Origin of the sequence: Chryseobacterium vaccae (assembly GCF_009602705.1) — a bacterium.
Taxonomy (GTDB): domain Bacteria; phylum Bacteroidota; class Bacteroidia; order Flavobacteriales; family Weeksellaceae; genus Chryseobacterium; species Chryseobacterium vaccae.
The window spans coordinates 980,414-1,211,099 of sequence record NZ_VSWH01000001.1; the positions used below are offsets into that span (position 1 = coordinate 980,414).

The window sequence follows — 230,686 nt, forward strand, 5'->3', positions numbered from 1 at the left end:
CAAAATTGGAGTACGTATCCAGAACTGCGTGAGAAATATGAGCGGGAAAGAGCCATTCTTCCGGCATTTTGGGAAAGCGGTTAATTTCTCTTGAAGTGCAGAAAAAACACAATTCATGCTCAACAAGAAATTCAATATAATCATCCAGAACTTTTTGAGATTCCGGGTTTAATTTTTTCCTGATGCTATGGATGTTAAAACAGTCTTTTTTATTGAATAATTCAGCTAAAGACAGTGGAATCAGATGAATTTCACCCCTTTGAAGATCGCATATTGATGCTCTTGATGCTCCTTGTACCAACACACAATTGCTGTACAGTTTTAACCATTCAGATTCCATATCACCAGTTTTGAATAAGGTTTGTAAAAAGGGACACCTCTTTCCAGTCTGGCATCATACCTGCCTAATACTTCTAAGAAGCTATCCTGAACATCATCTGTCTGTTTTTTTCGCAATATCCAGACCTCCCAGAAAGCGGAATTCAATGGAAGATTATGCCTGTTTTCTTCGGCCCAGCTTATGAAATCTCTCCGGACCTGCTCTCTCTTTTCATTCATTGTTATTGGTTTAAAAATCGGGCAATGCTTCGTTCAATATCATAGTTGCAATTATCCGAAAGCCATTGGAACTGCCCTACAGGATTGGCTTCCAGAAAAACATATTCTTTTTTATCTGTATAAATCATATCTATGGAAGCACAGTTAATGTCCAGGCTTTTCATCAGTTTTTTTATTTTTTTGGTTTCTTTTCCCGGCAACAGATAAGGCACACAGCGGTTTGGCCGTTCTGTATCATAATTTCTGAAATCTACTTTGGTTCTTTCATTAGCCTGAGAAAAAATAGCCATAGAATACAGTTTGTCGTCCAGGTAAAAAATGCGCAGTTCATATTCTTTTTCAATATATTCCTGCAGAAAAATATACCCTTGTGATATATTACTTCTAATTTCCTTTAACTGCTGAATATGAGCATCTGTAACAATGGTGGGAGGAACTTTTACCAATATATCAAACTCTTCATCCCAATTAATCTTTATATCATCAAGCATGACATCTTTAACAATGATTTTCTCATGAGACCTGTAAAAATCTCCTATCACTGATATATTGGAAGATACCAGTGTTTCAGGAATCAGAAGCCCTGCTTCTTTTGCTTTCTGAAGGACTTTTAATTTATTGATATTATTATCGCTTCTTTTATTTAACCGCTGTTTGAACAGTTGGTCATACCAATCAATATACGCTTCATGAATGGCTTTTTCTTCAAAATTATATTGATCATAAACGTTTAAGAATATGTTTCTGACTGATTGATTATCATATTGATTCAATATAGATCCCGGATGATACCCATGATCTTTTAAGTACCCTCTCCTATACCAATATGAATTATCATTGATAGGATTTGTGTGATTGGAAATATGCATACTTTCCACTTCAAAATCCTCATTTCTATCACATACCGCAGATGGATATTCAAAATAGATCCAGTCCAGAACATCATTGGTGGAATAATCCTGCTGAATGGAGTTAATTTTTATGTTCATATTTCCCTGAATAAGCAGAAAATGTTCCGCCCTTTAAGACGGAACAATTCTTTATTAAAACCTTACAATATGCCATCTGCCGTCAATACAATATTCCCTGCGCATAAGAGTTCCTTCACTGTTAAATTCCTCACGGTCTTCTGAATAAGTATAGGTACCATCTTTAAGTCCGTCAATACCTTTAGCAATATAACTTCCTCCTCTGGTTGCACATCTTTCACCACCTTTAACTGTTCCGAGCTGTGGTCTTGTTAAGGTTTTGAATTTGTCTGAGTTTAAATTTTCAAGTTTCATGATTTCAATATTTTTAGTTAGTACATCCTGCTTTGTTACGTTGGGATGCTTTTTAAAAGTTTTTTCAGCCTGTTACTGAACATTTTGTCATCAGGCACGTATGGTATACCATCTGCCGTCAATACAGTACTCCATATGCATGGTTTGTCCTTCACTATTAAGTTCCTGACGGTCTTCAGAATAGGTATAAGTTCCATCTTTAAGGACATCAAGCCCCTTAGCCGTATAAGTTCCGCTTTTAGTGGCACGTCTGTCACCACCTTTCACGGTTCCCAACTGTGGTCTTGTCAGGGTTTTGAATTTGTCTGAGTTTAAATTTTCAAGTTGCATAATTTTGTCATTTTTAGTTCATACACTCCCTTCCGCCGGAGTGTTTCAGCGGTTTCTTCTCTTTTCTTAGGCCTTAGAAGAATAGGCCTCAATTCGTAGCTACTGAATATTTTTTAATTTTATCAATCCTGTTCATTCGCTGTTATACCCCGTTTCAGGCGGCTAAGCGAAGGATTTTCCATTCCCAGGAACGAAGCGATATAATACTGTGGAATATGGGACGGTAGATCCGGAAATTCTTTAAGAAACTGCATATACCGATCCCGGGCACATAAAAAAGAAATGGTTTCCATCCGGTGTAAAAGAGCAAAAAAAGATTCTTCGGCAATAATGCGCCCTGCCCTTTCCCATCCTTTGGAAATCTCATATAAATTTTCCAGATCATCTACATTAATCACCCAGATGGATGATTCTATAATCGCTTCAATATAATAGGTACACTGAATCTTTTTGGTCATACTCCTCAAAGCCGTAACCAATTCTCCTTTTCCACTCAGGAAAAGAATATGTTCTTTAGAATGATCATCAATAAAATAGGTTCTGAAAATCCCTTTTTCTATAAAACCCAACTGTAAGCAGATATCTCCACGCTGGTTAAAATAGGAGCCTTTCTCGTAGGTTACTTTTTTCCATAGGTATTTTGACATTTCAATTTCTTCTTCACTCAGCTTCAGGTTTTCTTTTAAAAATGAAAGTAATGCTTCAGAGTTCATAGGCGTATCCTGTTATCTTTTCAAAGTTGCTTTTCTCAAAAATATTTACATTTTTCATATGTTTCATTAACAAATGTTAACCGAATAAGAAAAAGTTCAATATTCTACAAATGAAAATACATTAAAATCAAATATTATTAACAACTCTAATAATCAATCATAAAAAAACATCTTTCAGTTGGTATTAATTTTTCTATTTTTGAAAGATTATTAATGCAATTCACTATGAAAAAGCTGACGTTCACTCTTCTCTTTATTTCAGGGTTTGCTTTCGGGCAGGTCTTTGAAAAAAACAGAGTTTTCACCAAACAGGACACTTTAAGGGGTTCTGACACCCAGTTCCGGAACTTTTGGGATGTAAAAAAATACGACCTTTCTGTAGAACCAGATTTTGAGCAGAAAAGTATTAAAGGTTACAATAAGATCAGCTTTGAAATCACCAAAGATGTTACAAATCCTGTTTTCCAGATCGATTTGCAGCAGCCTATGAAAGCAGATCAAGTGGAAGGCAGCTTTCCCATTACCGGTTATAAGCAGGATGGTGATTTTATTTTCGTAACATCTAAAAAGAAATTTAAAAAAGGTGAAAAATACACCATGAATGTCACGTACTCCGGAAACCCTGTGATTGCTAAAAAAGCACCCTGGGACGGAGGCTGGATCTTCACCAAGGATGAAAAAGGGAATCCCTGGATGAGTGTTGCTGATCAGGCAGAAGGCTCGTCACTCTGGCTGCCTACCAAAGATATCTGGAGCGATGAACCGGATAACGGTATTATTATGAAGATCATCACTCCCAATGAACTTGCAGGAGTAGGAAACGGAAGACTGATTGATAAAAAAACCGAGGGCAGTAAAACAATATATACATGGGAAGTGAAAAATCCGATCAATGACTATTCTATCATTCCGAATATCGGAAAGTATGTCAACTTTAAAGACACTTTTAACGGTGAAAAAGGAAAGCTCGATCTGGATTACTGGGTACTCGATTATAATCTTGAAAAAGCAAAAAAACAGTTCCAGCAGGTAAAGCCAATGCTCTCAGCGTTTGAATACTGGTTCGGACCTTATCCTTTTTATGAGGACTCCTACAAACTCGTAGACTCTCCGTATCTCGGCATGGAGCATCAGAGCAATGTGGCCTATGGAAACGGATATCAGAACGGATACCTCGGAAGAGATCTTTCGGGAACCGGAGTTGGCCTGAACTGGGATTATATCATCATCCACGAAAGCGGCCATGAATGGTTTGCCAACAATATTACAGCGAAAGATATGGCAGATATGTGGATTCATGAAAGCTTTACCATGTATTCCGAAGTTCTTTTCACTGAAAAATATATGGATAAAAAATCGGCAGATATTTATGCCCAGGGACTTCATAACACGATTATGAATGATATCCCGATCATTGGCCATTACGGAGTAAGAAGTGAAGGAAGCGGTGATATGTATCCTAAGGGAGCCAGTATGATCCACACGATAAGACAGGTCATCAATAACGATGAAAAGTTCAGACAGATCTTAAGAGGAATGAACAAGGATTTCTATCATAAAACTGTTACCACCAAACAGATTGAGGATTATATTTCAACCAAAGCAGGAATTGATCTTTCAAGTATTTTTGATCAGTATCTGAGAACGACCAAAATTCCGACCCTGGAATACTCACAGGATAACGAAACTTTAAAATTCCGCTATACCAATACGGTAAAAAATCTTAAGCTTCCGATAAGAATTGACGGGGAACAAACCATTAACCCGACAGAGCAATGGCAAACGGTAAAGTTAAAGAAAAATACCCCGGTTGAGTGGAATAAGAACTATTATGTATATTATATAAAAGCTCAGTAAATCATATAAAAGGCAGAATCGTTTCAGGCGAATTTGCCTTTTTGCTTTCTGGAGCTGTTCAATTTCTCCATCGGGAATTTCGATTTTCTGCCTCAAAAAATTTTAAGAAAAGTTTAAGACCTTACTTCGTAACAAAATGAGAAAAACAACAACTACTTAGTTATAAAAATTCAAACTTAATGAAAAAAACCACACTCACTCTCGGGCTTTTTGCCGCTTTAATGGCCAACGCCCAATCTATCAAAACAACAATTGATCTTGTTCATGTAAAAGATGACAAAGTAGCTGTTACCATGGAGTTTCCTAAAATGAAATCAGGAGACGTAAAATTCCATTTTCCTAAAACAGTTCCGGGTACTTATTCTGAAGATGATTACGGAAGATTTGTAGAAGGGATTAAATTCTATGACAACAAAGGCAAAGAACTTACTTATACTAAAGTAAATGACAATACATATTCACTTAAAAATGCCCAAAGCCTGACGAAAGTAACCTACCTGGTGAACGACAGTTTTGATGAAGAAATGGATGCTTCCAAACATAAAGCAGTATTTTCTCCATCAGGAACCAATATTGAGGAAGGAAAAGTATACCTGATCAATACCCACGGTTTTATCGGCTATATTGATAATATGCAGGATGTTCCTTATCAGCTGGTGGTTCAGAAGCCTGCAGATTTTTATGGAACGACCGCTCTTGTAGACCAGGATAAATCCGATTCTACAGATACTTACACATTAGCCAACTATGCAAAGGTTACAGATTCGCCGTTAATGTACACCAAGCCAGATTATGTTACTTTTAATGCCGGAGGAATGGATCTGGTATTAGGGGTTTATTCTGCAACAGGAAAATATAAAGCTGCCGATTTTAAAGATAATATAGAAAAAATGGTGGTTGCCCAAAAGAAATTCTTAGGCGACATGAATACCAATAAGAAATATGCGATCATGCTTTATCTTTCCGGAGGTAACGGACCAAATATCAAAGGTTTTGGAGCTTTGGAACATCATGAATCCACAAGTGTGGTTCTTCCGGAAGCCATGCCTAAAAACGCGATCGATAAAACCCTTACCGATGTGGTTTCCCATGAGTTTTTCCATACCGTAAATCCTCTGAAAACCCATTCTGAAGAGATTCATTATTTTGATTATTCAGACCCGAAAATGTCCCAGCATCTTTGGATGTATGAAGGCGGAACGGAATATTTCGCGAACCTGTTCCAGATTCAGGAAGGCCTGATTAATAAAGATGAGTTTCTTGAAAGAATCGGAGAGAAAATCACCAACTCCAAGAATTATGATGATACCATGCCATTCACGGTGATGAGTAAAAATGTTCTGAAGGAGCCTTATAAAGATCAATACAGAAACGTTTACGAAAAAGGAGCCCTGCTTGCCATGTGCCTGGATATTGAACTGAGAAAATTATCCAACGGAGAAATGGGCTATCGTGATATGATCAGAAAGTTATCTCAAAGATTCGGAGAAAATAAACCGTTCAAAGATGACAAGCTGATTGATGAACTGGTTGCAGTAACCGGATATCCGCAGGTAAAAGATTTCTACAATAAATATATTGCCGGAAACCAGCCAACCCCTTATGCAGAATACCTGAATATGGTAGGTGTAACGGTTAACAAGCAGGAAATCCCACCTATCTTCTGGTTTATTAAAGATCCGAATCTTACCGGCTATAACGAAAAAAATAAAACCCTTGTTTTTGAAGAAACCGCAGCGTTGTCTACCTTCTCAAAAAACATTGGTTTAAAAAGTACCGACGAAATTTTAGCATTGGACGGAAAATCCATTGATATTCAGAAGATGCAGGATTTTGTAGGTTATGCAAGATCAATCAAAGAAGGTCAGGAAGTTACTGTTACCATTCTTAGAAACAACGCAGGAAAAAGCGAGAAGATGACCCTTAAAGGAAAAGCCGTTCTGGATAAGATGAGTATAGAAACTCTTCAGTACAAAGCCAATCCTACACCTGCAGAGCAGAAACTGCAGAATCAGTGGCTGACAGGGAAGAAATAATAAATTTAGTATATAACAGTAAAGCGGAGTAATTCTCCGCTTTTTTATTGTTTTAGTTTAGATTTGAATGTAATTGGTTAAGCTTTTTTAATAGTAATTCTGAAAGTTGTTCCCTTACCTACTTCTGTCTGAGAAATTTTAATATCTCCGTTATGGTATTCATGAATCACTCTTCTGGCTAATGAAAGTCCCAGTCCCCAGCCTCTTTTTTTAGTTGAATATCCCGGTTTGAAAGCATTTCTTGCCTGCTGTTTGGTCATTCCGCTTCCGGTATCTTTTACTTCGACCAGAATATTTTTGTTTCTTTCAAAAACATACATATCGAGAATGCCTTCGCCTTTCATGGCATCTACTGCATTTTTCACCAGGTTTTCAATTACCCAGCTCATCAGGATCTTGTTGTGTGGCAACATAACAGTATAGACAGGAAGATGCAGGCTGAATTTTACTTTTTTCGAAATCCGTGTTTTCAGATAGTCATAATTTTCCAGAATCGTTTCATTGAAATTCATATCGTTCAGCTCAGGAACGGAACCGATCTTTGAAAAACGTTCGGAGATTGTCCTCAGTCTTTCAATGTCTTTTTCAATTTCATAAACTCCTTCAGAGTCCGGGGTTTCCAGCTTCATGATTTCCATCCAGCCAATCATTGAAGATAAAGGAGTTCCGATCTGGTGGGCTGTTTCTTTCGCCAAACCTGCCCAGAGATATCCCTCATCCGTCTTTTTAATAGTCCTGAAAAACCAGAATGAAAAACCAAAATACAACAGAATAAACAACCCCAGAATATAAGGTGAATATCGCAGATTATTAAGAACACGTGAATTATCATAATAAACAAACTGATTATTCTGATTAGAAAATTTCAGTTCAATAGGAGGATAATTTTTGCCCATTTTTTTGGCCAGCATGACAATCTCTTCAGAATCATTTTCAATTTCCTGGGGAATATTTTTATGTTCAACAGGGCGGTCATCCTTATCTAAAATAATAACAGGAATGGTTGTATTGGAACTATAGATCTGGAGAACCAGCTCCTGGACTTCTAAACTTGGAGTGGTTACTTCCTGCTGGAATTTCAGAGCACTTACTAGAATATCAACCCTTTTAATTTCTTCTTTACGCAAGAAATTGATTAATATGGTAGATGATACTACTATGGCAACCACCAAAGCAGTCATTACAACAAAAATAATCCAGTTATTCAATCTGGCAAATATGGATTTCCTCACGGTTTGTTTATTTTAAAACATTCAGAATTTTCTGCAGTTCTGCGCTTCCGCTTCCCTGATAATTATTAATAATGATTGAAAATACATATTTTTTGCCGTCTTTGGCCGTATGATAACCTGCAAAAGACTTGGTATCTCTCATGGTTCCGCTTTTCATTTTCATTCCGTTATCCTGTACCGGAAAGCCATCATAATAAGCGTCAAACCAGGATTGTTTCTTCGCGTATAAAAGAGCCTGTACTTCGGCTTTGGCAGCGACATAATTCTGAGGAGAAAGTCCGCTTCCATCCGCAAAATTAATCATATTCGGATTGATTCCTTTTGATTTCCAGAACTCCTTCAGATAAGCAACTCCGCTTTTAAAGCTTGAATTTCCTTTTTTCTCTTTCCCCAGAGTTTTAATGAGTGTTTCCCCATAAAGATTCACACTTTTTCGTAAAAACCAATAGACAATTTTATCCAAAGTCGGAGACTGGTAAGTAAGGATTGTCTTTTTAGAAGGCTCTATACTTTTTCCTTCCAGTTCAAGCTGTGAAGAGGTTATTACTTTTCCTGAAAGATCTATCCCTGCCTCCTTTAGCCATTGTCTGGCTTCTGCTCCCAGCTGTAAAGGCGGATTGGGCACAGAACCTGAAACCGTAACGGTTTTTCCAGCCGGCAAAGTTCCGTTTATTAATGCAACATCAGAATGTGGAGCGGTAAAGATGAGGCTTTGATCAGAGTTTCCTCCTGCTTTAAGGTCATTCAGCCACTTCACATTTTCCAAAGGATAGGAAAACCCTTTAAACTCTGTTCCGTTGATATTGATATCAAATTGGTTTTCACGCCAGTTAACTCCCCAAACTCCGGCTCCGTAATAATTCCCGAGGTCATCCCAGGGCCAGCCTCCCGGAATCGTCTGATGGTCAAAATAAGAATCATCAATCACCAGATCACCGGATATTTTTGTGATTCCGGAGCTTTTAACGGCTTCAATGAATTTCTTTTTAAATGCTTCAGGTTTATAGGCCTCATAACGCCAGCTGCCCAGCGTAGGATCTCCGTTTGAACTGATGAAAAGATTGCCGTTCAGTGTACCTCCCGACAAATTTCCGGAATACCCGGCTGTTGTTTTAAAGGTATAATCCCTGCCTAGTGTTTCAAGGGCTGCTCCCGCTGTAAATATTTTTTGTGTTGAAGCTGTAGAAAGTCCTTTATTTCCCTGGTATTCATAAATCAGGTTACCATTTTCATCGGAAACATACAATGACAGGCCAGATGAAACGGCACCTGAAGAATCCATAAGATCTTTAGTCGCTTTGTCCAGTTTCTGAGATATATTCTGGGCAAAGAACAGCTGTGTTGAAAGCGTAAAAGCCGCAATCGTTCTTTTCATTCTGTGGTTGTTTATTCAAATATAATTAAAAAAAATCCCTTTTTAAACCATGGAAATTCAACGAAGTATAGAGAATACTCTCCTTACACAGCACTTCCTGCTTCTATTTCGTAGGGTTCTTTGTCTTTTTCAAAAATTCTTGTCAGTTCACTTCCTTCCACAGTGATCCTCTCATTAATCTTTCTGATCCAGTTTCCTTCTCTTAGGCCTACGACTTTGATGTCATTCTGAGTCAGAAATTCTTTAATACGGGTTTCTCTGGTTTCTCCATTATGTTTAAGATCAGGATTCGGGTCAAGATAATGCGGATTGATATTGAAAGGAACCAGCCCCATACAGTCAAAACTTGGTGGATAAACAATCGGCATATCATTCGTGGTTTTCATATTCTGCCCTCCGATGTTGCTTCCCGCACTACAGCCTAAATACGCTTTCCCTTTTTCTACATTTTCCTTTAAAACGGACATCAATCCTTCTTCATGTAATGTTTTAACCAGCAAAAAAGTATTTCCTCCGCCTGTAAAATATCCTTGAGCATGATGTAAAGCTTCTGCCTTATCCTCAAATTCATGCAGTCCTCTCACCTTAATATGAATGGTTTCAAAAAAAGATTGTGCTTTTGCGGTATACTCATCATGAGAAATCCCACCGGGTCTTGCAAAAGGGACAAACACAATTTCGTCCACTCCTTTATATAACTGAATTAATTCTTCTCTTAAGTATTCCAGGTATTCTCCACCGAAAATGGTAGATGTTGAGGCTAATATGATGTTCATACAAGAAAATTATATTGATTAAAAAATAGTTGAATTACAAAGATAGACCCCAGACTTCAACGAATCAAAAATTAAATTAAAAAAAACAGCAATCCCGTTAATATTTTCTAAAAAAACTTAAAGCTTCTAAAATCTGAGTTTTTATGGAATTATTATTGAACTTCAACCTTTAGAATTTTTAAATATAAGATTATGAAAATGGTTAAAGTTAATATTAAAAATCTATTTTTAGGTTTGATACTTGCGGGAAGCGCAAGTCTTGTACATGCTCAAACTACGCAGGCGGATAAAACCAACACCCCCGCTGCAGCCACCACAGCTCAATCAAATAATCCTGTTATTGAAGGGCTTAAAAAGCAAGTTGAGGCCAATCCAAAAGATGCAGAAACACTGGCAAAACTGGCTAATGCTTACCAGGAAGCGTCCGACTGGACCAATGCTGTTGATACGTGGAAAAAAATATCCGCTTTATTACCGGATTGGGCTCCATCCTATTACAGTCAGGCCTATGCTTATCAATCTGCAAAAGATGATGTAAATGCAAAGCTGGCTTATGAAAAATATATTGCAACGGTAAAGCCTGAGGAAGTAGAGCAAAATAAAAAGAATCTGGCATATGCCTATTTCTATATTGCCTTTGCGGAACAGAAAAGTGATCCCAATAAAGCAAAAGAACATATTGCTAAATCCATACAATATGATCCTACAAACCAGGATGCTGTAAAGCTCAGCCAGGCTTTAAATTCATAAAAAAAATCCACAATATTAAAATGCCCTTAAAAGTCAGATACTTTTAGGGGTATTTTTTTGGATAGATAAAATTCAGTACTGCTTTTAATCCTTCCTTTCTTCAATCTTTTTTCCGAAAAAGTCTGTTTCGCCGTGTAAATGTCTGATAATTTTTTCAATATTCCGTTGAATGCTGGCTTCAGTTTTCAGATTATTGATATAGCGGATCAGCTCATGCCTTCTGGAAGGAATTAAATTTTCAAAATTTTTAACCGCAACAGAACTTGCCTGTATTGCTTCTTCTAATTGAGGATGAATGGAAATACTTCTGTTTCTATCATCATATTCTACCCAAACTTCAATAGTTTCTCCAATCCTTTTGGGAGAATTTTTCAACATGGTAAGGTTCACATACAGCCTCCATTCACCCAGGTATTTCATCAGATTCTGCTGAAATTCTATTCCATTTACCGTCCCTTTTACCGGAATAGGACTTTTATCCTTTCCGGAGGCTTCAAATATTTTATTTAAAACATCTTCAGGAAGGAAAACAAACGGATTGATCCCGATAATTTCCAGTTGGGTAGTAAAGCTGCTCTTTTTCATGATGAACAAATGTACAGTTAAATTTTATTTTAAAGGATGCAAGATACTTTAGTTATAGATATTGAAAGACATTGTAAATTAAATAAAAAAGATAAACACTTGTTATGGGTGCCCTTCATAACTTCCCTCTTCCAGCTCCCAGCTTCAAACCTCTATAATTCGAACTGAGGTTAATTCAAATAGTATGCTTATTACAATCAATCTCAATTAAAATTTTACACTCACAAAGGAATCCTTATCTTTGCAGCAAATAAATCGATCAAACAAAATGAAATTTTTTATTGACACAGCCAATTTAGAGCAGATCAAAGAAGCAAGAGACCTTGGAATTTTAGATGGTGTTACCACGAACCCTTCCCTAATGGCAAAAGAAGGAATCCAGGGATCTGAAGCGATCAAGAATCATTATAAAGCGATCTGCGAACTTGTAGACGGTGATATTTCTGCTGAAGTACTTTCTACTACTTACGAAGAAATGATCAAAGAAGGTGAGGAATTAGCGGCTATCCATGAAAATATCGTGGTAAAGATCCCGATGATCAAAGACGGTATTAAAGCATTGAAATATTTCTCTGATAAAGGGATCAAAACGAACTGTACGTTAATCTTCTCTGCGGGGCAGGCTCTTTTAGCGGCTAAAGCAGGGGCAACTTATGTTTCTCCTTTCCTTGGAAGATTAGATGATATTTCTACTGACGGTCTTAACCTTATTCAGGAAATCAGACTGATCTTTGATAACTATATGTATGAAACGGAGATCCTTGCGGCTTCTATCCGTCACTCTATGCACATCATAGACTGTGCTAAGATTGGTGCTGATGTAATCACCTCTCCGCTTCCTCCAATCTTGAGCTTATTGAAACACCCATTAACAGACAGCGGACTGGCTCAGTTCATTGCTGATTCTCAGAAATTAGCTTAATACTGAATGTTATTCAGATATAAAACTCCCGAAATCGTTGATTCCGGGAGTTTGTTTTTATTTCAACAGATCAATTTCGAGGATATTGTTCTGCCTTTTTAAATTATCTTTTATTCTTTTTTCCTGATCCCGTCTGACTTTTTCAGGATCTATAATTTTTCCTGTACTGTCTCTTACTTCCGTAATCACACCATCACCCATCATTTTTCTATGCCCTTTCATTGGATCATTCAGGAAATCTTTAAAAGCCTTTTTATATTTATTTTCATTTACTATAATCAAAGGATCATAACGTTCTTTGTCTTTGACACTTTGCCATTCATATCCTGCAGGAAGCTTTTTAGCCCCTTTTAGCTCAAATGAATGGGAATTTGAAGCATCTTCAAGCTTCACAATCAATCCGGGCAAACCATGAAATTTATACGGGCCGTCCTGAATGGGCAGGTCTGTTGTAAACCATGCCGTCCATTTTCTTCCGGCAAATTCACAGGTTGCTTTCTGTGTGGAAAATTCCCCTATTTTGGCTTTATTAGGAAGAATTTTCCAGTTCTGCGTTCTCCCGTCCTGAACCTGGTATTCATCAGTTGCTAAAATGGTGTAGTAGTTAACGGAATAATCGGGATATGATTTTTCAATACTGTATCTCACTTTTCCTTTGAATTTCATTCCTGTAAGCTGAAGATCTGTTGTTCCGCTTTTTATCTGCTTTTCAAAATTGGCATTCATAATGGAATCAGACTCAAAATAATCTTTGCTGTAAAATTTTGATCCTTTGGGAGAAATATCCAAAAACATCATTTCTGCCTCCTGCTTATCTTTAGCGGTAGAATCAATGATAAACTTATACTCATAGGTAAAACGCTGGCTCTGCCCGTAAAAGAATAGCCCTGATAAGAGACAGAACAAAAAAATACTCTTTTTCATATTTATGATTTTTTAAAATGTGTTGTTTTCTTCAATATTCTTTATAACCCTGCACGGATTTCCCACTGCTACAACATGGTGAGGAATATCTTTAGTTATTACACTTCCGGCTCCTATCACAGCATTATTTCCGATAGATACTCCCGGCAATACCACGACATTTCCACCCAGCCACACATTATTCCCTACAGTAATGGGATGGGCGTACTCCAGACCTTTATTTCTCTGTTCAGCATCTAACGGATGTCCCGCGGTATAAAAACTACAGTTTGGGCCTATGAAAACATTGTCACCGAAGGTTACTTTGGCACAATCCAGAATGGTAAGATTATGATTGGCATAAAAATTTTCTCCAACCTCGATATTATATCCGTAATCACACCAGAAAGACGGTTCTATACAAATGTTTACCCCCGTATCTTTAATGATTTTCCGAATCACTTCATTTCTTTTCTGAGTATCCGAATTTTTTAACTGATTATATTCCAGACACAGATCTTTACAGGCCATTCTTTCGCGGATCAGTTCTTTATCGTAATTAGCATCATAAAGCAATCCTACTGCACATTTTTCCTTCTCTGTCATAAAAAATTTATGGTTTTAATTTAATGCTAAAGTATGATAATAAAAAAGAAAACAGGATAGTTTATAATACCTATCCTGTTTTTTTAAGATTAAAAAATGAAATAACTTTAATTCACCAGATCCGGCTCGATCGGATTATTATTTTTCTTAAGGGTTTCCTTGGTTCTTTTTTCTATTTCCCTGAACACTTCGTTGGGATCAGACATTTCTTTTCCATCCGGTGTTTTTACTTTAAAAACCACTTTGGAATTATCACTTCCTCCCCTGTTCATCATTTCTCTCATATTTTTAGAGGGATCATTCACATAGGCTTTCCATGCTTTTTTATATTGCTCTTTTGATATTTCAAGCTCCTTGCCATCCATTCCCAATATCCTCACATTACCCGGAAGGGTCATTTCTTTTTCCTGTTCCGGAGTCTGTATAGCTTTGTTGCCCACAAGGGTCATCGTATGGGAACCTGTAGCATCTTCAATTTTGACGATCAGCCCCGGAAGGCCGTAAAACTTATATGGTCCATCCTGAAAAGGAATATCAGAGGTAAACCAAGCGGTCCATTCTCTGCCTCCGAAGCTTGTTGTTGCTTTTTGAGCATTGTATTCTCCGATCTTCTGCTTTTCAGACAGAATTTTCCAAACCGGTTTTTTATCTTCCAGTATTTTATATTTATCTGTAGAAACACTGGTAAAAAGATAGGTTTTAAACTCAGGATATTGTTTTGTTACTTTATAAGAAACCTGGCCCAGCTTTTCTCTTCTGTTGACACTAATGCTTCCTAACCCAGATTTCAGCTGCTTCTCCAGATCTGCTCTGGAAGTTGAATCTGCAACAAATTTATCATGGCTATAGTAGGTTGAGCCTTCTTTATTAATATCGAGCAGCATCATTTCTTTCTTCACGTCTTCTTTATTGTTGGAATCCGGGATGAATTTATACTCATAAAAGAATCTGTTGGTTTGTGCTCCGGTGAGAATACCTGCGAGCAGTAAAAGTAAAATCTGAATTTTCATAGTGTATCTTTAAATAAAAAGCTTTGTCATTCTTTGATTGACAAAGCTTAATGGAACTTTATTTCTTTGTCTGAATTCTTATTTCTCCGCGTCTGATGCTGGCTGAGTTGTGCTTATTAATGGTGATACTGGCGATTTTTTCAGGTTTCAGGGCTTCCATTTCTTCTCTGGAAACTTCTCTCCCATCTATGAATATCTTGGTGTTATTCCATTCATTCAGCTTGAACCTTTTTATTCCGTTCATCGTGATCTCTCCTTTAGGATCTTTTCGGATAAAATCAGCTTCCATTTCCATCATTTTTGGCATTTCACCCATCTTATCAGAATTGAAAGATTTAAAAACATACACATTTCTTTCATTTCCATCCAGAGCTCTTCGTTGTGCCTCCAGTTTGGCTCTTTCACCTTCCAGTTTCGCACTTTCTATATCAAGTTTCGCTTTCTTTCTTGCGATTTCAGCTTTTACCTTAGCCACTTTTGCTGCTTTTTTTGCATCTTCAGCAGAAGCTTCTGCTTTAGGGCTCCAGTTTTCGTATACATAATCGTTGGACTTGAAAAATCTCACTTTAGGCGCTTTGGGCGGCGAAGGAGGTGTTGCTGGAGCTCCCGGCGCTCTTGGTGGTGTAGGAGGAGTGTCGGGGAAGTCAATATTCAGATTAGACAGATCTGGTATTTCCACTCCAATATCTTCCAGCGCTTTCATTTTGTTTTTCCATTCACTGGATTTGAAATATTCATTCACTTTTTTAAATTCCGAAGCATCAAAAGCATAAACCATTTTAAAATCATCAGAACTTGTGATTCTTCCAATCTCTCCGGAAAGTTCACCAATCTCTTCAAGGTTTTTCTCAAATTCTTTACTGTCAGGCTTCAGAGTTTTCAGAGCCTTACTTTTCTCCTGTATTTTTTGTCCGAGAGCCGTAATTTTTTTCTGACTTTCAGGTTCTTTAAAAAATTGAGATTTTACTGCTTTTTCGGTTTTCTGAGGAGTAACGGTATCTTTTTTAATCTGAGAAACAGCTTTCTCAATTACTATATTGGTTTCTTGAATTTCTTTGTTCTTAGCATTTACCAGATAAGCAAAGGCTACTGAAAATAAAACCGGAAGGGCAAAAATTCTGCGCGCATATCCGAATTTGGTTTTTGGTTTTTGTAACATTTTGAGTCGTTTTTTTAGATTTGAACTTAGAAACGGACTTGTGGCAGGCAACTGGGTTCCGGAAAAGTGGCTTGCTAAAAGCATCTGCGCAAATGCTTTGGTGTCCGATTGCTTTACGGCTTTTTTATCAGCCAGGTATTCGTGTATTAAACTAATTTCTCTTTTGATGATATGAAAGAAAGGATTGAACCAGAAAACAGAGGTAATGATTTCGATAAAAATTTTATCAAATGAGTGTTTCTGTTCAATATGCACCATTTCGTGCTTTAAAATCTGTTTTCCAATGTCAGAATTCAGGGTAATTGTATTCTTCCAGAAAAGATTTTTAAAGTAAGAGAACGGAGCTTCGGTAAGGTCAGTACGATAGAAGTTAATTCCTTCAATATTTTCCTTTTGAAACTGACTTTTAAGCTGTTGGATCCTGATGACCCCATAGATCAGTTTCCCTAAAAAATAGAGAGTAACCAGTCCCAGAGCTGAAAAAATAATTCTAAAATAAGTGTGGTCATTGTTAATATTTTTTTCTGTGTTAAAATTTTGCAGCTTATCAAGAAGCATATAGACATCATTATTAACCTCTATGGTAAAATCTTCTATTTTAATCAGCGGGAGCAGCAATGATACAACCATGGCAGCCAACAGATAAAACCTGTTATAATGATGAAACGTCTTGTCTTTTAAAGACAACTGGTAGTACAAAAATGTTACACCGGAGCATAAAATTACTTTTCCAAAATATAGAAGTAATGTTTCCATAATCAGTTAGTCTTTGTTTTTAAGTTCGTTCAGTAACATTTCCAGATCTTCTACAGTCATTTCATTCTTTTCTACCAGGAAAGAAACGGCACTTTTGTAAGATCCTTTAAAATAGTTTTTCACAAGGCTTTTCATTGTTTTCCCTGAATACTGTTCTTTAGAAACCAATGGAAAATACTCATGCTGTCTTCCATGTACGTGATAATCTACGAATTCTTTATCTTTCAATACTTTTAAAATAGTAGAAACGGTGTTGGTGTGCGGTTTTGGTTCAGGAAAAAGATCGAGAACATCTTTTAAAAAGCCTTTTTCTATTTTCCATAGGTATTGCATTACCTGTTCCTCTGCTTTTGTTAAAGTCTGAATTTTCATATTCTTATCATTTAATCGTTCGTGTGATACCGTTTTATTACCCTTAAAATCTATATCACTAAGAAATTAGTTATACAAATGTAGAAATAAATATAATGCTCACAACTATTTTTCTAGTGATAAAAACAAAATTAATATAATTAACTGAAAATCAGTAAAATAAATTTTATTAAAATATGTTAAATTTTCAACATTCTGATTTTTGCACCTTATTAATCGGCAGAAAAACATGAAATTACACTGTAAATTCTTAAAACTTGTTAATTTTTATTAAATAAAATTAAAATGAATTTGTTTTAACCGGGAAATTATATTTATTTTAGTGCTTTAAAAATTTCTCATGAAAAGATATAATTTATTGATTGTACTATTACTGCTTATTTTTAACGTTACTACGGCTCAAAAGAAGAACTCTCCTGCTGCAGATCTCAGCATTCTGAAGGAAACTAAAACAAAGATTGAAAATACAGTTCCATTAGTTATTACCCACTTACAAACAATTGCGGACAAGGAAGGCGATGGTAATATTGTGACTAACGGAAAGACAACATTAAGTAAAGAATACGGCATTCTGGAATCTGAATGGTTCCTGTACAGAAATAATATGAAGAACTGCATCCTAAACAATTCTTCCAAAAAAGCTAAAAAATGTATGGAATACCACACGCTGTATCTGAGAAATACATTTACTAATTACAGCAATTATATCACCAATCTTACCAGAAAGAACGGATATCTTGGAGTAGAAGGCGATACAAAATTTGATTTTAAGCCAGCAGAAATTGCAACAAAATTAAGTGAAGCTTATTTCAATGCCAATGATGCTGCCGGAAGAATGAAAGGAGAGCAGAAAAAAGACTTCTTAGGACAAACAATGTCTGATGATAATAAGCTGACTCCTTTTGCTCAGTTAGCTCAATAATCGTTGTATAAAATAAACTGAATCCTGCTTAAGAAAGCAGGATTTTTTTATGACAAAAAAGCAGGTCCACAAATAAATGCGACCTGCTCTTAATTCGAAATTCATACAACCCATTTCTGATCTTATGATTTCGGTAAATTCTGTGATTGGTAGAGGGAACTAATTATGTTAAAAAAGGATCTCCGCCTGAAAGCAGTTATGGGTACTAATCATAAAAACATTCGGGAAAAAGTAGAAAATGATGGCGGAGACCATTAAACATAAATAAACTCTGTAAACCAGTCTTCCTCTGATTGACAAGAGCAGTACAAAAGTAGGATTCCGGGCTGTATTTATCCAAAAAAACCTGTAGAATTAAACAACACTTTCTGTAGAAGTAATTCTACCTTAGATTACGTAGAAATAACTAATGAAGGTATGTAAAATGCTTCCTATATGTACATTTATTACTTCTAACTTCTTACCCACCAGTGATAATAATTGTGTAGTCCGTCATATTCAAAACCACAGCGCGGATAAAGTGTATTTCCAATATCATTGGTTTTCTCTGTTTCAAGCATCAGTCCACAGGCTTCCGTTTCCTCGCACCATTGTTTACTTCTGTCTATAAGGCCAACTGAAATTCCTTTTCCTCTGTGATCTGGATGCACAAAAAGATCGCTTAAAAGCCATTGCTTCTGAAGTTTCGTGTAATGGAATAATTTGTAAAGCTGTACAAAACCAACGGCTTTTCCTTCTACAAAAGCAAGAAAAATATCCGATTCATTGTTCAGCAGTCTTTCTTTCAGGAAGGCTTTTCCTTTTTCCACATCAGATTCCTGACGATAAAAAATACGGTACAGATTAAAAAGTTCTGCAGCTTCATTCAGATCTTCAAGACCTGCTTTTTTAATGGTGTAATTCATTGTCGTAATTATTTTTAATTGACTGGAGCAAAAATATTTCTAAATAGGACTACATTTGTATTCCAGATTATAATTATCAAGTAGTCCAGTATGTTTCCATTTGAGCACCTTATTATTATTGATAAAGAAAGCAGTATGCCTATTTACAGGCAGATTGCAGTATCCCTCATTAATGCCGTCAGAAGCGGATCTTTAAAAGCAGGAACCCATCTTCCCGGAACCCGGGAGCTGGCCCGTACCCTGGGGCTACACCGTAAAACAGTTATTGCAGCCTACGAGGAACTTCATGCCCAGGACTGGATTACTATTGTTCCAAGAAAATATACTGCTGTGTCGAACCGGATCCCGGTATTCAAACCCAGGGAATGGTCTCACACGGGTTCTTTACCTGCTTATCAGAACAATTTTGATCTTCCGTTTAAAATGATTCGTGAAACCGAAATGACTGACGCCTGGAATACAGTTCCTGATATTATTATTGACGACGGGCATCCGGACATAAGGCTGTCTCCCATTGATGAGCTCCTGAAAACGTACCGCTCTTATACTTCAAAAAGACATACCATTAAAAATGCGGGTATCGGTACCGGACAAGGTACATTAAAACTCAGGGAAGAGCTTGCCCGTTATCTTTCTGAAACAAGAGGTCTCCATATTAATCCTGAGCATCTTCTGATTACTCATGGCGCCCAAATGAGTATTTATCTTTCAGCACAGCTTCTTTTAGGCCCAGAATCTGCTGTTGTCGTAGGAAAACCCAATTATCCTATAGCCAATGATGTATTTAAACAAACCGGTGCTTCTATTATTGAAATTCCCGTAGATGAGCACGGCATCAATACAGATCTTCTTGAAGACCTCTGTCAGAAGAGAAAGATCAGTGCTATATATGTTATTCCCCACCATCATTATCCAACTACCGTAACGCTCAGTGTAGACCGCAGAATGAAGCTGCTGGAACTCTCTATGCGGTTTTCATTCACCATTATAGAAGATGATTACGACTATGATTATCATTATACCTCTTCTCCATATCTTCCGCTGGCAAGTAGTAATCATAGCGGAAATATTATTTACATTGGTTCCTTTTCAAAAATTCTGGACCCGTCACTCCGTATAGGTTTTATGGTCGCGCCAAAAAATTTTATTGCCCAATGTATTGCATTAAGAAAACTCATTGATGTAGGCGGAGACGGCTATATGCAGAATGCCTTAGCCTCATTAATCAGACAGGGAGAGCTGAAACGGCATCTTAAAAAAGCAAAGAAAATCTATCATCAGCGCAGGAATTTTTTAGATATTGTATTAAAAGAAAAATTAGGGAATTCTGTTTCTTATCCCCTTCCTTCTGGCGGAATGGCCATTTGGATAAAGTTGAATTCCGAGTATTCAGTCCGAAAACTGGCACAAATTCCCGGCCTGGAAATTATCCGTACAGATGAAGAGCAGAATGCTTTCCGTTTTGGTTTTGCCTCAATGGATGAGAAAGAACTGGAGACTGCTGTGGATATTTTGAAAAAATACATTTTGAAGAAATAAAAAGTTGAAACGGGAGATTTTTTTATTAATCGCTAAGCTAAACAAGGAGAAATAATATCGGGCATTTTTTAAGATAAACAAGGCCGCTTCGCTTATATTTGAAATACAAGGTTATAAATAAAAAAGAGAAGCAGTATAGTACTGCTTCTCACTTTGTCTTAGTAGCGGGAACCGGACTCGAACCGATGACCTTCGGGTTATGAGCCCGACGAGCTACCTACTGCTCCATCCCGCGGTGTATTTTTAGAGTGTTTACCGAAAACACTGTCTTAGTAGCGGGAACCGGACTCGAACCGATGACCTTCGGGTTATGAGCCCGACGAGCTACCTACTGCTCCATCCCGCGGTGTATTTTTAGAGTGTTTACCGAAAACACTGTCTTAGTAGCGGGAACCGGACTCGAACCGATGACCTTCGGGTTATGAGCCCGACGAGCTACCTACTGCTCCATCCCGCGGTGTATTTTTAGAGTGCTTACCGAAAGCACTGTCTTAGTAGCGGGAACCGGACTCGAACCGATGACCTTCGGGTTATGAGCCCGACGAGCTACCTACTGCTCCATCCCGCGGTGTATTTTTAGAGTGCTTACCGAAAACACTGTCTTAGTAGCGGGAACCGGACTCGAACCGATGACCTTCGGGTTATGAGCCCGACGAGCTACCTACTGCTCCATCCCGCGATATTGGATTGCAAATGTACGACTTTTTCTTTAAAATCCTAATTTTTCTTTTAAATAAAGGACTTTTATAAAAACTATTTTATTATTTGTATCTTTGTTCTATGGCAAAAATATTGAAAATCTATCCAGACAATCCACAGGAAAATCTTGTGAATGAGGTTATTAAAACACTCAACAACGGCGGACTGATCATCTATCCTTCAGATACGGTGTATGCTTTGGGCTGTAATATTTTTGACATTAAAGCCATGGAAAAACTGGCCCAGATGAAAAAAATCAAACTGGATAAGGCTAAATTCTCTATTATCTGTAATGATCTCAGCCATCTTTCAGACTTTACAAGACCTGTAGAGACCTCCGTTTTCAGATTTCTGAAAAGTCATCTTCCCGGACCTTTTACTTTCATTCTTGAAGCCAATAAAAGTGTGCCGCTGGCTTATAAAAACCACAAAACAATAGGTATCCGTGTGCCGGACCACCCAATCCCACAGCTTATCGTGGAAAAACTGGGACATCCTATTGCTTCTACTTCCATCAAAGATGATGACGAAATCATTGAATACTCTACTGATCCTGAACTCATCGCGGAAAAATATGACCACCTTGTAGATATTGTTATTGATTCCGGGTATGGAGACAATGTGGCTTCTACAATTGTGGATCTTACTTCCGGAGAACCGGAGATTATCCGTCAGGGAAAGGGTATTGTTTAATTCAGGATTTAAATTCAAAGTTCGAGGTTGACAGCTATGGAGCTTAATGGAAAATATTCTGTAGGAATTCTGCTTACTTTTGTTCTTCTGGCTGCTGTGATGCTCTATATTTTTCCTGTCATCAGTATGATCACAGGCGCAAAAAGTGTTACAGCAAACATTTTTTTCATCAGTAGGATCGTCATATGGATCGTTTTAGGGATCATATTTCTTTATGGTATTTTTGTAGAGAAAGGTCCTTTTCTGCTTTGGAAAGAAAAAAAATATCCAGTCTCATTTTATGCAAAAGCCATTATCAGCTTATATTGTATCTGTGCTTTCGGTGGTGCTTTTCTGAATGCAATGGTCAGGTTTTTAATGAATGAGGAAATCAGCGGTAAACTTCTTCAGCTTTCTTTGGTTTTTAAAAACAATTATTTGTTAATCGTTTTTACGTGTTTTACAGCCGGAGCGGTTGAGGAATTTCTGATGCGAGGATATCTACAACCCAGAATTGAGAAAATATATAACAGTCCGGTTTCAGGAGTTATTGTTTCTTCTATTGTATTCGGAATTCTTCACAGCACTTACGGAACCATAAGTCAGGTTGTTGTTCCTTTCTTCATTGGAGCCGTTTTTGCTTTGTTTTATAAAAAATATTCAAATATTAAAATTCTGATCATCTGTCATTTTATGATTGATTTTATTTCTTTGATGATGATGAATTTTATTGATTTTAAACATTTATCTGTATTTTAACATTATGAAAATTATCACTTCGCCGGCGAAATTGATGAACGTTGAGAATTCAACAGATCTTTTGAGATCTACTACTCCGAAATTCATCGAAGATGCGGCATTTATACACTCTTATTTAAAAGAAAAATCACCGAAATACCTTTCCGAGCTGATGGAAATTTCGGCTAAACTGGCGGATGAAAACTGGGAAAGAAACCAAAAGTGGAAAGCAAAACCCACGGCTAAAGAATCCGCTCCGGCTATGTTCGCATTTACAGGAGAGGTGTACAGAGGGCTTGATGCCAAAACGCTGGATCAGAAAGCAGTGGACTATCTTCAGAAAAATTACAGAATGCTTTCAGGGCTGTATGGCCTGCTGAAGCCTTCGGACAAAGTAATGCTTTACAGGCTAGAAATGGGACGCCCTTTTCAATTCGATCAATATAAAAATCTTTATGAATTCTGGAGAGAAAAGATTACAGAACAGCTGAATTCGGAAATGAAAAAAGGAGAAATCCTCCTTCATCTGGCCAGCAATGAATATGGTAAAGTAATCGACAGAAAAAAATTAAACCATAGGGTCATTGATTTTGATTTTTATGAATTAAAAGAAGGAAAGCTGAAAACCATCGTTGTTTATACCAAGCACGCCAGAGGACTTGTGGTAAGATTCTGTGCAGAAACCAATGCACAGACCCTTGATGATGTGAAAGCATTCCATTATGAAGGCTACCTGATTGATGAAGAAAAGTCTACAGATACTAAACTGGTTTTCACAAGATAAATGACTATATCAGCATTCAAAAAATATTTCAGCACTGAGCTTTCTGAATGGTATACCGATTCGGAAAGTGCTTTTCTGACGACCCTATTTATTCAGAAAATTGTTGGATTTGATTCGTTTCATCAGCGAAGATTTTCAGATCAGGAGCTTCTTAAAGCTGATGAGGAACAGCTTATAAAAGTTATACATGAACTAAAAACCGGAAGACCCTATCAGCAGATTCTTGGCGAAACAGAGTTTTACGGAATGATTTTTTTTGTAGATGAAAATGTCCTGATCCCACGTCCTGAAACGGAAGAGCTTCTTGAAATAGCCATCCATAAAATCCGGCATTCAGGGCTTGAGAAGGCTAGAATTCTGGATATAGGAACCGGAAGTGGTGTTATTCCTCTGGTTTTAAAAAAACATTTTCCGTATGCTGAGATCTCTTCAGTTGATTTCTCAGGAAAAGCCCTGCAGACCGCCAGAAGAAACGCTGAACATCATCAGCTAGAAATTAATTTCATTCATGCTGATTATCTCAACTTAGAACTGGATGGTGATTATGACATTATTATTTCCAATCCTCCGTATATCGGAATTGAAGAAGAAACCGAGATTGCAGATTCCGTTAAGGAATTTGAACCCCAAATGGCACTCTTCTCCCCTGTTGCGGATGCTTTGATTTTTTACAGGAAAATTGCTGAAGATTCTAAAAAATTTTTAAAAGACCGCGGATTTCTATTTTTAGAAATTAATCAGAAACTAGGACCGGAAACCTTAGATCTGTATCAATATTTCTCTGAAGCTCAACTCATCAAAGACCTGTCAGACAATAATCGTTTTATTTTCGGAATAAAATAAAAACACTGCACCATGAAAATCATTGCCCATTCAATCCGTTCTGTAAAAATTGCAGAAATAATTGCAGATGAAATCCTTATCAGGTCGGCCGAAGATGGTCTGGATCTTCTCGGGGACATTTATTACCAGGGCTTTGACAAGGTTATTATCTATGAAAAGAATATCACGCCTGATTTTTTTGACCTTAAAACCAAAATTGCAGGCGAAATTCTTCAGAAGTTCTCCAATTACCGGATGGGACTTGCCATTGTAGGAGATTTCAGCCGATATGAAAGTAAAAGTATCAGGGATTTTATCTTTGAAAGCAACAAAACCAAGCATATCAACTTTGCAGAAACTATTGAGGATGCTCTTAAAAGACTATCTGAATAACAAAATTACAGGATCGGAAAATAATTTGTCCGAATCTCTCGTTATTGGGAAAACTAAACCATCTATAATGCTGAAAAAAATAAGTTTATTATCAGGAAGCCTTCTATGTTCTTTTTTCTCCGCACAGGAATTTACCCAATATAAAAATGGCCTGATCTACAGTGAAAACGCGATGAACAAGCTTGGGAAAGTTGTCGACTCGCTCAATTTAAAATATAAAACCTGCGATCTGACTAAAGTTTTTTATTCCCAGCTGCAGACTATCGGATATGCTGTAAAAATGGATACAGGAAATGTATCAGAGGCCAAAAAAGATATGGACCTGAATATTCCTATTGAGGATTTCATCAGAAAATATCCGGAAGCGGTCATTGAAAAAGACCTTTTAATCATAAAATCAAAAGAAAAAGATGATGAGCGGAATGATATTATTCGGATCAGGGAAATTCCTGTCAATGGTTATTATGCGACGAGTATAGGGTTCAATTATACAAAAGAGCTGTATAATGGACCCTCAAAAAATAAATGGGCTTATAATTATTGGGAAAAAAGCTCAAATTCTGATGAACAGATTTACGGTTTTTTCTTTCCCGAAAACTTTAAAAGTATTCCTCTGGCTCCTAAATATTCCCGGCAGATTATCTATTCTGAATGTTTAATTGACCCTTCTGTTTCCAAATTCAAAGAAGATGCAAAAAGTGAAAGATTTGGTGTATCTTTTCCTAAAGGAGACTTGAAAAAACTTTCAAAACAGGAAAAAGAAAAATTGCTGGACGAATTAAGGTCAATAGAATTAATTGGCAACTGCAGCCAGGATTCGGCACCGAGAATGCAGGGAGTATATATGGCCCTTTTATCCGCAGAAACAGCCAATTGGGAAGTGTTTCTCAAATCGCATCTTGATATTGTGAATGACCGTTTTGAAAGGGTCTCCGATTCCGGATACGCCAGAGAAAGAAGAGGAACTTATATAAAAGAACTGGAATCCCTTAATATCAACGTACCTGATCTTTTGTTTGGAATAACATTCAGAATAGAAAACCCTGTAAACAATCATTATTTTGGAGATGTTTCAAGATTAGGAAAAGCTGTTTCAGAATCAAAAGATGTGGAACTGTTTCTCTCACAGCTTTTGTCCATGATTAGCGATAAAAACCTCGATGACTATAATAGAATTGCTGCCTATTTTTTCTATTTAAACTGTAATTACTCCATCAAAAGTAAAAGAGAAAGAAAGATCAACTCGATGAAACTGATAGAAGCTATAAAAAGGCTTCCAAAATATTTAACGGATCAGATTAAAATTGAAAGTATTCAGGTTTAAAAGAAAAGGCAAAATAAGAGCCTGTATTAAAGTTTTATCAGAACAGCATATTAATACAATATAATTATCAGGTCGCTCCTACGGAGCTCACCTTAGATCATGTATAAATTCTATGAACAGAGTACTCCTAAGGAGCACTTAAAAAGTTCAAATAACATCATATTTTTTTACAGAAATTTATAAATTGATCATCAATTATAACACTTAATATAAGTCTGATTTTCTTATCCCGAATTGAGGCTGACTGAGATAAAAATTTGAATGTTATACAAAAAATCAAATTAGAAATTTTCACAGGCTCTAAATGATTTGATAATAAATTTCTATCTCATCACTTATTTTTCTTTTCAAAAAAACGTACCGCATCTTCCACAGCCTGATCTACAGTCTGATAATGAACTCCCAGTTCCTCAGCAGATTTTCTGTTGGAGTAGAAATTATTGATCCGCAATGCTTTCATATTGGGAGAGCTGAGGCTGGTTCTGATCTTCAGTTTTCGAAGGCCGTCTCCCAGATAACCAAGAAATGCAAGTCCCGAATCAGGGATAGGAATCATTACAGGATTCCGGTTGGTCACCTGGTTTACTTTTTTGAAAAAGTCTTTATAGCTCAGGTTTTCTCCGGCCAGTAAATACTTTTCCCCATTTCGTCCATTTTCAAAGGCTTTTATAACCCCGTTGGCGGCATCTTCTGCGTGTACAAAATTTTTGCCTCCTTTTGGATAGAAGACCATTTTTTTATTCAGAGCCCAGAAGATAATTTTTCCGGAACTGGGCTTGTGGTCATACGCTCCGATCATAAAAGTAGGATTCACAATGATAATCTTTGTCGTCCTGTTCTGCTGAAGAAGATAATTTTCGGTTTCCAGCTTACTTTTGGCGTAGAACGAACGGGTAAAAGGATAGCGTTGTGGTGCTTTTTCACTCCCCCACACTTCTGTGCTGCCATATCCTAAAGTATTGGCTGTACTCACAAACAAAAACGTCCCTACTCCGGCTGCATCCGCCTGTGAAAACAGATGAATCGTTACATCGTAATTTATTTTTCTGTATTCTTCATAATACAGCAGATCCTGAGCGGTTTCTGCGGCCATATGAATCATTGTATCTACTTCCTGCAGATGTCCTGAAATATCTGAAAACAAATCTCCTTCTACAAACCTGAGGTTTTCATTTTCTTCACCCAGCCAGCTGCTTTTCTTGCGCACCAGAGCAATAACAAAATAACCATATTCTAATAATTTTATAACGGTATTAGTTCCCAGAAGCCCTGTGGCTCCGGTTACAAAAACTTTTTTCATGCTTCGATTTCTTTTTTGATGGCACTGGTCATCAGGGGAAGCTTAATCCAGATCGGAAGGATTTTCATCATCAGCCAGCTAATTGGATTAACCATAATAACGGAATCTTTTTTAAAGAGCTGACGAATACAGTAAGCGGCCACTTTATCAGGATCCAGCAAAGTAAGCCTGCCTAAAAAACCTTGTTTTTCAATTCTCCGGCGCACATCAATATTGGTTTTCATGGCCCCGGGATTTACCACGCTTACACATACATTGGTATCTTTCAGTTCTTCGTGCAGTCCTCTGGAAAAAGAATGAATAAAGGTTTTTGAGGCCGGATATACAGTTTTAAAGCCAATCGGAGAGAACGCAGCCATACTGGATACGTTTAAAATATAGGCTTTGGGCTGTTTCAAGAGATTGGGAAGCAGCTGGTGTGTAATCAGGGAAGTTGCAGCAACGTTTACCTGAAGAATGGTATTGATATAATCCGGAGTGGCATCAATAAATTTTTTGGTCCCTCCCAGTCCTGCGTTATTGATCAGGATATGAATCTCGAAAGAAGTATTCAGCCAGTCTGTAAGCTTCATAACATTCTCGTTCACGGAGAGATCTACTTCATAATAATGAACCTTTATCCGGTAAACTTCTTCCAGCTCTTTGGAAAGTTCTTTTAAATGCTGCCCCGGCAGACTTACCAGAATAAGATTGATCTTATTTTTTGCCAGGTTTTCAGCAAACGATTTTCCAAGTCCCTGACTTGCTCCTGTAACCACCGCATATGATTCTTTGGTATCCATAACACAAAATTTATGGTACAAAGCTATTCCGGAATCTGTGCTGAAATGTTCAGGATTATCTGCGTGAACCTATTTTAAAGCACAAATAAACACAGATTCAAACAATTAAAAATCAACACATTAAACAAACAAGAACGTAAGACTTTATAAATCCGAACCATTTTTATATTCAGAAGGGGTCTGATTGGTCAGTTTTTTAAAGGTGGTATTAAAAGAAGTTTTGGAATTGAAGCCAGCTTCGTAAGCAATACCCAGAATCGATAATTTACTGTCTGCCTCTTTCAGAAGTTTTTTAGCATACTCAATACGGTATTCATTCACATACTGGAAAAAGTTTTTCCCAAATCCTGTATTGATCACATAAGAAAGCTGATGGGTGGATACTGAGAGAAGTTCAGAAAGTTTAATCAGGTTCAGTTCACTGTTGAGATAAGGTTTCTTTTTGTTCATAACCTCTTCAAGAAGCCCTTTGATCTTCAGCAGCTCTTCATCTGGAATCAGTTTTCGTTTGATTTCCTCTTCATCGGAATCATTGTTGATTGAGATCAGTTCTTCGCGCTGTTTTTCTTCTACAGGATAGATTTCCTTCTGCTTCAGGGAATAATAGCCTACAAAATAAATAACGAGCAGAAAGGCCCCGTTGATGAAGAAATTCAGGGAGACGGAATTATAAGACAGATTGTAAACTACATAAATAATGTTGATCACAAAAATGATCAGAATAATATATTCCAGCCAGTTCAGGTTGATTCCTTCTGTATTCGCAGAGAACTGCTGTATTCTTTTCTGGTGCTTTCTGATGGTAACATAAGACAGACCTGTATAAAATAACGCCTGAAAGAGAATCAGCCCAATAAAAACAAACTGAAAAAAAGAGCTGTTATCAACACCTAAGCGTGGCAGCAGAAGATTAATCAGAAAAATGACAGGAAGAATAGAATACTTAAGGTCTGTTACTTTAAATTTAAAAGAAGGATTGGTGAAGAACAAAACACTGAAGTAAAACATAATCGGGGTAAGAAACTGTACGACCTGAACAGAAAGGATGGAATGAATTTCCACCGGAACATCTTTCACCAGCGTTAACACCTCATCGAGCCAGAAACTCGACCACAAAAAGAGAAATATTCCGAACCAGAAATTGGCTTTCCGGTTTACTTTTAACGGATTGGACAGCTTCAGCAGAGACAACAAAACCAATGAGCCATAGATTAAGACAACGATGAAACGGTTTAATTCTGATGTGCTCATTGGTTTTGATATTTTAATCAAAGATAGCTTTTTATCTTATTTTTTTCCTTACAAAGATCTGGTAAGACAGATAAATCAATGGAAGCGACATGGCTCCCAGATAAAGCATATTTTCCACAGCCAGCTGCGGATGCACTGCCACGGCGTATACAAGTCCAAAAAATGCTCCTCCGAGGTGGGCGGCATGGCCCAGATTGTCCCATTGTTTAGGATTCAGCATCATGTAAACGGAGTATCCAAAATACAAAGTTCCGAATATCCAACCCGGAAGAAAGTTCACCTCAATAACGTTCGGGGCCATTGCTATAGCGGCAAAAATAATTCCGGAAACAGCTCCTGATGCTCCGATAGCGGAATACCACGGCTGATTTTTATAGATCAACAGGCTGAACAGGTTTCCAAGGATCATAGAACCGAAATAAATGATCAGAAAGCCTATATCTCCAAAAAAATGGGTTACGGCAGCCTGAAAGAAATACAGTGAAAGCATATTGAAGAACAGGTGCATAAAATCTGCATGCAGAAATGCTGAGCTGATCAATCTTATATATTCCTTACGGTTTTCAATGGCTGCCACATTGAATTTATATTTCTCAAATAAAGCAACATCATTGAAGCCTCTGTAGCTGAACAAACAGGTTGCGGCAATAATGACCAGAACTGGTATACTCATAATTTTTTAATTCTTAATTTTCAGATTCACCGTCCTGGAACAAATCTCCAATAACCCCTCCGTCTTCATCCACAATCCCGTCTCCGGTTTCAGGTTCTTCATACACTTCAGGTTCTTCTTCAGGAGGTTCAGGAATGGTAATATTAATGGCTTTTACTTTAAATTTTGTAAACTGGTTTCCGATGGCTTTTATTCCTTTTACAGCAATAAACTCATCGATATTAATCATTTCAGGATCTCGGTCTTTGCCTTTGTCTTTGGCAAAAATGATCTCAGCTGAAGCTCCATCCGCTACAATTACATTCTCGATAAAGGATTTGGAATGTTCAGACGGCATAAAGGTCTGTACATTCACTGTATTTTCCAGCAGGAATCTTTTGATGAAATAAATATCTTTTTCTCCATCATAATAGATGCAGGTTACCGGCTGCTGCGGCTTCCATTTTTCCAGAACCAGATATTCGTCATCAAAACGGTTACCAAGATCGAAAGAGACCAATTTTACTTCACCGTTGGTGTTAATTGTAAGAATTCGGTCATCACCTTTGAAGCTCCCCAGCAGGGTTCCTCTTCCATCGGCATTCAGTCTTCTCACTGTATCATCAAACCAGATTCGTCGTGGAGCCAGTGTAGAAACGCCTTCTTCTTTCATATCAACCTTCTTTACGGAGTATTTCGTCACCAGATTTCCTTTGGAATCTCTTCCTTTAATGGCAAGATCAGAGAAATCAATCTCCATTTTATTCTTTCTGATTCTTGGATTTGGTTTCAGCAATACAGTCACTGTTTCAGCTTCACCGTTAGGATTGGCTGAGAAATACAGGACTTCCGAACCTTTTTTATCAGAAGCCAGCGGATAATCCGTATTTCGTGTTACCGCAGTAACAAAGAAACGTTTCATATAATACGGTCCTTCTTTTCCTTCACGGTAAATCATGTTGTACACGGTACGCTTATCATTTTTCTTCCAGACTGCAACGTGCAGAATATCTTTTCCGATAAAGGTTTTGGCTTCCACTTTTACCACTTTCATGCTTCCGTCTTTCCTGAATGTAATGATATCATCAATATCTGAACAGTCGAACATGTATTGATCTTTTCGAAGGGATGTTCCGATAAAGCCTTCTTCAAAATTGGCATAGAATTTTTCATTGGCTACGGCTACTTTTGTTGCATCAATGGTATCGAAAATTCTAAGCTCTGTTTTTCTCTGCCTGTCTTTTCCGTATTTCTTCTGAATGTTCAGATAATAATCAATAGCATAAGCAATCAGGTTGCCAAGATTGAATTTAACCTGCTCTATTTTACCTTCAAGGGCGGCTATATTTTCTTTAAATTTATCTAAATCGAATCTTGAAATTCTCTTGATTCTGATCTCAGTAAGTTTTACAATATCTTCTTCTGTTACTGCTCTTAAAAGGTGCTTGGTATGAGGTTTCAATCCTTCATCAATGGTTTTCAGTACTTCATCCCAGCTTTTTACCTCTTCAATATCGTGGTAAATTCTGTTTTCGATGAAAATTCTTTCCAGAGAAGAGAAATGCCAGCTTTCCTGAAGCTCATGAAGTTCTATTTCAAGTTCTTTTTTAAGAAGCGAAACGGTGTGCTCCGTGTTCATTCTCAGGATCTCTGAAACATTCAGGAACATTGGTTTATCCCCAACAATCACGCAGGCGTTCGGAGAAATCGTTACCTGACAGTCTGTAAATGCATACAGGGCATCAATTGTTTTATCCGGTGAAACATCGTTATGAAGATGGATAAGAATCTCGACTGCATCTGAGGTGTTATCTTCAATCTTTTTGATTTTGATTTTCCCTTTTTCATTGGCTTTCAGGATAGAATCAATCAGGTCACTCGTCGTTTTGGAAAACGGCAGCTCGGAGATAACCAGAGTATGCTTATCCGTCTGGGTAATTCTGGCTCTGGCTCTTACTTTTCCGCCTCTGTGCCCGTCATTATACTCTGAAACATCCAGATAACCCGCCGTCAGAAAGTCAGGAAACAGTTCAAATTTCTTTCCTTTCAAGTGAGCTACAGATGCGGCAATCAGTTCATTGAAATTATGCGGAAGGATCTTTGTGGAAAGCCCTACTCCAATTCCTTCTACTCCCTGAGCCAGAAGTAACGGGAATTTTACGGGAAGGTCTATGGGTTCATTATTTCTCCCGTCATAAGACTTTGCCCATTCTGTTGTCTTAGGGTTGAAGACCACTTCCAGTGCAAAAGGGGTCAGCCTGGCTTCAATATACCTCGCTGCTGCCGCAGAATCTCCCGTATAGATATTTCCCCAGTTCCCCTGGGTATCGATCAGGAGTTCCTTCTGCCCGATCTGCACCATGGCATCGGTAATGGAGGCATCACCGTGAGGGTGATACTTCATGGTGTTTCCTACGATATTGGCCACTTTATTGTAGCGCCCGTCTTCCAGCTCCCTCATAGAGTGCATGATCCTTCTCTGTACCGGCTTCAGACCGTCAAATACTGAAGGGATGGCTCTATCAAGGATTACATAGGAAGCATAATCCAGAAACCAGTCTTTATAAAGTCCGGAGACTTTCTTTAAGCTCTCGCCCTCATGGGAGAATTCTTCTGTCGTCATCTGTTATTTTAATCGTTTTTCTCTTTATTGGTTTTTACTACTTTATTCAGAGAGAGTTTTAAATCGTTTACTTCTTTTCTGGTTAAATATGAGATATCATATTTAAGCATGGTAGAACCGTTATTCTTACTGGTAATCTTTACGTATAATCTTTTGAGGAAGAAAATACTCACGATCTCATATTCTATCAGTTTATATTTTGGAAATTCATCATGAAGAGGCTTATCCAAAAAAGGAATGATATTCCTGTTTTTAAAGTTCAGCGCTTCGCCGTCGCTGTCATATTCAAAAATCTGCCTTCCGTTCAGATAAAACACTCCCAGGATTAGAATGGGAACGATCAGCAATAGATAGCTTATCTTTCCTACAGCCTGAAATCTGTATTCATTTAATAAAAATGCAGTGATTCCAAATACGACCATCATCAGCAGCAATGTGTTTACAAAATTATAAACAGATGCTTTGTTGCGGTTGCTTAGTCTCATTTTGGTATTTTGGTGTTTGGTGTCTTTGGTTGTCAGCTTTTAGCTGGTTGCTGCTTCGTCTAAGATTTCTTTTTTATCAATATCAGTGTCTTCTACTACCAGATTTTCAAGGATGAATACCTGTCTGTCCGGAGTATTTTTTCCCATATAGAATTCCAGCAGCTGCTCTATGGTCTGGTCTTTACCTACGACTACAGGTTCCAGGCGGATATCTTTTCCGATGAAGTGCTTAAATTCATCAGGAGAGATTTCACCAAGTCCCTTGAATCGGGTAATTTCAGGATTTTTGCCTAATTCGTTCAGAGCTTTTATCCTTTCCGCTTCTGAGTAGCAGTATCTTGTTTCTTTTTTGTTTCTTACTCTGAAAAGTGGGGTTTGCAGAATGTAGAGGTGTCCGTTTTTGATTAGATCCGGGAAGAATTGCAGGAAGAATGTAATCATCAGCAGACGGATGTGCATTCCATCCACATCGGCATCGGTTGCAATAATTACCTGGTTGTATCTTAAGTCTTCCAGGCTTTCTTCAATATTTAGAGCCGCCTGAAGAAGATTGAACTCTTCATTTTCGTATACTACTTTTTTGGTCAGGCCATAGCAGTTCAATGGTTTTCCTTTAAGAGAAAATACCGCCTGGGTTTCTACATCTCTTGATTTTGTGATGGATCCGGATGCAGAGTCTCCCTCTGTAATAAATATCTGGGTATCTCCTTTTCTTTCAGCCTTCTGATCGTTATAATGCTGTCTGCAGTCTCTCAGTTTTTTGTTGTGTAAAGATACTTTTTTAGCTCTTTCTCTTGCTAGTTTCTGAATTCCGGAAAGTTCTTTTCTTTCTCTTTCGGAGATGAGGATCTTTCTTTGGATCGCTTCTGCAATCTCAGGGTTTTTATGAAGGAAATTATCAAGCTTGCTTTTCAGGAAATCAATGATAAAAGTTCTTACGGTTGGCCCGTTTGGTCCCATATCATTAGATCCTAGCTTTGTTTTGGTCTGTGATTCAAATACCGGTTCTTCTACATTGATGGAGATAGCCGCAATAATGGATTTTCTGATATCTGAAGCATCAAAACTTTTATTGAAGAACTCACGGATTGTTTTTACATAGGCTTCACGGAAGGCATTAAGATGCGTTCCCCCCTGTGTGGTATTCTGTCCGTTTACGAAAGAAAAATAGGTCTCTGTCTGGGATTTATCAGAATGGGTAATGGCCAGCTCTATATCATTGTCTTTCAAATGAACGATAGGATATAGAATTTCGCTTTCCAGTTCTTCTTCAAGTAAGTCTTTAAGTCCGTTTTCAGAATAATAGGTTTCTCCGTTGAAAAGAATTTTCAGTCCGGGATTCAGATACGCATAATTGCGCAGCATTCTCTCGATATATTCTTTTCTGTATTTGAAATGAAGGAAGATATCTCCATCAGGAATGAAGGAAATTTCGGTTCCGTTTCGGTCCGAAGTCTCTTTTTCATCATAGTTTTCTTTGATGAGACCTCTGGAAAATTCAGCCATCTTCATTTTTCCGTCACGGAAAGATCTTACCCGGAAGTAATCTGAAAGGGCATTAACGGCTTTAGTACCTACCCCGTTCAGACCTACAGATTTTTTGAAGGCTTTACTGTCGTACTTTCCTCCCGTATTCATTTTAGAAACGGCATCTACTACCTTTCCCAGGGGAATTCCACGGCCAAAGTCACGGATCGTAACTTTTCCGTCATCCAGTTTTATTTCAATTCTTTTCCCTGATTTCATTCTGAACTCATCAATAGAGTTGTCCAGAATTTCTTTTAGGAGGATATAAATACCGTCATCAGCGGAGGAACCGTCCCCCAGTTTCCCGATGTACATTCCGGGACGCAAACGGATGTGTTCCTGCCAATCGAGGGTTCTGATATTATCTTCTGAGTAGGTTGGATTTATTTCTTGTGACATATATGATTTCAGCAAACATACAAAAGTACGAAATTGTCTAAAATTATCCGAATTTTTTCAAGCTGATTTTTTGAATATTCAACCCTAAACCTTGTGTTTATTAACTTATCATATTATATATTTACATTATTATTCAACATCGCGTGATAAAAAGATTTATTTTTTGCTTTTATTTTATTTTTCCGGCGGTCCTGATTTTATTTTCAGCACAGATTCCCGGGATGGTAAACTATACTGAAGAAGATGGGTTAGAGAGCTCTTACACCTATCATCTAAGGCAGGATAAAAATGGTTTTATCTGGATTGGCAGTGATAACGGGTTGTTCAGATTTGACGGGAAAGAGTTCAAACAATACGGGAAAAAAGAGGGATTAAAAAACGTTGACATCATTTCCTGTGAACCTCTTCCCAATGGCGAGGTTTTCATCCTCCCCTTTCTGAATGACTTTGCTTATTTAAAAAATGGCAAGATGATCAATCTGAATATCAATGATTATATAAAAAATCAGTTTTCAGGTACTATCCCAAAAATCACCCGTGACGGAAACAGGCTTTATTTATATGGATATACTAATCCTCAGAATATTTTTATTTATGAAAATGGGAAAGTAAAAAGAATCCCCATTCCTTTGGACTATACACGAACATTTGGAACTGTAAAATTTGACTTTCAAACTCACAATCTCTATTTGCATGATGGCCTAAAAACTGAAATTCTGGTGTACAATATCGTCAGCGGAAAAAAAAGGACTATAAAAGCAGATAAGGCAGGTCTGATTTGTGAAAAAGATAATTTCCTGGTTTTTAATAACAAAGGAAAGATTGATATTTACCAGCAGTCCGATCCGTTTCATCTCAAGAAAATCCTGTCTTATGATACAAAAGAAAAAATATTCTATGGTGTTATTGATAAAAACAACAAGCTTTGGCTCAATCTTCAAAACGGCGGGGTTCTTTACTTCAACCAATCTTTACTTGACAATAAAAAAAATCTGCCACCACCTGTAAAAATATTAAACAATTATGTCATCAATAATGTCCTGGTAGATAAGGATGATAATGTATGGTTCAATTCCAGAAACAACGGTGTTTTTTTTATCACAAAATCTCTTTTTACCAACCATATCAATTTATTGGTAAAAAACAACTCCGAATATATTAAGGCTATCGCGAAAGATAATGATAGGATTATCTTGGGATACAACAGTTCTTACGGGGCCATTATTGATAAGAATGGCAAAATACAGGATATGACGCTGGATAAGGATAATAAGGATGAGAATAGATCAGTCTATATCAACCATAATACCGCTATTTTTGGACTTTCAATTAAAATTATCATTCATAATTTTTCTAAAAACACCAATAAACAGCTATTCTATAATATAAAAAATATTGTCCCCTATACGTCTGACTCTGTATTTTTCTGTACGGCTAATGATCTGATGGTGTATAATTTAAAAAATGAAAAATTAACTACCCTTTTCAGTGAACGTACCTATACGGTTCTGCCTTACGATAAAGATAATTTATTCGTCGGCAGTTTCAGCGATCTGTATAAATTCAATATCAAAACGAAAAAAAAGACCTCATTTTTAAAAGGGTATTATTTTTCAGATCTCAAAAAATTACGGGAAAACACTTATCTGGGCGCTACCAACCTCAACGGGATTATTATTTTCAATGATAAAGGGATTATAAGAAAGATTGAAAAAAGCAACGGGCTGATTAATGACCAGGTCAAGAAAATAGAAATAGAAAATGAAAATACATTCTGGGCAAGCACCAATTCCGGGATCTCCAGAATTGAATTAACAGAAAACAATCTCCGAATCAATAACTTTACCCAAACCGATGGTCTTCCGTCTAATGCGGTTGCCGGTTCTGTTATAAAAAATGATACCATTTTTATTGGCACCTCCAAAGGATTGGGAATATTCCCGATAAAAAAATTATTGGCTCAGGAGAAATCCATTCATAAAAAGGTCATTATCAATTCTGTAACCATTGAAGATAATGAATATCACAATCCAAAGGAAAACCTGACTGCCCATACCAATAATACGGTCATTTTCAACCTCAGTTTTCTTGATTATGCCTCCCAGGGAAAGATAAGCTATAAATATAAGATTGAAGGGCTTAATGACACCTGGCAAATAAGTAATTCCTCAAAACTCATATTCAGCTCTATACCTCCTGGAGATTATGTCCTGCGGGTTTACGGGTTAGGCTATAATGGAAAGCAGTCTTATGCTTCTACAGATTTTGCTTTTAAAATCAAACCCGAATTCTGGCAGACCTGGTGGTTTAAACTATTGCTGGCCGCCATCGTCACAATTATTCTATCTGCTCTGATTAATTCTTATCTGCAGAAAAAACGTAATAAAAAGCTGGAAAAATTCTATCATGAGAAGAAAATTGCACAACTTGAACTGCAGGCTATTAAAGCGCAGATCAACCCGCATTTTATTTATAACTGCCTGAATTCCATTAAGTATCTGCTGTTTAAAGAAGATTATGAGGAAACTGAAAATTATCTGGATATATTTTCCCAGCTGATCAGGAAAACACTTCATTATTCTGAAAAAACCTTCATGCCTATCCGCGAGGAAGTAGAATATCTCTCTCTATATATGGATATGGAGAAGCTTCGCCAAAACGAACTTTTCGATTATGAAATCCATCTGTCCGAAGGGGTAAACACAAACTGGGTGATTCCTTCACTGCTCATTCAGCCTTTTGTAGAAAATGCGATCAAGCATGGGATTTCCGGTTTAAGATCTGAAAAAGGTTTCATCAGGGTATCTTTTGATCATACGGATTCTACCCTCTGCATAACGATTGAAGATAATGGCCGGGGAATCCAGTCTAAAAACGAATCTTCCGCCGATGAAAATTCCTTTGGATTAAAATTATCAAAAAAAAGAATCCAGACTTTTAAACAGCTTTTTGAAACCAATATTATCCTGGAAGTCATTAATCTTTCTGAAAAATACGGAAAGCAGGGCACCCAGATAAAACTTTACATTACGCCTTATGAAAACACAAATTTGCATCATTGATGACGAAAAACACGGTAGAGATTATGTCTCCCTGTTATTAAAAAAAGAATTCCCGGAAATCCAGATCAGTTTTGAGGCCTCCAGTGTGGAAGAAGCTTACATTTATCTTACCAAAAATTCACCGGATATTTTATTTCTTGATATCCGGCTGAGTGACGGTACTGCTTTCGATCTGTTATCTAAATTTAAAGAAATTACCTCTCAGATTATTTTCATTACCGCTTTTGAAAATTTTGCCATTCAGGCCATTAAAAACGGAGCCACAGACTATCTTCTGAAACCTATTAAAAAAATTGATTTTATTATTGCGGTTAATAAAGCTCTTGACAATATAAAAAAAATGCAGCCTGCCCAAAATACAGTGCTTCAGGATCATAAAATCATCCTCTCTACTCTGCAGGGATTCAAAATAGTGGATATTTCCGATATCGTCCACTGTGAGGCCGATTCAAGCTATACAACCTTTCATCTCGCCAATAAAATTAAAATCATGGTATCTAAGACCCTGCATGAGTTTGAGGCGGTTCTTCTGGAGCATAATTTTTTCAGAATTCATCACAAGCATCTTATTAATATTGCCCATCTGCAGGAATACATTAAAGGCCGGGGCGGACAGGTGGTGATGAGCGACTGCTCCGTACTGGATGTCTCATACCGCAGAAAAAATGATTTCCTTTACAGAATAGGAAAAACGGACTAGTCTTATTTTACGACGCACTTACTTGCTCATCCGTCGCACTTATTAGTTATAAATACTTTTTCAACGGAGTCTTTTCTATTTTAGTCATACTAATCAATAAAAATATTATTATGAAAAAAATAACGGAAAAGGCTCTGAAAAAAAGTCTGATGAATTCCATTAAAGGCTGTAATGGCAGTATTACACCTGGTAATCCGGCCTATACTCCACCAGTTACTCCGATTGTAACACCCGCATATCCTATCAACAGTACGTATTATACACCACCTAATAATGGTCTTCCCAATAACGGCTGGGAGGTTCCGAAATAAAAAAGCAGATCTCGTTCCCCGGTTTGAGATCTGTTTTTTAGTAACATACCATATCAACCACTTAAAAATAAAAACATGAAAACAAAACTTATTCTTTTTAATAAGAGTATTGCCCTGATTCTATTCATATTTTGGGGTAATACTCTATCGGCTCAGGAAGCCCTGCTCAACCCTACAGCAACAGTTTATGATGGATTAAGTGATAATATAAGCACTTTTGAATGTCCTGCTTTCAGTATCGCGGAAACTTATGAGGAATATAATCAGCAGGAATCGGGAGCAGAACTTTTTGCCAAAAGATTTGATACTGATATCACAACATTGAATTCAGGGAAGTGGGAAAAACTAAATGACCTGCATGTATGGCGGTACAGAATCACCTCAAAAGATGCCTATTCTATGATGCTTATATTTAAAAATATGCGTCTTCCGGAGGAGAGCAGCCTTTTCCTTTATAATGAGGATATGAGCTATGTTGTAGGTCCAGTAACTCATACTTATAATACAGAAAGTGGTATATATCCTACTGAACTGATCCCAGGAAGCAGTATTATTGTAGAATTGGTTATTAAAGGAAGCAGCTATCAGGAAAACAATTCTTATTTTACCATTGGTAGTGTATCCCATGATTTCTTAGATGTATTTGAGCTGGCAAGCGGAACTGCAGCCCCTGGAAAAATTCTGAAATGCCATAATGATATTAACTGCAGCGCTGGCAATGAATGGCAAACGCATAAAAGAGCTGTTGCTCTGGTTACTATAGGAGGGCAAGGGCTTTGTTCAGGTTCCCTGATTAATAATACAGCCTTTAACGGACGATCTCTTTTCCTTTCCGCTACGCATTGCTACGGATTATTTAACAGCCCGGAGAATAGTGTTTTTTATTTCAATCATGAAAAAGAAGAATGTAATGGCAGTAACCGGGATTACAGAAAGAATGATGATGTCATCAAAATATCAGGAGCCAGTCTGATAAGCTCCAATAATTACGCCGATATGCTTCTTCTTCAACTAAACGACAGAATGCCCTCTTCTTACAGACCTTATTTCCCTGGATGGGACAGATCTGAAGATAATCCTAAAAAAGGTGCTGTTATTCATCATCCTAAGGGAAATCCTAAAAAAATAACGTTGGATAATGATATTATAGCACCTAATACTTCTCCCGTATTAGCCTGGTACGCTGGTACTATGTGGGAATCATGGCCTGATAGCGGTACCATAGAAGGAGGTTCATCAGGGTCTCCCTTGTTTAATCAGAATGGAAGGATCGTAGGCCACACAACAGCAACCAAAATTAACGGATATGACTATGGTTTTTTTGGTGAACGGAAACCTATATATGTATGTCCGCCTAATAATATTTCTCACTTCGGCCGTTTATCTGCATCCTGGAATTATGCAGGGGCATCCAACCAAAGCCTTAAAGATCATTTAGACCCCAATAATACCAATCAAATGTCTATACAAGGGCTTATTCCTGCCGGATGGAGACATCATAAATTTCCGACCAATCTAAATAGCAGAAAAATGCAAAGCGGTGACTACGATGGTGTACACGTAGGATTGGGCAACCAGATATTCTACAGAGCTCTTAGCGGTCAGGTTCAGATGTATTACTGGACTTCTAACGGCTGGCAGCACGCTACTATTCAGCCTAATAATTCATATTCAAATCTGGTTGGTGGTGATATTGCCGTAGGTTTAGGAAACCAGATCTTTTACCGCAGTATGAATGGTAATGTACAAACAATGTACTGGGCGAATAATTCCTGGCAGCATGGTGTTGTAGGAGGTGCTGTTCACTCTGCACCGCACAGTCTGGCACTGGGCGAAAACAATAGTGTCTATTATCGGGGAACGAACGATAAATTGTACATTTTATACTGGAGTAATAATGCATGGCATTCTGGTGACATTTCGGGATCTGTCAGCAACAACACTAAAATTGCAGGAGATGTGGTTGTGGGCAACGGTGCTCAGATATTTTACAGAGGCGGGGACGGAAAGCTGCAAATGTATTACTGGGGTAATAACGCATGGGTACATGCCTATGTAGACCCGGCCGGAAGCAATGCTTCTTCTTCTTATAACATACAAAATGCAGCAGGAGCAATAAGTATTGATAAAGACAATAATAATACGATTTATTACCGTGGAACCGATAACAATATGCACAGGTATTACTGGAACAATACATCTTGGCAGCATCAATGGTTAGGGGGCAACAATGATGCTAAAGTATATGGGGACATTACTGCCGGAGAAGGAAACCAGATTTTCTACCGTGGTATTGATGCAAAAATGCACCTGTATTATCTGGGCAGTAATAATACATGGGTACATGACTGGATTGAAACCAGCCTGCAAACTCCAAATGCCCATAATGTAGCAGGTTCAATAGGCAAAGGCCCCGGAAACGTCTTATTCTACAGAGGAAATAACGGATTTATGCAGCATTATTTCTGGAATGGTGCACAGATGTTGAAAAGCAGTAAAGAGAATGAATATTTCGGCATGGATAAAACCCCTCCAAGCCCTACCATACCTAAAGAAATTCCTGCCAGTATCTTTTCAACAATGACGCCTAATCCGGCAAAAGATCATATTATATTAACAACTGACTGTAAATCTCAAACTACGATTGCTATTACCATTACAGATATGCTTGGAAAAACAGCCATGAATTCTTCCCATAAAGCAGACTCTGGAAAAAACACCATTACTCTGGATATTAATAAACTGAATACAGGTGTTTATTTCGTGAAAGTACAAGACACTCAGGGAGCATCTGCTGTACACAAACTAATTAAAGAATAATGAATGAAATGTATCCCGAAATTTAAGTAAGTTTAATTCTTTCAAAATAGATAATACGGAACTTAAAACCTGTAAAAAAGCACAAGACATCATAAAGTTCCGATATAAAACAGTAGAGATCTTAGAATTTCTACTGTTTTTTTATTTAGCTCGACATAAAAATTCTGCAAATCCCGGAAACGTTCAATTTTTTCATGTTGTCAATCTAAATATTTCATTAAATTCGATTTCAATAAAAATCGTTTTATGATACAACTTCCTTTATCAAAGCTTTCCAATGTAGGAACTACTATTTTCAGCCAGATGACTCAATTGGCCAATGAAAATGAAGCCATTAATCTGTCTCAGGGATTTCCGGATTTTATGCCGGATTCTGAACTGCTGGATCATGTAGATTATTTTGTTAAAAAAGGCTTTAATCAATACGCCCCGTTGGGAGGAATGCCGGTATTGAAGGAAGAAATTGCCAGAAAAATAGAGAACAGCCATCGAGCCGTTTATCATCCGGATTCCGAAATAACCGTTACCGCAGGTGGTACGCAGGCTATTTTTACAGCCATTGCTGCTTTTGTGAAAAAAGATGATGAAGTGATCATTTTTGAACCGGCTTATGATTGTTATGAACCAACAGTAGAACTTTTTGGTGGCATTGTCAAACGTTTTGAAATGAAAGCTACGGATTATGAAATCGACTGGGCAGCTGTAAAAGGACTGGTAAGTGAAAAAACTAAAATGATTATTCTGAATAACCCGAATAATCCTTCAGGAAAGATTTTAAAGGAAAAAGATCTGCAGGAACTTATCCAACTCGTAAAAGGAACTTCCATTCTTATTTTGAGTGATGAAGTATATGAAAATATTGTTTTTGACGGGAAACAGCATTTAAGCATCTGCCAATATCCTGAACTTAAAGAAAGAAGCCTTTTGGTAGCTTCATTCGGAAAGCTTTTCCATGTTACAGGGTGGAAAACTGGTTATTGTGCCGCTCCCAAAAACCTGACTGATGAGTTCAGAAAAGTACACCAGTTCAATGTTTTCTGTGTAAATACTCCCATCCAGCTGGCATTGGCAGAATACATGAAAAATGATGAACATTATCTTCACCTGAACGCGTTTTTCCAGGAAAAAAGAGATTTTTTGCGAAAGGGACTGGCCGGAACTTCTTTTAAGCTTCTCGACTGTGAAGGCACTTATTTTCAGGCGGTAAAATACGATGCCATTTCAGATCAGAATGATTTTGATTTTGCCAGCGAGCTTACCATCCGTCATAAAGTAGCCAGTGTTCCTTTTTCATCGTTCTATCAGAATAAGAGAAATGACCACGTAATCCGACTGTGTTTTGCAAAAAAACAGGAAACCCTAGAAAAAGCGATTGAACACCTTTCAAAAGTAAAGCCTTTTATATAAGCGGAGAAAGCAGCCTTGCCAGATGTTCAAAGAAGACTTTATATTTAGGTCTTTTTCGCCATGTATCTAGAAAAATCTCTTCACAGTCATTCATATCTTCGAGAAAAATGCTGTGAAGTTTTTCGTTGATCTTGTAATCAAATACCAATGCATTGACTTCAAAATTCAGTTCCTGGCTTCTGACATCCATATTAGCTGTTCCAATGCTTGAAAAATTATCATCGATAAGCATGGTTTTGGCGTGAATAAACCCTTTTTTATAAAAGAAAACCCGGACATTATTCTCTAAAAGTTCCTCGTAATAGGAATAAGCCGCTGCATTCACAATGACGGAATCTCCTGACTTCGGAACCATCAGCCTTACATCCAGACCGGAAACAGCTGCCTGTTTAATGGCATCCAGCACTGTTTCTACCGGAATGAAATAAGGAGTAACCATATAGATTCTTTTTTTGGCCGCGAGAATGGCCGAATGGGTGCTCAGCATAATGGAAGGCTTAGTATCCGGCCCGCTGGCTGCTGTCTGTACCAATGAACTGCCTCCGCCAATGGTTTTATAATCAAAATAATCCTGTGAAATTTCCGGAAACTTTTCCGTGGCAAAAGTCCAGCTGCTTAAAAACAGAAACTGGAAGTAAAAAGCTGCTTCTCCTTTGATGTACAGATGTATATCCCGCCAATACTGTTTAGGATTGGGATTGATGTATTTATCTGACACGTTGATTCCCCCTGTAAAGACTTCAGATCCGTCCACAATAATGATTTTCCTATGGTCTCTGTAGTTCACCCTGTTGGCCAGAATTCTGAAGGTAATTTTATTTACCGGAGATACTTCCACACCACCTTCTTTAAGTCTTTTTAATAGTTTCTTCCCTATCTTTCCGCTTCCCATATCATCATAAAGAAAACGCACTTTTAAACCTTCTCCTGCTTTTTTTATCAGAAGATCAGCAAGCCTGTTCCCTACTTCATCGTTATCATAAATATAGTATTCAAGATGGATATGATGCCTGGCTCTTCCAAGCACCTCAAACACTTTGGCAAACTTTTCCTCTCCGTTTACCAGTACTTCGGTGTGATTTCCCTGCGATAACGGAGAACGGGCAGCGTGATACAGAAAGTTAACCGTTGTGATAAAGTTCCAGACTTCTTCTTTATGTTCTTCAAGTGTTTTGTCATGGGTCTTTTGAATATATCCGGCCACTGTACGGTATACCTGTTCATTCCGTTCTATTTTAAAGGTGTAAAATTTATTTTTCCTGTAATTGACTCCAAATACAAAGTAGATAATAATTCCTGCTACAGGCAGAAAGATGATGAGCATGAGATAAGCCAGCGTTTTGCTGGTCGTTCGTGTATCCATAATGATCTTACCGGCAAGAAAGACCGTTCCCAAAAGATATAAGACTTCAAGCCCAAGCAGGATATAGGGAAACTGATCAAAGAATTCTTTAAACATCTGAGTGCTGTTAAGATTATGATATTAAAGATAGGGAAAAAAGAAAAGGTAAATTAGCATATACTAAAGCTGTTTAAACTTTTTTATTAAACCACGGAGGTACAAAAGATTTATTTTAAATACTTTAGTGATTTTTTAAGTTTAAATACTTTGCGCATAAAAGTTCACATAAGCTCTTTAAAAATCTACGATTTTTATTCTTTTGAGAACCTTATCATATCTAATATCTATGCAAATAGCTTTTGTCTTTTGTGGTTAAGCTTCAAACGAGTTTGCTTATAAAAAAAGAACCAATTTCATTCAATTGGTTCTTTTTTTATTGTAATATCGTGTTCGGAAATAGTCTATAAAAACATTCCTCCTGAAGCTTCAATTCTTTGTCCGTTGATCCAGCCAGCGTCTTCTGTACACAGGAAGGCCACTATTCCACCGATATCATCCGGAAGACCAGCTCTGCCTAATGCTGTTATACTGGAGATCGTGGAATTGACTGCTTTATCATCTCTGGTTCTTCCACCGCCAAAATCGGTTTCTATAGCGCCTGGTGCAATAACGTTAGCCTTAATTCTTCTTGGTCCCAATTCTTTAGCCATATATTTCGTCAGCATTTCCACACCTGCTTTCATCGAGCCGTAAATGGATGATCCGGGTAGGGCAAATCTTGCCAGTCCTGAAGAAATATTGATAATTCCTCCACCGTCATTCATGAATGGAAGCATTTTCTGGGTCAGGAAAAAGACCCCTTTAAAATGGATATCAACCATATCATCCAGCTGCTCTTCGGCTACTTCCATAATCGGAGCATACAGAGCTGTTCCTGCATTGTTAACCAGAAAATCTATTTTCGGGCTTCCTGTTTCCTGTTCAAGATGTTCTGTTATCTGCTTTACAAAAGCTGCAAAACTTTTCACATCTCTGGTATCCAGTTGAAAAGCTATAGCGTTCTGTCCCAAGGCTTTTATTTCATTAACGACTGTTTCCGCTTCTTCTTTACTGTTTTTATAAGTAATGATCACATCAAGTCCTTTTTGGGCGATTTTAAGAGCTGCGTTTTTACCAAGTCCGCGGCTTCCTCCTGTTACTAAAGCTATTTTTGTTTTTGCTGTCATTTTGTTTGATTTTAATAATACAAAGTTGGATTATTTCCGGGCAGGAATGTTTGCCCGAATCAATCTGAAATTTGCAAAATTCAAATTATAAGCGAAACTGAAGCGGAGTAAAGGATGTTTTTCTTTTAAAAAAGTTTGAAAAGTGGGCAATTTCCTCAAAACCGAGCGCATAGGAAATTTCAGACACATTCCATTGGGTCTGCCGAAGCATGATCTTGGCCTCCTGAATAAGGCGGTCTGCAATAAATTCTGTGGTGGTTTTCCCTGTATTTTCTTTTAATTTCTTATTCAGATAGTTTACATGTATAGCCAATCTGTCGGCATAGTCTTTTGCTGTTTTCAGCTGTAGCCGCTGTTCTGAAGATTCAATCGGGAATTGTCTTTCCAGAAGTTCTATAAATAGAGAAACTATCCGTAATGAAGCATCATTAGCTGTTGAAAGCGTAGCTGCCGGCTGCAATTTCTGTCCGTAATGAATCAATTCAAGTACATAATTCCTGATGAGATCATACTTAAAGATGTACTCGGAATCTATTTCCTTTTTAATCTTTGTGAATAAAATTTCAATTTCATCTGCCAGCTCATCCTCTATTTCAAACAATGGTACGTTTCCGGGCTGGAATATCGGCAGGTCTTCCAAAGAAAACATGGATTGGGATTTAACAAAAAAATCTTCTGTAAATACACAAAAACTTCCGGATTGATCGGGATCCTGGGGAACCCAATGGTAAGGAACTTTAGGCGTAGCGAATAATAAGGCATTCTTTTCTATAGGAATGATCTTATCTGCATACTCGGCCCTGTTTTTACCTCTGATTAAACTAATTTTGTAATATTTCCGCCTGTTATAAGGCATTTCTGAGGTTGTTTTTGTCCTTTCTATGGTCTGCCGGATATCAAATACATTAAAATGTCCGATGTCTTTATGAAGGCCCTTCGGGAAAATACTTTCGAGATCTTTTCCTAGCTTGGCGGTCATCTCTTTATAGAAATCTTCAAGTGATGCGTGGGATATTTTTTCCATTTCAGACAATTTGTACAATTCAAATATACGAAACTGCTCAGAATGGAAATTCATAAAAAAAACATTTTTTTATCCACACAAAGTGATATATTTCATTTATTTTTTCTACATTCGTTATAACTAATACACTAAAAATCAAAACAATGAAAAAGCAAACCTTATCCAATGCAAAGAAGCTTAGCAAAAAGCAATTGAGAACTATCGCCGGAGGACTTCTTAACTGTATGGAACCGATATTGTGTACTAACCCACCGTGTGATCCGCCTTCTGACCCTAACGGATGTACCATGTATTCTCCTAAATGTGCACAAAGAGAGTGCAGAGTACCGATTGAGATCATTCCATAATTTTAATACAACGGGTTATGAAAGATTTCAAAAACGGCAGAAAACTAAATAAAAAAGAGCTAAGAACGGTTTCTGGCGGATTGATGAGGTGCCTTAATCTGGATACACGAAGATGTAGAACTACCGGAGTTACATGTGCAGAACCTGAATGCAGATATGTACCGGATCCGTTATATCCATAATATAATTTTAAATGATCACTTATAAAAAAACGTATCTGAATTTCCGGATACGTTTTTTTAAGTTACTTGAAATCAAATCATCTTAAAAAAGCTAAAAGCGACTTTTATGACTTTCCCTCTTCCAACTCCCAGCTTCAAGCTTGTATCAATCAGACCACTATACCTCCTACCCATTGTATTTCCCATTTTCCATTTTTGTATTCTGCCGAATAATCATTAGAAGAGCTGCTTCCGAATTCGTAAATATAGAATATGTCGGGATTTTTTGCATTCTTCTGTATTTTGGAAATGCCTCCGTCAGTGATATCCGTTATCCTTGTATAAGCAGTCTGCTTTCTTTTATCTTCTGAGATAAATAGTACCCTGAATCCCGGATTAACCTGATGAAAATAATCACAGCCACTTTCATATACCAGAAAAGAATAATTCCTTTTGTCCTGATTTTCTTCTCCATAACCATTATTTAGGAGCAGCAATTCATAAAGTTGGGTAAATTTATTTTTATCGGACTTATACATAGGATTCATATCTTCAAAATCATTAATGCCGTCTCCGTCTGTATCTTTATTATCCGAATTCAGACCTAAACTTTTCTCAAAAATATCGTTATAACCATCCTTATCTGTATCCTTCATTAAATCCTTCAGCTTTATTTTGAATAATTTCCCGTCTTCCTGCGCCGAATAATCATCATATCCCGGAAGTCCCGGCACTTTAATGATTTTCACCAGACTGCCTTCTATCTGAAGGTATTCTTCCTGAATAATAGGCTGTTCCTGAATTTTATTGAAATAGTAATGACTAAAACTAAGACCCAAAAAGTAAGCTGAAGGCTTATTATTTTCTATCTTTAATAACCAATACCCTAAATTATTTCTGGCCAGGGCATAAAGCACATTTCCTACCTTCTGTTGAGCAGTATACCAGAATTGTTTGGAAAACTTCTCATCAAACACTTTAAAATCAGTTTCTTTTCTTTTGAAGTTCTCTTCATATTCCTTATCGTAAGTATGGTCTGCTATGCTGTCTTTTTTAAAATCCCGGTATTTTGTCAGGTTTATAATTTCAAGGTAAGCGGGTTTTTCATTAAGGATCTGCTGTACTGTATAGGGTTTCTGCTCTTCGTATGGACCATAAAGCTCGTCTTTACTGGCAACAAAACAGTTCTCTTCAGCAGATTTTGAACACGAAAAAAGCAGGGCAAGGACTGCAAAATATAAAATTTTCATAGTTAAAGTTTGCTACATGAATGCAAAAAACGCTCCCAAATTCATGGAAACGTTTTTTAATTATAACGAACTTTAATATTTTCTTATACGTTGAATCTGAAATGCATAATATCACCGTCTTTTACGATATATTCTTTCCCTTCTACGGAAAGTTTTCCGGCTTCTTTTATCTTCACTTCTGAACCGTAAGTAACGTAATCTTCATATTTAATTACTTCTGCACGGATGAATCCTTTTTCGAAATCTGTGTGAATTACCCCTGCAGCCTGAGGAGCTGTCCATCCCTGTCCTATGGTCCAGGCTCTAACCTCTTTTACTCCGGCTGTGAAGTACGTCTGAAGTTTCAACAGGTCATATGCTTTTCGGATCAGACGGTTTACTCCCGGTTCCTGAAGGCCAAGTTCATCAAGGAAGATTTCTCTTTCTTCAAAAGTTTCCAATTCATTGATGTCTGCTTCAATCTGAGCAGCTAAAACTACTACTTCAGCCCCTTCATTTTTAGCCATTTCTTCGATTTTACCAATCCATTCGTTTCCGTTTTTGATTGAATTTTCGTCTACGTTACAAACATAAAGAACAGGCTTATTTGTCAAAAGCTGCACTTCACCGATAATTGATTTTGCAAAATCATCTACAGCAAATTCTCTTGCATTTTTTCCATCTTCCAGGAATTTCTGCAGATTCTGAAGGGTTTCATAGGTAAGAATATCTTCTTTTTTCCCTGACTTAATGAATTTTTTAGCTTTTTCAACAGCTTTACCTACCGTTTCAAGATCTTTCAATTGCAGCTCGATATCGATAATTTCTTTATCTCTTAACGGGTCTACAGATCCTTCAACGTGAACGATATTTCCGTTATCAAAGCATCTTAAAACGTGGATGATGGCTTCACACTCACGAATATTGGCAAGGAACTGATTTCCCAGTCCTTCTCCTTTGCTGGCTCCTTTTACGAGACCTGCAATATCAACAATTTCCACAACAGCCGGCAAAACTCTCTCTGGCTTCACTATTTTTTCCAGTTCAAACAATCTCTGGTCTGGTACAGATACCGTTCCTAAGTTCGGTTCTATGGTACAGAAAGGATAGTTTGCTGATTGAGCTTTTGCGTTGCTTAAACAGTTAAAAAGGGTTGATTTACCTACATTCGGAAGGCCTACGATTCCACATTTCATATTGTAAAATTCAAAGTTTTAAGGTTTAGGTTTAAAGTTCAGTACATTAGGTTTAAAGTTTTCTTAAGACTTTTTGCTGCATTAATGAACCTTGAACTTTAAGCGTGCAAAGATAGTGATTTTAGAATGAGTTTCATAATAAAAAAATCTGCCAAATTCTGACAGATTTAAGTAATGTTCATCGGGAATAAGAATTTCTGGTTTATAAAGATGTGAAGCTGGGGGCAGGAAGAGGGAAGCAATTGAGGTTATAAATCATAAGTTTTTATCCTTTTTAAGACAATTAAATTGTATATGATCATTAATAATTATAAACAAAATTAACTTCCTGTCTCCCTCTTCCTGCTCAAGCATCTTAACCTTAAGTCCAATCTGAAATCAGGTTAAATTTATTCAAAGGTTTTATGGATTATTCCCCGTGGCTTCCTGAGCCAGCGGCACGTCATTTGGTGCATCCTGCAGAACTCTGTCCAGTGTAAATAAGGACTCGTCTGTAGCACGGTCGCCACCTGCAATTTTTAATTTATCAATCAGATTTTGGGCCAATGTTTCCTCTTCAATCTGTTCCTGAACAAACCATTGCATAAAGTTCCATGTTGCCCAGTCTTTTTCTTCCAGTGCCAGATCTACAATTTTATAGATGGCCGTAGTGTTATCTACCTCATGTTTGAAAACACCGTCAAAGCAGGCTGATAGAGATTCAGGATCAGCTGGTGGTTCGGGAATAGCCTCTACTTTAGGTTTTCCGCCTCTGTTCAGAATGTATTCCATGAATTTAATAGAATGATTTCTTTCTTCCTGTGCATGCCTGTATAGAAAATTGGCAATTCCCTGATATCCTTTATCATCTGCCCAGATTCCGTAAGATAAAAAAACGTGTGATGCGTGAATTTCTTTGTTCATCTGAGCACTCAATGCTTTTTCCACATTGGTGGAAAGTCGGTTAGTATTCATAATGTTATATTTTGGTGATTATGGAATTTATCATGCAAAAATGGTTCCGATAAAGCATTTATGGTAAACAAAATTAAATCAACTACTATTATATCCTATTGAATTTCATCATTTTACAGTGATAATTTATAGTTATTCTAAAATAAATTGGCTGGTTCTCCCGTATTACCGTTTCAGTAAGCTGGCTGTTTTCAGATCTTCTCTCAGCTTTATAATGTAAATAAAACAATCAAATCAGAAAAAAGCGATGGCATCCCTACTTTTGAAGAGAAATTGAAAATTTCATCTAATGGGCTAAAATTGTGAATATTGGAAAACGCGGGGCGCAAAGCATTTTAAACTGTTATACGCATTTTAAGGCGCAAGAAAACCCAAGGTTTTCAGCCAGCTTTTATTCTCAATTAATCATTTAATTTATTGTGAGTGTATACATAAAAAATCTGCTTTATTTGCGGGAAAACTCTCACAGATAAAGCAGATTGAACGGATTTATCATGAAGCAAACAACTTTCTGAATTTTGAATTATTCAATAGTTTTGCTTTTTTTAAGCAGGTTTATTTCACTTTCCTTGCTGAATAATCACTTTCGTTTCCTAGCCTGTCTACTGCTTTTATGGCCACAGCATTCAGTTTTTGTCCGTTTTTATTCTTCGGAATATCTTTAGAAAGGGTGTCAAGTGTGAGAATTTCAGTTTCCCAAACACCATTGTATTGAGTGAAAAGAATCCATTGGAAGACATCTCCTATATTTTTCGTACTCCATCTGGCCTGAGCGGCATTTCCACCATCTGTAATAAATAGAGTGGGAATTTGTAACGGATCTGCTTTAATCCATGGAGATTTCGGAACCAGAGCTTTTTCTTTGTAAGGTCCATTTTTCAGAACAGGAAGCATATTGGGATTTTTGGTAAGCCCGGCAATACTCCAATGTATTTCTCCGGCATCATTCTTTAAGACCTGCCTGGAAATCTCGATCTGATTTTTAATTTCAGTGGGACGGTCTGCTACCTTTATTTCAACGGTATTTAATCCCGGCCATACGTGGCGGTTCATTACATTTTCTGACTTCCACCAGTTCAGCAAAGCTTCAAATCCCTGTCCTTTAGAATCAATCGGCCAATACAGCTGTGGTGAAAAATAATCTACCCAGCCTTTATTCAGCCATAATTTAGCATCTGCATACAGTTCGTCATATTGGGAAGATCCTACGATTCCGGCAGGATAGCCAGGCTTCCAGATTCCGAACGGGCTGATTCCGAATTTTACATAGTTTTTTTCGGCATGAACTTCTTTATAGATTCTTTCTACAAATTTATTGACATTATCTCTTCTCCAATCTGCTCTGGATAATGTTCCCCCGTTTCTCAGATATTCATTCCATGATGCATTATCAGGAAAGTCTGCTCCTCTGTTATAAACGGCATAAGGATAAAAATAATCATCAAAATGAACGGCATCAATATCATATCTTTTCACAATGTCTTTTACTACATTGGAAACATGTCCCTGAGTTCTTGGATTTGCCGGATCAAACCAATACATTCCGTTCTTCAGCTTCACTACAATATCAGAGAGTTTACTGGCCATTGAATGCCCATTCACACTTCCTCCGTTTGAGTGATGAGCACGATAAGGATTTAACCATACGTGAAGCTCTAATCCTCTTTTGTGAGATTCTTCAATCCAAAATTGCAGGGGGTCGTAATTTGGATACGGAGGTGTTCCGGTCTGCCCGGTCAGGAAATACGACCAAGGTTCAATACTGCTGGTGTATAAAGCATCTGCAGAGGGTCTTATCTGAAAGATGACAGCATTGAAGTTATTTTCCTGAAGCATATTCAACATACTGATTGCTTCAGCTTTTTGCTGCTCAACCGATAAATTATTTCTTGAAGGCCAATTAATGTTTGCCACACTCGCAATCCAAGCTCCACGAAATTCACGCTTGATTACTGGAAGATTCACTTTAAAATCTTCTTCACCTAATGCTGTCGCAATAGGCGGAACTTTTGCAGGATTCGGAGCTTTAACCGTGTTATTTGATGACTTTACTGTTTTTGTCGTTTTGGATTTAGGTCCGTTTTCCCTCACAGCACAAGAAATGCTGAAAGATGCAAAGAAACCTAATATGCAGACTAATTTTATTTTAGTGATTTTCATAAAATGATATCAAGAAAGAATTTCTGAGTTGTAAAAGACAAAACTAATGATATAAAGATAATTTCAAAAATCTTACACTGTAAAATTTAGTTAAAAAAAAGGTGCAGAAAATTTCTGCACCTTAATTAAATGTAAATGAATGGATAATTTAAACTTCTGAAAGACTTTGGTTTGCCTTAGCATTCACTGTATCTACATTTTCTTCTTCGGTAAGATCTGTTTTGTAGGTTTCAGGAACAAACAAAATATTGACAATAATTGCAATAACAACCAATAAAACCGGATAAGCCAACCCAATGAAAGGAGTCAAAGCAACGCTTACCACAAATGAAGTCTTAATAAATTCAGTTACAAAGGTTGTCGCCCCACCGATAAAGCCGTTCCCCATGTTTTGAGCAAATCCCATACTTGTATAACGGATTTTGGTTGGGAAAATCTCAAGCATAAATGCACCTAAAGGTCCATAGGTTGCTGCTCCGGCTACAGAAAGAAGGAAACTGATTCCCATAATCTTTAAAGTTGCGGCAGTGCTGATGGCATGAACTTCCGTTAAGCCATCCGGATTTCCGATTTTCATAAATAAATAGAATGAGGTTGGAATTAAGATTAAACTTGAAATTAAACCGCCAATCAGTACTTTTTTCCGTCCGATTTTATCACTTAAAGCTCCAAAATATTGGTAGAAATAAGCACTGAACAAAGTAACAACACCTGTAATCATTAAAACTGTAGTTTCTTCTAATTTCACAGCACGCTGCATGAAGAAAAGCGTGACGAAAAGGCTGGTCTGCATTACAGAACTTTGTGCTGCATTACCTCCGAAAATAGCTTTCAGCATCAATTTAATATTTCCTTTTGTGGTAAACGCTTCTTTTACTGGAGCTTTACTTGTTTTTCCTGCTTTTTTAAGCTCTTCAAAAACCGGACTTTCATGAAGTTTTTTTCTGGCGAAATAACTTAAAAGAACCAAAACTGAACTTAATAAAAATGGAATTCTCCATCCGAAGCTATTGAAATCTGTTTCAGACATCATTGTTCTTGTCACGAAGATTACACTTAAACAAACCAAAAGTCCGATAGGAACCGTTGCCTGAATAAAACCTGTGTAAAATCCTCTTTTATTTGCCGGTGCGTGTTCTGCAACGTAAATTACAGCACCTGCATATTCGCCACTGATAGCTAATCCCTGCATTAATCTGCAAACTAAAAGTAAAATTGGAGCAGCCCAGCCAATGCTTGAAAAATTGGGAATACACCCAATCAGGAAGGTTGAAGCTCCCATTAAGATTAATGAAAGAAGGAAAGAGTATTTTCGTCCAATTTTGTCACCAATATTTCCAAAAATAAGTGATCCAATTGGTCTGAACATGAATGATGAAGCGACTACGGCCAATGTTTCTAAGAAGTGGGATGACCCGTCAGCAGGGAAAAGGTTTACCGAAAGTGAACCTGCCAGAATAATTGCCAGAAACATATCGTACCATTCGATCAAGGTTCCTGCAGATGACGCAATAATAACAGTCAGAATGCTGTTTTTTTGCTTTGATTGTGTTGTAATATCCATTTTAATTTTTCGTTTTAATTTTTAGAAATCATTTTTAGAACATAAAGAAAGTCGCGACGTGGAAGCGGTTGTTTCGTGCATTGTATTCGTTTCCGATACCTCTTCCGTTGCTTTGAGCATTTCCCCAGGTGGCTACTGTATTCTCAACCTCAAATCTCAGACGAATTGCTTTGCTCAAAATCCAATCAACACGCGGAACCACTCTCCATAAATGATCAACACTTCGCCCTCCTGGAGTTGCAGAAATTGCGCCCCAAGAAGAAGTTACACCATAAGTTGTCGCTACTCTTCCTTCAACAGGATCATTAGCACCCATGTTTTTCACATAACCTGCGAAAAGTCCGAATGCCACTTTTTTAGCAGTTGTCTGTTGAAAATCAATCCAACCGCTTCTTGTATTCATTGTTCTGAAAATATCTGCCTGTCCCGGTGCTGCATAGCCTATGAAACCTCCCAGCATCACGAGTGATGCAGAGTTTTGCCCCATCATTGCAGATGCACTGATTGTCAAAGGTTTTGTGATTGCTTTTGCGTATGCCATTGCTGTAAAGCTTTTCACACGGTTATTGTTCACGATTGGCGGTGTTCCTGAAGACAGTTGTGGTCTTAACTCTTCGTATTGTGCGGCAATTCCAGCAACAAATTTTGAAGATTTATATTGAAACTGTAAATGAGTCGAAGGCATTCCGCTGTCTCGGTAAGGTGTGGTGTTTGGGGTAAAATCACGCTGCGAGTTGATAGCGGCAATTACTTTAAATTTATCTGAAAGTTTATGTGTCAATCTTACCTGAGGATTTCTGTTTAATGCAAAAATCGGAGAACCTGTACTGTAGTTAACCACATTCGGAAGACAGTCAAGAATTACCATTGGATGCCAGTACTGCCCTACTCCAAGCTGTGTTTTTTCCCAGTCTAAAGTAATGTATGCATGTCTTAAACGAAACTCGTTGATTCCGCCTTCTGTGGCACCAAAAAATTCACCTTCCAAAATACCTGCTGTTTTTGCTCCTAAAACATCCGGACCTTTTACATTGATACCCGCTCGTGAAACGACTGAAAGCATATGAAATTTTGGGGAATCGTTGATATCCTCACCATTCACATCCAGTGCACGATCTCTTGGATAAAGCGGAACGATGTTTTCTCCTGCACCAATGTTTTGTCTGGTATCGTAGAAAATATCATTTCGGATGAAACCATAAAAGTCAACTTTTACTTTTGCTTCTTGAGGTTGAGCCACAATAACTGGCTTTGCACTAACTAAAGAGTCATTAATTGTTTTGTCTGATGTATTTTGCTGTGCATTTCCCAATATTGAAACACTCAGCAAAGCACCAGCTAAAGTGCGTTGTAAGAATTTTCTTTTCATATCTAAGTTTTTTTCAGTGAAGCCCTTATTGCTTCATTTCCAAACATACAAATTTTATTAAAACTAACAAGTGTTAGTTAGTATAATTAATAAAATGTATTTATTAAAATCATATGTTAAATTGAATTAAAGCAATGAAATTCATAAAAATACAAATCAAAACATACTGAAAACTCACACTTTACAACAAATAACAATTAAATTCAAAATAAACGGATTAACTATATTAAGTTTGCAAAGTTTTTTAAAAACAGTAATAAAAATATTTGAAAACTGACAAAAATCATAAATATGAGCATAAAAAAAGCCCCGAAAAATCGAGGCTAAATTATAATTTAAGAATTTCAGATTAAGCTTTTGCTGATCTTTCTACTCTTTTTCTTTCTTCTTCAGAAAGAAGTTTTTTACGCATTCTGATGAAGTTTGGAGTTACCTCGATACATTCATCATGCTGAATATATTCCATACACTCTTCAAGAGAGAATAAGATTTTTGGAGCAACACCTGTATCTTTATCTTTTCCAGAAGCTCTCATGTTGTTCAACTGCTTCGCTTCTACGATGTTTACAACAAGGTCGCCTGGTTTATTTTGTTCACCGATGATCATCCCAGCATAGATTTCCTCACCTGGATCTACGAAGAATTTACCTCTGTCCTGTAATTTAGCAATAGAGTATTCTGTTGCCGGACCTTGAGTTTTGCTGATTAACACCCCGTTGTTTCTTCCAGGAATAGCTCCTTTGAAAGGCTTATATTCTGTGAAACGGTGTGCCATAATAGCTTCCCCCGCAGTAGCAGTCAACATCTGAGAACGTAATCCGATTAATCCTCTTGAAGGAATTTCGAATTCCATATGCTGCATTTCTCCTTTCGTTTCCATAATGTGAAGATCTCCTTTTCTCTGAGTAGCTAAATCGATTACTCTTGAAGCGAATTCTTCAGGAACATCCACTACCAAGGATTCATAAGGCTCACATTTTTCACCGTCAATTTCTCTCAGGATTACCTGCGGCTGTCCGATAGTCATTTCATACCCTTCTCTTCTCATTGTTTCAATTAAAACAGATAAGTGAAGAATACCTCTACCGAATACAAGGAACGTGTTTGCATCATCAGTCTGCTGAACTCTTAATGCTAAGTTTTTCTCTAATTCTTTTGTTAATCTTTCTTTCAGGTGATTAGACGTAACATATTTACCGTCTTTACCGAAGAAAGGTGAATTGTTGATAGAGAACGTCATGTTCAATGTAGGCTCATCAATTGCCGTTCTTTCCAATGGTTCAGGATTTTCAAGATCAACGAAAGAATCACCAATCTGGAAAGCATCAAAACCTACTACGGCACAGATATCACCTGCCTGTACTTCGGTTACTTTTTTCTTTCCTAATCCTTCGAAAACATAAAGTTCTTTTACTTTACCTTTCAACACTTTACCATCTGCCTGAGCAAGACCAATCCACTGAGATTCTTTGATCTCTCCTCTTGTTACTTTCCCGATGGCAATTCTTCCTAAGAAAGAAGAGAAATCTAAAGAAGTAATCTGCATCTGAAGGTTTCCTTCTTCTACTTTTGGAGCAGGAACGTATTGTAAAATCCCGTCTAATAGTGGTAAAATATCTTCGGTCTGCTCTAATGAAGTGTTGAACCAACCTTGTTTTGAAGATCCGTAGAATGTAGGGAAATCAAGCTGTTCTTCAGTAGCTTCAAGGTTGAAGAATAAATCAAATACCTGATCGTGAACTTCGTCCGGACGGCAGTTTGGCTTATCTACTTTATTGATTACCACTAATGGTCTCAATCCTAATTCCAGAGCTTTCTGAAGTACGAATCTTGTCTGTGGCATTGGTCCTTCGAACGCATCCACCAATAGAATAACTCCATCAGCCATTTTCAATACTCTTTCTACTTCTCCACCGAAATCGGCGTGACCAGGAGTATCAATTACGTTAATTTTTGTGTCTTTATAAGTAACAGAAATATTCTTGGATAAGATGGTGATCCCTCTTTCTCTTTCAAGATCATTGTTATCCATAATTAATTCCCCGCTTTCCTGATTTTCACGGAAAATGTTGGTAGCGTGAATGATTTTGTCAACCAGAGTCGTCTTCCCGTGGTCAACGTGTGCGATAATCGCAATATTTCTAATGTTTTGCATATAGGATTTTTACGGGTGCAAAAATAGTGATTTTAAATGAATTAATTAAAAAGTTTATGCAATATTTAACAATTTCATAATGAGAAAATTAGATAAAATCCTTTTAAAATCTCCGGAAAAGGGATGGGACATCAGGTTCTGTTATTTCTTTATTTTACCGTTTGTACCGATAATTTCATGCAACTATAGGATCAATCTACCCGGAAAATACTTTGAATATTTGTATTGGATGTTCATTTTTTTTATCTCTATAAATTTCAAATATTATTTTAAAAAATTCAATGATAATATAACACGTCAAGTTCTGTCGCTGTCTCCTATTACTTTTGTCTCAGAAGTTTTCCTGCAGGAAACGGAATAGTAATAACATCAAAAAAAACAAAAAATGGCAACAATTGAATTAAATGATCCCTTCACCGGAGAGTGGACTGTTTTTACGGAAGCAACCCATAAATATGACGGAACTCTTATTACAACAGGTAATACAGATGATATTATTTATAAAAATGTAAACAATGTATTTTACCGCAGAGTACTTCCCAATGACACTGTAAACGTAAGATGGTTTGGAGCTTCCGGAGATGGAAACACCAATGATACTCAGGCTGTACAGAATGCTTGCAATATCAGAAAAAACATCTATTTTCCCGAAGGTATTTACCTTGTAAATATTGAAGTAAAACACAAAGCCAAAATATTTGGAGCTAGCAGCAGCACTACCTTTATAAAACCTTATGATTATAATCAACCTGCTATGATTTTAAATGACCAAAAGGCTCCTTACTGGCAGTATGCAACAATTATTGAAGAATTAACTTTCGAAGGCGGAAATCAAACAGATTGGAAAGGCTATGGTATCAGTATGGCTAAAGCTCACGAATCAGAATACAGTTCTCAGGATGAATTCAATGGTAATATCACTTTCAGGAATGTAGATTTCAAATTTTTTAATAAGGGATTACAGGGGTTATTCGGAAACATTGGAATGGATTTTTATTCTGTGGGAATTCATCATAATAAATACGGGATGTATTTTCTTGATAATAAATTTGGAACCAATCTGGATATTATGCATGCTGGTAATAAGTATTTTTATAGCGGTGAAATATCCGGAAATGAAGTAGGTATATATATTCATAATGAAACGGAAGGGTTTGGAGGAGTAACTTTCAGTAATGTTATCTTTGAGCACAATGATATCAATACCTATATCAACGGTAACAATGCTATTACTCCAATTGTTATTGAATCGTGTTGGAATGAAGGATCCGGGACTGTCAAAAAGACTACTCCTATATCAATAGACACATGATCCGGCAACACAAAGGGGTAGAAAAACATTAATCCGCACACTCATATTTTTGAAGGAAAAAACTTAAACTGTAACGTAAATAATTCATTTGTATCTGATTATTATATCAATGGAGAGAACATCATTGTAAAAGCTACAAACTGTTATACAGAATCTAACATCGGAGTTAACGCTGCAGAGTCAAAGGTTGTAGGGTACAATAGTAATTTAATTTTATATCGACCTTCCACAATTTTCGGTCTTCCTAAAAATGACAATATTATCTTGGCAGATAGTCTTGATTACAGCCGGACAGTACACATCAATAATAACAGCAACAGTGCTGTTACGCGTCCAGCCATCAGCACGCCGAGATTTAACAAAGTTGGAAATATCAAAAATAAATTAAAATCTGTAACCCTGGAAACCTCCGAAATTCTTACAGGTAATCTGGCTCCGGTAACAGGAATGGTCGTAAATGATGGTGTTATTTTTGAAACATGTAATCAGTTCAACATTCCTTTTCCGACTTTGCCATCAGGCGGTGATCCTAACTATGTTACAAGCTATATGCGACTGGAAAACAGCCTGGTAAATACTCATCCAAACAAAGGAGGATATTATGTAATCACTTTTGACATGAAAGTTAATTCCGGTGATCCTACTTTTTTTGTGTGGAATGAAAATGAATATCAAGTCATGCAGTATACCCCAACAGTCAAAAATAAATGGCAGACCATCGTAGGTTATGCTTCAGCAGATCCTTTGGACACTCATCTTAGCTTTTTTCTGGATATATCAGCTCTGGCACCAGTAGACATCCACTTATCAGCCTATCAGGTTTTAAGATTTGACACTTCAATTGAAGCGAAATCGTTCCTGGAAAGTAAAGTATTTGCTTTGTAAATGATCATAAAAAGCTCCCCAAAAAAGGGAGTTTTGTCCTTTTTCAATGCCTCATCAACCTATACAGCAGCACCAAATCAATTAAAACCACCAGAAAAAACTTGACAAGAAATGATTTTTTTGAAGTTTTATGATTGAAAATGATCATTCCTGAAGCAGCTCCTATGATTCCTCCCAGAAGTGAAAGTCCTAAAAGGGCATTTTCAGAGATCCGTCTTTTATGGCTTTTAGAAAGATACTTATCATAACCGTAAACAATGAATACGATTATGTTTATAAGAAAGAGATACAATAACATTCCACAAAAATACTTGTTCTGGAAAAACAAATAATGTATTTTTAGTCATTATTAAAAAAAAAATTCAATCAGTAAATAAACAAGATGTCAAAAAAACTAATACTATTATTTACTTTAAATGTATTCATGGGCCTTTCAGCTCAGGATAAAGCAGAATTGGCCATCCAGACCCTTGAAGAAAAATATCCTCAGGAAAAAATACATTTATTGCTGAATAAAAGCAGCTATTTAGCAGGAGACCATATATGGTTCAAATCTTTTGTATTTGATGGATACACTCCTTCTGATATTTCGACCAATCTTTTCGTAGAATTATATGACAGGAATAAAGTACTCATTGATAAAAAACTAGTTCCTTTATTCGATGGTCAGGGCAACGGAAGCTTCACTCTTCCTGAATCTATGAAAGAAGACGTGTATTATATGAGAGCCTATACTACCTGGATGACTAACTTCAGTGAGGGCTTTCAACTGGTAAAAGAGATTCCTGTCTATAATCCGGCTTCTCCTGAAAAACTGGAGCTCAACATCAATTCTCCATGGACAGCTTCTGTTTACCCTGAAAGCGGTACATTTATCAACGGAATCAATACAAAGCTTGCTGTAAGAATACAATCTAAAGGGGCTATGCCTTCCAGTTGGAATGGTTATGTTGTTGATACGGCAAAACCCGATGAGAAGATTGCAAGTTTTAAAGGTTTTGATGAAAATGTAGGCTCATTCCGAATGACTCCCCAAAGCGGTAAAACATATAAACTCTTTGTAGAGGACGCAAAAGGAAACCAGCAAAGCATTAATCTTCCTGCTGTTTCATCTTCCGGAATTAATCTTCAGGTTGAAAGCAGGACAGATGGTATCAAATATTCATTAAAATCAAAAAACATAGCTAATCCCAGTACTTTTTACAAAGTTATAGGTACAATTAATAATCAGTTGGTTTTTAAGTCTGTCATCAATACATTATCTGACGAAAAAGTGTATACGATACCTGCCGGACAACTTGTTAACGGAATTCTCCAGATCATTGTTATTGATGACAAGGATGCTGTTATTACCCAGAGACTTTGCTTTGTAAAGCCTGACCAGCTAAAAGTGAAACAGCCTACCCTGTCTTCTTCATTAAATGAAGCCCCGCGTGCTTTAAATTCTTTCAAAATAAATACAGATAATAGTGTGTCTCATTATACTGTAGCTGTGGCGGATGGCCGTTTTCAAAGTACAGAAGACGACAACAGCCTTTTAAGCACATTATGGCTTACGGGAGATATAACTTCGAAACTGTCTTCTCCTTATCAGTATTTTACAAAAGGGCATAATTCCGATGCACTGGATGCTGTTCTAATTTCTGAAAAATGGAAAAGATTTGACTGGAAATCTGTTATGGCAGGAGATTTCCCGATCATCAGAAATAATCCGGAACAATATATTTCTTACAAGGGAAAGGTATCTGTATTAGGAAAGCCGGCCCCTAATGCCACTTTAAACTTAATATTTAACACAGAAAAGCAAAGCATGGGCCTTTATCCTGTGAAAACAGATGCGAATGGATTCTTCACATTGGGCGGACTGATTTTTCACGATCTGTTTAAATTTCATTATCAGTTAAATGGAGAGAATAAAGAAACCAAAGTTCCTAAAGAGCAGGTTCAGGTTATTTTTCAGCCCAATTATAATTTTGTCCCGTACAGAAGCAGCCTGCCTGAAAGCAGATACATTCTCACGAAGCGCTTACCCAATGATCCTCTTCCTGAAGAGATTACCCGCTCCATAACTACAAAAAGCAATCAGAAATTGATTAATGAAAAAATAATCAATATTCAGGAGGTAAAATTAAGAGCACAGAAAAAAGACCTGACCAAGAAACTCAATGACGAATTAAGCAGTCCTTTATTCAGGAGCAGTAATGAAACCGTATTTGATTTTGTTAATGATGAAGGTAAAGCTCAGGGACACACGAATGTGATGCAATGGCTGCAAGGCAGGGTTGCAGGTCTTCAGATACAGCAAAGAGAGGGTGCTTTTGTTCCTTTAATCAGGGGGGCCCAGCCTATGATCTATCTGGATGAGATGATTATTAGCCCTGAGCAGATTTCATTTCTTTCCATGTCTGATGTTGCTATGGTAAAGATTATCAAAGACTACTTCATGGGAGGATTTGGCGGTGGATCCGGCGGTGCTATTCTCATCTACACCAAAAGAGGCGGAAGCCAGGGGAAAATCCCCACTTCTGAGATGTTTACCCAGCTCAAGCAGGTTTCACTCAGAGGATATGACAAGCCTGAGCTATTTAATAACCTGGACTATTCAGGCGGAGCATTTAACCGTATTCAACAAGACAGCCGAAGCACTCTTTACTGGAACCCAGCCTTTGATGTGGATTCCAGCGACGATTCTTCTATTAAATTTTATAACAATGACGATGCTAAAAATTACCGGATCATTATTATGGGATTCGATAAAGAGAGTAATCTTCCTTTATATTATAATGAAATCGTTAAATAATCTGAATTTGGATTAAGGAAACTGAGATTAAAGGTTGGAAGATGGAAGAATGGAAGATGGAAGTTACTTCCGGTTACAGGTATTTGAAGATCACTGTAAAATCAAATCACTTTAAAAAAGATCAACATGTATTATGGATGACCTTCAGAACTTCTCTCGAACTGAGATTAAATAACAAGGATTTTCCATTCAGAAATATCCGGACAAAAAAAACCGCTTCAGAAAAATGAAGCGGTTCTTTGTTATGTATAATCTGATAAGCTTATTTCTTAGCCTTTACATCCACAGCAATCTCGATATCCTTGCTAATCATCCATTCTGCAGGATCTGCTTCTGAAGTACCGAATTTGATTCCCCAGTCAGCTCTGTTTACAGTGAATTTAGCCTGAACAGCTGCTGTACCTTCAGCTACATCTACTTTAGCAGGGAAAGTTACGTTCATTGTTTTTCCTAATAAAGTAAGGTTTCCGCTTACTGTTTTATTAGCTCCTGCTACGGCATCTTTAGGGGCTTCTTTAAGATCAGCTACGCTTGTGATTTTAAAATCTGAAACCGGATTTTTTTCAACGTTAAAGAAATCTTCATTTTTTAAGTGGGCTACAAGATCTTCAGGTTTTTTATCTTTTTCAGTTACTGAAGCCGGATCAACTTTCAGAGACTTCATATCAATTACGAAGTTTCCTGCAGTAACCTGTCCTCCTTCAACACTTAAATCCCCTGATTTTACATTAAGTGTACCCCAACGTGGAGCAAAACCTCCTTTATGGAAAGCTTTCCAGTTTACGATAGAAGCCACAGTATCCACTGCCAACACTTCTCCTTTGCTTTCTGCAACAGTCTGCTCCTGAGCTGCACCCGGAGTTTCCGCTGATTTTTCTTTATTACATGATGCTGCAAGCAATCCTACTCCTACTAATGCAATTACGCTAAGTTTTTTCATACTATTTAGTTTGTTTAAAAAATTTTCTTTACTTAAAGTTTAAAAATTCAAAATCATCAATTTTGAGATTCCAAAAATAGAAAACCTCATCCTATTATCACCTTAACATACATCAAGAAATAAATTTATTGCTCTGATTTTTCTAATAAGGCAAGTAAAACAGTGAAAACCTTTATCAGATATCTCGATGATTTCAGCTCTATTCTTTATTTATACTCCACTTTATGATTCAGTTCTATAGGGTTATTTTGTGCGCGGATATGTTTCTTCATCATTTCTCTCATCTCTCTTAAATCAGTTTTCACGACATTTCCTGCCTCATCATAGTTGGTAATAGCAGATGGTTTTACGGCAGAAAGCGGATCACTGTAAAAGTCGCTCTGAAGCTTTTCATAATCGCTCCACGCAATCATTTTTTCAATTTTTGCAGGATACAGCTCTTTCCAGTTGGAGTTCTTTACCTGAACCAAATTAAACTGAAAATCGGATTTTTCATCATTTATTTTTACAATTAATCCGGGTAGCCCTTTAAAAATATAAGGTCCGTCAGAAATGGCTATATCTGTGGTAAACCATGCTTCCCAGTTTCTTCCTCCATAACTTACTTCAGCTTTCTGACAGTTATAGCTGCCGATCATTTGTTTCTCATCTGAAATTTTCCAGTCAAGCTGGTCTGTAATATCAATAGCATATGTTTTATATACTATCGGAACAAAAACATATCTTTTGGTTTCATTAGACGTGAAATTCTTTTTGACATATAGCTGTCTGTTATTAAATTGGGTATCATATCCTTCAGGAGTTCCTCTCTTTACCCTCAATGAATCTGATCTCCTGAACTTGTTGGAACGAAACAGGGACTCCTTTTCCCTTACGTCCAGATAATAGGTAAGTTTTTCAGTTTTGGTGCTGTCTGAGTTCGGTTTGTATCTCAAATCATAAATAAAGCTTGAATTCTGTCCGAAAAGGAATGAAGAAAATAAAATGAGAATAATTAAATGTACTTTCATGAGTTATTATTTAATAGTTTTTATGGTTATCGTTTATAAAGAAACTGGCTGCCTGGACAAAAATAATTTCATAATAATAGGCAGTTTGTAAGTGCTACAGGCGGTTTGTTGTAATGATCTTTATCACATTCCGGCTGATCTCACTTCTGTTTCATTAAAAAGTATTTTTTTTGCATCAAAAATAAAGCCATGAAAAAAATTCTATTCCTGTCCCTCACTGCCAGCCTGCTTATTTCCTGTAGTTCCTACATTGACGAGCCGGTAATCATTACAGATCCTGTAAAAGAAATTCTTCAAAAATTATTATCTTCGTGATTAGTCACAGCTCAGCAAGAGAAATTTAATGATCTTCTGGTGCTGTGAAGAGCCTTCAAAATTTATTATCTTCGTGATTAGTCACAGCATAGCTAACGAGAAATTATCAGGTGATATGGCTGTGAATTGCTTTCAAAAATTATTATCTTCGTGATTAGTCACAGCCTTCCGGGAGCGCTGACGTTAAATAATCGTGTTGTGAATTGCTTTCAAAAATTATTATCTTCGTGATTAGTCACAGCTCTTTGAGCAGTAGTGCTGCAACAGTTCAAGTTGTGAATTGCTTTCAAAAATTATTATCTTCGTGATTAGTCACAGCGCCTCAGTATTAGCATCGAAAACAATTTGCGTTGTGAATTGCTTTCAAAAATTATTATCTTCGTGATTAGTCACAGCTCCAGGGCGGTAGACAACATGGCCGTTGTTGTTGTGAATTGCTTTCAAAAATTATTATCTTCGTGATTAGTCACAGCTCTTTGAGCAGTAGTGCTGCAACAGTTCAAGTTGTGAATTGCTTTCAAAAATTATTATCTTCGTGATTAGTCACAGCGCCTCAGTATTAGCATCGAAAACAATTTGCGTTGTGAATTGCTTTCAAAAATTATTATCTTCGTGATTAGTCACAGCTCCAGGGCGGTAGACAACATGGCCGTTGTTGTTGTGAATTGCTTTCAAAAATTATTATCTTCGTGATTAGTCACAGCCTGGCCCCAGTTAAAATGGTTCGTCTGAATGTTGTGAATTGCTTTCAAAAATTATTATCTTCGTGATTAGTCACAGCAGCATTCCAAAAGGACTGGTAAATAACTACGTTGTGAATTGCTTTCAAAAATTATTATCTTCGTGATTAGTCACAGCAGCTTTTAAGTGTACCGATACTGTAGGCGGGTTGTGAATTGCTTTCAAAAATTATTATCTTCGTGATTAGTCACAGCAAATAGATTTCATTTCATCAGCCGTATCACGTTGTGAATTGCTTTCAAAAATTATTATCTTCGTGATTAGTCACAGCGCTGAGTTCACCATTAGCACAAACAGTTCTGTTGTGAATTGCTTTCAAAAATTATTATCTTCGTGATTAGTCACAGCTGACATAGAATTTCATTATGATTGTACCTGGTTGTGAATTGCTTTCAAAAATTATTATCTTCGTGATTAGTCACAGCAGAAGCGTCTTGCACCTGCTCAAGCGTTCCGTTGTGAATTGCTTTCAAAAATTATTATCTTCGTGATTAGTCACAGCTATTTCCGGCTGTTCGCATCCATCGTAATAGTTGTGAATTGCTTTCAAAAATTATTATCTTCGTGATTAGTCACAGCTTGTCGTCGTGTATTCTGTACCAAATCATAGTTGTGAATTGCTTTCAAAAATTATTATCTTCGTGATTAGTCACAGCAATAATTCTTCAAACCTTTTCAGAAAACAAGTTGTGAATTGCTTTCAAAAATTATTATCTTCGTGATTAGTCACAGCAATTCCATTTGGCGAACTCATTATCGATTGGTTGTGAATTGCTTTCAAAAATTATTATCTTCGTGATTAGTCACAGCAGATATAAAAAAAGCAATGGAAAGCAATGAGTTGTGAATTGCTTTCAAAAATTATTATCTTCGTGATTAGTCACAGCTTCTTTTTAAACCTCAACGCCTTTTGATAGGTTGTGAATTGCTTTCAAAAATTATTATCTTCGTGATTAGTCACAGCAATTAAATTCTACTTCAGAGCTTTCTTCCTGTTGTGAATTGCTTTCAAAAATTATTATCTTCGTGATTAGTCACAGCTCCCAATGCTTTTTCTTTTTGTTTGATCCTGTTGTGAATTGCTTTCAAAAATTATTATCTTCGTGATTAGTCACAGCATCAAACTTATCAATTTCATACCCTTCTGGGTTGTGAATTGCTTTCAAAAATTATTATCTTCGTGATTAGTCACAGCGAGAAAAGAGGTCAAAACATTAAAGGTAAAGTTGTGAATTGCTTTCAAAAATTATTATCTTCGTGATTAGTCACAGCTTTTCCAGTTGTGAATGATTTGCCCTTGTGGTTGTGAATTGCTTTCAAAAATTATTATCTTCGTGATTAGTCACAGCGGGTTTAAGTTTTGTAAGGCTTAAACAATAGTTGTGAATTGCTTTCAAAAATTATTATCTTCGTGATTAGTCACAGCCAACCTTTCCGTTGGAAATCATGTGCAGCCGTTGTGAATTGCTTTCAAAAATTATTATCTTCGTGATTAGTCACAGCTTCTAGCATTTTCTTCTGCGACTGCCTTTCGTTGTGAATTGCTTTCAAAAATTATTATCTTCGTGATTAGTCACAGCATGGGGTAAATGTTGATCATTGTAAGTAAGGTTGTGAATTGCTTTCAAAAATTATTATCTTCGTGATTAGTCACAGCTTTTATGCTCAGCATTAGACATATCATATTGTTGTGAATTGCTTTCAAAAATTATTATCTTCGTGATTAGTCACAGCTTAGAAAAGTATTAGGACTTGGAACTATTAGTTGTGAATTGCTTTCAAAAATTATTATCTTCGTGATTAGTCACAGCAATATTATATTCTATTTAGTCCTGGCATTAGTTGTGAATTGCTTTCAAAAATTATTATCTTCGTGATTAGTCACAGCCGTTTTCTATGTAAGTGTCTTTGAATTGGTCGTTGTGAATTGCTTTCAAAAATTATTATCTTCGTGATTAGTCACAGCTTCTCCTATTCTGTCCTTTTTGTAAAAACAGTTGTGAATTGCTTTCAAAAATTATTATCTTCGTGATTAGTCACAGCTATTCACTTTGTAACTTGGGCTGAAACCAAGTTGTGAATTGCTTTCAAAAATTATTATCTTCGTGATTAGTCACAGCCATAATCTCTTTGTTTTGTTTCTTTGCTTCGTTGTGAATTGCTTTCAAAAATTATTATCTTCGTGATTAGTCACAGCCTCAAAAAACAATCTGCTGAAAATCAGCAGATTGTTTTTGTTTTTAGGATTTAAAAATTAGAATAATTCAAGCTGTTGAAAGGTTGGAGGGGGTTCTTCTTTATTTCTGGCAAAGAATATCTCAATATCTCCAAACTGTTTGTCGGTAATGCACATAATAGCTACTTTTCCGGCTTTTGGAAGCATGAATTTTACTCTTTTAATATGAACCTCAGCATTTTCACGACTAGGACAATGCCTTACATACATTGAAAACTGAAATAACGTAAAACCATCATCAAGCAAAGATTTACGAAAGCGGCTAGCGTCTTTCATATTGGCTTTAGTTTCTGTCGGCAAATCATATAATACTAAAACCCACATAATTCGATAAGCATTAAACCTTTCGGCATTCATATCAGTTCAGGATAAGAGATCAGGCGTTTTTCTCCCGTATAACATTTATACAGTGATGTGGCTGTTGTTTTTACGGCTACCAGTAATGGTCTGGTTTTATCATCTATTTTCACATCTTTGGTCGCAATCTGTAAGATAAAAGCTTTAAATTCTTTAGTTAAATCTTCCGTTTCTGAATGGATTGCAAGCCATTGCATTACCAATAAATCGACAAAAGGGCGATAAGGCTCCATCAGATCATCGGCAAGACAATAAGGATTATATTTATTTTTATGAAAAACTCCGAGAACGGGAAGCAATCCGGTCTCTACAATCGCTCTTGCCACAATGCTTCTGAGAACCGAATACCCAAAATTAAAAAATTGATTAGGCGAATCTCCAAAACGCTGCCTCAGAAAATCCAGACTGATGAGGTATTTCCAGTAATGTTGTGCTGCAATACCTTCCATATTGGTAACATCACCGCTTTTCACGTTATTCTGGTAATCAATCATCGGTTCGTAATAATTTCCTAAGCGTTTTAAAACTTCTTTTTGGTTTTCAATTTTACATTCTACAGTTTGTTTCCAAAGTTGTTTTTTGAGAGGTTCACTGGCTTCTAATTGATCTTTAATCCGATCAGAATGTTCAGTGTGTCCATAAAGCGGAAGCATAATTCCATGTGGTAAATGATGACCATCACAACTCACCACTACTACATTGTTTCCCATCATTTTCTGAATCAATTGATGTGAGATCGTAATCTGGAAGTGATCCAACATCAATAATCCCAAATCTTCCACCGGAACTTTACCCTTCATTTCTTTAGTGGAAGGCTCTAAAATATACATCTGTTCATCTTTAAGTTTAAGATAAGCAGGGTTACCGATGTAGATGGAACGGGTGATCATAATTATTATTCTCCTATTTTGGTAATTTCTCCTAAATGATTCAATCTGACTTTTATTGGATTTAAAGAAAATAAAGAGCCTAAACTTCTAATATTATAAAGTCTTTTACTTTCTTTAGCTCCATCAGTTTTCTTTAAATCAGAATTTTTAGTTTCTAAATGATGCCTGAACCAATAATTATTTTCAGAAATACTCCATACCAAATACAAATATTTACTCAATAAAGATTTATCATTATTTTTTCTTGCTTCATCAAATTCATCTTGCGATAAACCCAGAATAAACATTTCATTTTGCTGCATACTGAACTTCAAATTGAGTTTATCAGCTGGTAATTTATTCAAAAATGATCCTGGAAGTTCTTTATCTAATAATTGGCTCCAAACATCTGATGAATTTCCAATAACAGCAGGAATATTATATTTTTTCCTTTCTACTGCATGCCAAAATGTACAACTGTGCTGAACAAGCTTATTATCTTTATCTTCATAAATGGCGATATGATGATTATTTCCTGTCAGAACAAAGCCTATATCTTTACCATCTTTGTCTTTCTTAATTGTCTGTAAATTATTAGCATCGGGACGGGCAAACAAACGGACTGTTATAATCGGAATTTGTTTTTCCTCATTAAACCAAAGGATATCTTTGAAAGCTTCCTTTTCCTTATTTCCAAATTGAGCAAGTCTTTCTTTTACCAAAAATTTTACTTTTTCATCAACAATATCATCGGCTTGACTTGCTTTTAAATTTTGTAATTTATATTTCAATACCGTTGCATCATTGTAACAAGATGCTTTTTCTAGAATTTCAGAATTTTCTTCGTTTAAAAAGATTGGATTTTTCTTTAATGTTGATAAAGCCTTTTTAGAATTATTTTCATTTTCTGAAAGCCTTGTTTCAACAAGATTTTTAATCCCTGGATTTACAATTTTATCTGAGTTTTCAAATAAATATTTTAAAGGTTTATCATTCTCAATTACTTTTATTTTCCCATAAACAGATTGTTCATGTAAAGCTCCTCTTGGAACAATCACACCTGTCGCTTTATTTTTTCCTGTCGCTTTAAATTTGGTTATTGTTGCTACTTTTTTACCTGCTTTAAAAGAAATTAAAACCCTGTCTGCTTCTTGCATCACTTCTTGTGTACTAAAAGGTTTCTGAGTTTTTAGATACTTTTCTAAAAGTGTAGTTTTTTCATTAAATTCTATTTTAGCTTCCTCAACTTCTTTTACCATCAAATCTTTTGTTTCACTCGAATTCAAAGTATTTATCCTATGAATAAAACTTTGTCTTGTACAGGCAATTACCAAAGCATCAATCGCGTGATGACGATGATCATCTCTTTTTGTCCAGTTTTCGATTTCTTCTTTTTGATGTTTTCTTTTTCCGTGTTCGCTTGTCCACTCTTTGGTGACGGTTTGTCCTAATTCTTTGTATTTAGGCATTTGAAGATTCATTAAAACATCATCCCAACCCCATAAATTACGGAGTTTTGCAGTCACTCCACCTTCTGTTGTTGTTACATTATTGCATATTTTATGTAAAATATCCCTTGATTTGCGAGAAATATATTGAGTATCCCTCAATTGTCTGTCAATGAAATTTTCCCAAAGCTTTTTATCTGTTTCCGTTTCTTTTCCAAGTTTCTTTCTTTCAAGATATTCTTTATGTGAAACTTTCAGCCTTTGCATTTTACTGTAAGAGATAATTCCTCTCTTGAACCAGTCATCCACCCGTTCCGAATATACCCTAACCTGTTCATCGCCTTTTGTCGCAATGTAATCGTACGCAGTTTGATTCGTTTTTGTTGAGTTGCATTTTCGATGAACCAAAACTTTGTTGGTCTGAGAGTCATCAAACAATAAAGCTTTCGGTACAATATGGTCAACATCATAAGCATCTCCACTTAAAGCTTCTGTTAAATTGAAGATTTCTCCACAATAAATACATTGATTATTGACGTGAGCATCTTTCAGATTTTTACTAAGTGATGGAAATATGAACTTATATTTTTGAATGTACCGTTTGGTTTCAGGCAAGCCTAATTCAATCAGCCTTTTTCCGATTTCTTCATTAAGTTTTTTATTTTTAGAATTTTGTAAATCGGTCTCGTTTCGCTCGTCTTTACTTTGTTTAAGCTCACGTGCAAGTTCAACTCTAATTTCAGATGGTTTTCCGTATTGCTCAAGAATTGCGTTAACCACATTAATCATCTGGTTCAGAATTTTCTCAACAATAGGTTGTCTCAAACTATTTTTAGGAAGAAGCTCTAATCGGCTTAAAGTAATTTGTTGTTCTTTTTCTTCTTTCGTCAGAGAATTGGAATGATTATAGCCCGCTAAGCTACAAGATTGAGAATAATTATAGCCTTCCATCAGAAAAGGAAGAATTTTTCTCATCGATTTATTCGATTTATTTCCGAAAGCCTGTTTATTAAAATCGATACTAGATAACTTTTCGGCAACTTCTTCATCAAAATCAAATCTTTTAATTAAAGCATTTTTACATTCATCTAAATCCTTCAGAGAATAAATGGTATGCCACAGTTGATACAACGGCTCTCTTTCCAATGATGCATCAAGTTCAAGTCCTGCTCTTTCTTCAAGAATTTCTCCTGTCCTCTTATCTACCAATATCGCAGTATAATTTGAAGTAATGATAGATACATCAAAATTCAAAAGTTCATTATCGCCTAAAACACTATGAAGAACTGCATATGTTTCATTTCCTTTAATGCCTTTCAGGATTTGCTTGTTCACATATACATTTTCTCTTTTTAATTCTAAAATTTCGAGAAGTTTAGTAAAGCTTAAATTTTCATTTTTAAATAAATAATCTGCTAAAATTTCCTTCTCCTTTAAATCCGGAATTTTTTCACCCCATTTATATTTGCTTCCTTCTGGATTTTTTATTTTTAATGTAATTGTATTCACAACTTCCCAGATTCGGCAAAGCTGAAACAATGGAGACGTTTTAGGAGCAACTTTTGGCCCGACAAATACCAATTTATTTTTGTTTTTTCCCTTATCAAAAATAGTTTTCTCAAAGCCTTCAAATTCACAGATACTCACTAATCCTTTTTGAGATTTCAATTTCCTTTGAAAATAAATGATTTCATTTCTTAATTGATGAACCACCTTATCTGTAAGAAAATCGTGTTTGTCTTTTTGAGCATTAATAATAGTATCAAACTCTTCTATATAAGCTTCTCTTGGATAAACTTCTTCTTTGATTCTGAAATACTGCTGATTATTTTTGTCTGAAAACGCGTTAGAAAGTCCTTCATAAAAATACTGCCCAATAGTCTGATTTCTGTCTTTTAACTGAGCGTAACGTCCTTTTACCGCCTGAACGTAATCTGTATCTTTTTTGTCGGAATTAGCCTCACTTCTGGCAGACTTATAACCTCTTTTCTGATTAAGCATATAGAGAATACGCCCTAATTGTTCTGCAGAAATATTTTCATTAGGATTAGCAGAATCACTTCTCAGTTTCCATAAATCAAGCATTGGAAGTTTCAATAATTCTTCTGATGGGAAGATATTGTATTTTTTTAGAATTTTCTTTAAATCACTTTTCTTTAATTGTTTTCTATCATATCCTTTTCGCTGAGTACGGCTTACTGTTCTACTTTGATTTTTTGTGATTGACAAACCTCTTTGAAATTCTTCTTTATCACTTGTTGACAAAGGAATTATTCTGGAGCCCATTGCAATAATGCGAATAGGAATATTATTTTCATTAACCTCTATTAAGGCCCAGCCAATGGAGTTGGTTCCCAAGTCTAATCCAAGTATATTTTTAATCATCATTCTAATTTTTGATACTACATAAAAATAGAAATAAAAAAAACATCCGAATTACGGATTTCCATAATTCTATTAAAGATTTTTTCTTCTATATTTGTATTAATAATTTTGAAAAGCAATTCACAATAAGGATTATTCCGTTGTGAAAACATTCAAGGCGGGGCAACTCGCCTTTTTTCGTTTTAAAATCCTATTTTAGCCATCCGAAAACAGAACAATGACGACCGTAGAATTTATACAGAAGCAGCTCAATATTTCTGAAAAGAGCATCAACAATACATTACAATTATTAGCAGAAGACTGCACCATTCCTTTTATTTCACGGTACCGGAAGGATAAAACCGGGAATCTGGATGAAATACAGATTGAGCAGATTGCAAAGATCAGTAAACAGTTTGATGAGATTATAAAGAGAAAAGAATCTATTTTAAAATCTATTGAGGAACAGAATGCTTTAACGCCTGAGCTTCGTCAAAGGATTGAAGAGAGCTATGATCTACAGGAGCTGGAAGATTTATACCTGCCTTTCAAAAAACGGAAGAAAACCAAAGCAGATGCTGCTAAAGAAAAAGGATTGGAACCTTTAGCCAAAATCATCATGAGTCAGAAAAACAATGATGTTCTGTTTCTGGCTTCAAAATATATCAACAATGAAGTTTCGTCTGAGGAAGAGGCTCTTCAGGGCGCCAGAGATATCATGGCAGAATGGATTAATGAAAATATGTACGTCCGTAAGAATCTCCGCCGGATCTTTCAGCGTAAGGCTGTAGTAACCTCTAAAGTGGTAAAAGCCAAAAAGGATGAGGAAGAAGCCCAAAAGTTTTCGCAATATTTTGAATGGGAAGAAAACCTTGGCAGAACTCCTTCCCATCGACTTCTGGCTATGTTAAGAGCCGAAGCAGAGGGTTTTGTGAAAACAAACGTCAGCATTGACAAAGAAGAAGCCATCGATTTCATTGAAAAAGCAATTATCAAATCCAATAACGAAAGTTCTGAGCAGATTGCTCTTGCTGTAAAAGACAGCTATAAAAGACTTTTAGAACCTGCTATTTCCAATGAAGCATTGCAGGAGGCTAAGGAAAAAGCTGATCAGAAAGCCATTCAGATCTTTTCTGAAAATTTAAGTCAGTTACTTTTAGCACCGCCTTTGGGAGAAAAAAGAATTCTGGCTATTGATCCCGGTTACAGAAGCGGATGTAAAGTCGTTTGTCTGGATGAAAAAGGAGATCTCCTCCACAATGAAACCCTCTACCCTCACGCTCCGCAGAATGAAAGCGGAATGGCCATGAAAAAGATCCGTTCTATGGTGAATGCTTACAACATTGAAGCCATTTCCATCGGAAACGGAACAGCAAGCCGTGAAACAGAGTTCTTTATTAAAAAAATCGCTTTTGACAGGCCGCTACAGGTTTTTGTAGTTTCGGAAGCCGGAGCATCTGTTTATTCGGCCAGTAAAATTGCAAGGGATGAATTTCCAACCTATGATGTGACGGTGCGTGGCGCTGTTTCCATCGGAAGAAGACTTTCCGATCCTTTGGCAGAACTGGTAAAAATTGATGCAAAATCCATTGGTGTTGGCCAATATCAGCATGATGTAGACCAAACCCAATTGAAGAGCGAACTGGATTCCACGGTAATGAAATGTGTAAACTCTGTGGGTATTAATTTAAACACAGCCAGCAAATCGCTATTAAGCTATGTTTCCGGAATCGGAGAAAAAATGGCTGAAAATATCGTTACTTACCGCGCTGAAAACGGAGCTTTTGAAGACCGGAAGCAGCTTAAAAAAGTACCAAGACTTGGAGAAAAAGCTTTTCAGCAGGCCGCTGCATTTGTCAGAATATCCAATGCTAAAAACCCTCTGGACAATTCTGCCGTACACCCTGAAGCGTATGGAATTGTAGAAAAAATGGCTAAAGATCTCGGTATTAAAACCAATGAACTGATTGCCAATAAAGAAAAAATTGCTTTGGTAAAACCAGAAAACTATATTACCGGAGAAATCGGAATTTTAAGTATTAAAGACATCCTGAAAGAGCTTGAAAAACCGGGACTGGATCCACGAAAAGCAGCTAAGGTTTTTGAGTTTGATCCAAATGTAAAAAGCATTAAAGATTTAAAAACAGGAATGATCCTTCCGGGGATCGTCAACAATATTACAGCATTCGGATGTTTTGTAGACCTTGGAATCAAAGAAAGCGGACTGGTTCATATCTCCCAGCTGAAAGACGGCTTTGTATCTGATGTAAACGAAGTGGTGAAACTTCACCAGCATGTAAAGGTAAAAGTAACGGAAGTGGATGAAGCGAGAAAAAGAGTTCAGTTAAGCATGATTTTGTAGTTTTTATCGCATTAATCATGATTAAAAATTAAAATATAAACACCGCATTTTGAAATATAAAAATTTAATTTTCGATTTAGACGGAACCTTATGGGATTCCAGAGCATCTATTATTAATATATGGAACCACGTTTTAACTCAGCACCAGCTTATTGAAAAAGAACTGAAACCTGAAGATATGGATCAGTATATGGGTCTGCTGACGGACGATATTGTCAAAATGATTGCACCGGGAATTACAGATCAGGAGGTTACAACAATCCTTGCTGAAATTGCAGCACAGGAGAACATCATTTTGCGTACCCAGGGCGGGATCCTGTATGAAGGTGTTGAAGATACTTTAAAAGACCTGTCAAAAACACACAATCTTTTCATTGTGAGCAACTGCCAGGACGGATACATTGAAGCTTTTCTGGATTTTTACCAATTCAACAAACTATTTACAGATTTTGAATCTCATGGCCGGACAAAAAAACCGAAAGCTGAGAATATAAAACTGATTATGGAAAGGAATACGATGAAGCATAATGATACCATTTATATTGGAGATACCCAGACGGATTATAGCTCTTCAAAATCAAATGGTCTGCCTTTTATTTTCTGTGAATATGGCTTTGGAAAACTGGACATTCAAGAGCAAAGGTATTCTGTTTCAAAATTTTCAGAGTTGAAAAATTATATTTAACAAATTGAAAAACTATTCAGGGAGCTCCATGAAAATATCAGAAACTAAAGAAAAAAAGATCATTCACAGACCCACCCGTTATTTTGACGAACAGGGTAACAGAATCTATAATTCTTTTGAATATGATCTTCCTTACAACCCTTCTTATAAAGACAGTGAACGGAAAAGGGTTTTTGCCAAGCTCATTGATATGCTCCCCTTCTTTCTCATCTTCCTTATCATAGGTAAAGAGATTGCTATAGTAAGTTTCATATATTCTATTCCCTGTGTAATTATCTTTGGAGCAATATCTGAAACCTATTGGAGGACTACCTTAGGAAAAAAGGTATTTAAAATGAAAGTGATTGATGACTTTGGGAATTATCCCAGATTTTTAAAGTCATTGAGCAGGAATTTTTTATGCCTTATCAATTTCTTTCCCGTCTTTACAGATTATATTCCACCAGCTCATCATACCTGGGAAGCAGAAGGTACCCGTATGAATTTCAGCATGCACCTCAATAATACAATCTGCAAAACCTATATCGTTCAGGAGAGTAGAATCAAGGAAATAAAAGCAATGCTTCAACAGAAAAACATCAAAACGGCGCATTGAACAGTACAATATTTCTCAATTAAAAAAAACGAAAAAGACTGTCTCTCCAATAGAAACAGTCTTTTTTGTCTATCATTTAATTTTCAGATACCTTTAACGGAAAACAAGGAATAAGTTTCATTGATCAGGAAACTCCAGCACCCCGACTTTTCTATTCCAATTATTTATAATCTTTAGAATCTCTTCTCGGTTCTTTTGCTTCCGGCCATTTCATTGTTTCACCTTTGTCATCCTGCGGCATTACCCTTTTCTCTCTGTTGGAAAACTCAGGATCTTCAGAAGCCATATAAGCCAATGCAGCGGTAAGAACTACATTATTTTTCACCTCATCAAAAACAATTTTATCATAGGTATCTTTTGTGGTATGCCATGTATATCCGAAATACCCCCAGTTCAGAGAGCCTAAAGAAATTCCCGGCACTCCTGCTGCTACGAATGAAGCATGATCGGAACCTCCGCCACCAGGCATTCCCGGGAAATCAGTTTTAATATGTCCTCTTACTGATTTTGGCACTCCGTCAAGCCATCTTCCGATATAGTCGTAGGCTTTCACAAACCCCTGCCCGCTGATGTTAACCACACGTCCCGTTCCGTTATCCTGGTTGAAAGCAGCCTGCACTCCTTTTATAATCTGAGGGTTATCGGCTACAAAACCTCTGGAACCGTTCAGTCCCTGCTCTTCGCTCCCCCAAAGTCCGATAACGATTGTTCTTTTGTTGTTCGGGTAATATTTTTTCAGAAGCCTCATCGCTTCAAGCATCGTAATGGTTCCCGTTCCGTTGTCAGTTGCTCCCTGTGCCCCATCCCATGAATCAAGGTGGGCAGAAAGGATTACATATTCATCCGGCTTTTCTTTTCCTTTAATCATCCCGATGGTATTGAAGTTTTTGGCATCAGGAAGTATTTTAGACTGGGCATCAATTTTAATTTTAGGCTTTGCTCCTTTTTCAGCCATTCTGTACAGCATTCCATAATCTTCCACATCAATATCAATCATTGGAATTTTTGTAGTCTTGGCCCCGAAAATCCGGTTTGCCCCCATGATGCCTGTCCAGTTTGAAATCACAATTCCTGCGGCTCCTGCTTTTTCCAGAGCTTCCGGAAGCGTATTATTATCGTAGCCTATATTTTTTACATAGGCGTTAAAATCCTTTGTTGCCTGTTCTTTTTCTGCTTTAAGCTTTTCATAAAGTTCAGGAGTTGCAAATTCTTTTATCTGTTCATCTGAACGTCCGATTTTCTGATACTGGGCAATCAGTACTATTTTTCCTTTTACAGAAGACAACCATTGATCAAATTCAGCTTTGGAGGCTGCTTTTGGAAGAATAATTACTTCTGCTTCCACTGCTTTTTTAGTCGCCGGACTCCACGCCAGCTGTGTTGCAGACAGTGATTTTATCCGCGGGTACACCATATCTACATGGGTAGTACCTCTCTGCCATCCTTTCCAGGTTCCAAACTGCTGCAGGTTAGCTTCTATCCCCCATGATTTGAGCTTTTCTGCTGACCACTCGTTGGCGGCAAGCATTTCGGGAGTTCCTACAAGGCGTGGACCAATGCCATCCAATAGCTCATAAGCCAGATTTTCCAGCTGAGAATTGCTGTTTACTTCATCTACAAAACTTTTTACTATGGGATTAAGTTTTTCTTTCGAATCTACCTTGATCTGAGCCCACGAGAACTGGGCTGCCAGCACAACTGCCGGCACTGCAAAAAATCTATTTATCTTCATAACCTTTATTGATTGCTTAAAGATAAAGGAATTTAGGGAGATAATGAAAGCAAAAAAGCCGATATGAGGCGATTTATACAAAAAAAGAAATCTTTAACACTAACCAAACAATACCCATTCAGAAAAATCTGCGAAATCTGTGCGATCTGCGGGAAACAAAAAAATAGTTTATCAAACTGGGGATTTTTTTGTTGGAAAACGCAATAGACACAAGGGTTTAAACCATTATAACGCTTTTAAGGCGCAAGAAAACCAAAGGTTTACAGCTATTTTCACACCGATTCTTCCTTTACTGAATGTTAATGCTCTTGCCGTTATTAGGGTTAAACCAACAACGATCCATTCAAAAAAAATCTGTAGAAGAAAAAAGCATAAAAAAGACCGCCCAACCGGACGGTCCCATTGTAATAAAATAAGAATTTATTTTCCGTTAATAAAAGCCTGCTCCTCCTCAGACAGAAGAATCGTTCCGTCCTTTTCTTCTTTTACAGGGACATTTTCCCAGATATTTTTACTAAAATCTACCTTTGAAGAAAGCCCCCTATCATTGGATTTTGCGAAGGTATTATAAATCACCTCCCTGCTGAATTTACGTTCGTGTTTTTCCCCGTCATAAACTGCCACATATTTATCCCCTTCCAGTTTGCATAGAGCAGGCAAATACATTCCGTCTTTTTTATAAAAATCAAAAATAAGCGAGGCATCTCCCAACTGATAATCGTACTCTCTTCCATCTGTAGTTTTTCTTTTCATCATTGGATAATGGGTCTGCAGGTAATGGGTTTCAAAATAGGTAATCGTTTTATCAGTCTTATTATATTTAAACTCTCCTTTTATCTCAATACCGGCACCGGATTTTATTTTAAAAGAAATCAGCTGTTCGTCTCCTTCTTCAAAAATCAACCTTCCTGAATATTTTGAATCTTTATTTTTTATGTGAGTCATTGTGCGGTTTAGTTCAAAATTGAAGAAATAATTCCCCATATATTCGTGGGAGAAATCATTGGTATTGGCTATGAAAACACTGTCGGATTTCATATTCCTCATGTACTTCACATTATTCAGCTGCATCTGGAGGATTTCATCATAGTTCTTCCGGATTCCGTCCCTGAAGTTATATTCGTTGCTTTTACTCCATAACTTCGTTTCTGCAATAACCAGGAAATAAAGCTTATCATTATCTATCTTTTTTTCTTTATACACCACATCATACAGGGAAGGCTCATTATAATACCGTTTGTGGTAGTTTTTGCTTACATCCTGAAATAGTTTTTTGATATCTACATCTACAATTTTAATTTCTCCGATATCTTTATAAAGCGGCTTCAATTTTACTAAAGCACTAAAAGCTCTTACTTTTTCTTTCTGATAGCCCGAAGCCGATATTTCAAAACTGGCAACGTCTGAATTAACGGGTGCAAATCCATCTTCATTGGTGTATATAATCTGATTACTCAGAAGAATCCTCGCATTAGGAACAGGACTTCCGGTTTCAGAGTCTACAACTTTCAATTTCTGAGCAGAAAAAATTCCGAAAAAAAAGACAAATAATAAATAAGAATGTTTCATGGGGTTATTAGTTCATTAATTTTAAAATCAATGCCACAAATATATATGCAGAAACGGAAAAAAAAGAGTGGTTTAATACAATTTAATAGTATTTAACTTTTGGAATGTAATTTTAGTAAAAAATACTTAAAACTGGGAGATTTTAACATCTAATACAGTGAATCCTTAGAAAAATCAAGACATAAAAAAACCGGCTCGATGAGCCGGCTGGAACTGAACTATTTTTTAGCTTCTTCTACAGAAACTTTTCTGAATTCTTTGAACAGTTTGCTAAGTTCTAAAGCTGATTTACGAGCTCTTGTACCTGCAGCTTTGTTTCCTTTTTCTGCTTGTTGGTTAGCCTCTGTTGCGAACGCTTCAAATTCTGCGTTGATTTTTTCAATTAGTTCTTTCATTATTTTTAAAATTTAGGCTGCAAATATAGGTTTTATGGTGATTCCAGCCTAACTGAAGATAAAAAAAATGAGGTTAATTCATCAAAATTCTATGTTTTTATCGAAATTCTTCTTGTTGCACACCCTGAATGTTGGAAAAACGCAACGGCACAAGGCTTTTTTGGATATTGAAACGCATAATAGGACAAAAGAAATTCTCTACAGGTCATGGATGCTTTTGAGTGTTTTTTTGCTAAAGGGTGCAAGAATTTTAATGATTAAAATATTTTAGGGCGCCAGCAGGTTTTGGAGCTATGATTAACAGCCGAAGACCAGCAAGTTGATTCTACACTTAGCTTCCTTAAAAATATGCATAAAGAATCTGGAACTTTGCGCTCCAAAAAAAGCATCAATACCAATAGATTTGCCACAGATCTCTCAGATGACACAGATGTTTTGAACGTTTTTTCGCTCGCAGATTTTGCAGATTTTTTTGAATACGCTTTTTTGGTTATTTAAAATCGGTGAAAGAACATAATAAAATATTTTAAAGCGTGATTATCAAAAGACAACCAACCTTTTGACCATTTTAACTACATTTGAAAAAACAGTTAACCGATGATCCAGAAATTATTTTTACTACTTCTTATTCTACCATTGTCTGTATATGCTCAAAATAAAATCAGCTATAAAGTGTATTATGGCAAAAATGCAGAGCAGGATGGTTTAAAAGTACAGGTAGATTATACCGGAAAAAACTCTTCACAAGTTACCGATTTCTATTACAGCAATGAAAACTGGGGTGAAAAAGACCTTTTTAAATGCCTAATCCTGCGCCAGGAAGACAATCCTGAGATCCGATTTGAGATGCAGCCGGAAAAAGATTTGGTCAAAATTCACCATAAAAACAGTAAAAAAGTTTCTTTTACCTATAGAATCAAACAGGATTTTGAAGATCCCAACCATCGTATTTTCAACCGCCCAAGGATCAAAAACCATTTTTTTCATGTTCTTGGGAAGAACTTATTCGTTGTTCCGAAATCTTTCACGGAGATGCCTGATGATCAAAAGTTTGAATTTTCTGTTGAGTGGATTGGTTTTCCTGCAGATTTTAAGATTCACAATACTTTTGCCAGCCAGGTTCGTCAACAAAAGATCAAGACCGTGTTATGGGAAGGTTTTTACAATTCCCTTTTTGTAGGTGGTGATTACAGAATCTATGATTTTAAAGTTCATGATCAACCTGTATATTTTGCTGTCCGGGATGAATGGAATAACGGGTTTTCTGATGATTTTCTGTTTTCAAATCTGAAAAAAGCGGTACAGTCTCAGCGTGATTTCTGGAAAGATTATGACCAGGATTATTTTACTGTAATTATGAGTCCTACCGTCTCCCGGAAAGACAGCACATTTAAAGGATACAGTACTACCGGATCGGCCATAAAAAATGCGTTTATGATCCAGGGAACAAATAATCCCTTCAATAATAGAAACAGTTATCTTTATCTTCTCCATCATGAAATGATGCATGACTGGATTGGAACTACCATCAAAAACAAGCATGAAGAGCTTAACTACTGGTTCAGTGAAGGGTTCACAGATTATTACACCTATAAAAACAGGCTGAGAATCAAAGATATTTCATTGGATGAATGGATGAAGCTGTTTAATGAAGAAGTAATTAAAAACCACTGGAAAAACCCACAGCGAAACATTATGAATTATACCATCAAAGATGATTTCTGGAAAAGCCGTGATATAGAAAAAGTTCCCTACAGGCGTGGAGCTATCTTCGCTTTCTGGCTGGATAACCAGATCCTGATGAAAAGTAATTATAAAAAATCGCTGGATGATCTGATGCAGGAACTGCTGAAAACCTGTAAAGAGAAAAACCTGAAGTTTACGGATGAACTTCTTTTGGACCTGGCTCAGAAATACCTGGATAAAGACATTTCTTACTTTTTCCAGAAACATATCCTCAGCGGAGCAGATATAGATCTTGTGAATGAGAAATGGATCAACGGTCTGCAGTTTAAAACAATAGACAATATCCCGCAGATACAGGCGGATAAAAATGTTGAGTCTAAATATATTTTACGTTGAAAGATGGAAAGCAGGCTGAAAATTTTCCATCTCTTTTAACTGTACCAATTAAATTTAACATAACTGTATCCCTTTTGAATGAAATAATCTTATAATTTTGAATAAAAAAAACTCATGGAGATCATTTCAAAATTTAAAGTAGGTTCTGAAGAGGGAATTTCTGATCTTATATCCATCATTGATTCTTCGGTCTACAGTCTGCATAAAGACTTTGTTTCTGAAGAGGACATTCAAAAATACATCAAAAATGAAATAGACCCCAGAAAGATGATCAATGATCTGAATGATCTTTCCAACCAGCTGATTATGACCTATGCTGACCAGAAACCAGTTGGATACAGCATTATAAAAAGCGGTACTACATATCCCGGAATTTCTGACGGAAAAAAAGCTACAGAGATCAGTTTTATTATTCTCCCTGAATTTAATGCTCCGGAAACAAGGCAATCCCTCTGGAAAAAATGCAGATCGGCAGTGAGCTTTACGGATGTACTATGGATCAATATGCTGGTTCATGATCCGCTTCTGGAGTTTTTAAAAGAATCCGGTTTTACAGTGGTTGCGGATTCCAAAGCAGGACCTTTTCAGCTTCCGTCCCATGTACTGACAATGGAGATTTAGAGAGAATGAAAGACAGAGATCTCATGTAATGTTCTGTTCTGGGAGAAATCCATACAACAGAGTACTTTTGGTTTAAGGACTTCAACAGCTTCCCTACTCCAACTTCTGGCTTTCTGACTTCACCATATTTCCGTATCTTTGATTTTTATAATTTCAATACCATGAGTGACCAACTGGAAACCATAGAGGATTATTATCGTCGCATCCGTAAAGATCAGATCAAAATATTTGATTCTGAAGATTTTGAAATGGGAAAATCCCACTTCAATATTTCAATGCGGAAGTATTGCAGTTTTAAAAGCCCTTACAACCGCCGTGATTATTATAAGATCAGCTTTATCATAGGAAAAGGCACGATTCATTATGGTTCACACCAACTGTATATTGACCGCCCTGCCCTGTTTTTTCCATCGCCCAGCATTCCGTATTCATGGGAATGTGACGGAGATTTCCAGGAAGGCTATTTCTGTCTCTTCAACCAGGAATTTTTTAACGGAAATTCAGAATTCAATCTTTTTAAAAAGACCTCCCTGTTTAAGGAATGGAGCAAGCCTGTTGTTTTTTTAACGGAGGAACAGACACAGCTCGCAACACTTTATTTCGACCAGATTTACAGGATGAACAATTCTGCATATCCGTTCCGTTGCAACAGCATTAAAAGCCATCTGGCTTCTGTTCTTCATCTGGCCCTGGAAAACCGTGTGGATGACATTAATCCTAATGAACTGCCGGCTAATATCCGCCTATATCGTTTATTTGATGAATTACTCAACAGACAGTTTCCTCTGGACTCTCCGGCTTATCCGCTGGCTCTGAAAACGGCTTCTGATTTTGCAGAGCATCTTAATGTACATGTTAACCACCTGAATTCATCGGTAAAGTCGGTTACCCAGCTTACCACCACCCAGATCATTAAAGAAAGGATGTTTGAAGAGTCTAAAAACCTTCTGAAATATACCAACTGGGATATTGCTGAAATAGGCTATACCCTGGGATTCGATCAGCCTGCCCACTTCAATAATTTCTTTAAAAAGCATGCCGATGTCTCTCCGCTTAAATTTAAAAACGCATTATAAATCTTTGATTTTTGTAATTTTTACTTTGTCTTTTAAAATTCATTCCTGTTATTCCTGATGTACTTTTGTACGGTAAAAAAAATGAATGATTATGTTGGTGAAAGAAGCATCTGAAAAACGAATCAGATTAATAACGATCATGGCTTTTGTGTCAATTCCGCTTTCCGGATTTGTCACTGATATTTACCTGCCCTCCTTTCCTTCTATGGCTAAAGAAATGCAGGTTTCTGAGAAAGATATTCAAATTACTTTAACATCTTATCTGCTAAGTTACGGGATTTCCCAGCTGTTTGTAGGGGGTATCCTGGACAGTATAGGACGCTACCGGCCCAAATTACTGGCCTTATTTCTATTGATCCTGAGCAGTATCCTGATTACGATGACAGACAGCATTTTCCTGATATGCCTGCTTCGTATTCTCCAGGGAGCCGCCGTTTCTGTTCTGGTTGTGGCTACCCGTGCTATATTTGTAGATATTTATGATTCTGAAAAAGTAAAGCATTACCTGAGTTATTTCACTATTGTTTGGTCGTGCGGACCTATTTTAGCGCCTTTTTTAGGCGGATATCTTGAAAAGCTGTTCAACTGGCACGCCAATTTTCATTTTCTGGCGCTGTATGCGGGAATTCTTTTCCTTTTCGAATGGTTTTTCAGCGGAGAAACCCTTCCGGAGAAGAAGAAACTGGATCTTTCTGAAAATATCAGTTTGTATAAAATGATGCTAAAGAACCGTATTTTTATGCTTGGGATCATTATTCTGGGGCTTAGTTATTCCATCGTCATGCTTTTCAATATTACCGGCCCTTTTATTATTGAAAACACGTTCCATTTTACTCCGGTTGTGATTGGTTACTGTACGCTGATCTTAGGTTTTTCATGGATGATTGGCGGTTTTATCGGAAAACGCAGGCTTAAACTTGATTTTAAGGATCGGATATTACAGCCTATTATCCTGCAGCTTGTCCTGATTACCGGACTGATTATTACCGGATATTTTGCAGAAAGTCTTTTTATCATGATTCCGTTTGCCTTCTTTATTCATATCTGTTCAGGAATTCTGTTTACATCATTCTTCACAACAAGTATGCTGTATTTTCCTAAAAATGCAGGAACAGCCGGAGGTTTGATGGGCGGATTGGTGTATGTGATCACTTCGGTTACCAGTTTTATCATCTCTGTAAGCGGAACAGTCACGGAGCAAAATGGTCTGGCGTGGCGCTATCTTATTATTGCTCTTTTTCTTCTGGGAATTATCCTGATCATGAACCAAGCCGTAAAAAAAGAAAAAGCAGAGAGTTAATCCCTGCTTTTTTGGCTATAAACTTTCGAGATATTGTTTTAAAATAATGGCATGACAGTGATTTTTGTCTTTTGCAGCATATAGCAGCGTGATCTTTTTCTGGTCTTTGTAACGGAGCAGGAAGTCTTTTCCATGATTACTTTCATGAAGTTCCTGCCTGTATTTTTCGGAGAAATCTTTCCATAATTCAGGATCGTGATGAAACCATTTCCTGAGCTCTGACGAAGGCGCCAGATCTTTATCCCATTCATCAATAGCTGCATGTTCCTTAGAAATACCTCTCGGCCAGAGACGGTCAACCAGAACACGGAGACCGTCTTCCGGGGAAGGTGTTTCATAGATGCGTTTCAATACTATTGTAATCATCTCATATTTCGTTAAACTAACCTAAGAGTTCGAGTTAAGGCTGGAAGTTCTTTTTAGTTATAGGTATTAGAAGTTATTATAAAATTGAATTAATTTAAAGAAAGATAACCACCTATTATCGATGGCCTTCATAACTTCCCTCTTCCAGCTACCAGCTTCAAACCTTTAATCTCTCCCGAACTGAGTTTAAGTTATTAAATTTACTGATATTTAGCTTAATAAGCTCATTCTTTTCATAGAATAACCTGTCTTTTAATTTTGGAATAACGCCCTCTTTTTTACAGGAGAATTTTTTTTATTTTTTTCAAAAACCGTACAAAGTGCTTTCTTTTTTTGTTTAATTTAGCGAGATACTGAACAGCATTCAAACTGAATTTCCCATACAGTCTGAAATATTTAGCCAATACATTAAAACTATAAAAACGACCTTTCACAAAATGAAAAAAATTTTGTTTCTGGCTTCGGTCTGCGTACTTTCCATACAACTGAGCGCCCAGTCGACCGAAAACTTGCGAAAAGAGATCAACCGGATTATAACGGCTAAAAATGTAACTGCCGGAATATCGATCAAAAACATAGAGAACGAAGATACATTAAGCATCAATGGACATATGAGCATGCCTATGATGAGCGTTTTCAAATTTCATATTGCCCTTGCAGTACTGGATCAGGTTGATAAAGGCAAACTAAAACTGTATCAGAAATTCCTGATCAAGAAAGAGGAATTGCTTCCTGACACCTGGAGTCCTATCCGGGATGAATTTCCTGATGGGAATATCCATCTGACTCTTAACCAACTGCTACGGTATATGGTTGCCCACAGTGACAACAATGGCTGTGATATTCTTCTGAGAATGATAGGAGGCCCTGAATTCGTTCAAAAATTCATCAATAAACAGGGAATCAAAGATATTACCATTAAACTGGATGAGGAACAGATGGGTAAAGCCTGGGAAAATCTGTATGTCAATGTGACTACTCCTGAAGCCACCACTCTTCTGCTGGAAAAGTTTTATAATGGAAAAATTCTGAAGGAAAATACAACAGACTACCTTTACCGGATCATGGTGCAAACCTCACGCGGACTGACCTGGATGAAAGCAGGCCTGCCTCCCGGAACCGAACTTGCTCACAGAACAGGTATTTCCGGGAATAATCAAGATAATATGAGAGCAGCCATGAATGATGTCGGAATTTTTAAACTACCCAACGGGCAGCATATTATCCTTTCAGTCTATCTGAAAAACATTAAAGAAGAACGTGCTGACACTGAAAAAATAATCGCAGATATTGCTAATGCTACCTACAACTACTATAAAGCTCAATAGAATAATGACCATAAGAGAACTCATCCTGTCTGCACTGATTTCAATAATCTCTTTCAGCTGCCAGCCTCATAAGAAAACAGAAACTGTCCCGGAAGAAAAGAATTATGTGTTTTTTCTGCACAATAAGTTTTTAGAGAACCATCCTTCAGGAACTATTTCCCCTGAATATAATACTAAAGCTGAATATAATGAAATACTGGCTTCTTTCAGGAAGGACGGCTTTGTTGTTATCAGCGAGAAAAGAAAACCTAAAACGGATGCTGTAATGTACGCCAGGAAGGTGACAGCCCAAATCGACAGTTTAACGGCAATGGGAGTCAAGCCCGATCACATTACCGTAGTCGGTACTTCCAAAGGCGGATATATTGCTCAGTTTGTTTCAACGTATGCTAAAAACCCGGACCTTAATTTTGTCCTGATCGGCTGTTATCAGAATTCTGATATTAAGGAAATTCCTGACATCAATTTCTGCGGAAATATTCTGACTATTTATGAAAAAACTGATAGTTACGGAGTATCTGCCATCAAAAGAAAAGAACTGTCAACTCTTCCTGTTACCCGTTTTAAAGAAATGGAAATCAATACAGGGTTAAAGCACGGGTTTTTATACCTTGCTTCCGATGAGTGGATTCTCCCTGCTAAAAAGTGGGCCGCCAGAAATTATGACCTTAAATAACTCAGCTTTTAACATCATGCGGTATTTACTATTTATTATTTTAAGTTTACTTTTTATTCAGTGTTCTGTGAAAACCGGCGGTATTGCAGTTGCCAGTGCTGATTTTGAACCGGATACTTTGACTTATTTCGATCAATCCAGAGACCGGAAGATCCCGATCGCCATTTATCACCCTAAAAATAAAAAAAACTATAACCTTACTCCAATCATTTTCAGCCACGGGTGGGGTGAGAATAAAGGCGGTGATTATTTTGTTTACTCTTACCTCACCAAGCTTCTCGCTTCAAAAGGGTATTTTGTTATAAGCATACAGCATGAGCTGCCTACCGACGAAATACTGGCAATGGATGGAAATCTTCAGGTGACAAGAATGCCCAATTGGGAACGTGGTTCACAGAATATTCTTTTTGTCCTGAACAAACTAAAAACCGATTTTCCTGATCTTGATTACCATAAACTGGCTGTAATAGGACATTCCAACGGTGGTGACATGACCGCTCTGTTTGCTCATCAGCATCCGGAAATGATCTATAAAGTGATTACCATGGATAACCGGAGAATGCCTTTGCCCAGAACAACTCATCCTAAAATCTATACGCTTCGCTCCAAGGATTACCCTGCGGACGACGGAGTTCTGCCTACGGAAGAAGAAAAAAAGAAATACGGAATGACGGTTGATTTCACCCCTGTCAACCATGGCAATATGGATAATGATGCAACTCCGGAAGAAGGAGAATATATGACCCTCAGAATTCTCGAATATTTAAAGAATTAATCATTTTAATAAAATACCATGCAATCTGTAAGATTTTACTGTACTGCCTTAAGCCTTATGCTGGGATCGTTCAGCCTGAATGCTCAAAAAGCCCATACTCTCACTCAAAAAATTGAAAACATTATTTCCGGTAAAAAAGCGGATGTAGGAGTTTCTGTTATCGGAGTTCAAAAGAATGATAAAGTCCAGATCAATGGTGAAAAATTTTATCCGATGCTGAGTACCTTTAAGTTCCCGATTGCTTTAACAACGCTTCATCAGGTTGAAAAAGGTAAGCTAAGGTTGGATCAAAAGATGCTCATTAAAAAGGAACAACTGCTGGAAGATACCTGGAGCCCCTTCCGGGAAAAATATCCTGAAGGAAATATTATCATTACCTTGGAAGATGCTTTACAATGGATGATGTGCTACAGTGATAACAATTTAACGGATATTATCCTAAGACTGATTGGGGGTACGGAACCTGTACAAAAGCTTATCGGCAGTGATTTCATCATCAAAAACGATGAAGAAGGCATGCACAAAGACTGGGATTCTCAGTTTATCAATACGATCACCCCCAATAAGGCGGCTAACCTGTTAGAAAAGTTCTATCAGGGAAAAATATTGAATAAAGCGCGCACTCAATGGCTTTATAACGCCATGCTCAATAACCAGACCGGGCTGAAACGCCTGAAAGGAAAACTCCCGGCCAATGTAAAAGTTGCTCACAGAAGCGGAACTTCTTTCACCAATGAAGCGGGCATGACAGGTGCAGTCAACAGCTACGGAATTATTGAACTTCCTCATAACAAAAAAATCGTGGTTGCCGTTTTCGTACACAATACCTATGAAAGCTTTGACAACGCTGAAGCCATTATAGCAGATATTTCCAAAGCCGCTTATGACCATTATAACACTAAATAAATCCATGTTTAAAACCCATTTTTTTTCTGCATTACTTACTGCTGCACTATTCAGTATTCCTGTAAAAGCCCAGAAATCTGATTCCTATGTAAAGAAAATCGACAGTATTATTACCTCTTCAGTGCCTTTACAGTTCACCGGGGTTGTCCTCGTGTCCCAAGCCGGGAAAACCAAATATCTGAAAGCGCATGGATACAGGGATTTTGATAAAAAAACTCCCCTGAAAACTAATGATCAGTTCGAGATTATGTCCAATTCAAAGCAAATTACCGCAGTCCTCGTCCTGCAGGAAGCTGAAAAAGGAACTCTTGATCTTCAGACCCCGATCAAAAAATACCTTCCGAAACTTACTCAATCGTGGGCTGACACGGTAACAGTGCACAACCTACTGAATCATACCCACGGTATTGTGGACACGGAAAAACCACTGGTTATCAAGCCGGGTTCGCAATTCAAATATGGTAATTTATCCTATGCTCTTTTAGGGGAGATCCTTGAAAATACAACGAAAAAGAAATTCACGGAGCTGGCCCATTCCCTTTTCAGGAAACTGAAAATGAATAAAACCTTCTGCTACGATCCACAGAATAAGCAATCCTTAGTTCCGGGATACAGAAGTGAAAATAATCAGTATCAGAAAGTTGATGAAACATTCATCAATAACGAACTGCTCCCTGCTGCCGGAATTGTTTCCACAGTTCAGGATCTGGCGAAATGGGACCAGGCGCTGTACAAAGGGAAATTGCTTTCGTCCAAATATCAAAAAGCGATGATGACAGCTTCTACTCTATCTCAGCACAATGTTTTTGGAAAAGAAAATATGGGATTCGGGTATAGCGTGAGGGTTATCAAAGAACAGGGTCTGGATTATTTCGGGATCACAGGACTGGGAGACGGCTTTACCTGCCTTAATGTGTATTTTCCTTCCACAGACACCAGTGTAATTGTTCTTGAAAACCAGATGCCAAGAAACAGCGAATATTGGAGTTATAAAGAAGCGACTATTAAGAATGCGGTGCTGAAGAGTATTATCAGCAGCCATTAGTTTTTGGACTGTATTTTTAATGCATAAATTTTGGATAAAGCCGGATTGGAAGATTTTATTTTGTGCAATGGGCTAAAGCCCATTGCTACTGAATAATTCAGTATACATAACTATATCTGTTAAGAATAAACCATAAGTATTCCTGTACTTTAGATTTTAAAATTTTATCGGAATCTGAATTAAGGTTAAGGAGGTTAAGGAGGTGAAAAAGCTAAAAATTATCCTAAAAAGATGAACCTTTTTTTTATTCATCCCGCCAGTTGTGTCCGCAATGCCTGCACTGCTTAGCCAAAGGGGTCCTGGCCAATTTTCCGCATTCCGGACAGTTGTTAAAGAATACCTTTTCCGGAATTTCCGTCATGATCCTTTTCATTGTATTTTGTTCAAATTCATTATAGCCATTTTTCAAAAGAGCGATTACTTGCGGATCCTGGTTTATCCAGCCTCTTTCGATCATTACCTGTCTCATCTGAGAATCTTCAGATGTTTTACTGGTGTACATATGGTACTTCAATGCTGACTGTTCATCGCCGGTCCTTCAATGTCCAAAATAATTCCTGATATAGTCTATTACCTCTTTATCCATTCTGTATCTGTAAAAAAATTAATATTTTCTGATCTGTACGGAAGTTACATTTCTTATTTTAACCCGGCCTCCTACTTTTTTCAGCAGTCCAGTTTCTGCATTTCTCTTAAATACAAACACATCACTGCTTACAACATTGGTTACGATCAGGAACTTTCCGGATTCATCTATAGCAAATGTTCTCGGATGTTTTCCTTTGGTCGGCTGATAGCCTATATTTTTCAGTTTTCCGTCATTCTGAATGGAAAAGATCGCAATATTATTTTCATGTCCGCGGTTGGATGCATATAAAAACTTACCATCAGGAGAAATATGAACATCCGAGCCTTCAAAATCCTCCTTGAATTTTTCAGAATGGGTAAACATCCTTTGTACAGGGGTTAATTTCCCGTTTTCGTATGAATATACACTTACTGCTCCTCCCATTTCTTCAATACAATAGGCAAATTTTCCGTTCGGGTGAAAAGTAAAATGCCTTGGTCCGCTTCCTAAAACGACCTGTGTAAAAGGAATCTCAGCAGTCGTTAAAGGTTTATCTTTTTCATTTTCAAACTGATAAGCTCTGATCTTATCTGCTCCCAAATCAGGAAGAAAAACATAGTTAAAATCAGGAGAAAATACAGTTGAATGGATATGGGAACGGTCCTGCCTATCCCGATTGATACTCCCTTCTGAAAACTGGAAATTCTGAACTGCAGGCTGAATCATTCCATCCTCCGAAACCGGATATACAGAAACACTTCCCTCTGTATAATTCCCATTAACCAGCCATTTTGCATTTTGATGGGCCGTAAGATATACCGGATTTTCGCCGCCGCTTTTTTGGCTGTTGATAAAGGTCAGTGTCCTGTCTTTGGGGCTAAACTCAAAACTGCTTACACTTCCTGCATTTTTCGTTTTGCTTTCTGTACAGGCAAAAAGATACTTACCGTTGGGAGATAAGGTCAGGAATGACGGATTCAGAATATTTTTTGCTGAGGTTACTTTAGATAGTTTTCCACGGACGGTATCCAGTTCATACACATAAATCCCCTCTGTTTCTTTATCCCAGTTAAATGAACCAAAAAATACGTACGTATTCTGTGAATATAATTTTACACTGGTTAAAATTATAGTCATCAAACTCAATGCTTTCTTCAATTTTCGTTATTCGTTTTTAATGGATTGTTTTGGGGAGTGGTACCCGATGAGGTACAAATTTATGGATTTAGTTCAGAATATGACAGTATGAAAAAGTATATTATTGAATTTAAAGCCTACTTCGTCGCTGATGAAGCTGGATGCTTATCCGTACGCTTCGACGAATTGAATGCCTGTTAACCTTCCTTTAATAAGAGTTTAATATATTTTCTAATAAGTTTTTATTACATCTTTACCTATCAAAACCTTTAATTGCCCAAATATTTCCTCATCATTTATATTTTGCCAATGTTTTTCAAAAGCCGGATTAAAACGATCAAAATATTTTTTCCTTTCTTTATAAATTATTAATCTTTCTTTATCGCAAATGCCAAAAACAGTTGATTTCATCAGGCGAGCGTAGGATAAAGCTTGATTGTACGACTTTGTTTTTTCAATGTTGGAACTCATATCAAACTTTGCTTCAATTATCATTGGTGCATTCTGGAAATAAATTTCACCTTTTGGCAGGAATACAAAATCAGGAATTGCTTTTTCTTTTCTTCCTGCTTTTTGTGATAATTGTCTTGTCCAATCTAAGTTAGAATATCCCAACTTTTCCAGTAATGGAATTAACAGCTTTTCTTCAACATCCTTTTCACTTTCTAACTTCTCATCAAATTCTAAATTAGGTTTATGCAATTGTGGTAAAACAGAAACATCAAATCCTTTATCTTGTAATAAACGCTGTAATTCTCTATAATCAGTAGCTGAAAATCGAATCCCGTTTACACCTTGAAAATTCTTGCGGGTAATAGAAAGTTTTGAAAAATAAGAATCTCCCTTTAGTTCTTTTATTGTTATATGAGGAACAACAATTCCATTACTGGTCCTCGTTCTGCTGTTATAATAGTTAAAGGGTGTATAAACGCCATCAATATCTGCTCTCCAAATTGATTGAATACAGCTGTAAGGTGCAAGAACATACATCACAATTATATCTCCTCGTTTTGTATTTTCATTACATGCCCAAACAGATTTTGCGTCTATAATAGGGTTTTGCAAAAAAGTCAAATAATCTTCTTTACTCCCCCCAGTTAACCATACATTTGTTGGCTCCGGCATTTCTATCTTCATTCCGTCTTCTTCTAACAGCATCAATGCAAAATCGTAAATACAGGCACAAATTTCTTCTCGTTTCAACTGATTTTCATTTGCAAACTTTAAAATATTGTCATTAAGTTTATTATAAAATAACAGCCGTCCTCTTTTATCTGACTTTACAGGCAGTTTTGGTATTGGAATTTCTAAAACATCTAATATTTTCATGAAAACATCAAATTGTTCACGAAAAAGAACAGGAAAGAAAAACCCATCACTGTAAAAGTAAAGCATGAGTGAAATCTCCGATAATATAGCACAGAAAGATTTATAATCTTTTTGGACAATTATTGGCCGTGAGTTTTCTTGTATAATTATCTCTCCATGTGAATTTTCTTCAACAAAAAAAACTTCAAGATGATCAATTAATCTTATGAAATATTCAGAATCACTCTCTCCATTTTCTATAAATAACCTATTTACAATAATATTATCGATGATTAGAAAACAGTTATCTAAAAAATAATCTTCAACATCAGGTCCGCCAAAATATTCATTATACTTTTGAAAAATTTGTTTAGCTTTTAGTTCAAGATCGTCATTTTCAATATCAAAAGTAAAAAGATCAATCACTTCTTTTCCTTTTTTTGAATCTTTATATAAATTCCAGAAGTTTTTATTCATTTGATATAAATAGCATTAGTTTTTATCATGGCGTTTAAGAACCTATATCAATTCACTAATTTACATATTTAGTCTGATAAGAAATAGACTATACATTTGTTGACTGAAAAATAATTAACAGATAAAAGAAAATCCCACCTATTTAAAATAATTCTAAATTAAGTGAAAACAAATCACTCCAAATCTCTTTATTTAGAGTATTTCATGTGCCGTTTAATTTAAACACTTACAAAAATTACGTAGAAATACTGAATCGTATGTAACGGGATCTCGGTAATTTCGGGATAAACAAAAACTGATCATTATGGATAGCCCTCAAAGCCACAAACCATTTCTGAAAATGAGATGGGTGTTCAAACAATGCCCAGAAATTTCTGACAGAAAGCCCAGCCATGATTACAAAAATAAAGATACCACAACCATCAAACTTTTAACGAAATGATTATTACGAACAAAATCCTCAACGTTGATGATTATTATTTCGACGTGTTTATGTCGATCTCACAGGCCCTTACCGGATTTACGGTGAACGAACTTCAATCTACAGGGCTCACAGAAACGTACTACACTTACATTCTGGGAAACCTTGACGCAGGTACGTTTGTAGAATTTCTGACTGTTTCTAAAAATGTGCTTGAAAAGTCTTTCACTGAAGATCAGTTAAAAAATGCAATTGTTTCTGAAATCGTCATGAATCCAGGAATGAGTGATATTGCTGATAAGGTAATTACTTTATGGTACCTAGGGACCTGGGAAGGAGCTTATATCAACGATCTTTCTTATCAGGAAGGACTGGTATGGAACGTGATGAATGCCCATCCGCCGGGGGCCAAACAACCCGGTTATAAATCCTGGGCAGTTGAACCTGTAAACAGCAACTCATGAGAAAGCCTACCCACAAAAAAGATGTGATCATCGTAGGAACAGGGATCGCCGGATCGCTGATCGCTAAACTGCTGACGGATCATGTGTACAGCGTGAACGGAAAAAAATTCATTCATCGTACGGCAGCGAATCTGAGATTTAAAGAAATACTGGCAGAAATTGATTTTGAATCAGTTAAAAAATTAGAACATCTGCCTGCATCTGCTTCCTATCAAAACGAAATCAACAATTCTAAAGACAGGACTCATAAAGAAATTGATGCTCAGGCAGCTAAAAAGAATATCGATCCCAAAACGCTTGAAAACAGGATTGGATTAGAGCTTTTTAAAACCTATTTCTTTCTTGAATTCTATCACGAAATATCGATTCTGATGTATGAAGCCGGTCTGGAAGCCGGGGTTGAACTGGATTCTGTATCATCCATGACCAATTATACTGAGTATATGCGTACTTTTTATACTCAGGAAGCCAAAGTTCCGAATTCTCCTTATCCCAATTTAAAGCAGGCTCCTTCACCCAACGTTCTGGACGTCGCACAGATCACTCCTCCATTTCCTGATAAAAAAGGATATCTGGTTCAGTTTGGCCCTATGGCCTTTGCAAGTGATGCGATCCGGGTTGGAGGCGGAACTACCCTCCACTGGCTGGGAACTACTCCAAGAATGCTTCCCAATGATTTCAGACTTACAGAAAAATATGGCATTGAGATCAATAAGCCTGATTCTTCCGACAAAAGCCCGATCAACTGGCCGATTGATTACGATACTTTAAAACCTTACTACGAAATGGCTGAATTCGAGATCGGTGTTTCCGGAGATGTTTCAAAACAGGAATATCCCATCGATGAAAGTATGGAAGAATACTATGGCAATTATGTGTTTCCGATGGAAGAAATTCCCCAAAGTTACATGGATAATCAAATCATTAAAGGCCTTAAAGATACAAGTGTTAAACTGAATTTTGAAGAAATCCAGTTACTGTTGGTTCCTTCTCCGCAAGGAAGAAATTCTGCCCCAAACCTTCGATACGGAAATACAAAAGTCATCAGGGCAAAATATAAAAAGCCTGGCTACAGCCTGGTGCTGGACGATTCGGAAAAAGAAGAATACAAAGCGCTCGGATCCATCTGGAATCCTTATATGGGCGAACGCTGTGAAGGTAATGCTTCCTGTGTACCGATCTGCCCGGTTCAGGCCAAATACAATGCTTTAAAAACCCTGAAAAAGGCATTGTATAAAATCAATGAAAATGATAATCTTAAACGCAATCCGCATATAGAGATTAAAGCTCAGAGTGTGGTGTATCGTTTAAGCGTTGACCAGAAGAGAATTTCGAAAGTTCATTTGAGAAGATATACTTCAAAAGAGAAAACAGATTTTATAGAAGAGTTTATTGATACTTCAGATTCTATCGTTATTCTGGCAGCCAATGCTTTTGAAAATCCAAAAATTCTGTTGAATTCAAAATATATGGTTACCGAAAACGGCCGGCAGGTAGAAAAAACAGTGGCCAACAACAGCGATCAGGTAGGAAGAAATTTAATGGATCATATGGTCATGCTGACCTGGGGGTTGTTCCCTGAACCAGTATATTCCTATAGAGGGCCCGGATCGACTACCAATATTTCGTCTTTCCGTGACGGGAAGTTCAGGAGTGAGTTTTCGGCATGGATCTCTCCGCTCGATAACTGGGGATGGAGCTGGCCTGCCTTTTCTCCGGGATCAGATCTTTCGGAATTCTTAGGACAGGGGCTTTTTGGAACAGATTTGAAAGAAGCTTTAACCTACAGGCTTTCCAGACAGGTTTTATTCCATTTTGAAATTGAACAGCTGCCGAATCCTAATAACAGAGTAACCATTAATAATCAGTACATGGATGCACTGGGCATTCCGCGTCCTGTGGTACATTACGAGCTTACGGATTATGAAAAGAAGGCAATGGAACAGGCAAAACTGGCTTCAGACCAGATGTTTGAAAGGCTGGGAATTCAGGATTTCACCAAGTATAACGCGACAGATCCCAATACAACGGTATATAATAATGTAAGATATTCTTACAACGGAGCCGGACATATTGTGGGAACCCACAGAATGGGCTCTTCACCGGACGACTCTGTAACGGACAGCTACTGTAAATCCTGGGATCACCCGAATTTATACATCGTCGGAGCCGGAAATATGACAACGTTGGGAACCTCCAACCCTACTTTAACCTTATCTGCATTCACGATCCGTTCAGTAGAATCTATCCTGACCGATCTGGAAGCCCATTTTTAAAAATTAAAATCATGAGACAAAGACTTATCAATAAAACAGAACTTCAGGAACAGGAAACAATACCTCAAAGTAAAGCGGCAACGTTACGGTCTTCGAAGGCTTTAAGTAGGGATACTATCGTTGCAGACGACACTTCTCTACAATCTTTATTATTTGACTCCACTTTAGGTAAACAAGAATGGACTGACGGATTAAAGCATCACAGCAAAATGCTGACGAACCTGCTGCTCAATGACCAGATTGAAGAGTTTGACCAGTATTTAAGTTCACAGTTCGGCTCAAAAATTTCAGATTTACCGCTTAAGGATAAAAAAGCATCTAAGGTAAAAAAGGGATTAGCTGCTATTGATTACCGTCCTGTTCTTCAGGATCTTTTACAGACAGCTATCCTTATTGAGCATTCTACCATTCCTCCCTACCTTACGGCTCTTTATTCCATCAAGGAGGGAACGAATCCATTGGCTTCACAGATCATCAGAAGTGTGGCTGTTGAAGAAATGCTTCACCTCATCATGGTTTGTAATGTTCTGAATGCAATCAATATCCAGCCTTCTGTGAACAAACCACAGAACTACCCTGTTTATCCGATGAAATTGCCCATGAATGTTGATTTCTATGTCGGTCTCGAGACGTTTTCACCCAATAGCATTGCCACTTTTATCGCTATTGAAAGTCCAAGCAGTCCTCTAGTAAAAGCTCCGAAGTACAAACCGGAATTTGAATTCAGTGCAAAATTAGCCAAAGGAATGGCCGTGCAGGAAAACAATTTCTGGACACTTGAAAATATGAAAGGTTTTATCATGGAAAATGTTCATACCATCGGAGAATATTATGATGTTCTGTTCTTTTATATTACGGTTTTCCAGATTATTGCCTATTATCAGGAACACGGAAGCCTTCCTACCAGCTTCAAAGAATTAAACACAGGAGGAATTTTCACAGGAGATCCCGCCAAACAGATCCGCCCGGAACAATATTATGGTAGCGGTGGAAAATTACATGCGGTAGAAGCTCTGGAAGGGGTAATTGCCGTTTTCCAGGAAATCAAGGGACAGGGTGAAGGTGCAGATGATTCTATTTTTGATGTTGATCCTTCCCAGTTTGAAGAGGGAGTGGAACTGGCTCATTATTTCAGATTTAAAGAAGTTTTCCATGAGCATTTCTATATTGGAGGGAATTATGAGCCTTTCATGGATAAAGACGGAATGATGCCCGTTGCTACCCCGCCGACAGGGAAACCTCTTCCTGTAGACTGGAGTGCGGCTTATCCTATGAAAGAAAACCCTAAGCTAAGCGATTATACGGACAACAAAGAGTTATATGCTCAGGGCGTGGAATTCAACAAGACCTACCGCCGTTTATTAGATGCCATCCAGAGCGCAGTGGAAGGCAACCAGAAAGAACTGGAAAAATCAATCATGTACATGTATGCCCTGAAAGAACAGGCTGTCGGATTAATGAAACAGCCATTGGATTCTCAATATACAGCAGGTCCTACTTTCGAATACATCAGTTTGTAACCATAACCATAAAAACAATATATCATGCTTAAACGAAAAAAAGAAGGTCTTGAGGCCGGAAGTCAGCTACTGAGAACCGCAAAAGCCGGCCAGCAAGGATTTTTGGAAGAATTGATGGACGGGTACTCTAAACTTCTTATTGATGACCCGGTAAGACCCTTCAGGGAAGAGAACCTTCAACAGATTGAGAATAGTGTAGATTACGGTATTCTGGCGGCTCTGGACGGAACATGGGTGAGCTACAATGCCAATTACAACGAGAATATTAGCCGGCCTTCATTAGCCAGCGGTGTCCATACCACAATTATGCCTTCTCCGGGTACTAATTCAGGAACTATTCCGGGAAAATTCAGCTTCGACTGTGAAGAATATATTGAAAAGCTTACGTTTTCCATCGTTCCCGGTGGTGTGCGTAACCGGGGCGGAGCCAGTGAACTGTTCTGCGGAGCGGTAAAATATGAACAAAGTATCAAGAGCGTTAACACCGTAGAAGGACAAGATGCATTAAAATATACGCCTATTCATGAGGAAAACGGGATGTACCTATGGCTGAGCGATATGTACAATCATGCTGCAACTAAAGAATCTATCGAAAGAGACCGCGGTATTCACGCATTCTCAGAAGAAGATTATAAAAATTACGGCTATGACGGAAAATACAGGGATGAGCCTCTTCTCCGCATTTCACCGGACGGACAGGAAAAGGAATATATTCTTCAAAGCCAGCTGCAGCCAGGACAGCCTTACTACGAAATTATTCCTGCTCAGGAATTAAAACCCGGAGCTGGTCTTGATGGTCCTTATTTCATTCCGGATTATTCTATTTCTCGAAGCGGCGTTATTCCTCACGGCAGTACTATTACCTTATTAGGAGATATTGCCCCTAAAAATCAGAGTTATTTAATCAATGGCTCTCCTGAATTCCCATATGGTGAGAAAGCATGGCAGCCGGATCATCTTTCTATTTCACGCACTATGGGCAGCGCCGGGGTAACACCTGATCATATTATTGATCTGGACCAGCCTGCACCGGATTGGGTACATGAAATCCTGACAGATGAGAACGACCCGGGATCAAACAAGATCTACACCCAGCGAATACTGGCTGATGATCTGTATCCTTATTCCGTACGGCCTGATATGAGGCTCCGTGATACGTTGAGAGGACAGGAAGTCAAAAACTACGTCCACGTCAAGATGTCTTCCAAAATGAAGACCGGTGCACAGGGAGGTATTTTAAATGTTCCTTTTGTTAACCGCTTTGTTCCTACCGTTGAAGTAGATATGTACATGTGGATTGAAACGGTTGTTGAAAACGGAAAAGAAATCCTTCAACTCCAATACGAACAGATTGTTTTCTTCGAATTTGACTTCGGAAACGATGGAGGTACAACAAGCTGGCCCCACATCCAGACCAATACGCTTCGTAAGCTGGAAGATATTCCCGAAGACCAGAGAAAAATCATTGAAGAACAGTTTTTTGATAAAAAGCCGGATATGGCAGTTACCGGTAATACTGCTGATCCGGCAGCCGGATGCCCTTATCATAAGGGATAGTTTGATGATTCCGCGGTGCCTCCGGCACCGCGGAAATTGTATTTATATCTCTGTATTAAAATCAAGGTTTTTATCTTAATTCAATTGATAATTAACCTGAGCTCGGGTTAATTAATACCTCTAACAGCAATCTAAATTACTAACTAAAATTATCTTTATGGAAACAATTAAAGCAATCAAAACTGGTCCTAAACCTAAAACACAAGATGGAACATCTGACAAAAGAAGAAGAGTTACGCCAGAAAACCAACCCAAACATCCCAATTTAAAACCACACGAGCACAAACCGGGAGATTCTAAATAGGCCCACCTTTCCATACGTATAAATCCTGACACAATACAGTCAGGATTTTTTTATAAAACCTTTTTTATCCAGCAAGTCTCCTGACACACTCTTGTCACAACTCTACTCTATTTTTGTGAAGTAATTTAAAAACTTCAAAAAATGAATGCAGTATCCATCCGTATTATTACGTCCGAAATTGAAAAATTAATTCCTTTTTATGAGCAGGTAACAGGTATCAAGGCGATACAATATACTCCTGATTTTGCAGAACTTCAGACTCCTACAGCAACCATTGCCATTGGAAGCACTGGAACTTTACAGTTTTTTGGCGGCGAAAGTGTCGCCCAACCGGCAGAAAACCGTTCTGTTATCATAGAATTTCTGGTAAGCGATGTTGAAAAGAAATTTGAGCAGTTAAGAACTTTCCTTACTCCTTATCTTGTACAGGAACCCACAATAATGCCTTGGGGTAATCAGTCTTTACTATTCAGGGATCCGGATGGCAATCTGGTTAATTTCTTTACTCCTGTCACAGAGGAAGCCATAGAAAAGTTTTCTTCCAAAAAAGGATAAAGCTTCATTGATCTCCCACAGATCACACCGATTTTACATATTTTTTTTAAATATATTGTTGGTTTAACGCTAAGGACGCTAATATTTTTTAGATCCATGCTGTTTTTAGGGCGCAAGGGCGTTAACACTCAGCAAAGGAAAGTGTTTTCTTATTCTGTGGTAGAAATAACTGAAAACCTTTGGTTTTCTTGCGCCTTAAAAGCGTTATAATGGTTCAAATTCCTGTGCCTATTGCGTTTTCCAACAAAAAATCTGCTCAATTTGCTGGATCTGCGAGGTATAAAAACATAAAAGAAACCGTCCCAAGATGAGACGGCTTCTTTGTTATTCTTTAATTTTAATGATACCTGACTGATCAATTACAGGAATTCGTGAGACTGATCTTTTCGATGTTGCTTGTTTTAATGAGCTCAATATCAAAATCGTTATAGCAAAATGTATTGATATAGCGGTTTCCCTCAATAGTAAGGCGAGTAAGCGGTTTTCCGTTGGTCTTAATGTTCAGTTTTTTAATTCTGTTGTAGGCACAGTTGATATCGGTCAGCTTTTTGAAGTTTTCAAAATTCAATGTGGAAATTTCATTGTAGGAACAGTTAAAGTATTCCAGTTCTTTGAGGTTACTCACCTCAAGATTCCTTAAGAGATTATTTTCACAGCGCAAAGATTTCAGGTCTTTAAGATGGTTTACTGAAAGTTCTGTAAGACTGTTGCTTTCACAAACCAGCTCCGTAAGAGAAGTCAGTTGGGAAAGGTCCAGTTTTCCCAATTGGTTGGTTCCGCATCTGAGTCTTTTCAGGCTGGGCAGTTCTGCAAGTTCCAGTTTGGTAAGGGCAGACCAGGTGCAGTCGATGGTTTCCAGTTTCGGAAGATTTTTAAAGGATAATTCTTTCAGTGATTTATTGAAAGAACAGTCTATATGCTTAAGCTTCTTAAGGGTTTCTACCCCATTCAGGTCTTTTAAGGTTTCTGCCTTGATCAATAAGATCTTAAGGTTTTTGAAAAGTTCAATTCCCTTCAAAGTTACCATAGGAGTCTTTTCAATGTTCAGCTGCATTACTTTTTCGGCTTCTGAAGTTGAAATAATCCCGTCTTTGTTGGCATCCAGCCTTAAAGACTGATAGGTAGAATCTACAGCAATACTGTTCTGTTCATTGGCAGAAAGAAGGTATTTCAGAAAATCTTTATCTGCTATTGCATTTCCTTTAGCCTTTTGTGAATACAGGCTGCCGCCGGAAAGAAGCAGTAGAATAATAATTAAATATCTCATGATCTGTTTATTATTTGATAAGAATTCTCCATCCGTCTCCCTTTCCAAGAAGCATCAGCCCGTCATTTTTTAGTGTTGAAATTTTGATCAGTCTGTTTTCGCTGTAAGGAGTACCATATTTCAGAAATCTTTCGTCCAGAAGCTTTCCCTGAAGATCAAAGACGAGATAAACAGATTCATTGGAAAAGCTACCGCCAAAATTATACATTTCTCCTGTTATATACAGCTTATCTGCAACAATCGCTGCATCGTGCATATGCTCCGTAAATTTCCCCTGATTACTGCTCGGGTTATAATTAAACTCACGGACTTTATCAAAGTTCATATTATAAACTCGGACTGAAGTATTTCTTCTGGTCTGTTTATTCGGAAATTGTTCCTTCGTATCGGTCATTCCGACAACATAAATCTGATTTTTATGAATCAGTATTTTTTTACCTTGAAATTCTTCACCGGTGATCTTTTTATGGCGGGTTACTTTTTTGGAAACCAGATCATATTCAAGAAGATAGCTTTTGTATGCATAAGAGCCTCTTTCATCAACAGCGCCCATCAGAACATAAAGCTTATTCTGATCCAGTGCAGCAGAATAGTATCCTGTATTATAAAAATCAAACGGAGGTTCTATAAAACTGATCACATTGTTTTCAATTTTCTGCAGATCATTGGAGATAAAGGTAACATTGAGTTCTCTGTCACGGGAAAATGCAGAATTGGTTACACAATAAAATCCGTCTTTTACATTAAAAACCAAAGGATCAAACGATACATCTGCAGGTACAGTTTCTACCACTTTTTCCTGTAAGACATTGAGATTATCATCTATTTCCCTTAGCCAGAGACGGGATCGTTTATCCATTTTTTTGGATCCTATCTGAACTAGCTTATTGTTCGTGATGCTAAAAACAGTTTTATTAAAAGACTCATCATCATAGTTTTTATTATCGCCCAGGAATGTTTTTTTGAGCACTTTCCCATCTTTAGACACTTTAATGATGGCAGAATTGAACTGTTTATCACCCTCATTCACAAAATTCTGCCCTGCGATGATGTATCCGTCCTTTACTTCTACCCCGCTTTTGGCAAAATTATTATCAACCGGGAAAAAGTTCAGGTTAAGCATAAAATCTTTATCATTATTCTGATGAGCAGTCTGGCCGAATCCCCATACTGCTGCCGAAAGAGAAGCTATCAGTTGGGTTTTAAAAAGAATAGTTTTTATTTTCATGGATAGTAGAATCTTTTTTAAGTCTTTTTTTAAGAACGCGCAAAATTCTAAAAAATATTTAATCCAGCCAAGTTAATATGATATTGATTTGATATAAAGGGCCGCACAAATCACACCATATGATTAAAAATCAACATCATACAAAACCTTTCATTTATTAAAACAGCTTACTTTCATTTTCCTGTATTATATAAATTATAAAATTCAGCGAATTTTCCCGATAGTGTGAACATAAATATTATTAAATTAAAGTTTTAAGTGTTATATTTGTTAACTGTTTTTGTCCTTATCATTGAAATGATATTATGTTAAGGATTTAACCAGCAGCTGAGAATGAATGAGTAATCCTTCCTTTTCTATTTCCAATAACTGAATGAGTTATCATCCTTATTACTGGAACCTAATGATAAAAGCATACAAAATAAATGCTGTTTGATATAATTAAATCTATTTTATAAAAAATTTAAATTCATGAACTATAAACTTGAGCTCAATACTCAGGAGCCCAACTCTAAAATTGTTTTTCACAACATCCTATTTGATTCGTTCAAGGTAAATATAGTTGAAAGATATATCGGATCAATGAAGTCCCGTCTGACATTATGTGAAGCATTGTTTAAAGTAAGAACTTTAGACGATCAGCTCGTTACCCGAAGAGACGGTAATATGAGGGTAAAAATTAAAGGAAATGAATTTGAAGTTTACGAGAGGCTGGCAAAAAGGCTGTCTTCCTACGAGTATAAAAACAAGCTGATCAACAGAAAAGATGCTGAACAGGACTATGTTCATTTTATTCTGGGTCTGGTGATTGCCAATTATGAACTTAATTAAGCCCGCGCTTAATTTATTTAAACTAAAGAGTTATATCAAATATACAGCTCCCCACCGGATAGTGGGGAGCTTATTTTCTTAAAGAGCATACAGCTTTTGAAGCAAGGGTTTTCTTTTTGTTTCATAAGGTACAACAGAGTATTATCTCTAAATAATACTTCATAAAATCACACTATAAACAAGCCTGCAATAGTCTGCGCATCGCTGCTGCTCAAAATTTCATCATAAGCGGCAGAACCCGCTGCTGCTCCAAATAAAGTTCCTGTGTTATAACCTGCCTGATTAATGAGGTCTTCGCCGGCATAAACAGGATTGGTTGCTGAAGGCATATTTCCGCCATCGGCAAGCTCTATCCAACCTTTATTAGCCCTCATTCTTCTCACCTGAGAGGCATGCCTTGCCTCTACGGAATGAATCTGTAATGCCGCCTGAAGTACAACTTTGTTTGACATAACATTTCCGGCCTGCCCTTTATAAGCCCTCACTCCCGTATCTTCAAAAGCCTGGGCCAAAATGAGAAATTGATTATAATCTGTAAATGGAGAAAAGCTTCCATTAGCCGTAAAATCAAAAGTAGGCTTATTACCCGGAGGGACTCCAAGGGAAGTGAGTGTAGTTTTCAAAAAACCAACATGCGCTGCTTCATGTTTTGAAATCTGCATAAAAACAGTCCTGTCTGAATTGGGTATCAATCCAGGCGTTGATAATCCTATAGCATAGTATTCATTTTCAAGATATTCCAAAACAAGTGCTAACTGTAAAGCATCTGTCAAGGTATTTTTCAGAGCGGTACCTGTGATTTCTTTGTTTGTCGGTGCAGCCATTAAAGCTCCCGATCCAAGAGAAACTGCCGCTACAGCTGCTTTTTTCCCGAATAGTGATGTATTCGTCATTGTTTCTAATCTGGAGGCTTCCTTAATGAAAAACTGATCATAGGAAAGCTTATCTAATAGTCTGAGAATGTTCATAATGTAAATTTTTAAAGATGAATGATTAATTAATACCTCTTTCTTTCCACGTAAACCGGGTTTTAATAAAACCTCCTGCTGCCATTACAATATCTTTCGGCTCTTTGGCAAGATCAAGTCCGTTGGCGTCTACTACATCGTCACCTGAGAAATCTGCAGATCCGGGATTGATCAGGTTTCTGATGGCAGATGCATGTCTCGCTTCTACTGAAACTATTTTTCCGGCAATAACAAGATAAGCTGGATTGGTTATGTATTTTCCGGCACCGTTGTACGCTGCTACTCCGGTGTCTTCCAATGCTTTTGCAGTGGCCAGTACAGAGTTTCTGTCATTAAAATTTACATTGGGATATTGGAATTCAAGCTTTGGAAGAACGTTTGAGGCTGCACTGCTAATAGCTGCTTTAAAAAAGTCCCGGTGAATCACTTCATGATGATAAAGATCCGTAAAAACCTCTTTCTCTACACTGGAAATTCCGGAATAAAAATTATTGACTACTTTCGTGTAAAAATCGGCTTCCAGCTGTTCAAGAGCATAGGCATAATTTAAAATTCCAACATCTCCTGATCCAAGATCAAAAATCTGGTTATTATCCATTGGATAAAAATCATTATCATCATCACAGCCTATTATGGTAAGCCCGGCAATGGCCAGTCCTATTCCACTCAATTTTAAAAAGTTTCTTCGGCTTGTATCAAGGGTAGCTCCCTGATTAGAAACATGAATCATTTTTTTCATACTATTAATTTTTTAGGTGTTTGATTAAGTAAAAGAAAAACAGCACATTGAAAACATGCTGCTTAATCTTAAATTTCTACGGCATCAGAACCGTATCTATCACATGAATAACCCCGTTAGACTGGTTTACATCAGCAATGGTAACTTTGGCACTGTTTCCTTTAGCATCTTTTATATAAAGATCCTTTCCTTTCGTCCAAAATGTAAGGTCTTCTCCCTGTACTGTTTTCATCATGCTTTTTCCATTTCCTGCTTTTACGGTGCTCCATATTTCTTTAGCACTGTATTTTCCGGGTAAAACGTGGTACGTTAGTATGCTTGCAAGCATCGCTTTATTTTCAGGTTTTACAAGATTCTCTACTGTCCCTTTCGGAAGTTTTGCAAAAGCGGCATCAGTAGGAGCCAGTACAGTAAAAGGACCTTTTCCTTCTAATGTATTTACCAATCCCGCCGCTTTTACGGCAGCTACCAAAGTTTTATGATCTTTAGAATTTACGGCGTTTTCAATAATATTCTTAGAGGGATACATTGGAGCCCCTCCTACCATTACTGTTTTTTCTTTCATCGTTTGTGCAGTTACCTTCCCGCTGAACGCAAATGATAAAGCTACCATTGCTAAAACTGTGATTTTTGATCGTGTGTTCATTGTATGAATTTTTTAATTAATTATGGGTAATTTGTGTTCTTAATTTCACTTACGAGTTGAGATCTGTTTTAGATTTAAAAAAACGGAAATTAATTTAAATCAATTGAAAATCAATCAATTAATTTCACAATAAATAAAATCAAAAGGCCAATAGGGTTCATTCAAAATCTTTGTCTGTTTAATTCCGGGGCATCATTTAAAATATATCCAAGAAATCATTTACGAAATAAAAGATCCTATGGATTTCATTTAGGATATGTTTTATTTCACTACATTTGGATAGAAAAATAAAAGCTATTAAAACAATCTGCTCAGAAGAGGAACTTATCGTTTTACTAAAAGAAAAAAACGAAAATGGTTTTCATTATCTCTATGACCACTATTCTGGTGCGCTGTATGGGGTTATTCTTCGTATTGTTCAGTCTAAGGAATATACGGAAGAAATCATTCAGGATGTTTTTGTTAAAATCTGGAACTCTATTCATCAATATGATGCTTCAAAAGGAAGGTTTTACACCTGGATGATCAATATTGCCCGGAATACGGCGATAGATTATTTAAAATCCAAAGGCTTCCAAAATGAGCTTAAAAACCAACCGCTTCCCGATTTCGTATATAATTCTGCAGAACTTTCAACGACCAACAATACCTCTGATTATATTGGATTTAATAATGTATTGGAAGGGCTTGAGTCTGATAAGCAAGAAATTATAGATCTGGCCTATTATCAGGGATATACCCAAAACGAAATATCCGAGAAACTGAAAATACCCCTGGGAACCGTAAAAACGAAAATGCGGAATGCACTTATGAAATTAAAGGACTTGTTAAAAGATTATCAATAAATTGAACACTAAAGAATACATATCATCCGGAATTATAGAATCTTATATTCTAGGACATGCTTCTCCCGAGGAAGCAGGGATTCTGGAATGTGTGATGAAGAATAATGCTGAAGTGAAAACAGCTTTTGAAGAGGCACAAAAAACGTTGGAAAATCTTGCTACTGCCCAGGCCGTACTGCCTCCAGATGATTTGAAATCTAAAATCTGGAACAAAATCCAGCAGGAACAAACTCTTCAGGAGAAATCTGAAACGTCTATTCCAGTGCCGGCTCCTGATATTAAACCATGGGAAGAAGAGCAAAATAGTAAAAGAAATAATAACTGGAAAGCTATAGGTATTGCTGCTTCGGTTTTATTTTTAGCAAGTATCGCGGGAAATCTTTTTTGGGTAAGCAAACAATCTGAAACACAGAAAGAAATTGCAAAAATGAAAACTGAGAAGCAATCTCTGGATTTCACTATGCAGAAAATGAATCAGAAAATAACTATGTTTTCTAATCCTGATATGCAGACCGTCATGCTAAAAGGTGTAGAGAAACATCAGGATGCGAAAGCTATGGTATTCTGGGATAAAAAAACAAAAGAGGTTTATCTTAATGCTGAAAGTCTTCCAAAAGCTCCTGAAGGTATGCAGTACCAGCTTTGGGCTATTGAAGGCGGAAAGCCTGTAAGTGCAGGAATGTATTCTGAAGATAAAGATACTAAAGTGGTATTAGCTACTATTTCAAAAGCACAGGCCTTTGCCATCACTCTTGAAAAAGAAGGGGGAAGCCTTGTTCCTACTATGGAAAACATGTATGTTATGGGAGGAATATAAAAATGAGAACCTCAGCGATAATTGACAAAATTATGCTGGAAACATTGCATATCTTCTGTTGAATCAAAATTGATAAGGGTACCCAATTTCATTCAGGTCGGTCTTAAGCTGTTCCCAATCTTCAACCTGATCAACAATGCTCAGTACCATTTGTTTTGTTAGAGTTTCTCCTTTATAGATTTTGGCTACCGTTTCCAGTGGAATTCCGCTTTTTTTATAACTTTCTTCAAAGTATTCTGTTGCCCAATCTATATAGGTTTGCGGGTTTCCATCGAAAATTTTCAGCATTTCCCCGGAATGATCTTCAGCATTTTCAATCTTTCCGGTTCTCCAGTTTTTCTGTTCTGTAGTCCACAAACAAAATGTTGTTCCAATTGTTTTAACGGGTTCGCCAAAGATAAATTCATTAAAAATAGGTGGCAGGTCCTTTGTAAGTTGTTGCTTATTGGATTGTTTATATTCATGAGCGAAACCATTAATTACACAGCCATCTTTTCTGAATAAAATGAGCATCTGATCTCCGGAACCATCCCGCATTTCGCAGAACTCTTCATCTGCTGACCATTGTCTGTTATAAGAATAATAACGGTATTCCCATTCCGGGGAAAGAATGGCATCCAAAACAGAAATAGCTTTACAGACTGCCTGTAACTTTGTTTTATCTGGTAATAAGCTTAAATTCTTTGTTGAAATCATAGGAGTGGTTGTTTTATTCTTTTTGAATTCGGATTTATTTTCTTTGGGATTATCTTTGTTCTGGCCAGATAAACTGAGTATACTTAAGGAAAATAAAATTGTGGCTAATCGTTTTTCCATATTTAAAAATACATTTTAAAGCAATATCAGCCAAAGGAAAATAACATGATAGGAATTAATACTTTGGGAATTTCCGGATTTTTCTTACAATAAAAAAGGTACCTAATAGTATAATAGAAAGGCTGTATCCATGATAAAGCCCATTCCAAAGAATAAGAATGGGCCTGAATAATTAATTGTTGTTAAAAAGGAAACAAAGGGGCAAGAATCATTCCCTGGGCTTCCGGTGCGGTCTGAATATATTCCGGCTGGTAAGTCAGCGGAACCAGATTCATTTCTCCACTATCTTTCCATCCCTGAATAATCTCTCCTTTTGCGGCATTGACGATGTCGTTATCTTTACTTCTGAGTTTTGTTCTTTTCAGCCACTTAGCATCAAAAGGTTTGATAGAAATCATTAAAACTTCTTCCAGGTTAAGCTGCACTTTTTGCGGAACCAATTTAGACTCCATTCCCAGCATTATTCCCAGACTGCCATCTTTTAAGAATTTTCCGGGCGTTAAAAAGCTTCTGAGGTTATGGTTTTCATTATTCTCACGGTTTACCCACAATTCAATGTTATCTTCCGTAAACTCAACGGTAAAATATTGGTGGGCAAGCATCAGGTTCTTGATATCCCCATGACCTAAGGCTACCTGAGAAGTACTGTTGATCAAGGCCATAGCAAAATGCTTATGCATCACTTCAAAAGGAATGTCTCCGTAGAATTCCATATAAAATTCAGCTCCGATACCGTTATATTGCAGATTTGCATCATCACGTGACGAAGTATAAATATCCGATAAACCGTCTGTTATCAATATAGTTGTTTCCGGAGTGTGAATGACACGCATTTTACAGGAATTATGTACCGTGCTGTCTTCAGGCCATGAATAATCCCTGAAACCACCAACACGCAGATAAATAATACGGTCGTCCAAAGTTCCCAGTGAACGGAAAAAATCTTGACGCAACTGTACACCTTGCTTAAAGGCATCCTGCCGTTTTTTGTATTCCGGTTCTACTTCAATATGATCAATGGCAAGCAGGCTTAATCCATGTTCTTCGAATGCAGGAACCGACTGTGCTTCTATTTTTCCGTTTTCATACTTGAAATAAAAGGCTTCCATTCCTCCAACAAGGTGATAAATGGATTCTAAATCTTTACTGTTCCTCATAAAATCAAAAGAACGCATCGTTGAATCATCATAATACACAGTGGAGTCGATAAACATTCCCAATTCATCTGCTTCCTGGCAAAAACGGGCCAGCATTTCACTTTTGATGGTTTTTTCATCCCGGTAAGATTCGTTTTCAATGCTGTATTTAATATCTTCCAGATACATGGTAACAGTATACTCTTCTGCCACAATAGATTCTCCTTTTTTGAACGTGAATCTCACTTTGGAATGAGTAGGAAAGAAATCAATCAGTGAATGCGGTCTTGTTTCCTCGATTTTATCCAAATGCTCTTCGATTTCATCGGAACTGTTACTATTGTATACAATACCATTTTCGCGAAATTTCACCGTTCCTCCCGTACTTCCATATTTTGTTTTTGTAATTTCTGTAAAATACTCCCGTCCTTCAACCAGCAAAGGCTGCAGTTTTTCAGAAATTTCTGCCAACGTATTCTGTGCTTCTTCTGAGTTTAAATGATTGTTTTTCATAATTTTATTATTAGTTTAAAACATTTATTCTTTAATTTTTATAGCCAGTCGCCATGAAATGCCTTCATCTGCTCAACCGTTCCCTCGAACTGTGCTTCTGTAAAGGCATCCTGTAAACGCATAAGGCTTCCACGCTGTGCTGCAAAAAAGACGGTCTTCCTGTCTGTTATCATTTTAAATAATGATTCATAATGACCTTCTCTCAGATAAATATATCCGAATTCCACTTTTGTATAGGCTAAATCAGCAAAGTCTTCACCTTCCACTAATTCTCCAACTGCAGTATTGGCAAGAATTTCTTTTACTTCTTTAAGCTGGTCGCCTGATAATTTTTCTGCTTTTTCCATGTTTATTTTTCTTTATTAGGTTTTGGTTATTGTTAATCATATTCACTAAAAATGTAAGAAAATGGCTCTAAAGGATATTGCTCCAGCCACTTTGCATCTGTTACTTTAACCGTTATTTCATAAGCAGGCCATTTTTCAAAAGAATAGAGATCTATAATTTCTTCATTGCTCAATTGATAAAAGTCCGGATAAGGTACATCCCTTATTTTTTCTATTTTTGAGCTCACAATGAACTGTTCCGCGATCTCCCTGTGTCTGAGATAGAGTGTGTGGGTATCTCTAATGTCTTTTTCTTTTATAATGGCGTTTAGTTTCTCAAACAAAGGTCCCTCTATCTGGTACTCCTTACCGGAAAAGGATTCCAATCGTTTTAGCATAAACTTCAGCACACTCATTTTTGTTTCCAGGAATATGCGGTCATCATCTTCACTCATGATCATCAGTTTGAAAGAAATAGTATCGCCATTGATTGCTGTTTCATACACTACAGGTCTGCCCCATCTCAAAATAGATTCAGGAGAGCTTGCATAGCCATTCTTTTTCTTGGGGTTCAAAACCATTTGAGTCATTTCGCCATCAATATAGGAAGATCCCATGCTACCACTGCCGCACTTTATGATCCCCCAATCCGTTTCACGTTTGTGTAAAATACCAAATGACTTTGTTGTTCTCACAAGGGTTCCCTCCCACTTTTGCAGATTTTCGTCAGACAAATCGGTAATCATCGTATTGGAATCCTTATAATATTTCTCTCCCAATGTAGGAAACCACAAAATATCTTTCGGGGTTTTGAGCAGGTAATCCGGTATCATATACTTCCAAATGGGCATAAAACCTTCTTTTGAAGTTAGGTCTGAAGGAGCAACAGGGGTTTCGTCCTTAATGGGAAATCTGGGTTCGCAGGCATCGTATTCCCGTGCCGGATCAAATGCTGCTGAATCCCAATACTTCATATCTTTCAGGTGCTCCAGCCATGCAGGATGTGTTACCGTGATATCCAGAACTCCATTCTTCCACCCTCTTTTGTTGGGTTTCCCCATTTTCAGATCCACCGATTGGATAAAAGCCCGTGCATTTTCCCTCATCCATGATTCATCAAGGGTATCATCAAAATCAACTTCTTTTTTTATAGGAGAATCGTTATTAACGTTACGATAAAGCAGCATTAATGCAAATCCCGGCGAAGCATTAATGTAATTGCTGTCAGGATGAATAACCTGAACACTGATTTGAATTTTTGATTCCTGGCGTTTTATAACACCAACTTCGTAGAGTGATGACATTGTAATTATTTTTTAATATTAAATAAATTCCAGTCTAGAATAACTTTTCGGACTACGTTGAAGCTAGTTTACGGCAACATGTTGTATCACAGCATTATTCTTCAATCCTTTTGTATCATAAAAAAGGCATTCCACCGTATGTTCATCCGCTATTTTTAATTTTCCCGGATAATAATTTCCTGAGAGACCGGAATTAATTTTTTTAGTGAATACCAAATCTGAATTATAAACAGAATATTCCCAAACTTTGTTTTCGTTTTGTGAAAGCACTACGATGTTACCATTGGTAAATACTACTATTTCTGCCCATTCGATATAATCAGATAACTTAATTTTAATATTCTTTTTAATATAAAAATCGGTATTTGTTTTCGTCAGATTCATTTCGTTAAACCCAATTCTCTGGGTTAAAAAAATGGGGTCGTTTGAAGAGCCAATATAGAATCCGCTAAGCTTTACCAAATCCGGATCGGAATATATATGATCATTAAAGTATTTAAACTCTGTCTGATCTTGGAGGGTTCTGCCATCAAACTTGAAAACATATGTTTTGTATTTCATATTAGTCTGGTCCAGATTAGAAGTAGAAAAATAATAGTCTGAGCCCACCTTTGAAATTTCTGATATATCCATTCCACCAACATCATTATTTACAGAGATGATATGGGAAATCGGATCTAAGATTTCAGGTAAATAAGCTTCTTTATCAGCATGAAATTTATTCAGATCAACAGTAATGATTTCAAGCTTCTCATTATATCTGATTTCTTCAGAAGCAGCTAAAACATGAATTTTATCTCCTTCAATAATCAAATCTTTCAGGTAACAGGAATAATCATTTTTAATAGCATAAGCAGCACCGTGCTGTTCCAGATTCACCACTGTAATCATAGGCTGCCATCTCCTGACATAACTCTCCTTTGAATTCCCGTAACCGTACTCATTGCCCCCAATGATAAATTTTTTAAGCTTTGTATTATAGCTGATTGTCTGTGCCCGATAGGTGGGCCTAACCTTTAAAATTTTATAATTTTGATCAGTTGAAATGATAATATCACGATCATCATAAAATCCGACTGAAAAATCTATTGCTTTATTGATGAGCGGATCTCTTTTCTTTTCGTCTTTTTCCAATGCTTTGATTCGTCCGACCAGCATATGATTGCCCAGTTCATCAGTTGCCTCATCCTGTATTACCACCGAGAATCCTTTAAAATAAATAGGATATTCTTTAATCGCCTTATCCAGAATTCTGGGGTTTGGCGCTCCTATATTGATCCGCGGGGAAATAGTTTTAGCCTTAGAAGTGGTTTTTTGTTGTGCCAATACCGGCAATCCGGCCAGAAATGTAGCAAGAATAATATATTTTTTCATAGTTTATTCACCGGTTTCCATTCCGTTAGAAATAAAAAACTGCTCTAGCAATTCTCTTTTTGTAGTGCATTCATCACCATAACTGATTTTTTGGGAACTGAACTCAATTTTATCGCAATCAAAAGCGAATGCTATATATTCAAAAGGGTTACCTTTTTCATCAAGAAATACGATTGCATTTTTTAATTCAGAACAATCAAATTCCTGACTGATGGTTTTTACCAGCTCCATTTTCTTATACCCATAATTATAGAATAAATCAGTTAATGTATTAAGATCGACTTTGTTAAGCTGTTTAGACGATATTGCTTTTGAAATGTCGATTATTTTAGGAGACTTAGCATAATAATCCAGTTTCCAGTCTTTATCATTAAAAGCAATTAACAGTACTTTTTTAGCTTTATTAAAGGGATAAAAAGACGCCCTTTTAGCTTCCGTCAATTTATTACGATGCATACAGGTCATGTTGTCAAATAATGAATTGCTATCTGATATGGTTACAACTGCTCCGGTGGATTCATCATATTGCTGCAGATCAGATAAAAGGATGCCTTTAGACTCAATATATTCGTTTAAATATTCCAGAGACAGAGACAGGTCTGTTGGTTTTTTCAAATCAACTTCCGGGTGATTATCATTCATCCAGGAATTAAATTTTTCTGTCTTTGAAGTCAATTCCGTAACGTAATTATCATGATCATTTGTAGGAGCCAACATCACCTGGCTTACCTTTCCTGCCACTGTGGTGATGGTCATATTCCATTTAGGAAATTTTACATCAAGCAGTTTCAGATATTGTGACTGGTCTTCTACTACATAATAGTTTTGATTTTTTCCGTCCGGTTTTTTAATCACTTTAAACTTCGCAATTAACGTTTCGGAATCTTCTAAATATTTGTTTAAAAATTCTTTTCTATCTGTAATTACTGTTGAAAATTTTCTTTTGAATTTAAAATCAGGGGTGAGCATACCGGCTAATTCTTTTTTCTGATAGTTGTTGAAATAGCTTAGAAATTGATCTGCCGTGCTCATTTTCTGTGCAGATACTGTGATAGAACTTATTGCTGCCATTAACAGGCATAGATATAATTTAGTTTTCATGGTTTTTTAAGGGTTTGTGGAAAGATATCAACTCCTTTGGAAACAAAAAACACTTCCAGAAATTCTCTTTTGGTATTGCATTCCTGGCCATAATTCATTTTTCGGGAACTGAACTCAATCTGACCGCAATCAAAAGACAGTGCTATGTATTCAAAAGGTTTGTCATTCTCATCTAGAAAAACTATTGCATTTTTAAATTCAGGACAATCGTATTTCTGACGAACCGTCATTTCCAATTTTTTATACCCGTAATTATAAAATATATCAGTTAATCTGTTAATATCGACTTTATTAAGCTGTTTAGTCGATTGAGCGATTGCCAAATCGGTTATTCTGGGAGTTTCAGCATAATAATTCAATTCTTTATCTTTATCCGTAAAGGAGATTAAGAGTACTTTTTTAGCTTTATTGAAAGGATAAAAAGAGGTTCTTTCGGCTTCCGTCAATTTATTTTGATGCACGCAGGCCATGTTGTCAAACTTTGAATCTTTATCTGTTAACAGTTCTGGTATACCGGTAGACTCATCATATTTCTGCAAACCGGATAAAGAAATTCCTTTGGATTGAACGTATTTATTCAAATATTCCAGAATGAGGAACGGATCTGTTAATTCTTCCAAATCCACCTTTGGATAATGCTCAGTCATCCAGGCGTCAAACTTTTCTGTCTTGGATTTCAGTTCCGTCATATAAGCATCATAGCCCTCTGTTGGTGTAAGCGCAACTTCATCTACTTCTCCTTCTACTGTGGTGATGGTCATATTCCATTTCGGAAATTTAACGTCGAGCAATTTAAAAAACTGTGACTGTTCTTCTACCACATAATAGGTTTTATCCTTTTGTGTCGTTTTTTTAATAATCTTATATTTGGAAAGCAACGTTTCAGAATCATCAAAATAAAAGGTAAAAAAGTCATATCTGTTTAAAATCTCATCCGAAGATTCATTTTTGAATTTAAAATCGGACGTTGTCATCATCGCTAATTCTTTTTTCTGATAATTATTGAAATAGCTTATGAATTGATCTGCCAGAGACATTGTCTGTGCAGATACTGTAATAGAACTTACTGCTGCCATTAACAGGCATAAGTACAATTTGGTTTTCATGGTTTTTATTTGGCTAATCCTCAACTTAAGATATCTTAAAAAAACACCCTCTTTAATACAGGATTGATATTATTTTTTTTAATTATTGTTTTACTTTTTATTTATTTTTAAACTTATGTAAAACGGGAGCACAATATATCAATTAAAATTAAGCCAGGAAATAAACTTTTGTTCAAATGCATATTCGTTATGATATAAAAGATATTCGTTGGGAAGACCGTTCATAAAAGCAAAAAACCGGTATTGGAAAATAATTGGGCCGGAATATATTGTAAGAGCCTGTTTAAATCTCACCATAATTTATATATATTTGATTACATACGGTTTACATTGCCATAACTCAATAGATCTGAATTGTTTCTAATAAAAAAAATAACGCAAAGTTGATGAATAATTCCACTTTATTTTAAGAACAGCATATTAATCAATATAATTATCAGGTCGCTCCTAAGGAGCTCACCTTAGATCATCTATCAAATTCTATGAACAGAGTACTCTTACGGAGCACTTAAAAAACTTAAATAACATCATTTTCTTATGGAAATTTATACATTGATCATCAGTTATAACACTTAATATAACCTGAATATTTTGGAGCTCTATTATCTGATCATTATAAACATCTGTACATCATTGCCTTTTTAAATCCCGAATTCATCCTTTTCCCAAATCCATAAATTACGCAATGGTAATCCACTGTAAATGGCTATTTCCGGACGGTCCAGCTGCGATTCTAAATTTAATTCTCCATAATTCTCCACTGTTATATTAACTTCCTTTAAATTGGGCAGAGTGTTCAGTACCCGCACATCTGTCACTTTTGTTCTGTATAAATCAAGACGCTCGAGCTTTTTTAGCGGTTCTAGGCCTGAAATATCATCTATCTCATAACTTTCTAAGAGGGTGAGCCATTTTAGATTGGGAAATTTCGATACCCCTCTTAAATTCATTTTATCCTGAAGATTTGATAAATCTAATTTTTCAAGGGCGGGTAAGATTTCAAACGAAGAAAAATCTTTCATCTTACTACTTTGCAGGTCCAGAACTTTCAGCTTTTTCATGGTTTTCAGCTCCAGTCTCCCCGCTGCATGAATCTGAAGGAATTCTAAATTAGGAAACAGGTTCAACCCTTTAATTTTACCATTATGCCCATAAAAATTCAACCTTTTTAAAGATTTCATTTTGGGAAATGTGGTAATATCAAATTTACTTTCATTCACTATTTCCAAAGATTTTAAGCGTTTCAAATGTTCAAATCCGGTGAAACCAACTCTTGAATTAAAAATTAAAAACTCCAGCTTTTTTAAGCTTCCTATATCGAAAGTCTGCTTCGTTTTTTCAACATTGAGCTCTAATTTTTTCAGCTTTTTTAAGGTCAGGACAGACTCTGCGGTTTCTACTGAAACTTCAGCACCCATTTTTAAAGTTTCCAGGGCTATAAATTGTCCGACCGGATAGGCTGCCGGACTTTCAAGGGATTCATAAAAATCCAGCTCTTTCAGCTGATCCTTTAGCGGAAGCAGTCTTGAAAAATTCCGGGATTGTATATGATTGTCTTCATGACATCTGAATTCAAAGCTCGTCAGATTGGGAAAATGTTTGAAATAAGTATGTTTTTTGATGACAGAGTTGCTCATTTCAACTCTCCTGATCTGCCTGGCAATGGGTAAAAAAGCATCTGCATAAAACCTGGACTCATCAAATAGCAGACGGTCTACCTTTTCAAATTTCCCAAGATTATCAATTGTTTTTTCTTTAAAACCGGTAAAATGTAATTGATTAATATAGTTTTTAAGGGATACTACGTTTTTTAAACTGAATGGTTTTTCCCCTGTCGCGAAATGGCAGCTTATTTTTTTATTAAAAGGATTTTCATGCTCTTCTGTGTCTTCAACGGTGGTATCGGTATCTATACCGATTTCCTCAAGCTTCTTAAACCCCAAAAGTCCGGCAATGCTCCCTATCCTGCAATTATTGAAACTAATATCAGATACCGATTGATCAAAGGGTATAAAGGAAACATCGTCAAACCGTGAGTCGGAAATATGGATACTTCTGATAGATCCCTGCTTTATTTTTTTTGGTTTGTAAGTAAAGGTTATCTTATGGAGACTTAGTGAGTACAGGTCTTCGATATTGCTCAGCTCCTGAATATTATCAATATGACAATTTATGATTGTAAGCTCCTTAACCACTTTGTCCACCGATGTATGGAGACCTCTAAGACAGCTGGCATCAAAACTCATATTGGAAAAACGGATCTCACCCGGGAAATCCCTTATTACTGTGCTGTCATAATTTCTGAACGTCACATGATCCAGATAGAAATAATGACAATGCTCCAATTTCAATAAATCAGAAAAACTGGGAATAATACAGTTGGTGAGATATAAAGTGGTCAGCCTACTGAGATAGGGCAAAAATTTGGAAAAATCATCAATTGTTACATCTTTGAGCTCTAATCTTCTGATAGGGGCAGGCTTCTTGTCACCCTCCTGAGAGGTGATGTCCAAAATCTCTTCTATTTTTTTTATTTCTTCGTCTGTTTCCAATGGTATATTGAGTTGATGGTTTTGTTTTATTCTTAATTAGTCTGTGATGAATATCTTAGAAGATTTTAAATGCCGAATTTATCCTTTTTCCAAATTGATAAATTACGCAATGGTAATCCACTGTAAATAGCTATTTCCGGACGGTCCAGCTGCGATTCTAAATTTAATTCTCCATAATTGCTCACTGCTATATTGACTTCCTTTAAATCCGGCAAAGTATTCAGCACGCGTATATCTGTCACTTTTGTTCTGTATAAATCAAGACGTTCTAATTTCTTTAAAGGTTCTAAGCCTGAAATATCATCTACCTCATAACTTTCTAAGAGGGTGAGCCATTTCAGATTAGGAAATTTCGATATCCTTTCTAAATTAATTTTTCCCTGAAGACCTGACAAATCTAATTTTTCAAGGGAAGGTTGTATTTCGAACGAAGAAAAATCTTTAATTTCACTATTTTGAAGGTCCAAAACTTTCAGCTTTTTCAAGGTTTTCAGCTCCAGTTTCATTGCTCCGTGAAGTTTCAGAAATTCCAAATTAGGAAATCGATTCATCCCTTTAATATGGCAATCATAGCCAGAAGCGCTCAATCTTTTTAAAGATTTCATCTTTGGAAGTGTCTTAAGATCAAATTTTCTGTCACTGATGATCCCCAGTGACTGTAAGCGTTTCAGATGCTCAAATCCGGTGAAACGTACTTTTGTTGAGATATCCGCTAAGATAAGAGTTAAAAACTCAAGCTTTTTTAACCTTCCTATATCGAAAGTCTGTTTTGTCTTTTTAATACTTACATACAGCCTTTTGAGCTTTTTTAAAGTCAGAATGGATTCAACGGTCTGCGCTGAAACTTCAAAACCGATTTTTAAAGATTCCAGGGCTGTAAACTGTCCGACCGGGTAGGTTTTCAGCCTATTCCGTAATTCATCTCTTTCATAAAACACCAGTTCTTTCAGCTGCTTTTTCAGAGGAAGCAGTTTTAAAAAGCTCCGGACATCTGCATTTTCTTTTTCAAAACATGCTAATTCAAAACCTGTCAGATTAGAAAAGTGTTTGAAATAAGTATGTTTTTTGATGACAGAGTCTCTGAGTTCTATTTTCCTGATTTGTCTGGCAATAGGTAAAAAAGCATCCACATACAATATGGATTTGCCCAATGACAGGCTGGTTAACTTTTCAAATTTCCCCAGATCATCAATCGTTTTTTCTTTAAAACCGGTAAAATGTAATTCATTGATATAATTTCTTAGAGACAGTACATTTCTTAAGCTGAATGGTTTTTCCCCCTTCACGAAACTGCAGATCATTTCTTTATTAAAAGGATTTTCCTGTCCCTCTGTATCTTCAACGATGGTATCGCTGTCTATCTCCATTTCTCCAAGCTTCTCAAATCCCGAAATTCCTTCAAAACTTCCTATCCTGCAGTTTTTAAAATCAATATTTCTTACCGATTTTTTAAAGGGTATAAAAGAAATATCATCAAACTGCGAGTTGGAAACATCGATTATGCTGATAGATTTCTCTTTTATTTTTTTTGAATGACAGGTGAAGGTTATTTTGTCTAATTCTAAGGAATACAGTCCTCCGATATTGCTCAGCTCCTGAATATTATCAATATGACAGTTTTTAATAAAGAGATGCCTGAATATCTTTGTTGATCCCGATGCCTGCATACCATTCAGACAACAGGCATCAAAGCTCATATTGGAAAAGCGAACATCATGCGGAAAGTCCCTTATGATATTGCTACCATTATTTTTGAATGTTACATTATCAAGATAAAAATAACTGCAATGATCCAGCTTCAATAAGTCGGAAAAACTGGGAATGATACAGTTGGTGAGATCTACTCTTCCTACCTTACTGAGATAGGGCAAAAATTTGGAGAAATCATCAATTGTTACATCGTTGAGCTTTAATGTTATTAAATAATCTGATTTTTCATGGTCTTGCCCAGGTTTTATACCTAGAATGTCTTCTATTTTTTTAATTTCTTCGTCTGTTTCCAATGGTTTATTTGTTTGATGATTCTCTTTCATTTTGCCTGTTGCTTAATTTTTTGATGGCTAATTAATTATTAGTTCTAATTCTTTGCAGAAAGCTTTTATGATACTTTTATCTTAAAGCAAAAATATTCAAAAATTCAAGATTGAAATCATCCGTCCAAAATAAAGAACAACAAATTATTAAAAAATAAAATCCGGCGATTTTCTATATATTGCATATTGAAACAATTAAAATTTAAACCATGAGAGTAAAAATTTTCGTAGACAGCGACATTACAAAACTGGAGGAAAAAATCAATTTCTTTTTATCAACCAATGATATTGATATTCATGATATAAAATTCTCCGCAACGGCCGGAGATATTTGTGCAATAGTAATTTACATGATCTAAGAATAACAAAAAAAACTATAAACTTATGTTTGACCATGTAGAACTTACAAATGAAAGACCAACGGAAAGCGGTTATTACTTTGTTAAATGGAGTGAGAACGAAGAAAAGCTTCTATTATGGATTGATTACTTAATCAATTCTGGAGTAGAATTCTGGTGTTGGAGATATACAAAAAGTAGCGAGCCATCCGATGTACATTTCGATATTCAAAATCCTGACTATCCTCAATTTTCAGAGAGAATTCCTACTTCTGATGAATAAAACACCAATTGTTGTATGTTTTTAAAAGGGAACAAAAAAGGCTATTCTTTAGTAAATATAATTCAGAAGATAGCTTAAAACAGCAAATAGCTATAAGTTCTTGGGATATCCGGGGTAGTAAATAAAAAAAGCCCCTAAACAGGGGCTAAAAGTGACCGCAGAAGGACTCGAACCCTCACTGTCGGAGCCGAAATCCGAAGTTCTATCCATTAAACTATGCAGCCAGATTCATGAGCAGTATTAAAGACTGAAAACAGCCTGCTGCTTATGATTTCGAGTGCGAAAATAATGATTTTTTTACAATTTCCCCTAATTATAGAAGCTTAATTCTAAAATCCTTTTTATTACCGTAAAGTGAAAGTTCTTTACAACTGTTTCAATACAAAAACAAACTGCTACAAACATTTACATATCAATATTTTACAAACTGATGTATCAAAAAAGAAAAAACCTTACATCCGAAAATGTAAGGTTCATCTATTTTAAAATTTCTTTAAAGCTTAGAAAGTGATTTTCACCCCTCCCAGGATCTGTGCTCCCAGTACTTTATACCCTTTATAAGTCTGGTATTTAGAGCTCAGCAGGTTGTTTCCAAGAGCGAAAACACTAAAGTTCTTATGGATTTTATACTCTGCGGAAAGATTCAGATCAGCATAACCGCCTACTTTATCATTTCTGTTTTCTGTAGACTGGAATACCATTCCTGATGGCGCTGCTACTCCTTCAAAACCAAATGAATTAGTCGTTCTGTCACTTGCAAAAATTCCCTTAAATCCAAGAAGAAGTTTTTTGTCAAGCATCGTATATTTCGCTCCGATGCTTGCATTCACTAAAGGAACGTTATAAATATCCTCATAGTTTTTCAGGTCGTATTTCGTAAATCGTACTTCACCATCAAGGATAAGATTTTCAAGCGGGAAATATTGTACACTTCCTTTGATGTCACTTACATTTCCGTCATCATATACGGCAGAGAATGTATTGGCAAAATCATAGGCAGAACGGTTCAGCGAATAGGTATTATTGAAAAGGTTATTCGCCTGGAAGAACATAATATCCCTCATCTTTCCGTAACCCGCAGAGAAGTCGTATTTGAACGTTTCATCAATATCTCCTCTCAATCCTACATAAAAGTGATATTTCGTCTCTGTAGGCTTTAAAAACTGGTCAGAAAGAATGAATGGATTAGCCTGTAACATATCTCCGTATGTATTCAGCTTCAAACCACCGTCTACCCCTCCGTAGAATTTAAATTCTTTCGCAGCAGCAAACTGGAATTCAGCCTGTGGGAACCAATACGTCTTATTATTTTTCTGCTGGGCAAAGTAATCGTTTGAATTCTTGGAATTCAGGAAAGCAAATGAAGATCCTAACGTCAAATAAGAATCTCCTTTTCTGAACGTTACTTTCGGAAGTAAATTGGTATTTACAAAATTGGATGAATTCTTATCTTCGATGCCGAAATCAGTTTTTACGGCTTCAAGACCTACTCCAAGATCCGCATTCAGATTGATTCCTGATTTTCCAATCTCCACCGCATGTTTGGAAAGATTCGCCAAAATGGATACCTGGTTTTCCTGAGCATCAAAATGATCTTTCAGGAAGGATGATTTTACCCTGATGTCATTCAGAATTTCATTCGAATAAAAATCATAATATCCGTTTACTTTGAACTGGTTGACTCTCTGTTTCAGATCAACATCTGCAGAAGGCTCCAGGGCATAAATCCCGTAATATCTGTTATTATCCAGTCCATATTGTGCATTCAGGTTAAATTTCCCTTTTTCACCATATGAATTTAAGTAAGCTCCGATCGCTGTAGAACTCTGCTTGGAATCCCATGCATATTCTTTTTTCAGACCTAATGTAGAAAGGAAATGGAAATCTGCCCCTACTTCAAGCTTATTTTCAAGCGTTTTGGAAATATTGGCATCCGCAAGAATCTTCCCGAAATTACCCATTCCAAACTGCAGATAATTATTCTGAGCCGTTCCTTCAAATTTCGGAGTTACATCCTGCCCCTGAATGGTAGAAGTTTTAAAATCTGAAACAGCAGGAACATCTGTAATCGTATATTTTACAGGATTCTGGGATTTCTCTTCCGGCGGATAATTCTTAATTGTTTCTACAGAAGTTTTCTTCTTCTCGATCTTCTTCACTTCCGGCTCTCTTTTCTTATTAAGAATCAGTTTTTCTTCTTTGATCTGGGAGAACGCTACTGACGAAACCCCTAAGAATAATATGGATAATAATTGAATTTTTCTGTTCATTACTATGAGTGTATTTATGTGTTCACGTAAAAGTCCTTCAACGGCTGTTTACATGAACAGGATACTGCATTTTTACTTTTTAATCTGCTTTTTAACCTCTTTTGCTTCTGCTACGATTTCAGGGAAATCTTTATAATTTTCAATGATCTGATCGCAGGTATAGCTTGCCTGGTAATTATCTTTCAGTCCGACATAGTTTTTCGCCATCAGCACCAGTGCTTTAGCTCCCCAATAGTCTTCTGATGCATAGTTATTGGCCAGCTTAAAGATTGTCTCATTAGAAGACTTGTAAGCCTTTCCTTTATTCTGATAGTACGCTTTTGCATACAATGCTTCTGCAGCTACCGATGTATTGGATGATTTCTCAAGAGAAGTATACGAAGCCTGGGCATCTTTATCTTTCCCTGAATTCATCAAACTTCTTGCTTTGATCACTTTAGCAGTTTCAATAACTGCCGCAGAGTTTTTCGTATTGGCAATCACAGCATCAGCCAGTTTTTCAGCCTGAGAGAAGTTTTTCTCATCCGCATACAGCTTCATCAGCTCAACATTGGCGTAGTTTTTAATGCCGATATCTGAAGAATTTTTGATGTTTTCAAGGTACTTCTTGGCCTCAGCAGTATTTCCTTGCGCGATAAAGATTTGAGCTAAACGAGTTTGTGCATCATCCTGGTAATCATTCTGAATTCCAGCCACTTCCTGCAAAACAAGTAAAGCTTTAGTTGAATTATTGGTTTGGTAATAACTTTCTCCTAATTCATACTTCGCCTGGTATAGTCCCTCACCTGTAGGATTTTGGGTCAGGTACTTCTCATAATAAGAAATTGCATTTTTATAATCTTTCTTCGTGAAATATTGTTTTCCTGTTGAAAGGTTGATCTCATCGATTTCAGAAGCATCCACATTCACCCCGATATTTCTGGCAAAATTTTCATATCCGGAAACATCTCCGTTTTTAGTGAAAATAGGTTTGGCAGCCTGAACGATCTTGCTGGCGTACGCTGTATTTTTATACTGCTCTCCGAGTGATTTCAGTTCAGAAAGCGCTTTATCATTCTGATTCTGGTCGATATAATTCTGCGCTCTGTATATAGAAGCATTAGCAATAAGATCTTTATCCGAAGACGTTTTAATTACCTTTCCGAAATAATCATTGGAATTGGTATAATCATCCTGAGCTGCATAAGCTGCTCCTATTTCGTACTGCGCATCATCATAATATTCAGAACTTGGATATTTGGATAAAAGGTTCTTCATATTCGTGATCTTAGCCTGTGTATCACCTTTAAATCCTAAAGCCATAGCCTTCTGATACAAGGTATAATCTGTAGCATCTTCATTTTTATCATAAATAGCAATCGCTTCATTCAGATCATTGTTAGCATAATGAATATCTGCCAGACGAAGTTCCGCATCATTCTTGAATTCAGGCTTTGGATTGTTCAGATACTGCTTGAAATAAGTTGCTGCTTGGCCAAATTTCTTGGATTTGAAATAAGCATATCCTAAATCGTATGATAATTGCTGCTTTTCAGGGAAATTTTCATTCAACAGTTTTTCGTAGCGTACAATGGCAGACGGGTAATTTCCTTTCTGGTAATACACCTGTCCCAGCCAGTATAATGCCCTGTTATAAAATTCTTTATTGATGCTGAATCCTAAACTTCTGAGGAAATATTTTTCCGCTTCATCATAATTTCCTTTGTTGAATTCTTCCGTTCCTAAAAGATAAGAAACCTCCTGATCCACCTTGTTGATCTCCGGAGTAGAACTCTGTAATTTATCAATAGCGTTCAGGGTTTCCTGGTAGTTTCCGGAATACAGATAAGATTTTACCAGAAGCGATCTCATTTCCGGAGCATTCGCATCATTCTGGTTGTTGTTGATATAGCTTTGAATTACCGCAGACGGACTTTCAAACGGGTTTCCGATATCGTAACTAAGCTTGGCGTACTGTTCGTGAGCCAGTTTTTTTACTTTTGCATCATAATCCATCTGATAAGAAGAACGGAATGCGGAAAGGCCTTCCTGCTTTTTATCTACCGCCAGATAAGCATTTCCTAACTGATAGTAAGCATTCTGAGCCAGCGCAGAATTACTGTTAAGAAGCTGGTTATAATAAGAAACCGCTTCATCATATTTTTTCAGCTGAGCTGCGACAAAACCCATTTCATACAGGTCATTTTCAGACGGGTTCTGCTGTACATTTAAATAGTCTTTCAGATGCGGATAGGCCGAAGTGTAATCATTTTTCATGAAATAACTTTCCCCGATGATCTTGTGAACTTCTGCTTTATAAGATTCAGAAATATTTTCGTTCAGCAATGCATTCCCTTCAGTAATAGCCTGATCATAGTTCTTATCATTATAGTACATCTGTACATAATAAGGACGGACAAGCTTGGAGAATTTTGGGTCGTCTTTTACAGAGTCAAAATATTGGAAAGCCCGGTCATTCTGCCTGTTGGAATAATAAAGATGTCCCAGCATATAGGCGATATCCCCTTTCTGCGACTGATCAGCCGTTTTATAGGCTTCTTCCAGAGCATCAGTAGCCCCTTTAGAATCACCGGTCATGAACTTGGCATACCCCAATTTCAGAATATACTGTGTATTTTCTTCTTTTGAAAGCTGATACTGATTCACCTTTTTCAAGGTTTCCAACGCTTTGTCAAAATCTTTTTTAGCCAGATAATAATCCGCCAACGGAAGATTGGCCTGAGCAAAATAAGCAGAATTCGGATATTCTTTCATGAAAGCCGTTAATCCTTCTTCAGCATGATTTTTCTGAAGGATAACCCCAATCACATTATCAAAAAACTGTGCTGCCTCTTTTTTTGAACGTGACAAATTCTGATTGTAGAAATATTGTCTTGCATATTCATATTGGGAAGCATTGTATATTTTGGTCTGATAAAGATTTTCAGCTAGATTGAATCTGTAATTTTCTTTCTGTGTAAAATATTGAGACTGTTGAGCATCGGAAATTCCGAAATAAATGACCGCAGCCGCTAAAAGTATTTTTTTTGATTTCATTCTTTTTTGAATAAAAAAATTAGTCTATTATATCAACGAAAGTATTGAAAACTTATTGCTTAAACAAGTCTGCGGCGGGAGTTTAAGGAAAAATATGGAAAATTTAGCTATTTTTTAACATACTTTTATAATTATCATTACTTTTGTTTTTTTTCAAATCAAATATAGTTATTGGATGAATCAACTTTTTAGAAGAAAAATCTACTCAGATACGGACACCTCAACGGGTCTCTTAAGGGTATTGGGAGTATGGGACATTGTATTTTTTGGTATTGCGGCCATCATAGGTGCAGGAAGTTTCAGCAGCTTAGGTGAAGCCGTTTTCAGAGGAGGTCCCGGTGTTATCCTTCTATATTTGATATGTGGATTTGCCTGCGGATTTACAGCGTTATGTTATGCTGAATTTGCCAGCAGAATCCCTACGGCCGGCTCAGCGTACACCTATGCTTATGCCAGTTTCGGGGAGCTTATTGCCTGGATTATCGGCTGGGCACTGATCATGGAATATTCTTTCGGCAATATTTACGTGGCCTTTTCATGGTCTGATTATTTCACCAGCTTTTTAGAGCGTCTCGGAATGCACATTCCTGATTATCTTACCTGCAGTTATACTGAAGCCCGGAAAGCTTTCCAAAACGGTTCTGAAAATAAAGAGTTACTCAATGCATGGAAAAGCGCTCCGCTAATCGGAAGCCTGAAGTTTATCGTAGACATTCCGGCTTTGGTCATTAATGGCTTGATTACTTGGCTTTGCTATGTTGGTGTAAAAGAAAGTAAGAATTTCAACAACTCTCTTGTGATCTTAAAACTGGCTGTTATTGTACTGGTAATACTTGTTGGTTGTGCATATGTAAATAGCGAAAACTGGACTCCAGTCAGCCCGGTAACAGGAACACCATCCTTTATGCCTAATGGTTTTGCCGGAGTAATGAGTGCTGTTTCGGGGGTATTTTTTGCCTACATTGGCTTTGATGCTTTAAGTGTACTGTCTGAAGAAACCAAAGATCCGCAGAAAACCTTACCTAAAGGAATGATCATCTCTCTTGTTCTGTGTACTTTTATCTATATCGCCCTGACCCTTGTTCTTACAGGAATGGTAGATTACAGGAAGTTTGACGGAGTTGGAGATCCTCTTTCTTTTATATTTGAAAAAACCAATGCCAATGTAGCATGGATGGAACTTGTTGTTTCTTTTGTGGCTATCGTTGCTATTACCACTGTACTTTTGGTGTTCCAGATGGGGCAGCCGAGAATCTGGTATGCGATGAGCCGTGACGGACTGATGCCTCAGAGATTTCAGAAAGTACATCCTAAATATAAAACACCTTCTTACGCCACTATTGTAACAGGAATTGTAGTAGGAATCCCTATTTTATTTACCGATAAAACTTTCATCCTGGATTTCACCAGTATAGGAACGATATTCGCATTTGTATTAGTTTGTGCAGGAGTATTGCTTCTTCCGGCCAAAGAAAAAATTAAAGGAAGATTTCACCTTCCGTATGTAAACGGAAAGATTATTTTCCCTGTCATTTTCATTGGTGGATTAGCCGCTTTCTATTACTGGCAGCCGGAGTTTTTCGATAACCTTATGAACTGGAAAGATCCCAAAGAAGGTGAATTCAGAGCTTCGATCTTCTTCTTTATCCTGATCAACCTTGTTTTGTGTATTGTTACATTTATCAAGAATCTGTCTCTGATCCCGCTGATCGGCTTAAGCTCATGTCTTTATCTTCTTACCGGAATGAGCCACGACAACTGGTTCTGGTTCGGATTATGGTTTGCCATAGGAATGGTAATTTACTTCGGCTATGGCTACAGAAACAGTAAGCTTCGAAAAGAAATAAAATAAACGATATATTTCAGAAAATAAAAAGGGCGAAAAGGCAGATCTGCAGTTTCGCCCTTTTACTTTTTAACGCTATAAAAAATCGGCAGAATTATTGCTTTAACTTACTGAACAACATCAAACTACTTCACCATGTCAGAAAGAATAAAAACTTACAGAGAATTTTATCAGTTCTATCTTACTGAGCACAGGAAAATGGGAACCCGAATTTTTCACTTTATCGGAACCCTGCTTATCTTTGTGGTCATCTGGTATGTCATCAGCTCCGGAAAAGAACGATTTTTATGGTACATTCCGATCTTTGGATACGGTTTTGCATGGTTCAGTCATGCTGTTATTGAAAAAAATAAACCGGCTACTTTCAGATATCCTTTATGGTCCTTAATCTCGGATTTCAGGCTATTTTTTGAATTATTGATTGGAAAACAGAAGTTCACAGGTATTGAAGCCAAACCGAAAGAATCCACCAAATTATAATGCTATTGAATTTTGTGTGAAAATTTGCTGTTTTTTTGAAACGCAAAGTTCATTTATAGGCAAAGCACATTTCAGGCAGCAAAGTGTAGATTCAACTCTGGTGATTCGATGAAGCTGTAGACCAGCCTTCAGCTAATTAGTCAGAGTTATAAAAGCTTACTGAAAATCTTCGGTTTTCTTGCGCCCTAAAAGCAGCATAATCATTAAAAGCCTTGCGACTTTGCGGTGAATCTGCGAAGATCTGTGAGAATTAAAAAACCTAAAATCTGTGTATTCTGTGCAATCTGTGGGGAATCTGTTTGTATTGATACTTTTTTTGAAATGCAAAGCCTGAGCCTCTTTCAAAAAGTATAGGAAAATGACAAGCAGATTGATAAGATAAATAACTGTAATGTTATTCATACTTACAAAATTTAATGCGTATGATTAATATTGCTTTTCAAGAATATCATAATGAACAGTATTGATTACTTTTTCTGCTAAGGTATCTCCAGCAACTTTAATATGCTCAGGGATATAGGAGGATAATGTAATCGTTTTATCTTTATTTAAAGTAACAACAGACTCTTCCAGAACCTGATCTCCCACATAAAACTGAATCCTGTTTTCAGTTATTTTCCAGAAAGAAAGTCTTGGCTCAGTTGGTGTACAATTCCCGGAACTTCCTTCTATACGGTTATAAACTGCAAACCCGTCTTCTCTGATGGAATAATTCCTCATCAAACGGCAATCATCAAAATCTTTCACCACTTTTTTACCCTCTTCATAAAATCCGGCCTCTTTCAGTTTCCAGAATCCGATAACATCCTCTTTTTTTATTTTTTGTGCATTACACAGAAAAACCGCTGTAAAAAACAATATACCTGCTCCAATTCTATTCCTCATTGATCTTTTTATTTTGAAAAACGAAGATACAATAATATTACTGTCTTATGAGGGAGGAATATTCGAATTACAAGAAAGGGCCATAGGTACACTTTAATTTCTTTACTCCACATTCACGTTAATGTTGTTTAATTCTATACAATTGTTTCTTTTGGTTAAAATATTAAGAATATTAAAATTGAATCGTTAAAAATTAATGAACCAGAGAAAATCTATAGAAAAAATTTCGGCATGGTAATTGTCAATTAGGCCTTAAAATAAGTTTATGAAAAGTATCACAACCATTCTAAAAGGAGCTGTTCCTGCACTAGCATTATTCACCGTAACGCAATGTACAACAGCCAATGCAGCAGGAGCCGATGAAAAAACATTCATTGTAGGACCGGAAACTGCCGATTGTACCGGAGTAGCTCCAATGAAATGTCTTCAGGTAAAAGAAAAAGCTTCAGAAAACTGGACTAACTTCTACACCAACATTGAAGGATTCACCTACGAACCTGGATATGAATACGTTCTGAAAGTGAAGACAGAGAAAATCGCCAATCCTCCGGCTGACGGATCCTCTATAAAATATACATTGGTAAAACAAGTTTCCAAAACGAAGAAAAATACAGCCAATGCCGGTGAAAAAACCTTAATCGTAGGAGCTCAAACTGTAGACTGCTCTGCCGGGGCAGGACGTATGAAATGCATGCAGGTAAAAGAGAGTGCTTCAGAAAGCTGGACTAATTTCTACTCTCAGATTGAAGGATTCACTTACGAGCCTGGATATGAATATGTTCTGAAAGTGAAAACAGAGAAAATTGCCAATCCTCCGGCTGATGCTTCTTCTATAAAATATACCCTGATAGAACAGGTTTCTAAAACTAAAAAATAATTAAAAAAACGCCCGGCGAAGCCGGGCGTTTTTGATGGAAGCTGGAAAAAATGAGAATGGAAGTTAGTGTCGGATCAGAATATTAAACAGCTATTTTATTGACTTCATCAACACAATTTAAATGTATTTATTTTTCAGTTCTTCAGGAACTTCCTTCTTATCCTTTCTCTGCTTTATTTCTTAGATTAAGAGTTTTTCTGAGGTGGTTCCGGATATTTTCCTTTAGTGGCTTCTCCTACGGTATTGGCAGTAGTCATCGCCACTACCAGATCGTTCAGCATATTGCTTGCCGCAGTTGGTGAATTCGGAAGAAGGACAAGATTACTCCGGTTACTTGCTCCTACGGCATGTAAGGTATCGTAGTGCTGTGTAACGACGATCAGAGCAGATGCTTCATGAGAATTGATATCTACGTTATTCAACATCCGCACAGATTCCTCAAGACCTTTAGCAATTTCTCTTCTTTGATCTGCAATCCCCTGCCCCTGAAGTTTTTTAGATTCAGCTTCTGCTTTGGCTACCGCTACAATTCTTATTCTTTGAGCTTCAGACTCATACTCTGCTGCTGTTTTTTCTCTTTCTGCTGCATTGATCCTGTTCATGGCATGTTTTACCTGTTCATCCGGATCAATATCGGTTACCAGAGCTTTAATAATATCATATCCGTAACTGTTCATTGCTTCCTGAAGTTCACTTTTTACCGCTACTGCAATGTCATCTTTTCTTACAAAAACATCATCCAGCTTTAGCTTGGGAACTTCAGCCCGAACAACGTCAAATACAAAAGAGGTAATCTGATTTTCCGGGTTTTCCAGACGGTAATAGGCGTCTCCTACCTGATTCCTGATCACCTGGTACTGAACCGATATTTTCATTTTGATGAATACGTTATCCAGTGTTTTGGTATCGATCATAACATCCAGTTGCTGAATTCTCAAATTCAGTCTTTTGGCGATCTGGTCAATAACCGGAATTTTAAGATGCAGCCCGGAATGTCTCACAGTCTGAAATTTTCCGAAACGCTCAATAATAGCCGCTGTTTCCTGTTTAACCACAAAAAATGAAGCAAATAAAATAATCAGTCCGAAAAAAATAATGGGTGCTAAATAAAGACTCATAGTTTAATTTTTAAGTATTAGTTATGATAAAGATAAAATAATTTTAGTTTTAAATCTGCTATATTTACGACTAATAACCTTAAACTATACCATGAAAATTATTCTATTAGCTTTACTACTGGCAATTTCCGGCTTACAGGCACAGCAGCATCAGCCTTATTACCCGCATCTGGATAATCTGTTTTTAAATAACAAAGAACATGAATACAATTATTTCATTTATAATAAGACCAATCTGATCAAAGAACTCTTAAGAATCAGACAAAAAACATACTATAATAACTACTCTTTCAGCAGCAGCCCGAATGGTATCAGTTCATTTTCAGGTTTGGAAATTATTCCATTGCAGCAAAATATTGAAAACTTTCTTTCTACCGGTATTACCTTACAGCTACTCGGTGATAAAAAAACACATATTCAGATCACTTATACCGAGGCTTTTGGAAAGAAAGAAGGCAGCCAGAAAACCAACAGGGACTTTGACACTCTGGAATCAAACCTTGATATCTATGATAAGAATAAAGTAGCACTCTCTTTTCCTTTACAGATGCTGGCACCTTTTGTAACCAATAAAGATCTGAAAGGAGAATTTTTCATCTCAGAAATAGAAACATTTATTGCACAAGGTAAGAAGGCTGTTTTTATTGCTAAAGGAAATTTCTCTAAAGCTTTTTATCTGAAAAACAGCGGAGTAAACAGCCTGCTCATCAAAAAAATAGTCTTTGAGTTGATCAACGACGAATTATCTGTCAAAGCCGTTTACCCGATTTCAAACGACTATTCGGGAAAATATGAATATTCTCCTGATTCTCAAAATAATATCCTGATTTTAAAAATACCTTTTCAGCTTTAACTAAACGGTCATTCCGATATCAATCCCTTTGATTTTTCTGTAAAGGTCGGTGGCAAAATTATCGGTCATTCCTGAAACAAAATCAATTACTCCAAGAACTTTCTGGTAATCGGTTCCTTCTTCATACACAAATTGTCTCGGAAGGAGTTTCAGGGCTTTTTTATCATAGGATTTTCTTTCATCTTCCGGTTTCAGAATGGATGGAATAAAATGATCGAGAAGCTCATACATTACGTTGTAACCGGCATTTTCAATCTCTACGACCGCTTTGTGGTTATAGATCTTTTCAATGGAGAAAGATTCAATATCGTGCAGTGCCCTGTTGTCAGCTTTGTAAACATCCAGAAGGGCTTTATCCAGGTTTCCTTCAAGAATGGTTTCGAAATTATTCCTGTAAATCTCAAGCGATTTATTGATTAAAGCATTAATGGCTTTCGCTCTCAGGTAAGAGATCTTCTCATTTTCATTGGAGATGGAAGCCAGCTTGTTTTTCACCCGGCCCATATCATTGCTTTCTGATTTCACCAATTCGAAAAACAGGTTTTCACAGTCGGCGGTTGATACAATTCCCAGCCTGTGGGCATCTTCCATATCAATAATATTATAGCAAATATCATCTGCAGCTTCTACCAGCCATACAAACGGGTGTCTTTTGAAAATATATGGTTCCGAACTTTCTGTAATCAGACTCGTACCCTTGGCAATCTCTAAAAACAGATCTTTCTCATTCTGGAAGAACCCAAATTTTTTCCGGTGTATAATTCCTTTTTTCTTAGCCACCGCTTCACAGGGATATTTTGCAATGCTGGCTAAGGTAGAAAATGTAAGCTGAATCCCGCCTTCATCTTTTCCCTGCTGGCGTTGTGCCAACACTCTTATGGCATTGGCATTTCCTTCAAAATTCACCAGATCAGCCCATTCTTTTTCATTGAATTTCGGTTTCAGGTCTTTTTCATTTCTTTCAAAATAGCTCGCAATGGCATCTTCTCCCGAATGTCCGAAAGCAGGGTTTCCCACATCATGACATAAACAGGCCGCCGCAATTACATTTCCTAAATTATGAAGATAGAAATTTCTGGAATCTTCTGTCAACTCATTTTTATAGGTTTCGGAAATAAATTCTCCGATGATGCTTCCTAAACTTCTTCCTACCGATGATACTTCTAACGAGTGAGTCAGCCGGTTGTGTACAAAAACACTTCCGGGAAGAGGAAAAACCTGGGTTTTATTCTGTAATCTTCTGAAAGCGGAAGAGAAAATAATTCGGTCGAAATCTCTCTGAAAATCAGTTCTTGAAGCTTTAGTATGTGGATTGTTCCCTGTACGCTGATTGGTAAAAATCTGGTTTAAGTTCATCATTTTTCAAAATTACTCCAAATTTTATTTTTACGGAATAGTATTTGAATTTTTATTGAAAAGCAAAATTATGCCTGAAGGTCCATCCATACTCATCATGAAAGAAAGCCTGCAGTATTTTGTCGGGAAAACCGTGACAGAAGCTTCGGGTAACGCTCAATTCGACAAAGATCCTCTGATTGATCAGATTCTTTTGGACATCCGTACTTTCGGGAAGCAGACCTACCTTATATTCAGGAAACATGCAATCCGGATTCATTTGCTGATGTTTGGTTCCTATAGTACTGATGAACAGACCAAACCGGATAAAAGCCTCCGTTTATCACTGCACTTTCAGTCAGAAAGCATGTATTTTTACACCTGCTCTGTAAAACTTGTTGACTCTGAATTTCTGTCTTCTATTGACTGGGAAGCTGATGTTATGAGCGATCTGTGGAACCCTGAAAAAGCGGAGCAGAAACTGAAAGCAAAACCGGGAATGATGGTTTGCGATGCTTTAATGAATCAGGATATTTTTTCCGGAGTAGGAAATATCATCAAAAATGAAGTTCTTTTCAGAATCGGAGTACAACCGGAAAGCCTTGTAGGAAAACTGCCGGCTAAAAAACGGAAAGACCTTATTGCTGAAGCCCGAAACTACAGTTTTGATTTTCTGGAATGGAAAAAGGAATTTGTTTTAAAAAAGCACTGGCTGGTCCACACGAAAACAATCTGTCCGAAATGTGGACTGAAACTGATTAAAAAGCAAACAGGCTTAGGAAAACGAAGAAGCTTTTACTGCGAAAAAGACCAAAAGCTTTATTCCTGATATTACTATTAGATTAAAAATCAATTTCCATCCTTCATATTCCCGCAGATGGTGCAGATTTTTTTTCAGATTTGCAAAATATCCTGGATTTACGGGAAAATTAAAACAGAAAGACTTGTGTCATCTGAATAATCTGTGGGAGATTTTTTAATCACAGAAAAGCCTTAGCATTTTAACTGCACAGAACTCGCTAGTCAGAACTCAGGAACCCACCTGCATATTTTGTAAAGAACTCTGATCTGTAGACCTCTCCTATCGGAATTTCAGATTCATCAATATAGATATTATGGTTATCAAATGAATCAATGAAATCAACATTCACCACATAAGATTTGCTGACCCTTAAAAAAGCTTCACATGAAATTTTCTGATGGATGGTTTTCAGGTTCATGGCCGTGATAAGCTTCTGCTGGCGGGTATGAATCACAACATAGTCTTTCAATCCCTCAATAAATTTAACATCCGAAAAACTAATTTTATAAAATCTCCGGTCTGCCTTAATGAACAGAAAGTCTTCCGTATTGGATTCTACCGTATTTTTTATGGTATTTTTAGATAAAAGTTCGCTGTACAAAATAGCTTTCCCTATTGCTTTTTCAAGTCGTTTAGGATCAACAGGCTTCAGAAGATAGTCTACCGCTTCCAGCTCGTAACTTTTGAGAGCATATTGGGAATACGCTGTTGTGAAAATAACCAGTGTTCCTTCCGGCAGCATTTCTGCAAACTCAAGTCCGGTAACCATTGGCATTTCAATATCCAGAAAAATAAGATCGGTATCATTGGTTTTAAGAAAATCCAGTGCAGCCGGGGCATTAGAAAACTCTCCAAGAATCTCAATTTTTGAAATTTCGTTGATCAATGAGCGCATTTCTGCTCTTGCCAGTGGTTCATCATCTACTATAATACAGTTCATACAGGAATTTTTAAATTTACGGTATATTCTTTTTCTCCGGAAGCAATCTTCAGATCAAATGTACTGCCATATAACAGCTCCAGTCTTCTTTTAATATTGGCAAGCCCCAGTCCGCTGTACTTTTCGTTGGATATGATGAATTTAGGATCCCTGGAATTAATACATGTAAAGAATAATTCTTTATTTTCAACCCTGATGATGATCCTGATATAAGAATCTTTTCCACTGATGTCTGCACTGTGTTTTACAGCATTTTCAACAAAAGTAGTGAATAAATTAGGAGGAATAAAAACACTTTTCGAAGCCTTGTTTTCTGTATCAGCTTCAATATCAAAGGAAAAATTCTCTCTTCTTATCTTTTCCAGAGTAAGAAAATTGGAAAGGAAATCAATTTCTGAGGTCAGCAAAGTTTTTTCTTCACTGTTTTCATAAAGCTGATACCTAAGGAATTCCGAGAGTTTGACGATCACCGTGGATGCTTTTTCCGGATCTGTCCGGGTCAGTGCTTTCACATTATTCAGCATATTAAAAAGAAAATGCGGATTAATCTGATTCCGGAGTTCATTCAGTTCCATCTGAAGGGTAAGGTTGCTGAGTTCCATAATTCTTTTATTATCATGAATCCATTTTTGCAGAAGCTTTACGGTTGTTGTGGTCAGAATGATGGGTACACACATCAGAACACCTTCATAGATACTGCCCTTTTCACCTTCTGTTTTTATGTTGACAATCCTAAAATCGGAAAACAGGGTTTTAAATCCATATCCGATCAGGTTTAGCCCAATCACTCCCATTAAAACCAGCAATATAAGATAGGTAATATATCTTGCTCTGAAAAAGAACCTGGGCACAAGGACATAAATATTAATGTAAACCATCGTAATCAACATTATATATACAAAAAAGAGAATATAATACTGATATATACCAGAATACCAATGCCAGAACCTGGCACTGTACAACAGGAGAAAAAAGAAAATTAAAAACAACAGGTGTCTGGAAAGTCTGAACCGGCCTTCTGTCAGAAAATCCATAACAAGTGTTTCTTTGAATCTGTAGTTGCTTAATTTCATATTTTCCGGAGTGATGAATACTGGAACAAAAATAGAGAATAACGAAAACTATTCATATAATATTATACCAACCCTGTATTTTATTATACCAATTTTCCCGCACTCTGATTTCGTATAAAATAAAAGCGGTTTCGTATAAAAAGATTCAGGAGCATGTCTATTCTGTATTTCTTTGTCCTGTTCAATTTATGCTTATGGAATTAGCCGTTTTTCAGGAATTAGCAAAGGAAATCACTTTAGAATGTTTTTATATGACAGAATCCCAACAGGAAGAAAAAGTAATACAGCTTATTGATCTTCATCATTTTGCAGAATGTTATCATGAACATCTCAAAATCCTAAACTACATCCACCATCCTATTAATATTATAGAAGAAAAAGGGATCCGGAAAGGTATTTTATTTTATGACATGAAACATTCCACGCCGTTTGACTGGAATGCATTTGAGGAATTCAAAAGATATAATGAACTCAAAGAGCTCTGGTTTGTTTTTGTAGAAGAGGACCTGACAGCTGGAAGCGCCCGCTATACCAACTTCATCATCGAGAACAGCATTGAAATATTTTATGACAGGATATTTCGGTTCAATTTTTTCCAGTCTGCCATCCAACAACTAAAATAAAACCATGAAAACATTGAGAAGAGTTCTTTTTCCGCTTGCCATCTTTCCTTTTAAAAGTATCGTAAATGCTCAGAAAAAGACAGTATTCCTTTAAAAGTAAGGGCATTTTTTGCCGATAAATTTCCACAGAACCGCGATCTTATTGTAGATTTTACCCAGACTGCACCTTATAAGTTTTCATCAGAGCTTCAGGGTGCAGATCTGCCAGACAATCGAGTAAAAAGCTTTCAGCAGATAAGAGCCAGAGCCAATATTTATTTTATCAAAAAGAAAAACTGGCTGCTGGGTACCTCTCTCAATTACCGCTACACCTCAATGAATACGGAACATCCTGTAGAGCCCGGAGCCGGAAAACAGGAAAAAAACTTTCATTATCATACTGAGGCAGTGAATTTTAATTATTTTTCAAGGTTATTTAATAAAACAGCCATTTATACGGCTTCAGTTTCTGTAGATGGAAGTAATCAGCATTTTGAAAGAGCCCGGGGAACAGTAACAGCTTCAGTGATTTTGAAAGCAACACCAAAAACAAAAATGATTATCGGTATTGCCGGTTTTATTGATCCCAGTGCACAGATTCCGGTGCTCCCCATCTTTACTTATGAAAACAAATTTAATAACGGATGGGTTCTCGATATTCTTCTTCCGAAAAAAATGCTGATCCGAAAAGATATTTTCGCCAATGGAAGGATCTCCCTGGGAACAGAAATGGACAATACTAATTTTTACCTGTACCGCAATAACAGGACTTACGAATTTCGGCAGGTTGAGATCAATTCGGGAGCGATGTATGAACATAACCTTGGTGGAAACTTTGTAGGAATTTTAAAAACAGGAATCAGGGCTGTCCCGCGAGCAAGAGTTTTTGACAAAGAGGAATCTTTTAAAGACTATATTTTTGAAGCGAAATATCAGCCGTCATTTTACCTCGATGTCGGAATTTCCTATAATCCATTTGGAAAACCTCGGACAAAGTAATGCCAACTCAGGGAAATTTTCAGAAAATTCCAAAAAAAATAATCCGTCAACCATTACTTTTCTAAAGAAGATCACCGCCCGATCTTTATAACAAACTGAAAAACCCGACCAATAAACTTAACTGCCTTACCTATTACCTATTACCTATTACCTATTACCTATTACCCCTAAGTTTATCATCGCACTATATCTAATGCGTTCCCATCTTTGAGAACACATTAATAACAATAACCCCAATAACAATCAGGGCAATACCGATAATTGCTGGGAGGTCAGGAACCTGTTTAAAAGCAATTACACCAATAAGGGTGATAAAAACAATTCCTACCCCAGACCAGATTGCATAGGTTATCCCTACCGGAATCTGCCGGAGCGTAATACTCAGGAAATAAAATGCAGCAGCATATCCTATTACAGTAGCTACAGAAGGCCATAGCTTTGAAAATTCTTCAGATTTTTTCAGAAAACTGGTTGCGATGATTTCAAATACAATTGCTAAAGCAAGAAAAATATAACTGCGGCCCATAAGGATGATTTTGTACAAAAATAATGAAATCTGTTTTCTTTCTCTAGTAGCCAACAAATTTTGAAGAAGGGTTTCTATAGTATGAAATGCATGAACTATTTCATTTTGCTGGCAGACAGATTGAGAATTTACCCCTTAAAATTTGTTTAAAATACTGACAGCCTGCCAGAAGTATGACATTATTTCAATGATCTGTGACAATAAATTCAAAAAAGATGTCATAAAAACTGTCAGTAACAGAAGTTTAAAATAACCAATTTCCAGGAGAAAGAATAAATTTTCTTAACATAAAAAATCACCATCTGATGAAATTCTCTTGTTTAAAATTTTCTTTATGCATCAGTATTATGCATCGCATTTCTTATTTTTTGTTTTATCAACTTTAATATAGAAGCACTTAAAGTGTTACCATTTTTACAAAAACTTACGGATAAGCTAATAAAGATATTAATAAATTTTCAATAATACATTAATTTAATGTAAATAAAAATTCATTAAAAATTAAGAATATTTGAATATAACACACTGATATACATCATGATTATTTGCTTTGGCACGTGATTTGAAAGTTGTAATATTGCAATTGTAAAATTGATAAAAAAAAGTCAAATAATTAAAAATAAAACAAAATGGTAACTTACATTGGCATCGCAACATGTTTAGTAGTTTTTTCTTCTTATTTCGCAACTGTAAAGAGAGAAGAAAGAAACTAAGTTCTATTAAAGCTGAGAGCCTATAGAACAACTATATTAATTGTATTGTTTATGTTTTTAATCTGATTATATCAGATCCGCTCTTTTACTCACTTGGAGTAAAAGGGCCCAAAAACATAACTTCAAACTGAACTTCATAACAAATTTTTATATATCCCAATAGTTTAGCCGTGCTTTTGCACGGCTTTTCTTATATCTTGAAATTATTTTTAAACGTTGGAAATACCGAGCGGTACATGGAATTTGAGAATAAATAGAATCAGGTTCAGCTGAAAGTTGAAAATTATTGTTTTTTCTTGAAAAAAGTATCCAAAGTTCAAGACTGGAATCCTCCACTAAAAAATAAGATTGACCCCGAAAATTTCCAAACCCGCATAGATCAGACGGTTCTTCTTCAGTCCTAAACTTCAGCCATACCCAGACAGTGGAAATTTTTTAACCTGTTTCCAAAGTCAATCAATCAGACCTCTTTTATCTCTCCTCTGGACTACCCTTTTATTCTCTTTCAGGACCTGTACTTCATTCAATAAAGCCTTATCTTTGTCTGTAGTAAGAATCATTTTTCAAATCAACATGAATCTGTATAACCTTATTATTCAGGACAAAGAACAGGTAGGCCTTCATGATGTATTTCTTGATGCTCATAACCGGGAACAGCTCGTACAGCTTATCAAAGAACATACATATGTGAAAGAACTTCAGGAATACGGCCTTCCCGTGAATAACAAAATTCTTCTTCAGGGCAATTCCGGATGTGGAAAAACAATGACCGCTAAAGCAATAGCCAATGCTTTGGGTAAAAACATCATCATCCTGAATCTCAGCAATATTGTTTCGTCCCGCATCGGGGAAACTTCCCAGAATATTAAAATGATATTCGACAAAGCAGCCAGGGAACGATCGGTTCTTTTTCTGGATGAACTGGATCAGATAGGAAAAGCCCGGGGAAGCGATGACAAAGATGTAGGCGAAATGAGAAGACTGGTCAATACATTGATCCAATTGATTGATTATTACCCTGAAAATGCTCTTCTGCTATGCGCAACCAATCATCCAGAAATCATTGATACGGCTTTGTTACGACGTTTTCAGCTAAAAATCAATTATACAATGCCATCTGCAGAGTTTCTGGATACTTTTTATGATGATCTTCTGTCTAAATTCCCTGAAGAATTCCAGAATATTGAGCGGAAATATGAAATTTCTTTTGCAGAAGCTAAAGATTATGCACTAACCTCTGTAAAATCTTCTCTGATCAAAAAACTGGAAAGCCAGAAAATCTCACAGTCATGAAAGAAGACATCCTCCACAACATCAGTATCATCAATGACAGGATAAAAAAAGCGTGTGAAAAAGCAGGCAGAGATCCTAAAGAAGTGAGGTTGCTTCTGGCAACAAAAACGGTTTCTGCTGACCGCATTAAAATTGCTTTGGAGAATGATGAAACTTTAATTGCCGAAAACAAAGTACAGGAACTGAAAGAAAAGTACGAAGAACTTAAAGATATTCTCCATGAAAATCATTTTATCGGACATCTTCAGACCAATAAAATTAAAGATATTCTGAAGTATGATATAGTTTGTGTTCAGTCTCTCGACCGCCTGGATCTGGCTGAGAAACTTCATCAAAGACTTTTATCTGAAGGAAAAAATATTGAGGTTCTGATCCAGGTGAATACTTCTCAAGAGGAAAGCAAATTTGGAGTTCATCCTGACAAAGCTTTGGAACTGACCAGAAAAGTTGCAGAATTCAGTACTTTAAAAATCAAAGGGCTGATGACCATCGGTTTGTTCAGTGCGGAGACAGAGAAAGTAAGAAGTTGTTTTAAAATCCTTAAAAACCTGCAGCAGGAAATCATTCATGAGAATATTCCAAACGTGGAAATGAAAGAGCTCTCTATGGGTATGAGCGGAGATCTGGAGACCGCCATTGAAGAAGGTTCTACAATTGTACGGGTGGGAACTGCTGTTTTTGGAGCAAGGGTATATCCGGATAGCTATTATTGGGATGAAGGGAAAAGTTAGTTCTATCTTTTAAATAAATCAGTGAAATACACATTCCCATTTAACTTTAGGAAAAATCGTAATCCAATACGTAATAACCTATTCAATTAAACTGAATGAAAAAGCTGATCGCTATATTTTCTCTGTTCATTTCAACATTATTATCTGCCCAACCGGGATATACCTTCACCATGAGACAGGCAGATTTTGAAAGATTCACCCAACAACTGAAAACGGATCCCAATAATGATGAACTAATCTGGAAACGGCTGAACATCAGTTTTAATCCTCAATTTGATATTTACACTAAAGGAGGAAAACAAACTTATTCTTCTACACCCAATTTTCAGTTTAACCAGATTTTCGAAAACTGGACCTATGAAAAAATCCTGGCAGATATTAACCGATTAATTGATCACAAAGCAGAAGTTAACGAATATGGAAGGAATACTAATATAATTGACTTTACGGTATTACGGGGAAATCTGTATTATCTCACAGGTGATAATAAAAATGCTTTGAGCGACTATCTTACCGCATTTAATGATGTCAGCCAAGCAGCTTCCAGCCCAAATAATGACGAAAAGAAAAGAAAAATCTGTATTTCCCTCGCAGCTTATTATTATAACCTGACTGAAGACAGCAGACAAGAAAACTTACGTGAAGCTTTAAAATATATTGATATGATCTCTCCTATCGAGTTTGTTTGCAATATTGAAAGTGTTCAGTCTAACGGGGAGATTTTTGATTACTATCAATATGAGAAAATCAATTTACTGACCTATCTACATGAAGATCTACGACTCGAAAATTATTATAAAAAATTAATCCTGCAAAGTTATGATCTTTATAAAAAGAAAAATGAGGACGGTCTCTATATCTTTGATAAAATTAATGATCTGGCCAATTTCTATTTTCAAAAAAAGAATTACGAAAAAGCCCGCCGCCTTACTGAAATTGCTTTAAATTATTTCCCCAAAAACAGCTTAGGTTATATTATTAACCGATATAATGTTTCCAAACATTATTTTTTACTGAACCGGATTTATCGGACTGACGGCTTCAAAAATCAGGAGAAAGAATTTAATAATTTAATTGACATTCTTGGCCCTACCCATGGGATAAGTTACAATGCAAAAGAAATCGGAAGTTACATTAAGGAGTCTTTGGAAAAATATCCTGAAGAACCGCGTTTGCTTTTAGCTCTGGCTATCTGGCATTATAAGAATGATTTTGAAACCGCTACAGCAAGACCGGAAGAAATTTTAAAGATACTTAATAAGGCTGAAGAATCGCAGCTTAAGGATTACAGACTCCCTTTTACCAAAGCTCATATCTATCTGTACAAACAAAGAAATTATAAGCTGGCTCTTAAAGAGATTAATAAATCATTACAGCTTAATCAGTCAGATCCTCATGTTTATGGGATGAAATCTGAGATTCTCCGCAACATTCACGGTTTTGATGAGAAAGAAGAACAACTGGCCGCTCAGGAATCACAAAGCAAATCTAAGACAGTCCGTATTAAGGATATGCCGGAGTTATTAAAAGAAATACAGCAGTAATGCTCCTTTAGCAAGAATGGATTCAATTCCTTTATCATAATTCACAAACTGTAAAAAATCCGGTACATTTTTTGCTCATAATTTATTAATAACCAAACAAATACACTTATGACAAAAAAACTACTCTTTGGATGCCTTCTGATGACGGCATTATTCTTTTTTTCATGTGACAGGCCAGCTCCTTCACAAATGAACAGAAGTGAAGCTTCCATTGAAACTATTTCAATGATCACCTTTCTCGCAATGGGAATTGCCATTTTTATAGCATACAGCTATAGAAGAAGGTAAAATAACAGGACACAATCAATTCATATCACCTTTCAATACATGAGAGGTGATTTTTTGTGAATCAAGTACCAAGAAGTAAAGATTTCACATTGTTCAGCCCAATGAAATTAAACTTTTAATTTCTTTTATTCCTCCATCCCAGATTAATTCTCTGATTTGTAAAATTGTTTTTCAGTAGAAATTGACTAAATTTAGGCCGATTCGACTTCTATACTTTATTACATCTTATCCATACTTACCGCTGAAGATGTAATATTTCAAACCTGCCGGATGTCTTTTTTATAAACTATATCATGAACAACTTAAAAGCTATATTCATTTCTTCTTTATTTACATTAACAACAACATCTCTATACGCCCAGACCTGTGATTGTACAAAAAACTTTGAGTGGGTAAAAAAAACATTTGAAGAAAATGATGCCGGCTTTGAATATGCATTGAAACAGAAAGGAAAGCAGGCCTACGAAGACCATAATAAAAGAACGGCAGAAAAAGTAAAATCAATTAAAACATTCACTGAGTGCGGACCTGCTTTATATGAATGGATGACTTTTTTCCGCTCCGGCCATATTGCGATAAGGAATATCAATAAACAGACATCGTCAAAACCTGCTGATAACAGTCCAAAACAGGAAAATCAGTTTGCCAATTGGGAAACATTCTCAATAGAAGCCCAGGATTTCAAAAAGTATCTGGATCAAAAGAAAGCTGATGATTATGAAGGAATCTGGGAAACCGAACCTTATAAAATCGGGATTAAAAAGAAAGGAGATCAATATGTAGGATTCATCATAGAATCCGGCGCAGAAACCTGGACAAAAGGACAGGTGAAACTGAAACTTGATTTTTCTAATGGTAAAACAAATTCTATTTTTTATATGCGCGACCATTCTGCCGTGGAATCCAAAGAGATAACCATGATTGGAAAAAATCATTTACAAATCGGGGATTTCAGCCTTTCAAGGGTTTATCCGAAAGTTAAGGATGATCCGAAATATGACCAATATTTCAAATCGGTAAGCGCCAATAAACCTTATGTGGAAAAGCTCAATGAAAAGACATTGTATTTCAGAATCCCGTCTTTTCAGGCATCTGAGAAAAAGAAAATTGATAGCGTGATTGCTGCGAACAGAGATAAAATTCTATCCACAGAAAACCTTATCATCGACATCCGCAACGGGACAGGGGGAAGTGACGGCAGTTACAGCAAGATTCTTCCATTGATTTACACCAACCCAATCAGAACGGTAGGCGTGGAATTCCTTTCCACAAAACTAAATAATCAGAGAATGATGGATTTCATCAACAAACCTGAATACGGATTTGATGAAGAAAATAAAAAATGGGCCAAAGCTTCCTTCGACAAACTGGAAAAAGAGCCTGGAAAATTTGTGAATCTCAATGAGGGTGTAGTCAGCATTACCAAATATGATACTGTTTATCCTTATCCTAAAAATGTAGGGATCATCATTAATGAAAGAAACGGAAGTACGGACGAACAATTTCTACTGGCAGCCAAGCAAAGTAAAAAGGTGAAATTATTCGGAACAACAACATTTGGTGTTTTAGACGTTTCCAACATGTATTTTGTTCCTTCTCCATGCAAAGAATTTGAATTAGGATACTCACTTTCAAGAAGCATGCGTATCCCGGATTTTACGATTGACGGAAAAGGATTGCAGCCTGATTTTTATTTAGATCGAAGTATTCCTGTATATGAATGGACAGAGTATGTGAATACTGTATTGAACGGTAAGTAAATGTTGGAAATAAATAACTGAAACATCTGATACAAAAATTAAATACAATCCATACAAAAAGAAATATTTTACTGTATTATTCAACCATATAAACAAATATTTATTTTAATTCGGGGTTAAAAGAAAAATATTTGTTTATTTTTGGGACCCGCACATTACGTAAATACGAATGCGGCATAATAACCTATTAAAACTCAAAAACCAATTACTACATGAGTACATTATGGAAAATGACGGTCATGGAAAAAAAGAATGACTACATTGATTTACTTGTTAAATTCGATGTACCCAATCCGGGTAATATTTCAGATTACGTTATATTCAGAAAACCGGGATCATCACAGGCAACATCAGGTTCTTCACAGGAAGAAGCCAACAGCAAACCACCCATTTTTAAAAAGCTTTTGATTGATTTGTGGAAAGCAATGACCAATAGCAACTAACTCACCAATAAAAAAATTAAAACCATGAGCTTTTTTTAAGCGCTTAAAGACTATACAGATGATGAAAATGAATATCATATTAGTCTTAAGCCCTCAGGATCAGGTTCGCCAAAAAACTAATGGGAAAACCTTTCCGTTTTTTTGACCATGAAGAGTTATTCTTTATTTTTTTTTTAAGACATTTAGAAAAAAGAGCGCGCTATTCCATTTAGTCATGGTTTTGAAGGTCATGATTTGAGTAAGTTGGAAAAATATATGCACAACGTTAATGAATTACCTGAAAGAAAAAAATATGGCCACATCGATAGCAAAAACGAAAACACTATTTAAAAAAGCATTTTACTATAACTGGGATAATGGGCTGGATGGATTGGAAAAAGTCTTAAGAGACCGTAATTGTGATAAGGCAACTGCAGTAATGATCTTCTGGCGGGGACATCCCGGTTATTATTACAATAATCCGGATATAGAAAAAATGGAGTCTCATGAAAAGGCAGCCTTCGAATTTCTGAAGTCATTAGCAGGAGATATCGTTTCAAACAAATACTTTGAAATCATTTCATTTTCTCCGGAAAAAGAATTTATTCCTGAGACTTTAGGTAACATTCCTGCTGAACTTATTCAGGAGGTAAAAGGAACTATAAATTATAAAGAAGTATTGTTCCCTAACAACAACCCATTTGATGAGCAAATAATGGCTCTCTGCAAAAATTGTGATGATATTAATAAGATGTTTGCCTTAGAAAAAGAAGGTGCTGATTTCAGTTTAAAAATCAATAACGGTTATTCTTATCCAATTAAAATTGCCTGTGGCAGCGGGCAAACAGAAGCAATTAAATATTTCATTGAAAAAGGCTATGATCTGAATAAAAAATATGATAAAATGCCTTTATTTTGGAGTGCAGTTACCAACAAAAAAATTCCAGCAATTAATTTGATACTCGAAAACGGTGGAAAAATAAATCAAAAAGGTGAATTTGGCAGAACTATTTTACATGGCATTGCAGGCTGGTTTGTCGAAAATCAAGATTATTTTGATGATACAATGAAAAAAATTATTACTCTTTTAATTGAAAAAGGCGCCGATATTCATGCTAAGGATTCATCTAAAAAAACTCCGCTTGATTTGGCAATCATGTGGAATAATGTAAAGTATATCGACTACTTAAACGAAATTGAAAATGATAAAATAGAAAAAACCCGAATTTAAACAACATTATATTTACAATTAACACTAAAACAATTTAAACTAAAACCATGGCTATCAATTTTACATCAGAAGAAGAAAAAAATGATTTCTGGACACTTTCGAATACTATTCAAGCCGGAAATTATGAAGAAGCTTTACATATTTCTAAAGCTTTACTGGAAAAATTCCCTGACAACAAAGCAATCTATCACAACCAGATCGGCGCAATGATTTACCTCTCTAAAAGCGATTACTGGGGTGCTACCAATCATTACTCCAAAGCGCTAGAATATGGATTTGATGCTGATGTGTGTGAAGACAACATCTGGGAATCCGCTGTAGATTCTTACAAATCTCTTATTGACAGTGAAGCAGGTTTCTGTAAAATTATGATCACAGCTACTCAGGAATTTATTCCTGCTAATGATTTAGTAGAGAAATATGAAAATCTTTTCCCATCCGGAAAATATGTTGAGGAAGCTAAAGAGCTTAACTATATTTTTAATTTAACAAAAGAGCTTCAGGATAACAACAACTATACTTCTTCAGCCTTAAACCAAAACTATTCAGGTAAATATCCGGACGGAAAACATCATGAAGTGGTGACCGCCCTGGCTGGAATTATAGACAATAATTCATAATTCTATACCAGAAGACACATTGCTTCGTTTACAATAACAAAAAACTCCCTCTCATTACTGAAAGGGAGTTTTTTATATCTAGAAAAAATTCTGATTACATATAAGCTTCAATCGGCTCACAAGTACATACTAAGTTTCTGTCTCCGTACGCTTCGTCTACTCTGGATACGGAAGCAAAGAATTTGTGGTCTCTTACCCACTCCAGCGGATATGCTGCTTTTTCTCTGCTGTATGGTTTGTCCCATGAGTCTGAAACAACTACCTGTTCAGTGTGAGGAGCGTTTTTCAGTACGTTGTTAGCCTGATCTGCTTCACCGTTAGCAATTTCATCGATCTCTTTTTTGATAGAGATTAATGCTTCAGCGAAACGGTCGATTTCTGATTTGCTTTCAGATTCTGTAGGCTCAATCATCAATGTTCCTGCAACCGGGAATGAAACGGTAGGAGCATGGAATCCGTAGTCCATTAATCTCTTCGCTACATCAGCTACTTCAATTCCTAAAGATTTGAACTGACGGAAATCTACGATACATTCGTGAGCCACTCTTCCGTTTTCGTTTGAATATAAGATCGGGAAATGCTCTGCTAAAACTTCTTTCAGGTAATTTGCATTCAGAATAGCGTGTCCTGTCGCTTTTTTCAGACCATCAGTTCCTAACATTTTAATGTAAGCATAAGAAATATTAAGGATTAATCCTGAACCGTAAGGTGCTGCAGAAATGCCGTCGATGGCTTCTTTAGCCCCTATTCTGATATTGGCATTGGAAGGAAGGAATGGAACCAGGTGTTTAGCTACACAGATTGGACCCACTCCAGGGCCTCCGCCTCCGTGAGGAATAGCAAAAGTCTTGTGCAAGTTAAGGTGGCAAACATCTGCTCCGATGTTTCCTGGACTTGTGAATCCAACCTGAGCATTCATGTTGGCTCCGTCCATATATACCTGTCCGCCATGTTCGTGGATCAGGCTTGTAATTTCTTTAATATTAGCGTCAAAGAATCCGTAAGTAGACGGATACGTAATCATTACGCATGATAAATTCTCAGAATGCTGTTCTGTCTTAGCTTTAAGATCTTCGAAATCGATTTCTCCGTTTTCAAGATTCTTTACGACAACAATCTTCATTCCGGCCATTGCTGCAGAAGCAGGGTTGGTTCCGTGTGCAGACTGAGGGATCAGCACTACATTTCTGTGGCCTTCTCCTCTTGAAATATGGTATTCTCTGATGACCATTAATCCTGCATATTCTCCCTGAGCACCGGAATTCGGCTGAAGAGAAGTTCCTGCAAAACCTGTAATTTCTGCAAGGTCTTTTTCTAATTCACGAATCATTTCCTGGTAACCGCCAGCCTGATCTACCGGTACAAACGGGTGAACACTACCCCAGTTATCCCATGACAATGGAAGCATTTCTGTAGCTGCATTCAGTTTCATGGTACAAGAGCCAAGAGAGATCATAGAATGGGTTAACGAAAGGTCTTTTCTCTCAAGACGCTTGATGTAACGCATCAATTCTGTCTCGGTGTGATATTTATTGAATACCTGCTCTGTAAGGATCTCGTCTTTTCTTAAGTTCTCCTCAGGAATGCTGTATCCTTCTTTGATTTCTAGTTTGAAAGTCTGCTTATCTTTAAACTGGGCGAAAGAAGCCATTAAATAATTCAATTTATCCAATGTTGTGCTTTCGTTGATCGCGATACTTACCACTCCTTCTGTGAAGTAGTTTAAGTTCAGTCTGTGATCAAGCATCATTCTCATCAATCTTCCTTTTTCATCTTCATTTAAAAGGATTTTCACCGTATCGAAGATTGGCTCTTCCACCGTATGATATCCTAGAGCTTTAAGACCGTTTTTCAAAGCATTAGCTTTAAAGTGGATCTGATCAGCGATATAATTTAATCCTTTTGGACCGTGATAAACCGCATACATTCCGGCCATTACCGCTAAAAGGACCTGAGCTGTACAAATGTTTGAAGTTGCTCTTTCTCTTTTGATATGCTGTTCTCTGGTCTGTAATGCCATTCTTAATGCACGTCTTCCGTACATATCCTGGGAAACTCCAATTATTCTTCCCGGAATATCTCTTTTATAATCATCTTTACAAGAGAAGAATGCCGCGTGAGGTCCTCCGTATCCCAATGGTATACCAAATCTCTGTGAAGTTCCTACTGCACAGTCTGCTCCCATAGAAGCCGGTGATTTTAATTTAACCAAAGCCATCGGATCACAAGCCACAACTACCTGTAAATCTAGTTTCTTATATTCTACAATATCTTCCGTATAATCTAAAACGATACCGTTTTTACCCGGATATTGTAATAAAACCCCATAATAAGAAGCATCAAATGCATGGGTTTTGTGGTCTCCTACCACCACTTCGATACCTAATCCTTCTGCTTTCGTCTTTAACACAGAAACCGTCTGAGGAAGCACCAGTTCTGAAATAAAGAACTTATTAGCCTCTGCTTTTTTCTGATCTTTTGTTCTGTTGTTAAAGAACATATGCATTGCTTCAGCAGCAGCTGTTGACTCATCTAAAAGAGAAGCATTAGCCAGTGTAAATCCGGTAAGGTCACATACTACAGTCTGGAAGTTAAGAAGAGCTTCAAGTCTTCCCTGTGCAATTTCTGCCTGGTATGGAGTATAAGCCGTATACCAGCTTGGGTTTTCAAAGATATTTCTCTGAATGGCTGACGGCAAAAGCGTATTATGGTAACCAAAACCAATGTAGCTTGTATAATCAGTATTCTTAGATGCCAATTCTTTCGAATGGTTCAGCATCTCGTATTCTGAAAGCGGTTCCGAGATCTCCAGATCTTTCTCTAAACGGATAGAAGAAGGAATAGTCTGAGAAATTAACTCTTCAATACTTGAAACGCCCAATTTTTCCAACATCGCCTGTTTATCGGCTTCATTAAGGGAAATGTGGCGGTTCACAAACTGTTCTGTATTCATTTTTATTTATTAGATTTTGTTGTAAAAAAGATTCGTAAAATTACAATTTTTTACAGGATTGTACAATAATCTGAAATTATCAATATTTCAATAAAAATAAAATATGAATTTTAAAATGAACAATTTAATATAATTTTAATAAACAAAACTCAAAAACATCTTTTACTAAGTTTCCCAAAAGAAGGATTATCCTATATGCAGAACATATTATTACATCCACTTCTATAATTTACAAGATCTGTATGAATTTATAGAATAATCCTCATCAGTATGTATCTTTAGCTGATCAGTTTTATTAATGACCATTTATTAGAAAACAAGGGAATTAAGTATCATTTTTGGAGAATGCATAACGCTGGAAAAGTTATTTTTATCCGAAAAATGAAGTGTCCTTTCAATGATAAACATGTTGATAATCAGGTTTTGTAATATTTATGAATTTTTATTAATTATATTTATTCTAAATTAATATATTTGTACCATGAATATGATAGTTCCATTTAAAGTACCGCCTTTATCTCCTGTATATGCATTCAATAATGAAGATATGTTCTGTGAAAAGAAATCCTGCTGTAAAAAATTCAAGAAAGGGAAAAGATGTAAGAAATGTCCCGGCAGAAAAAAGATGGCTTGATTTATACTAAGTTATTGAAAAGCACATAAACTGCAATTATTAAAAGAATAATTCCCCAGATCAGCATTACAATTTTCGGCTGCCCATATCTGTTCGCCAATGTTCTGGGCTGAGGTTTAAACATTTCCTCTACCGTATTTTTGAATTTTTCAGTATCATTTTCAAAGACTTCTGTAATGGTAATTCCCTGTACCACCGTTTTATGAAGCAGTGAGTTGGTAGCATGAAGCAGCAGCTGGAATTTTCCGTCTTTAAATTCTGTGATTTTAAATATTCTCTCACCATAAGGCTTTTCCAGCCCGAAAGGCAACACTTTCACCACATCGGCATTGCTTGTCTGCCAGCTGATAATAATCTCCTCACCTTTTTTAGCATGAATTTTATTCGCCGTAAAAGTTTTGATAGCCGGCGGAATATTATACCTGAAGCTTTTCTGATGGCTCTCTAAATTCTGATCATATGCTTTTCTTCTGGCCGGATCACTCAACGTTTCATAAGCTTCCTGAATTTCACGGAAACGGCCTGCAAAGAAATCATCATTTTCGTTTTTATCCGGATGGTATTTTAAAGAAAGTTTTCTATAAACCTTTTTGATGTCTTCTTCCGAAGCATCCTGAGAAATCCCGAGAAAATAGTAGTAATCTTTCATTGAGCTATGCAAAAATAAGGATTAAGTTTTTATTCCCGAACAGATTTCTTAGATGACAAAGTTTTTTTTCATGATATTTTATTGAAATATAGTTGGGGTTTGATCCATTAAAACCTAACAGGTCTTCAGTACCTGTTAGGTTTGTAGATTTGTAATTAGTATCCAGTTTCTGAGATTAATTCAGAACTATTCATTTTAGTAACAAAAAAATTCCGGCGCGGGAAGCGAAGCTTCCCGCGCCGGAATTAAACAATTTCAATTTAGTATTTTACTTTTTTATGCTTCGCAGTTCTGATCTTTTCTGCAGCATTTGGATGCAAATTCCTTTTTGAATTTCCCTTTCAGTTCCTGGTACTGCTCATCATTCATTTCTCTGATCTTATCTGCCAGTCCGAAAGGTGATCTTTCCTTGATTCCGTATTCATTAAAAATACCTTTGATAAATCTTTTTCTTTGTATTGCTTTTTTAGCGATTAATGCAACGCCCACAACAGCTAATGCTCCAAGAGCTCCTTTTAATGCTGAATTTTTCATTTTTTCAAAATTTTAAATTTTACTACTTCTTGTTTTTTATATAGACGAATGAATTTTAATTTTACTTTACTACTTCTTTAAAATTTTTAAATTATTCGTTGTTTCTGTTAAAGAATCCTCCTGAACATTTGTTTCTCCACACTTCTTTGAATTTTTCTCTTTCTTCAGGAGAAAGTCCTTCCATTTTCTCTCTCATTTTTCTTTCTTTAAAGTCTCTCATTCCTTTTCCAAAATGAAATCCTCCGAAAAGAATTTTACTTAGGATCAGAATTCCCATCGCCTGCCAGAATGTAATGGATTTCACACCCAAAATTTCAGGAAGCAGGCAGTTCCAAAGCAGCATAACGATCCAGGTAACTGCCAATAGGATCAGCGGCGGACATAACAATAAAAAAATCCAGCCTTTTTTGTGTTTATGATTCATAATTTCTTTTTTACTAACTTTTTAAATCTTCGTATAATCTTCTCAACCTGTTTCTTAAATGCTTTACAGCATAATTTTTACGGCTGATAATGGTTTTGATATTTTCGCCCTGCTCATCAGCGATCTCCTGGAGCGTTTTGTCATTCAGTTCATTTTCTACGTAGACTAATCTTTGTTTTTCGGGAAGTTCGTCAAGGGCCTCAAATAACTTTTTCCAGATCTCGTCCTGAAACATTTTAATTTCGGGGCCGGCACTGTCATCCATCAGCAGAATATCTTTGATAGAAAACTCTCCGTCTTCATCTTCATAAACAAAGTCTTCCAGATTTTCTGTTTTCTTTTTGCGGTAACGGTCCGTGATTTTATTGGCCGTTACCCTGTACAGCCATCCTCCGACATTGACAATCTCTGACAGATTGGTTATGCTGCTGAACTGGTACCACACTTCCTGCAGAATATCTTCTGCATCTTCGGTGTTTTTCACTTTAGGACGAATATAAGACATCAGCTTTCCTCCGTACTTTGAAACGGTCTGTGAGATAATACTTTCTTTATCCTTCTGTGGCATTGTTATTTCTTCGACAACCTCCATACTGATATGACGGACTGCCTTTTGATTTTACTTTAATAAATTTAAAAAAATTTTATGATCTACGATAAAATGGTTTATTCATCAGTACTTTTATATTTTAAATTTGATCAGACAAACAAAAGAAAACGGAAAGCATACAACACCCTCCGTTTTCAACATTATAAAAATTTCTGCTTATTTTCTATTGAAATTCTCGGCAAAAAAGCCAAGCATATATTTATACAGCTCAATTCTGTTAGGTTCTTTTCCAAATCCATGGCCTTCATCATATTTTACCATGTACGGAACTTCATAGCCTTTCGCGCGCATTCCTTTTACAATCTGATCCGATTCATTAATATTAACTCTTGGATCGTTAGCTCCCTGTACCACAAATAACGGCTTCTTGATTTTATCAATCTGGAATACCGGAGATACTTCTTTCGCAATCTTCGCTTCTTCAGGGTTGTCCAGATCATACCAGATCTCTTTTACCATTTGTTTATAAGGCTTCCAGTATTCCGGAAAGGAATCAAAGAAAGTAAATATATTGGAAACTCCCACGTAGTCTACCCCGCACGCATACAGATCAGGAGTTTTGATCAACCCCATCAATGTTGCATATCCTCCATGGCTTCCTCCGTAAATGGCAATTTTATCTTTATCTGCCCATCCCTGCGCGATCGCATATTTTACGCCGTCTTCCACATCATCCATTGCTTTTCTTCCGATCTGCTTATAACCTGCTTTCTGAAACTCTTTCCCATATCCACCTGAAATTCTGAAATTTACCTGAAGAGTTGCATATCCTCTGCTGGCAAAAAGCTGTGCTTCCGGATTGAATCCCCACTCATCCCGGATTCCCTGAGGACCTCCGTGAGGATTAACGATCATAGGAACTTTTTTACCTTCAAGAGCTGCTTTCGGAAGTGTAATATATCCATGAATCGTCAGGCCGTCTCTGCTTTTAAATTCAATAGGTCTCATTTCTGCCATATCAGCTTCTTTCAGCATGGGCATCAGATCGTAAAGCAGCTTGTTTTTTTTGGTTTTGGTATCATATTCATAATAGGTTCCGTAAAGCTTGTCACTGCTTACAATCACCAGAAGCTTTTCATTATTATCATCTGAAGAGACAATTCCAAATTCTTTATCACCGAATTCTTTTTTCAGCTGATCATCCACTTCTTTATAAAATTTGCTTACAGGAATCGTTTCGCCTTTCACCCCGCTGTAGCTAATGTAATCCAGTTCATAATTCCTGCTTTTTCCAGCAACACTTATAGAGCCGGCATCATATACCGGATTGGAATAGATTTCTTTAATGACAGTATTTTTCTTAAGATCATACAATACAATTCTTGCTTTATCGCTGTCCAGATTTGTGTACACATACGCTTCATCCTTATTTTTAGAATTATCATTAAAACGGATAATACTGAAACTGTCTTTCCAGTCTGTAGATTTGATAAGATTGAATTTTCCGGTCTGCAGATCTTTATAATACGTTTTCGTTGTTAATCCACCTTCAAGAACTGAATATCCTCTTAGATTTCCGTCTTTATCAAAAAGGTAGTCATCAATAGGGTTATTAACATCTTTGTTTTCGTAAAGCTGGGTCATTTCACCAGTATTGAAATTAATCCTGTACGGTTCAAAGATCTGTTTGTTATTTTTATTCATCGACACTACCACATAATCTGTGTCTTTAATCAGCCGTACAATATTCAGGGTAATCCCTTCAAACGGAGTGAGATCTTTAAGGTTTTTTCCATCAATATCAGCCGCATATAAATGGACATTTTCATTTCCTCCCTTATCCTGGGTATAGAAAAGGCGTTTTTTATCCAACCAGCCGTAACTTTGAATGAGATCGTCTTTTTCTACGATAGCTTTGGTAATTTTCCCTGTTTTAAGATCTTTAACGTAAACATGGTTTTTGCTGTCCTTGTCTTTTTCTTTATAGGAAAGATACTGTCCATCAGGAGATAGTTTAAACTGTGATGCTTTAGGTCTTGCGAAATAATCTTCCACTTTATACTTAAAATTTCCTTTATCATAGGAAACCAGTTTCTCAAGAATGGCTTTGGAAGACGGAAGAGTGGGATCACCCGGGAGCTTAGTCGTTGAAGTTTGTGCATTCATCATTATAGCAGATAGTACGATTTGTGCCGCACCGAAAATTTTAGCATTGAAATTCATAAATCATTTTTAAGTTAAACCATAATCTGTATTTACACTTTTAAATCAATAAAAGAATAAACGCTTCTTATTAGTTAGACTCTTCACACTATCAAAATGTTACATGATTTATCCCTAATTTATGAAAAAAAATTGAATTTGGATTGAAAAAGCAGTTTTTTAAAGGATTAGAAAGTGAGAAAAGACACCTTATTCATTTCCGGGTTCAAATTCAATTAAATAGGATTTCAGAAATTCACCTCTCAATTTCTTTTTCAAGATATAGGTTTTTAAGATTTTCATATTGCAGCACAGTGTCTTTTACAGCCGTAATCTTATCGTAAGCATTCTTTCTCTCAATTCAGGTAAATTCCAAAATACCATGTCCAGGCAATCAGGATCAGCTGCATCGGAATTCTCTGGGTATAAAGATATTTCATCCCCGGCCCGGTGTAGTCTGCTTTGAAAATATTGATCTGTTTTCTGGATGAATGAATGTTGGCTATAAAAACCAAAATATAGAAACAAATCAGTGATACGGCAGTAAATTCACGAAGAGGAGGAATCATTAAACCTATTCCGGCCGCAATTTCAATAACACCTGTAAAATATACCCAAAATAGTTTTCCTGGTATATAATCGGGAATCATCATAACCATTCCTTTCTGAAATTTAAAGTGTGAAAGTCCGGTGAAGATAATGAACACGGCCATTCCAAGGTTTCCTGAAAATACAAGATCTGCTTTTTCCTGAAATAGTAAGGTTATCAGAAGAGCAAGGATAAAAGTTGTGAAAAGAATGGCTAATAATTTCATGAAAAATGTTCTTTATATCTGATTGTGAAGATACTGCTAAAATTTAATTTATGTTCTTATTTGATCAATAAAGAACAGATTGAGGATGAATTCCAAAAGCTGGGAGAATCTATTTTTATTAATTCTGCCCAATATATAGTTTTCGCCCCTGATCCCGGATTTGGTATTCAAATTTTTAAGAGAAAACAAAAAACCTCACAGTTTCTGAAGTCTGCAAGGTTAGTATTGTATTAAATATTCTGTTATTACTTTTCGGCAAGGTTCTTTACTACTTCAAGGCCTTTTGTAAAGCCTGTATTCAAATGATCTCTCCATTCCTTTTCTACCTGCACTTCGGTATGAAGTTTTGTTTTTCCTCCTAAATCAATCAGAAGATACTTTTCGAAACACCCGCTCCACTCCATTACTTCTTTGCTTTGGGTATCTTCATTTCCTTCTTTATCAACCATTCCCAGATGTTTGAAAATAATCTGATTGGGTTCCTCTATACTGTCAATGGTTGAAACCATTCCTTCTCCTTCTGCATTAAGGAAATAAGTTTTCCCGCCCACTTTCCAGTCCGAGGTCATTTTAGACTCCGGGCCAAAATACTGGGTCCATTCAGTGTAAGTGTCCGGATTCCAAAGAATATCCCAGACTTTCTGTTGCGGAGCATTGATTACTGTTTCGTACGATAAGGTTTCCATATTTTAAATTTTTGTGGTTTGAAATACATTAGCTGTAAATATCCTGACCATCTGCTTCGTTTTTTAAAGCTGATTTTCCGAAAGATGTTTAACGATTTGCATGGCCGCAGGAAATTTTTCTTCAAAAAAACTTTTGAACTCTTCCGGAGCCTGAATTTCGGTTTTCAGTTCAGTTCCATCCTCTGTTTCTTCCAACAGATAAGCTTCTGTGGCATCTCCCCATTGCTGAGGAACTTCTATTCCGTTATAAATTTCTCCGAGGTGCAGAAATTTCATTTCTTTATGCGGAATATTTTGCTCAACACGGCTGTACATCCCATTTTGATGCGGATCAAAAAATTTAAAAATGCTTCCTTTTTCCAGTGTCCCTTCATAAAAAGAACCTTCTGTGAAAGCAGTTGTCCACTGCCGATAGGTAATTTCACCCCAAAGCACATTCCATACTTTTTCAGGGGGTGCTTCAATCTGTATTTTGAATGATAATTTTTCCATTGTTATTTTTTAAATTTTAAATATCGGGTTTTCAGAGATACGGCATTTAATATTAATAAAAGTTTCCAGCCGCTCATCCTCCCACAAAGTCACCTCCGTTAATATGAATGACTTCTCCCGTGATGTACTCTGCATCCTTTGAAGCGAGAAAAACATAAGCCGGCGCAACTTCAGAAGGCTGGCCCGCCCGTTTCAGCGGGGTATCTTTCCCAAATGTGGAAAGATCATCAAAGGTTTCTTTTACGAGCGGGGTCCATATTGGTCCGGGAGCAATACCGTTAACCAGAATTTTCTTTTCTGCCAGATTGGTGGATAATGACCTGATAAAAGAGAGAATCGCTCCTTTTGTAGCTGCATAATCAATCAGGTGATCACTTCCGCGGTAAGCCGTAACAGACGTCGTGCAGATGATCCTCCCTCCTTTTCTCATTACCGGCAAAAAAAGCCTTGTAAGTGAGATCATAGAGATAATATTGGTTTCAAAGGTTTTCTGTATCTGCTTATCCGAGATCTTTTCAAGGGTATCTTTTGAGGTATGAATTCCGGCATTATTAACCAGAATATCCAGGTTTCCCCATAAGTTCTTTATTTTCTCCGCACATCTTTCTCTGAATGCTTTTCGGGTAAGATCTCCTTTAATCAGAGTGCACTTCCGGCCCTCATTTTCTACCAGTCTTTTGGTTTCTTTTGCGTCATCATCACTTTCTTTGTAAATGATGGCTACATCTGCGCCTTCCCGTGCAAAATGAACGGCTACAGCCTGTCCTATTCCACTGTCTCCACCGGAAATGACAGCTTTTTTATCAGCCAGCTTTCTGCTTCCCAGATAATCATTCCTTATAATCTCAGGAAATAACCCTTCCTTAGGGACTTTTGACTTAGATTGTGACTTGTTCTGTGTTTTCATAAGCAAATCTTTATCTTAATTGCATCAAACGGTAAGCCGAAAGGAAGATCTGAAGAAAACTGCAGTCACAAAAAGAAAATTTTATCTTTTCCTTAAGAATTATAAGCGTTTTCCAGATCCTGTATCACGATTTTCTGCATTTTCATCATCGCCTGAACTACTTTCTGGGCTTTTTCCTGATCAGGATCGCTCATCAGCTGGATCAATTTTTTAGGAACAATCTGCCAGCTCATTCCATAACGGTCTTTCAGCCAGCCACACATGCTTTCTCTTCCTCCATCAGAGATAAGGGTATTCCAGAAATGATCAGTCTGTTCCTGATCATCAGTCATGACAACCATGGAAATCCCTTCATTAAAATCGAACTGATGATCGTAGGAATTATCCATGCAGAAGAAGCTGTAACCATCAATGGTAAAATGGGCATGCTGTACATTTTCTGCGGGCTCCGGAATTGAATGTCCTTCTCCTCCATCGCCATATCTGAGAATATTTCCTATGCTTGAATTGGGGAAAGTTTTGGTGTAAAATTCCATTGCCTCCATTGCTTTTCCGTTATTCTCATGAATGAACATTAAGGTAGGAATTATTTTCTGTTCTGTTGGTTTATCTCCAAGGAATATCTGCCAGGTCACTCCGTATTTATCCTGTACCCAGCCGTATTTGCTGCTCCATGAATAAGTGTCCAGAGGCATCAGGGCCATTCCTCCTTCCATCAGTTTATCCCAGTAGGTCTGTACTTCGTCTTCGGTAGTGCAGATGACCATAAAGGAAATAGAAGGATTTTTTTTGAAATGCGGTCCACCATTCAACAACATCAGTTTTTGGCCAAACAGATCAATATTCATAACAACAGGAGTGTCTGCCGTGATCTTTCCGTTAAATACGTCACAATAAAATTCAGCGGATTCTTTTGCATCTCCATCGTACCAGAGGCATGGAAAAATATCGTTGTTCATAAGTTTAAATTTAGGGGGATGATATAGTTTTATATGTCATGCCGTTGAATTCCTTACAGATAATTAGGCAGCATGACTATTTTATTCAGATTTAATAATGGTTTCAGATATAAATATCTCTAAAAGAAACCTGATGTTCTTTCATGTAGCTCTTCAGCTTATCCATAGCATTTTTACCAAAACCATGCAGTTTCCGGATGTCTTCCTCAGAATAATCCGAAAGCTTTTCCAAAGAGTCTATTTTTTCTCTTTCCAAAGCTCTTCTTGCAGGTGCTGCCAGGATTCCCTGCAGGAAATTATCATTTTTAACAACATGACTAACGGCACAAACAGAGCTTAAACATTGGGCCATTATAACTAAGTTTATCATGATTGCAAACGGGTATTTTAGTGGTTTTCAACATATTTATGGAAATTATTGAGAATGGCGTACCAGCCTTCCCGCTGCATTTCCACAGAGTTTTGTTTCTCAGGATCAAAAATTTCAGTGACTTTGGTTGTATTTTCGTCTATTTTCTCAAAAATAACGTCTACCTTCCGCCCGTCTTCCATATGATATTTGATTTTTTCATTGGGAATAACCTCATCATAGGTTCCTTCAAAATCAAACCCGAAGCTTTTATCTTTTGCCTCCATCCTGTTTTTGAACTTTCCTCCCACTTTCAAATCATTAACAGAACTTGGACACTGCCAGCTTTCATGGGCAAAATTCCATTTTGTAATATGTTTGGGTTCATTAAAATAATTCCAGACCTTATCTACCGGGGCTAAAATTGTGATGTCTATTTTAATCGGGTCCATAGTTCTATTTTTTAATGTTTAGTAAGGACGGTCCGGCATGAACCGTCCCTTGATAATTTTAGTTAAATATAAGATTATTTTGAATATTCTTCATTATAGTTCACCATCCAATGAACACCATATTTATCCTGGAAGCTTCCGAAATAGTCTCCCCAAAACTGGTCTTCAATAGGCATTTCTACATTTCCGCCTTCAGAAAGCCCTTTGAACAGTCTGTCTGCTTCTTCTCTGGAATCCGGAAAAATAGATACATAATTATTGTTTCCAACCGTAAGGGTCTGCCCAAATCCGGGAACAATATCCGAAGCCATCAGCAGGTCGCTACCAATAGGCAGTGCAATATGCATTACTCTGTTTTTTTCTTCCTCAGAAAGATTCTCCGTTCCAGGGGCGTTTCCCATTTTGTGAACTTCTCCCAGGAATTCTCCTCCGAAAACAGATTTGTAGAAAGTGAACGCTTCTTCTGCTTTCCCATCAAAATTTAAATACGGATTTAATTTAGCCATAATTTCTAAGTTTTAAAATTGTTATTGATTTTTTTAGTTCCAACGGTACAAAATAATTGAGCCATTGGTTGTTTTTAAGAGTTTAAAAATTTTTCTATTTCATGTACAGTCAGATCTACGAGATCAGAATCTGTATTTCCTTCAAAGTCTGCCATCATATAAGAACCATGTCCTGCTGGCAGAATCATCAGTTGGGAACCTTTTACCAAACGCCACATTTCCACCACATGTTCCGGCTTCATCACATCTTTATCACCGCTGACGAATAATACGGGAACTTCTATACCCGAGAGAATTTTTTCATCCCAGTCTTCAAAAGTCTGCATTCTTTTGCTGTCTTTATCAAAGAGGTTTTCAAGCTTTGAAAAATCGGGATTCAGATTGAGAAAGTTAATTTTTAGAGATTCTGGCATCGATTCCAGAGTAGCTTCTGCCATACTTTCGAAGAAACCGTCCATCATACCACTTTTCTTAAAAAAAGATGAGGCTACAATAAGCTTCTCGGTGATTTCAGGATAAAGATGGGCGATCTGCATGACGGTATTTCCGCCATTACTGAATCCCCAGAATGCGGCTTTTTCAATTTGAAGTTCTTTCAATACGGCAGCTACGTCATGGGCGTCCTGTTCGAAGGTTTCGGGAATATCGCGGTGTTCACTCATCCCATGGTTCTGCAGATCAATTCCTATCAGCTGAAATTTTCCGTTCAGTCTTGTGATAACTTCCTTAAAATCGAATAAGATAGAAGAACCGCCTCCATGAATCAATATAAGAGGTTTTCCGGCACCGTAGATCTCATAATACATACGGATCCCATTGACATTTTTATATCCTTTTTCGTTGGGCTCCATTGATCAGTATTTTAGATTTTCATCTACATCGTAATTCATTCCCGGATAATCCAGAATTCTTCTCATCAATCCGATCTGTCCGCACAGGTAATCTTCACGTCCGATGCACATTCCTGCAAAATTGAGCTTTGTTTCCTTAATAAACGGAACATTCATTCCGATTTCAAAGATTTCATCCAGCTCTTCATCAGATACTTCCCACAGTTTCTGATAGACTTTCGGAGAAATTTCATGAAAACTCTTTTTCAGATCTGCGAGGCTCGGATAATTAAAACTTTCATCCAATGTTTTGCCCTGGAAAAAAAGTTCACCATAAGGATCTTCGTCACGAAGTCCCAGAACCCAGCCCAGGCCGTACCGCATATTCACAAAGTTTCCTGCCATCCAGACGATATGATTGGTTTTTCCTTCAATTCTTTTCAGAGCATCTTCTTCCGAAATTCCCTCCAGAACATTCATAAAACTCTGGGAATGCATCCTGTAAGCAGGAATAATGAGTTCCATTTTTTTTGATTTTGGCGTGTCCATTTTTGTATTTTTTAGTTTTAATAATAACTTATTTTATAGACCTGCAATCTGTTGTGGTATATTTTTGCTTTCCACAGATTTTTCAGATTTTTGTGATAATTTTATTTTCCGGTAGATCCGGCAGATTAGGCAGCTTTTTTTGCTCTATTTTATTGCCCCAGGTTTTCCCAGGATTCTTCTGAGGTATCCGAACTGTCCTCCGTGATAAATTTCATGCAGTGATAAAGTTGCAATATCATTAATGGTACCAGGTTTGAAATGTTCTATCATATTAAGAGCACTTTCCAACCTATTCTGAGATTCTTTAAAATAAGATTTCAGTTCTTCAAAAGTGACAAACTTATCTTTTCTATCCAAAGGATTTTCTCCTCTGTTATAGCATGAGAACTTTTCACTATCCCAGACTGATTCTTCACCTAATATATTCAGAAAGGCATTTCTTATATAAATCAGATGTCCTAAAATCCAGTTCATGCAGTTGGCTTCATCATTAGGGAAAATCATGGATTCTTCATCCGTTATTCCTTCTGTATTTAAAGAGACTATCCTGTAAGTAGCGGATGTCTGTCTTTTTATAATTTCAATATCGTTTGACTTTGTTTCCATAATTGATACTTTTTGCTCTTGGTGATTGTGATCATTTTTCTTTCTGTAACTGAAAAAATCTTTTGAATTGCTTCGTTATAAATAGTTTTACGCCACGGATGCACGAATGATTTTGGATTATCTTGTTCTATAATAATTGCTGAAAACCTTTAATTTTCTTGTGTCTTAAAAGCATTGCAATTTTTAAAACCCATGCGGCATTGTACTTTTCAATACATAAGCTATATTTTTTGCTTCCCACAGATGTCACAGAGTTCTCAGATTTTTGTGATGATTTTATTCTCGCAAATCCAACAGATTTTTGTTTTGCGGATTATTTTGATTTTGTAAGAAAATCTTATAGATTGATGAGTTATTCTGTAGGCATCTGGGAAACATCTCCGTGCATTATTTCCCACTGATGGCCATCTATATCAGCAAAGGCACTCTGATACATCCACCCATAATCCAGTGGTTCGCTGTATTTTGAACCTCCGTTTTCAAGGGCTGTATTCACAATACGGTCTACTTCTTCACGGCTGTCTACTCCAACTGCAAGAAGCACCTGGGTGGTATCTCCTTTAGCAAAAGGCCTGTTGGTAAATGTTTGAAAAAATTCTTCTTTCAGAAACATAGTGTATATATGATCTTCTTTCATAATTACACATATCGCCTTATCATCTGAGAACTGTTCGTTGATGGAAAAACCAAGCTTCGTCCAGAATGCTCTGGTTTTCTGTACATCTTTTACGGGTAAATTGACATAAATCTGACTGATTTTCATTTTGTAATTTTTAGTGTTTAACTTTGAAAAGTAAAATCTTTCGGATTATTCTGTGGGCATTTGGGACATATCAGCATAAGTCATATTCCATCCGTGTCCGTCAAGATCCCAGAAAGAATTTTGATACATCCATCCATAGTCCTGCGGTTCTTCATGTTGTGTAGCTCCATTTTCCACGGCTGAATTTACAATACGATCAACTTCTTCACGGCTGTTCAGTCCCAAAGCCAATAGTACTTCGGATGTATCTCCTTTGGGAACAGGTTTATTTGAAAAAGTCTGGAAATAATCGTCTTTTAAGAACATGATATATGTGTCTTCTTTTATCATAACACATACTGCCTTATCATCAGAAAACGGCTCATTGATGGCAAAGCCAAGTTTGTTCCAGAAATCTCTGGTTTTCTGTACGTCTTTTACCGGAAGGTTTACATAGGTTTGACTGACTTTCATTTTTGTAATTTTTAGCGTTTAACTTTTAACCAAAATTACCAAGCTTCAATGAAAGTCAACTTGCCATAAGGCAAGATTTAATTTTTCTTAGGATGAGAGACCAATTCTTTACGGATTCTGCTTAAGGAAGTATCTGTAACCCCAAGATAGGAAGCAATCTGCTTCAGAGGAGCATACTGCACAACGAGCGGTTTCTCTTCTAAGAGATTAAGGTAACGCCTGGTAGCGGACAGGGTAAACATTTCCACGGAACGCTGTTTATAAGTAAACAGTTCTTTAGACATCCATGCTCTTCCCCACTCTCTGAGGTTGGGTATTTTATGAAAAAGCTCCTGAAAGGTTTCATAATCGAATCTCCAGCATTCGCAGTCGGTGATGCAGACAATATTTTCCTGAGACGGAATTCTCTGAAACAATGAAAGGACTTCGATGATGATCTCATTGTCTGCAAAGAAATGGGTAGTTACTTCATTTCCGTTAAAATCATTGACAAATGAGCGGGCCAGCCCTTTTTCAAGGATATAATATTCATTGGCAGTTTTGCCTTCAATAAGAATACTTTCTCCTTTCTGGAATGATACTTTTTCATGAGCCTGAAATATTTCTTCAAGTTCTTCCTGCATAAAAAAGGGAAAATCATAGCAGATTTCTAAGGCTTTGCTGGTCATTGGTGTCTAAATTTAAAGTCTTTAAAAATATGACTTTTAATTGAACCAGAAATGTAAAAAATTAAACAATTTAATGAAAATTCAATAAAATTTATTTTAATCAACTTAAATACAGCAGGATAAATTATTTAATAATCTTTCTAATAATTAAACAGATTTGCTTGAAACATATTTAATCTCATCATATATTTATTTTAATATATCAGAAATATCTTATACATTAAAATAATGAAAGCTGGATCGGCTTAGGATTCTGAGGTTTCTGTGCATCCCCCAAAACCGTTTTTCCTCCGAACCTCCATGAATTCTGTCTTTCTTCTTCAATTACCTGCTGAATATCAAAATCAGGAATGAAGTCCTGTTCTGTCTGGGTAACGATTTGGTGAAGTTTGTTTAAAGTATTCAGCTTATCAGAATTTCCAAGTTTTGATTTTTCAATTCCTTTTCTGAGGATACTTATACTTTCATCATAGATTTTCGTCGGAACCGGAAACGGATGCCCATCTTTTCCTCCGTGTGCAAAGGAGAATCTGGCGGGATCTGCAAATCTTGAGGGTGCACCATGAATCACTTCACTAACCAGAGCTAAAGACTGCATGGTTCTTGGTCCCACTCCTTCCAGCATCAGGAGATCTTCAAAATTCTGAGGCTGCTGTTCGCGGGTAACATATAAAAGAGCGCCGAGACGTTTCAAATCAACATCTGAAGCCCGCACATCATGATGCTCAGGAAGTATAAGTCTTGAAAAATCTTTCATCACCTCTATAGAATCGGTGTGGGAAATATCCAGAATCCCTTTTCTGTTTCCTGAAGCCTCTGCATCCGTAAGGTTAAGAATCTTTCCTCTTGAAATTCCGTTGATTCCTGTATGAGGCTCTTCTACAAAAGATTTTACATTTTCCGAATGCCAGTGGTAACGTCTGGCAGTTCCGTCTGATTCGTGCATTCCCTGCTGAACGACACTCCAGCTTCCGTTATCTGCCAGAATAAAGTTATGCAGATACAGCTGATAGCCATCCTGAATGGCTGTATTATCTACTTTAGCGGAAAGTTTGCTGGCTTTAACGAGTTCATGTCCGTTCAGACCCGTTTTATCTGCAATCTGAATTAATTCAGAAGGGGTCTCTCTTGAAAACTTGCCTTTTCCACCACAGATGTACAGTCCCAATGACTGTGAGCTAGGATTAATGGAACGTTTCAATGCCCCCATCACAGACGTAGTAATCCCCGAGGAATGCCAATCCATTCCCATCACTGCGCCAAAACTCTGAAACCAGAACGGATCTGCCAGCCGGCGGAGTACCTCATCTTTACCATAATCCATCAGGATCACTTCTATGATGGAAAGGCCAAGAACAGACATACGTTCGTACAGCCATGGTGGTACTTTTCCATAGTGTAAGGGTAAATCTGCAGTTCCTGAACGTTTCATCTTTTAATTTAAAGGTTCAAAGTTAACTTTAATATTCCGGATTTTTTATGATTTGGATAACCTGTTACGTCCGGCAAAAGAAACCTCAAATTCTATCAACCCGCCGAATAGAATGCCAGATCTTTATGTTTTTCTTCATTATATTCTTCCTCGAAAGTGATTTTATTTCCGGAAGGATCGATAACTGTAAAAGATACTGCATTATAGAATGTTTTTTCAAGAGCCGGACGGTTGTATTTGTACTTTTTATCAATCAGCTCTTTATGATAGGCAGGAACCCCTTCTCCCCAGACAGCCACTCTAACTCCGGGGGAACCGTCTCCGTGGTGCTCGCTTAAATGGAAAATAATATTTTCTCTTTTTACTTCCATATAAACAGGAGTATTTTCACCAAAATAATGCTCCCAGACAATCTCGAATCCAAGCCAGTCAACGTAAAATTCTACCGCTTTTTTGTAATCGAAGATTCTGAGAATAGGGATGATTTGTGTTGCTTTCATAATAAATAATTATAATAGAATTTTCGTTTTTTTTAACGGGAGGATTACTATTTTCTTTAATTAATTGGTGGATATTTTTGCCTGCAGCGACGTTTCACTGAGCAGGAAGCGCAATCAGCAATTGCTGGCCAGAATGCTTTAATACCTCTTATAAGGGACATTCATAATTTGGCTTACTGATGTTCAAGGATATTAACTATTTTACCAAACGGATCTTTAACGAAGAAGCGGCGTACACCCCAATCTTCGTCGGTCATATCATAGACGATTTCAAATCCGGACATTATCATTTTATGGTAGATTTCTTCAATGTTATCCACTTCAATGGAAAGATCGGGAACCTCCGTATCATTACCGCCCTGAACAGCAAAACTGATCTGAATCTTTGATTCTTCATTGGTTCCTAAAGTTTTGATCCAGCCATGATCCATCAATACATCAAGTTCTAAAATGTCCTGATAAAAAAGATCAGCTTTTGAAGGATCTTCTGTTTTTATATTGGCTACGATTCTTTTTACCATTTTCATTCTGTTTTTGGAATTAACAAGGTCAAAAAAAGCCCTGCTGAAAGTAAGCTTCGGCAAGGCTCTTTATAACGCTTGTTTCTATTATTGGTTTAATGCTGTCAGTGCTGCATCATAATTAGGCTCATCAGCAATTTCTGAAACCTGTTCTGTGTAAACCACTTTATTGTTTTCGTCTGTAACGATTACGGCACGGCTTAATAATCCTTTTAGAGGAGAATCTGTAATAGTTACTTCATAATCATCGCCAAAGCTGCTTCTGAAATCTGAAAGTGTTTCAACATTATTCAATCCTTCTGCTGCACAGAATCTTCCTAATGCAAACGGAAGGTCTTTAGAAACGTTAATGATTACTGTATTGTCCAGTTTTGAAGCTTCTTCATTGAATTTTCTGCTGGAAGCCGCACAAGTAGGCGTATCAATACTTGGGAAGATATTGAATACTTTTTTCTTTCCTTCAAAAGTTTCCAACGTTTTTACATTCAGTCCGGAATCTACCAGAGCAAAATCTTTAACAGTGCTTCCCACCGATGGTAATGTTCCTATTGTGTGTACTTCGTTTCCTTTTAAAGTTATTGTCGTTGACATAATATTTATTTTTTTAGTTTCCTCAAATTTACTCAAAATAGAAAATCTTTTCCCTCAAATAAAGGTTAAATAATTCTTAAAGTGAAATAAGTGTCCAGGTTCACTTTCAGATGTAAATTTTAAGTATATTCGCATCCTGAAAAAAAATAATAACCATGCGAAAAAAAATTACATTCCTGCTCTTTGGAGTACCGGTCTTTGGTTTCGCCCAGTCAGTTATTGGCACAATTAATTCCGGTGCCATTTCTGAATCCGGATTTTCTCATTCCGTAGGAGAAATTTACGTTATCCCGGATAACCCAAACCAGAGCAGTTCCGGCACAATGGGAATGCTGTATCAGACGTCTTTACAGGTTCTCGGCATCAGTGAGATTGAAAAAGAAAATGTTAAGATCTACCCTAATCCAACCACTGACTTTATTCACGTTTCATTAAGCTCCAATTCTAAGATTGAAGATGCCGAAGTATACGACACAGCGGGAAGACTTGTTCTGAAAACAAAACTCGAAAACGGAAAACTTGATCTCCGCAGCCTTCATTCCGGGATTTATATGATCTCTTTCAGAAATCCTGACATCAAACCTATTAAAATCATTAAAAAACCTTAAAAACTATCTGATCATGAAAAAACTTTACGCTACAATAGGATTATTTGTCGCTTCATTATTAAGCGCACAGGTTCCGCAGGCTTTCAGCTACCAGACCATTGCCTTTAACGCTTCCGGAGCACCCATTTCCAACGGAAACGTTTCTTTAAGAGTAAGCATTTTAGAAAATTCGGCTACAGGAACCGTTCTGTATACTGAAACTCACAATAAAACAACGAACGCTAAAGGTCTGGTTAATTTAAATATCGGACAGGGAACTTCTTCCACAGGAAGTTTCGGAGGAATCAACTGGGGAACGAATACCAAATTCGTTAAGGTGGAAATGGACCCACAGGGAGGTTCTAACTACACCAATGTTGGAGTAAACCAGCTGATGAGTGTTCCCTATGCACAGGTAAGTAAAACAATCGTTACTGGTCCTGGCCAAGGAATTACTCTGGTATCTCCTAACGGAACCAATTACACCTTAAGCGTAAGTGACTCCGGTACATTAACCCTGCCTACGAATACGGGTTCATCCGGCAACACTTTACCTTCCAACTTATATACGTACGGATCATATAACTCCTTCACTCCTTCCTCTGCTGAATTACTTCGTGGAAATGGCAGTACAAAAGTGGGTTATAAATATCTTCAGGCCAATACACAGATTAAGTTCATAGCTTCACCGGGTAATGGTGCACAGGTTTACGGTTCAGACTCCAATGGATACGTTACTGCTAATGGAAGTAACTACAATGTTTCGTCCAATGGATATTACCAGATCCTGATCGCTCCTAACGGTCCGCAAATGAGGGCAGGTTTCTTCAATTTTGCTCCTCAGATCCAGTTTACTTCATCTTCGGGTACCACGCCTGTAACTTCTGTCACCTATAATAATACTACAGGAAAATTTACAGCCCTTATCAATGGGGTTACAACCAGTACCGGAGGTTCTTTTTACATCAGACTTGCTTCAGAGAGTTTAGAACCTGAAGATTTAGGAGATAACCTGGGCGATGGAGCTTTTGATGTAGAAGGAGCTGCGATTACCTTCCCTAATATTTCTTCTACCACACCTAAAAACTATAAAGTTGAATTCAGCCTCAATTTTGATGGCACCGGAAGTTATACAATTACACAGATATAAAATTTAAAGAGGCCCAGGCCTCTTTTTTTGTGTAAAATACTTCATAAAACAATCATATTTAGTAAATTTGTGTGTCTTAAAAAATCAAATAATAAATAACAGTATAATGTCAGACAAATCAAAAATCTATTACACTTTAACGGATGAGGCTCCAATGCTGGCTACACATTCTTTTTTACCGATTGTGAAAGCGTTTACAAAATCAGCAGCTATTGAGATTGCAGTTCCGGATATTTCTCTATCAGGAAGAATTTTAGCCAACTTCCCTGAATTCTTAAAAGACGATCAGAAGATTAGTGATGCTTTGGCAGAATTAGGAGAATTAGCAACAAAGCCTGAAGCCAATATCATCAAATTACCCAATATTTCTGCTTCTGTACCTCAATTAGATGCAGCCATCGCCGAACTTCAGTCTAAAGGTTTTGCTGTTCCGAATTATCCTGCAGAGCCTAAAAATGATGAGGAAAAAGCAATCAAAGCTAAATATGCCAAAGTATTAGGAAGTGCTGTAAACCCTGTATTGAGAGAAGGAAACTCTGACAGACGTGCTCCAAAAGCTGTTAAAAACTATGCAAAAGCCAACCCTCACAGAATGGGTGACTGGGCTTCTGACAGCAAAACTGATGTTGCCCACATGAATAACGGTGATTTCTACGGAACTGAAACTTCAACAACGTTAGAAAACACTACAAAATACAGAATCGTATTCAAAGGAAACGACGGTTCTGAAAATGTATTGAAAGATTTTGCCGGTCTCCAGGCTGGTGAAGTGATTGATTCTTCTGTAATGAACCTTAATGCTTTAAAAGTATTTGTTCTGGAAGCTATTGAAGAGGCAAAGAAAAAAGATGTACTCCTTTCTGCTCACCTTAAAGCTACGATGATGAAAATTTCTGACCCTATTATTTTCGGGGCAATCGTAGAAACGTTCTTCAAAGAGGTATTTACTAAATACGCTGAGACTTTCAAGTCTTTAGATATCAATCCAAACAACGGTCTTGCAGATCTTTTTGAAAAAATCAAAGGGAATGCTCAGGAGGCTGACATCAAAGCTGATATTGAAAAAGCACTTGCTGAAGGGCCAAGAGTAGCTATGGTAAATTCTGACAAAGGAATCACTAACTTCCACGTACCTTCTGATATTATTGTAGACGCATCTATGGCTGCTCTTGTAAGAGGCGGAGGTAAAATGTGGAACAAAGACGGTAACGAAGAAGATACAGTATGCATCATCCCTGACCGTTCTTACGCAGGTTTCTATCAGTCGGTAATCGATGATATGAAAGCTCACGGAAAACTGGATCCTACAACAATGGGCTCTGTTCCAAACGTAGGTTTAATGGCTCAGAAAGCAGAAGAGTACGGTTCTCACGATAAAACATTCCAGTTATCTGCTGACGGAACTGTAGAAGTTCAGGACGAAAACGGAAACGTTCTTCTTTCTCAAAAAGTAGAAAAAGATGACATCTTCAGAATGTGCCAGACTAAAGATGCGCCTATCCAGGACTGGGTAAAACTAGCTGTAAACAGATCAAGATTATCTGATACTCCTGCTATTTTCTGGCTGGATAAAGGAAGAGCTCACGACAGAGAAATCATCAAAAAAGTAGAAAAATATCTTGCCGACCATGATACTACAGGTCTTGATATCCGAATTCTTGATGTAAAAGACGCGATGACTGAAACCCTTAAAAGAGCAAGAGAAGGTAAAGACACCATCTCTGTTTCAGGAAACGTATTGAGAGATTATTTAACAGACCTTTTCCCGATCCTTGAATTAGGAACTTCTGCAAAAATGCTTTCTATCGTTCCATTGATGAACGGTGGTGGTCTTTTCGAAACAGGAGCCGGAGGTTCTGCTCCTAAACATGTTGAACAGTTCCTTGAAGAAGGCTATTTAAGATGGGATTCATTAGGTGAATTCTTAGCACTCCAGGCTTCTTTAGAGCATTTAGCACAAACTCAGGGGAATACAAAATCTCAGGTTTTAGCTGATGCATTGGATGAAGCTAATGCTAAATTCCTGGCTACAGATAAATCTCCTGCAAGAAAAGTAGGACAGATCGACAACAGAGGTTCTCACTTCTATTTAGCAATGTACTGGGCTGAAGCTTTAGCTAACCAGACTGCTGATGCTGAATTAGCGGCTCAATTTGCTCCGGTAGCAGCAGCTATGCAGGAAAATGAAGCTGTAATCAATGCTGAATTAATCGGCGCTCAGGGCAAGCCTCAGAACATTGATGGTTACTACAAAACTGATACCTACAAAACGTATGCAGCCATGAGACCAAGCACTGTTTTAAATGAAATTATTGACGGAATCTAAACTTCAGATTCTTTTGAAATACAAAAAGCTCCTTTTTCAAGGGGCTTTTTTTGTTGATTATTTCTTGGTGTTGGTTTAAATTTTAATCGGGCCGAAGCCCGATTCTATTGAATATTGAAATCATGTTAACATAGGAGGTTTCTTTTGGTGCTTTTGTGTGTTTTGAGATTTTGATTTTTTTTTGAATTCATTAAAAAATCCGGATTCCTGTTTGACATTCAGGAATCCGGATCTTTGTTAGTCAATTAATGAGTTTAATTATTAACCAGCTTCATAGAACCTTCGCTATACCTCTCTCCTACATTCGGATATTTTTTGAGGAGTGAATCTATGGTTTCAAGGTCTGACGGGCTTAAGTCAATAGCTATCGCTTCGATATTTTCTTCAAGATATTTGATCTGTTTGGTTCCCGGAATCGGAATGATATCATCCCCTTGATTCAGTACCCATGCCAGTGCCAGCTGGGTTCCTTTCACGCCTTTAGACTGGGCAAATTCGTTAAATTCTCTGGCTAGATTCCTGTTGTTTTCCAGATATTCTGCCTGATAACGCGGCAGTGATTTCCTGAAATCTTCATCTCCAAAATTCTGAACTTCGTTGATATTCGCAAAAAGTCCTCTTGCCAGCGGAGAATAAGGAACAAGCGTAATTCCCAGTTCCCTGATCGTAGGAAGTATTTCTTTTTCTACGTCTCTGGTAAGAATTGAGTATTCAGACTGAAGAGCCGTGATTGGATGAATTTTATTTGCTTTTCTGATGGATTCGGCGGAAGCTTCTGACAATCCAAGGTATTTTACTTTACCTTCTTTTACCAGTTCTGCCATCGCTCCTACTGTTTCTTCCACCGGAACATTAGGATCAATCCTATGGGCATAATACAGATCAATTGTATCTATTTTCAGTCTCTGCAAACTCAGATCTACAGCCTGTCTGATCCATTCCGGAGAACCATCGAAATAAGTTCCCGGAGCTCCGCTGTGGCTCGCTTTTCCGTCTTTGAATCTGAATCCGAATTTAGTGGCGATAAAAATCTTATCACGGTTCGGAACTAAAACTTTTGAGATCAGTTTTTCATTTTCTCCGTTGGCGTACATATCTGCGGTATCCCAGAAATTTACGCCCAGATCAAGGGCTTTATGAAGTGTATTGATGCTTTCCTGCTCATTGGCAGGTCCGTAAGCAAAGCTCATACCCATACATCCTAATCCTATGGCAGAAAGCTGCTCTCCTGTGTTTCCTAATTTTCTAAATTTCATGATTGCTGTGATTTTATATTTACAAGACAAAATTAAAACAAGAACTCAATGGCAGCGATATAGAATTCAAACGAAGACTTATAAAATTCAAACAAACTAGTTTCTTACTGCATTTGGGGTTATTCCAGTCTGTCTTTTAAAATAATTCGTAAAATAAGCAGGCTCTTCAAATCCCAGCCCATAAGCGATTTCTGAAATATTCCAATCCGTATGCTTCAGTAACGCACTGGCCTCCTGAATGATTCTTGAAGTAATCTGCTGACTTGTGGTTCTTCCGGTTATCTCTTTTACGGAACGGTTCAGGGAATTGACATGAATGGAAAGGTTCTGTGCAAAATCATTTGGAGTTTTCAACTTCAGATAAGCGTCCGGACTATCAATCGGAAACTGTCTTTCCAGCAATTCCATAAACAATGAAGCCACTCTTTGTGAAGCATTTTGATACGGTTGAAAACTTTCTGCAGGATGCATTTTCATGGTTTCATGAATCAAAAGATGAAGATAAGCGCGCAGCATATCATATTTATGCGTATAATCCGACTGGATCTCGGCCGTCATTTTGCTATAAAGCTCTGAAATGGTCTTTTGCTGGTCTTTATTGACAAAGAAAACCGGAGTACCGCCAATCCTGAACAGCGGAGAATCCTGAAGATTCCCGATGCGGCTTCCGTTCTGAAGAAATTCTTCGGTAAAAAGACAAAACCACCCGGTCTGATTTTCATCCTCTGCTTCCCATGAATATGGCACCATTGGGTTTGAAAATAAAATAGCCGGCTGATCTATATGAATCCATTTGTCGGCATAATGAAGTTTTCCTTTTCCTATAATCAGTGAAATTTTATAATAATCCCTCCTGCTGTAAGGGGTTACCAACGAACAGCTGTCACGGGAAAACACATTAAAATGACCAATTCCGGGAGTTATAATACATGACAGTTCCCGGGAAAGCTCGTTCCGTTCATAAAATCCTTTTAATGTTTCTTTAGACTCCATACATCAAAATTATAAAATTCAAACAAATAAAAGTATAAAGAATTATAAAAAATGACCGACTAAAAGCCGGCCATCAAAATTGAATGTATAGTTGATCGTTGATTTAATGATGATCGTGATGATCATGTTTTTTATCCATTTTATATACTTTGGACTTATTTTTTTTGTATTTCTTGTCGTTATTTTTATTTCGGTTGTATACTGCTACAGGATTTTGTCCTTTGTAATATTTTTTCTTAAACTTTAAGTACTTTTCACGGCCTAAGATTCTTTCTATTTCGTAATACCGGTCTTCTCTCCACCGATCCGGATGGCTTACATAAACCCGGTTCCAGGAATCATAGTTGTCATACCTGTTGTTCAGTGCATTCAATTGATTGGTCTGTACAACAGAGAGCAGAAGGTCCGCTGCTACCGTCTGCCAGTTTACATCGGTAATGCTCCTGCGGTAATCATTATAATAATCAGATTGTGCAAAGCTCAAACCGAATGTACCCGTAAGCAGTATTGCTATTATTATTTTTTTCATTTCACCTCATTTTTAAATTAAACTGTTTTATATTTTCCAATTAAAATGCCAAGTCTTCAAATTGAACTCATAATGTTTGTTAAAAACCACATAAATCATTGATAATCTTTCAGATATTTTCTATATTTATATACAATCATTAGGATTCCTTTATGGAAATTATCATTATCATACTGCTTATTCTGCTGAATGGAATTTTCTCCATGTCTGAGATGGCACTCGTTTCCTCCAAAGGTTTCAGACTTAGGAAGGAAAAGAAAAAAGGAAATACTAACGCCAAAACCGCAATCAAACTTTCTGAAAACCCTAATCAATTTTTATCCACCGTACAGATTGGTATTACCCTGATTGGAATTCTCCTTGGTATTTTTTCCGGGGACAGGCTTACTTCGGATCTTGCTGCCTATATTGCTCAGTTTGAAACTTTCACAGAATATTCCAAAGGAATTGCGTCTTTTATCATTGTGGCGCTTATTACGTTTCTCTCTATTGTTTTCGGTGAACTGATTCCAAAGCGAATAGGAATGAAATTTCCGGAAAAAACAGCCATTATTATAGCAAAGCCCATGTATTGGCTTTCTGTGATTGCTTCCCCTTTTATCTGGCTGCTCACTGTTACCAATAATGGGGTTCTGAGACTTTTCGGAATTAAAAATGATGAAAAGGAACTGATTACTGAAGAGGAAATTAAATCGATCATCAGGGAAGGAAAAGAAGGTGGCATTATTGAAGAAAAAGAACATGATGTTTTAAAGAATGCTTTTGAACTTGGCGACCGCAAAGTTAGTTCTGCTGCTACACACCGTTCAAAAATAATTTCTGTGGATGCTGATGACAACTATGAAACGGTAAAATCAAAAATCAGAAACAGTTCGTTCTCTGCTTATCCTGTGACTGACAAAAACAACCTGGATCATATTATAGGAATCGTCAAAATGCGGGATCTGTTCGATCTTGACCCACTTCATTTTAATCTCCGGGAACATGTGAGAAAAACGGTTTTTGTAAGTGAGAAATCTTTCATCTATCCTATGATGGAAAGCTTCCAGATCAGCCGCTCCCATATTGCTGTTGTTATTGATGAGTATGGAACAACAAAAGGTATTATTACCCTGAATGATATATTGAATGATCTTGTCGGAAATACTCCTGATGAATCTGATGACGACAGGGATATTATCAAACGGAATGAAAACTCATGGCTTATTGATGGCAAATGCCCGCTGTACGATTTTAAAAAGTATTTCAAAGTTGATCTGGATGAGGAAATAGAGAAACACTTCATCAGCGTTTCAGGACTTTTCATCTATGGCAGAGACACTCTTCCGAAAACCGGGGAAAAAGTACAGATTGGCAATCTTATTCTGGAAATTGTGGACAAGGACGGAAACAGGATTGACAAGATTATGGCAACTAAGATGACAAAATAGTCTGAAAATGGACTAATCCCTGAATTATTATATTCCTTAAATTTCGTTAAGATTCTTAAAACTTTTATTTCATATTGTTTTAATTTGTAATTTTAATGGAAAAGAATGCGGAAAAAGTATTCGAAGTCATTTATTAACTCAATAAAATCTCATACATTATGGAAAATATAAAGTTTGAAATATCTCCATACCAGGATGAACTGCAGCTATTGATTGACGGGAATAAAGTAGGATACATGTCAATTGAAGTTGACGGAAGGCTGCTGATTGTATATTACACTAAACTTGATGAAGAACGTGAGGGACAGGGATATGCCAAAATGCTACTGGACGAACTGGTTCGTTATGCTGAGGAAAAAGACCTGCTAGTAGATCCTGAATGCGATTTTGTCCGCCAGCAATTTGAAAACCACCCCAGAAGATATAAAGATATCTGGCATGCCTGATTCAATCTTCCCACCAGACACTGAACTGATTATTATCCCGGTTTAAATCTACAACTTCTCCGATCATTGGAGTAAGAATGGATAGTCCTTTTTCTTTTCCTAAACGGGTTACCATCTGCAAAGGTTCGTTCCAAGGATGAAGAGCCAGTGCAAATTTTGAAGAATGAACAGGAATTGTATTTTTTGCCTGTAAATCAATAGCCGCCTGGATCACATCTTCCGGAAGCGCGTGAATATATTTCCAAGCTTTGTCATACTGCCCGTTTTCAAGAACAGCAAAATCAAAAGGCCCGAATTGATCTCCAATTTCTTTAAAATGAGTATCATAACCGCTGTCTCCGCCTAAGAAAATCTTTTTTGACGGAGTTTCCAGAACGTAAGAAGTCCAAAGCGTATTGTTCTGCTTTATCTTTCTTCCGGAAAAATGTCTGGCTGGCGTAAACGTAATTTTTATATTATTTTTAAGGATTATTTCAGCACCCCACTCTTCTTCTATCAGTTTATTTTCACCGTATCCCCAGCGTTCCAGATGTGCTCCTGTTCCCAAAGGAACAATAGCCATACCTGTACGGTCTTTAATAGATTTTACGGTAGGATAATCAAGATGGTCGAAGTGATCATGGGTAATCACCAGGTAATCCAGATCAGGCATATCTTCAGGTTTAAAAATATCCGAGCCTTTAAATGCTTTGTTAAAATATTTGAATGGTGAACCATATAAGCTTAATACAGGATCGACCAAAAAAGAAACGCCATCTGTTTGTAAGTAATAAGATGAATGTCCGAGCCAGATGAACACATCCTGGTCTTTCGGAATGCTTTTAAGATCTGTATATACTGAAGAAATCGCTTTTAAAGGTTTTAGCAGCGGATGTTTTCTTCCAAAGAAAAAATCATAGGTTACCTGCAGAGTTCCATACCCCTCTGCAACGGCTGGCGTATAATTTCTGTTGTGAAATTTACCTTTTTTATACAACTTTGACTGGCGTATTCGTTCAAGCCTTTTACCTTTCGGAGCAGCACCAAATGCAGGCCTATTCATCACTATAAAATAAAATACCGTTACAATAAACCCTGTAATAACCACCCAATAAATCATCTTGTTCTATAAAATAAATGCCAAAGGTATTGACTTTTATTTTTATATGAAAAATACAGATAACAACCTTTTTTAACTTAATTTATAAGGTATTCTGAATAATTTAGTATTAATTTAAACAACAATAATGAGAAACTTTCTAACTTAGCAGATTGAAAAAATTCCAAACACATTGAAAAATTATTCGATCTTATTTGCCGCTTTAATCATGTCATCATGTGCTTCTATCCGAAGACATAATGAACAAAGAGCAGCCTGCATTCCTCCGGAGAAACTTAAAGAGGATGTAGATTATGCTTATTTAAAACTGCAAAAAATGCATCCGCAATTATATTGGTATATCTCTAAACAGGAACTCGATCATAAATTTGACAGTCTTAAACAGACCTTCGACCAACCTTTGACTCCGCTTCAATTTTATTTTAAATTGCAGCCCGTTATTGCAGATGTGCGGGAAGGACACCTCGCTTTGAGAATTCCCAGAAAAAAATTCACTAAAAAAGAGATAAAAAAGCTGGAACATAAAAAAGGAATGTTCAGCCGTTTTGAATATTATATAAAAGGAGACCGTTTATTTATTGTTGAAAACAAAGATTCTATAGAAGGCATACAGCCGGGTAGCGAAATTTTATCCATTAATCAGATTCCGGTTTCAGAGTATCTGAAAAAATACAGAGACCTAATCAGCAGCGATGGATACAATACTACTTTCCAGTCTTATTTTTTAAAAGACGTATTTTTCAATTTTTATACGGCAGAAAACGGATTTACCGATAGCGCAGTAATAGAAACAGTTTATAACGGTCAGAAGCATATTTATACGCTTCATAGAGAATCTAAAACTAAAAATGATCTGGAAAAAGATAAAGAACAGGAAAAACGCACTTCTGAAAAGAAAGTCAATGACTATGTAGCTTTCAGTAATTCTTATAATCGAAATTTTAAATTCCTCGATCAAGACAGTACGACAGCTTACCTAAAAGTAAAGAGTTTTTCCCGTGATCATTCAGACCAGTTTTATAAGGAAACATTTATCAAAATAAAAAATGCTAAGGCTAAATACCTCATCATTGACGTTCGCAACAATTACGGAGGCTCACTGCATGAGATTAATAACCTGTATTCTTATCTCGCAGCAGAACCATTTGTTCTGATCAAGCCTTCCCAGCTGACCTCAAGACTCAGCCCGCTAAAAACCAATTATTTCAGAAAGAGCAATGCGCTTCAATATGCCTTTAAAAGCCTGGCTTATCCTACTTATGTATTTTCCCAGACCTTCAGCACCTACAAGAAAGACGGAAAGATATATTATAAAATGAAGGCTGATAAACCTACCCGACCTAATAAAGACGCTTTCCAAGGAAAAGTTTTTGTGCTGATCAACGGAGGAAGTTTTTCGGCATCATCCATCATTACCGCTAAACTTAAATACGATAAAAGAGCTATTCTTGTTGGTGAAGAAACCGGAGGGGCCAATGACGGAACGGTTGCCGGATTTTATTCTTATCAGAAACTTCCCAATTCAAAAATTAATCTTCCCATCGGCCTGCTTCTGGTACAGCCAAATATTGATTTTCTGAATACCAAAAGAGGAGTTGTTCCGGATGTGGTTATTCCTGAAAGTATGCAGGACATTATCAATAAAAAAGATCCGCAGCTGGAATGGATAAAAAGTGAGATTGCAAAAGAAAAAGAAATCATCAGATAAATAAACAGTTTCGGCGGGCTTTCAGCCCGCCGAAACTGTTTTCAACGTATTTCAATTATCAGATCTGTTTTCAATAAAAAATCCGGCAGGAATTTTCTGCCGGATTAAACTAATCTTTAATAAAAAATTATTCTACTATTATTTTCTTAGTAACAACAGCGCTTCCATCAGCATTGATTTTTACCACATAAACTCCTTTCTTAACTCCATCAATACTAACTTTATTTTCTCCTTTATCCAATTTCTGAGTGGCTTTAATCAATCTTCCTGAAATATCATAGATTTCAACAGAGGCATTATTTCTATTATTTTCTATGGTAAATACTCCGTTTTTAACAGGGTTCGGATAAATGCGGAAATGATCTTCTGCTCTCGTTATTTCTTTTGTTGACAGTACTCCATTTCCTATTCCTACACCATACCAAGCCTTTACATTCTGCTGCTGTTCGTTGCTGGAAGCACCGTAAAGATCCGTTACAGCTTGTTTGGTTGCATTATAAGCATCCAGATAGGTTGTATTTGGAGTCATATACTGATGTAACGCTCTATAGATAATCTTCTCTGCTTTTTCAATGGTAATTCCCGTCACGTTATAGGCATTGCCGATATCGTTGGTTCCTGAACCTCCCTGCGAGAGAAGATAAAACCAGTAGTTCCCTACTCCGCTGTTGATATGTACACCTCCATTATCATTATTTGGATCAGGATTAGCGGTACTTGCCCAATGAGTTCCGTTATAGGTATCCGGCTGCGGAGTTGGATTTACATTATTAGGATCAGACATACTTCTCATATAAGGACTTGGAGAAGGATTAAATATAGAAGCTACGGTAATTCCTTCGCCTATGGTCCAGTTCGGATTACTTCCTGAATAAAATTCAATTGCTGTTCCCAGCATATCAGCGATAGATTCGTTGATTGCTCCGGATTCTGATTGATAATTTAATCCACCTAAACCGTTTCTTCCGATAATCAGGTGAGAATATTCATGTCCAGCCACATCTATTCCTACCACGGGGTTCATATAAGTGATCAGCCCGTTAAACATCTTTCCGTTTCCGTAAAGCATACATACAATTCCTCCATACAAAGGAGTATCAAGGGCAGCTGCATTTGCACCTCCGGTGAGCCCTCCAAAATCGAAATTATAATAATTATCAATTCTAGCTCCATTTCCGTCATAGCTATTCCTGTTGTGGCGGTTGATATAATAATCATAGGCATTTTTCATACCCCAATGAACTTCTACCGGAGGTTTTGTATCACTTGCCGTATAATCTGCCGTAGGACTGATATATTCTTCTACACTAATAATTCCTCCATTTATAGTGTCTATATCAAGAGTAGTTCCGTTTCGGGTATGGATGTTCCGGGCATTGTCTTTCAACCGGTACTGACCATTATAAGAATCAGCAGTAATAGATTGAGTACCCTTATAATAGGTTGAGCTCTGAGATGGAGTATCTACATCATGGATTCTGGAAATTTTCTTAACAACCGTTCCTGAATTGTTATCTATATAATACGTAAAGGCCTGTAAAGGCTTCATAGACAAAGTTTCTACTTTTGATGTATGATAAACAGCAGCAGAGCGCCCATTATCAACTTTCGTGATGACTTCTTCTATATTGGATATAGTAATCTTACCCCTAGCATTCAGATCAGAGATAATGAGAGATCTTATCTTCTGTAAAGTAGGCTGCTGTCTAGGAGATAAATTGATGTCAGAAATAATTTCTCCGTTTACATAAATTAATTTTCCATCTTTTTCATGGAGCAGGACCATATCATCCATTACTTTTACTCCTTTATAATAATGTTCATATACAGAGTGAGTGATTCCCAACTCATCCTTATTCTTTTTAAGAAACCTGTACGAATGATCGGTTCCGGTCCCTAGCCACTCTCCTAAATGGTTGGCCAGAAAATCCGGAGCAATATCTCTCCCGCTGAAACTTGCATTAAAATTCCCCATTACTGAAGTGATCGAAATTTTCGGAAAATCCTTAATTGAAGTTTCAGAACCTTGTCTGTTTTGTGCGTGTAGTAAGGTAAAAGGGGTAAGACCTGCAGTAAGAGCAAAAGCCAGGACTTTGGCAAGAGTAGTCATTTTTTTCATTGATATTACATTTATTAATTAGTATTTCACAGTTAGTAGGAGAAATACATAAATGTTACATAATTTTTAATATTTAAATGATTTAATAAAACAAATACTAAAATATCCTATAAAAAAACATTAAAAATAAAAACCCGACAGAAAATATTCTGCCGGATCTCATTATGTGTTTTTTTAAGTTTTTGCTCTGCAGCATCCTTTGAAAAGGACATTTGTACGAAATAATTTTTTAATAAGTAAATTAATTTTCTGAACCAATATTTATGTCTTAAAATTTAAATAGATAGTGTGAAATGGTGAGGAATTATCTCCATATCAACAAAAACTATTTCTAATCTTCACAGTTAGTAGAAAAAAAACAAAAATGTTACACTTTTTTAGAAAAAAAAATAATTCGCGGCAGAAAAATCCCTGCCGCGAATGGTAATATATGCTGTTTTTTTTTCAATTCATCCTGTTTAAAGCCTTTTGAAGCTCATTTAAATCAATAAAATTGAGAAGCGCTCCTATAATGATAAAAATAAGAAGCACCGCTGTTAAAAATGCAAGAATAAAAATATAGACTGATACAAACCACAAAACGGTATTCAGAATATTTCCCCTGATTCCGAATTTTGTGATGAAAAATTTTTGAGAGCGTTCAAACCATGAAGTTTTATTTCGTCTTGGATTTTGTTTTATTTCTACTCCATTAAGTTCATCTATCAACTGGACAACATCATTGATGTATCTTCCGTACATATAATACATCCAATATTTGATAATGAACCACACCAGCAATAAAGTGATCATGAAGCTGATTCCAAAAATAGCGAGGTTGTATTTCATTTCAAAATGAAAATTGATGGTAATCAGTGATAACAGAAAAGCAAGAGGAATATAGGAAATATAATAGGAAATGTAGATTTCTTTCGATATTAAAAGTTGCGTTTTAAGGTTAAACAAGTCATAATTTGTATTGATACTTTTTTGGCAGAGCATCTTATAAAGCTTAAGGAATCTGGAGTAAAAATAAACGATAAGAGCAAGGGTAAGCACAACCACAAATGCCGATATGATCTTGATATTGGCATCTCCGGAAGCAAACGGGAATCCGGTCATAAGCATGGGCAGGGTGACGACCATCAGCCAAAACTCTGTTTCCATATTAATTTTAAGCATCTGCAGCGGCGAATGTATCTCATTCTGCTTTTCCAAAGAGACCTCGGGCAGGTCATCTTTGGTATCTTTATTCCAAAGTTCTTTAAAATTCTCTAACTCCATTGTATGTGTTTAAATCTGTGTTTTTTTCTTCTCAATAATCTCTTTCAGCTTGGTTTTAGCCCTGTTCATCTTCACTCTTGCATTGACTTCGGTTATTCCTAACTGCCGGGCAATCTCTTTACCCGGAAAGTCCTGCAAAAAATAAAAAATGAGCGCTTTATCAATCGGGCTGAGCTGGTGGATTGCTTCATACATCAGCTTCATATTTTGATCATCCGTATCATTGTAAGGCTCTTGATGGACAGCAAGGTTTTCCACCTGCTGATTTTGTATAAAACTACGTTTTTTTTCGCTTCGGAGAAATACGATAGCAGTATTTAGTGCAGTTCTGTAGAGCCAGGTAGAAAAGTCGCTCTTTCTTTGGAAATCACCATATGATTTCCAGGCCTGATAAATGATCTCCTGATAAAGATCATTCTGATCATCCTGATTATCCATATACATCTTAGAAATCTTGAAGATAACACCTTTATGTTTCTCAATCTTTTCTAAAAATTCACTTTCCATTGAAAACATGGTAAAAATTCTAGCCCTAAAACAGCAATTCATTCAAAAGCTGCCTTCTTTTATTAAAAATAACTACAAAACTCAAGCATTAATATACAAAATCCTCAATAAATGATTATATTTTTTGAGGATTATTATTTTATGTTAAATTGAAGTCAAAATCAAATCTTAGAAAATATAGTCTGTACTTAGAAAATGAGAGTCATGATCTCTAACGATTGTATTGAGTAATTTTTTATTGGAATCGGTAAGCTTTGCGGCTACCAGGGACCTTATTGAAAATGAGCGGAGCGCATCAAAAACAGAAAGCGTTCCTTCTGCACTGTCTTTTCTTCCGGTAAAAGGAAAAACATCCGGTCCACGCTGTGCCTGACAATTGATATTTACCCGGCTCACCAGATTGACAAAAGGATCAATCAGCCTTCCCACTTCTTCCGGATCTTCACTGAAAATACTCACCTGCATCCCATGAGAAGCATTGATCTGATATTCTACAGGTTCTTCAATATCATCAAAAGGAACTACGGGAATTACAGGACCGAACTGCTCTTCATGATAAAGTTTCATACGGCTGTCAACAGGATAAACCACTGCCGGATAGACAAAAGATGCTTCGGTATATCCACCATTCTGATTCAAAACTGCGGCACCTTTCGATAAAGCATCATCAATACATTCCTGAAGGTACGGCGGTTTATTAACTTCCGGAAGGGGTGTAACTTTAACCCCATTTTCCCAGGGAAGACCGGGCTTAAGGGCGGAAACAGCATCACTTAATTTTCGGGTGAACTCTGCAGCCACTTCTTTTTGAACAAAAATAAGTTTCAATGCGGTACACCTTTGTCCGTTAAAAGACAACGCCCCTAAAATACATTCATTCACGGCTACGTCCAAATCAGCATTTTTAGTTACAATAGCAGCATTTTTTGCATCTAAACTCAGAATAGCGCGAAGCCGGTTTACCTTAGGATGCAGTTTTTTCAGCCCATTGGCTACTTTACTGGAGCCGATAAAAGCCAGAACATTTACTTTTCCGCTTTCCATGATTGGAGTAATGATCTCTGAACCTTTTCCGTAAAGGGTATTTACCGTTCCTTTCGGGAAAGCTTCCTTAAATGCATTCAGGAGCGGATAATGAGCCAGCACTCCATGTTTAGGAAGCTTAAACAGGATTGTATTTCCCATGATCAACGCAGGAATCAATGTTGTGAAGATCTCATTTAAAGGATAATTGAAAGGTCCCATACTCAAAACAACCCCCAAAGGAGCTCTTCTGATCTGTGCAATGGTACCTTCTGCCTCCTGGAAGCGTGAAGATTCCCGGTCCAGATCTTTCAGGGCATCAATCGTCTGATTAATATAATCCACCGTTCTGTCGAATTCTTTTGTGGAATCTGCCAAGGTTTTCCCAATCTCCCACATCAGCAGTTTTATGATGAGATCACGCTGCTGGATCATCAGGTAAACAAATTTCTGCATACACTGTATCCGCCCCTCTACAGACATTGTTGGCCATTCACCGAGACCGTTGTCATAGGCTTTAACACAGGCTTCGAGAACTTCCATGGCTTCTGCCGGGCCAATATTGGGAATACTTCCGAGTAATTTCCTTTCCAGGCCATTTTCTGTAGGAATACAAACGGGTGAATAAATATTCTGTACTTCGCCTTTCCACTCTACCAATTCTCCGTTGAGAAGATACACTTTCTGGTGAATCTCAGGAACTTTAAACTCTTCAGGAATTTCACTTTCGTTTTTAAAAATATTTTGAAATGACGGCTTGTTTGCTGAATCCATATCGTTTATTATTTAATATTTTGATTGTTTTCTGAAGAATAAAGGTAGAGGGAAAATTCGGTTTCAGGAATAATGATTTAATAGATTTCCTCTATTTCAAAGCTGTTTGAACGAAAATTAATCCTGCTTACTGAAAAAAAGAATAATTTTGCTGTAAAAATAAATCTCATGTATTCAAAATTAGTTTTCAGTACGTTATTGTTCTTCTCAGCATTTATCTTTGCTCAAAATACCAAAACAGCCAATACCATTTTAATGAGAGGTAAGCCGGTACATACCTATTCTCAATTACCAGCAGTGAATAAAACTGCCCCAAAGTTTACGCTTACGGATGTTGATATGAAAGATCAGACCTTAGATTCTTATAAAGGAAAATATGTAATTCTTAATATTTTCCCAAGTGTAGATACGGGTGTTTGTTCTGCTTCTGTACATCATTTCAATGAAGATGCGGCTAATCTTCCAAATACTGTTGTTCTTTGTATTTCCAAAGATCTGCCTTTCGCCCAGAAAAGGTTTTGCGGTGCGGAAGGAATCAAAAATGTAGTAATGCTTTCTGATTTCCGTTCTGATTTTGGGAAAACATATGGCGTGGAAATCACAGATTCCGCCATGAAGGGGCTTTTAAGCAGAGCGGTTGTTGTTATTGATCCTTCAGGAAAAGTTGTTTATCAGGAACAGGTTGCTGATATTTCCCAGGAACCTAATTATGAAGCGGCTATTAAAGCCGTGAAGAAATAAAAAAAGAAGGGAAACTGAAGAAGGGAGGATGGAAGTTTATTTCGGGCTTTTAATTTCTGACAGTTATCTATATCTTAAACAAAATCTCCGGTAATCAGTACCGGAGATTTTTATTTTCTGAACTGTCTCTTCTTAGTTGTGATCAATACGACTCCATTTTTAGCTTTATCTCCATATAAAGCAGTCGCCTCACTACCTTTTAAAATTTTCATTTCTTTAATTGAGTTTTGATCAAGACTTCTGGTTGATTCATAATCAGATATCTTTCCATTTAATACATATAGAGGTTCAATATCTCTCCGATTAACGACTGTTCCTCCTCCAACCAGCATCCGTTGATGGGCTTTGCTGTTCTTTTGAAATCCCAATAATACCACATCTTTTAACTCCGCTGTTTCTACCGTATCATTTTTTACACTTTGCTGCGCATTTACGGCTATAAGGCCTCCTGCTGTTAAAGCAAAACCCACCGCAAATTTTGCAAAAAGAGCATTGATAGTGGAGTAATGTAAATCCCTGTTGAGCTGTGACGGATTAAAATTTCCGCATATATTTTCTGAAGAATCTGAAAAAACATCCATAATTTCTTCATCTGTAGAAGTTCTGAAATCTCTGACTGTCTTGGAACAAACAGAACAGAACCTTCCCTTTTCATCAGGAGACATATTATTCCAGTTTTCGTGGCAAGGAGTAGGTATGGTGATTTTCATGAGGGTTTCTTTTTATTATAAAGATGCTTTTAAGAGCAAAAAGGTTGGAATGGGATTATTTTTTTATTTAAGAGTATAAAATATTTCTTCAGTAAAGTACGAACAAAATTCCCGCATGGAAGGTTTTATTTTCTGAATTTTCTCTTCTTAGTGGTTACCAGAATAACTCCGTTTTTAGCTTTTTCATTTGAAAACATTGCACTTGCTTTATTTTTATCAAGAACCTTCATTGTCTTTATCATATCAGGATCTATCTTCCTGAGCTCCTCCAGACTGCTTACTTTCCCATTGAGGAGGCATAAGGGCTCTTGATGATTCTGCAGACTCATTGAAGCTCCTCCAATCATTCTTTGCGAAAATAAACTATCTTTTACCACAGGCGCAAAAGCCTTCCCTCTTAAACCAGCTAATTGTGCAGGCAGATCTTTTTGCTGTGCTTCTAAAGAAACAAATCCTCCTGCTGTCAGCATGAAACCCACTGCAAATTTCATAAAAAGAGCATTGACAAAGGAATACCGCAAATCTCTCCCCAATTGGGTTTCATTAAAATTTCCACATATATTTTCTGAAGAATCAGAAAAAACCTCCATAATTTCTTCATCTGAAGCTTTTCTGAAATCTCTGACCGTTTTGGAGCAGACTGAACAGAATTTTCCTTTTTCATCAGGAGTCATGTTATTCCAGTTTTCATGACAGGGCGTGGGTATGGTAATTTTCATGAGGATGTCTTTTATTATAAAGATGCACTGAAAATAAAAAAGGTTGGAATGGTTATATTTTATTTAAAGAGTATTAAAATTTTCTAGACAAAGTACAAATATATATTCGAATAAACGTAGTGGTAATAAATCATAATAAAATATCTTTGGAATTAAGTATTGGAGATACTTCCTAAGTTAAGCTACAAGGCTTTTGTGAATGTAATTTGCTTTTTTTACGTTATCCTAGTAAATAATAATCAATAATATTAAAAAAACATGAGAAAAATTTCCTAATTCATCAAAAAATTTCACGCAAAGTCCAATATATTTTCGAAAACTGTTTTAAATAAACGAACGACTTCAAAAATCTGTTGTTTACTGTTGTTTTTGAAAGACAAGGATTTTATGGTTTGTAAACAAAATATATTGGAGTTGGAAATTTTGGAATATGGGAAACCGTAATTGTTTATTAAATGTTTTTTTTATTTTTGATGACAATTATGAGAGTATTAAAAAATTTGCTAATCCATACCTTATATAATTAATAACCAATATGTATATGATTAAATTAACCAAATTTGAAATTAATAATTATAGGTCATGTCTAAAATCTAATATTGACTTAAATCAAAGCTTGATGTGCCTAATTGGAATAAATGGTGCGGGAAAGACAAATATATTAAATGGGTTACTTTTACTAAAAAAACTAAAGGAAAGTTATAGAATACCTGGAACAAAACAGAAAAATCTTTCTGGATCCTTGACAGAAATTTCACTTGACTTTAAGTTGGATGAATATACAATTAAAGTTAAAGGTACTTTAAGATATGAAACAGACGATAGAAATAATGATGAGGTTCTAGATTCAATCCTAAAGTTCAATTTTTTTGACATTACAGGTAGTAAAAAGTGGATTGAAATTCCACTTGAATTATTTAAATATATTCACGAAATAAAATTTAAAGAAAATGATTTTATACTAAGAGAATATTTTAAATTGCCCGATCTTGTAGAGTCTCAAATTAATGCATTATATTCAATTAGAGATTTCTTTAATAATATAAGTTATTATAGTGCAAGTCAATTTTCCGATCCTTCGAAATGTCCAATTTCATTTGAACTTGACGAAAACAAATCTTACCGTAGTAATAGATTTAATTTTCACCATGAAAAATTTTTAAATGATTTATATATAAAATATAAAAACAATAAAAACGAATTTAATAAATTCATTTCAACTGTTAATCAAGAAGGAATTGGAATTATAAATAATATTTCTTTTTCTGAATATGATATGCCATCAAGTTCATATGAAGTAAAATCTGGTGGAAAGATAAGGAAGATTGAACGCAATCGACAATTAATTATCCCTTATGTAACAATTGACGGTGTAGAACTTTCTCCAAATCAATTGTCTGAAGGTACTTTTAAAACACTTGCTCTCATATTCTATATTATTACTGATGAAAATGAATTATTATTAATTGAAGAACCTGAAGTTTGTGTTCACCACGGTTTACTAAATAGTATTATTTCATTAATTTCAGTTCAATCTAAGAAAAAACAAATTATCATAAGCACACATTCTGATTTTGTTTTAGATAGACTAAGTCCCGAAAACTTATTAATTGTAACAAAAAATTCACAAAAAGGCACTGTTGCAAAGCCACTAGATAAAGCTTTATCAAAAAATGATTATAAAGCTTTAAAATCATATTTGCAAGAAACAGGAAATTTAGGTGAATATTGGAAAGAAGGAGGTTTAGATCATGAGTAAATTACCAAAAAAAATCGGAATAATTGCTGAAGACGAAAGTGATGTTGAAGCAGTAAAAGAGTTAATAAAAAGAATTACGGGAAAAAATAATATTGGTTTCAAACATTTTGTGGGAAGAGGTTGTGGGAAAATTAAACGAAAAGCAGATGATTGGGCAAACCAACTAAAGCAAAGAGGATGTTCTGTATTAATCCTCATCCATGATTTAGATAAAAATAAATATGAAGATCTCTATGAGATTATTCATAAAAGCATACACCCATTTGCAATTTCAAAAACTTTAATAAATATACCCACTGAAGAAATGGAAGCATGGTTTTTAGCCGATGAAAATGGACTAAAAAATGCTTTAAATTTGAAAAAAAAGCCTAAAACATATCATCATCCTGAAACAGTAAAATCTCCCAAAGAAGTATTGGGTAAAGAAATAGAAAAGGCATCAAATGATACTAAAATCTATTTAAACACAAAACATAATTTACTAATAGCTAAATCAATAGATATTGATATTGTAAAAAATAAATGTAAGTCGTTTAAAAGTCTTCATAAATTTGTAGTTGACAGTAAAATTTAAATTATTTAGTAATATTTTAAGCTTGTATTTATAAAAAACCTGCTTCACATAGCAGGTTTTTATTTTTAATATTCTACCAGCATCTCCCCATCCCCCAAAACCACATACTCCTGCCCCACTTCTTCCGAAACGCTCCTCAAATCATTTTCATCAAACTCCTGCGGAACATAAAATTTCTCGTGCGTAAACAAACCATAATGAATAGGAACCAGTTTTTTAGCATGTAAAAGATGAGCAGCAGCAAAAGCTTCTTTCAGATTAAGGGAAGCAGGAATCGGGCTGTACTCCAGGCCGATGATCTCAAAATTTACCACAACACCGTTCACGGGAAGAAATGCATAATCAATGTCTGGATTTTCTTTTCCCAGCTTCCAGAACTGATTATGCCAGATGGTGTCACCACCATGAAAAATCTTTGTGGTTCCGTCATCTACAATCCAGGAAGTCTGGATTTCTCCCACTCCATCCATAGCAAATACCGGTTTGAAAGCAATATTATTTTCAGTAAAGGTTTCATCCAGATCCAGAACGATCATTTCTATATCCCCTACAATTTTTCTGACAATAACTTCCAGCCCTGAATAGACAATCAGCTTTCCATCTTTTTTCAGGCATTTTCTGATCACGCTTTTGTCAAAATGGTCAAGATGAAGATGGGTAAACAGGATATAATCAGCCTGTATCTCATCTGAAAATATGATCAGATCTTCAACGGCATCTCCCAAAACAGGTTTGTAGTAAGAAAAATCTTCGGCAGCATCTAGTAAGATTGTTTTTTGTCGGGATATCAGTTTTATTCCGGCCCAGTTTAATTTTTGTATTTCCATATTCTTTTTTCACAAAGGAAAAGACTTATGGAAGGCCAGTCAATAAACAAAAGATAATTAATGAGGGTTGATGGAAGCTGGAGGATGGAAGAAGGAAGTTATTGAGGTTATAACAATTCTAACTTTTCTTTTCTATATTTTTCTAAAATAATTTCAGAAACTCTAAGGTTTACAGTAATCTCCAGTCGATCTAATCATTAATTCTTTTTCTGATCCGGCTTAAAGAAATAGGGGTAATTCCAATGTAAGAAGCTAAGTATTTTAATGGAATATTCTGGATGTAGTGAGGCTTATTCTTCAGAAGGTATTCATAGAGGTCCTGAGGAGTGTTTTTCAGCAGCAGCATTTCTCTTTTCAGGGCGGCACTTAGTTTTCTGCTCAGATAATAGTTCTGTACAAAGCGGCATTCGGGATTGACGGCAAACATTTCCTTTACTTCATCCAGCGAAATTTCCCAGGCCAGGCCATTGTTTATCGATTCATAAACAGCGTCAGATCCTTTTTCTCCAACGGTAAAAATATCTCCGGGGAAGTAAAAATCTGCACAAACTTCAATATCGATATCTGATGTACTGTTAAGGTAATATTTCCGAACAAGCCCATCTTCAAGAAGATAGGCTTTATTATCGGAAAATATATTTTTCTTTGGAAATTTAACCCCGGCGAATTTGTCCCAAACGGGATCATTGTCATCCACGTTCAGATGGGTAAACAGGTTTTTATTAATTTCTGCCAAGGTTATATGATGATTTACAGTAAGTTTTCGTCTACAAAATTCGGAAGTGTTACTTTTAAGTTCGGTTCTGCTTCCATCGCTCTTTTGATGGCAAAAACAGCGCCTTCATTTCTGGCCCAGCTTCTTCTTGAAATTCCGTTATTGACATCCCAGAACAACATAGATTTCAGCCTTCTGTCAGCATCTGCGCTTCCGTCAAGCAGCATTCCGAAACCTCCGTTGATAACTTCTCCCCAACCTACTCCTCCACCGTTGTGGATAGACACCCAGGTAGCCCCGCGGAAACTGTCTCCGATCACGTTATGGATGGCCATATCTGCGGTAAATCTGGAACCGTCATAAATATTGGACGTTTCTCTGTACGGCGAATCTGTCCCGGAAACATCATGGTGGTCTCTTCCCAGTACTACAGGTCCGATTTCTCCTTTATTGATAGCATTGTTGAATGCTTCCGCAATCTTCATTCTTCCTTCTGCATCAGCATATAGGATTCTGGCCTGCGAACCTACCACCAGCTTATTTTCCTGAGCTCCTTTGATCCACTGAATGTTATCTTTCATCTGCTGCTGGATTTCTTCAGGAGAATTTTTAATCATTTCCTCTAAAACAGCGCAGGCAATATTATCGGTCTTCTGAAGATCTTCAGGATTTCCGCTTGCACATACCCAACGGAAAGGCCCGAATCCGTAATCAAAGCACATCGGTCCCATGATATCCTGAACATAGCTTGGATATCTGAATTCTCTTCCCAATGTCGGATGCTCTGCCATTACATCAGCTCCGGCTCTGGAAGCTTCCAATAAAAAGGCATTTCCGTAATCAAAGAAATACGTTCCTTTTTGAGTGTGTTTATTAATAGCAGCAGCGTGTCTTCTTAATGTCTCCTGAACTTTTTCTCTGAATAATTCAGGATTTTCCGCCATCATGGTGTTGGACTCCTCAAAGCTCTGCCCTGCCGGATAATATCCTCCTGCCCAAGGGTTGTGAAGTGAGGTTTGATCTGATCCTATATCAATTCTCAGATCTTCCTGGTCAAATTTTTCCCAAACTTCAACAATATTTCCAAGGTAGGCTAAAGAAACGGTTTCTTTATTCTGTTGAGCCTCTTTTACTCTTTTTACCAGTTCATCAAGGTCTTCATGAATTTCGTTGACCCATTTTTGCTCGTGACGGATTTTTGTAATCTTTGGATTTACTTCGGCACATACTGTAACACAGCCTGCAATATTTCCTGCTTTCGGCTGAGCACCGCTCATTCCTCCTAACCCTGAAGTCACAAAAAGACCTCCTTTTGGTTCTTTATTTATTTTTCTGAATGCATTAAGAACGGTAATGGTTGTTCCGTGAACAATCCCTTGTGGCCCGATATACATATAGCTTCCGGCAGTCATCTGCCCGTATTGGGTAACCCCTAACGCATTGAATTTCTCCCAATCGTCCGGCTTTGAATAATTCGGGATCATCATTCCGTTGGTTACCACCACTCTTGGTGCATCTTTATGTGATGGAAACAGTCCCATCGGATGACCTGAATACATCACCAGTGTCTGCTCATCTGACATTTCCGATAAATATTTCATCGTTAACAGATACTGCGCCCAGTTGGAAAAAACCGCCCCGTTTCCACCATACGTAATAAGTTCGTGAGGGTGCTGCGCCACGGCATAATCCAGATTGTTCTGGATCATCAGCATGATGGCTTTAGCCTGTTCCGATTTTCCGGGATAATCAGCGATGGATCTTCCCTTCATTTCATAATCCGGACGGAAACGGTACATATAAATCCTTCCGTAATCTTCCAGTTCTTTTTTAAATTCCGGAATTAATTCTGCATGAAATTTAGGATCAAAATAACGCAGTGCATTCTTTAATGCCAGCTTTTTTTCCTCTTCGCCCAGAATTTCTTTACGCTTTGGAGCATGGTTGATATTGGTTTCGTAGGGTTTCGGCTGTGGCAGCTGATTTGGAATCCCCTGCTGTATCTGTTCTTGAAATGTCATATTGCTGTTTAAAATTCAACGTTTTGAAGTTTTAAAGATATTCAAATTAGGAAAAATAAGCAACTAATAGGGGGAAAAAGCGAATTTGTTTCTTTTAAAGCAGAGGGCTATACGCAAAATAACACTGTTTCCGGAACATCTTATACTCCAAGATTTTTTTATGTTGCGAATGCACGAATAATTGTATGGATGTACTCATTGGATTTAAAATAAAAAACCTCACTGAAATTTCAGTAAGGCTGTTCTGTTGCTATTCAATATTTTAAGTTAAGACATCATCATTTCCCTCTTCATGATCATCTGCATTATCACTGAGACTCCAATAATTATTTTCTTCATCTTCAGATCCTATTTCTTCCATTTCATCATCGTCTTCTACTCCGGGAATATCTAATCCTTTATCAATCTTATCATCATCTTCTTCACTGAGGATAGGATTTCCGTCCCCATCCAGCGGAATATGCTTTTGTTTATTGAATATATCTTCATCCGGACTGTAATCCATCTGTTCCAATCTTCTGTCTTGTTCGTTGTTATTATTTTCGGGTGTCATGGTATTGAGTATTTAAGGTTTATAAAAACAGAACAAAAATAATTCCAAGTTGTAGATTTTCTATGAATATACTTCAGGATTTGCACAGTACGGCATTTTTCCTCCTTTTGAAAGAGCAATGATGTTTTCTGCAGCCAGCCTTGCCATTCCGTTTCGGGCTTCAATAGTGGCTGAGCCTATATGAGGCAGCACACAAACTGTTGAAAGTTCCAGAAGAGGATCATCCTGAGACATGGGTTCAGGATTTGTTACATCCAGTCCTGCTCCCCAGATCTGGCCGGAAACAATCGCCTGGTAAAGATCTTCCTGATTGTGAAAACCTCCCCTCGCTGTGTTGATAAAAATAGCACCAGATCTCATCTTCTCAAAAACCGAATGATTAAAAAGGTCTTTCTGTTCAGGGCTAAAACTGGCATGAATACTCAGTACATCTGAATTCATGATCAATTCATCAAAAGAAACATAGTCCGCATTCAGTTCTTTTTCTGCTTCTTCATTCCGGTGGCGGTTATAATAGATAATCTTCATATCAAAGGCTCTCTGTGATTTTTTTGCCATTTCAAAGCCTATTCTTCCCAGACCGAAGATTCCCAATGTCTTTCCGTAGAGTTCCTGCCCCAAAGCATCCATCGGATCAAATGCTCCCCAATTTCCCTCTTTTACTTTCTGAAAATTATATCCTGCTCTTCTGGCCACAGACTGCATCAGCAGGAATGCTGTATCTGACGTGGCTCTGCTTAAAACATCAGGAGTATTTCCAACGGGAATTTTTCTGCGGTCAGCTTCCTGAATATCTACATGATCAAAACCTACCGAGTAAAGTACAATCGCTTTAATATTCGGACATTCTTGAAAAAATGTTTTATCATATCTGAATGTATTTCCTACGTTTAAAACGGCATCTGCATTTCTGCAGTGCCACAGCCATTCTTCATAAGAAAGATCTTCTTTTTCAGGAAATATAATATCTATTCCTTCTCTTTCCAACATGGTGATCCCGATCTCAGGAATTCTTTTATTGATAAAAACTTTCATATTGTCTTTGATTAATGAGCTCCATAAAAAAACCTTACTCCCATAAAAAGTAAGGTTATAACTTTAATATTAAATTAGGTTTAGTTTCGAGTCCAATTTTCATTCCGAAATGAACTTTACACCTTAGAATTGTTGCTAATGATTAGTGTTTCCAAGCATTGGCACAAATTTATAGGCTCCGAATTCTTCTTTTTCAAACTGGGTTGGGCCTACTTTTGTAAATCTGTATAAAACCTGCTCATCTGTAGGACCTAATGGAATCACCATTTTCCCTCCTACTTTTAGCTGTTTCAGTAATTCTGTAGGGAGAACTGATGCTCCACAGGTTACGATGATCTTATCAAAAGGAGCAAAGGTGGGAAGTCCTGCAAATCCATCCCCAAAGCTCTGAAATTTAGGATACAAATGCATTTCTCTAAGTTTCTTCTTTGAAAAATCAAAAAGGTCTTTCTGTCTTTCTACGGTATATACCAACCCTTTCATGGCCAGCAGAACAGCCGTCTGATACCCACAGCCTGTTCCTATTTCCAGAATTTTTTCTCCGGGTTGTACCTGCAGGAGCTCAGACTGCTCCGCTACCGTTGAAGGATGCGAAATGGTCTGTTGGGCAAGAATAGGAAATGCCCGGTCTTCATAGGCAAAATCTTCAAAAATACTTTCAATAAAAAGGTGTCTCGGGACTTCATTCATTGCCGAAAGTACATTTTCATCTGAAATTCCGATCCTTTGTCGGAGATAGTCCACAAGGATCTTTCTTTTTCCTTTATGTACAAACGAATCGTGCGTCATGGGTGGGTATGGATATTAAGGTTTGGGTAATCGTTCCTGCAAAAGTAAAAAAACTATCCATATTGATCAACCTAAAAGCTGCAGAGTATTTCTTAATACCTAAAATTATTATCTTTACAGAAATTAAAAAAGCTATGTTAAAAGCAGGTTTGGTAGGTGCCGGACATCTTGGAAAGATCCATTTAAGACTTCTGAATCAGTCTGATAAGTATGAACTGGTAGGTTTTCATGATAAAGATGTTGAAAACGGAAAGAAAATAGAAGCTGAATTCGGATATAAATATTTTGAAAATTTTGATGAACTTCTGGAGCAGATTGATATGCTGGATATTGTAACTCCAACGGTTTATCACTATGATTATGCATTAAAAGCCATTGAAAAAAAGCTTCATTTTTTCATTGAAAAACCGGTTACCCAAACGCTTGAGCAGGCAGAAGAAATCTTACGTCTGTGTCAGGAAAACGGTATTAAAGCTCAGGTAGGCCATGTGGAACGATACAATCCCGCTTTTATCGCTACTAAAGAATACATCCAAAATCCTATGTTTATTGAAATTCACAGACTTGCTGAATTCAATCCACGCGGGACGGATGTTTCTGTTGTACTGGACCTTATGATTCACGATCTGGATATTTTATTGAGCATGGTAAAATCCAAAGTAAAAAATATTCATGCAAGCGGTGTGTGTGTTGTAAGCAAAACCCCGGATATCGCCAATGCCAGAATTGAGTTTGAAAACGGTTGTGTAGCCAACCTTACGACTTCCAGAATATCTATGAAGGCCATGAGAAAAAGTCGTTTCTTCCAGAAAGATGCGTATATTTCCGTTGATTTCTTAGAGAAAAAAGCTGAAGTAATCCGAATGAAAGATGCTCCGGAAAATCCGACTCCTTTCGATATGATCATTGAAAATGCTGATGGAGAAAAGAATCAGATTTTATTTGAATATCCTAATATTCAGGCAAACAATGCTATTCTGGATGAACTGAACTCTCTTGCATACGCCATTACTGATGGTAAAAACGTAGAAGTTTCTCTGGAAGACGGAACTGAAGCATTAAAAGTAGCTCTTGAAATTGTAAAATTGATTTCCTAATCAGGACGAAACTGATATAACCTTCTTTCAGAAAAAGAAAAAATAGATTTTATCAGATAAAATATTAAGCTTATTTTTAAAGCTAAGAAAATGAAAAACTTACTCATTATAACAGGACTTTTCTGCTTTACTTTTTTTTCTGCACAAAAAAGCCCGGCTTACATAGAAATAGGCTATTCCAGCATCTGCTGCGGAACACCTTCCACAGAACCGGTACTGAATTATCTGAAGCAGTTTGAAAAGAAAAACCAGTCTAAAGCTTTTGAAATCCTTATTCAGAGCGGCCTTGGAAGAGAAGGAGAATTCAATTTATACATTGGTATCAGCGGGCTTGGGAAAAAGCAGAAAGATATTTTTATGAGAGGTCTTTCTTCTGTTATATCTTCACAAAATCAGAAAAGAAACCAGAATAGAGACGGAAACGTCAATTTTAATAAGGCGGTAACCATTTATCAGGACGATCTTATGAACAGAAAAAATTTAACTATCTATAAAAAATAAAAGAAAAATGATCAAAAACATCGTAGTTATCGGGGCAGGAACCATGGGGAATGGTATTGCGCATACTTTTGCACAAAGCGGATTCAAAGTAAATCTGGTAGATGTTTCTCAGGATGCGCTGGACAGAGGCCTGAAAACCATTACGACCAATCTTGACAGAATTATAGCTAAAGGGAACCTTACAGAAGAGCAAAAAGCTGAGACGTTAGGAAACATCAGCACTTTTACTGAACTTAAAAATGCTGTGGGAGCTGCTGACCTTATCGTGGAAGCTGCTACTGAAAATCAGGATCTGAAACTAAAAATTTTCGGACAGATGGACGAATTTGCTCCTGAAAACTGTATTCTGGCTACCAATACTTCATCTATTTCTATTACTAAGATTGCAGCAGCTACAAAAAGAGCTGACAAAGTAATCGGGATGCACTTTATGAACCCGGTGCCTATTATGAAGCTTGTAGAGATCATCAAAGGATATTCTACTTCTAAAGAGACTTTTGATTCTATTTATGAAATGAGCAAAACTTTGGGCAAAGTTCCTGTAGAGGTAAATGATTATCCAGGTTTTGTTGCCAACAGAATCCTGATGCCAATGATCAACGAATCTATCGAAACTCTTTACAACGGAGTGGCAGGTGTAGAAGAAATTGATACGGTGATGAAGCTTGGAATGGCACATCCGATGGGACCTCTTCAACTGGCAGATTTTATCGGACTTGACGTATGCCTTGCTATTCTTAATGTTATGTATGAAGGCTTTAAAAATCCTAAATATGCTCCCAATCCGCTTCTTGTCAACATGGTAATGGCAGGAAAACTTGGGGTAAAATCCGGAGAAGGGTTCTATGATTATTCTGAAAGCAAAAAAGCTGAAAAAGTTTCAAAAATGTTTTTGAAATAAATTCTTCAGGGATTATTTTTTAGCTTAATGAGAATAAAAGAAAAAAATATCCAGATAGCAATGGTCATCATTACGGTAATGATGACCATTTTACGTTTTCTGCTGAATGAAAAAGGAAGGGTAAACCCGGACTCTATCCGCTTTATGAGGTTTGCTCATGTTTTCCCGGTTATTGATAACACCACTACTCCTTTGGGCTATCCGGCAGCCATCAAATTGTTTACTTTTATGGGATTTGATGAGTTCTGGGGAAGCAAAGCGCTGGGTATAACAGCCTTGTTATTTATTGTCTGCTTCTGCTGGGCAAAAGACTTCTATAAAAGAGAAGCCATTATGATGAGTGCTCTGTTCAGTTTTGTTTCGCTTTATGCGTATACCATGAGTGAACCATTCATTCTTCCGTTTGTTTTCCTGTTTCTTTATACCGCCTCACAGATCATTACCGGAAAGCTTGAAAAAGGAAAAGCTGTTTTTTATCTCTCTCTTTCATTAATTGCTCTTTACAACATCCGATACAGTGCCCTGTTTTTTATAGCCGGAACCGGTCTTTTCGGACTATTGTCCCTGAAAAAGAAATATAGCCCGGCATTTATATTATCAGGATTCATCGGTTTAGCATTTGTAATAGCTTACAAATTCCTGTTTATCGATTATTTTAATCAGAATTATGTTAAAACCTTTCTGGAAGTAGGACTCTATCCTACTTCTAAATTACTAAGAGAACTTTTCCAGGGGCTTGCTACTTCCTTTAACCCTTTTATTCATATTGCTGATCCGGGTGGAGGCAAAATCAATTATGCTATTTATGGTATCGGAGGTTTAAATATCGTTTTACTGATCTATCTTTTAATAAATAAAAAGTTGTCAGAAACAGAACAGTTCTTTGTAACCATCAGTGTTACGGGAGTTGTATGCTCTTACTTTATCCAGTATTTTTATTCTGTGAATGCAATGGATTACAGAATCATAGGACCATTTCTTGTTCCGCTGTGGCTGGTCTATTTCAACAGGCTATTTGCAATTTTCGGGATGAGAACCTATCTCATCAGCATACTGAGTATCATGACCGGAATGACTTTTACCTGGCTGTCCAAAGGAAATTATCTGGAAAACAGAAAAGCAGTTTCAGAATTTCTGGAAAATGAAAAACTGGATAAGGTTCCTTTACAGTTCTATGTTACGAAAAATGAAGAAGACATGAATAAAATGAAAACAGCAGAACTTGTCAGTACGGTAAATTCCAATGTCACACTCACTTATAAACCTCAGGATACGGTTCGTAAAACTACCTTGACATGGTATAAAGTTTTACAAAAAATTAAAATCGACAAGAATAAATATCAATAATTTTATTATCTTTGATTAAAGTTAAAACATTAAAAAAATGAAATTACCAAAGTTTTTATTAGCAGATAATTCGGAATTTCCTGAAGATCTATTCGTAGTACACACAGAATATCCAAGATTTATCTTAAACGTTGAGGAAGAAGAGGTTGAGTGGTTAGATGATCTTGAAGGTGATGATGAAGAAACAATGGCGGATGAAGCTACTAAAGTGGTAGAAGCGGCATTTAAATGGTGCGATGAAGAGTTGGCTAAGTACGACGAAGAAGAGGAAGATTAATAACAATCTAAACATAAAAAAGGAACTCAAATTGAGTTCCTTTTATTTTTTATTCTGTTTTGTTGAACTTCAACAATAAAAGATTGTCTTTGTAAAGCTCTAAGGTATTCCCGGAAATCACATATTTATTGGCTTTCCCTACCATATCCATAAAATTCTGTTCCACACTCATGCTGTTGCACATCATTTTGGTAGATCCTAACTGCCCTGCAGAGAAAGTACCTGTAGAAGATTCTATTTTAGCCGTTCCGAAATAATTATTGCATCCTGCATTACCATTGATCTTTTCTCCTTCAAAATTCAGGGTAGGAATTTTTCCTTTTACGTTATCTGCAAGGGTCCATTTTGTATTTTCTAATGAAGGTTGCGCTTTTCCTACTTTTGAAGCAGAAGCACTTGTTGCTGCACCACACGACGCCAAAACTGCTGCCGCACATATACTTAAAAAAAGATTTTTCATTTTTTTCTTTTAGAATTAATCAAATTTACGGATTTTATATTATCTAAACGGTTTGCGAGAAATTTTATTACTTTTTTAAGAGGTTTATTTTACTATTTCTTCCAATGATTTTATTAAAAATTTATTCTGATCTGCCACGGATGCACGAATGAATTTTGGATAGTTTTTTATTCGCTCGCTGATTTTGCAGATGGCGCAGATTTTTGGGAATTGTTTTTATTGGGTTTGCGCAAAAACGCTATTTTTTTTTGCCAACTTCCTGGGTACATAAGGCGCAACGATTTTATCTGCGATAAAATTTTATGCTGGAGAACTTGCTGAAAATCTTTGATTTTTCTTGCGCCTTAAAAACATCAGCATAGTCAAAAAACCTTGCGCCATTGCGTTTTCCAACTAAAAAAATGCAGTTTGGATTTTATAATAAGAATTTTATATAACAAAAAAAACGGACTAAAAAGTCCGTTTTATAAGTATATTATTCTATTGAATTAAGATCTTAATTCTGCATTGTATTCTTTCTGGAATGCTTTGATTAAAGAATCCATTACTTCTGAAATTTCTTTTTCTTCCAGTGTTTTTTCTTCATTCAGAAGCTCAAAGCTCATCGCATAAGATTTCTTTCCTTCCGGAAGATTTTTCCCTTCATATACATCAAATAAGTTGATGTTTTTAATGAATGGGGATTTATTTTTCTTTGCAGTCTGGTAAAGATCCTGATAGTTTACATTCTTATCAATCAATAATGCAAGGTCTCTTCTGATCTTGTTGAATTTAGGAATATCCTTAAATTTCAGGGTATTCTTAGAGCGTAATTCCTGAGCCAGTTCCAGTTCTATTTCAGCATAGAAGCATTCCTGGTCAACATCAGCATCTTTCAGCAATGTAGGAGCTACTTTACCAATTCTTACCAACGTTTTTCCGTTCACTTCATAAGCTAAGGCGTCAGAGAATCTTTCATCAGATAAAGCCGTTTCTTTATAATCAACCATTAGTTTTTCCAATAAAACTTTAACGTAAGCTTTAAGGTTATAGAAACTTACCACAGATTTTGGCAGCAGCCAGTTTTCTGCAGCATCTCTTCCGGAAACAAGAATGGCCAGCTGTTTTCTTTCTTCATATTTATCTCTCTTGTGGTAAATTTTACCCAGTTCAAAGAACTTAATGTCCTGATTTTTTCTGTTGATATTGTAAACAGCATTCTGAAGAAGCCCTTCCAATAAAGATTTTCTCATAAATGCAAGATCACCGCTCAATGGGTTTAACAGCTTCACGGCATCTGTTTCATCTTTCACAGAGGTCAGAGAATTGTTCATCACTTCATTGAAACCTAATCCCTGTAATGTTCTTGCCCAGCTGTTTTCCAGTTCATCCTGGTCATTTGCATTTAATTTTACAGGAGTAAAGGAGATCTTCTGTGGAGCATCAATTTTGTTGTATCCGTAAATTCTAAGAATCTCTTCAATAACGTCGATTTCTCTTGTTACATCTGCTCTATAAGCCGGTACAGAGATTTCAAGACCGTTCTGAATTTCGTTCAGTACCTGAATCTCAAGGGCTTTTAAAATTTCTTTTACTTTCTCTCTGTGAATTTTTGTTCCTAAAATCTGTTCAATCTTAGAGAATCTGATGATCACATAGCTGTCTTCAATTTTCTTTGGATATTCTTCTAACAGTTCTCCTACAAATTTTCCTCCTGCAATTTCCTGGATCATTTTAATGGCATGGGTAATTGCTGTTCTGGTAATATTAGGATCAACTCCTCTTTCAAACCTGAAAGAAGCATCTGTATTCAGTCCGTGGAATTTTGCTCCTTTTCTTACCGCTACCGGATTGAAATAAGCACTTTCCAGGAATATGGTTTTTGTAGCATCAGAAACCCCGGATTCTGCCCCGCCGAACACTCCTGCAATACACATCGGGTTATCTTTACCGTCTTTGATCATGATCTCGGAACCGTTCAAGGTTCTTTCTGTTCCGTCAAGAGTTTTGAATTTTGTTCCTTCTTTTACCACCCCTACTTTTACTTTTTTATCTGCAATCTTATCTGCATCAAAAGCATGAAGCGGCTGTCCATAGCCGTGAAGGATATAGTTGGTGATGTCTACAATATTGTTAATCGGGCTTAATCCGATAGCTTTCAGTCTGTCTTTTAACCAAGCCGGAGAATCTGCTACTTTTACCTCTTCAATAACGGCTCCGATATATCTTGGGCAAAGCGCAGTATCTTCTACCTCCAGAGTAAATTCGTGGGTACCTTCACCGTTTAAAACGACAGAGGAAACTTTCTCAAACGTTGACTTCTGCTGATTAGTGGAAAGAAAAGCGTACAGGTCTCTTGCCACACCGTAATGTGACATGGCATCTGTCCTATTAGGTGTCAGACCGATTTCAAAAACTTCATCATTGGTCAGTTCAAAATAATCGGCAAAGTTTTTTCCTACTTCATATTTGGTTTCGTCTAAAACCATGATTCCACCGTGATCTTCACTTAATCCAAGCTCATCTTCTGCACAGATCATTCCCTGAGAAACCTCTCCTCTGATCTTTGCTTCCTTGATTTCGAAAAAGTTCCCGGTTTTATCATAAATTTTAGTTCCTACCACCGCTACAGGCACGGTCTGTCCGGCTTCCACATTAGGAGCACCGCACACGATGTTTAAAACTTTTCCGTTTCCTACATCCACCGTAGTTTTTTTCAGTTTGTCTGCATTCGGATGTTTCTCGCAGGTCAATACTTTTCCTACAACAATTCCTTCCAGACTGCCTTTTACACTTTCAAATTTTTCTATCCCTTCAACTTCAAGACCTATATCTGTAAGGAATTCTCCAATCCTTTCCGTTTTCAGTTCCGTTTTGACATAGTCTTTCAGCCAGTTGTTTGATATTTTCATTTGTTTATCGATCTACTAATTTTACCCGTCAAATGAAACCTTAGATTTCATTTACTCTATTTTGAACTTTTATTTGAAGATTCACGTAAATATTTACGTGAGTTTTCGCGCTACAAATGTCGTGTTTTTTTAAGAAACAGCGAAATTTAGAAGCGACTTTAATAGGATAAATTCCTTTGATTTGTTTTAATACCTGTCTGGCAGAACAATCTTCTTCCGTCACATCAAAACGCTTTTTCTTTGTGCCTGGCCCAGTCGAAAACTCAGTATCCTCTGAAATATTTCTTTTTCTCCATAAGATACTCCGTCTTACTTCCATTACCTGTTCTAAAAAGTGTTTTTATCGTCTTCATCAGCTTTTCTTCTGCAAGATTGGGAATATAACATACAAAATGCAGGTGGGGTCCGTTACTCCAGCCTGTATTCCCGCTTAATGCTATCACATCACCCTTTTTTACCTGATCACCGAGATTCACTTTAACTCCATTCTCCTTCAAATGATAATATTGGGCAAAGGTTCCGTCTGAGTGCATTATCGTAACATAATTTCCCTGATCTATGCAGCTTATTGTAGGGCATCCTGTATTATTGTGCTGAATAAAATCAGTTACGATTCCTTCTCTGGCAGCCGTAATTTCTGTGCCTTCCGGCATTTTAAAATCAAGGGAGTTTTCATTACGGTGCGAAAAAGCTCCATTATATCCCTGATGTACTGTGAAAGAATTACCTTTTTTAAACGGCAGATCGTACTTATAGTCCGAATCATAGGTATTCTGATTAACATTGCCGGTGTACATCGTATAGCCCGGCATTTTTTTTGCGCCCCACTTTTTTGTCTTATCCTTTACAACAAAATAGGCAATCCGGTTTTTGAATGACTGTGCTGGTATAACCTGTACTGCTTTAAAAACTTCGGGAGCTGTTGCATTTTCCAGTTCCGGTGTTCCGGAAAACACAAAAGACATGGGATAAACCTCCCGGTTGTCTGCATAATAAGCTACCATATCTCCCTTGCGTTCCTGATATACCTTGATATTTTTCTGTGAAAACATCTGGATAAACTGTAATCCTGCAATCAGGATCAATATTTTCTTCATGGTTTGTTTTATCAAAAAAAGAGACTGAAAATTCAGCCTCTTTTGAGTTTTTATGTATTTAAAATATTACAATCCGATCACCGGCATTGATAACATTAGAATATTTTCGCTTTCTTCAAGACCGTCAAGAGGCTCAATGATTCCCGGTCTGTTAGGCTGGGACATTTTCATGGTAATATCATCGGAACCTAAAATGGTAAGCATTTCTGTTAAGAACTTAGAACTGAACCCGATATTGATATCTTCTCCGTTGTAGTCGCAAGGAATCTGCATATCTGCTTTGTTGGCATATTCTGTATCTTCTGCATGAAGGTGAAGAATATTGGCAGAGAGCTTAAATCTAACCTGATTGGTTGACTTGTTGGACATGATTGATGCTCTTTTGATTGCTCCTAATAAAAGATTTCTGTTGATCGTCAGTATATTCGGATTTTCTTTAGGGATTACCGCAGTATAGTTAGGATATTTCCCGTCAATCAGTCTACAGATCCAAATATGTTTGCCAAAAGTAAACTTGGCCATATTCTCATTGAAATCGATGGTAACGTCTTCATTAGAGCTTGCCAGAATATTTTTGAAAATGTTGAGTGGTTTTTTCGGCATGATGAATTCCATTGGTTCAGGGTTCATCAGGTCAGATCTCTTGTATACTACCAGTCTGTGAGAGTCTGTAGATACAAAGTTGGTTTCGTTTTCACCAAACTGGAAAAGTACCCCGGTCATTACGGGACGAAGAGAATCGTTACTTGTTGCAAAAAGGGTATTGGTTAATGCTTCAGATAAAACACCTGCAGGCATGGTTACGCTTTGTGATGCATCAAATTCCGGCAGTTCAGGATAATCGTCTGCATTATCCAGTGCTACAGCGAAATTATCTTTTTCATCCAGGATCTCAAGCTGGCTTCCTGTACCTTCTGCATTGTCTTTTACAGCAAGCGTTAAAGGCTGCTCGCCATAGGTTTTGATAAAATCCTGGAAAATCTTAGCAGGAACGGCAAATTTCCCTGAATCATCAGACTTTACTTCTAAGGACGTTACAAGAGTTGTCTCGCCATCAGATGCTGTAATGGTAACATTATTTCCGTCTAATTCAAAAAGATAGTTTTCTAAAATCGGTCTCGACTGAGAACTTGATATTACGCCACTTACAGTTTGCAGAGCCTTCTGCAGTTCACCACTTGAAATAATAAATTTCATAGATTTAAAAATAATTTTTACAAATATAATAAATAGAAAATAGATTAAAAAAAATAATCCTGAGAGTTATTAACAACCATCAAAAGAATTTCCCAACTATTTCTATCTCAATTTTTTGATAAGGAAGACAATCCTCCGATGATAAATTTATGAATTATTTTTGATCAAATAATTATATTTGTCAAGAATATTTTCCCGATGCGAAAACCACCCGTCCATAAAAGTTTTTTTAACGCTTTCCGCGGTATTTTTTTAATGGTAAAAACGGAAAGGAATTTCCAAATTGAGCTTGTGGCTTTCTTCATCAATATTTTTCTGATCTTTTACTTACAGCTTTCTGCTACAGATGCCATTCTTATTCTTCTGGTCTGTTTTGTGGTTCTGAGCGCTGAAATCTTTAATACAGCCGTAGAAAAGCTTTGTGATATGGTTCAGCCTGATTTTGATAAAAGAATTGGTTTTATTAAAGATATTGCAGCAGGCGCGGTTCTTCTGACGAGTATTCTGGCAGTTGTTGCAGGAGTTATTATTTACAGAAAATATCTATTTCAATAAAAAAGTATTTCAAAACAGGGATATCTCCATTTGTACCTGCTCTTTCTGCAGGGTTCTGTATTATAAATATTTTTCGATGATTGGGATTGCTATTTCCGCCATAATTCCGTAGCCTTTTTCATTGGGATGAACACCGTCTGCCGACAGCAGAAATTCCTTATCTTCAAAAAAAGCAGTGTAAAAATCGATATAACCAAGCCCATGGTCTGACGCAATATCTCTGAGAATCCGATTGTACACAATAACTTCTTTATTGGTTCTCAATTTTCCTGAGTTTACTACTACTCCATCTATTTTCTGAGCAAAAGGAAGAATACTTACCAGGTAAATATCGGAAGAAAATTTTTTAGCTTCCTTAGCTGCAGCGATCATATTATTTTTGAATTTTTCATGTCCTACTACCTGCTTATTGTCTTTTATGGCCAGATCATTGGCTCCGTATCCCAGAAAAACAATATTTCCGTCTGCTGAGTTTCTTGCACTTAATTCATGGGGCATTCTTTTCAGCAGCCCTTCAGTTGTTTCACCGCCAATTCCAAGATTGAATAAGATGAGTTCATCACCATTTCCTTCATGGAACTGCTGGAGTGCGTATCTTTTCAGAATATCAACCCATCCGCCAAAAACACCGTCATATTCTCCGTAAGTAATGCTGTCTCCGAAGAACAGCCCGTATACTATTTTTTTCACTTATTCAGTTTCTTTTTTATATTTATTAAAAACAGTGTTATACACGAGGTATGCTGCTAAAAACAGCTGATACCATTCAAAATCCAGTTTAAATCTTGTCATTCCGGCCTGTCCTATCATATAAGGTACTGTAAAGTTACCAAACAACAATATTGAAAAAAGAAATAATTCCCACTTTTTGTGCCTGTATAACTGGATCAAGCTTATCAAAACAGTAAAATTCAAAATGATAACATAAACTTTCCTTCCCATGACTGCGGGTGAGGAATCATAGAAATATCTTGATGGTACATACCATAACATAAGTGCATTGGCAGCGGCTTTTTTCAGTGAGATATAAGGGTTGTTTTTTTCAATACTCCTGACTTCTTTTTCATATATTTTCTCCATGGTGAACTCATCGGTATGCATTCTTTTTTTTCTTATTTCGGAGCTTTTCTGAAGAGATATTTTTTGTAATGACTCAAAAACCTGTACTTCATGAAAATATCCGAAATGTATATTCTGCCAAACGGGGCTCTTGGATAGAATAATCTTATTAAAAGTTACGTAATTCCGGGCTACCCACGGGGTATATAAACAGCCGATAATTCCCAGCACTGCCACCAGTTCTTTCAGCTTAATTTTTTTAAATAAAAGAAGGCACAGTAAAAGAATCATGGAAAGCGGAACTGCAACCACCTGGCTTAAAAATAACACTGCCGAACTGATTCCCAGCATGATGACGTGTCCCCAGGAATATTTTCCATTCCATATGACTAAAAAAAAGTATAGAAAGATCAGAAAAATAAAAATGAAAACATTCGTAATTTCCAAAGTATTGGAATAGAGAAAGTAGGCAGGTGATCCTATAAATAAATATCCGGTAAGAATTCCTATTTTATCTTTATTGAATATTTTTGAAATGAGAATAAAAAGCAGGGGGATTAGAAAAAAGATAAAATGCTGCGATAGAATAACAGCTGTTTTTGCATGGTCCCCAAAAATATAAATGAATAGAGATAAAAAAAGTGGATATACCGGCAGCTTATACGCGGTAGGCCCTACACTCATAAATTCGGAATACACTCCATATTTAACCAAATTATTAGCAATATCCCAATCTTCAAAGGTAAGTCCCTCAAAATTTTTTTTGTGAGAATAAAAAATCTTCAGAAAAAGAACTGCCAAGTTAAACATCATAAAAACTTTACATTTCAACAAAAGATTCATTAGTCTTGTCATGATTAATTCAATAGTATTGTGGGCTGCAAAATTAATTATTTAGGCTTATACTTAGGGCATAAAGAGAAAGTACTTTTATTAGTCTTCCGATAAAACCAACGTAATATTTTTATGGGATTGTATGATTTCAACCAGAATTTCAAACAGTGTTTGTCCTCTTCCGGCCAGAAGCTCGTTTAGTTTCTGTTGAATCAATTCGGTGTTAAAAGGTTTGCCCTGTCTGATCTTATTTTCATAAAATTCCTGTGTAGCCATTAGGCCAAGGTCTTCTTTTGATTTTCCAGACAGCTTCCATATCATTTCTATTTCCTCATTATTTTCAAATATTCCGAAACCGCCATATAAAATATCATCAAAGCCATCAAGCGTTCCCACTTTCCAGTCCGCATCTTTCATCAGCACGTTGGAAATTTCATCATAGAAACCTGCTAGAGACGAAAAATGACCGCCATGGATGACGATCATTTTTCTTGTATTGTTATTTGAAGTATTCAACACCGTTTTTGAATATATTGTGATAATTCGCGGTAGGAATATTTTTCATGAGGCCTTCTGCAAAACGTTCAGGATGTCCCATTCTTCCGTAAATCTTTCCACATGGACTGGTAATTCCTTCAATTCCGAACAGTGAGTTGTTTGGGTTGAACGGCATTCCGTGGGCAATGTTTCCGTCTAAATCGATATACTGTGTTGCAATCTGTCCGTTTTCATAAAGCTTTTTGATTTCTTCTTCTGAAGCCATGAAACGTCCTTCACCGTGGGAAATCGGAATGGTAAACTCCTGGCCTTTCATTCCTTTTAACCATGGGCTTTCATCATTCACCACTCTTACTGTCACCATCTGGGAAATATGTCTTCTGATGGCGTTATGAGCCAATGTTGGAGAGTTTTCATCCAGATCTTTAATTCTTCCGTAAGGCAGCAGCCCTGATTTCACCAACGCCTGGAATCCGTTACAAATCCCGATGATCATTCCGTCTCTGTCTAACAGCTCGTGAACGGCATTTTTCATCTTTTCGTTTTTCAGAACATTCACGATGAATTTTGCGGAACCATCCGGCTCATCCCCTGCTGAGAATCCTCCCGAGAATGCTAAAATCTGAGAGGTTCTGATCTCTTCTACCCATGCATCGATGCTTTCATCCAATAATTGGTGACTGATGTTGATCAAAGGCAGACTGCTTACTACAGCTCCTTCTTTCTGGAATGCATTCAGTGTGTCATACTCACAGTTGGTTCCCGGGAATACCGGAGCGAATACTTTAGGCTGCGCAATTCCGTGTTTCTTGATGATGATATTTCTTGGATGGATGGAGTTTGATTTTTCATCAATCTCCACCGTAATTTTTTCTTTTTCTACCGTTGGGAAAAGGTTTTCAAATGTACCGGTGTAAGCTGATTCAAGATTTGAAATTTGAAATTTGAAATTATTGATGGTTACCACTTCATCCGTAACTACTTTTCCAATCATCTGAAGATTTACAGAGCTTAGTTCTTCTTTAGCTTCGATAATTAAGCTACCGATATTTTTAGCTAATAAAGTATTTTCATCTGCATTTATTTCTGCACCTAATCTGTTTCCGAAGCTCATTTTGGCCAATGCTACAGCCACTCCACCGTCTTTCACTGTTTTTACAGAAACGATTTTTCCTGAGTTAATGTTTTCAAAGATGAATTCATAAACTTCTTTTAAAGCAGTATAATCTGGAAGACCACTTTCCTGAGCGATATGATTGAAGAAATAAATCTTGTTTCCTGCTGCTTTAAATTCCGGGGAAATGATGTTTTGTTTTTCTCCATTGGCACATGCAAAAGAAATCAATGTTGGCGGTACGTTCAGATCCTGGTAAGTTCCGCTCATGGAATCTTTTCCTCCGATAGCCGCTAAGCCAAGGTTGATCTGAGCATCATAAGCTCCTAAAAGGGAGGCTAAAGGTTTGCCCCATTTTTCAGGGTTTTGTCCAAGTTTCTCAAAATATTCCTGGAAGCTTAATCTGATGTTTTTGTAATCCCCACCCATGGCAACGATCTTCGCAACGCTTTCTACGACTGCATAAGATGCTCCCAGCAATGAGTTCTGTTTTGAAATTTCAGCATCAAAGCCCCAGCTTGCCAGAGAAACGGTTTTAATATCTTTTGCTCCTAAAACAGGCAGTGTCTGAACACTTCCTTCCATTAAGGTCTGCTGATATTTCCCTCCTAAAGGCATTGCTACGGTCGTTCCTCCAACTGAAGAATCGAACATTTCCAGCAATCCTTTCTGGGAAGCTACGTTTTTATCTTTTAAGGTATCCAGGAAGTTTTCTTCCGTGAATGTTTTGGTTTCTTCTTTTACTTCTTCAAGGTGAGTGATCTTTACTTCCTGAGATTTTGAACATCCGTTGGTATCCAGGAATGCTCTTGAAAGATCTACGATTTTATCTCCTTTCCAGAACATCTGCATTCTTCCTGAATCTGTTACTTTCGCTACTTCTACCGCTACGATATTTTCAGCTTCACAGAATTTAATGAACTTTTCTTTATCTTTCGGATCTACCACTACAGCCATTCTTTCCTGAGATTCGGAAATAGCCAGTTCGGTTCCGTTTAATCCTTCATATTTTAAAGGAAGCACATCAAGGTTTACTTCCAGAGAGTCTGCAATTTCACCGATGGCTACGGAAACTCCTCCGGCACCGAAGTCATTTGACTTTTTAATCAGTCTTGTCACCTCCGGATTTCTGAACAGTCTCTGGATTTTACGTTCTTCTACTGCATTTCCTTTCTGAACTTCGGAACTCATGGTGTGAATAGAGGTTTCGTCCTGCTCTTTTGAACTTCCGCTGGCACCACCAACTCCGTCACGTCCTGTTGCCCCTCCTAAAATAATGATGGAATCCCCATTGGCTGGTTTTTCACGTCTTACCCAATCTATAGGAACCGCTCCGGTTACAAACCCTACTTCCATTCTTTTGGCTTTGTAGCCTTCATCATAGATTTCGGAAACCATGGTTGTTGCCAGACCGATCTGGTTACCATACGATGAATATCCGTTGGCAGCCTGTTTGGTAATGGTTTTTTGTGGTAATTTTCCCGGTAAGGTTTTGTCTACTGATTCTAAAACATCAGCAGCACCTGTCAGTCTCATCGCCTGGAATACAAAAGATCTTCCAGATAAAGGATCTCTGATGGCTCCTCCTAAACAGGTAGAAGCCCCTCCGAAAGGTTCAATTTCTGTAGGGTGATTGTGGGTTTCATTTTTGAATAATAAATACCAAGGTTCTTTTTTACCGTCGTATTCTGCTTCAATCTGGATGGTACAGGCGTTGATCTCATCGGAAATCACAAGATTATCCAGGTTACCTGTTTTATGAAAATATTTACCGCATACGGTGGCCAGATCCATTAATGAGATTGGCTTCAGTTCTCGGCCTAAGAATTTTCTTTTTTCGATATAGTCATTGAAAATGGTTTCCAATGTATGTTTGAACTGCCCTTCAAACTGAATGTCTGACAATTCTGTTTCGAAAGTGGTATGACGGCAGTGGTCACTCCAGTAGGTATCTAAAACTTTAAGTTCTGTTTCGGTAGGGTTTCTCTGCTCTGTTTTGAAATATTCCTGAATGAACTTAAGGTCATCCAGCCCCAGGGCAAAACCGTGGTTATTGTAGAAATTCTCAAGCTCAGCATCATTAAAATTGGTGAAATTTTCATGAACCAAAACTTTTGAAGGGGTTTCATCGGCAGGAATATCCAGTACGGACAGGTCTTTTTCCTGAGACTCTACTTTATTGATCAGCAGGTCTTTGATTTTAACAAGATCTGATTCAGAGATTCCTTCAAATTCAATCAGCTTACCGCTTCTTACTTTTGATTTTTCATTTTCCGTCAGCAATGCAATACACTGCTGGGCAGAATCTGCTCTCTGGTCATACTGTCCGGGTAAAAACTCCATTCCAAAGTGGATTTTTTCTGCCGGGTTTTCGGTGTGTAAAATATCCGTAACAGGGTCTACAAAAGTGTTATATACTACTTTTTCAAATTCTCCGTCATTCAAACCGAAAATATCGTACACATTGTATACTTTTACGCTTTGAACGGCAGGAACCACCGCTTTTACTTCATCAAAAATTTTTGGACTTTCCACATCGAAAATTCCTCTTTTTTCTACGAAAATTCTTTTGTTTTTAGACATTAGATGTCAGATTTTAATATTAGATTTATTTATTCTTTTTACTTTAAAGCACCAGTGTCAGATTTCTATCCGGAGTTCCGTCTGCATTGGAAGCTTTTTTAGGAGCATTCATCCAGACTACTTTGTTCAGTACAAATTTAAAGGAATATGTCTTACCTTTTTCAAATTTGGATATGGGAACTTCCAGTTCGAACCGGTTTTTATCTTTTTTCGTCATCCGGTATTCTTTATTTTCAGGATTCCAGTCATTGAAAGAACCTGCTACTGCAATGGTATTGAGCAACCCGGCATCTGCATTTTTGGGATGGGTATAGCTGAACACAACGTTATTTCCTTTTACAGAATATCCGTACACTTCTTTTTTTGCTGATGATGAAGTAAGGTCTTCCATGATTTCTGAAGCGCTGTCCAGAAGTACAAATCCGCCCCCGTCTACACTGACATTGACAATCATACAGATTCCTATATTCAATTCAGGGTATACCGTAAACCAGGTCTGAGTTCCAAAAGAGCCACCATGTTTAAATCCAACTTTTCCGAATTCACTGATGTAATAGTCATCCCAAAGATAGCCCTTCCAGGTTTCTTTACTATTCTCTATATTTTTATGGGTTCCCTGAACAACCTTGTCTTTTGAATACAGTTCATCTTTCAGAAACTTCATCAGATCTCCGAGAGTTGATTTTGTTCTTGCTCCTGTAGAACCCCATAAATTAGAGGCAAAATGAGGCATTAACTGATGATCTCCATTGTATCCATTGGCTAATATTTCATTTTTCCCCAGGGTAAACTTAGTATTCTTCATCCCTAATTTTGAAAAAATATTTTCATGGAAAAGCGTTTCTACCTCTTTACCATAGACATTTTCAAGGATATGTCCTGCCAGTTCAAGACTTAAGTTGCTGTATTGATATTTAAATCCGGGAACGGTATCCAGTTTTACCTGCTTCAGATCTTTTAAAAACTGGTCTTTAAAATAGCCCGCTTCACGTTCCACTATTAAAAAAGGACTTTTATCAGTCCAATTTTTACCTTTCAAATCATCTTCATCAGGCAAGCTTCTTGGTAATGCTGTAGTATAAGAAAGAATATTTCTGACTTTTACAGGAGTTCCGTTAAATTCTAAATTCCGGTAATCGTCTTTAAGATATTTCCTAATGTCATCATCAAGATTAATCTTTCCTTCCAATACTGCTTTAGACAGCATCTGACCTGTAAAAAGCTTGGTTACTGAAGCTATTTCAAAGTAGGTATTATCATTTGCCTGGTTTCCTTTTCCTTTATCGAGTTCACCAAAATGTCTGGTATAGACTTTTCCATCTTTTATGATTCCGATGGACACGGAATAGGCTCCTGATTTTTCAGCCAGTTTTTTTGCATTCGCTTCAATGATTGAATATACTGTCTTTTCACTCTGTGAATAGCTCTTCACAAAGGTCAGAATAAGTATAAACATCAATGCATTTCTCATCAGGCTGATTTTTTTCTTCTATTTAAAGTGTGAATATTAAGTTCTTATCCGGTGTACTGTCCGCATTCGAAGCTCTTTTAGGAGCATTCAGCCAGGCGATCTTGTTCAGTACAAATTTAAAGGTATATGTCTTCCCTTTTTCAAATTTGGATACAGGAACTTCCAGTTCAAACCGGTTTTTATCTTTTTTTGTCATCTGGTAGTCCTTATTTTCAGGATTCCAGTCATTGAAGGAGCCTGCTAGTGCAACGGTATTGAGCAGTCCGGCATCTGCATTTTGAGGGTGGGTATAGCTGAATACAACGTTATTTCCTTTTACTGAATATCCGTACATTTCTTTTTTTGCTGAAGGGACTGCGAAATCTTCTATTATTTCGCCAGCAGCATTCTGAAGAATAGGGAAAGTTGTGGGTGTACTATTGTTGACGATTACACAAATTCCCATTTTAAGTTCGGGATAAATGGCAAACCAGGTTTGCGTGCCGAATGCTCCGCCATGTTTATTGCCAACCTTTCCGTATTCACTGATGTAGAAGTTATCCCAGAAGTAGCTGTGCCAGTTTTCCTTGCTGTTATCAATATTTCTCTGTGACTCCAGAATGACTTTGTCTTTTGAATACAACTCATCTTTCATGAATTTCATAAGATCTCCCATACTGGATATGGTTTTCATTCCTGAAGAACTCCATAGGTTCGATTCAAAATGCGGCATCAACTTTCCGTCGTAATACCCATTTGCTACAAGCTCCGTTTTTTGAGCTCCGAATTTGGTATGCTGCATTCCCAGCCTGGAAAAAATATTTTCATTGAAAAGGGTTTCCATACTCTTTCCGTATGCGTTTTCCAAAATAACTCCTGTTAGTTCCAGACTCAGATTACTGTAGTTATATTCTACTCCCGGAAGTCCTTTCAGTTTTACATTTTTTAAATCTTTGAAAAACTGTTCCCTGGAATAAGAGGCAGAGAGATCTCTTAATAAAAATGGGGTTTCACTCGTCAGATTTTTATAAATCGCTTCATCATCAGGTAATGTCCGTGGTAATGCGGAATTGTAAGCGATAAAGTTTTTGATTTTAATCGGAGTACCGTTGTATTCCAGATTGGGATAATCTCCTTTTAGGTATTTTCTGATATCATCATCAAGATTAATTTTTCCGTCAACCACTGCTTTCGCCAGTAATTGTCCAGTCATCACCTTGGTAACTGAAGCAATTTCGAAATAGGTATTATCATTGGCTTTATTGCCTTTTCCTTTGTCTATTTCACCGAAATGTTTGGTATAGATTTTCCCGTCTTTCAGAATTCCGACAGAAACGGAATACGCTCCGGATTTTTCTGCAATTTTTTTTGCATTGGCATCTATGATAGAATAAACAGCTTTATCATTCTGTGCATAGTTCTTTGTAAACGCTAAAGCCAGTACCAATACGAATATATTCTTCATTGATTCTCTTCTCTGTTATTTGATTTTATTTGGATTGTCCGGATGTTCTTTCTGAAATTTTTCTGCAGCTTTGGTTTCTTTTTTCAGCCATTTTTCAAAAGGAAGTTTTTCATCATAATCTACGGCATACACTGTTTTCCCATCTTCAGATACTGTAAATTTAAAGCGGTAGTCCGATCCTGTATCTTCTTTTCTGTAATCATAGGTATTGACCTGATAGAACGGGAAGTTTTCTTTAGGTCTTTCTACAATTTCAAAGTATAGTTTTTTTTCATTTTCAGACAGTTTATTGTAAAGATTTACATAATAAATATCTGAAAGCTTTTTATTCTGTTGATTGAAAAACTGAAGAATATCCTTCTCTTTTTCATTATAACTGAAAGGATATGGGTAATATTCCCCATCAATTTCTACATCTTTTTCGGACTTCTGTGATACGGGCTGAACCACTTCTCCTTTGGCATTCATAATACCCCATGTTCCGCCAACGATAGATTTATGCTCGTCTTCTGTTTTCTCCCAGTCGCAGCCGTCACAGAAAGAGGCGTATCCATAGTTGAAGGGTGATACAAAATCATGTTCTGCGGCAATGATTGTTTTCCCGTTTCTGTCAGCAAACCCTATCTTCCCGTTTTTAACAAGCCTCCTTAGTCCTTCAGAAAAATAATCTGCTCCGTTATCGTAAAGGAAAGGTCTGTATAGGAAATTCCCTTTTCTGTCATAGACATATCCCCATTCGTTTTTCTGACGCTGTTCGCCTTTTTTTTCACCATCGAAATAGATTGTTTCTCCTTTTACAGGCTCTCCATCTTTAAGATCTGAGTACACTCTGAATTGTGCAGGAATAATTATTTTTCCAGCTTTATTCTTTACTCCCACCAGTGAATCTTTTGATTTAAAGTACTGTAAAGCTTCTTTTTCCTGGGAAAGAGTAATAATGGGTGCAAGCAAAATGGTTAATAGAATCTTTTTCATATGAATGGGGTCTGAAATAAAATATGCAGCCCAAAAGGCTGCATACTTCTTTATACTTTAAGATCAGCTTCCAGTCCTATCAAATCTTTATTCTGATCCAGGATTGGCTGGACTTCATTCTTGATGAATTCCTCCGTCTGAATTGGGGCAAACCCGATAAAGTTTTTAGGATCTAAAACTTCTTTTAATTTCGATTTATCTAATTTTAAAGAATCATCGTTTAAGATTCTTTCGATAAGGTCATTTTCTTTTCCTTCTACTTTCACCTGCTTGGATGCTTCCATAGAGTGAACTCTGATCACTTCGTGGATCTCCTGACGGTCACCTCCTGCTTTTACTTCTTCCATGATGATGTATTCTGTCGCCATGAAAGGAAGCTCCTCCATAATATGTTTGTTGATTCTGTTGGGATACACCACGATTCCGTTCATGATATTGTTCCAGATCAATAGAATGGCATCAACAGCAAGGAAGGCCTGAGGAATTGTCAGTCTCTTATTGGCTGAATCATCCAGCGTTCTTTCAAACCACTGTGTTGAAGCTACCATAGCAGAGCTTGTCGTTAATGACATCACATATTTTGCCAACGCTCCGATTCTTTCGCTTCTCATTGGGTTACGTTTGTAAGCCATTGCGGATGAACCGATCTGGTTTTTCTCGAATGGTTCCTCAATTTCTTTAAGGTTCTGAAGTAAACGTAAATCGTTGGTGAATTTATGAGCAGATTGTGCAATATTTCCTAATAATGCCACCACTTTCGCATCGATTTTTCTGTCGTAAGTCTGTCCGGAAACTCCGAAAACTTTCTCAAATCCAAATCTTTTTGAAAGTTCTTTATCTAAATGTTTTACTTTGGAATAATCACCGTTGAACAGTTCAAGGAAACTTGCCGCTGTTCCTGTAGTTCCTTTTACCCCTCTGAAACGAAGGGTTTCCAGGAAGAAATCAAGTTCTTCAATGTCAAGAACCAAACTCTGTAACCAAAGTGTTGCTCTTTTACCAACGGTAGTAAGCTGTGCCGGTTGGAAGTGGGTGAATCCTAAAGTCGGAAGATCTTTATACTGAATGGCAAAATCAGACAGATTCTTCATCACGTTAACCAGCTTTTTCTTTAAAATTAAAAGTCCGTCACGGATCTGAATAAGGTCTGTATTGTCTCCTACAAAAGCTGAAGTAGCTCCCAGGTGGATAATTCCTTTTGCTGAAGGCGCCACATCTCCATAGGTGTGAACGTGAGCCATTACATCATGACGGAATTTCTTTTCATATTCTGCCGCTTTATCGTAATCGATGTTTTCAGCGTTTGCTTTCAGTTCGGCAATCTGCTCATCTGTAATGTCAAGACCTAAGTCTTTTTCAATCTCAGCCAGAGCAATCCAAAGCTTTCTCCAGGTACGGAATTTGTTATTATGTGAGAAATTAAACAACATTTCTTCACTGGAATAGCGCTCTTCCAATGGATTTTTGTAGGAATTCATTCTTTTCTTTTACTTTTTAGATGTACAAAAATACGGTTTTTCGTTGAGAGATAAAAATCCTGTTTTTATGATTTTTAAACCCCTTTTTTTGTTGATTGATATAGATTTTATTAAAAAATTTCAGGACTGCATTTATATATTAAAACTAAAGAGACCGCCCACTTCGGGGACAGTCTCTATTAGTTTATTACAATAATATAAAGCAATATACTTTAGATTATTTATTCAGGAATCAATCTTAGTCAATAAGTCCGCACGGCGATCCTACCGGAATACACTTTCTTACAAATGAGCACCAGAAGTACCCTGACAGACACATCGGGATACCTCCCTGAACTGTTTTCAATTCCTGTTTTGAAAGTTTTCTTAAGTTTTTCATAATAACATTTTTTTGATTTTTTCCTACTCTGTAAGCTTTTCGGATCCTGCTTTAATTTGGCAACACTAATATACTTATTTTCAGACAAATAATTTAAAGCGCAGAAGGATTTATGATCATTATTTTTGCAGAGTGATTATGTAGGTTTTGGCTAAAGCCGGATGAATGGTACTATTATTTAGGGGGATTAAAGTCCACCTCTATTGAATAAATTCTACAAATTAATATGACAGGGCTTTACTAAGAACTTGTTGGTATTTTTATGGTCTCGCAGATCTAGTAGATTGTGCAGATTCTATTGATTTACATGTGTTTTTGTTGGATTGCGCAAAGACGCTATTTTTTACTTTCTTTATGGGTATAAAGGCACAAAAATTTTATCGGAGATAAAATTTCATACTGTACTACTTGCCGAAAATTTTGGATTTTCTTGCGCCTTAAAAGCAGCATAATAGATCAAAAGCCTCGCACCATTGTGCCTCTCCAACATACGTTTAAGTTTCCCACAAATCCCGCTGATTACACAGATTTTTTATTTGATTGAAAAAACGTTATAGGTTCTGGAAACCTATAACGTTTGATTTATTACGCAAACATCTGCAAATCTACGAGATAATTTTTAACGCCTCGCTGATTGAACAGATGATACAGATTTTTTGCTTTGTGATCAATAGAAAACCTGCAAAATCCGTGAGATGTGGAAAATGAAGATTAACCTATCAGCAACGTACAATTAATCACAACACAGACAAAAAATAATAATATCATGTTTTTAGGAAGAGATCATTTCCACAAAAAAAGCCATCCTCAGGGACGGCTTTTTCATTTGAAAAATTGAATCTATTTATAAATAACTACGTTATCTTTTTTAAGCTGGTAACCTCCTTTTTTGAAAGGAACCAATGCATATTCTCCTTTTTTCCAGGCTTTTCCTTTTCCTGCCCGATCCAGGATAATGCTTTCTGAACCTGTACCCGGTACAAAAACCTCTGCTTTTTTCATGTCTTTGCTGAAAATTACAGCGGCCATAGAAGTAGAACTTCCTTTAGGAGCAACTTCTGTCAGCTTGATTTTCTGCTCAAATACTCTTACACAGTCTTTTTTGATCTGAGAATAAGTATATCCTGCCGAACCGATACATCCATGTGCATCTTTATCTCCGCCTAATACAGGCTTCTGTTGTGCGAACACAAAAGAACCAAGGAACATTGTGCTAAGTAAAATTGTTTTTTTCATTTTTTGCTGCATTAAAGTTATTACAGTGTTATTAAAAATCATGCCAAAAAAGTTAAAAAATACTCTTCCGGATGGTTTTTATTGATCAACTCTCCACCTGCTGATTTCACAGATTACAACTATCCTGTTTTAAGTTTGTAAAATTCAAAACAGGACTCTTCAATAACAGAAGATATGATAAGAATAAAGTCGTTATTTATTATTTAAAATAATATTTCAACACATAGAGATAAATTAAGAAATCATTTAAATTTTAATTGAAACATTAAGCTTCAATTAAGTTTAAAGTTGAGTTAAGGAAAAAAATCCTTGATTTTTTATAAGCAGATCACCGATTCTATATGACATTCTAAAAATTCAAAGCAAACAGGATTATCAATACAGAAACAACAAAGCCCTGTCATAATAATCTGACAAGGCTTTTATTTATTTAAAATATATTAAAAACTGATCCGGAAATTATTTCGTCCAATTGATCTTTGAATGTTTAACATCCTGAGAGTTTGTACCGATCATGACATCAAACTCTCCTGGTTCCCAATCGTATTTAAGGTCTCCGTTGTAAAATTTGAGATTTTCAGGGGTAATATTGAACGTAATCTTTTTAGATTCGCCTTTTTTCAGCATTACTTTCTGGAAACCTTTCAGTTCTTTTACAGGTCTTGTAATACTTCCTACCATATCCCTGATGTACAACTGCACTACTTCTGCCCCATCAAAATTCCCGGTATTGGTTACGGTAACAGATGCCTGAACCGTTTGATTTCCTTTTGGATTTGCATTGGAAACCGACATATCTGAATAACTGAATTTGGAATAGCTTAAGCCATAACCAAACGGATACAACGGTGTATTACATTCATCCATATAATTGGACCGGAATCTTTCATATTCACATTTATCTGTTTTTTCCTGACTCAGTGGACGGCCTGTATTTTTGGCATTGTAGTAGATAGGAACCTGCCCAAGGCTTCTTGGGAATGTCATCGGAAGCTTTCCGGATGGGTTTACTTTTCCGAACAGCACATCGGCAATGGCATTTCCTGCTTCTGATCCTGCAAACCATGTATTCAGAATCGCATCAGGAGTGTCTTTTATATTGGTCAGGGCCAGCGGACGTCCGGTGAAAAGAACTACCGCAATAGGTTTTCCGGTTTTTTTCAGCTCATTCAGAAGGTCTACCTGAGATTGAGGGATGGTAATTTCTGTTCTTGAAGAGGATTCTCCGCTCATTTCAGCAGATTCGCCGATTGCCAGAACTATCACGTCTGCTTTATTGGCTGTATCAACTGCTTCTTTTAATAAAACTTCTTTGGAGCGGTTGTCTCTGTCTGTTTTTTTACCGTGAGCAGCATATATTTCTTCCAATTTTGCATCATCATCGATATTGGCTCCTTTGGCTGAAATGAACTTCACTTCTTTTCCGTAATTGGCCTGTAATCCCTGCATCAAAGAGACTGAAATAGCGTGTTTTGTGGCTACACTCCATGTTCCGGCCATATTCAGTGAATTATTGACTAAAGGTCCGATCACCGCTACCGTTCCTGATTTTTTCAAAGGAAGGATCTGGTTTTCATTTTTCAACAATACCATAGACTGGGCGGCAGCGCTTCTGGCAATGTTCCGGTTTTCCATATTATAGACCTCTTTTGCTGCTAGTTTAGCATCACCGTAACGATAAGGATCGTCGAATAATCCCAAGTCATATTTGGCTTCAAGAATTCTTCTGGCTGCCATATCGATTTCAGACTGAGTTACTTTTCCTTCGCTAAGAGATTTTTTTAGAGTCGTCAGAAATCCTTCTCCTACCATATCCATATCAACTCCGGCTTTCAATGCCAACGCTGAAACCTGCTGCAGATCACCCATTCCATGCTCTACCATTTCATTAATTCCGGTGTAATCTGTCACCACGAAACCTTTAAAATTCCACATTTTTCTCAACACTTCGGTCTGAAGCCATCTGCTTCCTGTGGCCGGAACCCCGTCCACTTCATTGAAAGAAGCCATTACGGAAGCTACTCCTGCATCCACAGCAGCTTTATAAGGCGGAAAATATTCATTGAACATTCTTACGTGGCTCATATCAACGGTATTGTAATCACGGCCGGCTTCTCCTGCCCCGTATAACGCAAAGTGCTTTACACAGGCAAGAATCGTATTGCTCAGAGAAAGGTCTTTTCCCTGGTAACCGTATACCATATTTTTGGAAATTTCACTTCCCAGATAAGGATCTTCTCCGGAGCCTTCGGAAACCCGTCCCCATCTCGGTTCACGGGAAATATCCACCATGGGCGAAAAGGTCCAGTTGATACCATCTGAAGATGCTTCTTTTGCAGCTACTCTTGCGGACTGCTGTACAAGATTCATATCCCAGGAAGCAGCTAATCCCAAAGGAATAGGAAATGTAGTTTCATATCCGTGGATAACGTCCATTCCGAAGATTAACGGAATTTTCAGACGGCTTTTTTCAACAGCCACTTTCTGGACGGCTTTTATTTTATCTGCTCCTTTTATATTGAACAGTCCTCCTACCAGCCCCTGCTCCACTTTTTTTCCGATATCCGAGCTTTGAGCCTGTCCTGTTGTAAAGTCTCCTGAGGTTGGAAGGTTAAGCTGTCCTATCTTTTCGTCTAAAGTCATTTTAGATAAAAGATTTTCTACAAAAGCTTTCCTTTTCGCCTGATATTGGGCTGTCTGGAAAGACTGCACCGGTTTGGTGACCATTTCCTGGGCAGAAAACACTGGTGAGAGTGCCAAAGCTGCGAGTACAATGAACTTTTTCATAAATCTATCTTCTTTAATTATTGTTTTTTTGTTGGTGTAGCGCAACAGCGCTAAGATTTTTTTAATGCTTTTATGTTTTTAGGGCGCAAAGGCGTTACACTCAGCAAAGGCTGTATATTTTACTTACTTTTATTTGCTTTTGTATATGATTTCAAGTTGAATACGGTCTATTTCACCTGTCATTTTATTTTTGACATAAGAATCAAGTGTATTTCCATATTCATCATAGGTCTCGTAAGCTTCCAGATGCTCATTGGAGAACTCTTTTCTTACTTTTCTACCATTTTCAATATGATACACAGTTGTAAGCCTGTCATTTTCATATTTGTTCACTCTATCTTCAAGATATTCCAGCTGAGAGCTGTATTCCATATCATCATCATAATCTTCTTTCGTCTTACAATAAAAGCTGCCTGTTTCTATATTGTATTGGTCAAAATAGTTGTACTCCTGCAGATAATACGTAAGTCTTTCTTTTGAAAAATCAGGACGATAAAAGGACTTTTCATAGCTGATCTGGTTATCAAACGTATCATATTCAAAAGTTTCCAGTCTTATATCCTGCATAATTTGCGGGAATATTTTCTCATCCATAGTTTCCATATATGCCTGGTACAACTTTTCCTTTTCTTCATTGAATCTGAAAGTTCCTATCCTTATTTTACGTTTTTTGTCATCATATATTGTATAGCTGATCTTGTCTTCAAACCGTTCGATCACTCCATTTTCAAAATAATCATAGGTTTTAACTACATCAGGAAAATCATTAAGCCTTATATATTTTTTCAACATACGGACAGGGCGGCCTTCATTATCACAGTCTGCCGTAAGGTGATAAGATTCATCATAACCTTCTATATCAAAAATAACCTCCACCAGACTGGATTCTCTGAAGCGATATACAATTTTATCATGTATTTTAAACAGCTGCTCATTTCCATTCTGCTCTATAACCAGCCCCATTCCTTTAGCTAGAAAATAGGGATAATACTTACCAAAGGGATCGTTGATGTGCAATACCTTTTCCAGAATATTCTTTTCGCTATCCAAAGCGGTCTCAGTAGAATAATTCTGATGGTATTCATAAACAATCTCAGAAACTTCAGGATGTGCAAAATTCAGCTGCCTTATCTTTTTTGAGTTTTCAAAAAAAGCAGATACTGTAAGTTTTCCGTTTTCATATTGATTTACCTGAAGAATATCGGCAAGATCTCCTTTAAGGTATTCCGGTCGGACAATATCTGTTTCTTTATAATCGATTGTCATTTTATATTCTCTTTGGTTTTATGCCTTAATTTTTTTGTTGGTTAACGCGACGGCACTAAGTTTTTTTAATGCTTTATATTTTTTAGGACGCAAGGGCATTACACTCAGCTAAGGCTCTTTTATATTCTATTTACAGTAAAGATAGTGATCCTGTTTATTTTGTTTCTTTTTTCTTAGATAGCATCCACTCATATAACTGGGGATCTGAATAAGTTGAATCCCATGAATTATGATTGTCATTCGGGAATATTTTCAATTCTGCTGAAGGGTTGACGGGATGCAGTTTCTGATAAAAATTGAGTGCATTATCAGGAAGGACAATATCGTCCATTCCGCCATGAAAAATTTTCATATTCAAATCTTTATACTGATTGATATTCGCATACATTATTCGGTCCGTAGGTGCGCATACAGAAACTACTGCTGCAAACATTTCAGGATGCTCCATCGCCAGTTTCAACGATCCCCATCCTCCCATGGAAAGCCCTGTAAGATATATTCTGGAAGGATCTATCTTGTATTTTTTCTGTATTTCCTTTATTAAATTATATACTGTTACCGTATCCCACCATGTATCTGCCGGACACTGCGGAGCCAGAATAGCAACAGGTTCCTTAATCAGGTTTTTATAGGTAAACGGGCTGTGAGCTTTCACCGCTTCAAGATTGTTTCCTCTCTCTCCTGATCCGTGAAGAAATACAATTAACGGAACGCTTCCTTTTACCTTTTGGGGATAATCCAGAATGTATGATATTTTCTCTGTTCTTTTGAAATCTTTGTTGAGTTCTGCTTTGATCTCCTGCGCTTTCAGGGGTAATGAAAACGTCAGGAACAAAAGAGGAATGTATTTCAAATTTAATTTCATATTGTCATTTTAATATTTAAATGGGTTAAAACCCGTTTCAATTGAATAATGATGTTCCGTGATTTAATAGATTCCATTATCATCTATAATTACCTGATCCCGTATTTTTCTGACCGGAAACTTAATTTTTTAAGGCCCTGTTGAATTTCAGGAGCATTCATGAAAAGTTTCCAAAGGAATCCGGTTCTGTAGTTTTCGATCATTGGAGCAATGGTTCCCTGGTCAATTGCAAGGTATCTTGGTGTAAACCAATTATTATAATTAATAGAAGTGGCATCGTAAGGTCCTGCGGATCCTATGAATTGAGTTTTTTGGGTGTAAATAAATCTTAAGAAATCCATGGATTCTTTTGGAGTATACGGAAAGCTGCTCAATGCGGCAGTCGGAGTGATTACCCCATTATCATTGGAGGGCATATGTGCTGTGTAGCCTGTGCTTCCGTCATCATTTCTGGTGTATCCAGCCGTCAATCCCCAGTAATTTGGACCGTAGCCTTTCCATTGTTTAGGGTTTTCAATGCAGTATTTATAGTCGATTAAGACTTGATTTTTGTTGAGTTCAAAGTAATTTTTCACGAGTTTATCGGATAATCCGGAAGGATCGAGCCCGATATATGAGTACTGTGACCAGAAAAGCGGTCCGCCGTATTCTTCAGCATAATTGTGTTTTACGTACAAAGGAAGTCCGTATTTGGTTTTGTCGGTGAGATAGCTGCCGTTTCTTGTCCAGCCTTTGTAATAGGTTTCAGCATCTATGGAATAAGTAGGTGATGAAGCCGCAAGAATATAGGTAATTAAACATTCATTGTAGCCTTCCAGCGGAAAGTTCATTTCCCATTGATATTCCGGTGACCAGTGCCAGTAAAGGACTTTCTCACCGCCTTTGGTATACCAGTTCCATTGGATACCTTTCCAGAGTTCGTCACATTTTTCGGCAAGGATTTTTTCTTCGGGAGTTCCGTTTTTAAAATATTCACGAACCATCAGAATTCCTGAGGTAAGAAATGCTGTTTCTACTAAATCGCCGCCATTATCTTTTTTACCGAAAGGAACTGTTTTTCCTGTTTCTCCGTTGATCCAGTGAGACCAGGCTCCTTTGTGCCGATCAGCTTTGGAAAGAAAATCCATCATATGAGAAAGTCTTTTTACCGCTTCTTTTCTTGGGATAAATCCTCTTTCTACGCCTACAAGAATGGTAGCCAGTCCAAACCCTGAACCTCCAGTAGTGATGACATGCTTGTCTTTATCAGGATAAATATTATCTTCATGATAGCGCTCTCTTCCCAGCATTGACTTTGGTTCTGCATATTCCCAGAAATATTTCAGGGCATCTTTCTGAGCTCTGTCCATCAGCTGTTCATCTGTAATATCATTTTTTACAGCTGCATTTTTCGACTGAAGAGTTGATGTGTTTTTGCAGGAGTATACCAACAACAAAGAAGTTACAGCAATTGATACTATTGTCTTTTTCATGATTTCTTTTTTACCTGATCTTACTAAAAGAAGAGGAGAACTTTCATTCTCCTCTAAAGTTTATTTAATCTTAATAGCCGGGATTTTGGGTAAAAGCACCGTTGCTCTGATCCATCGCATCTAAAGGTATTGGGAATAATTCATTCTTCCCAGCCTTAAATCCGTAAGGAGCTAATACTGTTGCAGCCTGGCCTGTTCTTACCAAATCTACAAAACGGTCTCCTTCTAAAGCAAGTTCCACTCTTCTTTCATGCCATATTGCAGCTCTAAGTGCTGTTTGTGTTGTAGCTGTAGTTCCTAAAAGATCTGCTCTGTCTCTCACTTTATTCAAGTTTAATATTGCTGTAGCTGTATTCCCTAATTCATTGGCTGCTTCTGCATTAATCAAAAGAATTTCCGCAAAACGCAGGATTCTAATGTTTTGAATAGATCCATAACCGCAAGCACTATTATTTAATGCTTTGGGAACATAAATTTTTTGATTATAAGTAGTTACGGACTGGGCGTCTCCCATGGCAATTAAATCCCCCTCCGGAGTAGTTTCTCCATTTCTAAGTATGGTAAGTTCTTTTCTTATATCACCAGTTTCAAACGCATTTTCCAAGGCACTTGAAGGGGTAAAAAAGCCCCAACCGAACTGATCTCTTACTCCTTGAACTTCAGCATACTGACTTCCTTTATATGGAGGTATACAATCACAGTTCACCTCAAAAACAGATTCTTTTCCAAATTCGCCTGCCGGTCTGAATAAGTGGTTAAAGTCCGGATCAAGATCATATCCCATTCCCATTACAAGATTGGAAGTATCATAAGCTTTCTGCCAGTCTTTTTTATAAAGATATACTTTAGAAAGCAAGCCTAATGCAGCTCCTTTTGTTACTCTTCCTAAATCTGAAGCAGGATAAGTCTGGGGAAGAAGCTCTGCCGCTGCAGTAAGATCTGAAATGATAAAATTATACACTTCTTCAACTGAATTTCTAGGCTTATCATATACAGTCTCCACTTTATCATAAATTGGAACTCCACCATAGATTCTTACCAGGTTAAAATAGAAATAGGCCCTTAACATTCTTGCTTCCGCAACCAATCTGGTTCTTAGGTTAGCATTCATATCTATTCCCGGTACATTGGTAATGACCTGATTGGCTCTGTTTACAGCCTGCCACTGCCCGATCCAATAACCTCTCACCCCTTCATCACTGACTGTATAGGTAAAATTATCATATACATTGATAAAAGAAGCATCTCCTGGGTTAGATCCTTTAACTACATCATCCGCCGGTACTCCAAACACAAACTGATAAGGAAAAGCCGAGTTTTCCCAGCTTCTTAAAAAGCTATAGATAGCACTGGTTGCCTGAATAGCATCTTCCTGTGTTTTGAAAAATGATGACGCTTCTGTATATCCTTCTTGTTTTATATCTAAATAATCATCCTTGCAGCTCACGACAAGTGAAAATAATGCGATTGATAAAAATATCTTTTTCATGTCTCTTTCTTATTAAAATGTTAAGTTTAAACCAATAGTGTAAATGGCTGAAATTGGATAAATATTATTATCAACTCCCATTTGTACACGGTCTGTATTTAAGATTTCAGGCGAGAATCCATTATATTTGAAACTTGTCCATGGGTTCTGGGCACTTACATATAATCTTAATTTAGTAATGGACATAGCGTCTGCAAATGCTTTTGGTAAGTTATACCCTACCTGAATATTTCTTATTCTTATATAGCTTCCATCTTCTACATAAAAACTATTAGGTAAAATTATAGCCTGATCATTCGTTGCCATTGGGTATGCATTTGATGTTCCTGCCCCATGCCATCTATTGTTGTAAAAATCTAAATCCCAGCTTTCATTTCCGTAACGCTGCTCCCTGTTAAAGTTGTAAATTTTATTTCCGAAGACACCCTGAAAGTCAATAGCAAAATCAAAATCATATACATTCAGATTAACACCAAACCCATATGTTCCTTTAGGAATAGGACTTCCCAAAAATGTTTTATCTCTGGCATCAATTACCCCATTTCCGTCAATATCTGCAAATCTAAATCCTCCAGCTTTTGCTCCGTTCTGAGTAGCCCATGCGTCCACTTCGGCCTGGTTCTGGAAAATCCCGTCTACCTGATATCCGAAATAGGAACCAACAGCCTGTCCTTCCTGCAATCTTATAATAGAGTTACCATATAAACTCGCTCCAGTCTGTAAATAAGATCCATTAAAAACAGAGGTAATTCTGTTTTTCAAAGTGGTCATATTTCCATAAACACCCAGTTTTACATTATCACTAATCTTAGTATCATAATTAACAGAGAATTCAAATCCTTTATTATTAAAAGAGTAAGCATTGGTAATATAATTATTCCAGTTACCCGCACCAGAAACAGTTCCCTGAACGATACCATAAACAACATCTTTGGTATCTTTATCAAAATAGGTAGCATCAATTTTCAATTTATTATTCAGCAACGCCATTTCTAATCCAAAATCTTTACCTGTTGTTGTTTCCCAACCAATATTCGGGTCTATAATCTGGTCTATTGTCTGAGCAGGGTATCCAGTATTTCCGTAATAGGTTCCGGCTTCAATAATACTTGTATTCAAAGTATAAGCTCTCTGTACATCAGGATTACCTAATTTACCCCAGCTTGCTCTTAATTTTAAAAGATTAAAAACATTCTGCTCACTCATGAAACTTTCTTTAGAAACCACCCATCCTGCGCTTACAGCCGGGAATATACGATACCTGTCGTCAGAAGAATATTTAGAAGTTCCATCTCTACGTATGGATGCGTTCACCAGATATCTTCCGTCATAATCATAGTTAAGTCTTCCAAAAAAAGATTCAATTCTATCCTGATATGGAATCACATTTCTTTCTCCTTTATCAAAACTGGTCAGATAAATATCTGTTCCATTCGAAATACCCAGCGAAGAATTTGTTCCGTCATAACCTACATTCAATGCTTCGGCATAGTTCTGGGAATAAGAGTTTCTTGTTCTGGAAAATCCTGCTAATAATTCAACATTGTGTTTTCCGAAATCTCTTTTCCAGCTTAATGTATTGTCCCAGATATAATTTCTGGTCTTAGCATCTCTTGTTATTAATTTAGTAGGTTTTTGATCTGCTGTAGGGACATAGCCAAATGTTGGCGTATATTCGTACTTACTGGAATTGATGTTATCAGAGCTATAGCTGATTCGTAAAGTAAAGTCTTTTAAAAATTTATATTCTCCCCATATATTATTCAGCAATCTTTCTTCTCTGGTCTGAGATCTGAATAAATCTAATTTTGCTCTTGGATTAGGAATCTTCGCCAGTGTAAAATACTGATATCCTCCTGTAGCCGGATCAATGGGACCATAAATAGGCGGTGAAGAGTAAGCATCCAGTAAGGTATTCTGCGCATGATCTGTACGCATTTTTGAAAAAGTGAAATTATTTCCGATGGTAATATTATCGGTAATTTTATAGGTAAGATTTACTTTAGTGGTAAATCTGTTAAAGCCACTTCCCGAGTTAATTCCCCGCCCCGCTGCTAAGTTTCCTTCGTCCTGAAGATTTCCTGCACTTAAGTAATAATTCAGTTTTCCAAGATTACCCGATGCTGAAATATCATTAGAGTTAATGATACTTGTTCTAAAAATTTCTTTGAACCAATCTGTATCCTGAGGATAAGAAGACCTGTTTAAAAATACAGGATTATTTACTTTATCATTGATTAATTTCTCATTATATAACTCTAAATACTGGTCTGAATTAACCATTTTAGGAATATTCGTTACTGTTTTAATTCCTAAATAGGAGTTGAAATTGAAAACAGGTTTCTTTCCTTTTCCGGTTTTGGTTTTGATAATCACCGCTCCGTTTGAAGCTCTTGCTCCATAAATTGCCAAACTCGAAGGATCTTTCAGGACACTCATGGATTCAATATCCTGAGGGTTTAGGAAAGAGATATCATCAGTAATCATTCCGTCAACAATAAAAACAGTTTTACCTGTCAAAGAGCTGATTCCCCGGATATCAACTCTGGGCGAGCCGCCCGGTGCTCCGGAATTCAATACCTGTACCCCTGATAATCTACCCTGAATAGAACTGATTGGATTAGCATTAGGTCTGTTAGCCAAATCCTTAGCAGAAACGATTCCGATACTACCGGTCACATTTTCTTTTTTCTGAGATCCATACCCGATCAAAACTACTTCCTCGATCTTCTGCTCTTTTACAGCAGTATCTTTTGGAGCAGTCTGCGCATTGGCGTTCATACCGAAGTATAGAACAGCAATGAGGCATGAATACTTTAAATCACGTTGTTTCATATAGTTCAATTTTATTTCGTACAATCAAATTTAAACATGTCTTAATAGTGGAGTTATTCTAAATTCTCAAAAAAAGACATTAGTCAAAAATAGAAAAAAAAACGAACAATGTTAACAATTATTAAAAATTTAACAAAATCAGTTAATTTCTAGATATAAATTCAAAACAAACGAAACATAAAGAAATAAACAGCAATACAAAGTAAAATTCAAAGAAAAATAAACAATTGAAAAATTCATAATTCCACTTAAAAGTTAACTAAATCAGTAGGGTAAAATTAATATTTTGTTAAACTAGAGAATAGTCTTTACCTTTGGCGCAGTATTTGAAAAAACAAGATAAAGATCAATGAAAAAATACCTTATCGCAGCAGCCGTTTTAATAGGAACCGGAGCCGCCATTATCACCACAACACAGTCATGCACTTCCATGGCTACTTCCGACCTGGGCTTATCGATCATTAAACGAATGCTTTTGAACGGCATTGACAAAGGGATGGGCATCTACAGTAACAAAGAAGCTTTTCTTCAAAACAATATGGTAGATAAGGCTCTTCCAAAACAACTTAGAGACATCAACTCCACTCTGGAAAAGATAGCGCCTTCCCTTGTTGCCAAAGAGAGAGATTATATTGCACAGGCAGCGTCTTACACCGTGAATATTTCCAAACCGATTCTCCAGGGAGCTGTAAACAGTCTGAATGCTCAGGACGTTACCAGAATCATCCAGGGTACAACAGCAACCCAAATCCTGAAAGAAAAAACTTCGCAACAGCTTGTTGCAGCCATTGCACCAAAGGTTGATGAAAAACTGAACGAATACGGTATTATAAAAACCCTTAATACGGCACTATCCGGAAACAATCTTCTGGGCAGCCTTCTGGGTGGAGGAAATAATACAGTGAATGCAGGAGGATTAAGCCAGCTTGCTTCTGAACAACTGGTAAACGGCCTCTTCAATATTATCGAAGATTACGAGCACCAAAACT

205 protein-coding genes, 6 tRNA genes and 1 CRISPR repeat array (2 of these 212 cut by a window edge) are annotated in these 230,686 nt (G+C 36.9%); of the genes, 77 read left to right on the forward strand and 134 right to left on the reverse strand.

Annotated elements, in window-relative coordinates; translation table 11 throughout:
- From gwsS to FW768_RS04520, 6 genes are all read right to left on the reverse strand, one after another.
- Nucleotides 1-340, reverse strand: partial view of a grasp-with-spasm system SPASM domain peptide maturase gene (gene gwsS, locus FW768_RS04495; RefSeq protein ID WP_153392957.1) — the 5' portion only. The gene continues 752 nt to the left of window position 1, outside the view; the window shows 340 of its 1,092 coding nt (coding positions 1-340); it begins with the start codon at nucleotides 338-340; its stop codon lies beyond the left edge, outside the window.
- Nucleotides 322-558, reverse strand: a complete 237-nt coding sequence (locus FW768_RS04500) for a hypothetical protein (protein WP_153392960.1) — start codon at nucleotides 556-558, stop codon at nucleotides 322-324. The genes gwsS and FW768_RS04500 overlap by 19 nt, the downstream gene beginning before the upstream one ends.
- A gap of 2 nt (nucleotides 559-560) precedes the next feature.
- Nucleotides 561-1,547, reverse strand: coding sequence for an ATP-grasp domain-containing protein (locus tag FW768_RS04505; protein ID WP_153392963.1), 987 nt, complete (start codon nucleotides 1,545-1,547; stop codon nucleotides 561-563).
- Between the two features lie 54 nt (nucleotides 1,548-1,601).
- On the reverse strand, nucleotides 1,602-1,841 hold the full coding sequence (locus FW768_RS04510; protein WP_153392966.1) for a hypothetical protein: 240 nt from the start codon (nucleotides 1,839-1,841) through the stop codon (nucleotides 1,602-1,604).
- A gap of 90 nt (nucleotides 1,842-1,931) precedes the next feature.
- Nucleotides 1,932-2,171, reverse strand: a complete 240-nt coding sequence (locus FW768_RS04515; protein ID WP_153392969.1) for a hypothetical protein — start codon at nucleotides 2,169-2,171, stop codon at nucleotides 1,932-1,934.
- Nucleotides 2,172-2,293: 122 nt separating this feature from the next.
- Nucleotides 2,294-2,884, reverse strand: a complete 591-nt coding sequence (locus FW768_RS04520; protein ID WP_153392972.1) for a Crp/Fnr family transcriptional regulator — start codon at nucleotides 2,882-2,884, stop codon at nucleotides 2,294-2,296.
- Nucleotides 2,885-3,109: 225 nt separating this feature from the next.
- On the opposite strand from FW768_RS04520, the gene FW768_RS04525 reads away from it, so the two are divergent.
- Entirely contained in the window at nucleotides 3,110-4,741 is a 1,632-nt protein-coding gene (locus FW768_RS04525; RefSeq protein ID WP_153392974.1) for a M1 family metallopeptidase, read from the forward strand.
- Between the two features lie 179 nt (nucleotides 4,742-4,920).
- Nucleotides 4,921-6,777, forward strand: a complete 1,857-nt coding sequence (locus FW768_RS04530; protein WP_153392977.1) for a M61 family metallopeptidase — start codon at nucleotides 4,921-4,923, stop codon at nucleotides 6,775-6,777.
- A 77-nt stretch (nucleotides 6,778-6,854) separates the two neighbouring features.
- Here FW768_RS04530 and FW768_RS04535 read toward each other — a convergent pair whose 3' ends face one another.
- From FW768_RS04535 to pepE, 3 genes are all read right to left on the reverse strand, one after another.
- On the reverse strand, nucleotides 6,855-8,009 hold the full coding sequence (locus tag FW768_RS04535; RefSeq protein WP_394349957.1) for a sensor histidine kinase: 1,155 nt from the start codon (nucleotides 8,007-8,009) through the stop codon (nucleotides 6,855-6,857).
- A gap of 7 nt (nucleotides 8,010-8,016) precedes the next feature.
- On the reverse strand, nucleotides 8,017-9,384 hold the full coding sequence (gene dacB / locus FW768_RS04540; protein ID WP_153392980.1) for a D-alanyl-D-alanine carboxypeptidase/D-alanyl-D-alanine endopeptidase: 1,368 nt from the start codon (nucleotides 9,382-9,384) through the stop codon (nucleotides 8,017-8,019).
- An 83-nt stretch (nucleotides 9,385-9,467) separates the two neighbouring features.
- Entirely contained in the window at nucleotides 9,468-10,160 is a 693-nt protein-coding gene (gene pepE / locus FW768_RS04545; protein WP_153392983.1) for a dipeptidase PepE, read from the reverse strand.
- Nucleotides 10,161-10,352: 192 nt separating this feature from the next.
- On the opposite strand from pepE, the gene FW768_RS04550 reads away from it, so the two are divergent.
- Nucleotides 10,353-10,910 carry a tetratricopeptide repeat protein gene (locus FW768_RS04550; RefSeq protein ID WP_153392986.1) on the forward strand — a complete coding sequence of 186 codons (558 nt, stop codon included), beginning with the start codon at nucleotides 10,353-10,355 and terminating at the stop codon, nucleotides 10,908-10,910.
- Between the two features lie 84 nt (nucleotides 10,911-10,994).
- On the opposite strand, the gene FW768_RS04555 is transcribed toward FW768_RS04550, so the two are convergent.
- Nucleotides 10,995-11,495 carry a YdeI/OmpD-associated family protein gene (locus FW768_RS04555; protein WP_153392989.1) on the reverse strand — a complete coding sequence of 167 codons (501 nt, stop codon included), beginning with the start codon at nucleotides 11,493-11,495 and terminating at the stop codon, nucleotides 10,995-10,997.
- 268 nt (nucleotides 11,496-11,763) lie between these two features.
- Between FW768_RS04555 and fsa the strand changes: the two genes are divergently transcribed.
- Nucleotides 11,764-12,417 carry a fructose-6-phosphate aldolase gene (gene fsa / locus FW768_RS04560; RefSeq protein WP_153392992.1) on the forward strand — a complete coding sequence of 218 codons (654 nt, stop codon included), beginning with the start codon at nucleotides 11,764-11,766 and terminating at the stop codon, nucleotides 12,415-12,417.
- 57 nt (nucleotides 12,418-12,474) lie between these two features.
- Here fsa and FW768_RS04565 read toward each other — a convergent pair whose 3' ends face one another.
- The 5 genes from FW768_RS04565 to FW768_RS04585 all read right to left on the reverse strand — a co-directional run bounded on the left by FW768_RS04565 (nucleotide 12,475) and on the right by FW768_RS04585 (nucleotide 17,223).
- Entirely contained in the window at nucleotides 12,475-13,341 is an 867-nt protein-coding gene (locus FW768_RS04565) for a GLPGLI family protein (RefSeq protein WP_153392995.1), read from the reverse strand.
- 12 nt (nucleotides 13,342-13,353) lie between these two features.
- Nucleotides 13,354-13,926, reverse strand: a complete 573-nt coding sequence (locus FW768_RS04570; protein WP_153392998.1) for a sugar O-acetyltransferase — start codon at nucleotides 13,924-13,926, stop codon at nucleotides 13,354-13,356.
- 107 nt (nucleotides 13,927-14,033) lie between these two features.
- Nucleotides 14,034-14,936, reverse strand: coding sequence for a GLPGLI family protein (locus FW768_RS04575; RefSeq protein WP_153393001.1), 903 nt, complete (start codon nucleotides 14,934-14,936; stop codon nucleotides 14,034-14,036).
- A gap of 58 nt (nucleotides 14,937-14,994) precedes the next feature.
- Nucleotides 14,995-16,851, reverse strand: coding sequence for a M56 family metallopeptidase (locus FW768_RS04580; protein ID WP_153393004.1), 1,857 nt, complete (start codon nucleotides 16,849-16,851; stop codon nucleotides 14,995-14,997).
- Between the two features lie 6 nt (nucleotides 16,852-16,857).
- Nucleotides 16,858-17,223, reverse strand: a complete 366-nt coding sequence (locus tag FW768_RS04585) for a BlaI/MecI/CopY family transcriptional regulator (RefSeq protein WP_153393007.1) — start codon at nucleotides 17,221-17,223, stop codon at nucleotides 16,858-16,860.
- A 340-nt stretch (nucleotides 17,224-17,563) separates the two neighbouring features.
- Between FW768_RS04585 and FW768_RS04590 the strand changes: the two genes are divergently transcribed.
- Nucleotides 17,564-18,145 carry a hypothetical protein gene (locus FW768_RS04590; protein ID WP_153393009.1) on the forward strand — a complete coding sequence of 194 codons (582 nt, stop codon included), beginning with the start codon at nucleotides 17,564-17,566 and terminating at the stop codon, nucleotides 18,143-18,145.
- Nucleotides 18,146-18,597: 452 nt separating this feature from the next.
- Here the strand turns inward: FW768_RS04590 and FW768_RS04595 are convergent, their stop codons facing one another.
- A complete protein-coding gene (locus FW768_RS04595) occupies nucleotides 18,598-19,050 on the reverse strand; it encodes a GNAT family N-acetyltransferase (protein ID WP_153393012.1) in 453 nt (150 codons plus the stop codon).
- A gap of 90 nt (nucleotides 19,051-19,140) precedes the next feature.
- Here FW768_RS04595 and pdxR point away from each other — a divergent pair, with 90 nt between their 5' ends.
- Nucleotides 19,141-20,589, forward strand: coding sequence for a MocR-like pyridoxine biosynthesis transcription factor PdxR (pdxR, locus tag FW768_RS04600; RefSeq protein ID WP_153393015.1), 1,449 nt, complete (start codon nucleotides 19,141-19,143; stop codon nucleotides 20,587-20,589).
- Nucleotides 20,590-20,751: 162 nt separating this feature from the next.
- Here the strand turns inward: pdxR and FW768_RS04605 are convergent.
- The 5 genes from FW768_RS04605 to FW768_RS04625 form a co-directional block, all read right to left on the reverse strand.
- Nucleotides 20,752-20,824: transfer RNA gene (locus tag FW768_RS04605), tRNA-Met, on the reverse strand.
- A 38-nt stretch (nucleotides 20,825-20,862) separates the two neighbouring features.
- Nucleotides 20,863-20,935 (reverse strand) — tRNA-Met (locus FW768_RS04610).
- 38 nt (nucleotides 20,936-20,973) lie between these two features.
- Nucleotides 20,974-21,046, reverse strand: a tRNA-Met gene (locus FW768_RS04615).
- A gap of 38 nt (nucleotides 21,047-21,084) precedes the next feature.
- A tRNA-Met gene (locus tag FW768_RS04620) sits at nucleotides 21,085-21,157 on the reverse strand.
- 38 nt (nucleotides 21,158-21,195) lie between these two features.
- Nucleotides 21,196-21,268, reverse strand: a tRNA-Met gene (locus tag FW768_RS04625).
- 101 nt (nucleotides 21,269-21,369) lie between these two features.
- Here FW768_RS04625 and FW768_RS04630 point away from each other — a divergent pair.
- The 6 genes from FW768_RS04630 to FW768_RS04655 all read left to right on the forward strand — a co-directional run bounded on the left by FW768_RS04630 (nucleotide 21,370) and on the right by FW768_RS04655 (nucleotide 26,021).
- Complete coding sequence (locus FW768_RS04630; protein WP_153393018.1) at nucleotides 21,370-21,981, forward strand: L-threonylcarbamoyladenylate synthase; 612 nt, start codon at nucleotides 21,370-21,372, stop codon at nucleotides 21,979-21,981.
- 36 nt (nucleotides 21,982-22,017) lie between these two features.
- The gene (locus tag FW768_RS04635; RefSeq protein ID WP_153393020.1) at nucleotides 22,018-22,719 is read left to right on the forward strand and encodes a CPBP family intramembrane glutamic endopeptidase; all 702 of its coding nucleotides are present in this window, start codon (nucleotides 22,018-22,020) and stop codon (nucleotides 22,717-22,719) included.
- A 4-nt stretch (nucleotides 22,720-22,723) separates the two neighbouring features.
- On the forward strand, nucleotides 22,724-23,482 hold the full coding sequence (gene yaaA / locus FW768_RS04640; RefSeq protein WP_153393023.1) for a peroxide stress protein YaaA: 759 nt from the start codon (nucleotides 22,724-22,726) through the stop codon (nucleotides 23,480-23,482).
- Nucleotides 23,483-24,325, forward strand: a complete 843-nt coding sequence (gene prmC, locus FW768_RS04645) for a peptide chain release factor N(5)-glutamine methyltransferase (protein ID WP_153393026.1) — start codon at nucleotides 23,483-23,485, stop codon at nucleotides 24,323-24,325.
- A gap of 12 nt (nucleotides 24,326-24,337) precedes the next feature.
- Nucleotides 24,338-24,697, forward strand: a complete 360-nt coding sequence (locus tag FW768_RS04650) for a DUF4180 domain-containing protein (RefSeq protein WP_153393029.1) — start codon at nucleotides 24,338-24,340, stop codon at nucleotides 24,695-24,697.
- Nucleotides 24,698-24,764: 67 nt separating this feature from the next.
- On the forward strand, nucleotides 24,765-26,021 hold the full coding sequence (locus FW768_RS04655) for a hypothetical protein (RefSeq protein ID WP_153393032.1): 1,257 nt from the start codon (nucleotides 24,765-24,767) through the stop codon (nucleotides 26,019-26,021).
- 331 nt (nucleotides 26,022-26,352) lie between these two features.
- Here the strand turns inward: FW768_RS04655 and FW768_RS04660 are convergent, their stop codons facing one another.
- The 7 genes from FW768_RS04660 to FW768_RS04690 form a co-directional block, all read right to left on the reverse strand.
- Nucleotides 26,353-27,321, reverse strand: coding sequence for an NAD-dependent epimerase/dehydratase family protein (locus FW768_RS04660; RefSeq protein WP_153393035.1), 969 nt, complete (start codon nucleotides 27,319-27,321; stop codon nucleotides 26,353-26,355).
- Nucleotides 27,318-28,103, reverse strand: coding sequence for an SDR family NAD(P)-dependent oxidoreductase (locus FW768_RS04665; protein ID WP_153393038.1), 786 nt, complete (start codon nucleotides 28,101-28,103; stop codon nucleotides 27,318-27,320). Before FW768_RS04665 ends, FW768_RS04660 begins: the two co-directional genes overlap by 4 nt.
- Before the next feature lie 144 nt (nucleotides 28,104-28,247).
- A complete protein-coding gene (locus tag FW768_RS04670) occupies nucleotides 28,248-29,354 on the reverse strand; it encodes a helix-turn-helix domain-containing protein (protein WP_153393041.1) in 1,107 nt (368 codons plus the stop codon).
- A gap of 31 nt (nucleotides 29,355-29,385) precedes the next feature.
- Nucleotides 29,386-30,027, reverse strand: a complete 642-nt coding sequence (locus tag FW768_RS04675; protein ID WP_153393044.1) for a rhomboid family intramembrane serine protease — start codon at nucleotides 30,025-30,027, stop codon at nucleotides 29,386-29,388.
- 13 nt (nucleotides 30,028-30,040) lie between these two features.
- On the reverse strand, nucleotides 30,041-32,629 hold the full coding sequence (locus FW768_RS04680; RefSeq protein WP_153393047.1) for a DNA gyrase/topoisomerase IV subunit A: 2,589 nt from the start codon (nucleotides 32,627-32,629) through the stop codon (nucleotides 30,041-30,043).
- 8 nt (nucleotides 32,630-32,637) lie between these two features.
- Nucleotides 32,638-33,114 (reverse strand): hypothetical protein, encoded by a 477-nt coding sequence (locus FW768_RS04685; RefSeq protein ID WP_153393050.1) that lies wholly within the window; start codon nucleotides 33,112-33,114, stop codon nucleotides 32,638-32,640.
- 39 nt (nucleotides 33,115-33,153) lie between these two features.
- Entirely contained in the window at nucleotides 33,154-35,040 is a 1,887-nt protein-coding gene (locus FW768_RS04690; RefSeq protein ID WP_153393053.1) for a DNA topoisomerase IV subunit B, read from the reverse strand.
- A gap of 221 nt (nucleotides 35,041-35,261) precedes the next feature.
- On the opposite strand from FW768_RS04690, the gene FW768_RS04695 reads away from it, so the two are divergent.
- The 5 genes from FW768_RS04695 (at nucleotide 35,262) to FW768_RS04715 (ending at nucleotide 43,340) form a co-directional block, all read left to right on the forward strand.
- Nucleotides 35,262-38,102, forward strand: coding sequence for a sensor histidine kinase (locus FW768_RS04695; protein ID WP_153393056.1), 2,841 nt, complete (start codon nucleotides 35,262-35,264; stop codon nucleotides 38,100-38,102).
- A complete protein-coding gene (locus FW768_RS04700; RefSeq protein ID WP_153393059.1) occupies nucleotides 38,077-38,802 on the forward strand; it encodes a LytR/AlgR family response regulator transcription factor in 726 nt (241 codons plus the stop codon). The genes FW768_RS04695 and FW768_RS04700 overlap by 26 nt, the downstream gene beginning before the upstream one ends.
- Before the next feature lie 110 nt (nucleotides 38,803-38,912).
- Nucleotides 38,913-39,113 (forward strand): hypothetical protein, encoded by a 201-nt coding sequence (locus tag FW768_RS04705; protein ID WP_153393062.1) that lies wholly within the window; start codon nucleotides 38,913-38,915, stop codon nucleotides 39,111-39,113.
- Between the two features lie 75 nt (nucleotides 39,114-39,188).
- Nucleotides 39,189-41,933, forward strand: coding sequence for a T9SS type A sorting domain-containing protein (locus tag FW768_RS04710; protein ID WP_153393065.1), 2,745 nt, complete (start codon nucleotides 39,189-39,191; stop codon nucleotides 41,931-41,933).
- A 246-nt stretch (nucleotides 41,934-42,179) separates the two neighbouring features.
- A complete protein-coding gene (locus FW768_RS04715; protein ID WP_153393068.1) occupies nucleotides 42,180-43,340 on the forward strand; it encodes a methionine aminotransferase in 1,161 nt (386 codons plus the stop codon).
- Here FW768_RS04715 and cls read toward each other — a convergent pair.
- The 3 genes from cls to FW768_RS04730 form a co-directional block, all read right to left on the reverse strand.
- Complete coding sequence (cls, locus tag FW768_RS04720; RefSeq protein WP_153393071.1) at nucleotides 43,333-44,799, reverse strand: cardiolipin synthase; 1,467 nt, start codon at nucleotides 44,797-44,799, stop codon at nucleotides 43,333-43,335. The genes FW768_RS04715 and cls overlap by 8 nt on opposite strands.
- Nucleotides 44,800-45,143: 344 nt before the next feature.
- The gene (locus FW768_RS04725) at nucleotides 45,144-45,908 is read right to left on the reverse strand and encodes an SDR family NAD(P)-dependent oxidoreductase (RefSeq protein ID WP_153393074.1); all 765 of its coding nucleotides are present in this window, start codon (nucleotides 45,906-45,908) and stop codon (nucleotides 45,144-45,146) included.
- A gap of 85 nt (nucleotides 45,909-45,993) precedes the next feature.
- Nucleotides 45,994-46,932 carry a helix-turn-helix domain-containing protein gene (locus FW768_RS04730; protein WP_153393077.1) on the reverse strand — a complete coding sequence of 313 codons (939 nt, stop codon included), beginning with the start codon at nucleotides 46,930-46,932 and terminating at the stop codon, nucleotides 45,994-45,996.
- A gap of 143 nt (nucleotides 46,933-47,075) precedes the next feature.
- Between FW768_RS04730 and FW768_RS04735 the strand changes: the two genes are divergently transcribed.
- Nucleotides 47,076-47,279 (forward strand): hypothetical protein, encoded by a 204-nt coding sequence (locus FW768_RS04735; protein WP_153393080.1) that lies wholly within the window; start codon nucleotides 47,076-47,078, stop codon nucleotides 47,277-47,279.
- A gap of 331 nt (nucleotides 47,280-47,610) precedes the next feature.
- Here FW768_RS04735 and FW768_RS04740 read toward each other — a convergent pair whose 3' ends face one another.
- From FW768_RS04740 to typA, 7 genes are all read right to left on the reverse strand, one after another.
- Complete coding sequence (locus FW768_RS04740) at nucleotides 47,611-48,690, reverse strand: hypothetical protein (RefSeq protein ID WP_153393082.1); 1,080 nt, start codon at nucleotides 48,688-48,690, stop codon at nucleotides 47,611-47,613.
- 83 nt (nucleotides 48,691-48,773) lie between these two features.
- A complete protein-coding gene (ychF, locus tag FW768_RS04745; protein ID WP_153393085.1) occupies nucleotides 48,774-49,865 on the reverse strand; it encodes a redox-regulated ATPase YchF in 1,092 nt (363 codons plus the stop codon).
- 402 nt (nucleotides 49,866-50,267) lie between these two features.
- The gene (locus tag FW768_RS04750; RefSeq protein ID WP_153393088.1) at nucleotides 50,268-50,819 is read right to left on the reverse strand and encodes a ferritin; all 552 of its coding nucleotides are present in this window, start codon (nucleotides 50,817-50,819) and stop codon (nucleotides 50,268-50,270) included.
- Nucleotides 50,820-51,374: 555 nt separating this feature from the next.
- Nucleotides 51,375-52,979, reverse strand: a complete 1,605-nt coding sequence (locus FW768_RS04755) for a glycoside hydrolase family 10 protein (RefSeq protein WP_153393091.1) — start codon at nucleotides 52,977-52,979, stop codon at nucleotides 51,375-51,377.
- Nucleotides 52,980-53,127: 148 nt separating this feature from the next.
- Entirely contained in the window at nucleotides 53,128-54,543 is a 1,416-nt protein-coding gene (locus FW768_RS04760; protein WP_153393094.1) for an MFS transporter, read from the reverse strand.
- 34 nt (nucleotides 54,544-54,577) lie between these two features.
- Nucleotides 54,578-55,912 (reverse strand): DcaP family trimeric outer membrane transporter, encoded by a 1,335-nt coding sequence (locus FW768_RS04765; RefSeq protein ID WP_153393097.1) that lies wholly within the window; start codon nucleotides 55,910-55,912, stop codon nucleotides 54,578-54,580.
- A 349-nt stretch (nucleotides 55,913-56,261) separates the two neighbouring features.
- Entirely contained in the window at nucleotides 56,262-58,067 is a 1,806-nt protein-coding gene (typA, locus tag FW768_RS04770) for a translational GTPase TypA (protein WP_153393100.1), read from the reverse strand.
- 385 nt (nucleotides 58,068-58,452) lie between these two features.
- On the opposite strand from typA, the gene FW768_RS04775 reads away from it, so the two are divergent.
- Together FW768_RS04775 and FW768_RS04780 are read left to right on the forward strand one after the other, a co-directional pair.
- Nucleotides 58,453-59,379 carry a glycosyl hydrolase family 28-related protein gene (locus tag FW768_RS04775; protein ID WP_153393103.1) on the forward strand — a complete coding sequence of 309 codons (927 nt, stop codon included), beginning with the start codon at nucleotides 58,453-58,455 and terminating at the stop codon, nucleotides 59,377-59,379.
- A 264-nt stretch (nucleotides 59,380-59,643) separates the two neighbouring features.
- Nucleotides 59,644-60,264, forward strand: coding sequence for a hypothetical protein (locus tag FW768_RS04780; protein WP_153393105.1), 621 nt, complete (start codon nucleotides 59,644-59,646; stop codon nucleotides 60,262-60,264).
- A 43-nt stretch (nucleotides 60,265-60,307) separates the two neighbouring features.
- Here FW768_RS04780 and FW768_RS04785 read toward each other — a convergent pair whose 3' ends face one another.
- Entirely contained in the window at nucleotides 60,308-60,562 is a 255-nt protein-coding gene (locus tag FW768_RS04785; RefSeq protein ID WP_153393108.1) for a DUF1294 domain-containing protein, read from the reverse strand.
- A gap of 84 nt (nucleotides 60,563-60,646) precedes the next feature.
- Between FW768_RS04785 and FW768_RS04790 the strand changes: the two genes are divergently transcribed.
- A complete protein-coding gene (locus FW768_RS04790; protein ID WP_153393111.1) occupies nucleotides 60,647-63,064 on the forward strand; it encodes a hypothetical protein in 2,418 nt (805 codons plus the stop codon).
- A gap of 41 nt (nucleotides 63,065-63,105) precedes the next feature.
- A complete protein-coding gene (locus FW768_RS04795) occupies nucleotides 63,106-63,294 on the forward strand; it encodes a hypothetical protein (RefSeq protein WP_153393114.1) in 189 nt (62 codons plus the stop codon).
- Nucleotides 63,295-63,326: 32 nt separating this feature from the next.
- On the opposite strand, the gene FW768_RS04800 is transcribed toward FW768_RS04795, so the two are convergent.
- Both FW768_RS04800 and FW768_RS04805 read right to left on the reverse strand, forming a co-directional pair.
- On the reverse strand, nucleotides 63,327-64,004 hold the full coding sequence (locus tag FW768_RS04800) for a YceI family protein (protein ID WP_153393117.1): 678 nt from the start codon (nucleotides 64,002-64,004) through the stop codon (nucleotides 63,327-63,329).
- A 206-nt stretch (nucleotides 64,005-64,210) separates the two neighbouring features.
- Nucleotides 64,211-65,014, reverse strand: coding sequence for a GLPGLI family protein (locus FW768_RS04805; protein ID WP_153393120.1), 804 nt, complete (start codon nucleotides 65,012-65,014; stop codon nucleotides 64,211-64,213).
- A gap of 189 nt (nucleotides 65,015-65,203) precedes the next feature.
- On the opposite strand from FW768_RS04805, the gene FW768_RS23805 reads away from it, so the two are divergent.
- The gene (locus FW768_RS23805) at nucleotides 65,204-65,329 is read left to right on the forward strand and encodes a hypothetical protein (RefSeq protein WP_262885769.1); all 126 of its coding nucleotides are present in this window, start codon (nucleotides 65,204-65,206) and stop codon (nucleotides 65,327-65,329) included.
- 41 nt (nucleotides 65,330-65,370) lie between these two features.
- Nucleotides 65,371-68,267: direct repeats of the CRISPR family, unit length 47 nt; unit sequence GTTGTGAATTGCTTTCAAAAATTATTATCTTCGTGATTAGTCACAGC.
- A gap of 57 nt (nucleotides 68,268-68,324) precedes the next feature.
- Here FW768_RS23805 and cas2 read toward each other — a convergent pair.
- From cas2 to cas9, 3 genes are read right to left on the reverse strand one after another with little or no spacing between them, the layout of a single operon-like run.
- Nucleotides 68,325-68,663, reverse strand: coding sequence for a CRISPR-associated endonuclease Cas2 (gene cas2, locus FW768_RS04810; protein WP_153393122.1), 339 nt, complete (start codon nucleotides 68,661-68,663; stop codon nucleotides 68,325-68,327).
- Entirely contained in the window at nucleotides 68,660-69,553 is an 894-nt protein-coding gene (gene cas1, locus FW768_RS04815; protein WP_153393125.1) for a type II CRISPR-associated endonuclease Cas1, read from the reverse strand. The genes cas2 and cas1 overlap by 4 nt, the downstream gene beginning before the upstream one ends.
- A 5-nt stretch (nucleotides 69,554-69,558) precedes the next feature.
- Complete coding sequence (gene cas9 / locus FW768_RS04820) at nucleotides 69,559-73,368, reverse strand: type II CRISPR RNA-guided endonuclease Cas9 (protein ID WP_153393128.1); 3,810 nt, start codon at nucleotides 73,366-73,368, stop codon at nucleotides 69,559-69,561.
- Nucleotides 73,369-73,582: 214 nt separating this feature from the next.
- On the opposite strand from cas9, the gene FW768_RS04825 reads away from it, so the two are divergent.
- The 3 genes from FW768_RS04825 to FW768_RS04835 are packed head-to-tail and all read left to right on the forward strand — an operon-like array spanning nucleotide 73,583 to nucleotide 76,986.
- Nucleotides 73,583-75,706, forward strand: coding sequence for a Tex family protein (locus tag FW768_RS04825; protein WP_153393131.1), 2,124 nt, complete (start codon nucleotides 73,583-73,585; stop codon nucleotides 75,704-75,706).
- Between the two features lie 49 nt (nucleotides 75,707-75,755).
- Nucleotides 75,756-76,391 (forward strand): HAD family hydrolase, encoded by a 636-nt coding sequence (locus tag FW768_RS04830; RefSeq protein WP_185151936.1) that lies wholly within the window; start codon nucleotides 75,756-75,758, stop codon nucleotides 76,389-76,391.
- A 28-nt stretch (nucleotides 76,392-76,419) separates the two neighbouring features.
- Nucleotides 76,420-76,986 (forward strand): RDD family protein, encoded by a 567-nt coding sequence (locus tag FW768_RS04835; RefSeq protein ID WP_153393137.1) that lies wholly within the window; start codon nucleotides 76,420-76,422, stop codon nucleotides 76,984-76,986.
- 160 nt (nucleotides 76,987-77,146) lie between these two features.
- On the opposite strand, the gene FW768_RS04840 is transcribed toward FW768_RS04835, so the two are convergent.
- From FW768_RS04840 to FW768_RS04850, 3 genes are all read right to left on the reverse strand, one after another.
- The gene (locus FW768_RS04840; RefSeq protein ID WP_153393140.1) at nucleotides 77,147-78,718 is read right to left on the reverse strand and encodes a M20/M25/M40 family metallo-hydrolase; all 1,572 of its coding nucleotides are present in this window, start codon (nucleotides 78,716-78,718) and stop codon (nucleotides 77,147-77,149) included.
- 420 nt (nucleotides 78,719-79,138) lie between these two features.
- Nucleotides 79,139-80,287, reverse strand: a complete 1,149-nt coding sequence (locus tag FW768_RS04845; protein WP_153393143.1) for a hypothetical protein — start codon at nucleotides 80,285-80,287, stop codon at nucleotides 79,139-79,141.
- 218 nt (nucleotides 80,288-80,505) lie between these two features.
- Complete coding sequence (locus FW768_RS04850) at nucleotides 80,506-80,682, reverse strand: histone H1 (protein ID WP_040994607.1); 177 nt, start codon at nucleotides 80,680-80,682, stop codon at nucleotides 80,506-80,508.
- A gap of 597 nt (nucleotides 80,683-81,279) precedes the next feature.
- On the opposite strand from FW768_RS04850, the gene FW768_RS04855 reads away from it, so the two are divergent.
- The 4 genes from FW768_RS04855 to FW768_RS04870 all read left to right on the forward strand — a co-directional run bounded on the left by FW768_RS04855 (nucleotide 81,280) and on the right by FW768_RS04870 (nucleotide 85,761).
- On the forward strand, nucleotides 81,280-82,764 hold the full coding sequence (locus FW768_RS04855) for a M1 family aminopeptidase (protein ID WP_153393146.1): 1,485 nt from the start codon (nucleotides 81,280-81,282) through the stop codon (nucleotides 82,762-82,764).
- A 114-nt stretch (nucleotides 82,765-82,878) separates the two neighbouring features.
- The gene (locus tag FW768_RS04860; protein WP_153393149.1) at nucleotides 82,879-83,385 is read left to right on the forward strand and encodes a hypothetical protein; all 507 of its coding nucleotides are present in this window, start codon (nucleotides 82,879-82,881) and stop codon (nucleotides 83,383-83,385) included.
- Nucleotides 83,386-83,546: 161 nt separating this feature from the next.
- Complete coding sequence (locus FW768_RS04865) at nucleotides 83,547-84,461, forward strand: helix-turn-helix domain-containing protein (RefSeq protein ID WP_153393152.1); 915 nt, start codon at nucleotides 83,547-83,549, stop codon at nucleotides 84,459-84,461.
- 94 nt (nucleotides 84,462-84,555) lie between these two features.
- Nucleotides 84,556-85,761 carry an MFS transporter gene (locus FW768_RS04870; protein WP_153399790.1) on the forward strand — a complete coding sequence of 402 codons (1,206 nt, stop codon included), beginning with the start codon at nucleotides 84,556-84,558 and terminating at the stop codon, nucleotides 85,759-85,761.
- Nucleotides 85,762-85,776: 15 nt separating this feature from the next.
- Here the strand turns inward: FW768_RS04870 and FW768_RS04875 are convergent, their stop codons facing one another.
- Entirely contained in the window at nucleotides 85,777-86,127 is a 351-nt protein-coding gene (locus FW768_RS04875; RefSeq protein WP_153393155.1) for a DUF488 domain-containing protein, read from the reverse strand.
- Between the two features lie 437 nt (nucleotides 86,128-86,564).
- Here FW768_RS04875 and bla (FW768_RS04880) point away from each other — a divergent pair, with 437 nt between their 5' ends.
- Genes bla (FW768_RS04880) through FW768_RS04900 form a run of 5 tightly spaced genes read left to right on the forward strand, consistent with a single transcriptional unit; the run spans nucleotide 86,565 to nucleotide 90,857 of the window.
- Nucleotides 86,565-87,455, forward strand: a complete 891-nt coding sequence (gene bla / locus FW768_RS04880; RefSeq protein ID WP_153393158.1) for a class A beta-lactamase, subclass A2 — start codon at nucleotides 86,565-86,567, stop codon at nucleotides 87,453-87,455.
- 4 nt (nucleotides 87,456-87,459) lie between these two features.
- Nucleotides 87,460-88,131: an alpha/beta hydrolase gene (locus FW768_RS04885; protein WP_231128631.1), complete on the forward strand. Its 672-nt coding sequence runs from the start codon at nucleotides 87,460-87,462 to the stop codon at nucleotides 88,129-88,131.
- Between the two features lie 16 nt (nucleotides 88,132-88,147).
- Nucleotides 88,148-88,906 carry an alpha/beta hydrolase gene (locus tag FW768_RS04890; RefSeq protein WP_153393161.1) on the forward strand — a complete coding sequence of 253 codons (759 nt, stop codon included), beginning with the start codon at nucleotides 88,148-88,150 and terminating at the stop codon, nucleotides 88,904-88,906.
- Nucleotides 88,907-88,924: 18 nt separating this feature from the next.
- Nucleotides 88,925-89,812, forward strand: coding sequence for a class A beta-lactamase (bla, locus tag FW768_RS04895; protein ID WP_153393164.1), 888 nt, complete (start codon nucleotides 88,925-88,927; stop codon nucleotides 89,810-89,812).
- The gene (locus FW768_RS04900; protein WP_231128632.1) at nucleotides 89,790-90,857 is read left to right on the forward strand and encodes a serine hydrolase domain-containing protein; all 1,068 of its coding nucleotides are present in this window, start codon (nucleotides 89,790-89,792) and stop codon (nucleotides 90,855-90,857) included. Before bla (FW768_RS04895) ends, FW768_RS04900 begins: the two co-directional genes overlap by 23 nt.
- Nucleotides 90,858-91,101: 244 nt before the next feature.
- Here the strand turns inward: FW768_RS04900 and FW768_RS04905 are convergent, their stop codons facing one another.
- The 3 genes from FW768_RS04905 to FW768_RS04915 form a co-directional block, all read right to left on the reverse strand.
- The gene (locus FW768_RS04905) at nucleotides 91,102-91,359 is read right to left on the reverse strand and encodes a hypothetical protein (protein WP_153393167.1); all 258 of its coding nucleotides are present in this window, start codon (nucleotides 91,357-91,359) and stop codon (nucleotides 91,102-91,104) included.
- Nucleotides 91,360-91,461: 102 nt separating this feature from the next.
- Complete coding sequence (locus tag FW768_RS04910; protein ID WP_153393170.1) at nucleotides 91,462-92,562, reverse strand: lactonase family protein; 1,101 nt, start codon at nucleotides 92,560-92,562, stop codon at nucleotides 91,462-91,464.
- Between the two features lie 231 nt (nucleotides 92,563-92,793).
- Nucleotides 92,794-94,347 (reverse strand): restriction endonuclease subunit R, encoded by a 1,554-nt coding sequence (locus FW768_RS04915; protein ID WP_153393173.1) that lies wholly within the window; start codon nucleotides 94,345-94,347, stop codon nucleotides 92,794-92,796.
- A 438-nt stretch (nucleotides 94,348-94,785) separates the two neighbouring features.
- Between FW768_RS04915 and FW768_RS04920 the strand changes: the two genes are divergently transcribed.
- The 6 genes from FW768_RS04920 (at nucleotide 94,786) to FW768_RS04940 (ending at nucleotide 101,444) form a co-directional block, all read left to right on the forward strand.
- Nucleotides 94,786-95,232, forward strand: coding sequence for a hypothetical protein (locus tag FW768_RS04920; RefSeq protein WP_153393176.1), 447 nt, complete (start codon nucleotides 94,786-94,788; stop codon nucleotides 95,230-95,232).
- Complete coding sequence (locus FW768_RS04925; RefSeq protein ID WP_153393179.1) at nucleotides 95,229-97,508, forward strand: GMC oxidoreductase; 2,280 nt, start codon at nucleotides 95,229-95,231, stop codon at nucleotides 97,506-97,508. Before FW768_RS04920 ends, FW768_RS04925 begins: the two co-directional genes overlap by 4 nt.
- Before the next feature lie 11 nt (nucleotides 97,509-97,519).
- On the forward strand, nucleotides 97,520-99,028 hold the full coding sequence (locus FW768_RS04930; RefSeq protein ID WP_153393182.1) for a ferritin-like domain-containing protein: 1,509 nt from the start codon (nucleotides 97,520-97,522) through the stop codon (nucleotides 99,026-99,028).
- 24 nt (nucleotides 99,029-99,052) lie between these two features.
- On the forward strand, nucleotides 99,053-100,585 hold the full coding sequence (locus tag FW768_RS04935) for a peroxidase, FMP-type (protein WP_153393185.1): 1,533 nt from the start codon (nucleotides 99,053-99,055) through the stop codon (nucleotides 100,583-100,585).
- 157 nt (nucleotides 100,586-100,742) lie between these two features.
- On the forward strand, nucleotides 100,743-100,889 hold the full coding sequence (locus tag FW768_RS23465; protein WP_185151937.1) for a hypothetical protein: 147 nt from the start codon (nucleotides 100,743-100,745) through the stop codon (nucleotides 100,887-100,889).
- A 141-nt stretch (nucleotides 100,890-101,030) separates the two neighbouring features.
- The gene (locus FW768_RS04940; protein WP_153393188.1) at nucleotides 101,031-101,444 is read left to right on the forward strand and encodes a VOC family protein; all 414 of its coding nucleotides are present in this window, start codon (nucleotides 101,031-101,033) and stop codon (nucleotides 101,442-101,444) included.
- 355 nt (nucleotides 101,445-101,799) lie between these two features.
- Here FW768_RS04940 and FW768_RS04945 read toward each other — a convergent pair whose 3' ends face one another.
- Both FW768_RS04945 and FW768_RS04950 read right to left on the reverse strand, forming a co-directional pair.
- A complete protein-coding gene (locus FW768_RS04945) occupies nucleotides 101,800-102,711 on the reverse strand; it encodes a leucine-rich repeat domain-containing protein (RefSeq protein ID WP_153393191.1) in 912 nt (303 codons plus the stop codon).
- 10 nt (nucleotides 102,712-102,721) lie between these two features.
- Entirely contained in the window at nucleotides 102,722-103,939 is a 1,218-nt protein-coding gene (locus FW768_RS04950) for a hypothetical protein (protein WP_153393194.1), read from the reverse strand.
- Between the two features lie 471 nt (nucleotides 103,940-104,410).
- Between FW768_RS04950 and FW768_RS04955 the strand changes: the two genes are divergently transcribed.
- Nucleotides 104,411-104,770, forward strand: a complete 360-nt coding sequence (locus FW768_RS04955) for a prevent-host-death protein (RefSeq protein ID WP_153393198.1) — start codon at nucleotides 104,411-104,413, stop codon at nucleotides 104,768-104,770.
- Between the two features lie 167 nt (nucleotides 104,771-104,937).
- Here FW768_RS04955 and FW768_RS04960 read toward each other — a convergent pair whose 3' ends face one another.
- The 3 genes from FW768_RS04960 to FW768_RS04970 all read right to left on the reverse strand — a co-directional run bounded on the left by FW768_RS04960 (nucleotide 104,938) and on the right by FW768_RS04970 (nucleotide 107,123).
- Nucleotides 104,938-105,738, reverse strand: a complete 801-nt coding sequence (locus tag FW768_RS04960) for a ferritin-like domain-containing protein (RefSeq protein ID WP_153393200.1) — start codon at nucleotides 105,736-105,738, stop codon at nucleotides 104,938-104,940.
- Nucleotides 105,739-105,763: 25 nt separating this feature from the next.
- Nucleotides 105,764-106,477 (reverse strand): ferritin-like domain-containing protein, encoded by a 714-nt coding sequence (locus tag FW768_RS04965; RefSeq protein WP_153393203.1) that lies wholly within the window; start codon nucleotides 106,475-106,477, stop codon nucleotides 105,764-105,766.
- A gap of 76 nt (nucleotides 106,478-106,553) precedes the next feature.
- Nucleotides 106,554-107,123, reverse strand: coding sequence for a fasciclin domain-containing protein (locus FW768_RS04970; RefSeq protein ID WP_153393206.1), 570 nt, complete (start codon nucleotides 107,121-107,123; stop codon nucleotides 106,554-106,556).
- 275 nt (nucleotides 107,124-107,398) lie between these two features.
- Here FW768_RS04970 and FW768_RS04975 point away from each other — a divergent pair, with 275 nt between their 5' ends.
- Both FW768_RS04975 and FW768_RS04980 read left to right on the forward strand, forming a co-directional pair.
- Nucleotides 107,399-107,968 (forward strand): RNA polymerase sigma factor, encoded by a 570-nt coding sequence (locus tag FW768_RS04975; protein ID WP_231128633.1) that lies wholly within the window; start codon nucleotides 107,399-107,401, stop codon nucleotides 107,966-107,968.
- 1 nt (nucleotide 107,969) lies between these two features.
- Nucleotides 107,970-108,785 (forward strand): anti-sigma factor, encoded by an 816-nt coding sequence (locus FW768_RS04980; RefSeq protein WP_153393208.1) that lies wholly within the window; start codon nucleotides 107,970-107,972, stop codon nucleotides 108,783-108,785.
- Nucleotides 108,786-108,848: 63 nt separating this feature from the next.
- On the opposite strand, the gene FW768_RS04985 is transcribed toward FW768_RS04980, so the two are convergent.
- From FW768_RS04985 to FW768_RS05025, 9 genes are all read right to left on the reverse strand, one after another.
- Entirely contained in the window at nucleotides 108,849-109,601 is a 753-nt protein-coding gene (locus FW768_RS04985; RefSeq protein WP_231128634.1) for a hypothetical protein, read from the reverse strand.
- Between the two features lie 182 nt (nucleotides 109,602-109,783).
- Nucleotides 109,784-111,250, reverse strand: a complete 1,467-nt coding sequence (locus FW768_RS04990; protein ID WP_153393211.1) for a hypothetical protein — start codon at nucleotides 111,248-111,250, stop codon at nucleotides 109,784-109,786.
- A 38-nt stretch (nucleotides 111,251-111,288) separates the two neighbouring features.
- On the reverse strand, nucleotides 111,289-111,597 hold the full coding sequence (locus tag FW768_RS04995) for a hypothetical protein (RefSeq protein ID WP_153393213.1): 309 nt from the start codon (nucleotides 111,595-111,597) through the stop codon (nucleotides 111,289-111,291).
- Between the two features lie 32 nt (nucleotides 111,598-111,629).
- Entirely contained in the window at nucleotides 111,630-112,880 is a 1,251-nt protein-coding gene (locus FW768_RS05000; protein WP_153393216.1) for a hypothetical protein, read from the reverse strand.
- 63 nt (nucleotides 112,881-112,943) lie between these two features.
- Nucleotides 112,944-114,254: a hypothetical protein gene (locus FW768_RS05005; protein ID WP_153393219.1), complete on the reverse strand. Its 1,311-nt coding sequence runs from the start codon at nucleotides 114,252-114,254 to the stop codon at nucleotides 112,944-112,946.
- A 3-nt stretch (nucleotides 114,255-114,257) separates the two neighbouring features.
- Nucleotides 114,258-115,355 (reverse strand): hypothetical protein, encoded by a 1,098-nt coding sequence (locus FW768_RS05010; protein ID WP_153393222.1) that lies wholly within the window; start codon nucleotides 115,353-115,355, stop codon nucleotides 114,258-114,260.
- Nucleotides 115,352-116,461, reverse strand: a complete 1,110-nt coding sequence (locus FW768_RS05015) for a hypothetical protein (RefSeq protein ID WP_153393225.1) — start codon at nucleotides 116,459-116,461, stop codon at nucleotides 115,352-115,354. Before FW768_RS05015 ends, FW768_RS05010 begins: the two co-directional genes overlap by 4 nt.
- 641 nt (nucleotides 116,462-117,102) lie before the next feature.
- On the reverse strand, nucleotides 117,103-119,013 hold the full coding sequence (locus FW768_RS05020) for a leucine-rich repeat domain-containing protein (RefSeq protein WP_153393228.1): 1,911 nt from the start codon (nucleotides 119,011-119,013) through the stop codon (nucleotides 117,103-117,105).
- A gap of 65 nt (nucleotides 119,014-119,078) precedes the next feature.
- On the reverse strand, nucleotides 119,079-121,046 hold the full coding sequence (locus FW768_RS05025; protein WP_153393231.1) for a leucine-rich repeat domain-containing protein: 1,968 nt from the start codon (nucleotides 121,044-121,046) through the stop codon (nucleotides 119,079-119,081).
- A 209-nt stretch (nucleotides 121,047-121,255) separates the two neighbouring features.
- On the opposite strand from FW768_RS05025, the gene FW768_RS23470 reads away from it, so the two are divergent.
- Both FW768_RS23470 and FW768_RS05030 read left to right on the forward strand, forming a co-directional pair.
- Nucleotides 121,256-121,405: a hypothetical protein gene (locus tag FW768_RS23470; RefSeq protein WP_185151938.1), complete on the forward strand. Its 150-nt coding sequence runs from the start codon at nucleotides 121,256-121,258 to the stop codon at nucleotides 121,403-121,405.
- A 25-nt stretch (nucleotides 121,406-121,430) separates the two neighbouring features.
- The gene (locus FW768_RS05030; protein WP_153393234.1) at nucleotides 121,431-121,667 is read left to right on the forward strand and encodes a hypothetical protein; all 237 of its coding nucleotides are present in this window, start codon (nucleotides 121,431-121,433) and stop codon (nucleotides 121,665-121,667) included.
- A gap of 152 nt (nucleotides 121,668-121,819) precedes the next feature.
- Here FW768_RS05030 and FW768_RS05035 read toward each other — a convergent pair.
- The 3 genes from FW768_RS05035 to FW768_RS05045 form a co-directional block, all read right to left on the reverse strand.
- Nucleotides 121,820-121,891, reverse strand: a tRNA-Arg gene (locus tag FW768_RS05035).
- A gap of 276 nt (nucleotides 121,892-122,167) precedes the next feature.
- Nucleotides 122,168-123,937, reverse strand: a complete 1,770-nt coding sequence (locus FW768_RS05040; protein ID WP_153393237.1) for a TonB-dependent receptor — start codon at nucleotides 123,935-123,937, stop codon at nucleotides 122,168-122,170.
- Between the two features lie 72 nt (nucleotides 123,938-124,009).
- A complete protein-coding gene (locus FW768_RS05045; RefSeq protein WP_153393240.1) occupies nucleotides 124,010-126,973 on the reverse strand; it encodes a tetratricopeptide repeat protein in 2,964 nt (987 codons plus the stop codon).
- Nucleotides 126,974-127,148: 175 nt separating this feature from the next.
- Here FW768_RS05045 and FW768_RS05050 point away from each other — a divergent pair, with 175 nt between their 5' ends.
- Both FW768_RS05050 and FW768_RS05055 read left to right on the forward strand, forming a co-directional pair.
- Nucleotides 127,149-128,825, forward strand: coding sequence for an APC family permease (locus tag FW768_RS05050; protein WP_153393243.1), 1,677 nt, complete (start codon nucleotides 127,149-127,151; stop codon nucleotides 128,823-128,825).
- 129 nt (nucleotides 128,826-128,954) lie between these two features.
- Nucleotides 128,955-129,299, forward strand: a complete 345-nt coding sequence (locus FW768_RS05055; RefSeq protein WP_153393246.1) for a DUF962 domain-containing protein — start codon at nucleotides 128,955-128,957, stop codon at nucleotides 129,297-129,299.
- 426 nt (nucleotides 129,300-129,725) lie between these two features.
- Here the strand turns inward: FW768_RS05055 and FW768_RS05060 are convergent, their stop codons facing one another.
- The gene (locus tag FW768_RS05060; RefSeq protein ID WP_153393249.1) at nucleotides 129,726-130,184 is read right to left on the reverse strand and encodes a lipocalin-like domain-containing protein; all 459 of its coding nucleotides are present in this window, start codon (nucleotides 130,182-130,184) and stop codon (nucleotides 129,726-129,728) included.
- A gap of 265 nt (nucleotides 130,185-130,449) precedes the next feature.
- On the opposite strand from FW768_RS05060, the gene FW768_RS23630 reads away from it, so the two are divergent.
- Nucleotides 130,450-131,061, forward strand: a complete 612-nt coding sequence (locus FW768_RS23630; RefSeq protein WP_231128635.1) for a DUF4377 domain-containing protein — start codon at nucleotides 130,450-130,452, stop codon at nucleotides 131,059-131,061.
- A gap of 185 nt (nucleotides 131,062-131,246) precedes the next feature.
- On the opposite strand, the gene FW768_RS05075 is transcribed toward FW768_RS23630, so the two are convergent.
- Entirely contained in the window at nucleotides 131,247-132,179 is a 933-nt protein-coding gene (locus FW768_RS05075) for an SPFH domain-containing protein (RefSeq protein ID WP_153393252.1), read from the reverse strand.
- Nucleotides 132,180-132,270: 91 nt separating this feature from the next.
- Here FW768_RS05075 and FW768_RS05080 point away from each other — a divergent pair, with 91 nt between their 5' ends.
- Nucleotides 132,271-133,032: a hypothetical protein gene (locus FW768_RS05080; RefSeq protein ID WP_153393254.1), complete on the forward strand. Its 762-nt coding sequence runs from the start codon at nucleotides 132,271-132,273 to the stop codon at nucleotides 133,030-133,032.
- Here the strand turns inward: FW768_RS05080 and dgt are convergent, their stop codons facing one another.
- Complete coding sequence (dgt, locus tag FW768_RS05085; protein ID WP_153399802.1) at nucleotides 133,033-134,388, reverse strand: dGTP triphosphohydrolase; 1,356 nt, start codon at nucleotides 134,386-134,388, stop codon at nucleotides 133,033-133,035.
- 70 nt (nucleotides 134,389-134,458) lie between these two features.
- On the opposite strand from dgt, the gene FW768_RS05090 reads away from it, so the two are divergent.
- Nucleotides 134,459-135,196 (forward strand): DNA-formamidopyrimidine glycosylase family protein, encoded by a 738-nt coding sequence (locus FW768_RS05090; protein ID WP_153393257.1) that lies wholly within the window; start codon nucleotides 134,459-134,461, stop codon nucleotides 135,194-135,196.
- Nucleotides 135,197-135,386: 190 nt separating this feature from the next.
- Here the strand turns inward: FW768_RS05090 and FW768_RS05095 are convergent, their stop codons facing one another.
- Nucleotides 135,387-136,109: a LytR/AlgR family response regulator transcription factor gene (locus FW768_RS05095; protein ID WP_153393259.1), complete on the reverse strand. Its 723-nt coding sequence runs from the start codon at nucleotides 136,107-136,109 to the stop codon at nucleotides 135,387-135,389.
- Nucleotides 136,106-137,182, reverse strand: a complete 1,077-nt coding sequence (locus FW768_RS05100; RefSeq protein WP_153393262.1) for a sensor histidine kinase — start codon at nucleotides 137,180-137,182, stop codon at nucleotides 136,106-136,108. The genes FW768_RS05095 and FW768_RS05100 overlap by 4 nt, the downstream gene beginning before the upstream one ends.
- A gap of 194 nt (nucleotides 137,183-137,376) precedes the next feature.
- On the opposite strand from FW768_RS05100, the gene FW768_RS05105 reads away from it, so the two are divergent.
- Complete coding sequence (locus FW768_RS05105; RefSeq protein ID WP_153393265.1) at nucleotides 137,377-137,805, forward strand: hypothetical protein; 429 nt, start codon at nucleotides 137,377-137,379, stop codon at nucleotides 137,803-137,805.
- A 282-nt stretch (nucleotides 137,806-138,087) separates the two neighbouring features.
- Nucleotides 138,088-138,783 (forward strand): DUF6268 family outer membrane beta-barrel protein, encoded by a 696-nt coding sequence (locus FW768_RS05110; RefSeq protein WP_231128789.1) that lies wholly within the window; start codon nucleotides 138,088-138,090, stop codon nucleotides 138,781-138,783.
- A gap of 190 nt (nucleotides 138,784-138,973) precedes the next feature.
- Here the strand turns inward: FW768_RS05110 and FW768_RS05115 are convergent, their stop codons facing one another.
- A complete protein-coding gene (locus FW768_RS05115; protein ID WP_153393271.1) occupies nucleotides 138,974-139,309 on the reverse strand; it encodes a DMT family transporter in 336 nt (111 codons plus the stop codon).
- 1,286 nt (nucleotides 139,310-140,595) lie between these two features.
- On the opposite strand from FW768_RS05115, the gene FW768_RS05120 reads away from it, so the two are divergent.
- The 8 genes from FW768_RS05120 to FW768_RS05155 all read left to right on the forward strand — a co-directional run bounded on the left by FW768_RS05120 (nucleotide 140,596) and on the right by FW768_RS05155 (nucleotide 147,911).
- Nucleotides 140,596-141,315 carry an AAA family ATPase gene (locus FW768_RS05120; protein ID WP_153393273.1) on the forward strand — a complete coding sequence of 240 codons (720 nt, stop codon included), beginning with the start codon at nucleotides 140,596-140,598 and terminating at the stop codon, nucleotides 141,313-141,315.
- Nucleotides 141,312-142,046: a YggS family pyridoxal phosphate-dependent enzyme gene (locus FW768_RS05125; protein ID WP_153393276.1), complete on the forward strand. Its 735-nt coding sequence runs from the start codon at nucleotides 141,312-141,314 to the stop codon at nucleotides 142,044-142,046. The genes FW768_RS05120 and FW768_RS05125 overlap by 4 nt, the downstream gene beginning before the upstream one ends.
- A 95-nt stretch (nucleotides 142,047-142,141) precedes the next feature.
- Nucleotides 142,142-143,590 carry a tetratricopeptide repeat protein gene (locus FW768_RS05130; protein WP_153393279.1) on the forward strand — a complete coding sequence of 483 codons (1,449 nt, stop codon included), beginning with the start codon at nucleotides 142,142-142,144 and terminating at the stop codon, nucleotides 143,588-143,590.
- A gap of 108 nt (nucleotides 143,591-143,698) precedes the next feature.
- Entirely contained in the window at nucleotides 143,699-143,878 is a 180-nt protein-coding gene (locus FW768_RS05135) for a hypothetical protein (RefSeq protein ID WP_153393282.1), read from the forward strand.
- A 293-nt stretch (nucleotides 143,879-144,171) separates the two neighbouring features.
- Nucleotides 144,172-145,638: a S41 family peptidase gene (locus FW768_RS05140; protein WP_153393285.1), complete on the forward strand. Its 1,467-nt coding sequence runs from the start codon at nucleotides 144,172-144,174 to the stop codon at nucleotides 145,636-145,638.
- 212 nt (nucleotides 145,639-145,850) lie between these two features.
- Nucleotides 145,851-146,081, forward strand: a complete 231-nt coding sequence (locus FW768_RS05145) for a hypothetical protein (RefSeq protein ID WP_153393288.1) — start codon at nucleotides 145,851-145,853, stop codon at nucleotides 146,079-146,081.
- A 268-nt stretch (nucleotides 146,082-146,349) separates the two neighbouring features.
- A complete protein-coding gene (locus FW768_RS05150; RefSeq protein ID WP_153393291.1) occupies nucleotides 146,350-147,291 on the forward strand; it encodes a DUF4274 domain-containing protein in 942 nt (313 codons plus the stop codon).
- A gap of 47 nt (nucleotides 147,292-147,338) precedes the next feature.
- A complete protein-coding gene (locus FW768_RS05155; RefSeq protein WP_153393294.1) occupies nucleotides 147,339-147,911 on the forward strand; it encodes a hypothetical protein in 573 nt (190 codons plus the stop codon).
- A 94-nt stretch (nucleotides 147,912-148,005) separates the two neighbouring features.
- Here the strand turns inward: FW768_RS05155 and gcvP are convergent, their stop codons facing one another.
- The 24 genes from gcvP to tpx (FW768_RS05275) form a co-directional block, all read right to left on the reverse strand.
- Nucleotides 148,006-150,864 carry an aminomethyl-transferring glycine dehydrogenase gene (gcvP, locus tag FW768_RS05160; RefSeq protein ID WP_153393297.1) on the reverse strand — a complete coding sequence of 953 codons (2,859 nt, stop codon included), beginning with the start codon at nucleotides 150,862-150,864 and terminating at the stop codon, nucleotides 148,006-148,008.
- Nucleotides 150,865-151,499: 635 nt separating this feature from the next.
- Complete coding sequence (locus FW768_RS05165) at nucleotides 151,500-152,147, reverse strand: J domain-containing protein (protein WP_153393300.1); 648 nt, start codon at nucleotides 152,145-152,147, stop codon at nucleotides 151,500-151,502.
- A gap of 276 nt (nucleotides 152,148-152,423) precedes the next feature.
- Nucleotides 152,424-152,681, reverse strand: a complete 258-nt coding sequence (locus tag FW768_RS05170; RefSeq protein WP_153393303.1) for a hypothetical protein — start codon at nucleotides 152,679-152,681, stop codon at nucleotides 152,424-152,426.
- 91 nt (nucleotides 152,682-152,772) lie between these two features.
- Nucleotides 152,773-153,105, reverse strand: a complete 333-nt coding sequence (locus FW768_RS05175) for a hypothetical protein (protein ID WP_153393306.1) — start codon at nucleotides 153,103-153,105, stop codon at nucleotides 152,773-152,775.
- 13 nt (nucleotides 153,106-153,118) lie between these two features.
- Nucleotides 153,119-153,697 carry an RNA polymerase sigma factor gene (locus FW768_RS05180; protein ID WP_153393308.1) on the reverse strand — a complete coding sequence of 193 codons (579 nt, stop codon included), beginning with the start codon at nucleotides 153,695-153,697 and terminating at the stop codon, nucleotides 153,119-153,121.
- 174 nt (nucleotides 153,698-153,871) lie between these two features.
- Entirely contained in the window at nucleotides 153,872-155,878 is a 2,007-nt protein-coding gene (locus tag FW768_RS05185) for a S9 family peptidase (RefSeq protein WP_153393311.1), read from the reverse strand.
- Nucleotides 155,879-156,213: 335 nt separating this feature from the next.
- Complete coding sequence (locus tag FW768_RS05190) at nucleotides 156,214-156,672, reverse strand: DoxX family protein (protein WP_153393314.1); 459 nt, start codon at nucleotides 156,670-156,672, stop codon at nucleotides 156,214-156,216.
- Between the two features lie 245 nt (nucleotides 156,673-156,917).
- The gene (locus tag FW768_RS05195; protein WP_153393317.1) at nucleotides 156,918-157,358 is read right to left on the reverse strand and encodes an SRPBCC family protein; all 441 of its coding nucleotides are present in this window, start codon (nucleotides 157,356-157,358) and stop codon (nucleotides 156,918-156,920) included.
- A gap of 63 nt (nucleotides 157,359-157,421) precedes the next feature.
- Nucleotides 157,422-157,850, reverse strand: coding sequence for an SRPBCC domain-containing protein (locus tag FW768_RS05200; protein ID WP_153393320.1), 429 nt, complete (start codon nucleotides 157,848-157,850; stop codon nucleotides 157,422-157,424).
- A gap of 73 nt (nucleotides 157,851-157,923) precedes the next feature.
- A complete protein-coding gene (locus FW768_RS05205) occupies nucleotides 157,924-158,757 on the reverse strand; it encodes an SDR family oxidoreductase (protein WP_153393323.1) in 834 nt (277 codons plus the stop codon).
- A gap of 92 nt (nucleotides 158,758-158,849) precedes the next feature.
- Nucleotides 158,850-159,716 carry a VOC family protein gene (locus tag FW768_RS05210; RefSeq protein ID WP_153393327.1) on the reverse strand — a complete coding sequence of 289 codons (867 nt, stop codon included), beginning with the start codon at nucleotides 159,714-159,716 and terminating at the stop codon, nucleotides 158,850-158,852.
- A gap of 103 nt (nucleotides 159,717-159,819) precedes the next feature.
- Entirely contained in the window at nucleotides 159,820-160,086 is a 267-nt protein-coding gene (locus FW768_RS05215) for a DNA-directed RNA polymerase subunit alpha C-terminal domain-containing protein (protein ID WP_153393330.1), read from the reverse strand.
- 17 nt (nucleotides 160,087-160,103) lie between these two features.
- On the reverse strand, nucleotides 160,104-160,517 hold the full coding sequence (locus tag FW768_RS05220) for an SRPBCC family protein (RefSeq protein WP_153393333.1): 414 nt from the start codon (nucleotides 160,515-160,517) through the stop codon (nucleotides 160,104-160,106).
- A 74-nt stretch (nucleotides 160,518-160,591) separates the two neighbouring features.
- Nucleotides 160,592-161,023, reverse strand: coding sequence for a VOC family protein (locus FW768_RS05225; protein WP_153393336.1), 432 nt, complete (start codon nucleotides 161,021-161,023; stop codon nucleotides 160,592-160,594).
- A 74-nt stretch (nucleotides 161,024-161,097) separates the two neighbouring features.
- Nucleotides 161,098-161,874 carry an alpha/beta fold hydrolase gene (locus FW768_RS05230; protein ID WP_153393339.1) on the reverse strand — a complete coding sequence of 259 codons (777 nt, stop codon included), beginning with the start codon at nucleotides 161,872-161,874 and terminating at the stop codon, nucleotides 161,098-161,100.
- Nucleotides 161,875-161,877: 3 nt separating this feature from the next.
- Nucleotides 161,878-162,402, reverse strand: coding sequence for a DinB family protein (locus FW768_RS05235; protein ID WP_153393342.1), 525 nt, complete (start codon nucleotides 162,400-162,402; stop codon nucleotides 161,878-161,880).
- Nucleotides 162,403-162,546: 144 nt separating this feature from the next.
- On the reverse strand, nucleotides 162,547-163,008 hold the full coding sequence (locus FW768_RS05240) for a hypothetical protein (protein WP_153393345.1): 462 nt from the start codon (nucleotides 163,006-163,008) through the stop codon (nucleotides 162,547-162,549).
- 352 nt (nucleotides 163,009-163,360) lie between these two features.
- A complete protein-coding gene (locus tag FW768_RS05245) occupies nucleotides 163,361-163,771 on the reverse strand; it encodes a VOC family protein (RefSeq protein WP_153393348.1) in 411 nt (136 codons plus the stop codon).
- A gap of 45 nt (nucleotides 163,772-163,816) precedes the next feature.
- Nucleotides 163,817-164,224 carry a VOC family protein gene (locus tag FW768_RS05250; protein WP_153393350.1) on the reverse strand — a complete coding sequence of 136 codons (408 nt, stop codon included), beginning with the start codon at nucleotides 164,222-164,224 and terminating at the stop codon, nucleotides 163,817-163,819.
- A 77-nt stretch (nucleotides 164,225-164,301) separates the two neighbouring features.
- Entirely contained in the window at nucleotides 164,302-164,892 is a 591-nt protein-coding gene (locus FW768_RS05255; protein WP_153393353.1) for a Crp/Fnr family transcriptional regulator, read from the reverse strand.
- Nucleotides 164,893-165,112: 220 nt separating this feature from the next.
- The gene (locus FW768_RS05260) at nucleotides 165,113-166,324 is read right to left on the reverse strand and encodes a DUF763 domain-containing protein (RefSeq protein WP_153393356.1); all 1,212 of its coding nucleotides are present in this window, start codon (nucleotides 166,322-166,324) and stop codon (nucleotides 165,113-165,115) included.
- Between the two features lie 95 nt (nucleotides 166,325-166,419).
- Nucleotides 166,420-166,824: a glyoxalase superfamily protein gene (locus FW768_RS05265; RefSeq protein ID WP_153393359.1), complete on the reverse strand. Its 405-nt coding sequence runs from the start codon at nucleotides 166,822-166,824 to the stop codon at nucleotides 166,420-166,422.
- A 173-nt stretch (nucleotides 166,825-166,997) separates the two neighbouring features.
- Complete coding sequence (locus FW768_RS05270; protein ID WP_153399804.1) at nucleotides 166,998-167,345, reverse strand: VOC family protein; 348 nt, start codon at nucleotides 167,343-167,345, stop codon at nucleotides 166,998-167,000.
- Between the two features lie 87 nt (nucleotides 167,346-167,432).
- Nucleotides 167,433-167,936, reverse strand: a complete 504-nt coding sequence (tpx, locus tag FW768_RS05275; protein ID WP_153393362.1) for a thiol peroxidase — start codon at nucleotides 167,934-167,936, stop codon at nucleotides 167,433-167,435.
- A 155-nt stretch (nucleotides 167,937-168,091) separates the two neighbouring features.
- Here tpx (FW768_RS05275) and FW768_RS05280 point away from each other — a divergent pair, with 155 nt between their 5' ends.
- From FW768_RS05280 to FW768_RS05290, 3 genes are all read left to right on the forward strand, one after another.
- The gene (locus tag FW768_RS05280; RefSeq protein WP_153393365.1) at nucleotides 168,092-168,544 is read left to right on the forward strand and encodes a T9SS type A sorting domain-containing protein; all 453 of its coding nucleotides are present in this window, start codon (nucleotides 168,092-168,094) and stop codon (nucleotides 168,542-168,544) included.
- Between the two features lie 13 nt (nucleotides 168,545-168,557).
- Nucleotides 168,558-169,673: a hypothetical protein gene (locus FW768_RS05285; RefSeq protein ID WP_153393368.1), complete on the forward strand. Its 1,116-nt coding sequence runs from the start codon at nucleotides 168,558-168,560 to the stop codon at nucleotides 169,671-169,673.
- A gap of 106 nt (nucleotides 169,674-169,779) precedes the next feature.
- Nucleotides 169,780-171,999, forward strand: a complete 2,220-nt coding sequence (locus tag FW768_RS05290; RefSeq protein WP_153393371.1) for an NADP-dependent isocitrate dehydrogenase — start codon at nucleotides 169,780-169,782, stop codon at nucleotides 171,997-171,999.
- A gap of 254 nt (nucleotides 172,000-172,253) precedes the next feature.
- On the opposite strand, the gene FW768_RS05295 is transcribed toward FW768_RS05290, so the two are convergent.
- The 3 genes from FW768_RS05295 to FW768_RS05305 all read right to left on the reverse strand — a co-directional run bounded on the left by FW768_RS05295 (nucleotide 172,254) and on the right by FW768_RS05305 (nucleotide 174,777).
- Nucleotides 172,254-173,255: an aldo/keto reductase gene (locus FW768_RS05295; protein WP_153393374.1), complete on the reverse strand. Its 1,002-nt coding sequence runs from the start codon at nucleotides 173,253-173,255 to the stop codon at nucleotides 172,254-172,256.
- A 96-nt stretch (nucleotides 173,256-173,351) separates the two neighbouring features.
- Nucleotides 173,352-174,248 (reverse strand): helix-turn-helix domain-containing protein, encoded by an 897-nt coding sequence (locus FW768_RS05300; protein ID WP_153393377.1) that lies wholly within the window; start codon nucleotides 174,246-174,248, stop codon nucleotides 173,352-173,354.
- A 103-nt stretch (nucleotides 174,249-174,351) separates the two neighbouring features.
- Nucleotides 174,352-174,777, reverse strand: coding sequence for a hypothetical protein (locus FW768_RS05305; protein WP_153393380.1), 426 nt, complete (start codon nucleotides 174,775-174,777; stop codon nucleotides 174,352-174,354).
- A 152-nt stretch (nucleotides 174,778-174,929) separates the two neighbouring features.
- Here FW768_RS05305 and FW768_RS05310 point away from each other — a divergent pair, with 152 nt between their 5' ends.
- Nucleotides 174,930-176,207: a hemolysin family protein gene (locus FW768_RS05310; RefSeq protein ID WP_153393383.1), complete on the forward strand. Its 1,278-nt coding sequence runs from the start codon at nucleotides 174,930-174,932 to the stop codon at nucleotides 176,205-176,207.
- A gap of 158 nt (nucleotides 176,208-176,365) precedes the next feature.
- Nucleotides 176,366-176,653: a GNAT family N-acetyltransferase gene (locus tag FW768_RS05315; protein WP_153393386.1), complete on the forward strand. Its 288-nt coding sequence runs from the start codon at nucleotides 176,366-176,368 to the stop codon at nucleotides 176,651-176,653.
- A 1-nt stretch (nucleotide 176,654) separates the two neighbouring features.
- Here the strand turns inward: FW768_RS05315 and FW768_RS05320 are convergent, their stop codons facing one another.
- Entirely contained in the window at nucleotides 176,655-177,695 is a 1,041-nt protein-coding gene (locus FW768_RS05320; RefSeq protein ID WP_309997421.1) for an MBL fold metallo-hydrolase, read from the reverse strand.
- Between the two features lie 229 nt (nucleotides 177,696-177,924).
- On the opposite strand from FW768_RS05320, the gene FW768_RS05325 reads away from it, so the two are divergent.
- On the forward strand, nucleotides 177,925-179,460 hold the full coding sequence (locus tag FW768_RS05325; RefSeq protein WP_153393391.1) for a S41 family peptidase: 1,536 nt from the start codon (nucleotides 177,925-177,927) through the stop codon (nucleotides 179,458-179,460).
- A gap of 127 nt (nucleotides 179,461-179,587) precedes the next feature.
- Here FW768_RS05325 and FW768_RS05330 read toward each other — a convergent pair whose 3' ends face one another.
- The 4 genes from FW768_RS05330 to FW768_RS05345 all read right to left on the reverse strand — a co-directional run bounded on the left by FW768_RS05330 (nucleotide 179,588) and on the right by FW768_RS05345 (nucleotide 185,146).
- Nucleotides 179,588-181,579: a M4 family metallopeptidase gene (locus tag FW768_RS05330; RefSeq protein ID WP_153393394.1), complete on the reverse strand. Its 1,992-nt coding sequence runs from the start codon at nucleotides 181,577-181,579 to the stop codon at nucleotides 179,588-179,590.
- A gap of 444 nt (nucleotides 181,580-182,023) precedes the next feature.
- Entirely contained in the window at nucleotides 182,024-182,842 is an 819-nt protein-coding gene (locus tag FW768_RS05335) for a hypothetical protein (RefSeq protein WP_153393396.1), read from the reverse strand.
- 9 nt (nucleotides 182,843-182,851) lie between these two features.
- Nucleotides 182,852-183,358: an RNA polymerase sigma factor gene (locus tag FW768_RS05340; protein ID WP_153393399.1), complete on the reverse strand. Its 507-nt coding sequence runs from the start codon at nucleotides 183,356-183,358 to the stop codon at nucleotides 182,852-182,854.
- Between the two features lie 159 nt (nucleotides 183,359-183,517).
- Nucleotides 183,518-185,146, reverse strand: coding sequence for an NADP-dependent glyceraldehyde-3-phosphate dehydrogenase (locus tag FW768_RS05345; protein ID WP_153393401.1), 1,629 nt, complete (start codon nucleotides 185,144-185,146; stop codon nucleotides 183,518-183,520).
- 168 nt (nucleotides 185,147-185,314) lie between these two features.
- Between FW768_RS05345 and tpx (FW768_RS05350) the strand changes: the two genes are divergently transcribed.
- Entirely contained in the window at nucleotides 185,315-185,887 is a 573-nt protein-coding gene (gene tpx, locus FW768_RS05350; protein ID WP_153393404.1) for a thiol peroxidase, read from the forward strand.
- Between the two features lie 110 nt (nucleotides 185,888-185,997).
- On the opposite strand, the gene FW768_RS05355 is transcribed toward tpx (FW768_RS05350), so the two are convergent.
- Nucleotides 185,998-186,597, reverse strand: a complete 600-nt coding sequence (locus FW768_RS05355; RefSeq protein WP_153393406.1) for a hypothetical protein — start codon at nucleotides 186,595-186,597, stop codon at nucleotides 185,998-186,000.
- Nucleotides 186,598-186,722: 125 nt separating this feature from the next.
- Nucleotides 186,723-187,316: a hypothetical protein gene (locus FW768_RS05360; protein ID WP_153393409.1), complete on the reverse strand. Its 594-nt coding sequence runs from the start codon at nucleotides 187,314-187,316 to the stop codon at nucleotides 186,723-186,725.
- A gap of 541 nt (nucleotides 187,317-187,857) precedes the next feature.
- On the opposite strand from FW768_RS05360, the gene FW768_RS05365 reads away from it, so the two are divergent.
- Entirely contained in the window at nucleotides 187,858-189,075 is a 1,218-nt protein-coding gene (locus tag FW768_RS05365) for an AAA family ATPase (protein WP_185151940.1), read from the forward strand.
- A complete protein-coding gene (locus FW768_RS05370; RefSeq protein ID WP_153393415.1) occupies nucleotides 189,068-189,649 on the forward strand; it encodes a DUF4276 family protein in 582 nt (193 codons plus the stop codon). The genes FW768_RS05365 and FW768_RS05370 overlap by 8 nt, the downstream gene beginning before the upstream one ends.
- 65 nt (nucleotides 189,650-189,714) lie before the next feature.
- Here FW768_RS05370 and FW768_RS05375 read toward each other — a convergent pair whose 3' ends face one another.
- The 6 genes from FW768_RS05375 to FW768_RS05400 all read right to left on the reverse strand — a co-directional run bounded on the left by FW768_RS05375 (nucleotide 189,715) and on the right by FW768_RS05400 (nucleotide 195,589).
- Entirely contained in the window at nucleotides 189,715-190,476 is a 762-nt protein-coding gene (locus tag FW768_RS05375) for an MBL fold metallo-hydrolase (RefSeq protein ID WP_153393418.1), read from the reverse strand.
- A 190-nt stretch (nucleotides 190,477-190,666) separates the two neighbouring features.
- Complete coding sequence (locus tag FW768_RS05380) at nucleotides 190,667-191,212, reverse strand: Crp/Fnr family transcriptional regulator (protein WP_153393421.1); 546 nt, start codon at nucleotides 191,210-191,212, stop codon at nucleotides 190,667-190,669.
- Between the two features lie 14 nt (nucleotides 191,213-191,226).
- Entirely contained in the window at nucleotides 191,227-193,212 is a 1,986-nt protein-coding gene (locus FW768_RS05385; protein WP_153393424.1) for a urocanate hydratase, read from the reverse strand.
- A 262-nt stretch (nucleotides 193,213-193,474) separates the two neighbouring features.
- Nucleotides 193,475-193,765: a hypothetical protein gene (locus FW768_RS05390; RefSeq protein WP_153393426.1), complete on the reverse strand. Its 291-nt coding sequence runs from the start codon at nucleotides 193,763-193,765 to the stop codon at nucleotides 193,475-193,477.
- Nucleotides 193,766-193,825: 60 nt separating this feature from the next.
- On the reverse strand, nucleotides 193,826-194,800 hold the full coding sequence (locus FW768_RS05395) for a 2-hydroxyacid dehydrogenase (RefSeq protein WP_153393429.1): 975 nt from the start codon (nucleotides 194,798-194,800) through the stop codon (nucleotides 193,826-193,828).
- Between the two features lie 135 nt (nucleotides 194,801-194,935).
- Nucleotides 194,936-195,589: a protein-L-isoaspartate(D-aspartate) O-methyltransferase gene (locus FW768_RS05400; RefSeq protein WP_153393432.1), complete on the reverse strand. Its 654-nt coding sequence runs from the start codon at nucleotides 195,587-195,589 to the stop codon at nucleotides 194,936-194,938.
- 134 nt (nucleotides 195,590-195,723) lie between these two features.
- Here FW768_RS05400 and FW768_RS05405 point away from each other — a divergent pair, with 134 nt between their 5' ends.
- The 5 genes from FW768_RS05405 (at nucleotide 195,724) to FW768_RS05425 (ending at nucleotide 199,712) form a co-directional block, all read left to right on the forward strand.
- A complete protein-coding gene (locus tag FW768_RS05405; protein WP_153399805.1) occupies nucleotides 195,724-196,686 on the forward strand; it encodes a Gfo/Idh/MocA family protein in 963 nt (320 codons plus the stop codon).
- 90 nt (nucleotides 196,687-196,776) lie between these two features.
- Nucleotides 196,777-197,187: a hypothetical protein gene (locus FW768_RS05410; RefSeq protein ID WP_153393435.1), complete on the forward strand. Its 411-nt coding sequence runs from the start codon at nucleotides 196,777-196,779 to the stop codon at nucleotides 197,185-197,187.
- A gap of 10 nt (nucleotides 197,188-197,197) precedes the next feature.
- On the forward strand, nucleotides 197,198-198,088 hold the full coding sequence (locus tag FW768_RS05415; RefSeq protein ID WP_185152042.1) for a 3-hydroxybutyryl-CoA dehydrogenase: 891 nt from the start codon (nucleotides 197,198-197,200) through the stop codon (nucleotides 198,086-198,088).
- Nucleotides 198,089-198,115: 27 nt separating this feature from the next.
- Nucleotides 198,116-199,435 carry a hypothetical protein gene (locus tag FW768_RS05420; protein WP_153393441.1) on the forward strand — a complete coding sequence of 440 codons (1,320 nt, stop codon included), beginning with the start codon at nucleotides 198,116-198,118 and terminating at the stop codon, nucleotides 199,433-199,435.
- A gap of 37 nt (nucleotides 199,436-199,472) precedes the next feature.
- Nucleotides 199,473-199,712: a hypothetical protein gene (locus tag FW768_RS05425; protein ID WP_002977986.1), complete on the forward strand. Its 240-nt coding sequence runs from the start codon at nucleotides 199,473-199,475 to the stop codon at nucleotides 199,710-199,712.
- Between the two features lie 49 nt (nucleotides 199,713-199,761).
- Here FW768_RS05425 and FW768_RS05430 read toward each other — a convergent pair whose 3' ends face one another.
- From FW768_RS05430 to dnaN, 4 genes are all read right to left on the reverse strand, one after another.
- Complete coding sequence (locus FW768_RS05430; RefSeq protein ID WP_153393444.1) at nucleotides 199,762-200,172, reverse strand: META domain-containing protein; 411 nt, start codon at nucleotides 200,170-200,172, stop codon at nucleotides 199,762-199,764.
- Between the two features lie 488 nt (nucleotides 200,173-200,660).
- Nucleotides 200,661-203,063 carry a phenylalanine--tRNA ligase subunit beta gene (gene pheT, locus FW768_RS05435; RefSeq protein ID WP_153393447.1) on the reverse strand — a complete coding sequence of 801 codons (2,403 nt, stop codon included), beginning with the start codon at nucleotides 203,061-203,063 and terminating at the stop codon, nucleotides 200,661-200,663.
- A gap of 263 nt (nucleotides 203,064-203,326) precedes the next feature.
- Nucleotides 203,327-204,160 (reverse strand): M23 family metallopeptidase, encoded by an 834-nt coding sequence (locus FW768_RS23930; RefSeq protein ID WP_153393450.1) that lies wholly within the window; start codon nucleotides 204,158-204,160, stop codon nucleotides 203,327-203,329.
- 66 nt (nucleotides 204,161-204,226) lie between these two features.
- Nucleotides 204,227-205,357 carry a DNA polymerase III subunit beta gene (dnaN, locus tag FW768_RS05445; protein WP_153393453.1) on the reverse strand — a complete coding sequence of 377 codons (1,131 nt, stop codon included), beginning with the start codon at nucleotides 205,355-205,357 and terminating at the stop codon, nucleotides 204,227-204,229.
- A gap of 198 nt (nucleotides 205,358-205,555) precedes the next feature.
- On the opposite strand from dnaN, the gene FW768_RS05450 reads away from it, so the two are divergent.
- Nucleotides 205,556-205,912, forward strand: a complete 357-nt coding sequence (locus FW768_RS05450; RefSeq protein ID WP_153393456.1) for a diacylglycerol kinase family protein — start codon at nucleotides 205,556-205,558, stop codon at nucleotides 205,910-205,912.
- 60 nt (nucleotides 205,913-205,972) lie between these two features.
- Here FW768_RS05450 and FW768_RS05455 read toward each other — a convergent pair whose 3' ends face one another.
- The 16 genes from FW768_RS05455 to FW768_RS05530 all read right to left on the reverse strand — a co-directional run bounded on the left by FW768_RS05455 (nucleotide 205,973) and on the right by FW768_RS05530 (nucleotide 229,697).
- On the reverse strand, nucleotides 205,973-206,602 hold the full coding sequence (locus tag FW768_RS05455; protein WP_153393459.1) for an SGNH/GDSL hydrolase family protein: 630 nt from the start codon (nucleotides 206,600-206,602) through the stop codon (nucleotides 205,973-205,975).
- A complete protein-coding gene (locus tag FW768_RS05460; protein ID WP_185151941.1) occupies nucleotides 206,603-207,784 on the reverse strand; it encodes a glycosyltransferase family 39 protein in 1,182 nt (393 codons plus the stop codon).
- Between the two features lie 120 nt (nucleotides 207,785-207,904).
- Entirely contained in the window at nucleotides 207,905-208,324 is a 420-nt protein-coding gene (locus FW768_RS05465; RefSeq protein ID WP_153393465.1) for a ribonuclease inhibitor, read from the reverse strand.
- Nucleotides 208,305-212,000: a phosphoribosylformylglycinamidine synthase gene (locus tag FW768_RS05470; protein WP_153393468.1), complete on the reverse strand. Its 3,696-nt coding sequence runs from the start codon at nucleotides 211,998-212,000 to the stop codon at nucleotides 208,305-208,307. Before FW768_RS05470 ends, FW768_RS05465 begins: the two co-directional genes overlap by 20 nt.
- A gap of 43 nt (nucleotides 212,001-212,043) precedes the next feature.
- Entirely contained in the window at nucleotides 212,044-213,471 is a 1,428-nt protein-coding gene (locus FW768_RS05475) for a serine hydrolase (RefSeq protein ID WP_153393471.1), read from the reverse strand.
- Between the two features lie 22 nt (nucleotides 213,472-213,493).
- Nucleotides 213,494-214,915: a serine hydrolase gene (locus FW768_RS05480; RefSeq protein ID WP_153393474.1), complete on the reverse strand. Its 1,422-nt coding sequence runs from the start codon at nucleotides 214,913-214,915 to the stop codon at nucleotides 213,494-213,496.
- A 15-nt stretch (nucleotides 214,916-214,930) separates the two neighbouring features.
- On the reverse strand, nucleotides 214,931-215,890 hold the full coding sequence (locus FW768_RS05485; protein WP_153393477.1) for a WG repeat-containing protein: 960 nt from the start codon (nucleotides 215,888-215,890) through the stop codon (nucleotides 214,931-214,933).
- Between the two features lie 50 nt (nucleotides 215,891-215,940).
- On the reverse strand, nucleotides 215,941-217,368 hold the full coding sequence (purB, locus tag FW768_RS05490; protein ID WP_153393480.1) for an adenylosuccinate lyase: 1,428 nt from the start codon (nucleotides 217,366-217,368) through the stop codon (nucleotides 215,941-215,943).
- 238 nt (nucleotides 217,369-217,606) lie between these two features.
- The gene (locus FW768_RS05495; protein WP_153393483.1) at nucleotides 217,607-217,747 is read right to left on the reverse strand and encodes a bacteriocin-like protein; all 141 of its coding nucleotides are present in this window, start codon (nucleotides 217,745-217,747) and stop codon (nucleotides 217,607-217,609) included.
- A gap of 840 nt (nucleotides 217,748-218,587) precedes the next feature.
- Nucleotides 218,588-218,983: a hypothetical protein gene (locus tag FW768_RS05500; protein ID WP_153393486.1), complete on the reverse strand. Its 396-nt coding sequence runs from the start codon at nucleotides 218,981-218,983 to the stop codon at nucleotides 218,588-218,590.
- Between the two features lie 459 nt (nucleotides 218,984-219,442).
- Nucleotides 219,443-221,770 carry a beta-glucosidase BglX gene (gene bglX, locus FW768_RS05505; RefSeq protein ID WP_153393489.1) on the reverse strand — a complete coding sequence of 776 codons (2,328 nt, stop codon included), beginning with the start codon at nucleotides 221,768-221,770 and terminating at the stop codon, nucleotides 219,443-219,445.
- 129 nt (nucleotides 221,771-221,899) lie between these two features.
- Nucleotides 221,900-223,036, reverse strand: coding sequence for a hypothetical protein (locus FW768_RS05510; protein ID WP_153393492.1), 1,137 nt, complete (start codon nucleotides 223,034-223,036; stop codon nucleotides 221,900-221,902).
- A 154-nt stretch (nucleotides 223,037-223,190) separates the two neighbouring features.
- A complete protein-coding gene (locus FW768_RS05515) occupies nucleotides 223,191-223,901 on the reverse strand; it encodes a carboxylesterase family protein (RefSeq protein ID WP_153393495.1) in 711 nt (236 codons plus the stop codon).
- Between the two features lie 89 nt (nucleotides 223,902-223,990).
- Nucleotides 223,991-225,373 (reverse strand): glucoamylase family protein, encoded by a 1,383-nt coding sequence (locus FW768_RS05520; RefSeq protein WP_153393498.1) that lies wholly within the window; start codon nucleotides 225,371-225,373, stop codon nucleotides 223,991-223,993.
- Between the two features lie 70 nt (nucleotides 225,374-225,443).
- Nucleotides 225,444-226,862 carry a RagB/SusD family nutrient uptake outer membrane protein gene (locus FW768_RS05525; RefSeq protein ID WP_153393500.1) on the reverse strand — a complete coding sequence of 473 codons (1,419 nt, stop codon included), beginning with the start codon at nucleotides 226,860-226,862 and terminating at the stop codon, nucleotides 225,444-225,446.
- Nucleotides 226,863-226,874: 12 nt separating this feature from the next.
- Nucleotides 226,875-229,697: a SusC/RagA family TonB-linked outer membrane protein gene (locus FW768_RS05530; protein ID WP_153393503.1), complete on the reverse strand. Its 2,823-nt coding sequence runs from the start codon at nucleotides 229,695-229,697 to the stop codon at nucleotides 226,875-226,877.
- Between the two features lie 349 nt (nucleotides 229,698-230,046).
- On the opposite strand from FW768_RS05530, the gene FW768_RS05535 reads away from it, so the two are divergent.
- On the forward strand, nucleotides 230,047-230,686 hold the 5' portion of the coding sequence (locus FW768_RS05535) for a DUF4197 family protein (protein ID WP_153393506.1). 32 nt of this gene lie beyond the right edge of the window; only the first 640 of its 672 coding nucleotides appear in the window; it begins with the start codon at nucleotides 230,047-230,049; its stop codon lies beyond the right edge, outside the window.

Bases quoted from the DNA above. Each gene is read 5' to 3' on its own strand.
- FW768_RS04500 (WP_153392960.1), bottom strand. From the start codon at position 558: ATGAATGAAAAGAGAGAGCAGGTCCGGAGAGATTTCATAAGCTGGGCC.
- FW768_RS04505 (WP_153392963.1), bottom strand. From the start codon at position 1,547: ATGAACATAAAAATTAACTCCATTCAGCAGGATTATTCCACCAATGAT.
- FW768_RS04510 (WP_153392966.1), bottom strand. From the start codon at position 1,841: ATGAAACTTGAAAATTTAAACTCAGACAAATTCAAAACCTTAACAAGA.
- FW768_RS04515 (WP_153392969.1), bottom strand. From the start codon at position 2,171: ATGCAACTTGAAAATTTAAACTCAGACAAATTCAAAACCCTGACAAGA.
- FW768_RS04520 (WP_153392972.1), bottom strand. From the start codon at position 2,884: ATGAACTCTGAAGCATTACTTTCATTTTTAAAAGAAAACCTGAAGCTG.
- FW768_RS04525 (WP_153392974.1), top strand. From the start codon at position 3,110: ATGAAAAAGCTGACGTTCACTCTTCTCTTTATTTCAGGGTTTGCTTTC.
- FW768_RS04530 (WP_153392977.1), top strand. From the start codon at position 4,921: ATGAAAAAAACCACACTCACTCTCGGGCTTTTTGCCGCTTTAATGGCC.
- dacB (WP_153392980.1), bottom strand. From the start codon at position 9,384: ATGAAAAGAACGATTGCGGCTTTTACGCTTTCAACACAGCTGTTCTTT.
- pepE (WP_153392983.1), bottom strand. From the start codon at position 10,160: ATGAACATCATATTAGCCTCAACATCTACCATTTTCGGTGGAGAATAC.
- FW768_RS04550 (WP_153392986.1), top strand. From the start codon at position 10,353: ATGAAAATGGTTAAAGTTAATATTAAAAATCTATTTTTAGGTTTGATA.
- FW768_RS04555 (WP_153392989.1), bottom strand. From the start codon at position 11,495: ATGAAAAAGAGCAGCTTTACTACCCAACTGGAAATTATCGGGATCAAT.
- fsa (WP_153392992.1), top strand. From the start codon at position 11,764: ATGAAATTTTTTATTGACACAGCCAATTTAGAGCAGATCAAAGAAGCA.
- FW768_RS04565 (WP_153392995.1), bottom strand. From the start codon at position 13,341: ATGAAAAAGAGTATTTTTTTGTTCTGTCTCTTATCAGGGCTATTCTTT.
- FW768_RS04570 (WP_153392998.1), bottom strand. From the start codon at position 13,926: ATGACAGAGAAGGAAAAATGTGCAGTAGGATTGCTTTATGATGCTAAT.
- FW768_RS04575 (WP_153393001.1), bottom strand. From the start codon at position 14,936: ATGAAAATTCAGATTTTACTTTTACTGCTCGCAGGTATTCTCACCGGA.
- FW768_RS04580 (WP_153393004.1), bottom strand. From the start codon at position 16,851: ATGGAAACATTACTTCTATATTTTGGAAAAGTAATTTTATGCTCCGGT.
- FW768_RS04585 (WP_153393007.1), bottom strand. From the start codon at position 17,223: ATGAAAATTCAGACTTTAACAAAAGCAGAGGAACAGGTAATGCAATAC.
- FW768_RS04590 (WP_153393009.1), top strand. From the start codon at position 17,564: ATGAAAAGATATAATTTATTGATTGTACTATTACTGCTTATTTTTAAC.
- FW768_RS04595 (WP_153393012.1), bottom strand. From the start codon at position 19,050: ATGAATTACACCATTAAAAAAGCAGGTCTTGAAGATCTGAATGAAGCT.
- pdxR (WP_153393015.1), top strand. From the start codon at position 19,141: ATGTTTCCATTTGAGCACCTTATTATTATTGATAAAGAAAGCAGTATG.
- FW768_RS04630 (WP_153393018.1), top strand. From the start codon at position 21,370: ATGGCAAAAATATTGAAAATCTATCCAGACAATCCACAGGAAAATCTT.
- FW768_RS04635 (WP_153393020.1), top strand. From the start codon at position 22,018: ATGGAGCTTAATGGAAAATATTCTGTAGGAATTCTGCTTACTTTTGTT.
- yaaA (WP_153393023.1), top strand. From the start codon at position 22,724: ATGAAAATTATCACTTCGCCGGCGAAATTGATGAACGTTGAGAATTCA.
- prmC (WP_153393026.1), top strand. From the start codon at position 23,483: ATGACTATATCAGCATTCAAAAAATATTTCAGCACTGAGCTTTCTGAA.
- FW768_RS04650 (WP_153393029.1), top strand. From the start codon at position 24,338: ATGAAAATCATTGCCCATTCAATCCGTTCTGTAAAAATTGCAGAAATA.
- FW768_RS04655 (WP_153393032.1), top strand. From the start codon at position 24,765: ATGCTGAAAAAAATAAGTTTATTATCAGGAAGCCTTCTATGTTCTTTT.
- FW768_RS04660 (WP_153393035.1), bottom strand. From the start codon at position 27,321: ATGAAAAAAGTTTTTGTAACCGGAGCCACAGGGCTTCTGGGAACTAAT.
- FW768_RS04665 (WP_153393038.1), bottom strand. From the start codon at position 28,103: ATGGATACCAAAGAATCATATGCGGTGGTTACAGGAGCAAGTCAGGGA.
- FW768_RS04670 (WP_153393041.1), bottom strand. From the start codon at position 29,354: ATGAGCACATCAGAATTAAACCGTTTCATCGTTGTCTTAATCTATGGC.
- FW768_RS04675 (WP_153393044.1), bottom strand. From the start codon at position 30,027: ATGAGTATACCAGTTCTGGTCATTATTGCCGCAACCTGTTTGTTCAGC.
- FW768_RS04680 (WP_153393047.1), bottom strand. From the start codon at position 32,629: ATGACGACAGAAGAATTCTCCCATGAGGGCGAGAGCTTAAAGAAAGTC.
- FW768_RS04685 (WP_153393050.1), bottom strand. From the start codon at position 33,114: ATGAGACTAAGCAACCGCAACAAAGCATCTGTTTATAATTTTGTAAAC.
- FW768_RS04690 (WP_153393053.1), bottom strand. From the start codon at position 35,040: ATGTCACAAGAAATAAATCCAACCTACTCAGAAGATAATATCAGAACC.
- FW768_RS04695 (WP_153393056.1), top strand. From the start codon at position 35,262: ATGGTAAACTATACTGAAGAAGATGGGTTAGAGAGCTCTTACACCTAT.
- FW768_RS04700 (WP_153393059.1), top strand. From the start codon at position 38,077: ATGAAAACACAAATTTGCATCATTGATGACGAAAAACACGGTAGAGAT.
- FW768_RS04705 (WP_153393062.1), top strand. From the start codon at position 38,913: ATGAAAAAAATAACGGAAAAGGCTCTGAAAAAAAGTCTGATGAATTCC.
- FW768_RS04710 (WP_153393065.1), top strand. From the start codon at position 39,189: ATGAAAACAAAACTTATTCTTTTTAATAAGAGTATTGCCCTGATTCTA.
- FW768_RS04715 (WP_153393068.1), top strand. From the start codon at position 42,180: ATGATACAACTTCCTTTATCAAAGCTTTCCAATGTAGGAACTACTATT.
- cls (WP_153393071.1), bottom strand. From the start codon at position 44,799: ATGTTTAAAGAATTCTTTGATCAGTTTCCCTATATCCTGCTTGGGCTT.
- FW768_RS04725 (WP_153393074.1), bottom strand. From the start codon at position 45,908: ATGACAGCAAAAACAAAAATAGCTTTAGTAACAGGAGGAAGCCGCGGA.
- FW768_RS04730 (WP_153393077.1), bottom strand. From the start codon at position 46,932: ATGGAAAAAATATCCCACGCATCACTTGAAGATTTCTATAAAGAGATG.
- FW768_RS04735 (WP_153393080.1), top strand. From the start codon at position 47,076: ATGAAAAAGCAAACCTTATCCAATGCAAAGAAGCTTAGCAAAAAGCAA.
- FW768_RS04740 (WP_153393082.1), bottom strand. From the start codon at position 48,690: ATGAAAATTTTATATTTTGCAGTCCTTGCCCTGCTTTTTTCGTGTTCA.
- ychF (WP_153393085.1), bottom strand. From the start codon at position 49,865: ATGAAATGTGGAATCGTAGGCCTTCCGAATGTAGGTAAATCAACCCTT.
- FW768_RS04750 (WP_153393088.1), bottom strand. From the start codon at position 50,819: ATGAATACTAACCGACTTTCCACCAATGTGGAAAAAGCATTGAGTGCT.
- FW768_RS04755 (WP_153393091.1), bottom strand. From the start codon at position 52,979: ATGAAAATCACTAAAATAAAATTAGTCTGCATATTAGGTTTCTTTGCA.
- FW768_RS04760 (WP_153393094.1), bottom strand. From the start codon at position 54,543: ATGGATATTACAACACAATCAAAGCAAAAAAACAGCATTCTGACTGTT.
- FW768_RS04765 (WP_153393097.1), bottom strand. From the start codon at position 55,912: ATGAAAAGAAAATTCTTACAACGCACTTTAGCTGGTGCTTTGCTGAGT.
- typA (WP_153393100.1), bottom strand. From the start codon at position 58,067: ATGCAAAACATTAGAAATATTGCGATTATCGCACACGTTGACCACGGG.
- FW768_RS04775 (WP_153393103.1), top strand. From the start codon at position 58,453: ATGGCAACAATTGAATTAAATGATCCCTTCACCGGAGAGTGGACTGTT.
- FW768_RS04785 (WP_153393108.1), bottom strand. From the start codon at position 60,562: ATGTTATTGTATCTCTTTCTTATAAACATAATCGTATTCATTGTTTAC.
- FW768_RS04790 (WP_153393111.1), top strand. From the start codon at position 60,647: ATGTCAAAAAAACTAATACTATTATTTACTTTAAATGTATTCATGGGC.
- FW768_RS04795 (WP_153393114.1), top strand. From the start codon at position 63,106: ATGGAAGAATGGAAGATGGAAGTTACTTCCGGTTACAGGTATTTGAAG.
- FW768_RS04800 (WP_153393117.1), bottom strand. From the start codon at position 64,004: ATGAAAAAACTTAGCGTAATTGCATTAGTAGGAGTAGGATTGCTTGCA.
- FW768_RS04805 (WP_153393120.1), bottom strand. From the start codon at position 65,014: ATGAAAGTACATTTAATTATTCTCATTTTATTTTCTTCATTCCTTTTC.
- FW768_RS23805 (WP_262885769.1), top strand. From the start codon at position 65,204: ATGAAAAAAATTCTATTCCTGTCCCTCACTGCCAGCCTGCTTATTTCC.
- cas2 (WP_153393122.1), bottom strand. From the start codon at position 68,663: ATGAATGCCGAAAGGTTTAATGCTTATCGAATTATGTGGGTTTTAGTA.
- cas1 (WP_153393125.1), bottom strand. From the start codon at position 69,553: ATGATCACCCGTTCCATCTACATCGGTAACCCTGCTTATCTTAAACTT.
- cas9 (WP_153393128.1), bottom strand. From the start codon at position 73,368: ATGATGATTAAAAATATACTTGGATTAGACTTGGGAACCAACTCCATT.
- FW768_RS04825 (WP_153393131.1), top strand. From the start codon at position 73,583: ATGACGACCGTAGAATTTATACAGAAGCAGCTCAATATTTCTGAAAAG.
- FW768_RS04835 (WP_153393137.1), top strand. From the start codon at position 76,420: ATGAAAATATCAGAAACTAAAGAAAAAAAGATCATTCACAGACCCACC.
- FW768_RS04840 (WP_153393140.1), bottom strand. From the start codon at position 78,718: ATGAAGATAAATAGATTTTTTGCAGTGCCGGCAGTTGTGCTGGCAGCC.
- FW768_RS04845 (WP_153393143.1), bottom strand. From the start codon at position 80,287: ATGAAACATTCTTATTTATTATTTGTCTTTTTTTTCGGAATTTTTTCT.
- FW768_RS04850 (WP_040994607.1), bottom strand. From the start codon at position 80,682: ATGAAAGAACTAATTGAAAAAATCAACGCAGAATTTGAAGCGTTCGCA.
- FW768_RS04855 (WP_153393146.1), top strand. From the start codon at position 81,280: ATGATCCAGAAATTATTTTTACTACTTCTTATTCTACCATTGTCTGTA.
- FW768_RS04860 (WP_153393149.1), top strand. From the start codon at position 82,879: ATGGAGATCATTTCAAAATTTAAAGTAGGTTCTGAAGAGGGAATTTCT.
- FW768_RS04865 (WP_153393152.1), top strand. From the start codon at position 83,547: ATGAGTGACCAACTGGAAACCATAGAGGATTATTATCGTCGCATCCGT.
- FW768_RS04875 (WP_153393155.1), bottom strand. From the start codon at position 86,127: ATGATTACAATAGTATTGAAACGCATCTATGAAACACCTTCCCCGGAA.
- bla (WP_153393158.1), top strand. From the start codon at position 86,565: ATGAAAAAAATTTTGTTTCTGGCTTCGGTCTGCGTACTTTCCATACAA.
- FW768_RS04885 (WP_231128631.1), top strand. From the start codon at position 87,460: ATGACCATAAGAGAACTCATCCTGTCTGCACTGATTTCAATAATCTCT.
- FW768_RS04890 (WP_153393161.1), top strand. From the start codon at position 88,148: ATGCGGTATTTACTATTTATTATTTTAAGTTTACTTTTTATTCAGTGT.
- bla (WP_153393164.1), top strand. From the start codon at position 88,925: ATGCAATCTGTAAGATTTTACTGTACTGCCTTAAGCCTTATGCTGGGA.
- FW768_RS04900 (WP_231128632.1), top strand. From the start codon at position 89,790: ATGACCATTATAACACTAAATAAATCCATGTTTAAAACCCATTTTTTT.
- FW768_RS04905 (WP_153393167.1), bottom strand. From the start codon at position 91,359: ATGTACACCAGTAAAACATCTGAAGATTCTCAGATGAGACAGGTAATG.
- FW768_RS04910 (WP_153393170.1), bottom strand. From the start codon at position 92,562: ATGACTATAATTTTAACCAGTGTAAAATTATATTCACAGAATACGTAC.
- FW768_RS04915 (WP_153393173.1), bottom strand. From the start codon at position 94,347: ATGAATAAAAACTTCTGGAATTTATATAAAGATTCAAAAAAAGGAAAA.
- FW768_RS04920 (WP_153393176.1), top strand. From the start codon at position 94,786: ATGATTATTACGAACAAAATCCTCAACGTTGATGATTATTATTTCGAC.
- FW768_RS04925 (WP_153393179.1), top strand. From the start codon at position 95,229: ATGAGAAAGCCTACCCACAAAAAAGATGTGATCATCGTAGGAACAGGG.
- FW768_RS04930 (WP_153393182.1), top strand. From the start codon at position 97,520: ATGAGACAAAGACTTATCAATAAAACAGAACTTCAGGAACAGGAAACA.
- FW768_RS04935 (WP_153393185.1), top strand. From the start codon at position 99,053: ATGCTTAAACGAAAAAAAGAAGGTCTTGAGGCCGGAAGTCAGCTACTG.
- FW768_RS23465 (WP_185151937.1), top strand. From the start codon at position 100,743: ATGGAAACAATTAAAGCAATCAAAACTGGTCCTAAACCTAAAACACAA.
- FW768_RS04940 (WP_153393188.1), top strand. From the start codon at position 101,031: ATGAATGCAGTATCCATCCGTATTATTACGTCCGAAATTGAAAAATTA.
- FW768_RS04945 (WP_153393191.1), bottom strand. From the start codon at position 102,711: ATGAGATATTTAATTATTATTCTACTGCTTCTTTCCGGCGGCAGCCTG.
- FW768_RS04950 (WP_153393194.1), bottom strand. From the start codon at position 103,939: ATGAAAATAAAAACTATTCTTTTTAAAACCCAACTGATAGCTTCTCTT.
- FW768_RS04955 (WP_153393198.1), top strand. From the start codon at position 104,411: ATGAACTATAAACTTGAGCTCAATACTCAGGAGCCCAACTCTAAAATT.
- FW768_RS04960 (WP_153393200.1), bottom strand. From the start codon at position 105,738: ATGAACATTCTCAGACTATTAGATAAGCTTTCCTATGATCAGTTTTTC.
- FW768_RS04965 (WP_153393203.1), bottom strand. From the start codon at position 106,477: ATGAAAAAAATGATTCATGTTTCTAATCAGGGAGCTACCCTTGATACA.
- FW768_RS04970 (WP_153393206.1), bottom strand. From the start codon at position 107,123: ATGAACACACGATCAAAAATCACAGTTTTAGCAATGGTAGCTTTATCA.
- FW768_RS04985 (WP_231128634.1), bottom strand. From the start codon at position 109,601: ATGGAAAAACGATTAGCCACAATTTTATTTTCCTTAAGTATACTCAGT.
- FW768_RS04990 (WP_153393211.1), bottom strand. From the start codon at position 111,250: ATGAAAAACAATCATTTAAACTCAGAAGAAGCACAGAATACGTTGGCA.
- FW768_RS04995 (WP_153393213.1), bottom strand. From the start codon at position 111,597: ATGGAAAAAGCAGAAAAATTATCAGGCGACCAGCTTAAAGAAGTAAAA.
- FW768_RS05000 (WP_153393216.1), bottom strand. From the start codon at position 112,880: ATGTCATCACTCTACGAAGTTGGTGTTATAAAACGCCAGGAATCAAAA.
- FW768_RS05005 (WP_153393219.1), bottom strand. From the start codon at position 114,254: ATGAAAAAATATATTATTCTTGCTACATTTCTGGCCGGATTGCCGGTA.
- FW768_RS05010 (WP_153393222.1), bottom strand. From the start codon at position 115,355: ATGAAAACTAAATTATATCTATGCCTGTTAATGGCAGCAATAAGTTCT.
- FW768_RS05015 (WP_153393225.1), bottom strand. From the start codon at position 116,461: ATGAAAACCAAATTGTACTTATGCCTGTTAATGGCAGCAGTAAGTTCT.
- FW768_RS05025 (WP_153393231.1), bottom strand. From the start codon at position 121,046: ATGAAAGAGAATCATCAAACAAATAAACCATTGGAAACAGACGAAGAA.
- FW768_RS23470 (WP_185151938.1), top strand. From the start codon at position 121,256: ATGAGAGTAAAAATTTTCGTAGACAGCGACATTACAAAACTGGAGGAA.
- FW768_RS05030 (WP_153393234.1), top strand. From the start codon at position 121,431: ATGTTTGACCATGTAGAACTTACAAATGAAAGACCAACGGAAAGCGGT.
- FW768_RS05040 (WP_153393237.1), bottom strand. From the start codon at position 123,937: ATGAACAGAAAAATTCAATTATTATCCATATTATTCTTAGGGGTTTCG.
- FW768_RS05045 (WP_153393240.1), bottom strand. From the start codon at position 126,973: ATGAAATCAAAAAAAATACTTTTAGCGGCTGCGGTCATTTATTTCGGA.
- FW768_RS05050 (WP_153393243.1), top strand. From the start codon at position 127,149: ATGAATCAACTTTTTAGAAGAAAAATCTACTCAGATACGGACACCTCA.
- FW768_RS05055 (WP_153393246.1), top strand. From the start codon at position 128,955: ATGTCAGAAAGAATAAAAACTTACAGAGAATTTTATCAGTTCTATCTT.
- FW768_RS05060 (WP_153393249.1), bottom strand. From the start codon at position 130,184: ATGAGGAATAGAATTGGAGCAGGTATATTGTTTTTTACAGCGGTTTTT.
- FW768_RS23630 (WP_231128635.1), top strand. From the start codon at position 130,450: ATGAAAAGTATCACAACCATTCTAAAAGGAGCTGTTCCTGCACTAGCA.
- FW768_RS05075 (WP_153393252.1), bottom strand. From the start codon at position 132,179: ATGAGTCTTTATTTAGCACCCATTATTTTTTTCGGACTGATTATTTTA.
- FW768_RS05080 (WP_153393254.1), top strand. From the start codon at position 132,271: ATGAAAATTATTCTATTAGCTTTACTACTGGCAATTTCCGGCTTACAG.
- dgt (WP_153399802.1), bottom strand. From the start codon at position 134,388: ATGAACTTAAACCAGATTTTTACCAATCAGCGTACAGGGAACAATCCA.
- FW768_RS05090 (WP_153393257.1), top strand. From the start codon at position 134,459: ATGCCTGAAGGTCCATCCATACTCATCATGAAAGAAAGCCTGCAGTAT.
- FW768_RS05095 (WP_153393259.1), bottom strand. From the start codon at position 136,109: ATGAACTGTATTATAGTAGATGATGAACCACTGGCAAGAGCAGAAATG.
- FW768_RS05100 (WP_153393262.1), bottom strand. From the start codon at position 137,182: ATGAAATTAAGCAACTACAGATTCAAAGAAACACTTGTTATGGATTTT.
- FW768_RS05105 (WP_153393265.1), top strand. From the start codon at position 137,377: ATGGAATTAGCCGTTTTTCAGGAATTAGCAAAGGAAATCACTTTAGAA.
- FW768_RS05115 (WP_153393271.1), bottom strand. From the start codon at position 139,309: ATGGGCCGCAGTTATATTTTTCTTGCTTTAGCAATTGTATTTGAAATC.
- FW768_RS05120 (WP_153393273.1), top strand. From the start codon at position 140,596: ATGAATCTGTATAACCTTATTATTCAGGACAAAGAACAGGTAGGCCTT.
- FW768_RS05125 (WP_153393276.1), top strand. From the start codon at position 141,312: ATGAAAGAAGACATCCTCCACAACATCAGTATCATCAATGACAGGATA.
- FW768_RS05130 (WP_153393279.1), top strand. From the start codon at position 142,142: ATGAAAAAGCTGATCGCTATATTTTCTCTGTTCATTTCAACATTATTA.
- FW768_RS05135 (WP_153393282.1), top strand. From the start codon at position 143,699: ATGACAAAAAAACTACTCTTTGGATGCCTTCTGATGACGGCATTATTC.
- FW768_RS05140 (WP_153393285.1), top strand. From the start codon at position 144,172: ATGAACAACTTAAAAGCTATATTCATTTCTTCTTTATTTACATTAACA.
- FW768_RS05145 (WP_153393288.1), top strand. From the start codon at position 145,851: ATGAGTACATTATGGAAAATGACGGTCATGGAAAAAAAGAATGACTAC.
- FW768_RS05150 (WP_153393291.1), top strand. From the start codon at position 146,350: ATGAATTACCTGAAAGAAAAAAATATGGCCACATCGATAGCAAAAACG.
- FW768_RS05155 (WP_153393294.1), top strand. From the start codon at position 147,339: ATGGCTATCAATTTTACATCAGAAGAAGAAAAAAATGATTTCTGGACA.
- gcvP (WP_153393297.1), bottom strand. From the start codon at position 150,864: ATGAATACAGAACAGTTTGTGAACCGCCACATTTCCCTTAATGAAGCC.
- FW768_RS05165 (WP_153393300.1), bottom strand. From the start codon at position 152,147: ATGAAAGATTACTACTATTTTCTCGGGATTTCTCAGGATGCTTCGGAA.
- FW768_RS05170 (WP_153393303.1), bottom strand. From the start codon at position 152,681: ATGAAAAATTCAGCATTAAAAGGAGCTCTTGGAGCATTAGCTGTTGTG.
- FW768_RS05175 (WP_153393306.1), bottom strand. From the start codon at position 153,105: ATGAATCATAAACACAAAAAAGGCTGGATTTTTTTATTGTTATGTCCG.
- FW768_RS05180 (WP_153393308.1), bottom strand. From the start codon at position 153,697: ATGGAGGTTGTCGAAGAAATAACAATGCCACAGAAGGATAAAGAAAGT.
- FW768_RS05185 (WP_153393311.1), bottom strand. From the start codon at position 155,878: ATGAATTTCAATGCTAAAATTTTCGGTGCGGCACAAATCGTACTATCT.
- FW768_RS05190 (WP_153393314.1), bottom strand. From the start codon at position 156,672: ATGAAATTATTAGCCATTCTTTTCACAACTTTTATCCTTGCTCTTCTG.
- FW768_RS05195 (WP_153393317.1), bottom strand. From the start codon at position 157,358: ATGGAAACCTTATCGTACGAAACAGTAATCAATGCTCCGCAACAGAAA.
- FW768_RS05200 (WP_153393320.1), bottom strand. From the start codon at position 157,850: ATGGAAAAATTATCATTCAAAATACAGATTGAAGCACCCCCTGAAAAA.
- FW768_RS05205 (WP_153393323.1), bottom strand. From the start codon at position 158,757: ATGAAAACACAGAACAAGTCACAATCTAAGTCAAAAGTCCCTAAGGAA.
- FW768_RS05210 (WP_153393327.1), bottom strand. From the start codon at position 159,716: ATGAACAACGATATTTTTCCATGCCTCTGGTACGATGGAGATGCAAAA.
- FW768_RS05215 (WP_153393330.1), bottom strand. From the start codon at position 160,086: ATGATAAACTTAGTTATAATGGCCCAATGTTTAAGCTCTGTTTGTGCC.
- FW768_RS05220 (WP_153393333.1), bottom strand. From the start codon at position 160,517: ATGGACCCGATTAAAATAGACATCACAATTTTAGCCCCGGTAGATAAG.
- FW768_RS05225 (WP_153393336.1), bottom strand. From the start codon at position 161,023: ATGGCTAAATTAAATCCGTATTTAAATTTTGATGGGAAAGCAGAAGAA.
- FW768_RS05230 (WP_153393339.1), bottom strand. From the start codon at position 161,874: ATGGAGCCCAACGAAAAAGGATATAAAAATGTCAATGGGATCCGTATG.
- FW768_RS05235 (WP_153393342.1), bottom strand. From the start codon at position 162,402: ATGGACACGCCAAAATCAAAAAAAATGGAACTCATTATTCCTGCTTAC.
- FW768_RS05240 (WP_153393345.1), bottom strand. From the start codon at position 163,008: ATGGAAACAAAGTCAAACGATATTGAAATTATAAAAAGACAGACATCC.
- FW768_RS05245 (WP_153393348.1), bottom strand. From the start codon at position 163,771: ATGAAAATCAGTCAGATTTATGTCAATTTACCCGTAAAAGATGTACAG.
- FW768_RS05250 (WP_153393350.1), bottom strand. From the start codon at position 164,224: ATGAAAGTCAGTCAAACCTATGTAAACCTTCCGGTAAAAGACGTACAG.
- FW768_RS05255 (WP_153393353.1), bottom strand. From the start codon at position 164,892: ATGACCAGCAAAGCCTTAGAAATCTGCTATGATTTTCCCTTTTTTATG.
- FW768_RS05260 (WP_153393356.1), bottom strand. From the start codon at position 166,324: ATGAAACGTTCAGGAACTGCAGATTTACCCTTACACTATGGAAAAGTA.
- FW768_RS05265 (WP_153393359.1), bottom strand. From the start codon at position 166,824: ATGAAAGCAACACAAATCATCCCTATTCTCAGAATCTTCGATTACAAA.
- FW768_RS05270 (WP_153399804.1), bottom strand. From the start codon at position 167,345: ATGGTAAAAAGAATCGTAGCCAATATAAAAACAGAAGATCCTTCAAAA.
- tpx (WP_153393362.1), bottom strand. From the start codon at position 167,936: ATGTCAACGACAATAACTTTAAAAGGAAACGAAGTACACACAATAGGA.
- FW768_RS05280 (WP_153393365.1), top strand. From the start codon at position 168,092: ATGCGAAAAAAAATTACATTCCTGCTCTTTGGAGTACCGGTCTTTGGT.
- FW768_RS05285 (WP_153393368.1), top strand. From the start codon at position 168,558: ATGAAAAAACTTTACGCTACAATAGGATTATTTGTCGCTTCATTATTA.
- FW768_RS05290 (WP_153393371.1), top strand. From the start codon at position 169,780: ATGTCAGACAAATCAAAAATCTATTACACTTTAACGGATGAGGCTCCA.
- FW768_RS05295 (WP_153393374.1), bottom strand. From the start codon at position 173,255: ATGAAATTTAGAAAATTAGGAAACACAGGAGAGCAGCTTTCTGCCATA.
- FW768_RS05300 (WP_153393377.1), bottom strand. From the start codon at position 174,248: ATGGAGTCTAAAGAAACATTAAAAGGATTTTATGAACGGAACGAGCTT.
- FW768_RS05305 (WP_153393380.1), bottom strand. From the start codon at position 174,777: ATGAAAAAAATAATAATAGCAATACTGCTTACGGGTACATTCGGTTTG.
- FW768_RS05310 (WP_153393383.1), top strand. From the start codon at position 174,930: ATGGAAATTATCATTATCATACTGCTTATTCTGCTGAATGGAATTTTC.
- FW768_RS05315 (WP_153393386.1), top strand. From the start codon at position 176,366: ATGGAAAATATAAAGTTTGAAATATCTCCATACCAGGATGAACTGCAG.
- FW768_RS05320 (WP_309997421.1), bottom strand. From the start codon at position 177,695: ATGAATAGGCCTGCATTTGGTGCTGCTCCGAAAGGTAAAAGGCTTGAA.
- FW768_RS05330 (WP_153393394.1), bottom strand. From the start codon at position 181,579: ATGAAAAAAATGACTACTCTTGCCAAAGTCCTGGCTTTTGCTCTTACT.
- FW768_RS05335 (WP_153393396.1), bottom strand. From the start codon at position 182,842: ATGGAGTTAGAGAATTTTAAAGAACTTTGGAATAAAGATACCAAAGAT.
- FW768_RS05340 (WP_153393399.1), bottom strand. From the start codon at position 183,358: ATGTTTTCAATGGAAAGTGAATTTTTAGAAAAGATTGAGAAACATAAA.
- FW768_RS05345 (WP_153393401.1), bottom strand. From the start codon at position 185,146: ATGGATTCAGCAAACAAGCCGTCATTTCAAAATATTTTTAAAAACGAA.
- tpx (WP_153393404.1), top strand. From the start codon at position 185,315: ATGTATTCAAAATTAGTTTTCAGTACGTTATTGTTCTTCTCAGCATTT.
- FW768_RS05355 (WP_153393406.1), bottom strand. From the start codon at position 186,597: ATGAAAATCACCATACCTACTCCTTGCCACGAAAACTGGAATAATATG.
- FW768_RS05360 (WP_153393409.1), bottom strand. From the start codon at position 187,316: ATGAAAATTACCATACCCACGCCCTGTCATGAAAACTGGAATAACATG.
- FW768_RS05365 (WP_185151940.1), top strand. From the start codon at position 187,858: ATGATTAAATTAACCAAATTTGAAATTAATAATTATAGGTCATGTCTA.
- FW768_RS05370 (WP_153393415.1), top strand. From the start codon at position 189,068: ATGAGTAAATTACCAAAAAAAATCGGAATAATTGCTGAAGACGAAAGT.
- FW768_RS05375 (WP_153393418.1), bottom strand. From the start codon at position 190,476: ATGGAAATACAAAAATTAAACTGGGCCGGAATAAAACTGATATCCCGA.
- FW768_RS05385 (WP_153393424.1), bottom strand. From the start codon at position 193,212: ATGACATTTCAAGAACAGATACAGCAGGGGATTCCAAATCAGCTGCCA.
- FW768_RS05390 (WP_153393426.1), bottom strand. From the start codon at position 193,765: ATGACACCCGAAAATAATAACAACGAACAAGACAGAAGATTGGAACAG.
- FW768_RS05395 (WP_153393429.1), bottom strand. From the start codon at position 194,800: ATGAAAGTTTTTATCAATAAAAGAATTCCTGAGATCGGGATCACCATG.
- FW768_RS05400 (WP_153393432.1), bottom strand. From the start codon at position 195,589: ATGACGCACGATTCGTTTGTACATAAAGGAAAAAGAAAGATCCTTGTG.
- FW768_RS05405 (WP_153399805.1), top strand. From the start codon at position 195,724: ATGTTAAAAGCAGGTTTGGTAGGTGCCGGACATCTTGGAAAGATCCAT.
- FW768_RS05410 (WP_153393435.1), top strand. From the start codon at position 196,777: ATGAAAAACTTACTCATTATAACAGGACTTTTCTGCTTTACTTTTTTT.
- FW768_RS05420 (WP_153393441.1), top strand. From the start codon at position 198,116: ATGAGAATAAAAGAAAAAAATATCCAGATAGCAATGGTCATCATTACG.
- FW768_RS05425 (WP_002977986.1), top strand. From the start codon at position 199,473: ATGAAATTACCAAAGTTTTTATTAGCAGATAATTCGGAATTTCCTGAA.
- FW768_RS05430 (WP_153393444.1), bottom strand. From the start codon at position 200,172: ATGAAAAATCTTTTTTTAAGTATATGTGCGGCAGCAGTTTTGGCGTCG.
- pheT (WP_153393447.1), bottom strand. From the start codon at position 203,063: ATGAAAATATCAAACAACTGGCTGAAAGACTATGTCAAAACGGAACTG.
- FW768_RS23930 (WP_153393450.1), bottom strand. From the start codon at position 204,160: ATGAAGAAAATATTGATCCTGATTGCAGGATTACAGTTTATCCAGATG.
- dnaN (WP_153393453.1), bottom strand. From the start codon at position 205,357: ATGAAATTTATTATTTCAAGTGGTGAACTGCAGAAGGCTCTGCAAACT.
- FW768_RS05450 (WP_153393456.1), top strand. From the start codon at position 205,556: ATGCGAAAACCACCCGTCCATAAAAGTTTTTTTAACGCTTTCCGCGGT.
- FW768_RS05460 (WP_185151941.1), bottom strand. From the start codon at position 207,784: ATGATGTTTAACTTGGCAGTTCTTTTTCTGAAGATTTTTTATTCTCAC.
- FW768_RS05470 (WP_153393468.1), bottom strand. From the start codon at position 212,000: ATGTCTAAAAACAAAAGAATTTTCGTAGAAAAAAGAGGAATTTTCGAT.
- FW768_RS05475 (WP_153393471.1), bottom strand. From the start codon at position 213,471: ATGAGAAATGCATTGATGTTTATACTTATTCTGACCTTTGTGAAGAGC.
- FW768_RS05480 (WP_153393474.1), bottom strand. From the start codon at position 214,915: ATGAAGAATATATTCGTATTGGTACTGGCTTTAGCGTTTACAAAGAAC.
- FW768_RS05485 (WP_153393477.1), bottom strand. From the start codon at position 215,890: ATGAAAAAGATTCTATTAACCATTTTGCTTGCACCCATTATTACTCTT.
- purB (WP_153393480.1), bottom strand. From the start codon at position 217,368: ATGAATTCCTACAAAAATCCATTGGAAGAGCGCTATTCCAGTGAAGAA.
- FW768_RS05495 (WP_153393483.1), bottom strand. From the start codon at position 217,747: ATGAAAAACTTAAGAAAACTTTCAAAACAGGAATTGAAAACAGTTCAG.
- FW768_RS05500 (WP_153393486.1), bottom strand. From the start codon at position 218,983: ATGAAAAAAACAATTTTACTTAGCACAATGTTCCTTGGTTCTTTTGTG.
- bglX (WP_153393489.1), bottom strand. From the start codon at position 221,770: ATGAAAAAGTTCATTGTACTCGCAGCTTTGGCACTCTCACCAGTGTTT.
- FW768_RS05510 (WP_153393492.1), bottom strand. From the start codon at position 223,036: ATGACAATCGATTATAAAGAAACAGATATTGTCCGACCGGAATACCTT.
- FW768_RS05515 (WP_153393495.1), bottom strand. From the start codon at position 223,901: ATGAAATTAAATTTGAAATACATTCCTCTTTTGTTCCTGACGTTTTCA.
- FW768_RS05520 (WP_153393498.1), bottom strand. From the start codon at position 225,373: ATGAAAAAGACAATAGTATCAATTGCTGTAACTTCTTTGTTGTTGGTA.
- FW768_RS05525 (WP_153393500.1), bottom strand. From the start codon at position 226,862: ATGAAAAAGATATTTTTATCAATCGCATTATTTTCACTTGTCGTGAGC.
- FW768_RS05530 (WP_153393503.1), bottom strand. From the start codon at position 229,697: ATGAAACAACGTGATTTAAAGTATTCATGCCTCATTGCTGTTCTATAC.